At 70.8% G+C, this 230,686-nt stretch carries 188 protein-coding genes, 9 tRNA genes, 1 other RNA gene, 3 pseudogenes, 2 CRISPR repeat arrays and 1 riboswitch (2 of these 204 only partly in view); of the genes and pseudogenes, 95 read left to right on the top strand and 106 right to left on the bottom strand.

The annotated features are described in order from the left end of the window. The 3 genes from ACFVFH_RS11075 to ACFVFH_RS11065 form a co-directional block, all read right to left on the bottom strand. Positions 1 to 742, bottom strand: partial view of a serine/threonine protein kinase gene (locus tag ACFVFH_RS11075; RefSeq protein ID WP_383765949.1) — the 5' end (the start) only. The gene continues 980 nt to the left of window position 1, outside the view; the window shows 742 of its 1,722 coding nt (coding positions 1-742); its start codon is at positions 740 to 742; the stop codon falls past the left edge of the window. 127 nt (positions 743 to 869) lie between these two features. Further along, complete coding sequence (murJ, locus tag ACFVFH_RS11070) at positions 870 to 3,029, bottom strand: murein biosynthesis integral membrane protein MurJ (protein ID WP_383765948.1); 2,160 nt, start codon at positions 3,027 to 3,029, stop codon at positions 870 to 872. A 49-nt stretch (positions 3,030 to 3,078) separates the two neighbouring features. After that, positions 3,079 to 5,364 carry a DUF6049 family protein gene (locus ACFVFH_RS11065; RefSeq protein WP_383765946.1) on the bottom strand — a complete coding sequence of 762 codons (2,286 nt, stop codon included), beginning with the start codon at positions 5,362 to 5,364 and terminating at the stop codon, positions 3,079 to 3,081. 182 nt (positions 5,365 to 5,546) lie between these two features. Here ACFVFH_RS11065 and ACFVFH_RS11060 point away from each other — a divergent pair, with 182 nt between their 5' ends. After that, on the top strand, positions 5,547 to 6,989 hold the full coding sequence (locus ACFVFH_RS11060) for a CCA tRNA nucleotidyltransferase (protein ID WP_383765944.1): 1,443 nt from the start codon (positions 5,547 to 5,549) through the stop codon (positions 6,987 to 6,989). An 81-nt stretch (positions 6,990 to 7,070) separates the two neighbouring features. Here the strand turns inward: ACFVFH_RS11060 and ACFVFH_RS11055 are convergent, their stop codons facing one another. The 3 genes from ACFVFH_RS11055 to ACFVFH_RS11045 form a co-directional block, all read right to left on the bottom strand. After that, a complete protein-coding gene (locus tag ACFVFH_RS11055) occupies positions 7,071 to 8,375 on the bottom strand; it encodes an MFS transporter (protein WP_383765943.1) in 1,305 nt (434 codons plus the stop codon). 124 nt (positions 8,376 to 8,499) lie between these two features. Next, positions 8,500 to 9,582, bottom strand: a complete 1,083-nt coding sequence (locus ACFVFH_RS11050; protein WP_266731319.1) for an inositol-3-phosphate synthase — start codon at positions 9,580 to 9,582, stop codon at positions 8,500 to 8,502. A gap of 61 nt (positions 9,583 to 9,643) precedes the next feature. Then, complete coding sequence (locus tag ACFVFH_RS11045) at positions 9,644 to 10,351, bottom strand: helix-turn-helix transcriptional regulator (protein WP_383765941.1); 708 nt, start codon at positions 10,349 to 10,351, stop codon at positions 9,644 to 9,646. A 389-nt stretch (positions 10,352 to 10,740) separates the two neighbouring features. Here ACFVFH_RS11045 and ACFVFH_RS11040 point away from each other — a divergent pair, with 389 nt between their 5' ends. Together ACFVFH_RS11040 and ACFVFH_RS11035 are read left to right on the top strand one after the other, a co-directional pair. Beyond that, positions 10,741 to 13,470 (top strand): transglycosylase domain-containing protein, encoded by a 2,730-nt coding sequence (locus tag ACFVFH_RS11040; RefSeq protein WP_383765939.1) that lies wholly within the window; start codon positions 10,741 to 10,743, stop codon positions 13,468 to 13,470. A gap of 102 nt (positions 13,471 to 13,572) precedes the next feature. Then, complete coding sequence (locus tag ACFVFH_RS11035; RefSeq protein ID WP_383765938.1) at positions 13,573 to 15,072, top strand: glycosyltransferase family 87 protein; 1,500 nt, start codon at positions 13,573 to 13,575, stop codon at positions 15,070 to 15,072. A gap of 72 nt (positions 15,073 to 15,144) precedes the next feature. On the opposite strand, the gene ACFVFH_RS11030 is transcribed toward ACFVFH_RS11035, so the two are convergent. The 3 genes from ACFVFH_RS11030 to ACFVFH_RS11020 form a co-directional block, all read right to left on the bottom strand. After that, positions 15,145 to 16,176: an alanine racemase gene (locus ACFVFH_RS11030; RefSeq protein ID WP_383765937.1), complete on the bottom strand. Its 1,032-nt coding sequence runs from the start codon at positions 16,174 to 16,176 to the stop codon at positions 15,145 to 15,147. Positions 16,177 to 16,291: 115 nt separating this feature from the next. Continuing rightward, positions 16,292 to 17,410, bottom strand: a complete 1,119-nt coding sequence (locus ACFVFH_RS11025) for a lipid II:glycine glycyltransferase FemX (RefSeq protein WP_383765936.1) — start codon at positions 17,408 to 17,410, stop codon at positions 16,292 to 16,294. 254 nt (positions 17,411 to 17,664) lie between these two features. Next, entirely contained in the window at positions 17,665 to 17,979 is a 315-nt protein-coding gene (locus ACFVFH_RS11020) for a hypothetical protein (protein ID WP_383765934.1), read from the bottom strand. Positions 17,980 to 18,257: 278 nt separating this feature from the next. On the opposite strand from ACFVFH_RS11020, the gene rpsF reads away from it, so the two are divergent. The 4 genes from rpsF to rplI all read left to right on the top strand — a co-directional run bounded on the left by rpsF (position 18,258) and on the right by rplI (position 19,973). Continuing rightward, on the top strand, positions 18,258 to 18,548 hold the full coding sequence (gene rpsF, locus ACFVFH_RS11015) for a 30S ribosomal protein S6 (RefSeq protein ID WP_072487610.1): 291 nt from the start codon (positions 18,258 to 18,260) through the stop codon (positions 18,546 to 18,548). Between the two features lie 74 nt (positions 18,549 to 18,622). Beyond that, positions 18,623 to 19,228 (top strand): single-stranded DNA-binding protein, encoded by a 606-nt coding sequence (locus tag ACFVFH_RS11010; RefSeq protein ID WP_344512583.1) that lies wholly within the window; start codon positions 18,623 to 18,625, stop codon positions 19,226 to 19,228. Between the two features lie 43 nt (positions 19,229 to 19,271). Continuing rightward, positions 19,272 to 19,508: a 30S ribosomal protein S18 gene (rpsR, locus tag ACFVFH_RS11005; RefSeq protein ID WP_003967857.1), complete on the top strand. Its 237-nt coding sequence runs from the start codon at positions 19,272 to 19,274 to the stop codon at positions 19,506 to 19,508. Positions 19,509 to 19,526: 18 nt separating this feature from the next. Then, positions 19,527 to 19,973 (top strand): 50S ribosomal protein L9, encoded by a 447-nt coding sequence (gene rplI, locus ACFVFH_RS11000; protein ID WP_383765932.1) that lies wholly within the window; start codon positions 19,527 to 19,529, stop codon positions 19,971 to 19,973. A gap of 125 nt (positions 19,974 to 20,098) precedes the next feature. Here the strand turns inward: rplI and ACFVFH_RS10995 are convergent, their stop codons facing one another. Then, entirely contained in the window at positions 20,099 to 21,436 is a 1,338-nt protein-coding gene (locus ACFVFH_RS10995; protein ID WP_383765930.1) for an MATE family efflux transporter, read from the bottom strand. Between the two features lie 476 nt (positions 21,437 to 21,912). Between ACFVFH_RS10995 and dnaB the strand changes: the two genes are divergently transcribed. From dnaB to ACFVFH_RS10970, 5 genes are all read left to right on the top strand, one after another. Next, positions 21,913 to 23,373 carry a replicative DNA helicase gene (gene dnaB, locus ACFVFH_RS10990; protein ID WP_383766769.1) on the top strand — a complete coding sequence of 487 codons (1,461 nt, stop codon included), beginning with the start codon at positions 21,913 to 21,915 and terminating at the stop codon, positions 23,371 to 23,373. 127 nt (positions 23,374 to 23,500) lie between these two features. After that, positions 23,501 to 24,625, top strand: a complete 1,125-nt coding sequence (locus tag ACFVFH_RS10985) for an NADAR family protein (RefSeq protein ID WP_383765928.1) — start codon at positions 23,501 to 23,503, stop codon at positions 24,623 to 24,625. A 191-nt stretch (positions 24,626 to 24,816) separates the two neighbouring features. Next, entirely contained in the window at positions 24,817 to 25,992 is a 1,176-nt protein-coding gene (locus ACFVFH_RS10980; RefSeq protein WP_383766766.1) for an MFS transporter, read from the top strand. Positions 25,993 to 26,165: 173 nt separating this feature from the next. Continuing rightward, entirely contained in the window at positions 26,166 to 27,683 is a 1,518-nt protein-coding gene (locus tag ACFVFH_RS10975) for an amidase (protein WP_383765927.1), read from the top strand. A gap of 135 nt (positions 27,684 to 27,818) precedes the next feature. Further along, the gene (locus ACFVFH_RS10970) at positions 27,819 to 29,201 is read left to right on the top strand and encodes a serine hydrolase domain-containing protein (protein WP_383765925.1); all 1,383 of its coding nucleotides are present in this window, start codon (positions 27,819 to 27,821) and stop codon (positions 29,199 to 29,201) included. A 74-nt stretch (positions 29,202 to 29,275) separates the two neighbouring features. Here the strand turns inward: ACFVFH_RS10970 and ACFVFH_RS10965 are convergent, their stop codons facing one another. From ACFVFH_RS10965 to ACFVFH_RS10945, 5 genes are all read right to left on the bottom strand, one after another. Then, a complete protein-coding gene (locus ACFVFH_RS10965; protein ID WP_383765923.1) occupies positions 29,276 to 30,439 on the bottom strand; it encodes a winged helix DNA-binding domain-containing protein in 1,164 nt (387 codons plus the stop codon). A gap of 27 nt (positions 30,440 to 30,466) precedes the next feature. Further along, positions 30,467 to 30,919 (bottom strand): GNAT family N-acetyltransferase, encoded by a 453-nt coding sequence (locus ACFVFH_RS10960; RefSeq protein ID WP_383765921.1) that lies wholly within the window; start codon positions 30,917 to 30,919, stop codon positions 30,467 to 30,469. Between the two features lie 74 nt (positions 30,920 to 30,993). Beyond that, positions 30,994 to 31,392, bottom strand: a complete 399-nt coding sequence (locus tag ACFVFH_RS10955) for a MarR family winged helix-turn-helix transcriptional regulator (RefSeq protein WP_383765919.1) — start codon at positions 31,390 to 31,392, stop codon at positions 30,994 to 30,996. Positions 31,393 to 31,608: 216 nt separating this feature from the next. Next, entirely contained in the window at positions 31,609 to 32,478 is an 870-nt protein-coding gene (locus ACFVFH_RS10950) for a GNAT family N-acetyltransferase (protein WP_383765917.1), read from the bottom strand. Positions 32,479 to 32,483: 5 nt separating this feature from the next. After that, positions 32,484 to 33,011 carry a DUF2269 domain-containing protein gene (locus tag ACFVFH_RS10945; RefSeq protein ID WP_383765915.1) on the bottom strand — a complete coding sequence of 176 codons (528 nt, stop codon included), beginning with the start codon at positions 33,009 to 33,011 and terminating at the stop codon, positions 32,484 to 32,486. 79 nt (positions 33,012 to 33,090) lie between these two features. On the opposite strand from ACFVFH_RS10945, the gene ACFVFH_RS10940 reads away from it, so the two are divergent. Continuing rightward, positions 33,091 to 34,419: a globin domain-containing protein gene (locus ACFVFH_RS10940; RefSeq protein ID WP_383765914.1), complete on the top strand. Its 1,329-nt coding sequence runs from the start codon at positions 33,091 to 33,093 to the stop codon at positions 34,417 to 34,419. Positions 34,420 to 34,577: 158 nt separating this feature from the next. On the opposite strand, the gene ACFVFH_RS10935 is transcribed toward ACFVFH_RS10940, so the two are convergent. From ACFVFH_RS10935 to ACFVFH_RS10920, 4 genes are all read right to left on the bottom strand, one after another. After that, the gene (locus ACFVFH_RS10935; RefSeq protein ID WP_383765912.1) at positions 34,578 to 35,057 is read right to left on the bottom strand and encodes an NUDIX domain-containing protein; all 480 of its coding nucleotides are present in this window, start codon (positions 35,055 to 35,057) and stop codon (positions 34,578 to 34,580) included. A gap of 63 nt (positions 35,058 to 35,120) precedes the next feature. After that, the gene (locus ACFVFH_RS10930; protein WP_383765910.1) at positions 35,121 to 36,017 is read right to left on the bottom strand and encodes a LysR family transcriptional regulator; all 897 of its coding nucleotides are present in this window, start codon (positions 36,015 to 36,017) and stop codon (positions 35,121 to 35,123) included. Positions 36,018 to 36,202: 185 nt separating this feature from the next. Next, positions 36,203 to 37,333: a cystathionine gamma-lyase gene (locus ACFVFH_RS10925; protein WP_383765909.1), complete on the bottom strand. Its 1,131-nt coding sequence runs from the start codon at positions 37,331 to 37,333 to the stop codon at positions 36,203 to 36,205. A 66-nt stretch (positions 37,334 to 37,399) separates the two neighbouring features. Continuing rightward, positions 37,400 to 37,777, bottom strand: a complete 378-nt coding sequence (locus ACFVFH_RS10920; RefSeq protein ID WP_383765908.1) for a phage holin family protein — start codon at positions 37,775 to 37,777, stop codon at positions 37,400 to 37,402. A gap of 68 nt (positions 37,778 to 37,845) precedes the next feature. Between ACFVFH_RS10920 and ACFVFH_RS10915 the strand changes: the two genes are divergently transcribed. From ACFVFH_RS10915 to ACFVFH_RS10900, 4 genes are all read left to right on the top strand, one after another. Then, the gene (locus ACFVFH_RS10915; protein WP_383765906.1) at positions 37,846 to 38,163 is read left to right on the top strand and encodes a cupin domain-containing protein; all 318 of its coding nucleotides are present in this window, start codon (positions 37,846 to 37,848) and stop codon (positions 38,161 to 38,163) included. A gap of 136 nt (positions 38,164 to 38,299) precedes the next feature. After that, a complete protein-coding gene (locus ACFVFH_RS10910; RefSeq protein WP_383765904.1) occupies positions 38,300 to 38,515 on the top strand; it encodes a DUF5326 family protein in 216 nt (71 codons plus the stop codon). Between the two features lie 243 nt (positions 38,516 to 38,758). Then, on the top strand, positions 38,759 to 39,529 hold the full coding sequence (locus tag ACFVFH_RS10905) for an IclR family transcriptional regulator (protein WP_383765902.1): 771 nt from the start codon (positions 38,759 to 38,761) through the stop codon (positions 39,527 to 39,529). A 101-nt stretch (positions 39,530 to 39,630) separates the two neighbouring features. Next, on the top strand, positions 39,631 to 40,068 hold the full coding sequence (locus tag ACFVFH_RS10900; protein WP_072488197.1) for an SsgA family sporulation/cell division regulator: 438 nt from the start codon (positions 39,631 to 39,633) through the stop codon (positions 40,066 to 40,068). Positions 40,069 to 40,147: 79 nt separating this feature from the next. Here ACFVFH_RS10900 and ACFVFH_RS10895 read toward each other — a convergent pair whose 3' ends face one another. Next, positions 40,148 to 41,482 (bottom strand): YibE/F family protein, encoded by a 1,335-nt coding sequence (locus tag ACFVFH_RS10895; RefSeq protein ID WP_383765900.1) that lies wholly within the window; start codon positions 41,480 to 41,482, stop codon positions 40,148 to 40,150. Positions 41,483 to 41,552: 70 nt separating this feature from the next. Continuing rightward, a riboswitch (TPP riboswitch) is annotated at positions 41,553 to 41,686 on the top strand. Between ACFVFH_RS10895 and thiC the strand changes: the two genes are divergently transcribed. Both thiC and ACFVFH_RS10885 read left to right on the top strand, forming a co-directional pair. Then, complete coding sequence (gene thiC / locus ACFVFH_RS10890; protein ID WP_383765898.1) at positions 41,679 to 43,454, top strand: phosphomethylpyrimidine synthase ThiC; 1,776 nt, start codon at positions 41,679 to 41,681, stop codon at positions 43,452 to 43,454. It overlaps the preceding riboswitch by 8 nt. A gap of 140 nt (positions 43,455 to 43,594) precedes the next feature. Next, positions 43,595 to 44,698: a hypothetical protein gene (locus ACFVFH_RS10885; RefSeq protein ID WP_383765897.1), complete on the top strand. Its 1,104-nt coding sequence runs from the start codon at positions 43,595 to 43,597 to the stop codon at positions 44,696 to 44,698. 177 nt (positions 44,699 to 44,875) lie between these two features. On the opposite strand, the gene ACFVFH_RS10880 is transcribed toward ACFVFH_RS10885, so the two are convergent. The 3 genes from ACFVFH_RS10880 to ACFVFH_RS10870 all read right to left on the bottom strand — a co-directional run bounded on the left by ACFVFH_RS10880 (position 44,876) and on the right by ACFVFH_RS10870 (position 48,220). Further along, the gene (locus ACFVFH_RS10880) at positions 44,876 to 45,700 is read right to left on the bottom strand and encodes a hypothetical protein (protein WP_383765895.1); all 825 of its coding nucleotides are present in this window, start codon (positions 45,698 to 45,700) and stop codon (positions 44,876 to 44,878) included. 181 nt (positions 45,701 to 45,881) lie between these two features. Further along, entirely contained in the window at positions 45,882 to 46,934 is a 1,053-nt protein-coding gene (locus ACFVFH_RS10875) for a metallophosphoesterase (RefSeq protein WP_383765893.1), read from the bottom strand. A 173-nt stretch (positions 46,935 to 47,107) separates the two neighbouring features. After that, complete coding sequence (locus ACFVFH_RS10870; RefSeq protein ID WP_383765891.1) at positions 47,108 to 48,220, bottom strand: LacI family DNA-binding transcriptional regulator; 1,113 nt, start codon at positions 48,218 to 48,220, stop codon at positions 47,108 to 47,110. 371 nt (positions 48,221 to 48,591) lie between these two features. Between ACFVFH_RS10870 and hisC the strand changes: the two genes are divergently transcribed. From hisC to ACFVFH_RS10845, 5 genes are all read left to right on the top strand, one after another. Continuing rightward, complete coding sequence (gene hisC, locus ACFVFH_RS10865; RefSeq protein WP_383765889.1) at positions 48,592 to 49,671, top strand: histidinol-phosphate transaminase; 1,080 nt, start codon at positions 48,592 to 48,594, stop codon at positions 49,669 to 49,671. Between the two features lie 285 nt (positions 49,672 to 49,956). Further along, positions 49,957 to 51,465, top strand: a complete 1,509-nt coding sequence (locus tag ACFVFH_RS10860; RefSeq protein ID WP_383765887.1) for a cytochrome ubiquinol oxidase subunit I — start codon at positions 49,957 to 49,959, stop codon at positions 51,463 to 51,465. A 16-nt stretch (positions 51,466 to 51,481) separates the two neighbouring features. Beyond that, entirely contained in the window at positions 51,482 to 52,483 is a 1,002-nt protein-coding gene (cydB, locus tag ACFVFH_RS10855; protein WP_383765885.1) for a cytochrome d ubiquinol oxidase subunit II, read from the top strand. Positions 52,484 to 52,587: 104 nt separating this feature from the next. After that, positions 52,588 to 56,163, top strand: coding sequence for a thiol reductant ABC exporter subunit CydD (gene cydD, locus ACFVFH_RS10850; protein WP_383765884.1), 3,576 nt, complete (start codon positions 52,588 to 52,590; stop codon positions 56,161 to 56,163). Between the two features lie 213 nt (positions 56,164 to 56,376). Beyond that, on the top strand, positions 56,377 to 58,083 hold the full coding sequence (locus ACFVFH_RS10845; RefSeq protein ID WP_383765882.1) for a GAF domain-containing protein: 1,707 nt from the start codon (positions 56,377 to 56,379) through the stop codon (positions 58,081 to 58,083). A gap of 74 nt (positions 58,084 to 58,157) precedes the next feature. On the opposite strand, the gene ACFVFH_RS10840 is transcribed toward ACFVFH_RS10845, so the two are convergent. The 6 genes from ACFVFH_RS10840 to ACFVFH_RS10815 form a co-directional block, all read right to left on the bottom strand. Continuing rightward, complete coding sequence (locus tag ACFVFH_RS10840; protein WP_383765880.1) at positions 58,158 to 59,024, bottom strand: HAD-IIB family hydrolase; 867 nt, start codon at positions 59,022 to 59,024, stop codon at positions 58,158 to 58,160. 361 nt (positions 59,025 to 59,385) lie between these two features. After that, a complete protein-coding gene (locus tag ACFVFH_RS10835) occupies positions 59,386 to 60,285 on the bottom strand; it encodes an LLM class flavin-dependent oxidoreductase (protein ID WP_383765879.1) in 900 nt (299 codons plus the stop codon). Between the two features lie 57 nt (positions 60,286 to 60,342). Continuing rightward, entirely contained in the window at positions 60,343 to 60,885 is a 543-nt protein-coding gene (locus ACFVFH_RS10830) for an RNA 2'-phosphotransferase (RefSeq protein WP_383765878.1), read from the bottom strand. Positions 60,886 to 61,033: 148 nt separating this feature from the next. Then, complete coding sequence (locus ACFVFH_RS10825) at positions 61,034 to 62,005, bottom strand: MerR family transcriptional regulator (RefSeq protein WP_383765876.1); 972 nt, start codon at positions 62,003 to 62,005, stop codon at positions 61,034 to 61,036. Next, entirely contained in the window at positions 62,002 to 63,774 is a 1,773-nt protein-coding gene (locus ACFVFH_RS10820; protein WP_383766763.1) for an SDR family oxidoreductase, read from the bottom strand. The genes ACFVFH_RS10825 and ACFVFH_RS10820 overlap by 4 nt, the downstream gene beginning before the upstream one ends. 5 nt (positions 63,775 to 63,779) lie before the next feature. Beyond that, the gene (locus ACFVFH_RS10815; RefSeq protein WP_383765875.1) at positions 63,780 to 64,631 is read right to left on the bottom strand and encodes a M24 family metallopeptidase; all 852 of its coding nucleotides are present in this window, start codon (positions 64,629 to 64,631) and stop codon (positions 63,780 to 63,782) included. A gap of 287 nt (positions 64,632 to 64,918) precedes the next feature. Between ACFVFH_RS10815 and ACFVFH_RS10810 the strand changes: the two genes are divergently transcribed. The 6 genes from ACFVFH_RS10810 (at position 64,919) to ACFVFH_RS10785 (ending at position 69,960) form a co-directional block, all read left to right on the top strand. After that, on the top strand, positions 64,919 to 65,947 hold the full coding sequence (locus ACFVFH_RS10810; protein ID WP_383765874.1) for an ABC transporter ATP-binding protein: 1,029 nt from the start codon (positions 64,919 to 64,921) through the stop codon (positions 65,945 to 65,947). Next, a complete protein-coding gene (locus tag ACFVFH_RS10805) occupies positions 65,944 to 66,852 on the top strand; it encodes an ABC transporter permease (RefSeq protein ID WP_383765872.1) in 909 nt (302 codons plus the stop codon). The genes ACFVFH_RS10810 and ACFVFH_RS10805 overlap by 4 nt, the downstream gene beginning before the upstream one ends. Beyond that, positions 66,849 to 67,760: an ABC transporter ATP-binding protein gene (locus ACFVFH_RS10800; RefSeq protein ID WP_383765870.1), complete on the top strand. Its 912-nt coding sequence runs from the start codon at positions 66,849 to 66,851 to the stop codon at positions 67,758 to 67,760. Before ACFVFH_RS10805 ends, ACFVFH_RS10800 begins: the two co-directional genes overlap by 4 nt. A gap of 30 nt (positions 67,761 to 67,790) precedes the next feature. After that, complete coding sequence (locus ACFVFH_RS10795; protein WP_383765869.1) at positions 67,791 to 68,510, top strand: ABC transporter permease; 720 nt, start codon at positions 67,791 to 67,793, stop codon at positions 68,508 to 68,510. 368 nt (positions 68,511 to 68,878) lie between these two features. Beyond that, entirely contained in the window at positions 68,879 to 69,577 is a 699-nt protein-coding gene (locus ACFVFH_RS10790; RefSeq protein WP_383766761.1) for a hypothetical protein, read from the top strand. A 295-nt stretch (positions 69,578 to 69,872) separates the two neighbouring features. After that, positions 69,873 to 69,960: transfer RNA gene (locus ACFVFH_RS10785), tRNA-Ser, on the top strand. A 210-nt stretch (positions 69,961 to 70,170) separates the two neighbouring features. On the opposite strand, the gene ACFVFH_RS10780 is transcribed toward ACFVFH_RS10785, so the two are convergent. The 9 genes from ACFVFH_RS10780 to ACFVFH_RS10740 all read right to left on the bottom strand — a co-directional run bounded on the left by ACFVFH_RS10780 (position 70,171) and on the right by ACFVFH_RS10740 (position 80,138). After that, positions 70,171 to 70,974 (bottom strand): HAD family hydrolase, encoded by an 804-nt coding sequence (locus ACFVFH_RS10780; RefSeq protein ID WP_383765867.1) that lies wholly within the window; start codon positions 70,972 to 70,974, stop codon positions 70,171 to 70,173. Further along, on the bottom strand, positions 70,971 to 72,260 hold the full coding sequence (gene serS / locus ACFVFH_RS10775) for a serine--tRNA ligase (RefSeq protein WP_383765866.1): 1,290 nt from the start codon (positions 72,258 to 72,260) through the stop codon (positions 70,971 to 70,973). Before serS ends, ACFVFH_RS10780 begins: the two co-directional genes overlap by 4 nt. 629 nt (positions 72,261 to 72,889) lie before the next feature. Further along, positions 72,890 to 73,825 carry a prephenate dehydratase gene (gene pheA / locus ACFVFH_RS10770; RefSeq protein ID WP_383765865.1) on the bottom strand — a complete coding sequence of 312 codons (936 nt, stop codon included), beginning with the start codon at positions 73,823 to 73,825 and terminating at the stop codon, positions 72,890 to 72,892. A gap of 58 nt (positions 73,826 to 73,883) precedes the next feature. Then, positions 73,884 to 75,146, bottom strand: a complete 1,263-nt coding sequence (gene efeB / locus ACFVFH_RS10765; RefSeq protein WP_383766758.1) for an iron uptake transporter deferrochelatase/peroxidase subunit — start codon at positions 75,144 to 75,146, stop codon at positions 73,884 to 73,886. A 122-nt stretch (positions 75,147 to 75,268) separates the two neighbouring features. After that, positions 75,269 to 77,287, bottom strand: a complete 2,019-nt coding sequence (locus ACFVFH_RS10760) for a copper resistance CopC/CopD family protein (protein ID WP_383765863.1) — start codon at positions 77,285 to 77,287, stop codon at positions 75,269 to 75,271. A gap of 14 nt (positions 77,288 to 77,301) precedes the next feature. Continuing rightward, entirely contained in the window at positions 77,302 to 77,751 is a 450-nt protein-coding gene (locus ACFVFH_RS10755) for a copper chaperone PCu(A)C (RefSeq protein WP_383765861.1), read from the bottom strand. Then, a complete protein-coding gene (locus tag ACFVFH_RS10750; protein ID WP_383765859.1) occupies positions 77,748 to 78,401 on the bottom strand; it encodes an SCO family protein in 654 nt (217 codons plus the stop codon). Before ACFVFH_RS10750 ends, ACFVFH_RS10755 begins: the two co-directional genes overlap by 4 nt. 45 nt (positions 78,402 to 78,446) lie before the next feature. Then, on the bottom strand, positions 78,447 to 79,178 hold the full coding sequence (locus ACFVFH_RS10745) for a YcnI family protein (protein WP_383765858.1): 732 nt from the start codon (positions 79,176 to 79,178) through the stop codon (positions 78,447 to 78,449). Positions 79,179 to 79,334: 156 nt separating this feature from the next. Next, positions 79,335 to 80,138 (bottom strand): hypothetical protein, encoded by an 804-nt coding sequence (locus ACFVFH_RS10740; protein ID WP_383765856.1) that lies wholly within the window; start codon positions 80,136 to 80,138, stop codon positions 79,335 to 79,337. A gap of 213 nt (positions 80,139 to 80,351) precedes the next feature. Here ACFVFH_RS10740 and ACFVFH_RS10735 point away from each other — a divergent pair, with 213 nt between their 5' ends. Then, a complete protein-coding gene (locus ACFVFH_RS10735) occupies positions 80,352 to 80,888 on the top strand; it encodes an ATP-binding protein (protein WP_383765855.1) in 537 nt (178 codons plus the stop codon). Between the two features lie 45 nt (positions 80,889 to 80,933). Here ACFVFH_RS10735 and ACFVFH_RS10730 read toward each other — a convergent pair whose 3' ends face one another. Together ACFVFH_RS10730 and ACFVFH_RS10725 are read right to left on the bottom strand one after the other, a co-directional pair. Then, positions 80,934 to 82,397 carry an aminopeptidase P family protein gene (locus tag ACFVFH_RS10730; protein WP_383765854.1) on the bottom strand — a complete coding sequence of 488 codons (1,464 nt, stop codon included), beginning with the start codon at positions 82,395 to 82,397 and terminating at the stop codon, positions 80,934 to 80,936. A gap of 113 nt (positions 82,398 to 82,510) precedes the next feature. After that, the gene (locus tag ACFVFH_RS10725) at positions 82,511 to 83,881 is read right to left on the bottom strand and encodes a PP2C family protein-serine/threonine phosphatase (protein ID WP_383765852.1); all 1,371 of its coding nucleotides are present in this window, start codon (positions 83,879 to 83,881) and stop codon (positions 82,511 to 82,513) included. Positions 83,882 to 84,514: 633 nt separating this feature from the next. On the opposite strand from ACFVFH_RS10725, the gene ACFVFH_RS10720 reads away from it, so the two are divergent. Continuing rightward, complete coding sequence (locus ACFVFH_RS10720; RefSeq protein ID WP_383765850.1) at positions 84,515 to 85,231, top strand: bifunctional DNA primase/polymerase; 717 nt, start codon at positions 84,515 to 84,517, stop codon at positions 85,229 to 85,231. Between the two features lie 976 nt (positions 85,232 to 86,207). Here the strand turns inward: ACFVFH_RS10720 and ACFVFH_RS10715 are convergent. From ACFVFH_RS10715 to ACFVFH_RS10705, 3 genes are all read right to left on the bottom strand, one after another. Continuing rightward, a complete protein-coding gene (locus ACFVFH_RS10715; RefSeq protein ID WP_383765849.1) occupies positions 86,208 to 87,173 on the bottom strand; it encodes a DUF5926 family protein in 966 nt (321 codons plus the stop codon). 478 nt (positions 87,174 to 87,651) lie between these two features. Continuing rightward, entirely contained in the window at positions 87,652 to 88,341 is a 690-nt protein-coding gene (locus tag ACFVFH_RS10710; RefSeq protein WP_383765847.1) for an ATP-binding protein, read from the bottom strand. A 54-nt stretch (positions 88,342 to 88,395) separates the two neighbouring features. Then, the gene (locus ACFVFH_RS10705) at positions 88,396 to 89,244 is read right to left on the bottom strand and encodes a glycerophosphodiester phosphodiesterase (protein ID WP_383765845.1); all 849 of its coding nucleotides are present in this window, start codon (positions 89,242 to 89,244) and stop codon (positions 88,396 to 88,398) included. Between the two features lie 224 nt (positions 89,245 to 89,468). Between ACFVFH_RS10705 and ACFVFH_RS10700 the strand changes: the two genes are divergently transcribed. The 10 genes and pseudogenes from ACFVFH_RS10700 (at position 89,469) to ACFVFH_RS10655 (ending at position 101,771) form a co-directional block, all read left to right on the top strand. Continuing rightward, positions 89,469 to 90,917, top strand: a complete 1,449-nt coding sequence (locus ACFVFH_RS10700) for a trypsin-like peptidase domain-containing protein (protein ID WP_383765843.1) — start codon at positions 89,469 to 89,471, stop codon at positions 90,915 to 90,917. A 189-nt stretch (positions 90,918 to 91,106) separates the two neighbouring features. Further along, positions 91,107 to 91,193 (top strand) — tRNA-Ser (locus ACFVFH_RS10695). Between the two features lie 871 nt (positions 91,194 to 92,064). Then, complete coding sequence (locus tag ACFVFH_RS10690) at positions 92,065 to 93,654, top strand: ABC transporter substrate-binding protein (RefSeq protein WP_383765841.1); 1,590 nt, start codon at positions 92,065 to 92,067, stop codon at positions 93,652 to 93,654. Between the two features lie 221 nt (positions 93,655 to 93,875). Beyond that, positions 93,876 to 95,069, top strand: a complete 1,194-nt coding sequence (locus tag ACFVFH_RS10685; protein WP_383765839.1) for an acyl-CoA dehydrogenase family protein — start codon at positions 93,876 to 93,878, stop codon at positions 95,067 to 95,069. 113 nt (positions 95,070 to 95,182) lie between these two features. Beyond that, complete coding sequence (locus ACFVFH_RS10680; RefSeq protein WP_383765837.1) at positions 95,183 to 96,313, top strand: OB-fold domain-containing protein; 1,131 nt, start codon at positions 95,183 to 95,185, stop codon at positions 96,311 to 96,313. A 1-nt stretch (position 96,314) separates the two neighbouring features. Next, complete coding sequence (locus ACFVFH_RS10675; RefSeq protein WP_383765835.1) at positions 96,315 to 97,349, top strand: acyl-CoA dehydrogenase family protein; 1,035 nt, start codon at positions 96,315 to 96,317, stop codon at positions 97,347 to 97,349. A 2-nt stretch (positions 97,350 to 97,351) separates the two neighbouring features. Continuing rightward, positions 97,352 to 97,741, top strand: a pseudogene (locus ACFVFH_RS10670) (MaoC family dehydratase); the annotation flags it as partial. A 191-nt stretch (positions 97,742 to 97,932) separates the two neighbouring features. Continuing rightward, the gene (locus ACFVFH_RS10665; protein ID WP_383765833.1) at positions 97,933 to 99,099 is read left to right on the top strand and encodes a lipid-transfer protein; all 1,167 of its coding nucleotides are present in this window, start codon (positions 97,933 to 97,935) and stop codon (positions 99,097 to 99,099) included. Between the two features lie 183 nt (positions 99,100 to 99,282). Beyond that, a complete protein-coding gene (locus tag ACFVFH_RS10660) occupies positions 99,283 to 99,954 on the top strand; it encodes a SigE family RNA polymerase sigma factor (protein ID WP_383765831.1) in 672 nt (223 codons plus the stop codon). A 167-nt stretch (positions 99,955 to 100,121) separates the two neighbouring features. Continuing rightward, a complete protein-coding gene (locus ACFVFH_RS10655; protein WP_383765829.1) occupies positions 100,122 to 101,771 on the top strand; it encodes a long-chain fatty acid--CoA ligase in 1,650 nt (549 codons plus the stop codon). A 79-nt stretch (positions 101,772 to 101,850) separates the two neighbouring features. Here the strand turns inward: ACFVFH_RS10655 and ACFVFH_RS10650 are convergent, their stop codons facing one another. Both ACFVFH_RS10650 and ACFVFH_RS10645 read right to left on the bottom strand, forming a co-directional pair. Further along, positions 101,851 to 105,672 carry a PAS domain-containing protein gene (locus tag ACFVFH_RS10650; RefSeq protein ID WP_383765827.1) on the bottom strand — a complete coding sequence of 1,274 codons (3,822 nt, stop codon included), beginning with the start codon at positions 105,670 to 105,672 and terminating at the stop codon, positions 101,851 to 101,853. 263 nt (positions 105,673 to 105,935) lie between these two features. Then, positions 105,936 to 106,388, bottom strand: coding sequence for an SSI family serine proteinase inhibitor (locus ACFVFH_RS10645; protein WP_383765826.1), 453 nt, complete (start codon positions 106,386 to 106,388; stop codon positions 105,936 to 105,938). A 220-nt stretch (positions 106,389 to 106,608) separates the two neighbouring features. On the opposite strand from ACFVFH_RS10645, the gene ACFVFH_RS10640 reads away from it, so the two are divergent. Next, positions 106,609 to 106,699 (top strand) — tRNA-Ser (locus ACFVFH_RS10640). Positions 106,700 to 106,778: 79 nt separating this feature from the next. Here ACFVFH_RS10640 and ACFVFH_RS10635 read toward each other — a convergent pair. Beyond that, entirely contained in the window at positions 106,779 to 108,173 is a 1,395-nt protein-coding gene (locus ACFVFH_RS10635) for a hypothetical protein (RefSeq protein ID WP_383765824.1), read from the bottom strand. Positions 108,174 to 108,883: 710 nt separating this feature from the next. Here ACFVFH_RS10635 and ACFVFH_RS10630 point away from each other — a divergent pair. Continuing rightward, positions 108,884 to 108,956, top strand: a tRNA-Arg gene (locus ACFVFH_RS10630). A 78-nt stretch (positions 108,957 to 109,034) separates the two neighbouring features. Here the strand turns inward: ACFVFH_RS10630 and xerC are convergent. The 8 genes and pseudogenes from xerC to ACFVFH_RS10590 all read right to left on the bottom strand — a co-directional run bounded on the left by xerC (position 109,035) and on the right by ACFVFH_RS10590 (position 114,618). After that, positions 109,035 to 110,270, bottom strand: a complete 1,236-nt coding sequence (gene xerC, locus ACFVFH_RS10625; protein ID WP_383765822.1) for a tyrosine recombinase XerC — start codon at positions 110,268 to 110,270, stop codon at positions 109,035 to 109,037. Then, on the bottom strand, positions 110,258 to 110,464 hold the full coding sequence (locus ACFVFH_RS10620; protein WP_057573672.1) for an excisionase family DNA-binding protein: 207 nt from the start codon (positions 110,462 to 110,464) through the stop codon (positions 110,258 to 110,260). Before ACFVFH_RS10620 ends, xerC begins: the two co-directional genes overlap by 13 nt. Further along, on the bottom strand, positions 110,464 to 111,867 hold the full coding sequence (repSA, locus tag ACFVFH_RS10615; RefSeq protein ID WP_383765820.1) for a replication initiator protein RepSA: 1,404 nt from the start codon (positions 111,865 to 111,867) through the stop codon (positions 110,464 to 110,466). Before repSA ends, ACFVFH_RS10620 begins: the two co-directional genes overlap by 1 nt. A gap of 5 nt (positions 111,868 to 111,872) precedes the next feature. After that, a complete protein-coding gene (locus ACFVFH_RS10610) occupies positions 111,873 to 112,055 on the bottom strand; it encodes a hypothetical protein (RefSeq protein WP_073822406.1) in 183 nt (60 codons plus the stop codon). Positions 112,056 to 112,147: 92 nt separating this feature from the next. Beyond that, a complete protein-coding gene (locus ACFVFH_RS10605; protein WP_383765818.1) occupies positions 112,148 to 112,480 on the bottom strand; it encodes a SpdD protein in 333 nt (110 codons plus the stop codon). 14 nt (positions 112,481 to 112,494) lie between these two features. Then, positions 112,495 to 112,683 carry a mobile element transfer protein gene (locus ACFVFH_RS10600; protein ID WP_318197583.1) on the bottom strand — a complete coding sequence of 63 codons (189 nt, stop codon included), beginning with the start codon at positions 112,681 to 112,683 and terminating at the stop codon, positions 112,495 to 112,497. Between the two features lie 20 nt (positions 112,684 to 112,703). Then, positions 112,704 to 113,381 (bottom strand): annotated as a pseudogene (locus ACFVFH_RS10595) (DUF2637 domain-containing protein). 5 nt (positions 113,382 to 113,386) lie between these two features. After that, positions 113,387 to 114,618: pseudogene (locus ACFVFH_RS10590) on the bottom strand (FtsK/SpoIIIE domain-containing protein). Between ACFVFH_RS10590 and ACFVFH_RS10585 the strand changes: the two are divergent. Continuing rightward, complete coding sequence (locus tag ACFVFH_RS10585) at positions 114,551 to 114,691, top strand: hypothetical protein (protein WP_383766830.1); 141 nt, start codon at positions 114,551 to 114,553, stop codon at positions 114,689 to 114,691. The pseudogene ACFVFH_RS10590 and the gene ACFVFH_RS10585 overlap by 68 nt on opposite strands. A gap of 64 nt (positions 114,692 to 114,755) precedes the next feature. Here ACFVFH_RS10585 and ACFVFH_RS10580 read toward each other — a convergent pair whose 3' ends face one another. Beyond that, positions 114,756 to 115,088: a hypothetical protein gene (locus ACFVFH_RS10580; RefSeq protein ID WP_030701162.1), complete on the bottom strand. Its 333-nt coding sequence runs from the start codon at positions 115,086 to 115,088 to the stop codon at positions 114,756 to 114,758. A gap of 140 nt (positions 115,089 to 115,228) precedes the next feature. Here ACFVFH_RS10580 and ACFVFH_RS10575 point away from each other — a divergent pair, with 140 nt between their 5' ends. From ACFVFH_RS10575 to ACFVFH_RS10560, 4 genes are all read left to right on the top strand, one after another. Further along, entirely contained in the window at positions 115,229 to 116,023 is a 795-nt protein-coding gene (locus ACFVFH_RS10575) for a GntR family transcriptional regulator (protein ID WP_365929338.1), read from the top strand. Then, positions 116,020 to 116,685, top strand: a complete 666-nt coding sequence (locus ACFVFH_RS10570; RefSeq protein ID WP_376418121.1) for a YdcF family protein — start codon at positions 116,020 to 116,022, stop codon at positions 116,683 to 116,685. Before ACFVFH_RS10575 ends, ACFVFH_RS10570 begins: the two co-directional genes overlap by 4 nt. A 570-nt stretch (positions 116,686 to 117,255) precedes the next feature. Beyond that, positions 117,256 to 118,266, top strand: coding sequence for a hypothetical protein (locus tag ACFVFH_RS10565; RefSeq protein WP_383765815.1), 1,011 nt, complete (start codon positions 117,256 to 117,258; stop codon positions 118,264 to 118,266). Continuing rightward, positions 118,247 to 118,768, top strand: a complete 522-nt coding sequence (locus ACFVFH_RS10560; RefSeq protein ID WP_383765814.1) for a hypothetical protein — start codon at positions 118,247 to 118,249, stop codon at positions 118,766 to 118,768. Before ACFVFH_RS10565 ends, ACFVFH_RS10560 begins: the two co-directional genes overlap by 20 nt. A 504-nt stretch (positions 118,769 to 119,272) precedes the next feature. Here ACFVFH_RS10560 and ACFVFH_RS10555 read toward each other — a convergent pair. Further along, entirely contained in the window at positions 119,273 to 119,797 is a 525-nt protein-coding gene (locus tag ACFVFH_RS10555; RefSeq protein ID WP_383765812.1) for a DUF6790 family protein, read from the bottom strand. 55 nt (positions 119,798 to 119,852) lie between these two features. Here ACFVFH_RS10555 and ACFVFH_RS10550 point away from each other — a divergent pair, with 55 nt between their 5' ends. Then, the gene (locus ACFVFH_RS10550) at positions 119,853 to 120,275 is read left to right on the top strand and encodes a MarR family winged helix-turn-helix transcriptional regulator (RefSeq protein ID WP_383765810.1); all 423 of its coding nucleotides are present in this window, start codon (positions 119,853 to 119,855) and stop codon (positions 120,273 to 120,275) included. Positions 120,276 to 120,314: 39 nt separating this feature from the next. On the opposite strand, the gene ACFVFH_RS10545 is transcribed toward ACFVFH_RS10550, so the two are convergent. Further along, positions 120,315 to 120,890: a hypothetical protein gene (locus ACFVFH_RS10545; RefSeq protein ID WP_383765809.1), complete on the bottom strand. Its 576-nt coding sequence runs from the start codon at positions 120,888 to 120,890 to the stop codon at positions 120,315 to 120,317. Positions 120,891 to 121,015: 125 nt separating this feature from the next. Between ACFVFH_RS10545 and ACFVFH_RS10540 the strand changes: the two genes are divergently transcribed. The 6 genes from ACFVFH_RS10540 (at position 121,016) to ACFVFH_RS10515 (ending at position 129,000) form a co-directional block, all read left to right on the top strand. Further along, positions 121,016 to 121,897 carry a DUF2797 domain-containing protein gene (locus ACFVFH_RS10540; protein ID WP_383766756.1) on the top strand — a complete coding sequence of 294 codons (882 nt, stop codon included), beginning with the start codon at positions 121,016 to 121,018 and terminating at the stop codon, positions 121,895 to 121,897. A gap of 222 nt (positions 121,898 to 122,119) precedes the next feature. Then, the gene (locus tag ACFVFH_RS10535) at positions 122,120 to 123,046 is read left to right on the top strand and encodes an amidohydrolase family protein (RefSeq protein WP_383765807.1); all 927 of its coding nucleotides are present in this window, start codon (positions 122,120 to 122,122) and stop codon (positions 123,044 to 123,046) included. A gap of 34 nt (positions 123,047 to 123,080) precedes the next feature. Continuing rightward, positions 123,081 to 123,821 carry a response regulator transcription factor gene (locus ACFVFH_RS10530; protein ID WP_383765805.1) on the top strand — a complete coding sequence of 247 codons (741 nt, stop codon included), beginning with the start codon at positions 123,081 to 123,083 and terminating at the stop codon, positions 123,819 to 123,821. A gap of 76 nt (positions 123,822 to 123,897) precedes the next feature. Continuing rightward, a complete protein-coding gene (locus tag ACFVFH_RS10525; protein ID WP_383765804.1) occupies positions 123,898 to 125,406 on the top strand; it encodes a sensor histidine kinase in 1,509 nt (502 codons plus the stop codon). 25 nt (positions 125,407 to 125,431) lie between these two features. After that, positions 125,432 to 126,781 carry a glycosyltransferase gene (locus ACFVFH_RS10520; RefSeq protein ID WP_383765802.1) on the top strand — a complete coding sequence of 450 codons (1,350 nt, stop codon included), beginning with the start codon at positions 125,432 to 125,434 and terminating at the stop codon, positions 126,779 to 126,781. Beyond that, positions 126,778 to 129,000 carry an ArnT family glycosyltransferase gene (locus ACFVFH_RS10515; protein ID WP_383765801.1) on the top strand — a complete coding sequence of 741 codons (2,223 nt, stop codon included), beginning with the start codon at positions 126,778 to 126,780 and terminating at the stop codon, positions 128,998 to 129,000. Before ACFVFH_RS10520 ends, ACFVFH_RS10515 begins: the two co-directional genes overlap by 4 nt. Before the next feature lie 3 nt (positions 129,001 to 129,003). Here ACFVFH_RS10515 and ACFVFH_RS10510 read toward each other — a convergent pair whose 3' ends face one another. After that, on the bottom strand, positions 129,004 to 129,867 hold the full coding sequence (locus ACFVFH_RS10510; RefSeq protein ID WP_383765799.1) for an endonuclease/exonuclease/phosphatase family protein: 864 nt from the start codon (positions 129,865 to 129,867) through the stop codon (positions 129,004 to 129,006). A 131-nt stretch (positions 129,868 to 129,998) separates the two neighbouring features. Between ACFVFH_RS10510 and ACFVFH_RS10505 the strand changes: the two genes are divergently transcribed. Beyond that, positions 129,999 to 131,528, top strand: a complete 1,530-nt coding sequence (locus tag ACFVFH_RS10505) for an MFS transporter (RefSeq protein ID WP_383765797.1) — start codon at positions 129,999 to 130,001, stop codon at positions 131,526 to 131,528. A 98-nt stretch (positions 131,529 to 131,626) separates the two neighbouring features. Continuing rightward, a complete protein-coding gene (locus tag ACFVFH_RS10500) occupies positions 131,627 to 132,385 on the top strand; it encodes a TetR/AcrR family transcriptional regulator (protein WP_383765795.1) in 759 nt (252 codons plus the stop codon). Positions 132,386 to 132,840: 455 nt separating this feature from the next. On the opposite strand, the gene ACFVFH_RS10495 is transcribed toward ACFVFH_RS10500, so the two are convergent. The 3 genes from ACFVFH_RS10495 to ACFVFH_RS10485 all read right to left on the bottom strand — a co-directional run bounded on the left by ACFVFH_RS10495 (position 132,841) and on the right by ACFVFH_RS10485 (position 136,867). Continuing rightward, positions 132,841 to 133,656 (bottom strand): YceI family protein, encoded by an 816-nt coding sequence (locus ACFVFH_RS10495; RefSeq protein WP_383765793.1) that lies wholly within the window; start codon positions 133,654 to 133,656, stop codon positions 132,841 to 132,843. 149 nt (positions 133,657 to 133,805) lie between these two features. Continuing rightward, positions 133,806 to 136,322, bottom strand: coding sequence for a DHA2 family efflux MFS transporter permease subunit (locus ACFVFH_RS10490; RefSeq protein ID WP_383765791.1), 2,517 nt, complete (start codon positions 136,320 to 136,322; stop codon positions 133,806 to 133,808). Between the two features lie 23 nt (positions 136,323 to 136,345). Further along, positions 136,346 to 136,867 carry a MarR family winged helix-turn-helix transcriptional regulator gene (locus tag ACFVFH_RS10485; protein WP_383765789.1) on the bottom strand — a complete coding sequence of 174 codons (522 nt, stop codon included), beginning with the start codon at positions 136,865 to 136,867 and terminating at the stop codon, positions 136,346 to 136,348. 603 nt (positions 136,868 to 137,470) lie between these two features. On the opposite strand from ACFVFH_RS10485, the gene ACFVFH_RS10480 reads away from it, so the two are divergent. Further along, on the top strand, positions 137,471 to 137,680 hold the full coding sequence (locus tag ACFVFH_RS10480) for a hypothetical protein (protein ID WP_148837043.1): 210 nt from the start codon (positions 137,471 to 137,473) through the stop codon (positions 137,678 to 137,680). 38 nt (positions 137,681 to 137,718) lie between these two features. Here ACFVFH_RS10480 and ACFVFH_RS10475 read toward each other — a convergent pair whose 3' ends face one another. The 16 genes from ACFVFH_RS10475 to ACFVFH_RS10400 form a co-directional block, all read right to left on the bottom strand. Beyond that, positions 137,719 to 138,606: a hypothetical protein gene (locus tag ACFVFH_RS10475; RefSeq protein WP_383765787.1), complete on the bottom strand. Its 888-nt coding sequence runs from the start codon at positions 138,604 to 138,606 to the stop codon at positions 137,719 to 137,721. Between the two features lie 66 nt (positions 138,607 to 138,672). Next, entirely contained in the window at positions 138,673 to 139,539 is an 867-nt protein-coding gene (locus tag ACFVFH_RS10470) for an RNA polymerase sigma factor SigF (protein WP_383765785.1), read from the bottom strand. A gap of 235 nt (positions 139,540 to 139,774) precedes the next feature. Beyond that, positions 139,775 to 140,680: an RNA polymerase sigma factor SigF gene (locus ACFVFH_RS10465; protein ID WP_383765783.1), complete on the bottom strand. Its 906-nt coding sequence runs from the start codon at positions 140,678 to 140,680 to the stop codon at positions 139,775 to 139,777. A gap of 228 nt (positions 140,681 to 140,908) precedes the next feature. Continuing rightward, positions 140,909 to 141,202, bottom strand: a complete 294-nt coding sequence (locus ACFVFH_RS10460; RefSeq protein WP_329869986.1) for a Dabb family protein — start codon at positions 141,200 to 141,202, stop codon at positions 140,909 to 140,911. 9 nt (positions 141,203 to 141,211) lie between these two features. After that, positions 141,212 to 141,376, bottom strand: coding sequence for a hypothetical protein (locus tag ACFVFH_RS10455; RefSeq protein ID WP_383765781.1), 165 nt, complete (start codon positions 141,374 to 141,376; stop codon positions 141,212 to 141,214). A gap of 442 nt (positions 141,377 to 141,818) precedes the next feature. Further along, positions 141,819 to 144,283: a CRISPR direct-repeat array (repeat unit 29 nt; unit sequence GGGACCAACCCCGCACGCGCGGGGACCAC). A 117-nt stretch (positions 144,284 to 144,400) separates the two neighbouring features. Beyond that, complete coding sequence (gene cas2e / locus ACFVFH_RS10450) at positions 144,401 to 144,763, bottom strand: type I-E CRISPR-associated endoribonuclease Cas2e (protein ID WP_383765779.1); 363 nt, start codon at positions 144,761 to 144,763, stop codon at positions 144,401 to 144,403. Next, entirely contained in the window at positions 144,760 to 145,719 is a 960-nt protein-coding gene (gene cas1e, locus ACFVFH_RS10445) for a type I-E CRISPR-associated endonuclease Cas1e (RefSeq protein WP_383765777.1), read from the bottom strand. Before cas1e ends, cas2e begins: the two co-directional genes overlap by 4 nt. Then, positions 145,716 to 146,444: a type I-E CRISPR-associated protein Cas6/Cse3/CasE gene (gene cas6e / locus ACFVFH_RS10440; protein WP_383765775.1), complete on the bottom strand. Its 729-nt coding sequence runs from the start codon at positions 146,442 to 146,444 to the stop codon at positions 145,716 to 145,718. Before cas6e ends, cas1e begins: the two co-directional genes overlap by 4 nt. Continuing rightward, complete coding sequence (gene cas5e, locus ACFVFH_RS10435) at positions 146,444 to 147,184, bottom strand: type I-E CRISPR-associated protein Cas5/CasD (protein ID WP_383765773.1); 741 nt, start codon at positions 147,182 to 147,184, stop codon at positions 146,444 to 146,446. The genes cas6e and cas5e overlap by 1 nt, the downstream gene beginning before the upstream one ends. Continuing rightward, positions 147,181 to 148,500, bottom strand: coding sequence for a type I-E CRISPR-associated protein Cas7/Cse4/CasC (cas7e, locus tag ACFVFH_RS10430; RefSeq protein WP_383765771.1), 1,320 nt, complete (start codon positions 148,498 to 148,500; stop codon positions 147,181 to 147,183). Before cas7e ends, cas5e begins: the two co-directional genes overlap by 4 nt. Positions 148,501 to 148,637: 137 nt before the next feature. Beyond that, a complete protein-coding gene (gene casB, locus ACFVFH_RS10425; RefSeq protein ID WP_383765769.1) occupies positions 148,638 to 149,414 on the bottom strand; it encodes a type I-E CRISPR-associated protein Cse2/CasB in 777 nt (258 codons plus the stop codon). Further along, a complete protein-coding gene (gene casA, locus ACFVFH_RS10420) occupies positions 149,411 to 154,243 on the bottom strand; it encodes a type I-E CRISPR-associated protein Cse1/CasA (RefSeq protein WP_383765767.1) in 4,833 nt (1,610 codons plus the stop codon). Before casA ends, casB begins: the two co-directional genes overlap by 4 nt. 335 nt (positions 154,244 to 154,578) lie before the next feature. Beyond that, a CRISPR array of direct repeats spans positions 154,579 to 155,716; the repeat unit is 29 nt; unit sequence GGGACCAACCCCGCACGCGCGGGGACCAT. A 234-nt stretch (positions 155,717 to 155,950) separates the two neighbouring features. Beyond that, positions 155,951 to 156,038 (bottom strand) — tRNA-Ser (locus ACFVFH_RS10415). A 45-nt stretch (positions 156,039 to 156,083) separates the two neighbouring features. Continuing rightward, positions 156,084 to 156,512: a tRNA adenosine(34) deaminase TadA gene (tadA, locus tag ACFVFH_RS10410; RefSeq protein WP_383766753.1), complete on the bottom strand. Its 429-nt coding sequence runs from the start codon at positions 156,510 to 156,512 to the stop codon at positions 156,084 to 156,086. A gap of 81 nt (positions 156,513 to 156,593) precedes the next feature. Beyond that, a complete protein-coding gene (locus ACFVFH_RS10405; RefSeq protein ID WP_383766750.1) occupies positions 156,594 to 157,172 on the bottom strand; it encodes a hypothetical protein in 579 nt (192 codons plus the stop codon). Positions 157,173 to 157,461: 289 nt separating this feature from the next. Beyond that, entirely contained in the window at positions 157,462 to 157,869 is a 408-nt protein-coding gene (locus ACFVFH_RS10400; protein ID WP_383766828.1) for a response regulator, read from the bottom strand. Positions 157,870 to 157,972: 103 nt separating this feature from the next. On the opposite strand from ACFVFH_RS10400, the gene upp reads away from it, so the two are divergent. Next, positions 157,973 to 158,608 (top strand): uracil phosphoribosyltransferase, encoded by a 636-nt coding sequence (gene upp / locus ACFVFH_RS10395; protein WP_189546299.1) that lies wholly within the window; start codon positions 157,973 to 157,975, stop codon positions 158,606 to 158,608. A 52-nt stretch (positions 158,609 to 158,660) separates the two neighbouring features. Here the strand turns inward: upp and ACFVFH_RS10390 are convergent, their stop codons facing one another. Continuing rightward, the gene (locus tag ACFVFH_RS10390) at positions 158,661 to 159,257 is read right to left on the bottom strand and encodes a LytR C-terminal domain-containing protein (RefSeq protein ID WP_383766748.1); all 597 of its coding nucleotides are present in this window, start codon (positions 159,255 to 159,257) and stop codon (positions 158,661 to 158,663) included. A 511-nt stretch (positions 159,258 to 159,768) separates the two neighbouring features. Next, a complete protein-coding gene (locus tag ACFVFH_RS10385) occupies positions 159,769 to 160,065 on the bottom strand; it encodes a type II toxin-antitoxin system VapB family antitoxin (RefSeq protein ID WP_072488263.1) in 297 nt (98 codons plus the stop codon). A gap of 387 nt (positions 160,066 to 160,452) precedes the next feature. Here ACFVFH_RS10385 and ACFVFH_RS10380 point away from each other — a divergent pair, with 387 nt between their 5' ends. Further along, the gene (locus tag ACFVFH_RS10380; RefSeq protein ID WP_383766745.1) at positions 160,453 to 162,066 is read left to right on the top strand and encodes a helicase HerA-like domain-containing protein; all 1,614 of its coding nucleotides are present in this window, start codon (positions 160,453 to 160,455) and stop codon (positions 162,064 to 162,066) included. Positions 162,067 to 162,260: 194 nt separating this feature from the next. Here ACFVFH_RS10380 and ACFVFH_RS10375 read toward each other — a convergent pair whose 3' ends face one another. Then, positions 162,261 to 162,878 carry an HhH-GPD-type base excision DNA repair protein gene (locus ACFVFH_RS10375; RefSeq protein WP_383765764.1) on the bottom strand — a complete coding sequence of 206 codons (618 nt, stop codon included), beginning with the start codon at positions 162,876 to 162,878 and terminating at the stop codon, positions 162,261 to 162,263. 209 nt (positions 162,879 to 163,087) lie between these two features. Here ACFVFH_RS10375 and ACFVFH_RS10370 point away from each other — a divergent pair, with 209 nt between their 5' ends. Then, a complete protein-coding gene (locus tag ACFVFH_RS10370; protein ID WP_383765762.1) occupies positions 163,088 to 163,933 on the top strand; it encodes a DUF4157 domain-containing protein in 846 nt (281 codons plus the stop codon). Positions 163,934 to 164,187: 254 nt separating this feature from the next. Here the strand turns inward: ACFVFH_RS10370 and ACFVFH_RS10365 are convergent, their stop codons facing one another. Then, entirely contained in the window at positions 164,188 to 165,519 is a 1,332-nt protein-coding gene (locus tag ACFVFH_RS10365) for a hypothetical protein (protein WP_383765760.1), read from the bottom strand. 211 nt (positions 165,520 to 165,730) lie between these two features. Here ACFVFH_RS10365 and ACFVFH_RS10360 point away from each other — a divergent pair, with 211 nt between their 5' ends. The 4 genes from ACFVFH_RS10360 (at position 165,731) to ACFVFH_RS10345 (ending at position 171,964) form a co-directional block, all read left to right on the top strand. After that, a complete protein-coding gene (locus ACFVFH_RS10360) occupies positions 165,731 to 166,357 on the top strand; it encodes a response regulator transcription factor (protein WP_383765758.1) in 627 nt (208 codons plus the stop codon). A 561-nt stretch (positions 166,358 to 166,918) separates the two neighbouring features. Continuing rightward, positions 166,919 to 168,913: an HYR domain-containing protein gene (locus ACFVFH_RS10355; protein ID WP_383765756.1), complete on the top strand. Its 1,995-nt coding sequence runs from the start codon at positions 166,919 to 166,921 to the stop codon at positions 168,911 to 168,913. Positions 168,914 to 168,941: 28 nt separating this feature from the next. Next, positions 168,942 to 169,826 (top strand): DUF4255 domain-containing protein, encoded by an 885-nt coding sequence (locus tag ACFVFH_RS10350; protein ID WP_383765754.1) that lies wholly within the window; start codon positions 168,942 to 168,944, stop codon positions 169,824 to 169,826. After that, positions 169,823 to 171,964 carry an ATP-binding protein gene (locus ACFVFH_RS10345; RefSeq protein WP_383765752.1) on the top strand — a complete coding sequence of 714 codons (2,142 nt, stop codon included), beginning with the start codon at positions 169,823 to 169,825 and terminating at the stop codon, positions 171,962 to 171,964. The genes ACFVFH_RS10350 and ACFVFH_RS10345 overlap by 4 nt, the downstream gene beginning before the upstream one ends. Before the next feature lie 69 nt (positions 171,965 to 172,033). Here ACFVFH_RS10345 and ACFVFH_RS10340 read toward each other — a convergent pair whose 3' ends face one another. Continuing rightward, positions 172,034 to 172,351, bottom strand: coding sequence for a helix-turn-helix domain-containing protein (locus ACFVFH_RS10340; protein WP_383765750.1), 318 nt, complete (start codon positions 172,349 to 172,351; stop codon positions 172,034 to 172,036). Next, a complete protein-coding gene (locus ACFVFH_RS10335; protein WP_383765748.1) occupies positions 172,348 to 172,713 on the bottom strand; it encodes a type II toxin-antitoxin system RelE/ParE family toxin in 366 nt (121 codons plus the stop codon). Before ACFVFH_RS10335 ends, ACFVFH_RS10340 begins: the two co-directional genes overlap by 4 nt. Positions 172,714 to 172,959: 246 nt before the next feature. Between ACFVFH_RS10335 and ACFVFH_RS10330 the strand changes: the two genes are divergently transcribed. Next, positions 172,960 to 173,745 (top strand): alpha/beta fold hydrolase, encoded by a 786-nt coding sequence (locus tag ACFVFH_RS10330; RefSeq protein WP_383765746.1) that lies wholly within the window; start codon positions 172,960 to 172,962, stop codon positions 173,743 to 173,745. Beyond that, positions 173,742 to 175,019, top strand: coding sequence for a cytochrome P450 (locus ACFVFH_RS10325; protein WP_383765745.1), 1,278 nt, complete (start codon positions 173,742 to 173,744; stop codon positions 175,017 to 175,019). Before ACFVFH_RS10330 ends, ACFVFH_RS10325 begins: the two co-directional genes overlap by 4 nt. Before the next feature lie 433 nt (positions 175,020 to 175,452). Here ACFVFH_RS10325 and ACFVFH_RS10320 read toward each other — a convergent pair whose 3' ends face one another. Both ACFVFH_RS10320 and ACFVFH_RS10315 read right to left on the bottom strand, forming a co-directional pair. Beyond that, positions 175,453 to 176,091, bottom strand: a complete 639-nt coding sequence (locus ACFVFH_RS10320) for a hypothetical protein (protein ID WP_383765743.1) — start codon at positions 176,089 to 176,091, stop codon at positions 175,453 to 175,455. A 9-nt stretch (positions 176,092 to 176,100) separates the two neighbouring features. After that, entirely contained in the window at positions 176,101 to 179,607 is a 3,507-nt protein-coding gene (locus ACFVFH_RS10315) for a hypothetical protein (RefSeq protein WP_383765741.1), read from the bottom strand. 208 nt (positions 179,608 to 179,815) lie between these two features. On the opposite strand from ACFVFH_RS10315, the gene ACFVFH_RS10310 reads away from it, so the two are divergent. From ACFVFH_RS10310 to ACFVFH_RS10250, 13 genes are all read left to right on the top strand, one after another. After that, complete coding sequence (locus ACFVFH_RS10310; protein ID WP_383765740.1) at positions 179,816 to 181,366, top strand: phage tail sheath family protein; 1,551 nt, start codon at positions 179,816 to 179,818, stop codon at positions 181,364 to 181,366. 54 nt (positions 181,367 to 181,420) lie between these two features. After that, on the top strand, positions 181,421 to 181,864 hold the full coding sequence (locus ACFVFH_RS10305) for a phage tail protein (protein WP_072488539.1): 444 nt from the start codon (positions 181,421 to 181,423) through the stop codon (positions 181,862 to 181,864). Beyond that, positions 181,864 to 182,322 carry a hypothetical protein gene (locus ACFVFH_RS10300; protein WP_383765738.1) on the top strand — a complete coding sequence of 153 codons (459 nt, stop codon included), beginning with the start codon at positions 181,864 to 181,866 and terminating at the stop codon, positions 182,320 to 182,322. The genes ACFVFH_RS10305 and ACFVFH_RS10300 overlap by 1 nt, the downstream gene beginning before the upstream one ends. After that, on the top strand, positions 182,319 to 182,462 hold the full coding sequence (locus tag ACFVFH_RS10295) for a DUF6760 family protein (protein ID WP_093549683.1): 144 nt from the start codon (positions 182,319 to 182,321) through the stop codon (positions 182,460 to 182,462). The genes ACFVFH_RS10300 and ACFVFH_RS10295 overlap by 4 nt, the downstream gene beginning before the upstream one ends. A 28-nt stretch (positions 182,463 to 182,490) precedes the next feature. Further along, positions 182,491 to 184,341 carry a hypothetical protein gene (locus tag ACFVFH_RS10290; RefSeq protein ID WP_383765736.1) on the top strand — a complete coding sequence of 617 codons (1,851 nt, stop codon included), beginning with the start codon at positions 182,491 to 182,493 and terminating at the stop codon, positions 184,339 to 184,341. A gap of 68 nt (positions 184,342 to 184,409) precedes the next feature. Next, positions 184,410 to 184,847, top strand: a complete 438-nt coding sequence (locus ACFVFH_RS10285; RefSeq protein WP_093549687.1) for a phage tail protein — start codon at positions 184,410 to 184,412, stop codon at positions 184,845 to 184,847. A 4-nt stretch (positions 184,848 to 184,851) separates the two neighbouring features. Further along, a complete protein-coding gene (locus ACFVFH_RS10280; protein WP_383765735.1) occupies positions 184,852 to 185,667 on the top strand; it encodes a peptidase M23 in 816 nt (271 codons plus the stop codon). After that, the gene (locus ACFVFH_RS10275; RefSeq protein WP_383765733.1) at positions 185,667 to 187,670 is read left to right on the top strand and encodes a VgrG-related protein; all 2,004 of its coding nucleotides are present in this window, start codon (positions 185,667 to 185,669) and stop codon (positions 187,668 to 187,670) included. The genes ACFVFH_RS10280 and ACFVFH_RS10275 overlap by 1 nt, the downstream gene beginning before the upstream one ends. Before the next feature lie 36 nt (positions 187,671 to 187,706). After that, on the top strand, positions 187,707 to 188,000 hold the full coding sequence (locus ACFVFH_RS10270) for a PAAR domain-containing protein (protein ID WP_383765732.1): 294 nt from the start codon (positions 187,707 to 187,709) through the stop codon (positions 187,998 to 188,000). A 6-nt stretch (positions 188,001 to 188,006) separates the two neighbouring features. Then, the gene (locus ACFVFH_RS10265) at positions 188,007 to 188,420 is read left to right on the top strand and encodes a GPW/gp25 family protein (RefSeq protein ID WP_383765731.1); all 414 of its coding nucleotides are present in this window, start codon (positions 188,007 to 188,009) and stop codon (positions 188,418 to 188,420) included. After that, positions 188,417 to 190,375 carry a putative baseplate assembly protein gene (locus tag ACFVFH_RS10260; protein WP_383765729.1) on the top strand — a complete coding sequence of 653 codons (1,959 nt, stop codon included), beginning with the start codon at positions 188,417 to 188,419 and terminating at the stop codon, positions 190,373 to 190,375. The genes ACFVFH_RS10265 and ACFVFH_RS10260 overlap by 4 nt, the downstream gene beginning before the upstream one ends. 5 nt (positions 190,376 to 190,380) lie before the next feature. Further along, positions 190,381 to 190,914: a phage tail protein gene (locus ACFVFH_RS10255; RefSeq protein WP_383765727.1), complete on the top strand. Its 534-nt coding sequence runs from the start codon at positions 190,381 to 190,383 to the stop codon at positions 190,912 to 190,914. Between the two features lie 293 nt (positions 190,915 to 191,207). Next, positions 191,208 to 192,023 (top strand): discoidin domain-containing protein, encoded by an 816-nt coding sequence (locus ACFVFH_RS10250; protein ID WP_383765725.1) that lies wholly within the window; start codon positions 191,208 to 191,210, stop codon positions 192,021 to 192,023. Positions 192,024 to 192,054: 31 nt separating this feature from the next. Here the strand turns inward: ACFVFH_RS10250 and ACFVFH_RS10245 are convergent, their stop codons facing one another. The 12 genes from ACFVFH_RS10245 to ACFVFH_RS10190 all read right to left on the bottom strand — a co-directional run bounded on the left by ACFVFH_RS10245 (position 192,055) and on the right by ACFVFH_RS10190 (position 205,399). Beyond that, positions 192,055 to 193,407, bottom strand: a complete 1,353-nt coding sequence (locus tag ACFVFH_RS10245) for a diaminopimelate decarboxylase (RefSeq protein ID WP_383765723.1) — start codon at positions 193,405 to 193,407, stop codon at positions 192,055 to 192,057. A gap of 132 nt (positions 193,408 to 193,539) precedes the next feature. Beyond that, complete coding sequence (locus ACFVFH_RS10240) at positions 193,540 to 195,237, bottom strand: PucR family transcriptional regulator (RefSeq protein WP_383765721.1); 1,698 nt, start codon at positions 195,235 to 195,237, stop codon at positions 193,540 to 193,542. Between the two features lie 24 nt (positions 195,238 to 195,261). Continuing rightward, a complete protein-coding gene (locus ACFVFH_RS10235; RefSeq protein ID WP_383765719.1) occupies positions 195,262 to 196,497 on the bottom strand; it encodes a cytochrome P450 in 1,236 nt (411 codons plus the stop codon). A gap of 83 nt (positions 196,498 to 196,580) precedes the next feature. Then, the gene (locus ACFVFH_RS10230) at positions 196,581 to 197,975 is read right to left on the bottom strand and encodes an NAD(P)/FAD-dependent oxidoreductase (RefSeq protein ID WP_383765717.1); all 1,395 of its coding nucleotides are present in this window, start codon (positions 197,973 to 197,975) and stop codon (positions 196,581 to 196,583) included. Next, positions 197,965 to 198,201, bottom strand: coding sequence for a ferredoxin (locus ACFVFH_RS10225; protein WP_383765715.1), 237 nt, complete (start codon positions 198,199 to 198,201; stop codon positions 197,965 to 197,967). Before ACFVFH_RS10225 ends, ACFVFH_RS10230 begins: the two co-directional genes overlap by 11 nt. A 123-nt stretch (positions 198,202 to 198,324) precedes the next feature. Then, positions 198,325 to 199,632, bottom strand: coding sequence for a mannosyltransferase family protein (locus tag ACFVFH_RS10220; RefSeq protein WP_383765713.1), 1,308 nt, complete (start codon positions 199,630 to 199,632; stop codon positions 198,325 to 198,327). A 72-nt stretch (positions 199,633 to 199,704) separates the two neighbouring features. Further along, positions 199,705 to 200,106, bottom strand: coding sequence for a hypothetical protein (locus tag ACFVFH_RS10215; RefSeq protein WP_383765711.1), 402 nt, complete (start codon positions 200,104 to 200,106; stop codon positions 199,705 to 199,707). After that, the gene (locus tag ACFVFH_RS10210; protein WP_383765709.1) at positions 200,099 to 200,596 is read right to left on the bottom strand and encodes a SigE family RNA polymerase sigma factor; all 498 of its coding nucleotides are present in this window, start codon (positions 200,594 to 200,596) and stop codon (positions 200,099 to 200,101) included. Before ACFVFH_RS10210 ends, ACFVFH_RS10215 begins: the two co-directional genes overlap by 8 nt. Before the next feature lie 136 nt (positions 200,597 to 200,732). After that, on the bottom strand, positions 200,733 to 201,353 hold the full coding sequence (locus ACFVFH_RS10205) for a hypothetical protein (RefSeq protein WP_383765707.1): 621 nt from the start codon (positions 201,351 to 201,353) through the stop codon (positions 200,733 to 200,735). Positions 201,354 to 201,792: 439 nt separating this feature from the next. Then, the gene (locus tag ACFVFH_RS10200) at positions 201,793 to 202,749 is read right to left on the bottom strand and encodes a hypothetical protein (RefSeq protein WP_383765705.1); all 957 of its coding nucleotides are present in this window, start codon (positions 202,747 to 202,749) and stop codon (positions 201,793 to 201,795) included. A 347-nt stretch (positions 202,750 to 203,096) separates the two neighbouring features. Next, complete coding sequence (locus ACFVFH_RS10195; protein ID WP_383765703.1) at positions 203,097 to 204,470, bottom strand: hypothetical protein; 1,374 nt, start codon at positions 204,468 to 204,470, stop codon at positions 203,097 to 203,099. A gap of 841 nt (positions 204,471 to 205,311) precedes the next feature. Further along, positions 205,312 to 205,399 (bottom strand) — tRNA-Ser (locus ACFVFH_RS10190). 174 nt (positions 205,400 to 205,573) lie between these two features. Between ACFVFH_RS10190 and ffs the strand changes: the two genes are divergently transcribed. The 6 genes from ffs to ACFVFH_RS10160 all read left to right on the top strand — a co-directional run bounded on the left by ffs (position 205,574) and on the right by ACFVFH_RS10160 (position 215,398). Then, positions 205,574 to 205,670: signal recognition particle sRNA small type (gene ffs, locus ACFVFH_RS10185), an RNA gene on the top strand. Between the two features lie 169 nt (positions 205,671 to 205,839). After that, positions 205,840 to 208,026: a DNA polymerase III subunit gamma and tau gene (locus ACFVFH_RS10180; RefSeq protein WP_383765702.1), complete on the top strand. Its 2,187-nt coding sequence runs from the start codon at positions 205,840 to 205,842 to the stop codon at positions 208,024 to 208,026. A 611-nt stretch (positions 208,027 to 208,637) separates the two neighbouring features. Beyond that, positions 208,638 to 209,888, top strand: coding sequence for a phosphoribosylamine--glycine ligase (purD, locus tag ACFVFH_RS10175; protein ID WP_383765700.1), 1,251 nt, complete (start codon positions 208,638 to 208,640; stop codon positions 209,886 to 209,888). Between the two features lie 514 nt (positions 209,889 to 210,402). Next, the gene (locus ACFVFH_RS10170; RefSeq protein ID WP_383765698.1) at positions 210,403 to 212,466 is read left to right on the top strand and encodes a hypothetical protein; all 2,064 of its coding nucleotides are present in this window, start codon (positions 210,403 to 210,405) and stop codon (positions 212,464 to 212,466) included. Between the two features lie 310 nt (positions 212,467 to 212,776). Beyond that, a complete protein-coding gene (locus ACFVFH_RS10165) occupies positions 212,777 to 214,240 on the top strand; it encodes a N,N-dimethylformamidase beta subunit family domain-containing protein (RefSeq protein ID WP_383765696.1) in 1,464 nt (487 codons plus the stop codon). 243 nt (positions 214,241 to 214,483) lie between these two features. Next, a complete protein-coding gene (locus ACFVFH_RS10160) occupies positions 214,484 to 215,398 on the top strand; it encodes a phosphoribosylaminoimidazolesuccinocarboxamide synthase (protein WP_383765694.1) in 915 nt (304 codons plus the stop codon). A 62-nt stretch (positions 215,399 to 215,460) separates the two neighbouring features. Here the strand turns inward: ACFVFH_RS10160 and ACFVFH_RS10155 are convergent. The 8 genes from ACFVFH_RS10155 to ACFVFH_RS10120 form a co-directional block, all read right to left on the bottom strand. Next, positions 215,461 to 215,533 (bottom strand) — tRNA-Gly (locus tag ACFVFH_RS10155). Between the two features lie 22 nt (positions 215,534 to 215,555). Further along, positions 215,556 to 216,167 (bottom strand): response regulator, encoded by a 612-nt coding sequence (locus tag ACFVFH_RS10150; protein ID WP_383765692.1) that lies wholly within the window; start codon positions 216,165 to 216,167, stop codon positions 215,556 to 215,558. Further along, complete coding sequence (locus ACFVFH_RS10145) at positions 216,164 to 217,750, bottom strand: sensor histidine kinase (protein ID WP_383766742.1); 1,587 nt, start codon at positions 217,748 to 217,750, stop codon at positions 216,164 to 216,166. Before ACFVFH_RS10145 ends, ACFVFH_RS10150 begins: the two co-directional genes overlap by 4 nt. A 33-nt stretch (positions 217,751 to 217,783) precedes the next feature. Then, a complete protein-coding gene (locus ACFVFH_RS10140; protein ID WP_383765690.1) occupies positions 217,784 to 218,575 on the bottom strand; it encodes an ABC transporter permease in 792 nt (263 codons plus the stop codon). Then, complete coding sequence (locus ACFVFH_RS10135; protein ID WP_383765689.1) at positions 218,575 to 219,696, bottom strand: ABC transporter ATP-binding protein; 1,122 nt, start codon at positions 219,694 to 219,696, stop codon at positions 218,575 to 218,577. Before ACFVFH_RS10135 ends, ACFVFH_RS10140 begins: the two co-directional genes overlap by 1 nt. A 441-nt stretch (positions 219,697 to 220,137) precedes the next feature. After that, positions 220,138 to 220,210 (bottom strand) — tRNA-Gly (locus ACFVFH_RS10130). A 98-nt stretch (positions 220,211 to 220,308) separates the two neighbouring features. Next, positions 220,309 to 220,380 (bottom strand) — tRNA-Gly (locus tag ACFVFH_RS10125). 161 nt (positions 220,381 to 220,541) lie between these two features. Further along, positions 220,542 to 220,877, bottom strand: coding sequence for an Lsr2 family protein (locus ACFVFH_RS10120; protein ID WP_383765687.1), 336 nt, complete (start codon positions 220,875 to 220,877; stop codon positions 220,542 to 220,544). A gap of 384 nt (positions 220,878 to 221,261) precedes the next feature. Between ACFVFH_RS10120 and purS the strand changes: the two genes are divergently transcribed. The 8 genes from purS to purM all read left to right on the top strand — a co-directional run bounded on the left by purS (position 221,262) and on the right by purM (position 230,503). Next, the gene (purS, locus tag ACFVFH_RS10115) at positions 221,262 to 221,522 is read left to right on the top strand and encodes a phosphoribosylformylglycinamidine synthase subunit PurS (RefSeq protein ID WP_176729353.1); all 261 of its coding nucleotides are present in this window, start codon (positions 221,262 to 221,264) and stop codon (positions 221,520 to 221,522) included. A gap of 62 nt (positions 221,523 to 221,584) precedes the next feature. After that, positions 221,585 to 222,253: a phosphoribosylformylglycinamidine synthase subunit PurQ gene (gene purQ, locus ACFVFH_RS10110; protein WP_093549594.1), complete on the top strand. Its 669-nt coding sequence runs from the start codon at positions 221,585 to 221,587 to the stop codon at positions 222,251 to 222,253. Next, positions 222,250 to 224,499 carry a phosphoribosylformylglycinamidine synthase subunit PurL gene (purL, locus tag ACFVFH_RS10105; protein ID WP_383765686.1) on the top strand — a complete coding sequence of 750 codons (2,250 nt, stop codon included), beginning with the start codon at positions 222,250 to 222,252 and terminating at the stop codon, positions 224,497 to 224,499. Before purQ ends, purL begins: the two co-directional genes overlap by 4 nt. Before the next feature lie 377 nt (positions 224,500 to 224,876). Further along, positions 224,877 to 225,515: a TetR/AcrR family transcriptional regulator gene (locus tag ACFVFH_RS10100; protein WP_383765684.1), complete on the top strand. Its 639-nt coding sequence runs from the start codon at positions 224,877 to 224,879 to the stop codon at positions 225,513 to 225,515. Positions 225,516 to 225,731: 216 nt separating this feature from the next. Continuing rightward, positions 225,732 to 226,532, top strand: a complete 801-nt coding sequence (locus ACFVFH_RS10095; protein ID WP_383765682.1) for a sterol carrier family protein — start codon at positions 225,732 to 225,734, stop codon at positions 226,530 to 226,532. A 55-nt stretch (positions 226,533 to 226,587) separates the two neighbouring features. Further along, positions 226,588 to 227,388, top strand: coding sequence for an META domain-containing protein (locus tag ACFVFH_RS10090; protein WP_383765680.1), 801 nt, complete (start codon positions 226,588 to 226,590; stop codon positions 227,386 to 227,388). Positions 227,389 to 227,842: 454 nt separating this feature from the next. After that, positions 227,843 to 229,369 (top strand): amidophosphoribosyltransferase, encoded by a 1,527-nt coding sequence (gene purF, locus ACFVFH_RS10085; protein WP_383765678.1) that lies wholly within the window; start codon positions 227,843 to 227,845, stop codon positions 229,367 to 229,369. Positions 229,370 to 229,429: 60 nt separating this feature from the next. Beyond that, positions 229,430 to 230,503: a phosphoribosylformylglycinamidine cyclo-ligase gene (gene purM, locus ACFVFH_RS10080; protein ID WP_383765676.1), complete on the top strand. Its 1,074-nt coding sequence runs from the start codon at positions 229,430 to 229,432 to the stop codon at positions 230,501 to 230,503. Between the two features lie 175 nt (positions 230,504 to 230,678). Here purM and ACFVFH_RS10075 read toward each other — a convergent pair whose 3' ends face one another. Next, positions 230,679 to 230,686: the end of a DUF3073 domain-containing protein gene (locus ACFVFH_RS10075; RefSeq protein ID WP_383765674.1), read on the bottom strand. It continues 250 nt past the right edge of the window; only the last 8 of its 258 coding nucleotides appear in the window; its start codon lies beyond the right edge, outside the window — the gene reads right to left on this strand; it ends in the stop codon at positions 230,679 to 230,681.

Below are 230,686 nucleotides of genomic sequence, written 5' to 3'. Positions count from 1 at the left end.
TCTCGTATGGCCAGCGCTGGGTCAGCGCGGCGTAGAGCAGGGCGCCGATCGCCTCGGTGTCCGCCCGCTGGGGGCTGTCGGCGGTGATGCCGCGCAGGGCGGCGTTCACCGCGAGGCCGCGGATCCTGTACTGCCCGGTCGAGCTCCGAAGCACCGCACCCGGGGTCAGCCTCAGATGGGCGAGGCCCTCCCGGTGCGCCGCCGCCATGGCCTGCGAGATCTGGCTGACGAGCTGGTACGCGTCGTGCGCTTCCATCGGCCCGGAGGCCAGCAGGGAGGTGAGCTCGGTGGCGTCGGGGAGCCATTCGTGGACGACGTAGACGAGGTCGTCCTCCTCCACCGCGTCGAGGACCTGCACGAAGCGGGGGTCGCCGAGCAGCGCGGAGGAGCGGGCCGCGGCCAGCACGGAGCGGGCACGCGGATGGTCGGCGGGCAGCAGATGGACGCCGACCGCGCGGCGCAGCTTCTCGTCGACGGCGCGCCAGCTGCTGAAGCCGTCCAGACGGGTGACGCACTCCTCCAGCCGGTAGCGTCTGGCGAGTTTGTGCCCGCTGTGCAGGTCAGGGGTCGGCAGGGTGGTCTCGGAACCGGTGCGTTCACCACCTGTGTCCTGCGGCTTCGTGCCTGTGGTGTCCTGGGCTTCTGCCGTCCCGTCGGTCGTGGCCTCGTCCGCCTTGGCGGCCAGCGGCTCATCACCGCTGTTGTCGGCCACGTCGACGGCAGCCGTGCTACGTTCCGCCACCGTCGTTCCTGCCTCCCCATCCGTTGCGCGATGCCAGCCAGCTCTGCACAGTCACGCCAATTGTGCCCACACTCCGGCGCTATGCACGACACGCAAGGGGTGGAGATGGTTGTGCGATCGAAGATCCTCAGCGTCCGAGTCGTCCTCGGACCATGCCGACCATGCCGTTGATCTCCTCGATCCGCATCCGCTTGGCGGCCATGAAGAAGACCCCCAGGAGGACGGCTCCGCCGCAGATCAGAGCGGTGAGCGAACCGAAGGCGCCCTCGCCGAGGCCCAGGAGCAGGGCAAAGCTCACACCGCCGCCGAGGACCGCGGCCGGGATCGCGGCCAGGCACAGCCGGGCGTAGGTGCGGATGACATGGGAGCCGTCCAGATCCCCGCCCAGGCGGTTGCGCAGCCGTCGCCAGGCGATGCCCACGCCGACGGCGTAGGCGAGCCCGTACGAGGCGGCCATGCCCACCACTGCCCAGCGCGCGGGCAGCACCACGTAGCAGAGGGCCGAGGCCGCCGCGTTGACCGCGGCCACGATGACCGTGTTGTAGAAGGGCGTGCGGGTGTCCTCGTAGGCGTAGAAACCGCGCAGCACCACGTACTGCACGGAGTACGGGATCAGGCCGAGACCGAAGGCCATGAGGATGAAGCCCATGGAACGGGCGGCCTCGGTGCCCGCGGAGGCGTACAGGAGGGTGCACATCGGCAGGCCGAGGGCGAGGAAGGAGAAGGCCACCGGCACGATCGCGACGGCCGAGTTCCGCAGCCCCTGGGAGATGTCGTCGCGGACGGCGCCCGGGTCGTCGTCGTGGGCGGCGCGGGAGATACGGGGCAGCAGGGCCGCCATGACGGAGACGGTGATGATCGCCTGCGGCATGCCCCAGATGAGCTGGGCGTTGGAGTAGGCGAGGAAACCGGTGCCGTCCTTGCCGGACAGCTTGCCCGCCGAGGTCGCGAGCTGGGTGACGACGATCACACCGGCCTGGTTGGCCAGCACGAACAGAACGGTCCACTTGGCCAGCTTGACCGTCTTGCCGAGCCCGTGTCCCTTCCAGTCGAAGCGCGGGCGGAACCGGAACCCCGCCTCGCGCAGATACGGGACCATCGCCAGGGCCTGGACGACCAGGCCGAGCAGCGTGCCGATGCCGAGCAGCCGGACGCCCTCCGGCGGAATGGTCTGGACGCCCATCTGGGACTCGGCGGACGTTCCGTAGACCCAGATGAACATGCCGAACGTGAAGATCATGACGATGTTGTTGAGGACCGGGGTCCACATCATCGCGCCGAACTTTCCGCGGGCGTTCAGGATCTGGCCCATGACGACGTGCACGCCCATGAAGAAGATGGTCGGCAGGCAGTACCGGGCGAAGGTCACGGCGACGCTGTTGGCCGCCGCGTCATTGGCGATCGTCGGCGACATCATGTGGATCAGCCACGGAGAGGCGAGGACCGCGAGTGCGACGATCACGCCGAGCGCGACCATGACCAGTGTCAGGAGCCGGTTGGCGTAGGCCTCGCCGCCGTCCTCGTCGTCCTTCATGGACCGGACGAGCTGAGGCACGAAGACCGAGTTCAGACCGCCGCCCACGGTGAGGATGTAGATCATCGTGGGAAGGGTGTAGGCGATGGTGAAGCTGTCGCCCAGCAGCGCCGCACCGAGTGCGGCGGTCATGACGAGGGTGCGGACGAATCCGGTGAGGCGGGACACGAGCGTGCCGGCCGCCATCAGCGCGCTGGACTTCAGTATCCCGGAGGCCCGGCCGCCGGACTTGGGCGGAGCGGGCGCCGGGGCCGGCTCGGGCTCCGCGGGGACGGGGGCCGACCCCGTAGGGCCCTCCTGGTCCCGGAAGAGGTGAGCGAAGGCGTCCGGCTGCTCGTCGTCCCGGGACGCCTGACTGACGAGGTCGTCCACCCCGACGAACTGGGTGGTCGCCGGGGTGTCGCCGTACGGCAGGTGCCGCGACGGGCCGTCCGGCTCGGGCGCCGGGGCCTGCGCCCAGACCCGGGGATCGGGCGGGTACTGCGCCGCGGCGGGCTGCTGGTAGAGCGGCTGGGGCTGCTGGTACGTGCCCGGGGGCGGCGGTGGGTGCGCGGCCCGGTCGTACAGCGCCTCGCCCACCGGGTCCTGGACCGACAGGTCCTGGGCGAGGTAGGGATCGCGGTCGTAGGCGTCCTGAAGGTACGGATCGGGCGTCGGCGGAACCTGGCCGGGCCCCGGGGGCATCGGGGGCCCGCCGGAAGGCCCGGCTCCGCCCGCACCCTGACCGCGGTCACCGTCGTACGGCGCGTTCATCGAAACCCCACCTCATCGTCCCCGGCCGACCGGCCACGACAGACATCGCTCAACGTTCCACTTTCTCACCCGGGGCCGACGGCTCCCCGCTTTCCGGCCCGGTGTCCGGAGTCGGGTCACTCGGCTGCTCGGGTTCACCGCCGTCGTCGCCGGTCGAGCCGCCCGCGTTGGCGCGCTTGCGATGGGTGTACATCCTGATGCCCGCGAGGACCAGGAGCAGCAGCCCGCCCGCGATGACCAGCAGCACGGTCGGAGTGAGCTCGGAGACCTTCACGGTGAAGGTCATCTCGTCGCCGTACGGTGTGCCGTCCTCCGTGTAGAGCTGCGCCGTCATCCGTACCTGGCCGTTGACGTTGGCCGCGGCGTCGAACTTCACGGACTGGCTGTGACCGGCGCCGATCCGGATCGGCTGCTCGGCCACGGCCCCGCCGTCGTTCAGCTTGAGGCGCGTCGCGTTCTCCGACTTCAGCCGGAGGACGAGATGGTCCACGCCCTGCAACAGCCTGTTCTGCACGGTCACCGGGATGGTGGCGCTGCGGCCGGACAGGGTGACGTCCGACTTCGAGATGAGCTGGACCTCGTTGATGAGGTCCTGGAGATAGGTGCGGACCGAGTCCCGGTACTGCTGGGCCTCCAGCGGGCGGCCGCGCCAGGACGTCGACATGGACCGGTTGAGCGCGTTGCCGAAGGGGGTCACCACCCGCTCGGTCTGGGTGAGGATGACCTGGAAGCTGTTGAGCGAGACCTGGGTGGACTTGATGTCCTGGAAGGCCTGGGTGGGCAGCTCCTGGCTGCGGAGCTTCCTCGGGTACTGGGAGGTCCTGGGGACGCCGGTCGTCGCGTCCGCGTCGGGCTTCGCGCCGGCCGCGTCCACCAGCCCGAGGGGCTGGGTCCAGCGTCCGTCGTCCAGACCGTGCAGGGCGCGGGCCATCGACTGGGCCTGGGCCACGGTGGGCGTCCGCTGCGGTGCGACGACGATGCTCCGCTCCGCGTCCGTGTCCTGCTCGGTCAGGGCGAGCGTCTGGGCGAGGAACTTCTGCACCGCGAGGGTGGAGTTCCCGGCCTTCGACATGTCGCCCTGGAAGGCCGTGGAGAGCCGGGCGTCGGCGACGACCGCGGTGGTGCCTCCGCCGATCGGCCGGGCGGAGGTCGGCGTGTACGGCAGGTTCCCGGTCTCCTGGAGGCTGTCGCTGCGGGCGATCACCTTGTGGGCGCCGGCGGAGGTGGCGACATCGACGATCGACGGGTCGATCGCCCCGTCGACGGGCCAGGCGAAGTCGGTCGAGGGCTTCACATGGAGGATGGTCTGCACCGTCTTGCCGGCCACCTCGGTGGCGGTCTGCAGGTGGCTGAGGGTGCCGGAGACGTTCTTGCCGCGGTGCGCGATGGACGCCAGATCGGGGTCGGCGAACGGCAGTGCGACGACCTTCCCGTCCGACACCGCGGCTTCGAGGGCGGTGAGCCATGTCTTCGCGACGGCCTGGTTCGTCCCCGCGACGGTGGTGTCGCCGGACTTGACGCGGTAGTTCCCCGCCATCGCATCGACGCTGGCCAGCAGATCGGGGTCGATCACCCAGGTCACCGGCAGCTGGCTGCCCAGGGAGACCAGCTGTTCCAGCCGTCCGCCCGGAGCCAGCTCGGCTGCCAGGTCGTCGTCCGCGAACACGGGCGTCTGCTGATCGTCGGTGCCCGTCTCGGCGGTGACATGGGCCGAGGCGATGAGCGGCCAGAGATAGGTGAGCTTCGTCCTGGAGTCGCGCTCCTCCTCCTGCCATGGCAGGAAGGTGCGCTCGATCCCCAGCACCTGGGGGTACGGGGCCCGGGAGGTCTGCCCCGAGAGCGAGACACCGAGCTGATAGACACCGTCGTCGCCGAGGCCGAGCTTGCCGACCGGGACGGACAGCGTGAAGTCCTGGCTGATGCCGGAAGGAAGTTTCGCGATCTTCACCGTGTATTTGCCGCCGAGCGCGGCGGGGTCGCTGCCGAGCGCGTACCCGGTGCGCCTGGCCGCGGTGTCGATCTCCGTCCTGCCCAGCAGCTTGGGGCCCACCCGCAGGTCGACCGTGGCCGCCTTGATGGTGTCCCTGCCCCGGTTGGTCACGGTGCCGGAGACGGTCAGGGTGTCCCCCTTGACCGGTGCGCTCGGGGACAGCGTGTCCAGGGACACATCGACCGTCCCGGAGCCGGTGCGGGCCTTTTCGGTGCCTGCCTGCGCGGCCGGAACGGCCAGCAGCGCGGCGACGAGCGGCGCCCCGATGACCAGGGCGGCTGTGCGCCGCAGCCACCGGCGGGCAGGAGAGGGACCGATCCCCTGAATGTCTGCCGCCTCGGCCACGCGCTTACCCGTCCCTCGTCGTCGTCAGCTGGTGTCGATGCTTGTCGGTTGTTGCGTCCACGCATGGTAACGATGTGCGCGGGTGCCAAGTGCTGGGGAGTTCGCTACATGATCGGAAGAGTCTCGCAGGCGGGACGAAACCAGGGCGACCGGGCCGGTCCGGGCACGTACCCTTTTCTGTTGTGTCGAACGCCAACGAAGACAGCTCCCGTGCCCTGACCGAGGTGCAGCACCGCGCAGTCAGCGAACTGCTCCGGGTGTCCCCGGTCGCCGACGACCTCGCCCGCCGTTTCCGGGACGCCGGATTCGGTCTCGCCCTGGTCGGCGGCTCGGTCCGGGACGCGCTTCTCGGCAGGCTCGGGAACGACCTGGACTTCACGACCGACGCCCGCCCCGAGGCCGTACTGAAGATCGTCCGCCCGTGGGCCGACTCGGTCTGGGAGGTCGGGATCGCCTTCGGCACCGTGGGCGCCCAGAAGGACGGCTACCAGATCGAGGTCACCACATATCGGTCGGAGGCGTACGACCGGACCTCCCGCAAGCCCGAGGTGTCCTACGGCGACTCCATCGAGGAGGACCTCGTCCGTCGCGACTTCACCGTCAACGCGATGGCCGTGGCGCTTCCGCAGAAGGAGTTCATCGACCCGCACGGCGGGCTGGAGGACCTGGCGGAGCGCGTTCTCCGCACCCCCGGAACGCCCGAGGAGTCGTTCTCCGACGATCCGCTGCGCATGCTGCGCGCTGCCCGCTTCGCGGCTCAGCTGGACTTCGACGTGGCCCCCGAGGTGGTCGCCGCGATGACGGAGATGGCCGGGCGCATCGAGATCGTCTCCGCCGAGCGGGTCAGGGAGGAGCTCAACAAGCTGTTGCTCTCCACGCACCCCCGCAAGGGCCTGGCGTTGCTCGTCGACACCGGGCTGGCGCAGCAGGTGCTGCCCGAGCTCCCCGCGCTGCGTCTGGAAAGTGACGAGCATCACCGTCACAAGGATGTCTACGAGCATTCGCTGACCGTCCTGGAGCAGGCGATCGACCTGGAGCAGGACGGCCCCGACCTGGTTCTGCGTCTTGCGGCCCTCCTCCATGACATCGGCAAGCCGCGGACGCGGCGCTTCGAGAAGGACGGGCGCGTCTCCTTCCACCACCATGAGGTGGTGGGCGCCAAGATGGTCAAGAAGCGGATGACCGAGCTCAAGTACTCCAACGACATGGTCAAGGACGTCTCGAAGCTGGTGGAACTCCACCTGCGCTTCCACGGCTACGGCGACGGCGAGTGGACGGACTCCGCGGTCCGCCGGTACGTGCGGGATGCCGGTCCCCTGCTGGACCGGCTGCACAAGCTGACCCGCTCGGACTGCACCACTCGGAACAGGCGCAAGGCCGCCGCGCTCTCCCGGACCTACGACGGGCTGGAGGAGCGCATCGCGCAGTTGCAGGAGCAGGAGGAGCTGGACGCCATCCGCCCCGACCTGGACGGCAACGAGATCATGAAGACCCTGGGCGTCGGTCCGGGCCCGGTGATCGGCAAGGCGTACGCGTTCCTGCTGGAGCTGCGTCTGGAGCACGGGCCGATGGAGCGGGACGCGGCGGTCGAGAAGCTCAGGGAGTGGTGGGCCGCGCAGGACTGAGGCCGCCCGGGGGCGGGTCATGTTTCACGTGAAACATGACCCGCCCCCGAGTCGCACTCCGAACGGACGAGGGGCGTTGTTTCACGTGAAACAGCGCCCCTCGCCGTGCCTCGGTGGCCGAGGAGCCTCTTCGGCGCGGTCCCAGCGGGTGACCAGTACGGCGACGGTCGCGTAGAGGACCGCCACGCCGATCACCACCACGGCCGACCGCCCGTCCGGGGGCAGCATCAGGGCGGAGACCGCCGCGGCCCCTACGAAGGCGACGTTGAACAGCACGTCGTACAGCGAGAAGACCCGGCCCCGGAAGGAATCCTCCACCGAGGTCTGCACCACCGTGTCGGTGGTGATCTTCGCCCCCTGGGTGACCAGTCCGAGGACGAACGCCGCCACCAGCATCGGCGCGGGAGCGAACCACAGTCCCAGCGCGGGTTCGAGGACGGCGGCCCCCATGGCGCACATCGCCATCCAGCGCAGCCGGCCGAGCCGCCCCGCCGCCCAGGGCGTGAGCACGGCCGCCGCGAAGAAGCCCGCGCCGGAGACCCCCACGGCCAGCCCGAGAAGCGCCAGGCCCTCGGACTCGCTGTCGGTCCAGGCGTACCGGCACAGCATCAGCACCATCACGGTCAGTGCCCCGTAGCAGAAGCGCATCACGGTCATGGCGGCCAGCACCCGGCCCGCCTGCTTCCGCTCGGCCAGATGGCGCAAGCCGTCGGACAGCCCCCGTGCGGTCACCGCCAGGGCCGTGCCCAGGCCGGTCCGGTGTCCGTCCCGGTCGGGTCCGAGGAGCCCGGTGGCAAGCGTCAGGGAGACCAGCGCCGAGGCGAGATAGAGCACCGCGCCCAGCAGCACCACGGCGGCGTCGGAGTCCGCGAGGACCAGCCGCACCGCGAAGGCGAGACCGCCGCCCGCCGTGGCCGCGAGCGTTCCGGCGGTCGGTGAGAGCGAGTTGGCGAGCACCAGCCGTTCGCTGTCGACGACCCGTGGCAGCGCGGCCGAGAGACCGGCCAGGACGAAGCGGTTGACCGCGGTGACGCACAGCGCCGAGGAGTAGAAGAGCCAGTCGGGTGCGGAGCCGAGGATGAGGAGCGCCGTGCAGCAGGCGAGGACGGCACGCAGCAGGTTCCCGTACAGGAAGACCTGGCGGCGCGGCCAGCGGTCCAGCAGGGCACCGGCGAAGGGGCCGATGAGCGAGTAGGGCAGCAGCAGGACCGCCATCGCGGAGGCGATGGCTCCCGCCGAAGCCTGTTTCTCCGGGGAGAAGACGACATGGGCCGCCAGTGCCACCTGGAAGACGCCGTCGGCCGACTGGGAGAGGAGCCGTACGGCCAGCAGACGCCGGAAGTTCCGAAGGCGCAGAAGAACGCGTAGATCACCCACGACGGCCATGCGATCAAGGGTCACATACGTTGAGGGTCCCCGGGCAGATTGCCCGGGGACCCTCAACGGTGCGGAGAGGAAGGAGCGTTGCCGCTCACCGTCCGACCGCTCCGACGCGCCGTGTCCGGCTGCGTCAGTTGGAGACCTCGCCGCGGATGAACTTCTCGACGTTCTCGCGGGCCTCGTCGTCGAAGTACTGGACCGGCGGGGACTTCATGAAGTACGAGGACGCGGAGAGGATCGGGCCACCGATGCCGCGGTCCTTGGCGATCTTCGCGGCACGCACGGCGTCGATGATGACACCGGCGGAGTTCGGGGAGTCCCAGACCTCCAGCTTGTACTCCAGGTTCAGCGGAACGTCGCCGAAGGCGCGGCCCTCCAGGCGCACGTACGCCCACTTGCGGTCGTCCAGCCAGGCCACGTAGTCCGACGGGCCGATGTGGACGTTGTCCGCACCGAGCTCGCGGTCCCGGATCTGGGAGGTGACGGCCTGCGTCTTGGAGATCTTCTTGGACTCCAGGCGCTCACGCTCCAGCATGTTCTTGAAGTCCATGTTGCCGCCGACGTTCAGCTGCATCGTGCGGTCCAGGATGACGCCCCGGTCCTCGAAGAGCTTCGCCATCACGCGGTGCGTGATGGTGGCGCCGACCTGCGACTTGATGTCGTCGCCGACGATCGGCACACCGGCCTCGGTGAACTTGTCCGCCCACTCCTTGGTGCCGGCGATGAAGACCGGGAGAGCGTTGACGAACGCGACCTTGGCGTCGATGGCGCACTGCGCGTAGAACTTCGCAGCGACCTCGGAGCCGACGGGCAGGTAGCAGACGAGGACGTCGACCTTGCGGTCCTTGAGGACCTGGACGATGTCGACCGGGGCCTCGGCCGACTCCTCGATGGTCTGGCGGTAGTACTTGCCGAGACCGTCGTGGGTGTGGCCGCGCTGGACGGTGACACCGGCGTTCGGCACGTCGCAGAGCTTGATGGTGTTGTTCTCGCTGGCACCGATGGCGTCCGCGAGGTCGAGGCCGACCTTCTTCGCGTCGACGTCGAAGGCGGCGACGAACTCGACGTCCCGTACGTGGTAGTCGCCGAACTGGACGTGCATCAGACCGGGCACCTTGCCGGCCGGATCGGCGTCCTTGTAGTACTCGACGCCCTGGACCAGCGAGGCGGCGCAGTTGCCCACGCCGACGATGGCTACGCGAACCGAACCCATTCCGGTTGCTCCCTGTGTGTTTTGGATGATTCCGATGAGGGCCCCGCGGATCTGCGGGCCCTCACTCTGCGGTGTCGTCGGACGGATCCGGCGGGGTGTCACCCCGGCGCCGGGGCAGGCCGCCCGTCTCTCCTGCGGTGTTCTGCTGAGCTTCGCTCCCGGGCGAGGACCGTCGCTGATCCCGTCCCGACCGCTCGCTCTCGATGAGCTCGTTCAGCCAGCGAACTTCGCGCTCCACGGACTCCATGCCGTGTCGCTGCAGCTCAAGCGTGTAGTCGTCGAGGCGCTCGCGAGTGCGGGCCAGAGAGGCCCGCATCTTCTCCAGCCGCTCCTCCAGCCGGCTGCGCCGGCCTTCCAGGACGCGCATCCGTACCTCGTGCTCCGTCTGCCCGAAGAAGGCGAAGCGGGCTGCGAAGTGCTCGTCCTCCCAGGAGTCGGGGCCGGTGTGCGAGAGCAGCTCCTCGAAGTGCTCCTTACCTTCCGCCGTCAACCGGTAGACGATCTTGGCGCGACGCCCGGCCAGAGAGGAGGCGGGGGCGACCGCACGGCCGGTGGCGGGCGAAATATCGGCAGGAGCGGCACCCGGCTCCTCGATCAACCAGCCGTTGGCGACCAGCGTCTTGAGACAGGGGTAGAGGGTGCCGTAGCTGAAGGCGCGGAAGATCCCCAACGAGGTGTTGAGGCGCTTGCGCAGCTCATAGCCATGCATCGGGGACTCGCGGAGCAGTCCGAGAACGGCGAATTCGAGGATGCCGGAGCGTCTGCTCAACTTCGCCTCCTCCTTCACCGAGTGCTCCTGCGAAGCCCTGTGCCGGGCCGATGTACCGAGCTGATGTATCGACTCGATACATCACGACGATAGATCGGTCCCACCGATGCGACAAGGGGAGTCATCGTGAACGGCGTCACATCGAGAATTCGTAGGCACCGACTTGCGTTGTTTGGGGTGAAGTTCGGCCCTAGGAGGGTTTTGACCGTGCGTAGTCTGTGCGGCATGCAGACCACCGGGAACCGCGTGACGCACGCGCGCGTCAGTCTCCGCGGACCAGCCGGACGCATAGCGGACGAGCCTGACGCAGGGCTGGTCCGAAATTCGGGGGGACCGGATCTCAACTGCCGCTTCCAGGCGCTCTCGCCTGCCCGAGGAGTAGTCGTTCGATGAGCGAGCACCGTCGCAAAACGCCGCAACCACAAGGTGGTGGGCGTGCAGCGGCCAGACGAGCTGCCCAGCAGTCCTCAGGACGCCGCGCCGCTCCGTCACACGGAGTGACTTCCGAAACACCTTCCGACGCACCGGGCGGGGACACCCCGTACGGCGGACGCGCGGCGGCCAGACGAGCCGCCCAGCGGGGCGGCGGCCGGGGCGGCGGTGGCGGTGGTGGCGGACGTCGCCGCGGTGGCGGCGATGACGCCGAGGGCCCCGGCAGGGGGCGTGGCCGTGCGGGCCAGCGGCCTGTCAAGAAACGCTTCATCGACTACCCGCGCGCCGGGAAGTACGGCGCGCGGCGCTGGGTGCCGTCGTGGAAGCTGGTCTCCGGCCTCTGCATCGGCTTCCTCGGTGTGCTGATGGGCATCGGCGGGATCGCGTACGCGATGGTGGGCCTGCCCAACGTGAACGAGGCCGCGAAGGCGCAGAACAACGTCTACCTCTGGGACGACGGCTCGCAGATGGTCGCCACCGGTGGTGAGGTCAACCGCCAGATCATCAGCTTCGAGCAGATCCCCGACGCCATGCGCAACGCCGTGATCTCCGCCGAGAACAAGTCCTTCGAGCACGACCGGGGCATCGACCCCATGGGCATCGGCCGCGCTCTGTTCAACATGGCGACCGGCGGCGAGACCCAGGGTGGTTCGACGATCACCCAGCAGTACGTGAAGAACTCTCGTCTCTCCCAGGAACAGACCCTGAGCCGGAAGTTCCAGGAACTCTTCATCACGCTCAAGGTCACCAACAAGATGAAGAAGAACGAGATCATCCGGGACTACCTCAACGTCTCGTACTACGGACGAGGCGCTTCGGGGATCCAGGCGGCGGCCCGTACGTACTACGGCAAGGACGCCGTGGATCTGAATCCGAGCGAGTGCGCGTTCCTGGCCACGCTGCTCAAGGGCGCGTCCTACTACGACCCGGCGGGCGCCACCGACGTCGATGCCAAGCAGGCGACGGCGAAGCTCAACACCGCGCGGGCCAAGAAGCGCTGGAGTTGGATCCTCGACGAAGAGGTGAAGGACGGACGCCTTTCGAAGGCGGAGCGGGACAAGTACACCAAGTTCCCCGACCCCCTCCCGCCGAAGAAGAACGCCCAGCTCGGCGGCCAGACCGGATATCTGGTCGACCTGGCCAAGAAGTACTTCCTCAACAACACCCCCGGTGTCACCGCGGAGATGCTGGCCCAGGGCGGCTACCAGATCCACACCACCTTCAACAAGAAGAAGGTGAAGGAGCTCGACGCCGCGGTCCAGAAGGTCTACGACAACAAGATCAAGCCGAAGGAGCGCCCCGGTACGGACACCCACGTCCAGTTCGGCGGCGGCTCGGTGGATCCCAAGACCGGGGCCATCGTGGCGATCTACGGCGGCCAGGACGCGACCAAGCACTTCACCAACAACGCCGACCCGACCGGTGCGCAGGTCGGCTCGACCTTCAAGCCGTTCGTACTGGCGGCGGCGATGGAGTACGGCAAGCGGGACCCCTCGCTCGGGCCGGACCAGGGGCCTTCGGAGCGCACGCCGGTCTCGCCGCTCAGCATCTACAACGGCGACGACCGGCTGAAGATCAAGAAGTACGACGGCGACATCTGGATGGACGAGAACGGCAAGGAGTGGCTCCAGGCCAACGACGGCCATGAGTCGAAGGGCAACATCACCCTCCGCGAGGCCATGCGGGTCTCCGCCAACTCCCCGTACGTGCAGCTCGGCATGGACGTCGGCACCGACAAGGTGAAGGACGTCGCCATGGCCGCGGGGCTCAAGGACGACGACCAGATGGCCGATTCGCACGTGCCGTCGTTCTCCATCGGTACGTCCTCGCCCAGCGCGATCCGTATGGCCGGCGCGTACGCGACGTTCGCCGACAGCGGTATGCAGCGCGAGCCCTACTCGGTCTCCGAGGTGAAGCACGAGGGCAAGGTGGTCTACCAGCACAAGGACGACGTCAAGCAGCGCGCCTTCTCCCCCGCGATCGCCGACAACGTCACCGATGTCCTGAAGAACGTCGTCGATAAGGGAACCGGTACCCCCGCGCAGCTCCCCGGCCGCGACGTGGCGGGCAAGACCGGTACGACGGACGACAACAAGTCGGCCTGGTTCGTCGGCTACACGCCCCAGCTGTCCACGGCCATCAGCATGTACCGGCTCGACGACGACGCGTCGAACAAGGACCGCAAGTTCGAGAAGATGTACGGCACGGGTGGCGAGAAGACGATCCACGGTGCGTCGTTCCCGGCCCAGATCTGGCACGACTACATGGCGGGAGCGCTGAAGGGGCAGCCGGTCCTGACCTTCCCGAAGCCGGAGCCGATCGGCGACAAGGTCTACGGCGGCGGCGCGCAGAGCCCCAAGCCGACGCCGACCGAGACGACACCGCCGCCGCCGACCGAAACGGCGACCAAGCCGCCCTCGGACGACAACACCCCGCCGCCGCCCGACCCCGGCGAGACCTGCGGTACGTGGGACTGGGACTGCCAGCACAACAACGGCGGGAACAGCGAGGGGGCGAACGGCGGAGACGACGGTGGTACCGGCGGCCCTCCCCCGACGACCGAGCCACCGACCGGCGGGAACGCGAACGGCGGGAACGGCGGCAACGGAGGGAACGGCGGCAACGGCGGAAACGGAGGGAACGGGACCGGCGGCGACGGAGGGTTCATCGCGGGACCGGCCGGATAACGTCCGCCCGGCCCGACCGGCCGATCCATGACGAGGGCCGTCGCACCACCCGGTGCGGCGGCCCTCGCCGTTTCCACAGTCCCGTACGGCAGGATGAGCGGCATGCCAAGCGCAGAAGACACGAGCGTGCACCAGCACCAGGAGCAGTCCGTCGTGCGGCCCACGGACCAGGACGAGGTCGCCGCGGCCGGCAGCGAGCTGATCGGCGGGCGCTCGGGGCGCTGGACACGGCTCGGCGGCGGGACGCTCACCCCCGTGGCCGTCGTCGCCCTGGTGGCCCTCGGCATGTTCGCGCTGGGCATGGTGCAGAAGCTGCCCTGCTACAACTGGGCGTGGTTCAGGGGGGCGGGTTCGCAGTACACGCACGCCTGCTACTCGGACATCCCGCACCTCTTCGCCGCGCGTGGGTTCTCCGACGGCCTCGTGCCGTACTTCGACCGGCTGCCCGGCGACATGCAGTACCTGGAGTACCCCGTTCTGACGGGCGTGTTCATGCAGGTCGCCTCCTGGCTGACGCCGGGAGGGGCCCTCCAGCACCGCGAGCAGATGTACTGGATGGCCAACGCGGGCATGCTGATGATCTGCGCCGTGATCATCGCCGTCTGTGTCGCCCGTACGCACCGGCGCCGCCCCTGGGACGGGCTGCTGGTCGCCCTCGCACCGGCCTTCGCGCTCACCGCGACGATCAACTGGGACCTGCTGGCCGTCGCGCTGACGGCCGCGGCGATGCTCATGTGGTCCCGGGGACGGGCGCTGGCCTTCGGCGTCCTCATCGGCCTCGCCACGGCCGCCAAGCTGTATCCCGTGTTCCTGCTGGGGCCGGTGTTCGTGCTGTGCTGGCGGGCGGGCAAGTGGCGCGAGTTCGGCATGGCGACGCTGGGGGCGGCGGTGTCCTGGCTGGTGGTGAACCTGCCGGTGATGGCCCTCGCGCCCGAGGGCTGGAAGAAGTTCTACACGTTCAGCGAGGAACGCGGCATCGACTTCGGCTCCTTCTGGCTGATCATCACCCAGCGCACCGGCGAGGCCATCGACGTCCCCACCGTCAACACCGTCTCGACCCTGACGACGGTGCTGCTGTGCGCCGCCATCGGCGCGCTCACCCTGACGGCGCCCCGCAGGCCCCGCTTCGCGCAGCTCGCCTTCCTCGTCGTCGCGGCGTTCATCCTGGTCAACAAGGTCTACTCGCCGCAGTACGTGCTGTGGCTGATCCCCCTGGCCGTCCTGGCCCGGCCGCGCTGGCGCGACTTCCTGATCTGGCAGGCGTGCGAGGTCCTCTACTTCCTGGGGATCTGGATGTACCTCGCGTACACGACGAGCGGGGACAAGCACCAGGGGCTGCCCACGGAGGGCTACCAGCTGGCGATCGCCCTGCACCTGCTGGGCACGCTGTACCTCTGCGCCGTGGTCGTACGGGACGTCCTGATGCCGGAACGGGACGTCGTACGGCGCGACGGGTCGGACGATCCGTCCGGCGGGGTGCTCGACGGGGCCCCGGACGCGTTCGTGCTGGGCCGGGCGGCACATCCGCCGCAGCACGCCCACCCGGCGACGGCGGGGCCGCGGGTGGAGTGGGGCGCGGAGAGCGTGCCGGTCGCCGACTGAGAACCGGGCCTCTCCCGAAGGGAGAGGCCCGGTGCCGTCGCGGGCCCGTGTGCGATCGGGGCCGGACCGGTCCTACCGGTCGACGAGACGGTCGAACTGGGTGGTCGTGTGGCGCAGATGGGCCACCAGCTCGTCGCCGACCTTCGGCTCCTGGGCGTCCGCCGGGACGAACAGGATCGACACCTGCATGTGCGGCGGCTCGGCGAACCAGCGCTGCTTGCCCGCCCAGACGAACGGCGACAGATTGCGGTTGACGGTGGCCAGACCCGCGCGGGCGACCCCCTTGGCGCGCGGCATCACACCGTGCAGGGCCTTCGGGGCCTCCAGGCCCACGCCGTGCGACGTACCGCCGGCGACGACCACCAGCCAGCCGTCCGAGGCGGCCTTCTGCTGGCGGTAGCCGAAGCGGTCGCCCTTGGCCACGCGCGTGACGTCCAGGACGGCGCCCCGGTACTCCGTCGCCTCGTGGTCGCCGAGCCAGAGGCGGGTACCGATGCGGGCGCGGAAACGGGTCTGCGGGAACTGCTGCTGGAGCCGGCCCAGCTCCTTGGCGCCCAGGTGGCTGACGAACATGGTGTGCAGCGGCAGCCGGGCCGCGCGCAGCCGGTCCATCCAGCCGATGACCTCCTCGACCGCGTCCGAACCGTCCGTGCGGTCCAGCGGGAGGTGCAGGGCGAAGCCTTCGAGCCGTACGTCCTCGATGGCGGCGTGCAGCTGCCCGAGCTCCTCCTCCTTGACGCCGTGGCGCTTCATCGAGCTCATGCACTCGATGACGACCCGGGCGCCCACCAGGGCGTGCACGCCGTCCACGGAGGAGACGGACCGGACGACCCGGTCGGGCAGCGGCACCGGCTCCTCGCCCCGGCGGAACGGGGTGAGGACCAGGAGGTCGCCGCTGAACCAGTCCTTGATGCGGGCCGCCTCGTAGGTGGTCCCGACGGCGAGCATGTCGGAGCCGAAGCGGATGGCCTCGTCGGCCAGCCGCTCGTGGCCGAAGCCGTATCCGTTGCCCTTGCAGACCGGTACGAGACCGGGGAACTGGTCGAGGACGGATTTCTGGTGCGCCCGCCAGCGCGCGGTGTCGACGTAGAGGGAGAGCGCCATGGCCGGTCCGGAACCCTTCTGGTGGCTGCTGTGTGGGAGGTGTGTGGTGCCGAGCCCCATTGAAACCAATGGAGCCGGTTTCGTCAGGGGGGCGGTGCGTGTCGGACGGCGCGTATCAGCGGCGCGACATGTAGATGTCGAGTGCCTTGTGCAGCAGCTTGTTGAGCGGGAAGTCCCACTCGCCGAGGTACTCGGCGGCCTGCCCGCCGGTGCCGACCTTGAACTGGATCAGGCCGAAGAGGTGGTCGGTCTCGTCCAGGGAGTCGGAGATTCCGCGCAGGTCGTAGACGGTGGCCCCCATGGCGTACGCGTCGCGCAGCATCCGCCACTGCATCGCGTTCGAGGGACGGACCTCGCGCTTGTGGTTGGCGGAGGCGCCGTAGGAGTACCAGACGTGCCCGCCGACGATCAGCATGGTCGCGGCCGCGACGTTCTCGCCCTCGTGCCGGGCGAAGTAGAGCCGCATCCGGTTGGGGTCCTCGTTGTTGAGGGCCGTCCACATGCGCTGGAAGTAGCCCAGCGGACGCGGCCGGAAGTGATCGCGCTCCGCCGTGATCTCGTACAGCCGCTGCCACTCGTCGAGCTCGGCGTAGCTGCCCTGGACGACCTCGACACCGGCCTTCTCGGCCTTCTTGATGTTGCGTCGCCACAGCTGGTTGAAGCCCTTGTGGACGTCTTCGAGTGAACGGTTCGCCAGCGGGACCTGGAAGACGTAACGGGGCTGTACGTCACCGAATCCGGCGCCGCCGTCCTCGCCCTGCTGCCAGCCCATCTTCCGCAGCCGGTCCGCCACTTCGAAGGCGCGCGGCTCGATGTGGGTGGCCTCGACGTCGCGCAGGCGCTTCACCTCGGGGTCCTGGATGCCCGACTTGATGGCGGTCGAGTCCCAGCGGCGGATGATGACCGGCGGGCCCATCTTCACGGAGAAGGCGCCCTGCTGCTTGAGGTGCGCCAGCATCGGCCGCAGCCAGTCGTCCAGGTTCGGGGCGTACCAGTTGATGACCGGGCCCTCGGGCAGATAGGCGAGGTACCGCTTGATCTTGGGCAGCTGCCGGTAGAGCACCAGGCCGACACCGACGAGCTGTCCGCCCTTGTCGAACCAGCCGAGGCTCTCCGAGCGCCACTCCGCCTTCACGTCCGCCCATGCCGGGACCTGCATGTGACTCGCCGCGGGCAGGCTCTGGATGTACGCCAGATGCTGCTCTCGGCTGATGGTCCTCAGGGTCAGGCTCATGCGGGGCGCTCCTCGGCAGGTGTGTCCCCATCGGTCAGGGGCTCCGGCTCTCGCGCCGAAGCCTACTGTGACCGACGAGCGCACCGTCTGGCCCTATGGGACCTTGCGGCTCCGCCGCCGTGAGGACCCGGGTCCCCGGGTCCTCGTACGGGGAACGACGCGAGGCCCCCGAGTGGTTCCTCGCGTCGTTCCGTCCGGCCCGAGCCGCCCGCGGACCACCTGCCGCCCGCGGACCACCCGCCGTCCGCCCGGTGTCAGCCCACCACGCCGCCGAAGAGGCCGCCGTGCGCCATGCCCAGGAAGAAGCCGATGGCGGCCGCGCCCATGCCGATGATCAGCGGGAACCGTTCTCGCGTGGTCACCGAGATGTACTGCCCGTAGGCGCCCGTGAGGATCCCGACGAGTCCGGCCCACGAGCTGATCAGATGCAGGTTGTGGAACATCGCCGTCACGAAGGCGAGCACACCGAGGACCAGCGTCACCACCACCAGCGCCAGCTGGAGTGGATGGCGCCTGCCGTCCGTGGCGAGCAGCGAGACAGGGGGACGGGGTCGTATTGCCTGTGCCATGGAGTACCTCCTGGCCCTGAGGGGGCGCGTCGTGGCGTCGCTCACACCCGATGTGTCCAGATTGCGTCTCCTGACCACCGGATTTCAACCGGAAGCCGGTGTGCGGGTACTCTGTACGATCTGCACCGGTGTCTGCCCAGGCCAGCACATTCAGCCCCTCTCGATGGAGGGCGTTGTCAGTGGCGGCTGTTTTACTCGGAGACACTGTTGCTCACGCATCACGACCCTCCTGCCACGGAACGACCGTGGCCGCTGAGTCCAAAGGAGGTGGGTTCCACATGCGTCACTACGAGGTGATGGTCATCCTCGACCCCGATCTCGAGGAGCGCGCTGTCTCCCCGCTGATCGAGAACTTCCTCTCCGTCGTCCGTGAGGGCAACGGAAAGGTCGAGAAGGTCGACACCTGGGGCCGTCGTCGTCTCGCTTACGAGATCAAGAAGAAGCCCGAGGGCATCTACTCGGTCATCGACCTGCAGGCCGAGCCTGCGGTCGTCAAGGAGCTCGACCGCCAGATGAACCTGAACGAGTCGGTCCTCCGGACCAAGGTCCTCCGTCCCGAGTCCCACTGAGCGTCTAGCTCAGTGGTCATCGGGTTCGAGTAGCAGCAAGCAGCCAGAAGCAATCCCCGCCGAGAGGTTCATCCATGGCAGGCGAGACCGTCATCACGGTCGTCGGCAATCTCGTCGACGACCCCGAGCTGCGCTTCACCCCGTCCGGTGCGGCGGTCGCGAAGTTCCGTGTCGCGTCCACTCCCCGCATCTTCGACCGGCAGACCAATGAGTGGAAGGACGGCGAAGGCCTGTTCCTCACCTGCTCGGTCTGGCGGCAGGCGGCGGAGAACGTCGCCGAGTCGCTCCAGCGAGGCATGCGCGTCGTCGTGCAGGGCCGGCTGAAGCAGCGGTCCTACGAAGACCGCGAGGGCGTCAAGCGCACGGTCTACGAGCTGGATGTCGAGGAAGTCGGCCCCAGCCTGAAGAACGCCACGGCCAAGGTCACCAAGACCACCGGTCGCGGTGGTCAGGGCGGCCAGGGTGGATACGGCGGTGGCCAGCAGGGCGGCGGCAACTGGGGCGGCGGTCCCGGTGGCGGTGGCCAGCAGGGTGGTGGCGGCGCTCCCGCCGACGACCCGTGGGCCACGAGCGCGCCGTCCGGCGGTCAGCAGGGCGGGGGCCAGCAGGGCGGCGGAGGCGGCTGGGGCGGAAGCTCCGGCGGTTCCGGCGGCGGCTACTCGGACGAGCCTCCCTTCTAGGGCAGCTCGTACCCCCACTTCTTGATCACACAGGAGAAACACCATGGCGAAGCCGCCTGTGCGCAAGCCTAAGAAGAAGGTCTGCGCGTTCTGCAAGGACAAGACCCAGTACGTGGACTACAAGGACACGAACATGCTGCGGAAGTTCATTTCCGACCGCGGCAAGATCCGTGCCCGCCGCGTGACCGGCAACTGCACGCAGCACCAGCGTGACGTCGCCACGGCAGTCAAGAACAGCCGTGAGATGGCGCTGCTGCCCTACACGTCCACCGCGCGATAAGGGAAGGGTGACCGAATCATGAAGATCATCCTCACCCATGAGGTCTCCGGCCTCGGTGCCGCCGGCGACGTCGTCGACGTCAAGGACGGGTACGCCCGTAACTACCTGGTTCCGCGTGGCTTTGCCATCCGCTGGACCAAGGGCGGCGAGAAGGACGTGGCGCAGATCCGCCGCGCCCGCAAGATCCACGAGATCGCCACGATCGAGCAGGCCAACGAGATCAAGGCCAAGCTCGAAGCCGTGAAGGTCCGTCTGGCTGTTCGCTCCGGCGACGCCGGCCGTCTCTTCGGCTCCGTGACCCCGGCCGACATCGCCTCGGCGATCAAGGCCGCCGGTGGCCCCGACGTCGACAAGCGTCGCGTCGAGCTCGGCTCGCCGATCAAGACGCTCGGCGGACACCAGGTGTCCGTGCGTCTGCACCCCGAGGTCGCTGCGAGCCTCGGCATCGAGGTCGTTGCTGCCTAAGGGCACAGCTCACCGTGAGCAGCTGAAGGGCCGCACCCCGAGGGGTGCGGCCCTTCGTCGTTCGGGGCCGGGCGGTCCTGGCCGGGTGGGTCGGTTTCACGTGAAACGCGACCGGGGCGGGTGGCTCAGCGGGCGGCCCCGGTGATGACCCACTTGCCGGAGCGGGTGCGCAGCCAGAGCGTCACCATCCGGACGACCATCATCAGAGCCATCGCCCACCACAGGGTCGTCAGTCCTCCGCCGATCACCGGCACCAGCAGGGCGACCGGGGCGAAGACCGCGAGAGTGACGAGCATGGCCCAGGCCAGATAGCGCCCGTCCCCGGCGCCCATCAGGACTCCGTCGAGGACGAAGACCACGCCGGCGACCGGCTGGGTCAGCGCCACCACGAGCAGCGCCGGGAGCAGGGTGTCCTGTACGGACCGGTCACTGGTGAACAAGGGCACGAACAGCGGGCGGGCCAGGACGATCAGCGCTCCGAACACCACTCCGGAGACGATGCCCCACTGCACCATGCGACGGCAGGCATCGCGTGCGCCCTTGGCGTCGTCGGCCCCCAGATAGCGGCCGATGATCGCCTGTCCGGCGATGGCGATGGCGTCGAGGGCGAAGGCCATCAGGCTCCAGAGGGAGAGGATGATCTGGTGCGCGGCTATCTCGGTGTCGCCGAGCCGGGCGGCGACGGCCGTGGCGATCATCAGGACGGCGCGCAGCGACAGCGTACGGACCAGCAGCGGAACGCCCGCCTGGGCGCTGGCCCTGATGCCCGCGGCGTCGGGACGCAGCGAGGCACCGTGCCGTCGGGCCCCCCGTACCACCACGACCAGATAGGCGACGGCCATCGCGAGCTGAGCGGTCACGGTGCCCCAGGCCGATCCGGCGATCCCGAGACCCGCGCCGTAGACCAGGCCCGCGTTGAGGGCTCCGTTGGCCGCGAAGCCGCCGATGGCGACGTACAGCGGGGTCCTGGTGTCCTGCAGGCCGCGGAGCACACCGGTCGCGGCCATCACGACGAGCATCGCGGGGATGCCGAGGCTGGAGATCCTGAGATACGTGGTCGCGTAGGGGGCTGCGGTGTCGGAGGCCCCGAAGGCGGCGACCAGCCAGGGGGCGGTGGGGAGGGCGACGGCGATGACGGCGACGCCCAGCAGGAGCGCCAGCCAGATGCCGTCCATGCCCTGCCGGATCGCGGAGGCCAGATCGCCCGCGCCGACCCGTCGTGCCACCGCCGCGGTGGTGGCGTAGGCGAGGAAGACGAAGATGCTGACTGCGGTGGTCAGCAGGGCGGCGGCAACGGCCAGGCCGGCCAGTTGCGGGGTGCCGAGATGGCCGACGATCGCGCTGTCGACCATCACGAAGAGAGGCTCGGCGACGAGTGCGCCGAAGGCGGGGACGGCGAGCGAGATGATCTCGCGGTCGTGTCGTCGGCGGCTGGAAGGAGGGGTTGCCGGGGCCTGGATCATGGGGGTCAATCTAATCTTCCACAGGTAATGGATGCAATGCCCTTGGGGTCCTTACATTTGCTGAGGTGCGGCGTTCTCCTGTGGGCCGTTTGTCGTGATCTTGTGCTGACTCGGAAAGTTTTTCTCCCCCACAGCCCGTGGACGGGGAAAGCCCAGGTCAGAGCTGTGGTGGTGGAGGTGCTATGAGTTTGTCCACAGTGCTGTCCCCCGCTCCGTGCACAGGTTCCGAGGGGTTCTCCACAGCATCTGGTCGGTCGTCCACATGGCCTGTGGATAACCAGATTGGCTGACGGTGCCGAGCGGCCTAACGTGGACCGGCGACCGCACCTCGTTCGGTCCTGGAACCACGTATAACTCGACGCGCCGGAACCGGAGTCGGGCGTCTTGTTTGTCGGTGCTGTGCCGTAAGAAAGAGTGGCATGGCGAGGTCCGCGGAGCGGACGGGAGGAGGTGGCCCGGTGAGCATTCCCGAGCCTGTGGACGGCCCCTGGGCCGAGGCCGGTCCCAGCGACCGTCTGCCCGTTTCCCGGCCGCGCCGAGGTGACGGCCGGGACCGCGGCGAGCAGCACGAACGCGGCAGTGAGAGCGGCGGCTGGGACGGCGGATCCACCGGCTTCGAGCGGGTGCCGCCCCAGGACCTCGACGCCGAGCAGTCGGTCCTCGGCGGCATGCTCCTGTCCAAGGACGCCATCGCCGAGGTCGTGGAGGTCATCAAGGGCCACGACTTCTACCGTCCCGCGCACGAAACCGTCTTCCAGGCCATTCTCGACCTCTACGCCAAGGGCGAGCCGGCCGACCCGATCACGGTGGCGGCCGAGCTGGTCAAGCGCGGCGAGATCACCAAGGTCGGCGGGGCACCGTATCTGCACACCCTCGTCCAGTCCGTGCCGACCGCGGCCAACGCTTCGTTCTACGCGGAGATCGTCCATGAGCGGGCGGTCCTGAGACGTCTGGTCGAGGCCGGTACGAAGATCACGCAGATGGGATACGCGGCCGACGGCGATGTCGACGACATCGTGAACTCCGCGCAGGCCGAGATCTACGCCGTCACCGAGCAGCGCACCAGCGAGGACTACCTGCCGCTCGGCGACATCATGGAGGGCGCGCTCGACGAGATCGAGGCGATCGGTTCGCGCAGCGGGGAGATGACCGGGGTGCCGACCGGCTTCACCGACCTCGACGCGCTGACGAACGGCCTGCACCCGGGCCAGATGGTCGTCATCGCGGCCCGTCCCGCCATGGGTAAGTCCACGCTGGCCCTCGACTTCGCACGGGCCTGTTCGATCAAGAGCAACCTGCCCAGCGTGATCTTCTCCCTCGAAATGGGGCGCAACGAGATCGCGATGCGTCTGCTCTCCGCCGAGGCGCGGGTGGCGCTGCACCACATGCGTTCCGGCACCATGACCGACGAGGACTGGACACGGCTGGCCCGCCGGATGCCGGATGTCTCGGCCGCCCCGCTCTACATCGACGACTCCCCGAACCTCTCCATGATGGAGATCCGGGCGAAGTGCCGCCGTCTCAAGCAGCGCAACGACCTCAAGCTGGTGGTCATCGACTATCTGCAGCTGATGCAGTCCGGCGGCTCGAAGCGTGCCGAGAGCCGCCAGCAGGAAGTCTCGGACATGTCCCGAAACCTCAAGCTGCTGGCGAAGGAGCTCCAGCTCCCGGTCATCGCGCTCTCCCAGCTGAACCGTGGCCCCGAGCAGCGCACGGACAAGAAGCCGATGGTCTCCGACCTGCGTGAGTCCGGGTCCATCGAGCAGGACGCCGACATGGTCATCCTGCTGCACCGCGAGGACGCGTACGAGAAGGAGTCCCCCCGCGCCGGTGAGGCCGACCTGATCGTGGCCAAGCACCGTAACGGCCCGACGGCAACGATCACGGTGGCCTTCCAGGGCCACTACTCCCGCTTCGTGGACATGGCACAGACCTGACCGGGTCCGTGCGGGAGACCGGCGCAACCCGGAGAGGAAGCGGCGACCTGGGGGCGCCGAGCTATTCCGATGATCGTTTCGCAGGCGATAGCGTGCGCATATGACATGGCAGGGACCGACATATCGGATGGTGGATGGGGAGAGAATCGACGGGGCCTGGTGCCACGTCTGGCGGCGATATCTACCGGGCAGTGAGTACTACCTCGACGACTTGATCGTCTTCGCGGATGGGACGATCACCTGCGGAGAGAGCACGGACCTGGCCGGCCTGGAGAAGATGCTGGCAAGCGGCCGATGGGCGGTGACCAACCCCGGGGCCCCGCCCCTTCCCGACGAACCATCGAAGTGGGCTTCCCGGCACGGCGAACCGCTGACACCGGAGGGATTCCTTCTGGAAGTCGCTGACCGCATCGAAGAACTCAATGGACGGCCGACTTCCGGGCAGCGTTGCTGGGACGCGATCCGACGCTTTCAGCAGGAGCCGGTCGAGTCCAACCGGGAACTTCTCCGGGCGGCATATCTGGCGGTTCCGCCGCATCTCCGGATCTACGTCCTCGGCGACATGGACCGACAGGACCGCCCCTTGCGCATCCTGCTCACGGACATGGGCGAGGTCGTCGGCGGCGATGGCCCGGTAGTGACGGAGCAGATGCACCAGGACGCCCTGGACTACTTCGGCCACGGAGATCAGGGCGTCCAGGAGGAGCGGGAGCGGCTGGCCGTCCAGCATGCCGACGACCCTTCGGGGCCCGGCCGCCCGGCCCTCGTCTCGCACGAAACCTTCCACCCGCAGGGATGGCCCGAGCAGCCGGGCCTGTTCGTGCTCCGCAACGACTTCCCTGCCCGGATCGTGGTCGCCGGCGAGTCCTATGCGTCCGTGCTGCACGGGTACTGGGCGCTGTCGGCGGCCGACGCGTCCGACAGAAGCAGCATCCGGGACGCGGCCTCCGGCAGGGAGGCGCATGACCTGGGCGGCCGGGCAACGCACCGGAGCGACTGGCCCGACGTTCGGCTCGCGGTCATGGCAGAGCTCCTGCGCGCGAAGTTCACTCAGCACCCTGAACTCGCCCAGGTCCTCGCGTCCACGGGGGACGCCAGGATCAGCTACACCGGCTTCTCGGACTCCCCCTTCTGGCGAGATGTCCCCGAGGGCCGGGGACGGAACTGGATGGGGCGGTTGCTCGAACTGATTCGCTCCGAGCTCCTCGCACGACAACTGCTCCGGCCCGAGAACTCCAGCGCGCCGGACTAGGAAGAGCTGCTCTGCGCCGGGAGCGTTCGACTGCCCGCAGATGTATTCGGTTGCGGCGGGCCCGGTGAGCCCGGTGAGCTACCCGCATGAATGGTGCCGCGAAGCGGGCGCGATGGGCGAGGGCGGGGAGAGTCCGCAAGGTCACGACGCACCCGCCCCCGTGGCACAGGTGGGCGGTGCTCGTGGCCCTGATGCTGGCCGCCTTCACCCTCAACACCGCGGAGAACCTGCCGATCGGCCTTCTGGAGCTCATCTCCGAGAGCCTCGGGGTGTCGGTGTCAGCGGTCGGTCTCCTGGTCACCGGTTACGGCGCGACGGTGGCCGTCGCGTCATTACCGCTCGCCCACGCCGTGCGGGCCGTGCCCCGACGCCATGTGCTCACTGGACTGCTGGCCGCGCTGGTCGTGTCCAGCCTGGTCTCGGCCCTGGCCACCTCCTACTGGGCGCTCCTCTTCGCGCGGCTGCTGACGGCGCTCGCCCAAGCCTTGTTCTGGGCCGTGATGGGACCGGTCGCGGTGGGCCTGTTCCCTTCCGAGGTCCGTGGACGTGTGGTCGGAGCGCTGTCCGTCGCCGGTTCGCTTGCCCTCGTGCTCGGTGTCCCCGCCGGGACCTGGCTGGGGCAGCGGAGCGACTGGCAGGTGCCCGTCGCCCTGCTCGCGGCTCTGGGTCTCGTCTCTCTGGTGACCATCGCCGCCCTGCTGCCCACCTCCCCTCCGGATGAGGAGAGCGCCGCCTACGGAACCGGTCCCGACGCCCGCCGGTTCGGGATCGTGCTGGCGGCCGGGGCCCTGTCCGCCACCGGAGCGTTCGCGGGATACACCTACGTCGTCAAGTTCCTGGGCGACGTGAGCGGGTTCTCCTCGGGCTCGGTCAGTGCCCTGCTGGTGGCTTTCGGGGTCGCGTGCCTGGCCGGAGTGAGCGTCACCGGGGCGTTGCTGGACCGCTTTCCGCAGGCCGCGCTGACCACCGCCGTCGCCATGCAGGCGGTGGGCATGCTCGGCCTGTACGCGGTGGGCACCGAGCAGGTGGCGGCGGTGGTGTTCCTGGCGTTGATGGGCGGTGCACTCGGTCCGGTGTTCATGACCACCCAGAACGCGATGCTGCGGTGCGCCCCCGGCCGCACGGACATCGCCCTCGCGGCGAACTCCGGTCTCTACAACGCCGGGATCGCGGCGGGCGCGGCGCTCGGCGGGCTGGTCCTGCCGTCGGCGGGTGTGCGGGGCACTTTCCTCGTCGGCGGGCTGCTGACCACAGGGGGCTGCGCCGTGCTGCTCGGCGGACGGCTGCTGCGGGTCCTCCGCCCGGAGCCCGTTGGCCGGAGCCGACGTCACCGGTCGGCCCGTGCGACTTCTCGCCCGCCGGGGTGACGACGCGAGGACGGGACCGCGCCGTCGCACGGCCGCGGAGCCGAGCGGTTGGAGGGCGTCGAGGCGAGGTGGCCATGAGGCGGGGCGGGAAGGTTCGGCAGTCCAACTCCCGCCGTGCGGTTGTGCGAAGCGGCATTTCCTGCCCTCGCTCAGGGGCCGCTACGGTCCGATTCATGGAGCAGATTCTTCTGACGGCCGAGAACATGACGGCTGCCTTGCGTGCCGGTGAAGTGAGCTCGGCGGAACTGACCGACGAGGCGATCGCCCGTATCGAGCGTGACGACAAGGCCGTCAACGCCATCTGTGTGCCGGACTTCGACCGTGCGCGGGCCGCCGCACGCCGCGCCGACCAGGCGCGCGCCCATGGCGAGGACGGGCCGCTGTTCGGCGTTCCGGTCACGGTCAAGGAGTCCTACGACGTCGTCGGTATGACCACGACCTGGGGGATGCCACAGCACCGGGACTTCATGCCGACCGAGGACGCGGTGCAGGTCTCGCGGCTCAAGGCCGCGGGCGCGGTGGTGCTCGGCAAGACCAATGTGCCCTTGGGGCTGCAGGACATACAGAGCTTCAACGAGATCTACGGCACCACCAACAACCCGTGGGATCACAGTCGCACCTCGGGGGGTTCGTCCGGCGGATCGGCGGCGGCCCTGGCGTCCGGGTTCGGCGCGCTGTCCATCGGGTCCGACATCGCCGGTTCGCTGCGTACGCCCGCGCATTTCTGCGGCATCTACGCACACAAGCCGACGCTCGGTCTGGCACCGACCCGCGGTATGGCCCCGCCGCCCGCACCCGCGCTGCCGGTCGACCCCGACCTCGCCGTCGCCGGTCCGATGGCGCGCAGCGCCCGCGACCTCACACTCCTGCTCGATGTCATGGCCGGACCGGATGAGCTGACACTCGGTGTGGCGTACGACGTGACGCTGCCGCCCGCGCGCCACGAGCGGCTCCGCGACTTCCGGGTCCTGGTCCTGGACGAGCATCCGCTCATTCCGACCGGGTCCGCCGTGCGGGCGGGTGTGCGGCGCGTGGCCGACGCGCTCGTCGAAGGCGGTGCCCGCGTCGAATGGCACAGTCCGCTGCTGCCCGATCTAACCGAAGCAGCCGTGCTCTACACGCAGTTGCTGTTCTCCAGCTCCGTGGCGCGTTTTCCCGTCGAGGCGAAGGAACAGTTGCGGGCGCGCGCCGCGGAGCTGGGTCAGGACGACCGGAGCCTCGATGCGGTGCGGCTGCGCAGCATGGTGTTCAGCCACCATGACTGGATGGAGGCGAACAGCCGTCGCGAGCTCCATCGCCAGGGCTGGCGGCGGCTGTTCGCGGAGTTCGACACCGTGGTGTGTCCCATCACGCCCACTCCGGCGTTCCCGCACGACCACAACCCCGATCCGAGAGAGCGCCGGATCGACATCGACGGTGTCGAGTACCCGTACTTCGACCAGCTCGTCTGGGCCGGTGCGGCCACCATGCCCGGCCTGCCCGCCACCGCCGTACCCGCGGGCCGGTCTCCCGAGGGGCTGCCGGTGGGAGTGCAGCTCATCGGCCCGATGTTCGAGGACCGCACGCCGCTCAGGCTGGCCGAACTGCTGGAGCACGAGATCGGTGGGTTCCAGTCGCCGGAGCAGGGCGTACTGCCGGGTGTTCGTCGGGCGCGGGCCTGCGGAGCACGGGGAAGCGCGGTGGGCTCCTGAGGCCCACCGGGGAGCGGCCTCGGGAGCACGGGAGGCGCAGGTCGCGGTGTGGCCGCAGGAGGACGAGCGCGGGATGTGGCCCGGGACGGTGAAATGAGCTCGCCACCGCCTGGTTCTACGGGTAGGTGTGTGAGCATGACCTTCTCATTCGAACAGTTGCTCCCGGGGACGCAGCGTGCCTTGCTGCACCGCATCGCCACCGCTCAGTCGGAGGGCCGCGCGCCCTCTCTCGTCGCCGCGGTACAGCGGGACGGACGTACCGTCTGGAACGGATCCCGCAGTTGCGTGGACGGGCATGCTCCGGACGCCGACACCCAGTTCAGGATCGGCTCCCTCACCAAGACCTTCACCGCGGTGCTGGTCCTGCGTCTGCGCGACGAAGGTCTGCTGGACCTGGACGATCCGCTGGAGGAGCATCTGCCCGGGACCGGGGTCGGCGGAGTGACGGTCCACCAGTTGCTGGGGCACAGTGCCGGGCTCGCTGCCGAGTCGCCGGCGCCCTGGTGGGAGCGGACGCCGGGCACACTGCGGCCCGAACTGGCCGATGTGCTCGGCGAGCAGACGCGGATGCACCGTCCGGGCCACCGCCACCACTACTCGAACCCCGGCTACACCCTGCTGGGCTCGCTGGTCGAGAAGGTGCGCGGGGTGAGCTGGGAGGAGGCGCTGCGGCGCGAGATCCTGGAGCCGCTCGGCATGCACCGCACCAGCCTCCATCCGCAGTCGCCGCACGCGGGAGGCTGGGCCGTGCATCCCTGGGCCGATGTCATGCTGCCCGAACCGGCCGAGGATCTCGGACTGATGGCCCCGGCCGGCCAGCTCTGGTCCACGACCGGCGACCTCCTGCGCTTCGCGGCGCTCCTGGCCGAGGGGGACGACCGGGTCCTCCGTGCCGACTCCGTGGAGCAGATGCGTGAACCGTCCGCACCGAACGAGTCCGGCGACTGGCAGTCCAGTTACGGCCTGGGGCTTCAATGCGTACGGAGCGGCGACCGCACGCTCTTCGGGCATACGGGGTCGCTGCCCGGATTCCTGGCCGCCCTGTGGATCAGCACCGAGGACGACGTGGCGGCCGTCGTGCTCACCAATACGACATCGGGGCTGATGATCGGTGGTGTAGCCGCCGACCTCGTGGACATCGTGGCCGAGTCCGAGCCGCGCATCCCCGAGCCCTGGCGTCCGCTGCCGGAGGTGGACGCCGGGCTGCTCGCGCTCACCGGCCCCTGGTACTGGGGTCCGCGTGCGAACATCCTGCGGATGGCCCCGGACGGCGGGCTGGAACTCGGGCCGTTGCAGGGTGATGGTCGCGGAGCCCGCTTCACCGCCCGGCCGGATGGCACCTGGATCGGTCTTGACGGCTACTACGCAGGGGAGACACTGCGTGTCGTCCGGAACAGCGACGGCAGCGTGGACCATCTCGACCTGGGCTCGTTCGTCTTCACCCGGGAGCCGTACGACCCGGCCACGGACGTTCCCGGTGGTGTGGACGAGGGCGGATGGCGGGGATTGGAGGACTGAGCCTCACGTTTCACGTGAAACATGTCGCTCAGCCCCTGTGTTTCACGTGAAACGACAGGGAGCGGAGGGCCGGTTCAGGCCGTCAGCTCCCGTTCCAGAGGTGTGCGGAAGCGGGGCGTGACCCGCATCCGGCCCACCCACTGCGAGAACCGGGATGCTTCCGCCTCGATCGCGGCGGAGGCATCCCGGCCCACATCGGACAGCAGCCGCCAGACCGGTTCGCCGTCGGCCCGCTGGGCCCAGCCGCCCACGATCCCGCCGTTCCACCACACGGTCGGGCCGATGTCGCCGGACCGGTCGAAGAGCGCCTCCCTGTGCCCGGTCGGCAGGTGGAAGCCGCGGTCGGTCCATCCCATGGCGCTGGGGTCGAGCGCCGGAAGCAGCGCGGCCCAGGGTTCCGGGGCCGGCTCCGGTTCCAGGTCCTCCGGCAGTACTCGTCCCACGGCTCCGCCGTCCAGCCGGACCTCCTCGGCCCCGATGGCTGCCAGGGCCTTGCGGGCCGGGCCCAGGCCCCAGCCGGTCCACCACCTGAGATCGGCCTCGGTCGCCGGGCCGTAGGCGCGCAGCCACCGACGGGCCAGCTCGGCCCGTGCCTGTTCGGGTTCCTCGAACGGCCACGGCTCGGCAGCCGTCCAGCGGAACTGACTGGAGGTCCAGGAGCCACGAGGCCGGTCCCGGCGTATGCGGCCTTCGGCCGCCAGGATCCGGATGACACGGGAGGCGACGCTCTGGACGGTCTCGGCCCTTTTCCCGGGGAAGAGGGTGATCTTCGTGCGGAGCGCGGCCACGGCGGCGGAGAGTTCGGCGCCGGTGGCCGTGGAGCGGGCGGCGAGGGCCGCGAGGGTCTGCTGCTCGGTGTCGGCGAGCCAGCGCTCGTCCAGGCCCTTGCCGTCGTCGGCCAGATGCTTGAGGAGGGTCCGGCGCTCCTTTGCAGCCACGGCCCGCGCGTTCGACGCGTCGACGCAGGGGGCGAGCTCCCGGGACACGACGAAGAGGGTGTTCCGCATGGAGAGCTGCCGGACCAGGGAGATCTCCTCGTAGAGAGCCCGCTCCACCGGGGCGACACCCGCTTCGGACATACGGGCACACGTGGAGAGGAAGACGGTGGCGGCGTCGGTGGCGTGCAGCGCGACGACCGCGTCGGCCACGGCCACGGGGGAGACGGCCCGTGCGGACGGAGCCAGGAGATGACGTCGGCCGATTCTGATCCTGCGCTGTTCATCGCTGATGTGCTGCATGGGCGACCTCCAGGACTCCTGACAGGCTCAGAGCGCGCGCTTGAACCCCACGTGGCTTGCGGTGAACCCGAGCCGCTCGTAGAACCGGTGGGCATCGGTCCGGGTCGCGTCGGACGTCAGCTGGACCAACTGGCAGTCCTGGCGCCGGGATTCGTCCACGGCCCACTCGATCAGCAGGGTACCGAGTCCGCTGCCGCGCTCGTCGGCGTGGACGCGGACGCCCTCGATGACCGAGCGGGTCGAGCCGCGCCGGGAGAGGCCGGGAATCACGGTCAGCTGAAGGGTTCCGACGATGCGGCCCTCGCGCACGGCGACGACCACATGCTGGTTCGGGTCGTCCGCCAGCCGCCGGAACGCGGCGCGGTACGGGGCCAGGTCGTCCGGCGACTCACGCTCCGCGCCCAGCGGGTCATCGGCGAGCATGGCCACGATCGCGGGGATGTCGTCGAGGCCGGCCGGTCGTATGTCGAGATCGCTCATGATCGGCAGGGTACGCAGATCGTCCCGACGGTGCGGGGATTCGCCGGTGTCGCGGCCCGTGACCACGCGGCGGCTCAGGCGACCTGCACCGGGGCCCGCAGCGCGCTGTCATTGGTCGGGCGGGCCTCGGTGAGCAGGGCGAGCCCCGCCGCGGTGACGTCGGTGTAGATGCCCCGGCGATCGGTGTCGCAGAGGTACCGCGTCAGCAGCCCGCGGTCCTCGAGGCGGGTGACCAGACGGGTGGTGGCGCTCTGGCTGAGTACGACGGCGTCAGCGACCTGCTTCATCCGGAGGTGTCCGCCGGGGCCGTTGTGCTGCCGGCTCAGGACGCCGAGCAGGGAGTACTCCCGCGCGCTGAGCCCGTGCCCGGACTGGAGAGCCCGCTCGATGCGGGCCTCGATCCTTCCGTGGAGCAAGGAGAGCGCACACCAGCCCTGGGCGAGGGTGGTCGGTGCGGGGTCTGTCGCTGTCACGGGTCTCTCCTTCGTGCCGGAGCCGCTTGCTACCAGAATAGGCGACTCCTGCAATAGACCGTGCTTGCGACTAAGCAGCGTAGGCAACTATTGCGTATGCGTATGCGTTGCGAGGCGCGGGCACCATGCTGGCGTCGCGGTCGCGGTCACCGTCCTCGACGCGGGTGCGTACGGGCTGCGGCCGGTGGCGGCCTCGGGCCGCACGGGCGGCTGCGTTCAGCCCGTCGCCACCGTCAGCGGGGCATGGCGACGGGTCCAGTCGCCGGGCAGGTCCGAGGCACCGAGCGTCATCACCGTGGTCGTGGAGCCGAGTCGCAGACCGCACTTCTCGAACCATTCGAGCAGCCCGGTGTGGCGTGCGTCGATGTCCGCGCGCAGGGGCCGGTCCGTCGCCTCCGCGAGAGAGGAGACGAGCGCCCGAGCGGTGGCGGTGTCGCGTGCGATCAGCGGGCCGACCACATGCGTCTGTTCGCTGGGCCAGGCCGCCGCGTAGCCGATGAGCTCGCCCTCGGTCCGCGCGACCCGGATGTGGTCGGCGTACGCGGGCAGCCGGGCGAGGAGGTGGGTCCGGTCGGCGCCGAAGACGTCCGAGTCCAGCCGGACCATGGCGTGCAGATCCTCCGCCGTGGCCGGGCGGACGTGCACGCCGTCGGGACTCTCGTCGGTCGGGCGGAAGAAGCCGGTGACCCGCTGGGAGCGGCCCACGGCCGAGAAGCCCAGCTGCTCGTAGAGCGGCTGCCCCGCGGCTGTGGCGTAGAGGCTGACCGGGACGTCTGCGCACGCGGCGATCACATGGTTCATCAGCTGCCGTGCGACCCCCTGCCGCGCGTACCGCTCCGCGACCAGCAGCATGCCGATGGCGGTCAGCCGTGAGCCGTAGGTGGTCACCACGCAGCTGGCCATCAACCCCTTGCCTTCGGGGTCGTCCACGCCGTAGCCGATTCCGGCGGTGAGGAGCAGGCGCCACCGGTGCTCATCGCGTGGCCAGCCACGGTCCTCGCAGAGATCGGCGCAGGCGACCAGGTCGTCCGGGGTGAGGCGCCGAATGGGAAGACCGGCGACCGGGCGGGGCAGTGAGCTGGGCATGGGGGTCAGGCTGTACGACGCGGGGTTCGTACGTCCACTCCTTTACCGGAGCCGGTCGGGCGGCGCGGCCGTCGGCCGCGCCGGGTGGGTCCCCAGGGCTTCAGTACCGATATCGCGGTGATGAAGAGATAGGTCGCCGTGGCCACCGCCGGAGCGATCACCAGGTCGATCTCGACGGTGCCACGGGCGGCGGCCGCGTCGATGCCGGGCCGCAGGGAGAAGACGGACAGTGCCACGGTGATCAGGGTGAGCCAGAACTTCGTCCAGACCCAGCGGTGCCTGGCCAGCCCCCACGGTGTCCCGAGCGACAGAACGAGACCGCTGAACAGGGAAAACAGGGCGATCGGCACGACCAGCCAGTCCCCGAAGATCTTCATGGACCGGGTGGCGGCCTGAGCGGTGACGGGGTCCGAAGTGGAGAAGGCGGCGATTGCGAGCGCCAGCAGTCCGACAGTCAGTCCCAGCCAGCTCACGGATACCGCGACATGGGCCACCAGGAGGCTGCGGCGGGCGGAGCGTTTGAGTGGTTTCACGTGAAACACGGTGCCGGGCTCGGAACGATCGGGCGTCCGGCCGCGGGAGTAACCGCGCGTACTGGCCTGGGCGTACAGCATGCGTTCACCTGCGGCCTTCACCGCCGTGAGTCGCCCTCTCCCGGGGGCCGGTGCGTTCATGAACGGCTGTCATGGTTCAGTCCCGCCCCGGTCCGGCGCAAGGCATGCTGGGCCGGGGGACCACGAGACGTACGAGGCGAGGCACAGCATGGATGCTCCGGTCACCGGGTGGACCGAAGACGGTACGGACAGCTCTTCCGACGCGGCCCTGATCCATCGCACCCTGGCCGAGATATCGCCCGTCGCGGACCGTGCGACCTCGTACTTCTACGCACTGCTTTTCGTACGCCACCCCCAGCTGCGCGATCTGTTCCCGGTCGCGATGGACGTCCAGCGCGACCGTCTTCTCCGCGCGATCCTCACCGCCGCCGACCGGCTGGACGATCCGCGCGCGCTGTCCGAGTACCTCGGCGAACTGGGCCGGGGACACCGCAAGTACGGCACGCTGTCCGTGCACTATCCCGCGGTGGGGGAGGCGCTCCTGGGCGCCCTGAGCCGTTACGCCCCCACCACGTGGGACGGGGAGACCGAAGCGGCCTGGGTGCGCGCCTACACCACGATGTCGCAGATCATGATCGATGCCGCCGCCGAGGAAGAGCGGTGGGCCCCGGCCTGGTGGCACGCGGAGGTGGTGTCCCATGAGCTCAGGACCCGCGACATAGCGGTGCTCACGCTCCGCCCCGGGCAGGCCTACCCCTTCCTCGCGGGCCAGTACACGGCCGTGGAGACTCCGTGGTGGCCGCGGAACTGGCGGCACTATTCCTTCGCCTCCGCGCCCCGCCCCGATGGCCTGCTCACCTTCCATATCAAGGCGGTGCCGGCCGGCTGGATCTCCAACGCCCTGGTGCACCGGGCCCGCCCCGGCGACATCCTGCGCCTCGGCCCGCCCACGGGGTCGATGACGGTCGACCACTCCACCCACCACGGCCTGCTCTGTCTGGGCGGAGGCACGGGCATCGCACCCATCAAGGCACTCGTCGAGGATGTCGCGGAGCACGGCGACCGGCGTCCCATGGAGGTCTTCTACGGGGCACGCAGCGATCACGACCTGTACGACATCGACACGATGATGCGACTCCGGAACACCTATCCCTGGCTCGCGGTGCGGCCGGTGGTCGCCACCGGGCCGGGAACGAGAGGCGGACTGAGGGGGCTGCTGCCCGAGGCGGTGCGGGAGTGCGGCCCATGGGACGGGTACGACGCCTATCTCTCGGGCCCGCCCGGCATGATCCGCAGCGGTGTCGACACGCTCAGGGGCATCGGGATGCCGGCCGAGCGCATCCGGCACGACCACTTCGACGAACCGGCCGCGACGGGCCCCGCCTGACCGCGGCGGCTGCCCGCCTCGTACCTCAGCGGCGACCGCCCGCTCGTTCTGCGCGAAGACCGTCCCCCGGGCGGCGGCCGCCCGACCCCCGCCCAGCGAGGCCCGCCCGGCTGACCCCGGGCGGAGGCCGACCGCCCTTCCCCGTCGAGCGGCGCTGATCAGCCCAGGTCGGGCGCGTGCATCGCGCGCACGCCCTCGATGTTGCCGTCCAGGTAGTGCCGCAACGACAACGGCACCAGGTGGACGGCGGCGATCCCCACCCGGCTGAACGGCACCCGCACGATGTCGTACTCCCCGCACGGATCGTCGATCTCGGGGCCGTGCCGCCGGGACGGATCCATCGACTCCAGCCGGCAGACGAAGAAGTGCTGGACCTTCACGCCCTTCACCCCGCCGCCCTCGATGTGTTCCACGGTGTCGACGAAGCAGGGGACCACATCGATGATCTTGGCGCCGAGCTCCTCGTCCACCTCACGGTGCAGGGCGTCGACCACGGTCGCGTCCTCGGGCTCGACCCCGCCGCCGGGTGTGAGCCAGTAGGGATCCACCCCGGGCTTGGTGCGCTTGATGAGGATCAGGTCGTTGCCGTCGAGCAGGATGGCGCGTGCGGTGCGCTTGACCACGGGACGTTCGGTCATGGCAAGAGAGTGGCCCGCGGAACCGGTTCTGAAACACCGGACCGGTCCCCGGCCGTCCTGCGCTCACCAGTCGGCGGCGGCACGCAGCAGCCACTCGTGCGCCCGCGCGACGTGGGGCAGCGCGAGGGTGCCGGTCCGCGCCGCCAGGAAGTAGGTGCGCAGCGGGGGCACCGGAGGGTCCAGAAGGGCCACGACCTCGCCCCGCTCCAGCGCCCGCTCGCACAGATAGCGCGGCAGCACGGCGAGCCCGGCGCCCGCGGCCGCGCACTCCAGAACCGCCCGGAGGTCCGGCACGATGACGGCCCCGGCGACGGCGGGCCGGCTCTCGAAGACGGCGGCCCAGTAGCGGGAGACGAGCGGCAGGCTCTCGTGGACCTCCACCACCGGCAGCTGGTCCAGCACCAGCGGCCCCTTGTGCCGCAGGGCCCCGGGCCCGAGACGCGCGGCCCAGCGCGGAGCGGCGACCAGGACGTGTTCCTCGTCGCAGAGCGGAGTCGCGGTCAGCAGCCCGCCGCGCGGCCGGGTCGCCGCGATGGCCAGGTCGTGGTGCCCGGCGGCCAGCCCCTCCAGCGCCTCGTCGGCCCCGGCGAAGAAGGAGCTCCGCAGAGCCAGGCCCTGGCCGACGAGCGGGGCGAGCGCGGGCAGGGCGCGCACCGATGTGAACTCGGGCGGCCCGGCCAGATGCAGGCTCCGTGTGCCCGATTCCTCGTCGAGTTCCGCCTCGGCGATCTCGACCAGCGCGTCCAGATGGGGCGCCGCCCGGTGCGCGAGTTCGTCGCCGATCGTCGTCGGGGTCACGCCACGGGCCCTGCGCAGGAAGAGCGGGCGTCCCAGCTGCCGCTCCAGGGTCCGGATCTGCGAGGTGACCGCGGGCTGGGAGAGCCCGAGCAGGGCGGCGGCCCGGGTGAAGGAGCCGGCCCGGTGCACCGTGACGAAGGTGCGCAGCAGGGTCAGGTCCATGTCCTGCCCTCCCACCGCCGCGACGCTTCGGACCCGTACAACTATAAATATGTCGATAGGTCTCTGTCGCTGGGGTGATTGGACACTGACGGAGAGTCAACTAGCCTTGTCCGGACGGTTCCTCGCGAGGGAACCGGGGCGGCCCGAGCCACGAGGGGGGAGGCTCGGACCGCCTGTTCCCGTGGTCAGCTCCCGCCCCGCGCCGCGTCCAGAGCCCGTTCCACATCCGCCACCAGGTCCGCCGGGTCCTCCGCGCCGACCGAGAACCGGATGAAGCCCTCGGGCACGGCATCGCCGCCCCAGCGCCCCCGGCGCTCGGCGGTGGAGCGCACACCACCGAAGCTCGTCGCGTCGTCCACCAGCCGCAGCTCGGCCAGGAAGCGCTCGGCCCGTTCGCGGTCCGGCAGGACGAACGACACCACGGAGCCGAAGCGCCGCATCTGCCGGACGGCCTGGGGGTACGACGGGTCCGTGGGCAGCCCCGGGTACCGCAGCCCGGTGATCTCCGGCCGTCCGACGAGCGCCTCCGCCAGCGTCAGGGCGGTGGCGCACTGCCGGTCGATCCGCAGCTCCAGCGTGGCCAGCGACCGATGCGCGAGCCAGGCCTCCATGGGGCCCGGAATGGCGCCGACCACCTTGCGCCAGCGCCGGACGGCCGCCGCCGGCTCCGGATCGCGGCAGGTCACATGGCCGAGCAGGATGTCCCCGTGCCCCGTCATGCCCTTGGTGTCGCTGGCCACCGAGAAGTCGGCCCCCAGCTCCAGCGGGCGCTGGCCGAGCGGTGTGGCGAGCGTGTTGTCGACGGCCACCAGAGTGCCGGCCGAGTGCGCCGCCTCGACGAGCCGTCGCACGTCACAGACGTCGAGCCCCGGGTTGGACGGCGTCTCGATCCACAGCAGCCTGGCCCCTTCGAGGACCGCCAGCTGGGCATCCCCGCCGGTCGGCGCGGTCCGCACCTCGACGCCGTACGCCTCCAGCTGCTCCCGCACCAGCGGCAGGGCCTGGTAGCCGTCGTCGGGCAGGACGACCACGTCGCCGGTACGGGTCTGGGAGAACAGCACGGCCGAGATCGCCGCCATCCCGGAGGCGAACACCACGGTCTCGACGGGCTCCCCCGGTGCCTCCAGCTCTCCGACGGCACGTTCCAGATGGGTCCAGGTCGGGTTGGTGTCCCGTCCGTAGGTGTACGGGCCGGTCGGATCACCGGAGAGATGGAAGTGCGCGGCGAAGACCGGACCGGGCAGGGTGGGTTCGAACTGTTCCGGTTCGGGCAACCCGGCCCGTACCGCTCTGGTTCCGTCGCCCATGATGCTCATTCCGCTTCCTCGTTTCTCTCCGGTGTGCCACCGGTCGTGCCCGCACTGGTTCCAGGAGGCGTCGGGTCAGTCCTCGTCGGGCAGGATCACGTTCAGTGCCCACGAGACGATCGAGATGATCAGGCCGCCGAGCACGGCGGTCCAGAAGCCGTGGACATGGAAGCTCAGGTTGAACAGCCCGGCCAGCCAGGAGGTCAGCAGCAGCATGAGCGCGTTGACCACCAGCGTGATCAGCCCGAGCGTGAGGATGAAGAGCGGCAGTGTCAGCAACTTCACGATCGGCTTGACCACGAAGTTCACCAGGCCGAAGAGCAGGGCGACCAGGATCAGGGTGAGCGCCTTGCGGCCGGTGCTGCCGCCGCTCAGCGTGATGTCCTGGATCAGCCAGATGGCCACGGCCAGCGCACCCGCGTTGGCGATCGTCTTGACTACGAAATTCTTCATGTGTCTGATCGTGGCAGACGTGATCGGTGGTGGACACCGGCAGTACAGAGGCAAGGGGCGGACCGGCCATGAAGGCATTCAGACTGGACGAGCTGGAGGCGGAGCGCGCCGCCAACGACGGGGCGTACCTGCAGTTCGTGAAGGAACGGAACATGTCGGTCGGCCTGTACGCCCTGGACGCCGGCGCACTCGACCCGCAGCAGCCGCACCAGCAGGACGAGGTCTACCTCGTGGTCAGCGGCCGTGCCTCGATCACGGTCGGCATGGAAACCACGCAGGTGGGCAGAGGAAGCGTGGTGTACGTACCGGCCGGTACCGCCCACAAGTTCCACCACATCACCGAGGACCTGCGGGTGATGGTGGTCTTCTCCCCGCCGGAGGGCTGAGCGGCGGAGGGCAGGGGTCCGGTCTCAGGGATCCCTCAGGGGTCGATCAGGGGACTTCAAGGGCCGCCGAACCCCCGGCGGCCCCCTCCGCGCCTCTAGCATCGAAGCAGGAACTCAAGGAGACGAGGTAGGGACGATGGCCGTACGGGAGATATTCGCGGGGATGCCCTGGTGGGTGAAGTGGATCGCGGTGCCGGTCATCGCGATCGTCGTGTTCGGCGGTCTGATCGCCAGCGTGATCGGGTTCGTGATCGGACTGCTCTTCAAGGTCCTGATCTTCGTGATCCTGGTCGGCGGGCTCGTCTTCGTCGTCCGCAAGTTCATGTCGTCCTCTTCGCGCGGCGACTGGTAGGACGATCGGAGGTCGGCCGGGGCGTTAGCCCAGCTGAGCTAAGCGGAAGGCGAAACGACGCCCCTCGCGGACCCGGCCGATACAGTGGCAGTTCGCTGCCACCACCTGGGAATTAACAGTCCGTCACCACACTGACCAGTGGTTTGTACGGTGTTCGGTCTCCGGACTCCAGTCATGCGGCAGCCCGTGGGGGCGGCCCCCACAGGCGGGCTGACTGCCCGTCACCATGCCTGGGGGTGACTGTTGACCACGGCATCGAGCACTGCTGCCCCGACGCTGATCGGTTCGGTGCAGCGAGCGCTGAGGCTGCTGGAGGCCGTGGTCGCCCATCGCGACGGGGCGCCCGCGAAACAACTGGCCCGGGAGGCGGGCCTTCCCCTTCCCACCGCCTACCACCTGCTGCGCACCCTCACCCACGAGGGCTATCTGCGCCGGGAGAACGGCGTCTTCCTCATGGGGACCGCCGCCGAACGCCTGGTCGGCGAGGGAACGTTGCAGAACCGCCGCGGCAGGATGGCCGAGGCGCTGGGCCGCTGGCGCGACATCATCGGCGCACCGGTCTACTGCGCCGTCTACCGCGAGGGCGAGATCGAACTCGTCGCGGTCGCCGACGCCCCCGCCACCCCCGCCGTCCACGAGTGGGCGTCCTTCCGCGAGACCGGGCACGCGCACGCGATCGGCCAGTGTCTGCTGAGCCAGCTCGACGAGAAGGCCCGAGAGGACCACCTGGATCGTCACCCTGTGCGTCCGCTGACCCGCTATTCGGTGAAGGATCGCGCCGCTCTCCTCGAACGACTGCGGTCGCTGGAACGGATGGAACCTGTCATCGAACGGCAGGAGTACGCCCTCGGCACGATCTGCGCGGCCATCCCGATCACGGCCGGTTTCACCGCAGCGGCGATGGCGATTTCCGTACCCCTGGAGCAGGAAAGCCGGTTGCTCCCCGCAGTCGAACAACTACGTGGCGAAGTGGCCAACCTCTTGCGTTCGTTCGTGTTCTCTATCAGTATCTGAAAAATCACTCCTTGTGATCTGCTATCGCGTGCACCACGATGGCGTCAATAGGGCCACGGGGGATCATTCCTGGCCAGATTCATCTACTGCGGGGTTGAACGATGCGCGAGTCGGTTCAAGCTGAGGTCATGATGAGCTTCCTCGTTTCCGAGGAACTCTCTTTCCGGATCCCGGTGGAGCTCCGGTACGAGGTCTGCGATCCATATGCGATCCGGATGACCTTCCATCTGCCCGGTGACGCCCCCGTCACCTGGGCATTCGGCCGTGAGCTGCTGCTCGACGGCCTCAACAGCCCCAGTGGTGACGGTGATGTGCATATCGGACCCACCGAGCCCGAGGGCCTTTCCGACGTACACATCCGGCTTCAGGTCGGCGAGGACCGGGCCCTCTTCAGGGCCGGTACGGCACCACTTGTGGCGTTTCTCGACCGGACCGACAAGCTGGTTCCGCTCGGACAGGAGTGCACGCTGGGTGACTTCGAGGGCAACCTGGAGGACGCCCTGGGTCGGATCCTCGCCGAGGAACAGAACGCCGGCTGACGGGGAACGACCGCCGACCGGCTCATCGGTCGAACACGGTATCTGCCGAATGGGTGAATTGCCCGTCTGATGCAGACGATCAAGGCTTGGTCCTGCGACGACGGCCTTTCCCGGCCCGTACGGGTGCCGAAGCTCCGGCTTCCGCGCCGAGCCCTGTGCGGTCCGCGGAGACGACCAACGCGGCGAGCACCGTCGTCACCGGTACCGAGGCGACCAGCCCGATCGAGCCGACCAGCGTTCGTACGATCTCCTCCGCCACCAGCTCGCTGTTGGCCACCGTCCCCATGCTGCTCCGGGCGACGGAGAACAGCAGCAGCAACGGCAGTGCGGCGCCCGCGTAGGCGAGCACCAGCGTATTCACGACCGAGGCGATGTGGTCGCGTCCGATCCTGATCCCTGCCCGGTAGAGCCCTCGCACACCCAACGACGGGTTGGCCTGGTGCAGTTCCCAGACCGCCGATGTCTGGGTGACGGTCACGTCGTCGAGGACCCCGAGCGATCCGATGATGACACCGGCCAGCAGCAGTCCGCTCATGTCGATGTGCGGGTACAGGCCGTGGATGAGGCCGGTGTTGTCGTCGGTGTTCCCGGTGAGGCTCGCCCAGCCGATGAAGAGCGAACCGAGCAGCCCGATCAGCAGCAGTGAGATCAGCGTGCCGATCACCGCCACCGAGGTGCGGGCGCTCGGACCGTGGCACATGTAGAGCGCGATCAGCATGATCGCGCCGGCCCCGACCACCGCGACGAGCAGCGGATTCGAGCCCTGGAGTATGGCCGGAAGGATGAACAGGGTCAGCACGGCGAACGACACGGCGAGCGCGACCAGCGCCATCACCCCGCGCATGCGGCCCACCGCGACCACGACCAGGGCGAAGATCCCGGCCAGCAGGGTCATCGGGAACTTCCGGTTGACGTCCGTCACCGAGTACTGAAGATCGTGGGGCGCGTCGGGGGCGTACGCCACGACCACGCCCTGGCCCCGGCGCAGCTGGCGGGGCGAGTCGGGCTGGACGATCTCGGTGAAGGTCCGGCCCTGGTCATGACCGGTCGTCACCTCGATCGTGGCGTGCCCGCACAACCCCCGTGCGCTCTCCGAGGGCGGTGTGGTGTCCCCGCCGACGGGCGTCTGAACCGCGTTCACGTCCTTGCAGTCCACCTTGTCGACACTCACCACCTTTCCCTGCTGGGTCTGCCGGTCGAATCCGACGCCGGTCCGTTCGTGCGGCGGCGTGCCACCCGGCCAGAGAGCCACCAGACCGACGAGGACGGCGGTGGCGAACGGGATCAGTACGGCCGCGATGACCTTGCGCAGATGTGTGGAGACGGGGGCGGCAGGGCCGTGGCCGTGCGAGTGACCGTGGTGCTGGTCCTGAGGACGGCTCTGCGGTTCGTGGGCGATATGGGGGGACGTCACCGGCCGATCATCGCAAGAAGGAACGGGCCCTCTGTTCATCACGGCGGAAGGGGCGCTAGCGTGGAGGAACCTTTGCACACGCGGGAGCTCGGAGCACCGGGCTGAGAGGGCGCTGACATCCGTACGTCCGTACGGGACGGGCTGCGCCGACCGCCGAACCTGTTACCGGGTAATGCCGGCGTAGGGAGTAGGTCTCATGACCACAGCGGACGCACGCACGCCTGCCTCGAACCAGAGCGACGAGGCCGGGAAGTCCATCGGCTGGCACAAGGGGTACGTCCAGGGCTCGCGCCCGGACCTCCGGGTGCCGGTCCGGCAGGTGCACCTCACCAACGGCAAGGACGTGACGCTGTACGACACGTCGGGGCCGTACACCGATCCCACCGTCGAGACCGATGTCCGCCGCGGTCTCGCACCGCTGCGGGAGAACTGGATCATCGCCCGCGGCGACACCGAGGAGTACCCCGGCCGCCCGGCCCGCCCCGAGGACGACGGGCTCAAGCACACCTCGCCCCGGGGCGGGCTGCGCAACCTCGACGCGGTCTTCCCCGGCCGCCCGCGGCTGCCGCGCCGGAGCCGGGACGGGCGGCCCGTGACCCAGCTCGCGTACGCCCGCCGGGGCGAGATCACCCCGGAGATGGAGTACGTGGCGATCCGGGAGAACGTCGATGCCGAGGTGGTGCGCGAGGAGATCGCGGCCGGGCGGGCGGTGCTGCCCGCCAACGTCAACCACCCCGAGATCGAGCCGATGATCATCGGCAAGCGGTTCCTGGTGAAGGTCAATGCCAACATCGGCAACTCCGCGGTGACGTCCTCCATCGAGGAGGAGGTGGAAAAGATGACGTGGGCGACGCGCTGGGGCGCCGATACCGTCATGGATCTGTCCACCGGCCGCAACATTCACACCACCCGTGAGTGGGTTCTGCGTAATTCACCCGTTCCGATCGGAACCGTCCCGCTCTACCAGGCCCTCGAAAAGGTCGACGGCCGGGCGGAGGAGCTGAACTGGGAGATCTACAAGGACACCGTCATCGAACAGGCCGAGCAGGGCGTCGACTACATGACGGTGCACGCCGGCGTGCGCCTGCCGTACGTACCGCTGACCGCGCGCCGCAAGACCGGCATCGTCTCCCGGGGCGGCTCGATCATGGCGGCGTGGTGCCTCGCGCACCACAAGGAGTCCTTCCTGTACGAGCACTTCGAGGAGCTCTGCGAGATCCTCGCGGCCTACGACGTCACGTACTCGCTGGGGGACGGGCTGCGCCCCGGCTCCATCGCCGACGCCAATGACGAGGCCCAGTTCGCTGAACTGCGCACCCTCGGCGAACTGAACTCGGTGGCCAAGCGGTTCGGCGTCCAGACCATGATCGAGGGGCCGGGCCATGTCCCGATGCACAAGATCAAGGAGAACATCGACCTTCAGCAGGAGATCTGCGAGGAGGCGCCGTTCTACACGCTCGGCCCGCTGACCACCGATGTCGCTCCGGCGTACGACCACATCACCTCGGGCATCGGCGCGGCGATGATCGCGTGGTGGGGGACGGCGATGCTCTGCTACGTCACGCCCAAGGAGCACCTCGGCCTGCCCAACCGGGACGATGTGAAGACCGGCGTCATCACGTACAAGATCGCGGCCCATGCGGCGGACCTCGCGAAGGGGCACCCGGGGGCGCAGGACTGGGACGACGCGCTCTCCGACGCCCGGTTCGAGTTCCGCTGGGAGGACCAGTTCAATCTGGCTCTCGACCCGGACACCGCACGGGAGTTCCACGACGAGACGCTGCCCGCGGAACCGGCGAAGACGGCGCACTTCTGCTCGATGTGCGGTCCGAAGTTCTGCTCGATGAAGATCTCCCAGGACATCCGGCGCGAGCACGGCGCATCGCAGACGGAGATCGAGGCGGGCATGGCGGAGAAGTCCAGGGAGTTCGCGGCGAGCGGCAACCGGGTCTATCTGCCGATGGCGGACTGACCTGACGAATGGGCCGACTCCTGGGCGGGCCCCGGTCGCTGTGTCGTCCGGGGCCACTCCAGGCGCGGGGCCCTGCCCCCGGCTGTAACGGAAGGGACAACATCGCGCACGGGTCGTTCCACGTCCTTACCCTGCCTGACATGGGCGGGATCGATGTGGCAAACGGTGTAGTCGGCGCGGTGCTGGGCATGTTGTTCGCGGTGCTGTTCCAACAGCCTCTGCAGGACGGCTGGTACAAACTGCGGACGCGCTCCACGAGAGCGGTACGCAGCCTGAGACAGCGCGAGGAGTCCAGTCCCGCGTGGAGGACCTTCTCCCTGGGCCCCCTCCATACGTCCGCCCTGGTCGTGGAGGGGGACGGCGAGACATCGATACCCGCGGAAGCCATGTACATCCAGGTGCTCGACGAGGCGATCGAGCTGCCCTCGGACATGGTCGGATGGCGCGCCGAGATCGAGGCCGAGAGCGAACGTCTGCGTAGCGAGGGCCGGACGCCGTTGTGGAACGGCCCCCGCTACGCGGTGGAGTCGTTCGATGTCTCCCGCACCGCCCTGGATGAACAGCCCGAAGTGCACCTGCGGTTGCGCCCGACGGACTACTACACGTTCCTCGCGGCTCAGCAGCTCGACCGTCGGCTGGCCGACGGCACAACTCCTCGGTCCCGCTACCTTGCCGCGGACGATCCGCTACGGGCGCCCGCGTTTCTGCAGTGCAGTTTCGCCGTCAACATCGCGGTGGTGACCACCGACGACATGCTGGTCGTCAGCCGGCGCAGCGACCGGGTCCGCATGGCGCCAGGGGTCTGGAACTCTTCAGTGAACGAGGGCATGTCACGCCATATCGACTCCTCGGGCCGGAGCGCCCCCGACCTGTATGCCGTGGCCCGGCGCGGCATGCGGGAAGAACTCTCCATCGAGCCGAACGAGTACTCGCTCGAACTGCTCGCTTTTGTACTGGACATCGACAAGCGCCACTGGAGTGCTCACTTCTACGCCAGGCTGAAGGGCATGACCGGCGAAGGTCTCCAGGCACGTATGAGCAGAGGAGTCGCGGACCGGTGGGAACATCAGACCATCGACTACGTGCCCTTCCGTCCTGCGGCCGTGGTCAAGTACATACTGCGGCCGGATCGGATCCATCGGTGGGCTCCCCTTGCGCCAGCGCTCTTCCATCTCGCCCTGGTCCATGTCTACAGCCGTACGACGGTCGAACGGGCAGGCGCGCAGATCCTTCGGCGCATGTAGCAGCGCACTGACCCGGGAGCGGCCGCCCCGGTGGTTTCTTCGGGGCGGCCGCTGCCTGTTGATCAGCCGGTGCGTGGAGGTTTGGCTTCCACTTTGCGGCGGGGCGGGCTCGGCTCTGTCTTCGCACTGCCGTCTGCCGTGCGGCCGGACCATGGCAGTTCGAAGACAGGTCCCAGGTCAGTCCAGTTCGTGTTCGGGGCCGCCGAAGTCGGGGCTGGTGAAGTCCGGCGAGGTGAACGTCGGGCGGGGGCCCGCCGCCGGTCCGCCGTCCGGGCTGGAGAAGTCCGGACGGCTGTAGCCGATCTTCGGGATGCGGTTCGCCGAGCGGAGCGGGGTGCGGGAGGCGCGCCCGGCCCCGGGGTCGGCGAGCGCGTCCCGGAGGAAGGGCAAGATGCCGCGCTCCAGCAGGGCGTGGCGCCATGCCTCCCTGGCCCGTGCCACGTCCTCCGGCAGCTCTTCCTCGGCCTCCTCGACGGGCTGCGGAGCCGATCCGTTGCGCAGCGCGGTGGCGAGCAGCCCGACGGCGGCGACCAGGATGGCGGCGGCCGTTACCGCCGCGAAGAACCAGCCGGCGGAGACCATGGTGGAGGCGAACGACGGTGCCGGGTCGAGCAGCCTCAGCAGGTAGCCGGCCAGCAGGAATATGAAGGCCGCGGTACCGGCGAGCATGGGTGCCAGGACCGTGACGACGGCGCCCAGGCCGGCGCCCGAGCCCTGCGGTCGGCCGGCCGCGGGCCTGGGGTCCGCAGCCTGGTCCTCCCCCTCGTCGGCGCTGCGCAGTTCCTCGCGGGCCCGCACGTAGTGCTGGTACTCGGTGGCGGCCGTCGAGGTGATCAGCTCCGTGGCGTCCAGGGCCATGGTGCGCAGCTGCACGGCGTTGAGCCGCTCGCCGACCCCGGCCAGATCCGGCCGTTCATGGGCATGGCGCAGTGCGTCGTCGAGGATCCGTTCGTACTCGGGCCGGTCCTCGGCCAGCAGGTGCGGAGCGCTGTTCATGTGCATCCCCCGATGCTCCGTCGGGCCTGAACGCCCGCTCGACACGGGCAGTCGGGCGGAAACGGAGGAGAGCCTGCGACTGGTACGCCGATGGTAGAGCGCCCACGGCACGGGGTGACAGGGGGTTTCCGAAAATAGGCCCGGTGGTCGGCGTGGTCAGGTCTGGATGCGTCTGCCCGGGGAAACGTCAGTCATGCAGGGGGAGTTGGACGACCAGTAGCTTTCCGGCCATGGTCACTCCCCCGTCCATGGCGATGGCGAGCCCGTCCGCGTACACGTGCGGACCTTCGACCACGGGGCCCGAGCTGTCCTCGCCGTCCTCCGAACCGACCTCTCCGAGGAGGTACGGAATGGGGCTGTGACCATGGACGACGCGCTGTCCGCCGTAGGTCGACATCAGCTCCCGGACCGCCTGCGGACCCGTCTCGTCACGGAAGGCGAACCGCTTGGTGAGCTTCCGGAAGAGGTCCCAGCACTCGTCCGCGTCGTTGCGCGTGAGGATGGCGTGCACCGTGTCGTTGACGTCCTCGATGGTGGTGCCGTATTCGAGGTACGCCGTCGTGTCGGAGTGCATCAGCAGATGCCCGTCCTCCTCGACGACCGCGTCGAGCCGGGACATCCACTGGAGGTGGACGTCCTGGAGCCGCTCCATGTCGTTCTTCTGGCCGCCGTTGAGCAGCCAGGCGGCCTGGAACGTGGCCGTGCCCGCACCGGAGTTGACCGGGGTGTCGCTGAACCGCTTGGCGCCGAGGAGCAGCAGTTCGTGATTGCCCATCAGGGCCTTGCAGTAGCCGCCGGCCGCCGCGGCCTCGGCGGACAGCCGCATCACGAGATCGATGACGCCGATGCCGTCGGGCCCCCGGTCGGTGAAGTCGCCGAGGAACCAGAGCCGGGCGTTGCCCGCCGCCCAGGTGCCCTCGGCGTCGATGAGGCCCTGCTCGGCGAGGGCGGCGTGGAGCTCGTCCAGATAGCCGTGCACGTCGCCGACGACGTACAGCGGTCCGAGGCCCTGGTCCGGGACGGGCCGGGGGTCGGGGACGGCGGCCACGTGGAGGGTGTCGCCGCGGTTGATCACGGGAAGATCGCGCGCGGTGGGGGTGTACCCCTCCGGCGGCTCGCCGCCGGGGACGGCGTTGCCCGGATGCGACGGCGGCACCGGGCCCTGGGCATAGGGCGGTACGCGGAAGTCGCGCAACGTCGCAGTCCGCACCACGGGTTCCTGACCGGCCCCCTGTGTCATCGACCCCTCCACCACCGTCGCGCCGCCGTACACCTGACGGGCCCTGCTGGTCGGGGTGGTCCGCGGTGTCGTGCGCCCATCATAGGAATGCGGATCGTGCTCTGTGACGCACCAGGGGTGGTGAATCCGGACGCACGTCGGGTTCACCGGCCGATTGGTCCGAAATTGCCTGATCAATCCCCTGCCGGGGAACGGGGCGCACTGACCGTCGTGCGGGGTGGACGGCGTTGCGAGGAGGTCCGCACGATGAGTTCGGTCGGTATGACCTGCTCGACCGGTCCGTCGTGGGTCACGCCCTCGATCGCGTCGATCAGGAGCTGGACGACCGCCGTGCCGATCCTGCGCGGTTTGAGCGAGAGGGTGGTGATGGGGGGCTCGGTCGTCGCGTACACGGTGGATTCGCTGCAGCAGACCAGCAGCAGGTCCTCGGGGACGCGCAGCCCGTACCGGCGGGCCGCCGCCAGCAGGTCGGTGCCGTTGGGGTCGAAGAGCCCGTAGACGGCGTCGGGCCGGTCCGGGCGGGCGAGCAGCCGGTCGGCGGCCACCGCGCCCGCACAGGGATCGTGGGCGGGGTAGGACTCGTACACCGGGTCCTGGCCCACGCGCTCGCACCAGTGGAGGTAGGCGGTGGTGGAGAGGCGGGTGTACGTGTCGGTGGTGGTGCCGGTGAGCAGGCCGATGCGGCGGGCTCCGGCGGCGGCGAGATGGTCGAGCAGATCGAGCACGGCGGCCCGGTGGTCGTTGTCGACCCAGGCGGTGACCGGCAGGGTGCCGGCCGGGCGTCCGTCCGAGACGACGGGCAGCCCCTGGCGTACGAGCTCCGTGACGACCGGGTCCTGGTCGGAGGGGTCGATCACGACCGTGCCGTCGAGGGCGACGTTCGACCAGACGTCGTGGCGTGAGGTGGCGGGCAGGATGACGAGGGCGTATCCGCGGGCGAGCGCGGCGGAGGTGGCGGCTCTGGCCATCTCTGCGAAGTACGCGAATTCGGTGAAGGTGAAGGGTTCGTCCCCGTAGGTCGTCACCGTCAGGCCGATGAGGCCGGACTTGCCGGTACGGAGGGTTCGGGCCGCTGCGGAAGGGCGGTAGCCCAGGCGCTCTGCGACCTCGCGGACATGGCGGCGGGTGGCTTCCGGGAGCCTGCCCTTGCCGTTGAGCGCGTCGGAGACGGTCGTGATGGAGACCCCGGCGGCGGCGGCCACGTCCCGGATTCCCGCTCGTCCCTGCCGGCCGCCGCGCCGGGGTGTGTCCGTCCGGCTCACCTGGTGCTTCCCTGCTGCTGTCATGGCGAGCCGATAGTAGGGCGCGCGAGGGCGGTTGGCCCGGTCGCATATTCACTCGTTGACAGGTACGTTTTTGCATGATCATAAAAGGTCAAATGCCTGGCAAACCAAGGGAGTTCGGCGCGCTGGCCATGGTGTGTCATGTACCGAGGCAGGTGGGCCTACTAAATGGTCGATGTCTCGAAGAGGTCTCATCTCACCTCTTCGAGGGATGCGCGCCACGGCGTGAGCCACCGGCGTGCGGTGGTGGGATGAGCGCTCCCCCCATTCCAGGTCGCACCGGACGATTGGGCGGCTCCGGCCATTCGCAGCGGCGCCCAATCCTCATAAGGTGAGCAGTATTGATGTGTACGGACGGTCGAGGAGGACCTGCGGTGAGCGAGACGAGCCCCAAGCTGCGCGCCGAACTGGACGGCGTTCCCGCCTATGTACCGGGCAAGCCGGCCGCCGCCGGCGGACCGGTCGCGTTCAAGCTGTCCTCCAACGAGAACCCGTATCCGCCGCTGCCCGGGGTGATGGAGTCCGCCCTGGCCGCGGCCGCGAACTTCAACCGCTACCCGGACATGGCCTGCACCGGTCTGATGAACGAGCTGGCCGACCGTTTCGGTGTGCCCCTCTCGCACCTCGCCACCGGAACCGGCTCGGTCGGTGTGGCCCAGCAGCTGCTCCAGGCCACGTCGGGCCCGGGTGACGAGGTCATCTACGCCTGGCGCTCCTTCGAGGCGTACCCGATCATCACGCAGGTCAGCGGTGCGACCTCGGTCAAGGTCCCGCTGAACGAGGGCGACGTGCACGATCTCGACGCGATGGCGGACGCGATCACGGACCGCACCCGGATGATCTTCGTCTGCAACCCGAACAACCCGACCGGCACCGTGGTGCGCCGGGCCGAGCTGGAGCGGTTCCTGGACCGGGTGCCGGGCGACGTCCTGGTGGTGCTCGACGAGGCGTACCGGGAGTTCATCCGGGACGTCGAGGTGCCGGACGGCATCGAGATCTACCGGGACCGGCCCAATGTGGCGGTGCTGCGCACCTTCTCCAAGGCGTACGGCCTGGCGGGTCTGCGGGTCGGCTTCGCCGTGGCCCACGAGCCGGTCGCGGCCGCGCTGCGCAAGACGGCGGTGCCCTTCGGCGTCAGCCAGCTCGCACAGGACGCGGCGGTCGCCTCGCTGCGTGCCGAGGACGAACTCCTGGGGCGGGTGGGTTCGTTGGTGTCCGAGCGTCAGCGGGTGCAGCGGGCGCTGGCGGGCCAGGGGTGGACCGTGCCGGACTCCCAGGCCAATTTCGTCTGGATCCGGCTCGGCGACCGTACCGTCGACTTCGCCGCGGTCTGCGAGCGGGCCGGGGTGGTGGTCCGGCCGTTCGCGGGCGAGGGCGTGCGGGTCTCGATCGGTGAGGACGAGGCGAACGACCTGTTCCTGAAGGTGGCGCAGGAGTACCGCAAGGAGCTGTAGGGCGGCGGCGCGGTCGGCCCGCGCGCCCCCCTGGCCCCGTACCTCGTCCGGCGAGGTACGGGGCCTTTGTCGTTGCCGGACGCGACTGTGCCCGTACGTCTGGTTCGGGGGGATTGCTCGGAACGTCCCCGGAGGGGTACCCCGGCGGAACGTCCCGAAAGCCTGTGCGCCATAATGCTTGTGAATGTGAACGCGTTCACAAGCGTGTCCTGTTTCCTCCCGTGATTAGTCGGATTTAAAGGGCAAAGTGCCGGTGTGATTACGGCGACGTAAGGAGAAGACGACGTGGAGCTAGCTCTGGCGCCGGAGACCCTGGCGCGATGGCAGTTCGGTATCACTACCGTCTATCACTTCCTGTTCGTCCCCCTGACGATCTCTCTCGCCGCGCTCACCGCCGGCCTGCAGACCGCCTGGGTCCGGACGAACAACGAGAAGTACCTCAGGGCGACCAAGTTCTGGGGCAAACTCTTTCTGATCAACATCGCCATGGGCGTCGTCACCGGCATCGTCCAGGAGTTCCAGTTCGGCATGAACTGGTCCGACTACTCGCGCTTCGTCGGTGACATCTTCGGCGCTCCGCTGGCGTTCGAGGCGCTGATCGCCTTCTTCTTCGAGTCCACCTTCATCGGCCTGTGGATCTTCGGCTGGGACAAGCTCCCGAAGAAGATCCACCTCGCCTGCATCTGGATGGTCTCCATCGGCACGATCCTCTCCGCGTACTTCATCCTGGCGGCCAACTCCTGGATGCAGCACCCGGTGGGCTACCGGATCAACAAGGAACGCGGCCGGGCCGAGCTCACCGACTTCTGGCACGTGCTCACCCAGAACACCGCGCTCACCCAGTTCTTCCACACCATCACCGCGGCCTTCCTGGTCGGCGGCGCGTTCATGGTGGGCATCGCCGCCTTCCACCTGGCGCGGAAGAAGCACATCCCGGTGATGCGGACCTCGCTGCGGCTCGGCCTGGTCACCGTGGTCGTCGCCGGACTGCTCACCGCCGTCAGCGGCGACCAGCTCGGCAAGGTCATGTTCAAGCAGCAGCCGATGAAGATGGCCGCCGCCGAGGCGCTCTGGGAGGGGCAGGACTCGGCACCCTTCTCGATCTTCGCGGTCGGGGACGTGGCCAAGGGCCACAACACCGTGGAGATCTCCATCCCGGGGATACTGTCCTTCCTCGCGGACGACAACTTCACCTCGTACGTCCCCGGCATCAACGACATCAACAAGGCCGAGCAGGAGAAGTTCGGCCCCGGCGACTACCGGCCCAACATCCCGGTCGCGTTCTGGAGCTTCCGCTGGATGATCGGCTTCGGGATGGCGTCCTTCGCCCTCGGCATCCTGGGGCTGTGGCTGACCCGGCGGAAGTTCATGCTGCCCCCGGGACTGCGGACCGGTGAGGACGAGGTGCCCCATCTGGTCCTCTTCAAGAACAAGGCGCTCAGCCCGAAGCTCGCCAGGTGCTACTGGATCGTCGCGCTCTGGACCCTGCTCTTCCCGCTGATCGCCAACTCCTGGGGCTGGATCTTCACCGAGATGGGCCGCCAGCCCTGGGTCGTCTACGGCGTGCTCCAGACCCGCAACGCGGTCTCCCCCGGCGTCTCGCAGGGCGAGGTGCTCACCTCGATGATCGGCTTCACCCTGCTCTACGCCGTACTCGCGGTCATCGAGGTCAAGCTGCTCGTGAAGTACATCAAGGCAGGCCCGCCGGAGCTCACGGAGGCCGACCTCAACCCGCCCACCCGGATCGGCGGCGACCACGACGACGCCGACCGGCCGATGGCCTTCTCCTACTGAGAGCAGAGGAGCCGAGATGGAACTCCACGACGTCTGGTTCGTCCTCATCGCCGTCCTCTGGACCGGCTACTTCTTCCTGGAGGGATTCGACTTCGGGATCGGTGTCCTCACCAAGCTGCTGGCCAGGGACCGCAAGGAGCGACGGGTCCTGATCAACACGATCGGGCCCGTCTGGGACGGCAACGAGGTATGGCTGCTCAGCGCGGGCGGCGCGACCTTCGCCGCCTTCCCCGAGTGGTACGCCACCCTGTTCTCCGGTTTCTACCTGCCGCTGCTGCTCATCCTGGTCTGCCTGATCGTGCGCGGAGTCGCCTTCGAGTACCGGGCCAAGCGGTCCGGGGAGAAGTGGCAGACCAACTGGGAGCACGCCATCTTCTGGACCTCGTTGCTCCCCGCGGTGCTCTGGGGGGTGGCCTTCGGGAACATCGTGCGCGGCGTGAAGATCGACGCCGACATGGAGTACGTGGGCAACTTCTGGGACCTGCTCAACCCGTACGCCATCCTCGGCGGGCTGGTCACGCTCTCCCTCTTCACCTTCCACGGTGCCGTCTTCGCGGGGCTCAAGACGGTCGGCGACATAAGGGAACGGGCCGGAAAGCTGGCGCTGGGGCTGGGGATCGTGACCGCGGTGCTCGCGCTCGGCTTCCTGATCTGGACCCAGCTCGACCACGGGGACGGCTGGAGCCTGCTGGCGATGATCGTCGCCGTGGTGGCGCTGGTCGGCGCGGTGGCCCTGATCGCGGCGGGACGCGAGGGCTGGTCGTTCGCGTTCTCCGGAGTGACCGTCGCCGCGGTGGTCGCCATGCTCTTCCTGACGCTCTTCCCGAACGTCATGCCGTCCTCGCTGAACGACGCCTGGAGCCTCACGGTCACCAACGCCTCGTCCACCCCGTACACGCTGAAGATCATGACCTGGTGCGCGGGGATCGCCACCCCCGTCGTCCTGCTGTACCAGGGCTGGACGTACTGGGTGTTCCGCAAGCGCATCGGTACGCAGCACATCGCCGAAGCGCACTGAACGCCACCGGGACCCGGCCGGCGGATCGTGCCGGGGTCGCGACGCCGACCCCGATCCGCCGGACGGCCCGGCCCGTCGACCGAGCTCGCTAGGGGCTGTTTCACGTGAAACCGATCGATCCGCGTCTGCTCCACCACGCCCGCGCCACCCGTCTCTTCCTGGCGGCCGTGGTGGCGCTCGGAGTCTTCGGGGCCGCGTTGGTCATCGCCCAGGCCATGCTCATCGCCGAAGTGGTGGTCGGCGGCTTCGAGGACGGGCTGACGGTCGCCGCGCTGCGGACCCCGCTGATCCTGCTCGCCGCGGTCGCGCTCGGCCGGGGGCTGGTCGCCTGGCTGACCGAACTGGCCGCGTACCGGGCCAGCGCGGCGGTCAAGTCCGAGCTCCGCGGCCGACTGCTGGCACGGGCCGCCGAGCTCGGCCCCGGCTGGCTGAACGGACAGCGCACCGGCTCCCTGGTGGCGCTCGCGACCCGTGGTGTCGACGCGCTCGACGACTACTTCGCGCGCTATCTGCCGCAGCTCGGACTCGCGGTGGTCGTCCCGGTGGCGGTCCTCGCCCGGATCGTCACCGAGGACTGGGTCTCGGCCGCGATCATCGTGGTCACCCTTCCGCTCATCCCGCTCTTCATGATCCTGATCGGCTGGGCCACCCAGTCGAGGATGGACCGGCAGTGGCAGCTGCTGTCCCGGCTCTCCGGACACTTCCTCGACGTGGTCGCCGGGCTGCCGACCCTGAAGGTCTTCGGCCGGGCCAAGGCGCAGGCCGAGTCCATCCGCACGATCACCTCGCAGTACCGCAGGGCCACCCTGCGCACCCTGCGGATCGCGTTCCTGTCGTCCTTCGCGCTGGAACTGCTGGCGACGCTGTCGGTGGCGCTGGTGGCCGTCACCATCGGCATGCGGCTGGTGCACGGCGAACTCGACCTCTACACGGGGCTGGTGGTGCTGATCCTGGCACCCGAGGCCTATCTGCCGATCCGCCAGGTCGGGGCGCAGTACCACGCGGCCGCCGAGGGGCTCTCGGCCGCGGAGGAGATCTTCGCGGTCCTGGAGACCGAGCCCCGGCGGGGCGGCACGGCGGACGTTCCCCGTTCCCTGCGGCTGGAGCTGGAGGGGGTGACCGTACGGCACGAGGGCCGTACCGAACCCTCGCTGGACCGGGCCTCACTGGTGGTGGAAGAGGGGGAGACCGTCGCCCTGGTCGGCCCCAGCGGCGTCGGGAAGTCCACCCTGCTCGACGTGGTCCTCGGTTTCACAGCACCCGACGAGGGGCGGGTACGGATCGGCGGCGCCGATCTCGCGACGCTCGCGCCCGAGCGCTGGCGGGAGCGGATCGCCTGGGTGCCGCAGCGCCCCTACCTCTTCGCGGGCACCATCGCGGAGAACGTACGACTGGCCCGGCCGGACGCCGATGACGGCGCGGTGGCGACGGCCCTGCGGGACGCCGGGGCGTACGACTTCGTGGCGGAGCTGCCGGACGGGGTGCGGACGCTCATCGGCGAGGACGGGGCCGGTCTCTCCGCCGGGCAGCGGCAGCGGCTCGCCCTCGCGCGGGCCTTCCTCGCCGACCGCCCGGTGCTGCTGCTCGACGAGCCGACCGCGAGCCTGGACGGCGGGACCGAGGCGGGGATCGTCGAGGCGGTGCGGCGGCTGGCGGTGGGGCGGACCGTGCTGCTGGTCGTGCACCGCCCCGCGCTGCTCCCGGTCGCCGACCGGGTGGTGACCCTGGCCCCGGACACGACGGCGCGGCCGGTGGGCACCGAGGCGCCCGCGACCCTGCCGCGACCGGCGAGCGCCTCCGCCGACCGGACGGGGACGAGCGCTACCGCCCGGATCGAGGAGGCGGCGGAACCCGAGGCCCTGCGGGACACCACGGCCCACACCGGACGGGTGCTGGCCCGGGTCAGGAAGGCCGCCGGGGCACAGCGCGGACGGCTGGCCCTCGCACTGCTGCTGGGGAGCCTCGCCGTGGGCTCGGCCGTCGGGCTCATGGCCGTCTCCGGCTGGCTGATCTCGCGCGCCTCCGAACAGCCCCCGGTCCTCTATCTGATGGTCGCGGTGACCGCGACCCGCGCCTTCGGCCTCGGGCGGGCCGTCTTCCGCTACGCCGAGCGCCTGGTGTCGCACGACGCGGTGCTCAAGCTGCTCGCCGAACTGCGCGTCGCCGTCTACCGGGGGCTGGAGCGCGTCGCGCCCGCCGGACTGCGCCGGACCCGGCGCGGGGACCTGCTCTCGCGGCTCGTCGCCGATGTCGACGCCCTCCAGGACTACTGGCTGCGCTGGATGCTGCCCGCCGGGACCGCCGTGGTCGTCGGAACGGCGGCCGCCGGATTCATCGGCTGGCTGCTGCCCTCGGCGGGCGTGGTGCTGGCCGCCGGACTGCTGCTGGCCGGAGTGGGGGTGCCGCTGGTCAGCGGCGCCGGCTCCCGTCGCACGGAGCGCCGGCTCGCCCCGGCGCGCGCCGATCTGGCCACCCGGATCACGGACCTGCTCGGCGGGACCGCCGAACTGACCGTCGCGGGCGCCCTGCCCGAGCGCGCGGAACGGACCCGGGAGGCCGACGGCGTCCTCACCCGCATCGCTGCCCGCGCGGCGAGCACCACCGCGCTCGGTGGCGGCCTCACCGTCCTGATCGCCGGGCTCACCGTCGTCGCCACCGCGCTCGTCGCCCTGCCCGCCGTGCACGACGGACGGCTGGCGGGTGTGGAGCTGGCGGTGGTGGTGCTCACCCCGCTGGCCGCCTTCGAGGCCGTGACCGGTCTGCCGCTCGCCGCGCAGTACCGCCGACGCGTCGAGCGGAGCGCGGAGCGGGTGTACGAGGTGCTGGACGCCCCGCTGCCGGTGCGCGAACCGGGCAACCCGGTCGAGGCGCCCGCGTCGCCCTTCCCCCTGGAGGTACGGGGACTGTCGGCGCGGTACGCCGGGGCATCGCGGGACGCCCTCGACACCGTCGACCTGACCCTGACGGCCGGCCGCCGCATCGCGGTCGTCGGGGCCTCCGGCTCCGGGAAGACGACCCTCGCGCAGATCCTGGTCCGCTTCCTGGACGCACGGGCCGGTACGTACCGGATCGGCGGTGTCGAGGCCGCCGCGCTGGAGGGGGACACGGTCCGGCGGTTCGTCGGGCTCTGCGCCCAGGACGCCCATGTCTTCGACAGCACCATCCGGGAGAACCTGCGGCTCGCCCGGACCGGTGCGACGGACGAGGAGCTGCGGGCGGCCCTCGGCCGGGCACGGCTGCTCGACTGGGCCGACGCGCTGCCCGACGGGCTCGACACCCTCGTCGGCGAACACGGCGCCCGCCTCTCCGGCGGCCAGCGCCAGCGCCTCGCCCTGGCCAGGGCGATCCTCGCCGACTTCCCCGTACTCGTCCTGGACGAACCCGCCGAACACCTCGACTTGGCGACCGCGGACGCCCTGACCGCGGACCTGCTGGAGGCCACCGAGGGGCGTACGACCGTGCTGATCACCCACCGCCTGCACGGGCTCGACGCCGTCGACGAGGTGCTGGTGCTGGACTCCGGCCGGGTCGTGCAGCGCGGCCCGTACGCCGATCTCGCGACCACGGAGGGCCCGCTGCGCCGGATGCTGGAGCGCGAACGGGAGACCGCCCGGATGCCGCGAGGGACCATGGATGCGCGGGAGACCGTGCGGGTTCGGGAGACCGTACGGGTCCCGTAGGTGCCGCGGGTGCGTGGGGGCTGGTCCGGGGTTCCCGGTGGGGGCCTGGTCTCCGGGGCCGGGGCGGGGCGCGTGCGCGCCGCGTTGTCGTCGGTCGTCGACGCGCCGGGCCCGGCTCCCCGGCCCGGTCCGACCACGCGGAGGGCCCTGCTGCGAGCCGGGAGGCGGGGCGGCCGACTTTCCTCGCCAATCGGTACTAACTACTCTCGGGGTATGCCGGAGCAGGACCCGAAGGACTCACTCGAAGCGGCTACCCGGGCGACCCGCAGCCTGCAGGGCCTGTCCACCGAGATCACCGCCCGCATCCCGCAGCTGCTGGAAGCCATGCGCTCCGTCGGCGCGGGCCTCGAACTGCACTCCACCCTCGACCGGATCTGCGAGACCGCCGCCGAACTGGCCCACTCCCGATACGCCGCCATCGGCGTCGTCGACGCGGAGGGCGAGGGGCTCTCCGACTTCGTCACCTATGGAGTGACGGACGAGCTGGCGGACGAGATCGGGCACCGCCCCGACGGGCACCGCGGGCTGCTGGGCGCGCTGATCCACGATCCCGTACCGGTGCGGCTCGCCGATCTGACGGCCGATCCGAGGTTCGCGGGCTTCCCGCCCGGCCATCCCCCGATGCGGACCTTCCTCGGCGTCCCCATCCGCGTCCAGGGCGAGATCTTCGGCAACCTGTATCTGGCCGAGAAGAACGACGGCGGCGAGTTCAACGACTACGACCTGCACATGGTGCGGGTGCTCGCCACGGAGGCCGGGATCGCCATCGGCAACGCCCGGCTGTACGAGGCGGCGCGCCAGCGCGAGCGGTGGATCGACGGATCGGTGGCCGTGACCACCGCCCTGCTCTCCGGCGGGGACGCCGACGACGCGCTCTCCGTCGTCGCCGAACAGGCCCGTAGGCTCGCCGACGCCGCCGCCGGGGTCGTGCTGCTGCCCACCGAGGACGGCGGGCTGGAGATCGTCGCCGTCTCCGCCGACGACCCCTCCTCCTCGCTCGGGGTGATCATCGGGCCGGACAGCTCGGTGGCGGCGAAACTGCTGGGCGGCGAGGCCGTCTTCGTGGACGATTCGGCCACCGACCCCCGGATGGTCACCAGGCTGGCCCATCGGTACGGACCGAGCATGCTGCTGCCCCTGCACAGCGGCGGCCGGGTGCTCGGCGCGCTCGCCACCCCGAGGGGCAGGGGCGGCAGACCGTTCTCGGAGGCGGAGCGGACCCTCGCCACCCAGTTCGCCTCGCAGGCGGCCCTTGCGCTGATGATGGCCGAGGCGCAGCGGGACCGGGAGCGGCTGGCGGTCTACGAGGACCGGGACCGGATCGCCCGCGATCTGCACGACCTGGTCATCCAGCGGCTGTTCGCCACCGGGATGATGCTGGAGAGCGCCCAGCGCCGGTGCGTCGTGCCCGAGGTGCAGACCGGGATCGGCCGCGCGGTCGACGAGCTGGACGTCACCATCCAGGAGATCCGTACCGCGATCTTCGCGTTGCAGCAGGAACCCGCCGAGGCTCCGTCGGGGCTGCGCACCCGTGTCCTGCGCGAGATCAACATGGCGGCGGTACCGCTGGGCTTCAAGCCCTCGCACCGCTTCCTCGGCCCGGTCGACTCGCTGGTCGGTGAGCTGACCGGCAAAAACCTGATCGCGGCGCTGCGCGAGGCGCTGTCCAACGCCTTCCGGCACGCCGAGGCGTCGTTGATCGACGTGGTCGTCGACGCGACCGCCACGCTGCCGGACGGGAGGAGAGCGGTGCGGCTGTCGGTCGCCGACGACGGAGTGGGCATCCCCGCGGGCGGGCGGCGCAGCGGACTGCGGAACCTGGCGCGCCGCGCGGAGTCGCTCGGCGGCGCGAGCTGGTACGGGCCCGGGATCGGTGAGGACGGGGGCGGTACGACGGTGGTGTGGGAGGCGCCCCTCTGAGGAGGGGGTCGAGTGCCTGTCCCTTCTGGAGACGGGGCGCCCGGCTGTCCGGTCTCAGCGCGCGCCGGCCGGGCTCAGCGCCCGGCGTCGCAGATTCGGCGCTCGGCGATGATCCGTTCGATGACGACCGCGACGCCGTCCTCGCTGTTGGTGCCGGTCCGGCCGGAGGCGGCGGCGAGGGCGGCCGGGTGGGCGTTGCCCATCGCGTACGAGGTGCCCGCCCAGCTCAGCATCTCCACGTCGTTGGGCATGTCGCCGAAGGCGACGACCTCGGCGGGCGAGATGCCGCGCTCGGCGCAGCACAGCTCCAGCGTGCTGGCCTTGGAGACCCCGGGACCGCTGACCTCCAGCAGGGCCGTGGGGCTGGACCGGGTGAAGGAGGCCCGGTCCCCGGCGGCCGCACGGGCCAGGGCGAGGAAGTCGTCCGGGGCCAGTTCGGCGTGGTGGGCGAGGAGCTTCAGCACGGGAGCGCCGACGCCGGGCGTCTCCTCGTGCAGCAGCTTCTCGGCGACGGCGACCGTGGCGCCCGGGTCCAGGTGGAAGGGCGGGTAGGCCGGTTCGTAGTGGATGCCGGTGGCCAGTTCGACGGCGAAGGTGGTGCCGGGGGCGGCGGCGCGCAGCGAGTGGACGACATCGAGGGCGATGTCGCGCTCCAGCGGCCGGACCTTGACCAGCTCGCCGTCGGCGTGCAGATCCGCGACCGCCGCGCCATTGGCACAGATCGCCAGGCCGTGGCCGTGCACATGGTCGCTGACGACACCCATCCAGCGGGCCGGGCGCCCGGTGACGAAGAAGACCTCGATACCGGCCTCCTCGGCGGCGGCGAGTGCGGCGACCGTACGGTCGGAGACCGTCTTGTCGTCGCGCAGCAGGGTGCCGTCCAGGTCGGTGGCGATCAGCCGGATAGCGGCAGGCGAGGGCGAGTCGGTAGCTGAGGTCACCCGTCCATTCTCACGTACGGCGGTGCACGGGCGTGCGGAGGGGCGCACATCTGAGGCTGCATGCCGCTGACCTGGAGAACCTGCCTGTGGCATATGCCGACGGTTGCCGTGCTTGCTGTGCCTGTCGGGCCTGCTGTGCTCGCCGGGCCTGCCGTGCTTGCTGTGCTTGCCGCGCCTGCTGTGCGGGTCGGGCCGATCCCTGACCGGCCCGACCCGCCGACCGCGCCGACCGCGCCGATCGCGCCGACCGGCCGACCGAGCGGGCCGGCGCGGTCCCGCAGCCGCATTGGGCCCTCAACGGCGCGGTCGCATCGACGCCTCGGTCCGTCCCTGGCGCGGCCGCATCGGCCGCCTCGGTCCGTCAGCGGCCGAGCTGGGCCAGGCCCTCGGTGGCGATGCGCTCGAAGACCTTCTCGTCCGCCGCGAAGTCGGAGTCGGGGATCGGTGTGTGGAGGACGATCTCCGTGAAGCCCAGTGCGAAGTGGGTGCCCGCGAAGTCCACGAAGGCGTCGAGGGACTCCAGCGGGCGGTCGGGGGTGAAGCCGGTGAGAAGGATCTTGTCCAGCTCGGCGGCATCCCGGCCGACGGCCTCGCAGGCCGTGCCCAGCTTGGAGAGCTGCCCGCGGATGGCCTCCACGGACTGCTCCGGCGTACCCGTCTCGTACAGCTTCGGGTCGCCCGTAGTGACCCACGCCTGGCCGTACCGGGCGGCGAGCTTCATGCCACGCGGTCCGGTGGCGGCCACGGCGAACGGCAGCCGGGGCCGCTGTACGCAGCCGGGGATGTTCCGGGCCTCGTTGGCCGAGTAGAACGTGCCCTCGTACGTCACCGAGGGCTCACGCAGCAGCTGGTCGAGGAGCGGTACGAACTCGTCGAAGTGGTCGGCCCGTTCGCGGGGCGTCCACGGTTCCTCGTCGCTCCGGCGCAGCGTCGTGGCGTCGAAGCCGTTGCCGCCCGCGCCGATGCCGAGGGTGACGCGGCCGCCGGAGACGTCGTCGAGCGTGATGAGGTCCTTGGCGAGCGTGACGGGGTGCCGGAAGTTGGGGGAGGTGACGAGGGTGCCCAGGCGCATCCGGCTGGTGGCGGCGGCTGCCGCGGTGAGGGTCGGTACCGCACCGAACCAGGGGCCGTCGCGGAAGGTCCGCCAGGCCAGGTGGTCGTAGGTGTAGGCGGCGTGGAAGCCGAGCTCCTCGGCGCGCTGCCAGACCTCGCGGCCCTCGCTCCAGCGGTGGATCGGGAGAATCACAGTGCTCAGACGCATGGTCACGACCCTACGGGGCGGCCGCTCACCGGACGAGCGGCCGGCCGGGCCGGTCCGTCAGCCGCGGAATCGCAGGAAGGCGGGCGGTACGGCCTCGGTGAGCCAGACGCCGTTGGCGCTGACGTGGAAGGTGTGGCCCGCGCGGTGCATCGCGCCCGCGTCGACGGACAGCACGATCGGCCGGCCGCGGCGGGCGCCGACCCTGGTCGCCGTCTCGCGGTCGGGCGACAGATGGACATGGGTGCGGTTCATGGGGCGCAGCCCCTCGCTCCGGATCGAGTCCAGTGCGTGGCCCACTGTGCCGTGGTAGAGGTACGCGGGCGGTTCGGCCGGTGGCAGGCCGAGATCGACCGGGACGGTATGGCCCTGGCTCGCGCGGATCCGGTCGCCCTCGATGGCGAAGCGCTGCTTGTCGTTGAGGGCGACGACCTGGTCCAGCTCGGCCCGGGTGAGGGGCAAGTTGTTGCGGGCCAGGGCGCGCAACAGCGTGTCGACCGGCACCCATCCCTGGGCGTCGAGCGTGATGCCGATGCGCTCCGGCTGATGCCGCAGGTGTTTCGAGAGGTACTTGGACACCTTGACGGTGCGTCTTTCGTCCATGTTGTCAGGGTGCCCGGGACGGCCTCCCCGGCGCATCCGGGTTTCGTTCACGATGCGTCGAGGAAATGTGCGTCCACAGGTTTGATCCACAGTCAATTCGAGTTATCCACAGGCTAATTGGCGATTCTGTGGACAACGAGCTGTGGAATCAGTCACTTTGCTCAATGTGTGCTGATTTGAAGTTTGATGGGGCCAATGCGTCCAATGTCCTTGTTTGTACCTCGCGTTCGGCGGCGGCCGTGACGAAGGCGGAGACGTTCTCCACGCCAACGAGCTGCTGAACGGCCCGAATCGTGCTCGGCGGGAGGTCCACGCCGCGTACCGCGGGCGCAGGGGAGTCGACGCCGAAAGGTGTGTCCGCGCTCAGGTGATGGTGCAGATGGCGGGTGGCGAACGTCCGCATCGCGCGAGCCAGTTCCGCGTCCACGGTCTGCTGCGCGAGCGGGCGCAGTCTGCGCACCATGGCGGCGGCTGCGGCCGCGTCCGCGTCGGTGGGTGGACGGTGGCCGAGATAGCGGGCGAAGACATGCTCGGTGGTGAACTCCAGGAAACGCGAGGCGATCTGCTCGACCTGACCGCGAAGTTCCCTCAGATGACCGGAGATCGCGCTGAGCGGCACTCCGGCGGCATGCAACTCCACCGCCACGGCCAGCTCTTGGGGGCTCGGCACCAGGAACTCGTCTTCCCGTCCCGGAACGGGCTCCAGCACGCCGAGGTCCAGCGCCTCGGCCACCGCCTCGTCGTCCGGGGCGCCGCCGAACTTGAGGTTCAGCTCGTCCCGGGTGATCCGGTCGGCCCGTTCGTCCGTCCAGGGACCGTGCACCTCGGCGACGAGCCCGAGCACCCCGCCCAGGCCGCGCCCGGTGTCCCAGGCGTCCAGCAGCTCCTTGATGCTGGCCAGGGTGTACCCGCGGTCCAGCAGATCGGCGATCTGCCGGAGCCGGGCGAGATGGGTGTCCCGGTACACATTGGCCCGGCCACGCCGCTCCGGCGTCGGCAGCAGGCCGCGGTCCTGGTAGGCGCGGATCGTGCGCACCGTGGCCCCGCTCGCATGCGCCAGGTCCTCGATCCGGTACTCGGTGGCCCGCTGGTCCGCCACCGGCTGCCCGGGGCCGCTCACAGCGGCGGCTTCAGCCGGGCGATCCCGCGCAGCGCGCCGGGGCTGAACCGGGACAGGAGACGGGCGCCGCGGGCCTCCGGGGTCACCGGCACCACGGCCTGGTTGCGCACCACCGCCTTGAGGATCGCGTCGGCGACCCGCTCCGGGGGGTAGTTGCGGAGCCCGTACAGCCGACTGGTCCGCTTCCGCAGGCGTTTCTCCTCCGCGGCGTCGGCACCGGCGAAGTGGGTCGTCGCCGTGATGTTGGTGTTGACGATGCCGGGACAGATGGCGCTGACCCCGATCGACCGCTCGGCGAGCTCGGCCCGCAGGCATTCGCTGAGCATCAGCACCGCCGCCTTGGAGGTGCTGTACGCGGGCAGTGCCCGCGAGGGCTGATAGGCCGCCGCGGAAGCGGTGTTGACGATGTGTCCGCCCTGGCCGCGTTCGGCCATCTGCCCGCCGAAGATCCGGCAGCCGTGGATGACGCCCCACAGATTGACGTCGAGGACGTTCTTCCAGTCCTCGCTCGTGGTGTCCAGGAAGGAGCCGGACAGCCCGATCCCGGCGTTGTTGACCAGGACGTCGACGATGCCGTACTCGGCGGCCACCTTCTCGGCGAGCTTCTCCATCGCCTGCTCGTCGCTGACGTCGACCGCTTCGCCCCAGGCGGCCGGGGCGCCGATCAGCCGGGCCATCTCTGCCGTCCTGGCCGCGCCCTCCGCGTCCCGGTCCACGGCCACCACCCGGGCGCCCGCCTCGGCGAACGCGAAGGCGGTGGCCCGGCCGATGCCGCCCGCCGCTCCCGTCACCAGGACCAGCCGGCCGCCGAACCTGTCCGCGTAGGCCCCGGTCGGCGCGGTGTCCTGCACCGGGCCGCCGTTCTCCTTGGCCGCCTCGTTCGCCGCGACGAACTCGCCGATCCAGGCGGCGAGCTGGTCCGGCCTGGTACGCGGCACCCAGTGCTTGCCGTCGAGGGATCTGCGCACCAACTGGGGCGCCCACAGATCCAGTTGGTCGTAGAGCTTCTCCGAGAGGAAGATGTCTCCGGTCGGTGTGATCAGCTGGACCGGCACATGCGCGTAGGCGTCGGTGCGCGGCCGGCTCAGCCGGGCGCGGACGTTGTCGCGGTAGAGCCAGGCGCCGTGCGCCGCGTCCGTCGGCAGCGAGGGGGTCGGGTAGTCGCCCGCCGGAACCTTCTCCATCCGCTGGAGCATCCCCGGCCACCGCTTGCCCAGCGGGCCGCGCCAGGCGAGCTCGGGCAGGACCGGCGTGTGCAGCATGTAGACGTACCAGGACTTGGCGCCCTGGCCGAGCAGCTGGCCGACCCGGCGCGGGGTGGGCCGGCTCATCCGCTGCTTGATCCAGTGCCCGAAGTGGTCCAGGGAGGGGCCGGACATCGAGGTGAACGAGGCGATCCGGCCCTCGGTCCGCTTGACCGTGACGAACTCCCAGGCCTGGACCGACCCCCAGTCGTGCCCGACGAGGTGGACCGGCCGGTCCGGGCTCACCGCGTCGGCAACGGCCAGGAAGTCATCGGTGAGCTTCTCCAGGGTGAAGCCGCCGCGCAGCGGCTTCGGGGCCGTGGACCGGCCGTGCCCCCGGACGTCGTACAGCACGACGTGCCACCGGTCGGCCAGCTGCCGTGCGACGTCCGTCCACACCTCCTTGCTGTCCGGGTATCCGTGCACCAGGACGACCGTCGGCCGCTCCCGCTCGCCCAACTCGACGACGCACAGCTCGATTCCGCCCGTGCTCACCCGGCGCTCGCGCGCCCCCGGCAGGCTCAGCAGGTTCATGCCGCCACCCTTTCCTCGGCCCAGCGCCGCACATGCGGCAGATCGTCGTCCAGCCAGAAGGCGCTCTGCTCGGGATCCTTGGAGTCGGTGACCACCAGGATCTCCTCGAACTTGGCTCCCGTACCGCGGAATCCGAGATGGGGCTCGACTGCCCACAGACCGGGCTGCGGCGGATGGTCGGAGAAGCGGTACGGACTCCACAGGGGCGACCAGCCGTCCCGGTGCCCGTGCAGGGCGTCGCTCATCAGCCCCTTGAGGGACTGGGTGCCGAAGCCGAACACATGCGGGGACCAGCGGCGTTCGGCGACGCGGTCGACCTTGTGGGCGATCACGCCGAAGGGGTAGGCGCGGTGTCTGTTGGCGTACCCCTGCCCGATCATCAGGCGTTCGACGTTCTCGTATATCTCGCGCAACGAACGCCGCTCGCGCACCTGGGCCAGTATCAGCTCGCGGTGGGCCTCCAGGTCGGCCAGCAGCTTGTCGTGCAGGGGGTTGAGCCCGAGGCAGCCGGAGTAGCCGATGTCGGCCGTGAAGCCCTTGTGCACCGGGGCCAGATCGAGGATGAACGGCATTCCCGGCTGGAGCTGCCGATTGCTCGGGAAGAACTGCAGCGGCACCTTGAAGCCCGCGAACGCCGTGCGGTCCCCGAACCAGGCGAAGGGGAGGTGGAACCAGTCCCGCACCCCGCGTTCGCGCAGCCAGTCGCGCTGCATACGGGCCGCCTCGCGCTCGGTCACGCCCGGCCGGAGCCGGCCCGCGACCGCCTCCGCACACGCGTACGCAAGGCTTTGGACTTCTCTGAACCCCCGCAGCTCCGGGGCTTGTCGGTCCTTCACTGCCGAGGCCATGCCACCGTCCGTTCCCTGCCGTGTGCGGTACGTGCCCGTAACGTGACACTGATGAATGTGACAATGTCCGGCGGCTGCGTCAAGAGGTGTGCGGAGACCTGTGGACAATGGGCTGTGAGCCGACAGGGACCTGTGGACAACTGGCCCTGATCCTTCTCCCGGCCCCCTCCCGGCCGTGGACGTCATCCCCCGTGGTGGGCCCCTACGGGTTCGTACATCTGGAGTCGGAGGCCGATCCAGCCGCCAGGGCTGACGACTGGTGTGTCCCGCGCCACTACCTTCGAGTGGTGACTGTGATCGCGACCGAAAGCCTGAGCAAGCGGTTCCCCCGGGTGACCGCGCTTGACCGGCTCTCCTTGGACATCGGCCCCGGTGTGACCGGCCTGGTGGGTTCCAACGGAGCCGGCAAGTCCACATTGATCAAGATCCTGCTGGGTCTGTCCCCCGCCACCGAAGGCCGGGCCGCCGTGCTCGGGCTCGACGTCGCCACCAGTGGTGCCGCCATCCGGGAACGGGTCGGCTACATGCCCGAGCACGACTGCCTGCCACCGGACGTCTCGGCCACCGAGTTCGTCGTCCACATGGCACGGATGTCCGGACTGCCCCCGACGGCGGCGCGCGAGCGCACCGCCGACACGCTGCGGCACGTGGGCCTCTACGAGGAGCGCTACCGCCCCATCGGCGGCTACTCGACCGGCATGAAGCAGCGCGTGAAACTGGCGCAGGCGCTGGTCCACGACCCGCAGCTGGTCCTGCTCGACGAGCCGACCAACGGCCTCGACCCGGTCGGCCGCGACGAGATGCTCGGCCTGATCCGGCGCGTCCACACCGACTTCGGCATCTCGGTCCTGGTCACCTCGCACCTCCTGGGCGAGCTGGAACGCACCTGCGACCACGTCGTCGTCATCGACGGCGGCTCGCTCCTGCGCTCCAGCTCCACCAGCGACTTCACCCAGACCACCGCGACCCTCGCGGTCGAGGTCACCGACAGCGACACCCACCCGGACGGCACCGCCGCGCTGCGCCAGGCCCTCACCCGGGCCGGTGTGGCGCTCGTCGGTCACGACGGTCTCGACGCCCAGGGGCTCCCCGGCGCGGGCCACATCCTGCTGGTCGAGGCGACCGGCGACGAGACGTACGACATCGTGCGCGACAGCGTCGCCGGGCTCGGGCTCGGCCTCGTACGGATGGAGCAGCGGCGCCACCACATCGCCGAGGTCTTCCGCGCCGAAGGGGCACCCGCGTCCGCCGTCGCGGCGCAGAGCGCGCCCGTCCCCGCAGGACTCCGTACAGAAGAAGGGGAGCGGTCGCGATGAGCACTGAGACCGGGACCGTGGCCGGGAGCGAGAGCTCCCGCATCCACAACATCGGGTACCGCTCCTACGACGGCCGTCGGCTCGGCCGCGGCTACGCACGGCGCTCGCTCTACTCGCAGTCGCTGCGGGGCGCTTTCGGACTCGGCCGTTCCGCCAAGTCCAAGGTGCTGCCGATGCTGCTCTTCGGCGTGATGTGCCTGATCGCGGCGATCATCGTCGCCGTGTCCATCAACATCCCGACGTCGACCAAGCTCCTGATGGACTACACGTCCTTCGCGATCTACCTCCAGGCCGTCATCGGCCTCTTCCTGGCCGCGCAGGCACCTCAGTCGGTCTCCCGCGACCTGCGGTTCAAGAGCGTGCCGCTGTACTTCTCTCGGCCGATCGAGCGGGCCGACTACGTCGTGGCCAAACTGGCGGCCATGGCATCCGCGCTCTTCGTGCTCACCGGGACGCCGCTCGTCATCCTCTACGCGGGTGCGCTGCTCGGGAAGTTCGACTTCGCCGACCAGACCGAGGGGTTCGTACAGGGAATGATTTCGGTGGCGCTGCTCTCCGTGCTCTTCTCCGCGCTGGGTCTGGTGATGGCCGCGCTGACGCCCCGCCGCGGCTTCGGTGTCGCCGCGGTGATCGCCGTCCTGACCATCACCTACGGTGCGGTCTCCACGGTCCAGGCCATCGCCTGGACGACGGGTTCCGGCGGGGCCGTCGAGTGGCTGGGGCTCTTCTCCCCGATCACGCTGATCGACGGCGTGCAGACCGCGTTCCTCGGGGCCGACTCCGCCTTCCCCGGAGGGGAAGGCCCGGGGGCCGGGGCCGGGGTGGTCTATCTGATCGTTGTTCTCGCGCTCGTCGCCGGCTCGTACGCCGTACTGATGCGCCGCTACCGGAGGGTCGGGCTGTGACCACCATCGAGATCGACCACACCTCGCGCTGGTTCGGCAATGTGGTCGCCGTCAACGACGTGAGCATGACGGTGGGCCCGGGTGTCACCGGGCTGCTCGGTCCCAACGGCGCGGGAAAGTCCACGCTGATCAACATGATGGCCGGTTTCCTCGCCCCGTCGACGGGCGCCGTGACGCTGGACGGCAGGGCGATCTGGCGCAACGAGGCCGCCTACAAGGAGATCGGGATCGTGCCGGAACGGGAAGGCATGTACGACTTCCTGACCGGCCGCGAGTTCGTCGTCGCCAACGCGGAACTCCAGGGGCTCGGCGACGCGGAGGCGCAGAAGGCGCTGGCCACGGTCGAGATGGAGTACGCCGAGGACCGCAAGATCTCGACGTACAGCAAGGGCATGCGCCAGCGCGTGAAGATGGCGTCCGCCCTGGTCCACGAGCCTTCGGTCCTGCTGCTCGACGAGCCGTTCAACGGCATGGACCCGCGCCAGCGCATGCAGCTGATGGAACTGCTGCGACGGATGGGGGCCGAGGGCCGTACGGTGCTCTTCTCCTCGCACATCCTCGAAGAGGTCGAGCAGCTCGCCTCCCACATCGAGGTGATCGTGGCGGGACGGCACGCGGCATCCGGCGACTTCCGCAAAATCCGGCGGCTGATGACGGACCGCCCGCACCGCTATCTCGTACGTTCCAGCGACGACCGTGCTCTCGCCGCCGCACTGATCGCCGACCCGTCGACGGCCGGTATCGAGGTGGACCTGGGCGAACGGGCCCTGCGCATCCAGGCGGTCGACTTCGGGCGCTTCACCGAACTGCTGCCGAAGGTCGCACGCGAGCACGGAATTCGCCTTCTGACCGTTTCGCCGTCCGACGAGTCCCTCGAATCGGTCTTTTCCTATCTCGTAGCGGCCTGAGTAGTGGCCTGAAAGGAGCTGTGAAGCGTCATGTACGACCCCACAGTCGCCCGGCTCACCTACCGGGCCCTGCTCGGCCGGCGCCGGGCCGCCATCCTGTTCGTCCTGCCGGCACTGCTGGTGGTCATCGCCGTCGCGGTCCGGATGTTCGCCGGGTCCGACGACCAGGTGGCCTCGGACGTGCTGGGCGGCTTCGCCATCGCCACGATGGTGCCGCTGATCGGTGTGATCGCCGGAACCGGGGCGATCGGCCCCGAGATCGATGACGGTTCCATCGTCTACCTGCTGGCCAAGCCCGTGAAGCGGCCGACGATCATCTGCACCAAGCTGATCGTGGCCATCGCCGTGACCATGGTCTTCTCCGCGCTGCCCACGCTGCTCGCGGGCCTGATCCTCAACGGCAACGGCCAGCAGATCGCGGTGGCCTACACGATCGCGGCCCTGGTCGCGTCGATCGCGTACAGCGCGCTGTTCCTGCTGCTGGGCACCGTCAGCCGGCACGCGGTCGTCTTCGGCCTCGTCTACGCGCTGGTGTGGGAGGCCCTGTTCGGCTCCCTGGTGCCCGGGGCGCGCACGCTCAGCGTCCAGCAGTGGTCCCTCGCGATCGCCGAGAAGGTCGGCAAGGCGGGGACGATCAGCTCCGACGTCGGCCTGCCGACCGCGACGATCCTGCTCGCGGCGGTCACGGTGGTGGCGACCTGGTACGCGGGCCAGAAGCTGCGCACGCTGAAGCTGGCCGGCGAGGAGTGACCGGGGGCAGCCGCCCGGCGCGGTCCTCCGGGAGCCCCGCTCCCGACCGCTCCTGACGGCATGTCACGGTCTGCCGCCCGCCCCGACGATCATCCCGAGTGCCCGTCAACCCCTGCCTCCCCGGCGGGGGTTGACGCATTTCGGACAGTCGTACGCGTAACTGTACGGTTATCGGTTCGTTGGGCAGGTTGCGTGGAGGCAACTGGGATCTGTGGCGTCGTAGCTTTCGTGAAATCAGGGATTGCCGAGGCCGGTGAGGGAGTGCCCGCCGGGTCGGTCATTGAGTGAGTGGCAACCGTGAGCGTCCTCCGCCCTTGAGCCCGGGTCAGGGCTGCCCGTCATCGGTTTCATGATCGGAAGGCATGCCCATGCCCACAGAAGTCGCTCTGCTCGAATCGCGCGCGCTGCGCGTGGAGCAGATGGAGCGCGTCGACGTCCTCGACAAGGTCAAGAGCCTTGTCATGCTCCCGGACGGAATTCACCTTCGCACAGAGGATGTGGCGCGGTACTTCGAAGTATCCACAGAAGTGGTCAAGAAGGTCACCCAGCGGCACCGAGCCGAGGTCACGGAGAACGGGCTCAGGCTTATGCGAGGCGCTGAGCTGCGGGAATTCCATAGGGACATGTTGTCCCTATGGGGCGAGCAAGGGGGCGAAAGTTATCCACAGGCTGCCACGCAGCTCACTCTGTACACCCGCAGGACCGTCCTCAACGTCGCGATGCTTCTTCGCGACAGCGACATCGCCCGATGCGTCCGTACATATCTGCTCGACGCCGAACAGGACCTGCGCGCGGGCTACGCCACGCTGGAGCATCGTGTCACCCGGGTGGAGAGCTGCCTGGCCGGGGTCGGCAGCGCGCTCCAGGAGCTCGGGCCCGTTCTCAACCGGATGTCGCACCGGCTCGACAGCCTCGACCGGAGGCTGGACGTAACCCATCAGGTGGTCGGAGCGATGAGCGTGCGGCTGGGGCACGTGTCCGAGGACATCGTCCGCATCGACGGCAGGATGGATGAACTGGCCCGCAACCTGAAGGAACTGAACCGTCGCGGCAGCAAGCAGCGCTGATCCGGCGGCAGTTCACGGCCTTCGGCGCCGCGCGGTAAACGAGTGGCGCCGAACGGCCGCTCCCGGCACAGTGGTTGATGCGGCACGCGGAGACATCGACCGCGCGTGCCGTCACGGACGGCCTGCGCCGTCACGCTTGCCATGGACCGGGAGAGGAGCGCGACGATGACCAGGAGTACGAGTCCGTCGAGTTCCCCGCGGGGCGGGCCCGAGCAGACGCCGGAGTAGTCACCGACGACTCCGCCGCGCTCGGAGCGGAACGCCCGGGGCGGCCCCATCGCGCGGCCGCCCACTCGGAGGATTGGCCGAGTGGTAAGGCAGCGGCTTGCTAAGCCGTCGTCGGGGCCGTAAACCCCGCGCGCGTTCGATCCGCGCATCCTCCGCCGCACCAGGGCCGTGTGCCCGGTAGAAGACGGCCGGCTCTTGTACGCGGCCCCCGGGCCTCGGACCGCTACGACATGGGCAACCCTGCGGCAGCGTCCGTTCCCCTGCGGCAGCCGCGCTTCAGCGGCGTCCGCACCACTGTCGCGTCCGTGCTTCAACGGCGTCCGCAGCACCACTGTCGCGTCCGCGCTTCAGCGGCGTCCGCGCCCCTACGACTGGAGCAGCCGCTCCAGCACCACGGCGATGCCGTCGTCCTCGTTGGACGTGGTGATCTCCTGGGCCACGGCCTTCAGGTCCGTATGCGCGTTGGCCATCGCCACGCCCCGCCGTGCCCAGGCGAACATCGGGATGTCGTTCGGCATGTCGCCGAAGGCCAGGGTGTCCGCGGCCTTCACGCCGAGCCGGCGCGCGGCCAGCGAGAGCCCGGTGGCCTTGCTCAGCCCCAGCGGAAGGATCTCCACCACCCCGGGACCGGCCATGACCACGTCCACGAGGTTGCCGACGGCCGCGCGCGCGGCCGTCGCCAGTGCGTCGTCGTCCAGATCGGGGTGCTGGATGTAGACCTTGTTCAGGGGCGCGGACCACAGCTCGGCCGGGTCCTGCACGAAGACGGCCGGGAGGGGGCCCTCCTGCACCCGGTAGCCGGGGCCGACCATCACTTCGCCGTCGAGCCCGTCGCGGCTGGCCGCCAGGGCCAGTGGACCGACCTCGGCCTCGACCTTGGACAGCGCGAGACCGGCGAGCTGCCGGTCCAGCGTCAGCGAGGTCAGGAGCCTGCGCTCGCCCGCGTGGTAGACCTGCGCACCCTGGCCGCAGACGGCGAGCCCCTCGTAGCCCAGGTCGTCCAGGATGTGCCGGGTCCAGGGAACCGCGCGGCCGGTGACGATGATGTGTGCGGCACCGGCCGCGGCGGTCGCGGCCAGTGCCTCACGGGTGCGCTCGGAGACCGTGTCGTCGTTGCGCAGCAGCGTGCCGTCGAGGTCGGTCGCGACGAGCTTGTACGGGAAGGTCACTTGGCGACCGGCTCCAGGACCTCGCGCCCGCCCAGGTACGGCCGGAGCACCTCGGGCACCCGGACCGAACCGTCGGCCAGCTGGTGGTTCTCCAGGATCGCCACGATCGTGCGCGGGACGGCGCAGAGCGTGCCGTTCAGCGTGGAAAGCGGCTGGAGGACCTTCTTGCCGTCGCGGTTGTCGCGCATCCGGACGGAGAGGCGGCGGGCCTGGAAGCCGTTGCAGTTCGACGCGGAGGTCAGCTCGCGGTACTTGCCCTGCGTCGGGATCCACGCCTCGCAGTCGAACTTCCGGGAGGCGGAGGCCCCCAGGTCGCCGGTGGCGACATCGATCACCTGGAAGGGCAGCTCAAGAGCGGTGAGCCACTGCTTCTCCCAGTCGAGCAGCCTGCGGTGCTCCGCCTCGGCGTCCGCCGGGTCGACGTACGAGAACATCTCGACCTTGTCGAACTGGTGGACCCGGAAGATGCCCCGGGTGTCCTTGCCGTACGTACCGGCCTCGCGGCGGTAGCAGGGGGAGAAGCCCGCGTAGCGCAGCGGCAGCTTCTCGGCGTCGATGATCTCGTCCATGTGGTACGCGGCGAGCGGGACCTCGGAGGTGCCGACCAGGTAGTAGTCGTCCTTCTCCAGGTGGTACACGTTCTCCGCGGCCTGGCCGAGGAATCCGGTGCCCTCCATGGCGCGAGGGCGGACCAGCGCCGGTGTCAGCATCGGGACGAAGCCGGCCTCGGTCGCCTGGGCGATCGCCGCGTTGACGAGGGCCAGCTCCAGGAGCGCGCCGACGCCGGTCAGGTAGTAGAAGCGCGATCCGGAGACCTTGGCGCCCCGCTCCATGTCGATGGCGCCGAGCATCTCGCCGAGCTCCAGGTGGTCCCTGGCCTCGAAGCCCTCGGCGCCGAAGTCACGGATCGTGCCGTGCGTCTCCAGGACGACGAAGTCCTCCTCGCCGCCGACCGGCACGTCCTCGTGGACGATGTTGCCGATCTGGAGCATCAGCCTCTTGGCCTCGGCGTCGGCCTCGTCCTGTGCCGCGTCGGCCGCCTTGACGTCGGCCTTCAGCTGCTCGGCCTTCTTGAGCAGCTCGGCACGCTCGTCGGGCGAGGCCTTGGGGATGAGTTTGCCGAGCGCTTTCTGTTCGGAGCGCAGTTCGTCGAAGCGGACACCGGACGACCTGCGCCGCTCGTCGGCGGAGAGAAGGGCGTCGACGAGCTCGACGTCCTCTCCACGGGCGCGCTGGGAGGCGCGAACACGGTCGGGGTCCTCACGGAGCAGGCGAAGGTCAATCACCCCTCCAGGCTACCGGTGTGCACTTCCCCAGCTCGAACCGATATGAACAAGCGAGCCACTTTGCCCTGATTGCCTGAGTTGGAAATGCTGAGGGGGATGGGGCTTCCGGTGCGGACCCGGACCGTCAATAAAAAGAGCCTAATCCCCTAAATGGGGCAGAGGGCTTCACTCGTCTTGACGTATACCCCTTGCCTGGGGCGGTAGTTGATCGTTGCTTGTCCACAGGCTCTCGGACTTCCGAAAGTTATCCACAGGCTGTGAGGAAGGTCTGTGGATGCCGGAGGTGTTCATTCCGGAAGCTCTGTGATGGCTCGCGGATTTTCCGTTCAAACCCACCTCAGACGCTCGTTCGGGTGGTAATTTCCCGCTCCGGAGAGTTGATCGGTGGAACAGGGGTGGCGAGAGGTGACCCAGGCGCCCCGCCGACCTGTGGATGTATCTGGGCCGAGTGGAGCAATATGTCGACGATGTCGCCCCGGGGTGTCGACTTGTCCCCAGGTTGAGGGCCGCCCCTGTGGATAACTCTGTGGATGCTGAAGATCGGTAGATAGCACCGGGCCGGTGGGGACGAATCGCCGGTGCCCGCGGGCCCGTGCACCTGTCCGTGCCGGGCCCGGTGCCCGGTTCCGTCAGCCCCGGCCGTCCAGGTTCCTGGTCAGCCAGTCGGCAGCGTCCGTGAACTCCGCGTCCGATGTCCCCGCCCGCAGCGGAGGTACGTCCTCCGGCGCCACCCCCGCGCGCGGGTACGAGCCCAGGAACCGCACCTTCGGGCACATCCGCTTCAGCCCCATCAGCGCCTCGCCGACACGGCGATCCGAGATGTGCCCCTCGGCGTCCACCGCGAAGCAGTAGTTCCCGATCCCGGCCCCCGTGGGCCGGGACTGGATCAGCATCAGGTTCACCCCGCGCACCGCGAACTCCTGGAGCAGTTCGAGCAGGGCGCCGGGGTGGTCCTCGCCCAGCCAGATGACCACCGACGTCTTGTCCGCGCCGGTCGGCGCCGCCGGGCGGGCGGGCCGGCCCACCAGGACGAAGCGGGTCTGTGCGTTCTCCGCGTCGTGGATCTCGGTCACCAGGGGTTCGAGACCGTAGGTCGCCGCCGCGAACTCACCGGCGAAGGCCGCGTCGTACCGGCCCTCCTGCACCAGCCGGGCGCCGTCCGCGTTGGAGGCCGCCGACTCCCACACGGCGTCCGGGAGGTGGGCCGCCATCCACTTGCGCACCTGCGGCTGCGCGGCCGGGTGGGCGGTGACCGACTTGATCTCGGACAGTTTGGTACCGGGCCGCACCAGAAGAGCGAAGGTGATGGAGAGCAGCACCTCGCGGTAGATCATCAGCGGTTCGCCGGTGGTCAGCTCGTCGAGCGTCGCGGTGATGCCGCCCTCGACGGAGTTCTCGATCGGCACCAGCGCCGCGGCGGCGCTCCCGCCGCGCACCGCGTCCAACGCGGCCGGTACGGAAACCATCGGGACGAGTTCGCGGGTGGCGGCTTCCGGGAGCGTACGGAGGGCGACCTCGGTGAAGGTGCCTTCGGGGCCGAGATAGACGTAGCGCGTGGCGGACATACCGTCACCCTAATGGGCCCCGATGGGCTCGGGGCCCCAGCCGATGGGCCGGGCGGGCTCAGGACTCCAGCAGCCGCTGCCCCACGTACTCGCCGTCCGCCGCGCCGCCCGGCACCGCGAACAGACCGCTCGCCTCGTGCCGGATGAACGGCGACAGGGCGTCGCCCCGGTCCAGCTTCCGCTGCACCGGAACGAAGCCGCGCAGCGGATCCGCCTGCCAGCAGATGAACAGCAGACCGGCGTCCGGGGTGCCGTCCGACGAGATGCCGTCGTGGTACGAGAAGGGGCGCCGCAGCATGGCCGCACCGCTGTTCCTCCCGGGGGAGGAGATGCGGGCGTGGGCGTTGTCCGGGATGAGCGGCTTGCCGTCGGGGCCCGCCTTGTCGAGGTCCAGTGCGGTGGTCTCGGTGCCCCCGCTCAGCGGAGCGCCGTCCTGCTTCCGGCGCCCTATGACCTGCTCCTGCCGTTCCACCGGGAGTTTCTCCCAGTCGTCGAGCAGCATTCTGATCCGGCGCACGACGGCGTACGAACCGCCCGCGAGCCAGTCGTACGGCGCGTCGGTCCCGTCCGGGACGAAGATGCGGCGGTCGAAGTCGCTCTCGGACGGTTTCGGATTGTTGGTGCCGTCGATCTGGCCCATCAGATTGCGGGCGGTCATCGGCCGGGCCGTGGCGCCGGGGGCACGGTTGAAGCCGTTCATCTGCCAGCGGACCCTGGCGGCCGGGGCGGTCTCCTTCTGCACGGCACGCAGCGCGTGGAAGGCGACGAGCGCGTCGTCCGCGCCGATCTGGACCCAGAGGTCGCCGTCGGAGCGCGCGGCGTCGAGGTGGTCCGAGGAGAAGGGCGGCAGCGGGTCGAGCCCCGGGGGGCGGCGACCGGTCAGGCCCGTGCGTTCGAAGAAGGTACGGCCGAAGCCGAAGGTGACGGTCAGCGAGGACGGTCCGGCGTCCAGTGCGATCCCGGTGTCGTGGTCCGGGCCGTCCGCCGCCCCGTTCCCGGCGGGCTCGCCCGCCATCAGGCGCCCGGCCGTGGCCGACCACCGGCGCATCAGGGCGATGGCCTCCTTCCGGCCGGCTCCGGGCACCAGGTCGAAGGCGACGAGATGGCCGCGCGCCTGAAGCGGAGTGGTGATCCCCGGTTGATGTTTCCCGTGAAACATCACCTCGGTGGAGCCGACCGTGGTGAGCGCGGCGGGCTCGTCGGGCCGGGTCGCGGCATAGCCGGCGGCACCGCCCGCCGCGCCCAGCACCAGCCCGGCCGCACCGGCCGCGCCCGCGCTGCCGATCAGCCGGCGCCGCGAGATGCCTCCGCCGGTGCCGATGTCGTCGTCCGCAGCGGCCGCGCCGTTCCGGGCCCCTCTGTTCCGGGGCACCCGGTCCCCGGCTCCGCCGTTCCGGGTTCCCCCGTCCCGGGTCTTCCTGCTGTCTGTACTCACGATCCTGCTCAGCCGATCTTCATGTTCTTGTCGATGGTCGTCTGATCGATGTCCGACGTACGGACGGTCACGGCGACCTTCCAGTCGCCCGCCATCGGGATCTGGACGCCGTCGGCGGTCCAGTGGCCCTCGGTCAGCCGGGTGGGAAGGACGGGGAGCGGGCCGATGTCCTTGGACTCCAGCGTGAAGGCGACCTTCACCTCGGGAACGTCCATGGCCTTGCCGTCGGCGCCGTCGACCCAGAGGTGGATCGCGTTGGCGCCGGTACGGGCGGGAGTGATCTCCATCCGCACCGTTCCCTTGCCGTTGACGCCGCCGGTGTCGAAGGGCAGCTTCATGGAGACCGGGCCCTCGGCCGCCGGGGCGGCCGCCGCCGTCGACGCGCGGGCCTCCTCCTCGGTACGCGCGGGTTCGGTCGAGGTCAGTACGGTCGTCACCGCCAGCAGTACGACCGCGACCCCCACTTCCGCCAGTACCGACCGACGGAGCCCGGACCGGTCGGGGTCGGCGTCACGGACCCGCTTCTTCTCGGCGGTGGCCACGGCCTCCTGCTGCCGGGCGAGCTGGGCGGCCCGCGCGGGGTCCTCGGAGTCCAGGACCTTCGACGCGTCCGGCGTGCCGGCCTCCTCGGACGCCGGGACCTTCGACGCGTCCGTGGCCTCGGCTTCCTCGGAAGCCTCCGCCCGGGGCGCCTTCGTGTCGCCGGTCCCGGCCTCCGGCTCCGGCTCCGGCCCCGCGCCGCTCCCGCCCGCCGTCAGCCGGGCCGTCCAGCGCCGCGACATCCAGGCGATCCCGATCAGGACGGCGACGAGCCCCACCTTCACGAGCAGCAGCTGTCCGTATCCGGTGCCGGTGAGCGCGGACCAGGTGCCGACCTGGCGCCAGGACTGGTAGATCCCGGTCGCGGCGAGCACGATCACGCTGCCGAGCGCGATGCCGGAGAAGCGCCGTACGGCCGTGGCGTCCATGTCGGGGGTCCGGTAGAGCGCGACCAGCAGGGCCGTGAGACCGCCGAGCCAGGCGGCGACGGCCAGCAGGTGGAGCACGTCGACCGGCATGGCGATGCCGGGCTGGAGCCCGGTCGAGGCGTGCTCGGCGAGCGCCCACGTACCGGCGATCCCGGCGGCGATCACCGTGCCGCCGATGGCCAGGCCGAAGGTGAGGTCCCGCTTCTCGCGCTCGTCCTCGCGCCGCGGATACGTCCCGAAGAGCACGGCGATGAAGAGCGCGGAGGCGCCGAGCAGCAGCAGCCGGGAGACGAGCGCGGCGCCCGGCTTGGTGTCGAGCACGGCCTTCAGCCCGTCGAGGTCGAAGGCGTCCGCGAGCTTCCCCGACCCGGTGTACGGACTGCGCAGGAGCAGCATGACCAGGGTGGCGACGGTGAGCGTCATCCACCCCCGTACCACCAGGCGCTGGAGGGGCCGGGCCCCCGCCCCGCGCTGCCAGCAGGCCAGGACGAAGGCGGAACCGCCGGCCAGCAGGACGAAACCGGCGTACGCGGCGTACCGCGCGATGCCGTAGAGGGTGCCGACGAGGCCGCCGCCGGCCTCCTCCGTGGGGAGCACCACGGCGGTCTTGGAGGGGGCCCCCACCGAGAAGGTGAAGGCTCCGGAGACGGGGTGGCTGTCCGCGGAGACGGCCTGCCAGGCGACGGTGTACGTCCCGTCCGGCAGCCCGGTGCGCAGCGAGACGCCGTACTTCACGGTGGAGCCGCTCTGCAGATCACGCGGTGCGGCGGCGGTGTCGGCGCGTTTGCCGTTCGGATCGAGGATCCGGATGGAGTCGTCGCCGAGGGCGACCTGTTCGGAGAAGGTGAGCGTGACCTCCTTGGGGGCGGTGGCGACCACCGCCCCGTCCTGCGGATCGCTTCCGGTCAGCGCGGCATGCGCGGACGCCGGGCCCGCGCCTCCCAGCAGCAGGCCGAACACCATGCCGACGAGAGTGGCGAGGAGCGCGGCCGCGGCCAGGGGACGGCGTGCCGCGGGAGTGGACGGGGCCGGTCCGAAGTGCGGGGCGGTGGCTGTCATGACGAGTCAGTCCCTCACTGCTTCTTCGGGTTGTGGGTGGTCTCCTTCACGGGAAGGTCGACCTTGATCGGATCGGCCTTCTCGAAGTGCAGCTCCACGGACACCTTCTCGCCCTGCTTGGGCCGCTGCTTGAGTTTCATGAACATGATGTGGTTCCCGCCGCGCTCCAGATCCAGCTCGCCGCCCGCGGGAACGTCGAAGGACGTCACCATGCGCATCGTCCGGTTCTTCGTCTCGTGGATCGTGACGTCGTCGGAGAGCGGGCTGGTGACGGAGGTGAGCCGGTCGGAAGCCCCGCCGCTGTTCTTCACGACGAGGAATCCGGCCGCCATGTCGCCGATGGGCTGCGGCATGAACGCGCCGGACACCTTCAGTTCGGGCTTGCCGTCCGAGGACGAGCAACCCGCCAGCGCCAGTCCCGTGGTGAGGGCTATGACGCCGGCGAGGGCGGTGCGGCGGTTCACGGGGTCTCCCCCTTGACGATCTTGGGGAGGTCCTTGGTGTAGTCGTCGGGCGAGGTGTCCTCGCTGTAGACGAGGTAGCCCTTGTCGGTCTTCGGGGAGAACGCGATGACCTGGGAGCCGTGCATCGAGACGACCGTGCCGTCCTTCTCCTTCTTCGGCGCGTCGATGCCGATGCCGATCTGGCGCGCGCCCGCCTGGATGGCCGGGAAGTCGCCGGTGAGCCCGGTGAAGGAGGGATCCTGCATCGTGAGCCACTTGCCGAGCGAGGACGGGGTGTCCCGCTCGGGGTCGGTGGTCACGAAGACCACCTGGAGCTTCTCCTGGTCGGCCTTGGGCAGCGACTTCTTGGCGATGGCGATGTTGCTCATGATGAGCGGACAGACATCGGGGCAGTTGGTGTAGCCGAAGTAGATGAGGGTCGGCTTGCCCTTGGTCCGCTCCCGGAGGTCGTACTTCTTGCCGTGGGTGTCGGTGAGGACGAGATCCGGCTTGGTGAACGGCTGGTCGAGGGCGGTCGCGGCCTTCGTCTTCGGCTGGACCGACACATCGGCGATGGGCTTCTTGGCGCCGTCGTCGCTGCTGCCGCAGGCGGACAGGGTGAGCGCGGCCGCGGCGACGAACGCCGCGGCCAGCACCGTTTTCTTGGACATGGAGCACTGATTCCTGGTGGTCGGTGGGACGGGTGGAGCGGTGGATCAGGCGGTGCGGCGGCGGCCGGCGAGAACGCCGAAGGCGACCCCGGCCACACCGATGACGATGCCGACGATGCCGAGGACCCGGGCCGTGGTGTCACTGGAGGACGCGGCCGAGGCGACCGTCGTCTTCTTGTCCGCCGCCCCGGCGCCCTTGGCGTCGGCGGACGAGCCGTGCTCGCCGGTGGCCGGCGCGGTCAGCGCGAGGACGGGCGCCGGGCTCTCGGGCTCGGCGGCGCCGGCCTTCGGCTCCTCGATCCAGCGGACGACTTCCTTGTTGTCGTACGTCTGGATGGCCTTGAACACCAGCTGGTCGGCGTCCTCGGGGAGCTGCCCGATGGAAAGCGGGAACTGCTGGAAGTCACCGGGGCGGATGCCGCGCGCGTCCTTGTCGCCGGTGGCGGTCCAGGTGACCTTCGAGACGGCCTCGTTGATCTTCTGGCCGTGCATCTCCAGCGGCTTGTCCAGCTTGCTCTTGGTGACCTCGATGTCCCAGCCGGGGACGGCCTGCGGCATGACGGAGGCCAGCGGGTGGTCGGTCGGGAAGTTGACCTCGACCTTGGTCGTCGAGGCGTTGTCGCGCTCGTTGGGGACCTTGAAGTTGACGGTGGCGTAACCGCCCTTGGCGGCCTCGCCCTGCGGCTGCACGCTGACGTGCGCAGAGGCCGTACCGGCGAGGATCAGGACGGTGGACGCGGCGACGCCGCCGGCGAGGGCGATGCGGGAAACGTTCATGACAGGGATCACTCCACGGAAGCACGAAGGAAAGGTGGTCCGGCGCGCGGGTGCGCGACGGCGTCACGACACCTCTCCTGTTCCCCCTGGACGGCGTGCATGCGCCGGCCGGGTACGGCGGCGGAGTGGTCCGTGCGCCGGATGGAGGGTGTCGCGTCAGGCTGCGAGTGCGTACGCGGGCGGCGGACCGCGCCTGATCACCTGGTGCTGCAAGGGGTCCCCGGTGGCGGGTGCCGGGGCGTCGACCGCCGTACGGGCGATGCGCGGCCCGGTCGCCGGTCCACCGGGGAGTCCGGCGCGCAGGGCGTCGACGAGGGCGAACGCCGCCCGCAGCGCGCGCAGCCGGGCTCCGGCCGCGAGCTGCTGGGCGCCGTGCGCGGACAGCCGGACCAGCCCGAACAGGGCCGCCTCGCCGCGCCGCAGCAGCCACCCCGTGGCCACCGCGGCCAGCAGATGGCCGAGCAGCATCGGCAGGTCGGGCAGCAGCGCGGCGAGGGCACCGGGATCGGTACCGGACGCGACGGCCATGTGGTGGCCGCCACCCGTCACCGACGCCGGGTCGATGCCCGCGGTGGTGACGATGCGGTGTGCGTCGGCGGCGGTCAGCTGCGCCGGACCGGCCCCGCACACGAGACTGGCCGCGAACCGGATCAGGGAGTCGTCGCCCGCCCCGGCGTCCACCGCCGGGGTGCCGTGCGTGCCCAGGCCGAACAGGGCGTGCAGGGCTACCTGGCCACCGGCCAGCGCGGCCGCGATGGACCACAGCGAACGCTCGCGCCCGGCGAACGGCGCCACCACCGCGGACATCCCCAGGAACCCCGCGAGCAGCGTCCACCAGGGGACGGCCGCGCAGGACGCCAGGGAGTGGCCTGCCGCGGACAGCGCGACAAGGACCGCGGCGAACACCGCGGTCCTCAGGAGCCGCAGACCGGCTCCGGCGCGTGCGACAGGCATAGACATGGCGGGGCCATCATCGCACCGGGCCCCCGGGCTCCGTACGGCAGGTCCGGAAGGTCGCCTTCTGTCCGGTGTGGCGGGCCGGGCCGGGCATACACGGGTGCACGGAGAGCTGGTATCCGCCGAATGAGCGGTCTCACATCCCGTGCGTGCTTACGAACGGTGCCGCGCGGCAATACGTATCGGTATGTCGAGCCGCAGCCAGGAGGCTGGAGCATGAGCATCTGGTGGTCCCTCCATTTGCGGCGCGAGGCCGCGAGCGTCCCGCTCGCCCGCCGCTTCCTGCTGGGCACCATGGAGACCGCGGGTGTGGACCCGGACATCTCCTTCGATCTGTCGCTCGCGCTCAGCGAGGCCTGTGCGAACGCCGTCGAGCACGGCGGCGACCAGGCGGCCCTGGACGAACCGGAGGAGCGGGGGATTCCGCAGGATCCGTGGGACGTCTGGGACGAGTTGCCCGGGGCCGCCTCCGGGCAGTACCGGGTCACCGCCTATCTGGACGGCGAGAAGTGCCGTATCGAGGTCGCCGATTCGGGGCCCGGCTTCCCCGCCCGGCGCACCCTGCGGTCCGCGGCGCAGCCGCACGGGCCCCAGCAGTACCCGCCGCTCAACGCCGAGGACGGGCGGGGCCTCTGTCTGATCGAGCAGCTCGCCGACCACGTGCACTTCGGCAACCGCCCCGGCAGCGGAGCCGTCGTCAGCTTCGACAAGGTCCTGAAATGGCGGAAGGACGCCCTGCTCATGGTGTCCTGAGCGGGGCGCCCTTCGACGCGTGGGGACCGTCGCCGGCCCTCCGGATCAGCCCTTGAGGCGGGCCATCCACTCCTCGACCTCGTCGGAGCGGCGCGGCAGCTTGTCGGAGAGGTTCCGGTTGCCGTCCTCGGTGACGAGGATGTCGTCCTCGATCCGGACGCCGATGCCCCGGTACTCCTCGGGCACGGTCAGGTCGTCGGCCTGGAAGTACAGACCGGGCTCGACCGTGAGGCAGACGCCGGGCTCCAGCGTTCCGTCGACGTACGCCTCGGTGCGCGCGGCGGCGCAGTCGTGGACGTCCATGCCGAGCATGTGACCGGTGCCGTGCAGCGTCCAGCGGCGCTGGAGGCCCAGCTCCAGGACCTTGTCCACGGACAGGTCGCCCAGCAGGCCCCACTCGACGAGCTTCTCGGCGAGGACCCGCTGTGCGGCGTCGTGGAAGTCGCGGAATGCGGCGCCGGGCCGGACGGCGGCGATGCCCGCCTCCTGGGCCTCGTACACGGCGTCGTAGATCTTCCGCTGGAGCGGCGTGAACGTGCCGTTGATCGGAAGGGTGCGGGTCACGTCGGCGGTGTAGAGGTCGTTGGTCTCCACACCGGCGTCGAGCAGCAGCAGTTCGCCGGAGCGCACGGCGCCGTCGTTGCGCACCCAGTGCAGGGTGGTGGCGTGCGGACCGGCCGCGCAGATCGAGCCGTAGCCGATGTCGTTGCCCTCGATGCGGGCACGGAGGAAGAAGGTGCCCTCGATGTAGCGCTCGCTCGTCGCCTCGGCCTTGTCGAGGACCTTCACGACGTCCTCGAAGCCGCGCGCGGTGGCGTCGCAGGCCTTCTCCAGCTCGGCGATCTCGAAGGCGTCCTTGACCAGCCGGGCCTCGGAGAGGTAGACGCGCAGCTCCTCGTCGCGCTCCGCGGTGACCTTGTCGGTCAGCGCGGCCTCGATGCCGGCGTCGTGGCCGCGGACGTTGCGGACCGGGCCGGTGGCCTCGGTCAGCGCGGCGGGGAGCTCGCGCACGTCCTTCGCGGGGATGCCCAGCAGCTGCTCGGCCTCGGCCAGGGAGTGGCGGCGGCCGACCCACAGCTCGCCCTGGCCGTCGAGCCAGAACTCGCCGTTCTCGCGGTTGGAGCGCGGCAGCAGGTGGATGGTCGCCTCGTGGCCGTCCTCGGTCGGCTCCAGGACGAGGACGCCGTCCTGGGTCTGGTCACCAGTGAGGTACGCGTACTCGGTGGAGGCGCGGAAGGCGTACTCGGTGTCGTTGGAGCGGGTCCGCAGGTTGCCCGCGGGGATGACCAGTCGCTCACCGGGGAAGCGTGCGGAGAGCGCGGCGCGGCGGGCGGCGGTGTGCGCGGCCTGGGCGATCGGTTCGACGCCGTGCAGTTCGGTGTCGGCCCAGCCCGACTTCATGTTCGCGGCGAGTTCATCGGAGACGCCCGGGTACAGGCCGTTCTTCCGCTGCTTGACCGTCTCTTCTTCCTCGGTCTCCGGGTTCTCCGGGGTGAGCTCCTCAGCCACGATTTGTCTCTCCTTGATACGACACTGGACCCCGTCCATCGTACGGGTGTACGGAAGGGGGCACAGGGTCGGAGGACCTGTTACAGGGCTCGGCGGGGGGAACGCCGCGGGGCTCAGTCGAAGCGCGCGGCCAGCACGACCACGTCCTCCGCGCCCTCGCCGCGGTCGAGCCCGTCCGGGAGCACGGTGCGCAGCACGTGGTCGGCGATGGCCCCGGCGTCCTGGCGCATCGCCTTCGGCACGGACGCGGCCGCCGAGTGGAGCCGCGCGAACGCCCGGTCCGTCGAGTCGCCGGTACGGCGCAGCAGCCCGTCGGTACAGAACAGGACGGTTTCGCCCGGTGCCGGGGTGATCTGCACGCTGGGCGCCTCCCAGCAGGCGAGCATGCCCAGCGGCGCGGAGACGGAGGTCTCGACGAACTCGGTGCGCCGGTCTCCGATCACCAGCGGCGGGGTGTGGCCCGCGCCGGCCAGCAGGATCTTGCGCCGGGCCGGTTCGCAGTAGGCGAACAGCGCGGTCGCGGTACGGGCCGGTTCGGTGAGCCGCAGCAGCAGTTCCAGGTCCGAGAGCACGGCGACCGGGTCCTCGCCCTCCATCACCGCGTACGCCCGCAGCCCGGCGCGCAGCCGTCCCATGGCGGCCAGGGCGCTCGGCCCGGAGCCGTTCACCGAGCCCACCGCGAGCCCGAGCGCGCCCTCCGGCAGCGCCAGCGCGTCGTACCAGTCCCCGCCGCCCTGCGGGGCCCGGCGGTGACGGGCGGCCAGCTGCACGCCCGCGACCCGGGGCAGCCGGGTGGGCAGCAGCTCCTCGGTGACGGTGGCGACATCGGCCCTGGCCCGCTCCAGCTCCAGCAGCCTGGCCAGGTGCTCACCGGCGTATCCGGTGTAGAGGCCGACGAGATGGCGGCGGCGCTCCAGCGGCTCGGCGGGTTCGTCGTAGAGCCAGACGGCGGCGCCGAGCCTGCCGGTCGCCTCGGCGGTGAGCGGCACGGCGTAGCTGGCGGCGTATCCGAGCCGGGCGGCGACCTCGCGGCGGCGGGGGTCCAGGGCGGTGTCACCGAGCAGATCGGAGGAGGTCCGCGCTTCCTCGGTGTCCGGGAGTCCTTCCAGGATCCGGCCGTAGGAGGTGGCGGCGCGCGGCACCGTCTCGATCAGCCCCAGCTCGGCGTGGGCGAGCCCGAGGCCGATGGTGCTCACCGGGCCGCGACGGTCGGAGGGTTCGAGGACGACCAGGCCGCGACGGGCGCCGACCAGGGCGGCTCCGGCTTCCAGCAGCTCGTGGAGCGCGTCGTCGAGGGTGGCGGTTCTGGCCAGCCGTTCGGTGAGTTCGTGCAACGTGGTGAGATCGGAGACCCAGCCGGCGAGCCGGTCCTGGATGAAGGGGCCCGAGGCGGACGGCGCTTCGGACACAGACCCGGCAGTCTGAGCTGAAACCGGAACTGTGGGATCGATTCCAGCCACTTTTGGCAGGTGTGGGGCGCTCATCGCTTTCGGCTTTCCAACCAGTGCGTTTCGTCGAATAGCATCGCGAACCCCCATGTCATTCTGCGCCGCTATCGGTACGACCGCATGTACACGTGCACCACATGTACACGCACAAGTGAGGCGATGTCCAGCATTGTCCCTACGGGAATTATGGTGTCCGCGCAGCTGCTAAGTTGGCCAAAAAATGCACCCCGCGAGAGCTATTTGCGATCGACTGGGCGTGCTCGAACAGGGGGTGTTCTCGGGGTGAAGTCCCAGGAGAAGCGTCACGTCGGGCATGCTGGGTACGTAATCGATGAAGGCCAGGGGCAGTTCCGATCGCCCCGGAACCCGGCAGGCGGCCCGGACGTCCTCTCCTGTGACGGCCACGCACCCACCCCCGAGTGGCGGGGTTCGCACCCTTGGCACGGCAGGCGCGATCTCTGCGCCGCTCCCCGCCGCGCTTGTCCGGACCGCTCGTCCGGACCCGTCCCACACCTGCTCGAACCGGCTCGGCCCATGCTCGGTAGCGACGACCCACCCGTACCGCAGACCTGAAGAGCATGTACGCACAGTGAACTGATGCACACGTACGGCAACTCACACGTGGTGTGTTGTGGACCCTCGGCGTTCAACGGAAAGGAACGAGCGCTCATGCGCGAGATCCTCGGAAGGCGACGCAGGCTCCGGCTCCGGAGCAAGGGAAGGCCTGCCCAGCTCGACGCGGCCCTGACCTGCGCCACCGCATGGCAGTGGCCCGTGCTCCCCGGAGTGGGGCCGGTGCCGGCCGGCGGTCGCGGTGGCCGCGGCTGCGCCTGTCCCGATCCCGAGTGCGCCGTGCCCGGCGCACACCCCTTCGACCCCGGTCTCCTCGCGGCGACCACCGACGCGCGCATGGTGCGCTGGTGGTGGACCAACCGGCCCACCGCTCCGATCGTCCTGGCCACCGGTGGACGTGCCCCGTGCGCGTTGAGCCTGCCGGCCGTGGCCGCCGCCCGTGCGCTGGTCGAGCTGGACCGGATGGGCGTGCGGCTCGGCCCGGTGGTGGCGACGCCGACCCGGTGGTCGCTGCTGGTCGCCCCGTACGACCTCGAACGGCTCGGTGAGCTGCTGTACGCCCAGGACTGGGTGCCCAGTTCGCTGCGGTTCCACGGCGAGGGCGGCTATCTCGTCCTCCCGCCGTCCGAGGTGGGGGCCGGGCAGGTGCGCTGGGAGCGGGCTCCTGCCCCGGCGCCCCGGACGCGTTCGCGCGGGAAGGGCCCGCAACCGGCGCCCGCCGCGCCCTGGCTGCCGGATGTGGGGACGGTGCTGGACGCGCTGGTGAGGGCGAGCAGCGGCGCACCGGACGGTGGCAGTCGGCTCGCGTACTGACGGAGGCGGAGGCGGTGGCGGTGGCGGGTGTGTCGTGCCCGCCACCGGAGGGGTGGAGGAGTCGCACCGGCCGTCGCTCCGGCGAAGGGGCCGCGCAGGCTCCGGCGTCGGGGTCGCACCGGCTTCGGTGAAGGGGCCGCACTGGCTTCGGCGTCGGGGTCGCACCGCCTCCGGCGTCGGCCTGAATGTCCGGCGGGCCGTCCGGGAGCCGTGCCGCGCCGACGAATGCGCTCCGTGACCATCCGGGTGACCGCGTCCGATTCGGCGGCGGGACGCCGAACCGGACGCAGTCCCGGTTTCTGGCGCACAATGCAAAGTCTGCCGCTGCAAAGTCCGGCGGCGAAAGGCTTTCTGAGGGGCTCTCGGGCCGCATCGGACGAATTTATCGAATGTCTATTCGACTAACTTCGGGGTGAGGTATTCCGAGGGCGCGCCCGTCGCCCGGCAATCCGACACCCCGCGCCGGGCAATCCGGCATCCCGCACCCGGAAAACCGGCATCGGCGCCCGGTATCCGAAATGCGGTGTCCGGCATCTGGCATTCGGTATCTGTCCGAGACCTGTCGGTCTCCACGCGATCCGTCGCCAAGGATGCCCTGCTCCTGCGGCGGTCACGGCTCTCCCGGTGCTGGGCCCCTGCCACTCGTGCCGAGCCGGGGCGGCGTGCTCGTGCAGGCGCCGAGGCGGCGGGGCCGGTCATGAAGTGCGGTGCCCGAGGAGACGACGGGCGTACCGGCGAGGGGCTTGTGCGCGGGTCTGTGCGCCGCGTTGCGCGCTGTGCGCGCCGTACCCGGAAATGAGGATGCCCGATCGCTGGCGACGGGGGATGCACCAGCGACCGGGCTTCTAGAACGGTAACAAGAGATCTGCCGTTCGCAAATTCGATCTCGCGTATTCGGACAGGGATTTACCTGTGAGTACGGCGAGTTGTGACGCGAGTCACCTCACGAGTCCGGTGAGATCGGGGACCGCCGTTGTCAGCTGAGCGTCACCTGACGGTTGGTGAGACCGCCGCGGGCCCGCCGCTCCTCGGCGCTGAGCGGCGCGTCCGAAGCGAGCGCCTCGGTCAGCCGTTCGGCGAATGCGGCCGCCGGCTTCTCGCACTCCTCGGCACCCATCGCGCTCGGCAGATCCCAGACCGGGACCATCAGCCCGTGCGCCCGGAAGGAGCCGACCAGCCGGGTGCCCTCGCCCAGCGAGGAGTTGCCTGCGGCGTGCAGCCGGGCGAGCGCGTCGAGCAGCCGCTCCTCGGCGTGCGGCATGACCCAGCGCAGGTGGTTCTTCTCCGGGGTCTCGCACCAGTAGGCGGCGTCCACGCCCGCGAGCCGCGTCGTCGGGATCGCCGCCTCGTTGGCGCGCTCCAGCGAAGCGGACACCTCGGGCGTGGCGTTCTCCGCGTCCGGGACCCAGAACTCGAAGCCGGGGTGGACGACGGGCTCGAAGGTCGCATCGGGGTCGAGTACGTCCTGCAGCCGAGGGCCGTCGGCCGGTACGCGCCGCGCCGTCACGGGCGTACCCGGCTCGGCGTCCAGCGCCCGCCGCAGCGTGTCCGCGAGGTCCCGGCTGAGGTCACCGGACGGGGTGTCGTTCTGCAGCGCGAGCAGCACCGAACCGTCGTCGCGGCGCAGCGCGGGCCAGGCCATCGGCAGGACGGTCGCGAGCGTCACCGAGGGCACGCCCTCGGGCAGCCCGCCCTTCGGCGTCAGCGCGACCGTGGCGGCGGGCACCAGTTCGCGCAGGGCGACCCAGTCGCACTCACCGGCCAGGCCCTCGAAGGGGCGGTGGACGAGCTCGGTCACGGCCTGGGCGGCAGCGCGGCCGTGGCAGGCCTTGTAGCGGCGGCCCGAACCGCACGGGCAGGGCTCACGAGCCCCGACCACCGGGATCTCGCCGTCCTTGAGTTGCTGCTTCCCGGCCTTGGTCTGAGGGCGCTTCTTGGCCATGGTGGGCTTTCTCCCGGTTGCGACAGTGCGGTCTGGCCCGCGAGCCTAGCCGCCCTCGTCACGTACGGAACACACGTGCCCACGCGTCGGCCGATGCCCGGAGTACGGAACGCCGCTCTCCGTGCGGAACCCCGCTCTCCGCACGGCCGGGCTCCGGCAGGTCTCCGTACGACCGCGCTCCGGCGGGTCTCCGCACGACTGGGCTCCGGCGGGTCTCCGTACGGCCGGGCTCCGGCGGGTCTCCGTACGGCCGGGCTCCGGCGGGTCTCCGCACGACTGGGCTCCGGCGGGTCTCCGTACGACCGCGCTGCGGCAGGTCTCTGCACGACTGGGCTCCGGCGGGTCTCCGCACGGCCGGGCTCCGGCGCGCGGCCATGTCCTTGCGCGCGGGCGTGGTGCCACGGGAGCACGTCCCGGCATACGGAGGGGCCTTCGCGCCTCCCTCGCCCCACCGGCCGTCGACCGGGCCGGTGGTGCGTCAGCCCACGTCGTCGAAGGCGTCCGCGAAACCCAGTCCGTCGAGCGACAGGGCCGGCTCCGGCCTCCCGGGCCGCGACGCCCCGGCACGGGACATCCCCGGCCGCGACATGCCCTGCCCCGGCACGGCCGGTGCGCCCGGCCTGCCCGGTGCCTCGGACGCCTGGCCCTCGTTGACGAGGACCCAGACGGTCACTTCACCGGAGGAGCTGTCGCGTACGCCCCACTCGTCGGCCAGCGCGCTGATGATGTTGAGCCCGCGGCCGCCGCGCGCCGTCACCGACGGCGTGGCCGGGACCGGGCGGGTCGGGCCGCCCCCGTCCGTCACCTCGACGGTCAGCCCGCCGGTCCTGTCGACGTGCCACGCCGCTCGCACGTCGCCGTCGCCCACATCCGTGTGCCGGCCCAGCGGCCTGCCGTGCCGGCAGGCATTGCTGAGCAGTTCGGAAAGAATCAGTACTGCGTCGTCGACGACCGAATCCGACACCCCGTGGCTGCGCAACTGCTCACGCATCCGGTGCCGCGCCTGGCCCACGCCCGCAGGGCCATGGGGTACGGCCATGCTCGACGACGTGGGCACTTCCTGTGCCACCACCAACGCCACCCCCGAGACCTCCTTTGCCCCACGCCACGGAGTGGATGCCCTCTTGGACTGGACCGGAAACCGGCCAATGGACAGCCAGTGACGCACTCGTAACGATCGAATACGGTTCGAATGCGCCGGTGCACTCCGTGTCACTGGGTGTCAAAGGCGTCCCAGTTGCGAAAGAACCTGTTTCGGGCGGTTCGTAATGATTGCTTCGACGCCCAGATCGACGCAGAGCCCGACGTCCTCCGGTTCGTTCACCGTCCAGACATGCACCCGGTGCCCCGCTCGGTGCAGTCGCTCGATGTAACCGGGGTGGTTGCGTACGATCCGCATCCCCGGGCCCGCGATCCGTGCCCCGGCCGGCAGCCGCCCGTCACGCAGCCGCGGCGAGACGAACTGCATCAGATACACGGTGGGCAGGGCGGGGGCCGCGGCCTGGACGCGGTGGAGCGAGCGCGCCGAGAAGCTCATGATGCGGACCGGTGACGGGCCGTCGTCCGGCGGGGCGTCGAGCCCGAACTGTTTCAGCAGTTGCAGCAGCCTCTCCTCCACCTGGCCCGCCCAGCGGGTGGGGTGCTTGGTCTCGACGGCCAGCTGGAGCGGCCGCCCGGCGGCCCTGGTCTCGACGACCAGTTCGAGCAGCCGTTCCAGGGTGAGTACGGAGGTGAGCTCGCCCGGCACCGGATCCCAGTCCGGGGACTCCGACTCCTCGCGGTTCCTCTCCTCCCGGTCCTTCCAGGAACCGAAGTCGAGGGCGGCGAGTTCCGAGAGTTCCAGGGCGGAGACGGCGCCCCGGCCGTTGGAGGTGCGGTTCACCCGGCGGTCGTGCACGCACACGAGGTGGCCGTCGGCGGTGAGCCGTACGTCGCACTCCAGGGCGTCGGCGCCGTCCTCGATGGCCTTTCGGTACGCGGCCAGGGTGTGCTCGGGGGCGTCGTCGGACGCTCCCCGGTGCGCGATGACCTGGATGGGGCGGTGCGTGGATTGCCGGCGTGCGTGGGTCACCGCGTCATCGTGTCATCGAGCGGCGGCCCCGGATGTCCGCACCTCCGTGCCGCGGCTGCGGTGCGTCTTGCACCGGGGGATCGTTTTGCCCGATGTAAAGATTGGTGTGCGGATGCACAGGTCCTGCTTACAGTGGCCTGACGTGCCTTGGGAAAAGCTGGTACCTGACACGTACACAGCGGATCTCTTGCCGAAATTGATGTGGAACCGAGGAGTAAAGAGCTGTGAGCACAGAGAACGAGGGCAACGAGCGCACTGCGGCCGAGGCCGTTCCGTCCGTACCTCCCGTGCCGGCCGATGCTCCTCAGGGGTCGCCCGGGAGTACGCCCGCGCCCGCCCCCTCCCCGGAGGGGGAGTCCGCCGCCACCACGCCCATGGCCGCGGTCCCCCCGACGCCTCCCCATGCGCCGTCGCACCCCCACGCGCCCCAGTCGGCCGCCGAGGCCAACTGGCCGCCCCCGCCGCCGCCCGCCGTGCCGGCGTACGCCTCCCACGGCGCGGAGGGCGGCGGGCCCGTCTGGGGCGCCCCGTCGCAGCCGTACGCCCCCGAAGCCCCGCGCAAGCGGGGCCTGGGTGGCCTGGTCGCGGCGGTCGCGGTGGCGGCGCTGGTCGCCGGGGGCATCGGCGGCGCCTTCGGCTACTGGGCGGCCGACCGCAACGGCTCCTCCGGCTCGACCACGGTCTCGGCGTCGGCCAACCAGCAGGACCTGAAGCGCGACCCCGGCACGGTCGCGGGCGTGGCGGCCAAGGCGCTGCCCAGCGTGGTCACGATCGACGCGCAGGGCGGTGACGGCGAGGGCGGTACGGGCACCGGCTTCGTGTACGACAAGCAGGGCCACATCCTCACGAACAACCACGTGGTGGCCTCCGCGGCGGACAGCGGCCGGCTCACGGCCACGTTCTCCAACGGCAAGAAGTACGGAGCCGAGGTCGTCGGCCGGGCGCAGGGCTACGACGTCGCCGTCCTGAAGCTGAAGAACCCGCCGTCGGGGCTCACCCCGCTGCCCCTCGGCAACTCGGACCAGGTCGCGGTCGGCGATTCCACGATCGCGATCGGCGCCCCGTTCGGCCTGTCCAACACGGTCACCACGGGCATCATCAGCGCCAAGAACCGCCCGGTCGCCTCCGGCGACGGCTCCGGCGGCAGCAACTCGTACATGAGCGCGCTCCAGACCGACGCCTCGATCAACCCGGGCAACTCCGGCGGTCCGCTGCTCGACGCGCGCGGCGCGGTCATCGGCATCAACTCCGCGATCCAGTCGACCGGCAGCAGCGTCGGCCAGACGCAGGCGGGCTCCATCGGCCTCGGCTTCGCGATCCCGGTCAACCAGGCGACGAATGTCGCCCAGCAGCTGATCAAGACCGGCAAGCCGGTCTACCCGGTGATCGGCGCCACGGTCACCATGGACGAGAAGTCCGGCGGCGCGGTCATCTCCGACCAGGGCGCGGGCGGTACGGCGGCGGTGTCGAAGGACGGCCCCGCGGACCGGGCCGGCCTCAAGGCGGGCGACGTCATCACGAAGTTCAACGACACCGTGATCGACAGCGGCCCGACGCTGATCGGCGAGATCTGGACCCACAAGCCCGGCGACCGCGTGACGCTGACCTACCAGCGCGACGGCCGGACGGAAACGGCCGAGGTCACCCTCGGCGAGCGCAACGGCGACAACTGACCACCACCACGGCACACCGACGAAGGGCCCCGCGGGCGCGGGGCCCTTCGCCCGCCCGGAGAACGGCCCCCGATCCACCACCCGCCCCAGGGCCCGCGTCGCACCGGTACGGGAGCCCGGCCGGGATGGCCCGACGGAACCGATCAGCCGGTACGCTGTAGGCGCTCCGTCAACGGTGGACGGGGCAGGGGTGGGTTGCCCGAGCGGCCTAAGGGAACGGTCTTGAAAACCGTCGTGGCAGCGATGTCACCGTGGGTTCAAATCCCACACCCACCGCACACCCGACGAACGGCCCCTGACCAGGCGTGACGGTCAGGGGCCGTTCCCGTGCGGCGGCCCGTCGAGCACCGGGGTCCGTGGGGCCTCGCTCCGGACCGGGACGGGACCCGGGACCGGACCTGCGATCGGGCGCGGGGGGACTGGCCCCGGGATCGGGCCTGGGACCGGGTGCGGGTCGGGAGACGGGGACGCGGGTCGGGGCGAACGGGGCCTGGTGCCGTGCGTTGTCCGTGCGTTGTCCGTGCGTTGTCCGTGTGTTGTTCGTGTGTTGTTCGTGCGGTGACGGTGGGGCGGCTGTGGGGTCGCTGTGGAGTGGCTGTGGGTGCCCGGTGGTTCGGGTGTCGGCTGTCCTGAATGCCCGCTGTTTCCGGGAGTTGGCCCTTCGGTCGGGCGCGGCTCTGGAAGGGGCTGTTCCGGACGTACTGCGGGAGGCCGGGGCGGCCGTGGCGGAGTGGGCCACGTCATGTTTGCCCGGCGGATGTTCGCTGACCAGGGAGGCAGGAGCGGCGTGCGATGCGGGTGGTGGATCGGGACAGTTCGATACCAGCCAATTACCCCGTCACCACTGGCTGCTGGTGATGATGTTTGTCGGATGATGTGGCACCACGTAGCGCTCCCTCCTACTAGATTGTCAAAGCACCACGAGACCGATCATGTTCTGCTCTCCAACGTTCATCAGCTGTCATTCGGCAGCCGGTCACTACGAAGAATCCTGGTGAACACCATGTCCCGGCAGGCTGTCGGTCCGCACCACCGCGCACGGCCGTGCTGACAGTGCTGGACGGTCGCGACGTTCGCAGTTGTTCCTGACCTGATCCGGTTGTCCGGGGACCCCCACGTTCCCGGCCGAGAGTATGAGGCACGTTCTGTGAAGGTTCGTACGAGGCGGTCGGCCACCCTGATCTCCGTGGGTCTGGCGGCGGTGCTGTTGGCGGGTTGCGGCTCCGAGGACCAGATCTGGCCCTTCGAGAGCAAGGAGAAGATGGTCGTCGGCATGTCCGACGGCATCCTGGCGACGGACCCGGCCGCGGGATACGACCCGGGGTCCTGGCTGCTCTTCAACAACGTCTTCCAGTCGCTGCTGAGTTTCCCGCCCGGGGGGTCCACCCCGGTGCCGGAGGCCGCCGACGAGTGCGGTTTCTCGGACGGCAGCAAGACCTACACGTGCACCCTGCGCGACGGACTGAAGTTCAGCAACGGCCACAGCCTCACCTCGGCGGACGTCAAGTACTCCTTCGACCGGGCCATCAAGATCAACGACCCGGCGGGCCCCGCCCCGCTGCTCTCCACGATCTCGTCGATCAGCACCCCGGACGACAAGACCGTCGTGTTCCGGCTCAAGGTGCCCGACGCGACGTTCCCCAGCAAGATCGCCTCGGGCGCCGGTTCCATCGTGGACCGCCGGGTGTACCCCAAGGACGGTCTGCTCAAGGGCGGCAAGACGGTCGGCTCCGGCCCGTACAAGCTGGACTCCATAGACAAGTCGCAGGCCGACTTCTCCGTCTACTCCGGTTACCACGGCACCGCCGAGGTGAAGAACGCCGGCGTGACGATGAAGCTGTTCCAGGGCAACCAGCAGGAGCTCAAGACCGCGCTGGAGAAGGGCGATGTCGACATCGCCTACCGCGGTCTCACCGCCAAGACGATCGCCGCCCTGGACACCTCCCCCACCGCGGAGAAGGACGGCATCGACGTGGTGCAGGGAAACAGCGCGGAGGTCCAGCACATGGTCTTCAACGTCGCCGACCCGGTGGTCGGCAAGCTCGCCGTGCGCAAGGCCATCGCCTATCTCGTCGACCGCTACGCGCTGGTCAGCAAGGTCTACCAGTCCACGGCGACACCGCTCTACTCGATCGTTCCGGTCGGCATCACCGGACACGGCAACTCCTTCTTCAACACCTACGGCGACAGTCCGCAGCCGCAGAAGGCGAAGGAGGCCCTGCGCGACGCGGGCATCACCGACAAGGTGCGGCTCACCCTCTGGTCCACCCCGAGCCGCTACGGTCCCGCCACCGACGACGAACTCCAGACCATCGCCGATCAGCTGAACGAGAGCGGGCTCTTCGACGCCACCATGAGGTCGGTCCCGTTCGGTGAGTACGAGAAGGGCATCGCCGACGGCAAGTACGGCATCTATGTGAAGGGTTGGGTGCCGGACTATCCCGACCCCGACAACTTCACCCAGCCGTTCTTCGGTGAGGGCAACGTCCTGTCGAACAACTACGAGAACACGGACATCACCAAGCAGATCATCCCGCAGACCTCGTCCATGACCGACCGCTCGAACACCCGGACGCCGTTCATCAAGCTCCAGGACATCGTGGCGCATCAGCTGCCGCTGCTGCCGCTCTGGCAGGGGAAGCAGTACGCGGTCGCCAACGAGAACGTCCGGGGTCTGCAGAACTGCCTGGACACCTCGACCGTCTTCCGGTTCTGGGAGCTCAGCACCACGGGCTGACCGCGCGGGCGGGGCGCGCGTGGAGGGCGTGGAGGGGGCGTGTGCCGGGCTTGAGCCGGTGGGAACAGCGGTCCGCGTGAGGATGCCAGGGCATCCCGTGCGGGCCGTTTCGCGTTGCCGGGCACTGGAAGCCGACCGAGGCGTCGACCTTGACAGCGATACGTATCTGACGGACAGTCAGAAACCCTGATCCGTACGCCCGTGTCCGGGAGGCAGCCGCCGTGCACCTCGCCCAGACGGAACGTCAGCGACAGCTGCGCGCCGAACTCCGCACGTACTTCCGCGAGGTGGTGCCCGGCCGGGACGCCGGTACGGCCCCGGGCGACGGGGACCCGGCCGGACAGCGGCGCGTGCTGCGCCGGATCGGCGCCGACGGGATGCTCGGACTCGGCTGGCCTGTCGAGTACGGCGGCCAGGGGCGCGGCGCCGACGAGCAGTTCATCTTCTTCGACGAGGCGTACCGGGCGGGCGCCCCCGTCTCGATGGTCACCCTCAACACCGTCGGCCCGACGCTGATGAAGTACGGGACCGACGAGCAGAAGGCGTACTTCCTGCCCCGGATCCTCAGCGGCGAGTTGGTCTTCGCCATCGGCTACAGCGAGCCCGAGGCCGGTACGGACCTCGCCTCGATGCGCACCCGGGCGGTGCGGGAGCGCGACGGTGCCGGGGGCGACGGCCACTGGGTGATCGACGGGCAGAAGATCTTCACCAGCAACGCCCAGAACGCGGACTGGATCTGGCTCGCCTGCCGCACGGACCCGGACGCGCCCAAGCACCAGGGCATCTCGATCCTTCTCGTCCCCACCGATGCCCCCGGCTTCTCCTGGACCCCGATCGAGACCGTGGGCGGGCTGACCACGACGGCCACCTACTACGACGGGATCCGGGTGCCGGCGACCGGCCTGGTGGGTCCGGAGAACGGTGGCTGGGGGCTGATCACCAACCAGCTGAACCACGAACGGGTGGCCCTCGCGGCGATCGGGATGCAGGCCGAGGACTTCTACGAGGCGGCCCTCGCCCATGCCCGTACCCCCGACCCGCTGACCGGCGCACGCCCGGCGGACGAGCCGTGGGTACGCGGGCGGCTGGCCGAGGCGTACGCCCGGCTGGCGGCGACGCGGCTGCTCAACTGGCGTCTGGTGGCGGAGGTCGGGGCGGGTTCACCGGCCCCGGGCGAGGCGAGCGGCGTGAAGTTCGCGGGGACCGAGAGCGCCGTCGAGGTGTACCGGATGTGCCAGGAGATCACCGGCGAGGCGGGGACGGTACGGGGCGGTTCACCCGGGGCCTTCGGGGACGGGGAGCTGGAACGGATGAACCGGGCGGCACAGATCAACACCTTCGGGGGCGGGGTGAGCGAGGTGCAGCGGGAGATCGTCGCGACGATGCGGCTCGGCATGCGGAGGGGCAGGCGGTGACGGCCGTGCGGGAGGGAGAGCAGATGCCCGAGGGGCGGCAGGTGTCCGAGGGAGAGCAGGCGTCTAAGGGCCAGCAGATATCCGAGGGAAGGCAGGCGTCTAAGGGCCAGCAGATGTCCGAGGGGCGGCAGGTGTCTGGGGAGGCCGATGAGCTGTACGCGCGGCTCAAGGCGTTCGAGGGGCGGGCCGCCGCGACCGCGGGCACCGGCAAGGACCCGGTCAACGAGCCGATGATCAGGCACTGGTGCGAGGCGATGGGGGACACGAACCCGGCGTACGTGGGTCCGGACGCGGTCGCCCCGCCGACCATGCTCCAGGCGTGGACGATGGGCGGCCTTTCGGGCCACACCGACCGCTCACCGGCGTACGAGGAGCTCTTCGGCCTGCTCGACGGCGCGGGGTACACCTCGGTGGTCGCCACCGACTGCGAGCAGGAGTACCTGCGGCCGCTGCGGCCCGGGGACCGGATCACCTTCGACGCGCTCATCGAGTCGGTCTCGGAGCGGAAGACCACCAAGCTGGGGACGGGCTACTTCGTCACCACCCGCATGGACGTCCGGGCGGAAGGCGAACCCGCCGGGACGCACCGCTTCCGGATCCTCAAGTACACACCGGCGGCGCCGAAACGAACCGCCCAGGAACGAGCGACGGCGCAGCGGACCACCCAGGAACGAACGATGTCGGAACGGGCCACCCCTGAACGGGCCACCCCTGAACGGGCCACCCCTGAACGGGCCACCCCGCAGCGGACCGCCCCGCAGCGGACCGACCCGCAACGGGCCGCCCCCGAACGGACGCACCCGCAGCGCACCGCGCGCGGCGAAGGGCGGAGTCTGCGCCCGCGGCCCGTGATCAACCGGGACAACGCCGGGTTCTGGCAGGGCATCTCCGATCACCGGCTGCTGATCCAGCGCTGCGGCGACTGCGCCGCGCTGCGCTTCCCCTGGCTGCCCGGCTGCAACGCCTGTGGCGGCCAGGAGTGGGACACCGTCGAGGCGAGCGGCGAGGGCACCGTCTTCAGCCATGTCGTGATGCACCATCCGCCGTTCCCGGCCTTCGGCGCCGACGGGACCGGCGGGCCGTACGCGGTGGCGCTGATCGAGCTGGCCGAAGGGGTGCGGATGGTCAGCAACGTCATCGGCGTGCCGTACGACAAGGTGCGGACGGGGATGCCGGTGCGGCTGGAGTTCCTGCGCACGGACCCCGGTCTGGAGCTACCGGTCTTCCGGGGAGGCGAGGGCTGACATGGATTTCGCACCCACCGAGGAACAGGCCGCGGCGCAGGGGCTCGCGGCGCGGATCTTCGGCGATCTGTCGACGCCCGAACGCCTGGCCGTGGCCGGTACGGGGACGGACACCGAGCTGTGGAAGGAGCTCTGCGCGGCCGGGCTCACCGCGGCCGTCGAGGAGACCGGGCTGCTCGGCCTGGTGCTCCTGCTGGAGGAACAGGGGCGCACGACGGCGCAGGTGCCCCTCGCGGCGAGCTGTGTGTACGGGCTGCAGGCCGTCGCCGGGCACGGCAGCGACGAGCAGCGGGCGCGGCTGCTCCCGCCGCTGAGGGACGGCACGGCCGTGGCCACCGGGGCCTTCCCGGCCCGCGGCGGGTTCCGGGCGGACGGCGGCGGGCGGCTGAGCGGCGGTGTGCCATACGTGCCGTGGCTGCGGGACGCGTCCTTCGTGCTCGTACCGGACCGGGAGCTGCGGCTGTGGATCGTCCGGACCGACGACCCCGGTGTGCTGGCCGAGCCGGTGGAGACCACGGCGCCGTGGTCGGCAGCGCGGCTCGTCCTGGACGGGGCGTCGGGGGAGCGGCTCGGCGGCGCCGGGGCGTACGCGGGGGTACTGGCCGCGGGCCGGACGGCGTTCGCCGGACTCCAGGCCGGGGTGTGCGCCGGATCGCTGGCCCGCGCCGTCGCCCACGCGAACACCCGGGAGCAGTTCGGGCGCCCGCTCGCCACCAAGCAGGGTGTCCTGCTGCGCGCCGCCGACGCCCATATGGACACCGAGGCGATCCGGGTCACCGCGTACGAGGCCGCCTGGCGCCACGACGAGGGGCTGCCGTACGGGGCCCAGGCCCTGACCGCGGCCTGGTGGGCTTCGGAGGCGGGCAAGCGGGTGGTGCACGCCGGGCAGCATCTGCACGGCGGCACCGGCGCGGACCTCGACCATCCCGTGCACCGCCACTTCCTCTGGGGGCGGCAGCTCGACGCCTACCTGGGATGCGGCAGCGAAGTGCTTCAGGAACTCGGTGAGTCGCTGGTGAAGGAGGGCACGGAGTGAGGGTGAAGGCCGGGGACACGCTGGCGCCGCTGGAGATCGCGGTGACCCGCACCCTGATCGTGGCGGGTGCGATCGCCTCCCGCGACTACCAGGACGTCCACCATGACGCGGAGCTCGCCCGGGAGAAGGGCTCCCCGGACGTCTTCATGAACATCCTGACGACCAACGGCCTGGTCGGCCGGTACGTCACCGACCGCCTCGGCCCGGCCTCCGCGCTCCGCCGGGTCGCCATCAGGCTGGGCGCGCCCAACTACCCCGGGGACACCATGGTCCTGACCGGCACGGTCACCGCCGTCGCGGACGACGGTACGGCCGAGGTCGCCGTCGTCGGGTCCAACGGCCTCGGCAGACACGTCACCGGCACGGTGACCGTCGGCCTCGCGGACGCGGCGGAACCCGTCGCGGAGGGGGCGGAACACCTCGCGGACGCGGCGGAACCCGTCGCCGAAGGAACGGAACACCACGCGAAGAGGACGGAGCACCACGCGAAGGAGACGGAACACCTCGCCGACGCGGCGGAACCCGTCGCCGAAGGAACGGAACACCACGCGAAGGAGACAGAACATCTCGCGGAGGAGACGGCATGAGCGTGCGCAGGGCCGACGCGCTCGGCGGCAGGGCGGCGGTCGTGGGGATCGGCGCCACCGAGTTCTCCAAGGACTCCGGGCGCAGCGAGCTGAAGCTGGCCGTCGAGGCGGTGCGGGCCGCCCTCGACGACGCCGGGCTGGCCCCCGCCGACGTGGACGGCCTGGTCACCTTCACCATGGACACCAGCCCGGAGATCACCGTCGCCCAGGCGGCCGGGATCGGTGAGCTGTCGTTCTTCTCCCGCGTCCACTACGGCGGCGGGGCGGCCTGTGCCACCGTGCAGCAGGCGGCCCTGGCCGTGGCGTGCGGGGTGGCCGACGTCGTCGTCTGCTACCGCGCGTTCAACGAGCGCTCCGGGCGCAGGTTCGGGTCCGGCGTGCAGCAGCGGGAGCCCACCGCGGAAGGCGCCGCGCTCGGCTGGAACCTGCCCTTCGGGCTGCTCACCCCGGCCTCCTGGGTGGCGATGGCCGCCCAGCGCTATCTGGACGCCCACGGGCTGACGCCGGAGGTCTTCGGCCATGTCGCGGTCACCGACCGGCGCCACGCGGCCCGGAACCCGGCCGCGTACTTCTACGGGAAGCCGATCACCCTGGCCGATCACGCGGCGTCGCGGTGGATCGTCGAACCGCTGCGGCTGCTCGACTGCTGCCAGGAGACCGACGGCGGACAGGCGATCGTCGTCACGAGCGCCGAGCGGGCCCGGGACCTGCGGCGGCCGCCCGCCGTGATCGTGGCGGCCGCGCAGGGCGCCGGGCGGGCGCAGGAACAGATGACGAGCTTCTACCGCGACGACCTGACCGGCCTCCCGGAGATGGGCGTGGTCGCCCGGCAGCTGTGGCGCAGCTCGGGCCTCGCCCCCTCCGACATCGACGTGGGCATCCTCTACGACCACTTCACCCCGTTCGTCCTGATGCAGCTGGAGGAGTTCGGCTTCTGCGCGCCGGGCGAGGCGGCCGCCTTCGTCGCGGCGGACGCGCTGCCCCTGAACACGCACGGGGGGCAGCTGGGGGAGGCTTATCTGCACGGCATGAACGGCATCGCGGAGGCGGTCCGGCAGATCCGCGGCTCGTCGGTGAACCAGGTGGCCGGGGCGGCCAGGACCCTGGTCACGGCGGGCACCGGGGTGCCCACCTCAGGGCTGATCCTCGGTACGGACGACTGAGCGCCCCGGCCCCGGGAACGGCGCCCGGGGCCGGGCAGGGCCCCGGGGAGCGCCCCTGAGCCCGGAGGACGACGACTCCACCTACAGGAGGTGGAGCAGGCCCCACCCCTACACCCTGAGGCGGACGCGGTTTCGGGACCTGGGGCCGATCCCCGCGACGGCGCCCGCTTCTAGCGTGGAGCCATGACCACGCCAGTCTGTACGGGCAGCTCCGGGGGAGCCGCCGCCACCGGACACCCGCCGTACCCGGCCCACCTGTCGCACCCCCTGCGCGGCCCCGGGCACGGCCCCCACAGCCAGCACGGACCGCAGGGCGCGTACGCACCGCGCACCCCACGCACCCCGCGGAGCCCGTACGCCCCGTATCCCTCGTTCTCCTCCTTCGTCCGGGCGAGGGGGCCGGTGCTGCTGCGCGCCGCGCGCTCGCTCACCGCCAATCCGAGCGACGCCGAGGACCTGCTGCAGACCGCGCTGACCAAGACCTACGTCGCTTGGGAGCGGATCGAGGACCACCGGGCGCTCGACGGCTATGTCCGCCGGGCCCTGCTGAACACCCGGACCTCGCAGTGGCGCAAGCGCAAGGTCGACGAGTACGCCTGCGACGAACTGCCCGAGCAGGAGGCCGTCCCGGGGCCCGACCCGGCCGAGCAGCAGACGCTGCGCGACGCGATGTGGCGGGCCGTGCTCAAGCTGCCGGACCGGCAGCGGGCGATGGTGGTCCTGCGCTACTACGAGGATCTGAGCGAGGCCCAGACGGCCGAGGTGCTCGGGGTCTCCGTCGGCACCGTGAAGAGCGCGGTGTCGCGGGCGCTCGGCAAGCTCAGGGAGGACCCGGAGCTCGCTCCGGTGCGCTGACCCCGGCCGGCCCGGTGCCGCTGACCCCGGCCGGCCCGGGGCGCCGACCGGACCTGATTTTGCCGAACGAGACCGATTCGTACTCCCGGAACTAGTGACATACCGAGCGGTATGCGCGCAGAATCGGCGGAACCCTACTGCCGCGTAGCGCCCACCGGGAGGACGCCGTGCTGAGCACCATGCAGGACGTACCGCTGACTGTCACCCGCATCCTCACCCATGGGATGACCATTCACGGGAAGTCGCAGGTCACGACCTGGACCGGCGAATCCGAGCCGCAGCGGCGCAGCTTCGCCGAGATCGGCCGGCGGGCGACGCGGCTCGCGAACGCGCTGCGCGACGAGCTCGGCGTCGTCGGCGACCAGCGAGTGGCCACCCTCCTTTGGAACAACGCCGAGCACGTCGAGGCGTACCTCGCGATCCCCTCGATGGGCGCGGTGCTCCACACGCTCAACCTCCGGCTCCCCGCCGAGCAGCTGATCTGGATCGTCGCGCACGCCGACGACAAGGTCGTCATCGTCAACGGCTCCCTGCTGCCGCTGCTCGCACCGCTCCTCCCCCAGCTGCCCTCGGTCGAGCACGTGGTCGTCACGGGGCCGGGCGACCGCTCGCTCCTGGCCGGGGCGGCGCCCCGGGTGCACGAGTACGAGGAGCTGATCGCCGGCCGCCCGACCCACTACGACTGGCCCGAGCTGGACGAACGCCAGGCCGCCGCCATGTGCTACACCTCCGGCACCACCGGCGACCCCAAGGGCGTCGTCTACTCCCACCGCTCCGTCTACCTGCACTCCATGCAGGTCAACATGTCCGAATCCATGGGATTGACGGATAAAGACACGACTTTGGTTGTAGTGCCCCAATTTCATGTAAATGCCTGGGGGTTGCCGCACTCCACCTTCATGTCCGGCGTCAACATGCTCATGCCGGACAGGTTCCTCCAGCCCGCCCCGCTCGCCGAGATGATCGAGCGCGAGCGGCCGACCCACGCCGCCGCCGTCCCCACCATCTGGCAGGGACTGCTGGCCGAGGTCACCGCCCGCCCGCGCGACCTCAGCTCCATGGCCCGGGTCACCATCGGCGGCGCCGCCTGTCCGCCCTCCCTCATGGAGGCGTACGACAAGCTCGGCGTCCGCCTCTGCCACGCCTGGGGCATGACGGAGACCTCACCGCTCGGCACCATGGCCAACCCGCCCGCCGGACTGACCGAGGAGGAGGCCTGGCCCTACCGCGTCACCCAGGGCCGCTTCCCGGCAGGCGTCGAGGCACGGCTGGTCGGCCCCGGCGGCGAACACCTGCCGTGGGACAACGAGTCGGCCGGCGAGCTGGAGGTACGCGGCCCCTGGATCGCCGGGGCCTACTACGGCGGCGCCGACGGCGAGGCCCTGCGCCCCGAGGACAAGTTCAGCGAGGACGGCTGGCTGAAGACCGGTGACGTCGGCGTGATCAGCGAGGACGGCTTCCTCACGCTCACCGACCGGGCCAAGGACGTCATCAAGTCCGGCGGCGAGTGGATCTCCAGCGTCGAACTGGAGAACGCCCTGATGGCTCACCCCGACGTGGCCGAGGCGGCGGTCGTCGCCGTACCCGACGAGAGGTGGGGCGAGCGCCCGCTGGCGACCGTCGTCCTCAGGGACGGCGCGAGCGCCGACTACGAGGCGCTGAAGGACTTCCTCGCCACCTCCGGCATCGCCAAGTGGCAGCTGCCGGAGCGCTGGACGGTCATCCCGGCCGTGCCCAAGACCAGCGTCGGCAAGTTCGACAAGAAGGTGATCCGCAGGCAGTACGCGGAGGGCGAGCTGGACATCACCCGGCTCTGACCCGGCCCGCGGAACACGGCGGGGGCGGTACGGGACCTCCCGTACCGCCCCCGCCGTTTCCGTACGCCTCCGGAACCGCTCAGTTCGTACCGATCTTCGCGAGCAGATCGACGATGCGCGACTGGACCTCTTCGCTGGTGGACCGCTCGGCCAGGAAGAGAACGGTCTCGCCCGAGCCGAGCTTCGGCAGCTCCGCCCCGCTCATCCCGGCGGAGGTGTAGACGACCAGCGGGGTCCGGTTCAACTGGCCGTTGGCGCGCAGCCAGTCGATGATGCCCGCCCGGCGGCGGCGCACCTGCATCAGGTCCATCACCACCAGATTGGGCCGCGTCCGGGTGGCGAGCGACACCGCCTCGCTGTCACCGGCGGCCCGCGCCACCTGCATACCGCGGCGCTCCAGGGTCTCCGTCAGCGCCAGCGCGATCTCCTCGTGCTCCTCGATCAGCAGCACCCGGGGCGGATGCTGCTCGCTGTCGCGCGGGGCGAGCGCCTTGAGGAGAACGGCCGGGTCGGCACCGTACGCCGCCTCCCGCGAGGCCTGGCCCAGACCGGCCGTCACCAGCACCGGAACCTCCGCCGCCACCGCCGCCTGGCGCAGCGACTGGAGAGCCTTGCGGGTGATCGGGCCGGTCAGCGGGTCGACGAAGAGCGCGGCGGGGAACGCCGCGATCTGGGCGTCGACCTCCTCGCGCGAGTGGACGATCACCGGCCGGTAGCCGCGGTCGCTCAGCGCCTGCTGGGTGGAGACGTCGGGCGCGGGCCAGACGAGCAGCCGACGCGGATTGTCCAGCGGCTCCGGAGGCAGCTCGTCGTCGACCGGCTGCGGCGACGGACGGTTGGCGACCTCGACCGCGCCACCGGGACCGTCCAGCGGCTCCGGACCCTCGGCACCCTCGTCGGGCGCCCCTATCGCGTACGCCCGCCCCTCGGCCTCCGGCGCGGAGCGCGACTGCCCGGGAACGGCCGGGGACGGCACCGACGCGCCCTGCTCGTCCTCCGGCGGCGCGGCCAGCTTGCGGCGCCGTCCGGCACCGCCGAGCGTCTGGTTCTGCTGGTGCGCGATGTGCTGCGCGAAGGGCACGCCTTGCCCGAGCGTCCGCACGCTGAACGCGCGCCCCTGGGTCGAATCCGACGAGCCACCGGGCATCGGGGCCTCCGCGGGCAGCGGCTGCCTGCGCGCGTCCGGCACGGGCGCGGCGCTCTGCGGGTGCTCCTCCGGACCCTCCGGAGAGCCCGGGACGGCCGTGGTGCCGGTGGCGTGCGTGGTCTCCCCGGCCGTGGGCCGCTCCGCACCGTCGCCGGGCAGCTCCTCGGCCCCCTCGTCGGGAACGGCGGCGGGCGCCACGGGCTGCTGGGCGGCCTCGGCGTGCCGGGCCCGGCGGCGGCCGGTCGGCACGGGATGCGCCTGCGGCGGTGTGTGGTCGTCGCCCGGCGCGACGCTTACGGCGTCATGGCGTCCGGGCAGCGAGGCGTCCGGGTCGGCGGCCGGGGCCGGGGCCCGGTCGGCCTCCGCCGGAGGCAGCGCGAACGCGGTACGGGGCCCCGCGGGCTCGGCCCGTTCGGCCCGCTCCTGACCGGCCGCCAGCGCCCGCCGGGCCCGCCGCCCGGTCGGCTGGGCCGGCTGCGGCGATCCGGGCGCCGCGCCGTCGCCGGGCCCCTCGGGACCGGCGGCCGGAGCCGGGGCGGACGCGGGCAGGGCCAGCTGGTTCTCGCCGCCCTGACGCGCGCGGTGCCCGCCCGCGGGCACCGGCATCTGACCCTCGGCCGGAACACCCTGCGGCGGCACGGTCTGGCCGAGCGGCGGACGGCCGCCGCCCTGCGCGCCCTCGGCCGCCGTCACCACGGCGCCCTCGGACGGGGCCGGGGCCGCGGGCAGCGCCAGCGCCCGGCCGGCGCCCTGCCCCGGGGCCTGTTCGGGTCCCTGCTCGGGCGGCCTGGCCCCGGACTCGGCCGGACTCGGCCGGCCCCGCCTGCGCCCCGAACCGCCCTGGGTGTCCTGCGCCCCCGGCGCCGCGTGCTCGTCCTGTGCCACCGGCTCGCGGCGCGCCCGGCGCCGCCCGGTCGGCTCGGCCGCCGCCGTGTCACCGACGGAGCCGCCCACCGGGCTCTCCAGGAACGCGTCCGTGGACGCCCGCCGCGCCCGGCGGCGCCCGCCGCCCGGCTGCTGCCCCGCGGCCTCCGGACCCTCCTGAGCGGATACCGGCCCGGGACCGGCGCCGGGCTGCGCCCCGCTCACCGGCTCCGCCTCGGGCGCGGCCGCCGTCACCGTGCCGGAACCCGCGCCCAACGGCACCTCCAGCACATACGCGCTGCCGCTCATCCCCGGCACCTCGTGCGTCTGGAGCACGCCGCCGTGCGCCCGTACGATCCCGCGCACGATCGGTTCGTGCACCGGGTCTCCCCCGGCGTACGGCCCGCGGACCTCGATCCGTACGACCTCACCGCGCTGCGCCGCCGCGACGACCACCGTGGAGTCGACGTACCCGCCGCCGGGCACCACCCGGGCCTTGCCGGTCGAGTCGACCCCCGCGACGTCCGCGACCAGATGGGCGAGCGCGGTCACCAGCCGGGCCGCGTCCACCTCGGCCTCGATCGGCGGCGCGTGCACGGCGAACTGGGCGCGCCCGGGGCCGATCAGCTCGACCGCCGCGTCGATGCCCGCCGTCACCACCGAGTCGAGCAGCACGTTCGCCTTGGCCAGCTTCTCCGCACCCGCGTCCAGGCGCTGGTAGCCGAGCACGTTGTCGACGAGCGTGGTCATCCGGGCGTAACCCGCGGCCAGATGGTGCAGGATCTGGTTGGCCTCGGGCCACAGCTGCCCCGCCGGGTCGGCGGCGAGCTTCGAGAGCTCGCCGCGCAGCTCCTCCAGCGGACCGCGCAGCGATTCGCCGAGCACGGCCGTGAGCTGGGTGTGGCGGGCCGTCAGCGCCGTCAGCCGGTCCGCCTGCGCCTCCAGCTCGGCCGCGTACCGCTCGCTGCGGTCGGCCAGCTCCGCGCCGTGCCGCTCCGTCAGCTCGGCGACCTCGGCGGTGTGGCTCCCGGTCAGCTCGGCGAGCTCGGCCCGGTGCTGCGCGCCGAGCTCCTCGTACGGCCTGCGGTCGGTGAACGTCATCACGGCGCCGACCAGCTGGTCGCCGTCCCGGACCGGCGCGGTCGTCAGGTCGACCGGCACCTGCGCGCCGCTCTTGGACCACAGGACCTGGCCGCGCACCCGGTGCTTGCGCCCGGACCTGAGCGTGTCGGCGAGCGGCGACTCCTCGTACGGGAACGGCTCGCCCTCCGCCCGCGAGTGCAGGATCAGCGGATGCAGCTCCTGGCCGCCCAGGTCGCTGGCGCGGAAGCCGAGGATCTGCGCGGCGGCGGGGTTGACCAGGACGACCCGGCCGTCGGTGTCCGTGCCGACCACGCCCTCGGCGGCGGCCCGCAGGATCATCTCCGTCTGCCGCTGCGAACGGGCCAGTTCGGCCTCGGTGTCCACGGTGCCCGACAGGTCCCGGACGACGAGCATCAGCAGTTCGTCGCCGGTGTAGCTGCCGTTGTAGGAGCTCTGGAAGTCGTTGTACGCGGCCTGCCCGTCCTCCAGGCTGGCGCTGGTCACCTCGACGGGGTACTCGGTGCCGTCGGTGCGCCGCGCGGTCATCCGGGTCGGCTTCGTACGGCCCCGGTCGTCCGCGGACTCGGGCCTGCGCATCGAACCGGGGATCAGCTTGGAGTCGAACTCCGGCAGCAGGTCGAGGAGCCCGCGCCCCACGAGCGCGGTGCCCGGCGTCTCGAACATCTCCAGGGCGATGGTGTTGGCGTTGACGACCGTGCCGTTGCAGTTGACGAGCAGCAGCCCGTCGGGGAGTGCATCGAGTATGGCTGCGAGGCGAGCAGCGCCTCGGGATGGCCTGCTGCTCACGACGACGCTTCCTCCCTGGTTACCGCACCTTGCCGACAGCGGGCCCCATCTTGCCCCTCGGGCCGCGGGCTGTCACTGGAGGAGTCTAAAGGCAGGGAAGGGACACGGGGCTGCGGATGAGGGGGAGCTCTCACCAAGGTTCTGTGCATACGGTGTACGACCCCGCCCCGTCCTGTTGTCGTGGATGTGTCCTGAGCAGCGGCGCGGGCCCTGTTCCCGGGGGCTCCCGATGGGTACGGACGCCCCTTTCCCCGCCCGTCCGGTCAGAGGTTGGGGAGCACCGGCCGCAGGTTGTTCCAGCGGGAGATCTCGCATCCGTCGGTCCGCCTGAAGGTCGTGTCGACGCCCCGCCCGTGCCAGGTCCCGGTGACCCGGGCGGTGGCCGGGCCGCCGTACTGGAGGGTGCACAGCGCGTTCCTCGGCACCGGGGCGAACGGGTCCGCGCCCGTGCCCGCCAGCTCGTCCAGCCGGGAGCAGGCCTGCCGCGCCACCGGATGGCTGCCGCCCGCCGGGCCGCACCGCAGCTCGAAGGTGCCCTCGGCCTCGGCGTTCCCCGAGTCCGAGACGGTGATGGTCAGCCGGGTGGCGGTGCTGTCCTGGAGCAGCGGCAGGGGGAGCGGCAGCGGCAGCGGGCCGGTGGCCGCGCTCGCGGCCGGCGCGGCGGCGGACAGCGCGGCGAGGGACGCGGCGGCGGTGAGGGCGAGGCGGCGCAGCATGCGGGCTCCTGTGCTCGTGCACTTCGGCGGGAGTGCCGGGTGGAACGGAAGGGCGGTCGGCGCCCCGTCATCACTAACGCTCCGCAGGCCGTGGCGTTGCGCACCCGGAGGCGCTTTGCCCTCACGGCCGACTGCCTAGTACCGTAGGCATCGATTGGTGACGCACCGCTCAACTGTGTCATCATCTGCACGCACCACTCGCGCTCGCGCGGGGTGTGCTGGAGGCGTCGCCTAGTCCGGTCTATGGCGCCGCACTGCTAATGCGGTTTGGGTCTTAAAGCCCATCGAGGGTTCAAATCCCTCCGCCTCCGCTCTTCGACCAGGGAGTTCGGCCCGTACGGGCCGAACTCCCTGAGCCGTTTCCAGGGTCTTTCCGGCGCCCGGCCCCGGCTACTTCCGGGTGGCGCAGGGGTCGCAGCAGGAGGGGGCCGGCTCGACGCAGATGGTGACGGCGTCGGTGTTGTCGCCGGGGTCGGGATCCTTTTCGTGGGCGGTGGCCGTGGCGGTGTTGACGACCGGGCCGGTCCTGGTGGCCTTGGCCCGCAGTACGAGGGTGGCTCCGGTGCCGTCGTCCAGGGTGCCCACGGCCCACCGGCCGGTGGCCGGGTCGTAGCTTCCGGGGCCGTCGGCGGACACGAGGGCGAGACCGTCCGGGAGCCGGTCGGTGACGGTGACGCCGGTGGCCCGGTTCGGGCCGGAGTTGTGGACGGTGACGCGGTAGGTCACGGTCTGGCCGACGGTGACGGTGGTCGCGTCGGCCGCCTTGACCACGGAGAGGTCGGCGGCCGGGTTGACCTGTGTGATCTGCTCGTTCGAGAGGGCCGTCAGAGGCTCCGGGGTGTCGCCGAGGCGGTTCTCGTAGGTGGCGGTGGCGGTGTTCCTGAGCTGCCGGCCACCGGCGGCCCGGTCGATGGTGACCCGGTACTCGGCGGTGGTCCCCGCGGGCAGGGTCTCGGTGTTGGGCAGGCTGCCGCCCTCCCCGGTGGCGGTGTTGCCGAGCGCGAAGACGACCTTGTCGCCCTGGGCGTCGTAGTACGCCTGGTCGTCGCCGCGCGCGTCGGTCTTCGGCCCGGCGTTCGGGCCGTCGACGATGCGCAGGGAACCGGGCAGATACGTCGTGCCCGCCGGGATGACGTCGGTCAGCACGAGGTTCTCGGCCGCGCCGCCGCCCTCGTTCCTGGCGTTGACGCGGTAGGTGATGACGTCACCCACCTCCAGCGGCCCCGTGGGCGCGGCGGTCTTGGTGAGCACCAGGTAGGGGGCGGTGCCGAAGAAGATGCCGTCCAGGAAGTTGCCGATGCTCTGGTTGCCGCCCGCGGCGGAGACGGACCGGAAGGCGAACCGCGTCCGGGTCTGCCCCGCCGGGACGGTGTAGGTGCCGGTGTAGTGGCCCCAGGCGGCGGTGCCGTCGGTGAAGCGTCTCTGCTGGACCGTGGCGCCCGGCGCACCGATGTCCAGGGCCATGGTGTCGTCCCCCTGGCGGCCGCGGTGGTACAGCTGCCAGTACAGCTTCGTGCCGGGCGTGGTGGGCAGGTCCTGGTAGAGCGTGGAGACCTGATTGGCGTTGAGCTCGGCGAACTGCGTGCCGTCGGCCGCCGGTACGCCGTTGAAGCCCGTGTGCCACAGCTCGATCATGTGGTCGGTGGCGGTGGTGAGCCAGCCCGGGACCCGCTTGGGAGCCTGTGTCTGCGAGGAGTCCGGCAGGATCTCCACGCCGGAGACGACGGGCTGTTCGAAACTCCCGTTGGCCAGGGTGACCCGGAGCGGAGCAGGAGGTGTGGCCATGGTTCTTCCCCTCGAAGTCGGCGCAGCTGGAACGCACCGCCCTCCGGCCGCACAACCGCGTGTCGTGACCGAGCCGGTGCATCCAGTAGCGCAATGCATCCGGGTGATCGCGTAAAGCGAGGAGCGGGGCGGTTCGGCCAACCCCGTCACGGCGGGTTTGCGGCCCCGCCCCGGACGACCGGCCGCCGCCCCGACCCACGCCCCGCCGTCCCCGCGCCGCTCCCGTCGCACCCGCCACCCGGCCCCCTCCCGCCCACCCCGTCATGGCCAAAAGCCGACGCCGTGCCCGGTACGCCCACCCCTGCCCAGGGTGAACCGGCCATCGCAGAGGTTGACGCTCCCGGCGCGTAGACGTCGATGTTCCCGACGCATCGGCGCCGACGTTCCCGACGCATCGGCGGCGATGTTCCCGGCGCTTCGGCGTCGACGTTCCCCACGTCTCGACGGCGACCGTGTGAACGCCCATGGGGACGGGGGTCGCTGACCCGCACCCCGGAGCCCGGCCCACCACCCCGCAGCGCCGACCGCATACGGACCCACCCCGTCCGCCGCCCGCCCCAGGAGGGCCGGGCGCTCCGCACCCGCATCCGTCGAACACGGTGTTTCCGCAGGTCGGGGCGGGTGGGGCTAATGGATTTCGCGCTACGGCGCAGGTCATGTAATGTTGTTCTCGCAACGCCGACCGGGAAGAAAAAAACCGGGAAGCACAAGCACTCGTAGCTTAACGGATAGAGCATCTGACTACGGATCAGAAGGTTGCAGGTTCGAATCCTGCCGAGTGCACAGCAGGCCGGAGGCCCCCAGGAGAAATCCCGGGGGTCTCTCGCGTTGCCCGTACAGCAGCGAAGTACAGCAACCGTGTCAGCCGGTACCGCCCATCGCGTCGGACAGCTTGCCGATCGCCTCGCGCACCTCTTCGTCGGCCGCGTCCGCATAGACGTCCATCGTCATGGCGATCTGCGAGTGCCGCGGAATGCGCTGGGCGACTTTCGGGTGCACCTTGAGGACGACCAGGAGCGAGCCGGTGGTGTGCCGGGTGTTCCGGAGCGGGATGACTCGCAGGCCCGCGCGACGGGACCGCAGAGCGAACATCCGGGTGAGGTTCCCCGGTTCGATCGGGGTGCCGTACTTCGTCGTAAAGACCAGGTCGTGAGAGCCCTGCCACAGCTCCCCGGCGGCTTTCCGGTCCCCGAGCTGCTGGGCGCGGCGCATCCGCAGGGCCTTGAGGCAAACGGCCGGCAGAGGGAGGAAGTCGTCGGAGTCCTCCGTCTTGGTCTCACGGTGGAGGATCGCGCGCCCGGCCCGCTGGATCTGGTGGTCCACGTACAGCTCGCCGGTCTCGAAGTCGATCGACTTCCACGTCGGCCCCAGCACCTCCCCACGGCGCAGCCCGAGCGTCAGCACGAGGACCCAGGCCGCGAAGAGATGGTCATCCCGGGCCGCAGCGTCAGCGAGGAAGAGACTGGCCTCGGTAGCGGACCACGGCTTGATCCGACGCCGACGAGGCTTGGGCACCTTCACCAGCGAGGCCACGTTCTTACTGATCTCCTCTTCCGTGACCGCGTGGCTCAGCGCAGCCCGCAGGGCATCACGGGAGCCCTGGACCACCCGGCGGGACGGGTAGGACTCGCAGCAGTCCCCGACTGCGCAGCACTTCCGCCGACCGGGGTCCCGCTTCGCGTCCTTTCCTTGGGCACAGCACTGGCAGAGCGTGGCGAGCTTGGTGAGCCATTCGCGCACGTCTCGCACGCTCAGCTTGTCGAGCCGCTTAGCACCGAGCTGCGGGGCGATGTAGAGCCGCACGTACCCCTCGTACGAAACGTACGTCAGCGGGGCCAGGTTGGGCTTCACGATCGAGTCGAGCCAGTACGCGAGGAAGACTGCGAGGGTGCGGTGCCGGGTGGCCACCGGCCCCTTCTTCGCCTCAGCGTGGAGGTTCAGCCACTTGTCGTGCACCTCGTCACGGGTCTTGCCGTAGGCGTACTTCCGGGCCCGCTTCCCGTCCGGCTTGGTGACCCAGACGTAGGCCGCGAAGCCGTTCTTGTATGGGTAGATGGAACCTTCCCCGTTGCCACGCTTGCCGGTCATGCTGCCCACCCTTCGGCGTCGGCGGTGACGCGCTGGACGTACTCGTCCACCCACGCCGGGAGGATGCGCCGATTGCGGCCGATCTTCACGGAGCGGATCTCCCCGGTGAGCACGAGCATCTTCGTCTTGGAGAGACCGAAGCTCAGCATCTCGGCCACCTCAGCGGTGGTGTGCCACTTGGGCTGGATCACGGTGGTGGGCATCAGCGCTCCTCCCCTTCAAGGGCTTCGAGTTCGGCGCGGTGTTCGCGGGCGGTTTCGCGGTTGTGTTGGATGTCGCGGTGGATGTTGGCGGCGAGCCAGGATTCGCCGGGGGTGTGGCCGTTCCCGGCGTAGGCCCAGTGCGCGAGCGTGAGCGTGGTCGCCTCGGGGTGGTCGTCCGGATCCGGGAGGCCGAGGACGGTGCGTTGTTCGGCGGCGCGGTAGTCGGCGCGGACCTGGCGGAGGGCCCCGAGGGTGGTGGAGTAGGCGCGGGACTTGGTGCAGAAGTGGCCGCAGAAGCCGAGCATGTGGGCCCAGTCGCGGAGCTTGCGTTCCGGGTAGGCGTGGTGCAGGTCCAGGCACGCTTCGATCAGCCGCCGGGGGTGCTTGGGGACGTCGAGGAGGACGAGGGCTTCCTTGTTGCCGACCCGGTGGTCGACGGTCCCGGTGGTCTCGGCCGCCTTGGTGGCGTACTTCGCGACGTACGAGGCGACGGCCTGTTCCGTCAGATCCTCGCCGTTGCCGAACGCGCCGATGGGTTGCACATCGATCTGCGCGCCCCACCGCAACGTCCAGCCGTCATTGACCCCGGCTTCCGGAACGGCCGGCACGAGGACCTCAACCCGGGTGGCGGCGGCGCGGATCGCGTCGTCCAGGAGGTCGAGGGTGGCCCAGGCCGGGGGCGGGGTGTCGGGGCCTTCGGGTCCGTCGAAGCGGATGACCGCGTGGAAGTGCACGGCCCCGCGCTTCTGGTACTCCGCGACCTTCCCGAAGGACACCTTGGACTGTTCGTGGGCGGCTTTCTGGGTGAGTCCGGCTCGCCTTGCGATTTCGCGTCGGAGGTAGATCGTGAAGTAGCGCCAGAGGTCGGAGGCGTGGTTGTTCCACAGGACCGCGCCCGCGTAGTCGTAGGTGTCGGGGTCGAGCGGTGTGCCCAGCTCCGGGGCGTCCTTGGGGTGCCGGGTGCCGCAGCGGCAGGTGCGGTTGCCGGGCCGGTTGTGGACCGGGCCGAACGAGGGGGCCGTCAGGGTGGCGAAGACGCGGGGGTGGTCCCGGATGGTGGTGGGGGTGCCTTTGTCGGGGTCGCCGGTGAGTCCGGCGCGGATGAGGTGGTAGGTGTCGCCTGCGTAGGTCCAGGCGCAGGCGGGGCAGCGGGTGGCGCGGCGGTTGCCGCAAGCGATCCGTAACCGGCCGCCGGGCTCGGTGTCGGTCGAGTAGTGGTGCAGGACCGTGCCGGTGGTGGGGTCGATGGTCTTGGTGGTGCCGGTGAGGTGGATGGGCTGGGAGCAGCCGCCGGTGCGGCGGAGTTGTTCGGTGAGGCGGTCGAAGCCGGGAGACCCGGCCACCCGGAGCAGATCGCCCAGGGTGGCCGGGTCCAGGCCCGCCGCAGTCGCAGCGGTGGTCATAGCGCTCAGGCCCCGATCCGGGTGTGGGCGCGAGCGGTGGTGGTGTGGCCGGTGCCCCGGCAGGCGGGGCAGTGGGCGGTGATGGTCTGGCGCTGCCCGTTGGGGGTGCGGGTTCCGGTGGTGATGGTGACGGTGGGGAAGCCGTCGCAGTGGCCGCAGATCGGCCGGGGGCGGATGTGCTGGGGCATGATGGGTCTTCCCTTTCGGGTCCGTTGGATCTGGAAGTGGTGGGCGCCCGGGGCGGCGGAAGTTTGGCGACCGAGGCCGCCCCGGGCGCCGGTTAGCGGTTGTTCGGGCGGTTGAGCAGCGAGCGCAGGATCACGGCGCACAAGGCGACCGAGGCGGCGGTGATCGCGGTGGCCAGGAGCATCGAGACCAGGACCGTGCCGACGACGAGGACCACGGCGGTCCCGCCAGCGGTGGCGATGAGCAGCAATCCCGGGGTGAACTGAACGGCCGGACGGGCGGGCGGCGCAGCCGGAACCGGAGCCGGGGCGGTCGGGGCGTTGTGGCAGGCGCAGGCCGGAGGATGCACGAGGCCGGTGGGCGGCGGGACGAGGGACGTTGCGGGGGTGGGTGCGGTGTCCGGGGGCGGGATCTTCGGGGTGAACACGGTTGGGCCTCCTGTCAGGGGTTGCAGCGGTGGGTGCGGGCGGCGAGTTCGGCGGCGGCGCGGCCGTGGTAGTCGGCGGAGAAGTCGCAGCGGGGTGCGGTGCAGGCGGCGACGTGCTTGGTGCGGCCCCGGCCGTCGTAGTAGGTGCCGACCTGAACGGGGCCGAAGCGGACCACGTTCGAGAAGCGGTTCGGACGCGGCATGACATGAACCTCCCTGTGGGTTAAGTGAGTTGGGCGGTGATGGCATCGGCGAGCGGCGCGGGGACGCCGAGGCGGGCGCGCAGGGTGGCCGAGTCGATCCGGGCACCGGTCGTGGCTTGGTGGGTGTCGGAGAGCTTCCGGGCGTGGTCGAGCAGCGCCGGAGGAACGGTCACCGCCGGGGCCGGGGCCGAGGGCGGAGCGGGCTCGCCGGATGAAGCCGCAGGAAGTTCCGGGGCGGGTTCGGGAGCCCGTTCCACCGTCACGTCCGCAGCCGGTTCGGTGGCCGGAGCAACCGGCGGTGCGGGCACTGGAGCGGGCTTGGGATCGGCCTAGGGCGCGGCGGCGGGGGCGTGGACGAGGAGGGTTCCGCCGAGGAAGGCGGGGGCGGGCCATCCGGCGACGAGGATGCGCAGCCAGGCGGGAACGTCGTTGAGGTTGAGGAGTCCGGCGGTGGCGACGTTCGCGCCGAGCGACGCGGCCAGGGCGATGATGAACCAGGCCCAGGCGGCGCGGTTGTCGGCGGTGGTGCGCATGCGCCGCCAGGCCGCGACCAAGAGCAGGTCGACGCTGATCGGGTAGGCCCAGGCTTTCCAGCCGTCCTGCCCTGCCGCTTCGGCCAGGTCATGCAGGTGCGCGAAAGACAGGGCACCGGCTATGACGGCCTGGACGAGCACGGCGTCAATGCGGATGCGGGGCACGGGAATCACCTTCCTTCGAGATGGACCCGCACCAGGCCGGGCTTGAGGAGCGATGGGCCCGGAGTGGGGGCGGCGGAAACGGCCGGCCGGAAGGGTGCCAGTGCGGCGAGATGTGGGGTGAGGTGCGCGTGCTCGTGGCAGATGGCCACGGCTTGGGCGGGGGTTATGGCGGGGCTGCGGATGCGTGACCAGCCGCCGGAGGAGTCCCCGGCCACGGCGACGCCGGGGGCGGTCCGGGGGGATGGTGGTGGCGGCGAAGACCGCTTCAGGGGCGATGTCCCCGAGCGCCATTTCGGCGGTCTGCTTGTCGTTGACCCGGTGCACCACACGCCCGGTGAGCTGGGCACGCAGGGCGGTGGCTCCCTTGCCGAGGTCGGAGCCGAAGCGCTGCCCGCAGACCTCCAGGAAGATCCCGACCGCGCGGGCCATCTGCGCGAGCCGGATCATCCGCATCACCATCCGGTCCCGGCGTTCCTCGTCCTTCTTCACGGCGACGAGGAACAGCTCCGCGACCTCGTCGACCAGGACGACCAGCGGCACCGGACGCACCTTCGCGGGCAGACCCCACAGGTCCGAGACACCATGCGAGCTGAGGAGGTCGAAGCGCTCCTCCATCTCACCAACGAGGGCTTCCAGCAGGCCGTCGGCCTCGTCCGGGGTGATGGCGAGGGCGGAGAGGCGGGGTGCGTAGCCGCGCTGTTCTACCCCGCGCTTGCAGTCGATGCCGATCAGGCCGACCGGGAGCTTGGCGAGGCCGGAGATGAGGTTGCGCTGATACATCGACTTGCCCGACTGGTTCGCACCGATCGTCAGGGCATGCGGAACCTTCTGGTAGTCCCGGACGAACGCCGAACCGTCCTCCCTCAGCGCGACCGGCACGACCAGCGGACCGGCGGTGATGTTGCGGGGCAGGCGGCGGGGCATCCTCACGCGGCGCAACACGTCGTAGCCCGTCATCCGGAGCTCTACGAACCCGGGCTTGACCTCGACCACGTGGACCGAGTGGACGCCCCAGGCGTGGCGGAGCCGTTCGGAGGCGGCGGACACGTCGGCAGGCTCCAGACCGGCCGGGAGACGGAGCGTCGCCCGCATGCCGGTCGAGGAGAAGCGGACGCGGCGGACCTGCGGGGGGAACGGGCTGGACTTCCTGGCGGGCAACGTTGCGGACCATGAACGCTCGCAGGCGGGACGGCTGGACCGTCAGCCCGCACACATCCATCGTCGCCCGATACGTCACCGAGAAGCGGACCCGGGCGACCGGGGCCCCGACCAGCGACCAGAACACCCGAGGGGAGCGGGCCTTCGCGTAACCGAGGCCACCGGCGGCCGATAAGGCCCCCGCAACCTCGATCACCGTGGACAGGTCCGACATGATCAGGCCCCCAGCGGGGTCACAGCGACCGCCCGGAAGCTGATCCCGTGCCGGGTCTGGCCGTTGAAGGTGTTCTCCCAGTCCCGGGCCTTGAGGCCGACGACCGTGACCGGAGTGCCGGGGGCCAGGTTCTCCGGGACGCCCGTGTTCGGCACGGTCACCTGGTAAAGGTTGCCCTCTCCCTCGTCCGCGACCAGCAGACCCACCGTCGCGAGCGGCGCACCGGTCTCCCGGTCGATCGCGATCTCACCGGTCTGCTTGCTCACGAGCTTCGGCGTCGGAGGCGTCGCCACGAACACGACAGCGGTCGAAGTGTCGATCTTGAAGGACGGCATCTGATACTCCCTGAATCGTGTGGAGCAGCCCAAAGAGGACCCTCGGCGTTCGCTGTCCTAGGACTGCGACTCGCTAAGCAAGACTATGGACCGCAGTCTCGGGACTGTGTTTGACTTGGCTCCGACGAGAGGAGTTCGGGATGACGCCTAAGTGGCGCGAGCTGGCAGACAAGCTGGCCGAGCAGATCAAGGCGGGTGAGTACGGTCCGGGCGCGCAGCTCCCGCATATTCGGGATCTGGTTGACGCTGGTGAGGGCTCTAAGTCCACGGTCCACGCCGCCTACAAGGCTCTCGAAGCCGAAGGCCTGGTCACCTCATCCCGAGGGCACGGCACGGTCGTACGCCAGCGGGTTCCGCTCAAGCGGCTCGGTATCGATCGATACGACAAGGCCAAATGGCGCGATGGCGACGAAGTGGCGTTCATTGCGGACCGCGTAGCGAGTGGTCGCGCCTACCGCCGGAACGAGCAGACGCAGACGGTCAGCCTCGTCGAGGCTCCCCTCGCCGCATCCGAAGCACATGGGCTGCCCGCAGGGGCTGAGGTGTACGCGCGGGCCCGACTTGTGAAGGAGGGTCAGCAGCCCACCCACTGCTTGACCAGCTATTACCGGCCCGAGCATGTCGAAGGAACCCGCCTCGTTGACCCGACTCCTGGACCGGCCGGCCGAGGTGGAGGGTTCCGGGTGCTCTATGACGCCGGTTACGAGATCGACCACATGAAGGAGCAGATCTTCGCTCGGACGGCCACGGCCGACGAAGCGAAGCTCCTCCAACTGCCCCCGGGAGAACCCGTCGTCGAGTTGCACCGGACGACGTACACAGCCGATGGCACGGTGGTGGAGTTCGCCATCGGGGTACACGCGGCATCGCGCTTCGCCTGGGAGTACAAGTTTCAGGTGCCCGACTCGGCGACGGACAAGGGAAGCCCTCAGTGATCACCACGCAGGACTGGGAAGACGCCCGGCGCATCTGGAGCTATCACCAGATGGGACACGCCCTTAAGCCCTGCTCTGTTGCCATTGGGCTCGGCAGCCATGACCTCGGAGTAGCTGACACGTCGGTAGACCTCTACAAGCGCGGGCTGGTGCCGCTTCTCCTCTTCACCGGGGCCACGAGTCCCACGACGAGGGAGCGGATGCCCCGGGGTGAAGCTGTCCACTACCGGGAGCGGGCAGTCGAATTGGGGGTGCCCGGGTCTGCTGTCCTTGTGGAGCCCAGGGCCCGCAACACAGGTGAGAACATCCGCTTCGCGCGGGATGTGTTGGAGAAGGAGGGCGTTGAGGTGGCCTCCGTACTCCTGATCAGTAAGCCGTACGAGGAGCGGCGGGCATACGCCACGGCCCGCAAGCTGTGGCCCGAAGTCGAGATCGTCAGCGCTTCGACGCCCATGACACTGGACGAGTACGTGAACTCGATTGGTGACGCGCGCCTGGTGATCGACATGCTGGTCGGCGCACTGCAACGGCTGATGATCTACCCGGATCAGGGATTCATGATCCGCCAGCCCGTACCTGCCGACGTATCCGAGGCGTACCAGCGCCTCCGCCAAGCCGGCTTCACCAGCCGACTCCTCGCGACGGATTCACCCTCTTCTTGACCGAGCCTGAGAGCTGTTACAGGTTTCTCTACCTCATCAAGGTACCCGGCTGCGCTCCGCTCCGCCGGGCGCGCTTCCCGGCTCTGGCTGCGCCCGCGCTCATGCCTTCGGCCCGCTCGGCGCTGCCGCCGCCGACGCGCGCCCGCAGTGGATAGGCCCGTGGGGCATGAGGCGAGAACCGAGCCCGCGGCTTCAAGACATGCCTCCGGCGGGGGCGCTCAGACTCCGGGATGGCCGGGGCGCCGTTCGCGAGTGCCGGCCGGAGCGTGGTGAGCGTCGTGGGGCTCCCATCCCGACCACCTTCGACCCAGGCAGAGCCGAGCAGTCGCGGCCCAGGGCGTCAAGGTCGTTCGTACAGTGGCGCGCTCCACCTTGACGCCCTGAACCATGACCGCTCCAGGGAGTGTGGGTCGAAGGCGGACGGGATGGGAGCCGGGGTGAGTGGTGGGGCAGGGCAACTTGCTACGGCGGGCACTCCGACCAAATGCGGGCATATTCCCCATTGCTTACCCGCTACCGCCCTCAGGGCATACCCTGAGTTCTCAACAGAGACCGAAGAGGGGGGAGTTCGTGGCCGAGTATTCAATTGCCGCCTACAAGATCACCGTAAATAGGCGGCAGAAGAAGGATCCACTTAAGTTCGACAATTTCAATGGAGGCGGATCAGACCTCCTCAAGGTGCTCCACGGATACCTGAAGTCCTTGCAGGAGGACGGATTCGACAACCCTGATAGCAAGAAGGTCATCAACGCCTCGGAAGTCTCCCATAATAATCGTCACATCCAGGCCACCTTGGGCCTCGGTGAGTATGGAGTTGAATCCATATTCGAAGAGCGTGGCAGCGGTGCTCCTCGTTTTAACCGAGAGCAAACTGACGTGGAGATTCTCCGCTACCGAAACCTTTTGATCCTCCCTAAAGAAAGGGAAGTCGGTCTATTGCTGACCGAGCGCATTCACAATCGTGGCGTCTATAGCATGTTTTCTACTGGCTTGCGTAGGGCCTTCAGGAAGCGCTTCCCTGAATATGTTCTCGACGTTAATAACCTCTCGCCGGAAGCCGCTGTGTCCCGCGTTCTCGACGGTGGGCAGGTAAAGAAGATTCGCCTTGTTCGAAATAGTGTGCCTCGCGACATTGCCGACCGTTATGAGCTTGGTCAGCACGAGACGGAACTTGGCACCATGGAGACGGTCATCTCGTCACCTCGCCGCAGCAGCCTTAGCAAGAAGTTGATTGAAAAGGTAGTGCACGGAGAGGCGGACGTATCGCGGCTTCTTGAGTGGCAAGGCGTTGAGTACAACGACCTGCGGGTTGAGGTGCGGACAGGTCGCACCACTCGGACGGTGTCAGTGGCGTCTGGTAGAACTCCTGTAGTCACCTTCGAGGTCGATGACGAACTCCTTGACGCTGACGGGGTCCTCTCAGACGAAGCCTTCTACCAGGAGGCGATCAAGGTTGCACTTGACCTCGCGGAGGACATCAGCCTGACTCGATCTTCAGTAGCGGAACAGCAGTTCACATGGCCAGAAGACTGGAATGACTACCGGCTGGAGGTACCGCCAAGTGAGGATGCTGAACCTTAAGCCAATTTTTGTCGATCATTTCCAAACACTTCGAACGGGAGAAGAGGAGCAGGAAAGCGTATCCAAGTCGGACGTTCTCACTCTATACGCACTTCCCGCCCTGCTCCCCGCGTCTGTGGCTCTGACGCATTGGCGGATCGGCGGGATCGGGGATCTCCTAACGGCGCTCTCACTAATGTCCGGGTTGTTGTTTAACCTCCTGGTCTTGTCGTTCGACGTTGCCCTGAGGGCGGCTGCTCAGGTGCGGAGTTCGCAGGTCGAAAGCATGGATACTAGCGTAAAGATCAAGCTAATTCGGCAACTGCAGGCTAATGCCACTTATGGGCTAGTCATAGCCCTCGCGGCAACAGTAATTCTCGCAGTCGGGGCGTCGCTAGATCTGAAGGATTTCAATCCCTGGATGACGGGGGTGTTGACCTATCTCCTAGCTCACTTCATTCTCGTTCTAATGGTCATCTTGAAAAGGATCCGTTCCATCTTCAGGAATGAATTCCTTCCCTAGGGCTCCCTACGATCAAGCAGATGCCCACTAGGTCACTGGCATCTACAGCTGACAGCAACGGCATCGGACGAGGGCGCACCCAAGCGTTCCTGACCAGCAGTCGCGGTCGGCCTGTGTGCAGGCGTAGTGGCGTGGAGATCGAACTCCTAAAGCGGGTGTCGCCCCGCCCGGCCCGGCTCGAACGGGCTGGTCCCCTCCACAACGGGCCAGTACTGGGGGAAGCAGCCACCGACCGACGCGGGCCACGGGGAGGCTACCAGTGGGCGTACAGCAGCGGCGTACCGCAACCACAGCAACCGCCCCTGTACGCCACCACCTCTCCGGAGTTGAGTAGCGGCCGGTATGGCCGTAGCTGACCGATCCGGCTAGAGCTACGGATCAGAAGGTTGCAGGTTCGAATCCTGCCGAGTGCACAGCAGTTCAGAGACCCTGTGGATCAGTCCACAGGGTCTCTTGCTTTTGGCTTCAGGGTCTGGGTGAACTGCCGGGCGGGGCCGGGGTCGGTCAGACGGTGACGGGTGCGGGCGGTCGGGGTGCGGACTCCAGGCGGCGGGAGCGTACGGCCAGGATGATCATGACTGCCGGGATCAGGAGGTCGTTGACGAGGACCCCGCCGGTGTTGCCAGGGGCGTGGTCACCGTTGGCGAACCACTGGTAGAGGTGGCCGATCAGGGCTCCCCAGAGGAACATCCCGCCGCCGAGCCCGATGGTGATGCGCTCGCGTGCGGATGCCGAGGCGGCCCGGAAGCCCATGATCGCCAGCCCGAGGTTGGCGAAGGCGATCTCGAACATGAAGGGCGTCCGGTCGAAGCCGATCGCGGTGGCCATGGTGTCCGGGAACGCGAGGAACGCGATCGTCATCCACAGGCTGCCGATGCCGAAGGCGCCGATGGCCCACCAGCGCTGCCAGATGTCGAGTGCTTCCCGGCGTGACCGGGCGTGGCGGGCCCGGACAGCGGCTCCGATGGCCGGTACCAGGATCCAGACGAGGGGGAACGCGGACTGGGCGACGTACGAGAAGGTGTCCATGCCTCAGTCTTACCTGGTTAATATTAACCGGTCAAGTGTTGGGTATAGTGGTGGTGTGGATGACGGACTCGCAGACTTGTTGCACCGCGTGGTCATGCTGCTGGGCGAGGCGTCCAGACAGCGCACGAACGACGACCCCGACGGGCTCACCTACAGCCAGATACGGCTTCTGGGCACGCTGGAAGACATCGAGCCGACGACGCAGCATCGGCTGGCGCAGGCGCTTTCGGTGTCGGACCCGGCGATCAGCCGGGCGCTGCGGCCGCTGGAAGCGGGTGGTCTGGTGCAGATCACCGTCGACCCCGAACACGCGCGGCGGCGGCTGGTGCGCCTCACCGAGGCGGGCCGGAAGGCCTTCCACGCCGCCGGCAAGCCGCTCTACGACGAGCTGCGCGCCGGGCTCGTCGCGGCCGGTTTTCCCTATGAGCGCTATCTCCAGGACACGCTTCGGCTCGCCGAGTTCCTCGCATCCGACTGAGAGCCTCTCCGCGCCTGCTGTCCCTCCGGGACAACACGCCTAGCCCGTGATGTGGAACGGGGTGTCGGCGCGCTTGTCGCTGTCCAGGCCGCGTACTTCGAACGACTGCGGCTGGTCCGAATTCACGCTGTCACTCGGAACCTTGACCTCCGCGGCGAAGCCGCCGTCCGCTCCGGCCGTGACATCACGGAGGTCGAGGGAGGAGCCGTACGTTCCGTTGAACGTGATGCGCACCTGCTCCCCGGCCGCGAATCCGTGGCCCGTGATCGTGACGGTGGCTCCTACGGCGGCGGAGTCGGGTCCGGCCATGATGCGGGCGGCGGTGGGGGACGGTGCCGGAGGCGGCGGTGCGGAGGGAAGGCTCTGCACGGGGCGCGGGGTGTCCGAGGCGCGCTCGGAGGCGCGCTCCGAGGCCGGGGGCGCCGCGGCCGCGGGTGCCTTCGGGGAGGTGCTGCCCGCGATCGCGGACGCGATCACGGCGGCGAGGACGGTGGCCGCGCCGGTGATGACAGCCGCGACGATCACTGTCCGGTGGCTGCGGTCGGTCGTCCCCGCCGGGTCGCCGGTGGTGCGGGTGTCGCCGGAGTCGGACACGTTGATTCTCCAACCGATCATATCTGGACAGCAGTTGAGAAGGATACTGGGCGCGGCTCTCCGGAGACCTCCGGATTTCCTGTCGCGGCGCGGGGCCGCCGGGCCGTCCGTCGATGTCTTTCGGAGGTTCGTTCATGGAGGTGACCATGGAGTGGCGGTGCACCGGGCTGCGATGGCCCGACGCGCAGGGACCGCCCGTGCTCGGCTGGCGGCGCGGCGGGGCCGTGCGGGCGAGTGCGCAGGTGTACGGGGCGGAGTTCGGGTTCCGGGCCGAGGGGGAGCGGGGCTGCGTCGGGGCGCGCGGAAACGTGTGTCCGGTGGGGGCCGTGGTGTCGGGGCGGAGCACGGGGGCGCGGTGCCCGGAGTGCGCGCGGCTGGACCGGGCGCATTCGGTGGCCGCCGACACGATCGCCGACGACCCGAGGACGTACCGCGTGTATCTGGCCTGGTTCGGGCCGGGGATGGTGAAGGTCGGGATCACCGCGGAGGAGCGGAAGGCGGCACGGCTGCGTGAGCAGGGCGCCGTGGTGTTCAGCTGGCTGGGGCGGGGGCCGTTGATGGCGTGCCGGCGGACCGAGGAGTTGCTGCGGTCGGCGCTCGGGGTGCCGGACCGGATCCCGTACGCCAGGAAGCGGGCCGTGCGCGGGGCGTTGCCGGGGGTCGCGGAGCGGGGGGCCGAGGTGGCGGAGCTCTACGGGCGGGCCGTGGCGCTGGAGGGGACCGGGTGGCCGGATTCGCTGGAGCGGCTGCCGTTCGAGGCGGTCGATCACGCGGGGCTGTTCGGGATCGACGGGGCGGTCGAGGTGGCGTCGGCGGTGACCGAGCTGGTGGCCGGGGGCACGGTCGCGGGGCGGCTGGTGGCGGCGGCCGGGCCCGATCTCCATCTGGCGACGGCGGGCGGGGTCGTGGTGCTGGACACCCGGCTGATGACCGGATGGCAGCTGGTGGCGGCGGACGCGCGGGCCGGGGTGGGGGTGCCGGTGGCCGACCTCGGGGGTGGGGGTGTGCAGCAGGACGGACTGTTCTGAGATCGTCGGGTCGGTCGGTCCGGTTGGTCGACTCCGGCCGGTCGGGTGCGGTTGGTCGACTCCGGTCGGTCGGGTTCGGTCGAAATCCGGTCGGGTCCGTTCGGTCGGCACGGTCCTGTCGGCGTGGTTGGTTCCGTTCGCGGGGTCGGTTCCGGTCGGCTCCGGCGGTTCCGGTCGGTCGGGTGAGAGGTGGAGAGGTGGAGAGGTTGAGAGGGGCGCGGGATGAGTGGTGACGCCGAGGACGTCGTGCGGTTCCGGGAGCGGCTGGGGCTGCCCGGGATCATCGATGTCCATACGCACTTCATGCCGGAGCGGGTGCTCCGCAAGGTCTGGGCCTACTTCGACTCGGCGGGGCCGCTGACCGGGATGGAGTGGCCGATCGCGTACCGCCGCGACGAGGACGAACGGATCGCGCTGCTGCGTTCGTTCGGCGTGCTCCGGTTCACCTCGATGCTCTACCCGCACAAGCCCGGGATGGCCGCCTGGCTCAACGGCTGGGCGGCCGACTTCGCGCGGCGGGTGCCGGACTGCCTGCACACCGCGACCTTCTTCCCGGAGGAGGGCGTGCGGGGGTATGTGCGCGAGGCCGTCGAGGCGGGGGCGCGGGTCTTCAAGTCGCACCTCCAGGTCGGCGCGTACGACCCGAACGACCCGCTGCTCGACCCCGTCTGGGGGCTGCTCTCGGAGGCCGGGATTCCGGTGGTGATGCACTGCGGTTCGGGGCCCGCGCCCGGCAGGCACACCGGCCCCGGGCCGGTCGGGCGGCTGCTCGCCCGGCATCCCCGGCTGCCGTTGATCGTGGCGCACCTGGGGATGCCGGAGTACCCGGAGTTCCTGGCGCTGGCGGAGACGTACCCCCGGGTGCGGCTCGATACGACGATGGCGTTCACGGACTTCACGGAGGACTTCGCCCCCTTCCCGCCGGCCGGGCGCGGGCGGCTCGCGGCGCTCGGAGACCGGATCCTGCTGGGCACGGACTTCCCGAACATCCCGTATCCGTACGCGCACCAACTGCACGCGCTGGAACGGCTGGAGCTGGGCGACGACTGGCTGCGGGCGGTCTGCTACGAGAACGCCGCCGCCCTGTTCGGGGTCGGCCGCCGGTCCGCCGGTCCGCCGCTTTCTCAGGGAATTCACAGAAACGGGTAAGGACCCTTTCAGGGGAGCCTCACAGGGTGGGGGGATGACGACGACGACCTCGCCCCAGGGGCGTACCGAACGGCTGAGGGCGGACCGCACCCCCGTCCGCGTGCTGGTGGTGGACGACGAGGCTCCGCTTGCCGAGCTGCTCTCCATGGCGCTGCGCTACGAGGGCTGGGAGGTGCGCAGCGCCGGGGACGGTGCCGGGGCGGTCCGGATGGCGCGGGACTTCCGGCCCGATGTGGTGATCCTCGATGTGATGCTGCCCGACACGGACGGGTTCGCGGTGCTCGGCCGGCTGCGTCGGGAGCTGTCCGAGGTGCCCGTCCTGTTCCTGACCGCGCGCGACGCGGTGGAGGACCGGATCGCCGGCCTCACGGCGGGCGGCGACGACTACGTGACCAAGCCGTTCAGCCTGGAGGAGGTCGTGGCGCGGCTGCGCGGGCTGATCCGGCGGTCCGGCACGGCGACCGTGCGCAGCGAATCGACGCTCGTCGTCGGTGATCTGGTCCTCGACGAGGACAGCCACGAGGTGAGCCGGGCCGGGGCCTCCATCCACCTCACCGCGACCGAGTTCGAGCTGCTGCGCTTCCTGATGCGCAATCCGCGCCGGGTGCTGAGCAAGGCGCAGATCCTCGACCGGGTGTGGAACTACGACTTCGGCGGCCAGGCCAACGTCGTCGAGCTGTACATCTCGTACCTGCGCAAGAAGATCGACGCCGGGCGGTCACCGATGATCCACACCCGGCGCGGGGCGGGGTATCTCATCAAGCCCGGTGAGTAGCCGCCCGCGCCTGCGCCCGAGTCCCCGCCCCCGCCCCCGTCGGTGGCGGGGGCCGTGGACGCTGCGGACCCGGCTCGTGGTCTCGGCGGTCACGCTGATCGCCGTGGTCGCCGCGGTGATCGGAACGGTCACCACCATCGCCTTCCACAGCTACATGTACGGCAAGCTCGACGACCAGCTGCACGCCGTCGCCGTACGCGCCGCGAAGCCGCCCGGCACCGAGGGGCCGATGCCCGGCAGGCTGCCGCTCGGTTCGGACCCGCTGGCCTTCGTCGACGCGCGCGGGCTGCCCGTCGGCGCCTTCGGGGCCGTGCTGGCGGACGGCGCGGTCACCGCGTCGCGGGTGGTCGTGGAGAGCGCCGCCGCCCCGGGGCCGGGCGCCGAGGACAGCGGGCAGCCGATGACCGGCGCCCAGCGGAGCGCCCTGGAGGCGGCGGACGTCACCGTCGGCGGCGGGGCGAGGAACGTGGACCTGCCGGGGCTCGGGGCCAACCGGGTCGAGGCGGTCACGGACCCGCGCGGCGCGACCGTACTCGTCGGCATCCCCGCCGACGAGGTGGGCTCCGCGCTGACCACCCTGATCGTCGTCGAGGTCTGTGTCACCGCCGCCGGGCTGATCGCGGCCGGGCTCGCGGGCGCCGCCATGGTCGGGGTCGCGCTGCGCCCGCTGCGCCGGATCGCCGCGACCGCGACCCTGGTCTCCGAACTCCCGCTGCACAGCGGCGAGGTGGCCCTCCTGGAGCGGGTGCCGCCGGCCCAGGCCGATCCCCGGACCGAGGTCGGCCAGGTGGGCGCGGCGCTCAACCGGATGCTGGGCCACGTCGGTTCGGCGCTCGCGGCCCGGCAGGAGAGCGAGACGCGGGTGCGCCAGTTCGTCGCCGACGCCAGCCATGAACTGCGCACTCCGCTGGCCTCGATACGCGGCTACGCCGAACTGACCCGGCGCGGCCGGGAGGAGACCGGCCCGGACACCCGGCACGCCCTGGGCCGGATCGAGTCCGAGGCGGAGCGGATGACGGGCATGGTGGAGGATCTGCTGCTGCTCGCCCGGCTGGACGCCGGACGCCCGCTCGGCCTGGAGAGCACCGACCTCTCCCCGCTCGTCGTCGACGCGGTGAGCGACGCCCGCGCCGCCGGGGAGGACGGCCACCACTGGCGCCTCGACCTGCCGGACCAGCCCGCGACCGTGCACGGCGATCCGATGAGGCTCCATCAGGTGCTGGTCAACCTGCTGGCGAACGCCCGTACCCACACGCCACCCGGTACGACCGTCACCGTCCGGGTGAGTCCGGCGGCCGACCGGCCGTGGGTGACGCTGGAGGTCCGGGACGACGGGCCCGGCATCCCGCCCGAGCTGCTGCCGCACGTCTTCGAACGGTTCGCGCGCGGTGACGCCTCGCGTTCCCGCGCCGCGGGCTCCACCGGCCTCGGGCTCGCCATCGTGCAGGCCGTCGTCGCCGCGCACGGCGGCCGGGTCGCGGTGGAATCGGTGCCGGGGAGCACGGTGTTCGCCGTCCGGCTGCCCGAGGTTCACCCGGATGCCCCGGATTCACAGTGGGGGGACAGGCCCAGCACATCGGCGTGACAGCGGGGGTGGCGAGTGTCGGACCATGCGAACCGACACTCCCTGGAGCACCCTGCCGGCCCGGGACCATCTCCTCGCCGGAGCGGTCGACACGGCGGGGGCGCCCGTACTCGACGTGGTGGTACCCGTCTACAACGAGGAGAAGGACCTCGAACCGTGTGTGCTGCGCCTGCACGACCATCTGGAGCGCACCTTCCCGTACGCCTTCCGGATCACCGTCGCGGACAACGCCAGCACCGACGGGACGCCTCAGGTGGCGGCGCGGCTCGCCGCGGCGCTGCCCCGGGTGCGGTCGTACCGGCTGGAGGAGAAGGGCCGGGGGCGGGCGCTGCGCACCGTCTGGTCGGGCTCGGACGCGCCGGTCCTGGCCTATATGGACGTTGACCTGTCCACCGATCTCAACGCGCTGCTTCCGCTGGTCGCCCCGCTGATCTCGGGCCACTCGGACCTGGCCATCGGCTCCCGGCTGGCCCGGAGTTCGCGGGTGGTGCGCGGGTCGAAGCGGGAGTTCATCTCGCGCGCCTACAACCTCATCCTCCGCTCCTCGCTGGCCGCCCGGTTCAGCGACGCGCAGTGCGGGTTCAAGGCCATCCGGCGCGATGTCGCGGAGCGGCTGCTGCCGATGGTGGAGGACTCGGGGTGGTTCTTCGACACCGAGATGCTGGTGCTCGCCGAACGTGCCGGGCTGCGCATCCACGAGGTGCCGGTCGACTGGGTCGACGACCCCGACTCCACCGTCCACATCGTGCGGACGGCGACCGAGGACCTGAAGGGTGTGTGGCGGGTGGGACGGGCGCTGGCGGTCGGCGCGCTGCCGCTGGACCGGCTGGCCCGGCCCTTCGGGGACGATCCGCGCGACCGTGCGCTGAACGGGGTGCCGGGCGGCCTGGCCCGGCAACTCGTCGGGTTCTGCGTCGTCGGCGCCCTGTCCACGCTCTGCTATCTCGCCCTGTACTCGCTCTTCCGGCTGGGCGCGGGCCCGCAGATCGCCAACGGCGGTGCGCTGCTGGTCTCGGCCGTCGCCAATACGGCGGCCAACCGGAGGCTCACCTTCGGGGTACGGGGCCGGGGCGGGGCCGTACGCCACCAGGCACAGGGCCTGGTGGTCTTCGCCATCGGTCTCGCCCTGACCAGCGGATCGCTGGCCGCACTGGGGGCGGCGTCCGGATCGCCGTCGCACGCCACGGAACTCGCCGTACTGATCGCGGCCAACCTCGCGGCGACGGTGCTGCGGTTCCTGCTCTTCCGCGCCTGGGTCTTCCCGGACCGGACGGACCGGACGGACCGGAACCCCGCCTGCTCCGGGGCCGCTCCCGCCGCCCCCTCGGCCGCTCCCGCCGATGACACCCACCACGAAACGGGGAACCTCCGATGACCACGCTCCATCCCGATCACCTCCCGGCCCCGCCGGGCGCACCGGCTCCCCCGCCGTCCGCCGCGGCGGCCCCCGGCAGCCCGGACAGGCCCCTGGCGCACCGCGTGTGGCGGGGCAGGCCCGAGGACCCGCGCTGGGCGCGGCCGGCCTTCCTCGCGCTGCTGCTGGTCATCGGGGCCGCGTACCTGTGGAACCTCAGCGCTTCCGGGTACGCCAACTCCTTCTACTCCGCCGCCGCCCAGGCGGGCAGCCGGAGCTGGAAGGCATTTTTTTTCGGCTCGCTGGACGCGGCCAACGCCATCACCGTCGACAAGCCCCCGGCCGCCCTCTGGCCGATGGCCCTGTCGGTGCGGGTCCTCGGCCTCAACTCATGGGCGATCCTGCTCCCGCAGGTGCTGATGGGGGTGGCCACGGCCGGGGTGCTGTACGCGGGCGTACGCCGCCGGTTCAACGCCATGGCCGGGCTGATCGCGATGGCGGTGTTCGCGCTCACTCCGGTGGCCGCGCTGATGTTCCGCTTCAACAACCCGGACGCGCTGCTGGCGCTGCTGATGACGGTCACCGTCTACTGCGTGCTGCGCGCGATGGAGCACGGCCGCACCAAGTGGCTGGTGTGGGCGGGGGGCGCGGTCGGGTTCGCGTTCCTGGCCAAGACCCTCCAGGCGTTCCTGATCCTGCCGCCGCTGGCCGTGCTGTACGCGGTGTTCGCGCCGGTCCCCGTGCGCAGGCGGCTCGGCCAGCTCGGGCTCTCGGCCCTCGTGACGACCGTCGCGGGCGGCTGGTGGGTCGCGATCGTCGAACTGTGGCCCGCCTCCTCGCGCCCGTACATCGGCGGCTCGCAGAACAACTCCTTCCTTGAGCTGACCTTCGGCTACAACGGGCTCGGCCGGATCAACGGCGAGGAGACCGGCAGCGTCGGCGGCGGGGGCGGGCCGGGCGGCGGGTCCGGCGGTCAGTGGGGCGAGACCGGCATCAGCCGGATGTTCGGCTCCGAGGTCGGCGGCCAGATCGCCTGGCTGCTGCCCGCCGCGCTGATCCTGCTGGTCGCGGGCGTCTGGCTGACCTGGCGGGCGAAGCGGACGGACACCGCCCGCGCGGCCTTCCTCGCCTGGGGCGGCTCGCTGCTGATGACCGTCGCGGTGTTCAGCTTCATGGCCGGAATCTTCCACCAGTACTACACGGTCGCCCTCGCCCCCTACATCGCGGCGCTGATCGGCATGGGCACCACGGTGCTGTGGGAGGAGCGGGCCCGCTGGTGGGCGGGGGCCGCACTCGCCGGGACGGTGGCGGTGACGGCGTACTGGTCGTACGTGCTGCTGGGGCGGACCCCGGACTACCTGCCGTGGCTGCGCACGGCCGTGCTCGTCACCGGGATCGTCGGCGCGCTGGGCCTGCTGCTCGCCTCCCGGCTGGGGCGCCGGCCGGCGCTCGCCGCAGTGGGGCTGGCCTTCGTTGCCTCGCTGGCCGGGCCGGCCGCGTACACCCTGAGCACGCTGAACACCGGGCACCAGGGCTCGATCGTCACGGCCGGTCCGTCGTCCGGCGGTATGGGCGGTCCCGGGGGCATGGGCCGTGGCGGACACGGTGGGGGGCCGGGCGGCGGGATGCGTTTCCCGGGGCAGGGCAATCAGCAGGGGGGCCAGCAGGGCGGAGGTATGGGGCAGCCCCCGACCGGCATCCCGCCCGGCCAGGGGCAGGGGCAGGGGCAGGGGCAGAATCCGGGCCAGAACCAAGGCCGGAACCCGGGCCAGATGCCGAGCCTGCCCGGCGCCTCGCAGAACGGGAAGGGGCCCGGCGCCATGCCCGGCATGGGCGAGGGCTTCGGAGGCGGCGGCATGGGCGGGCTGCTCAACGGCGCGTCCGTCGGCACCGAGGCCAAGGCGCTGCTGGAGAAGAACGCCGGGGACTACACCTGGGCCGCCGCCGCCATCGGCTCCCAGAACGCCGCCAGCTACCAACTGGCCACCGAGGAGCCGGTGATGGCGATCGGCGGCTTCAACGGCAGTGACCCGTCCCCGACGCTCGCCCAGTTCAAGCGCTACGTCGAGGACGGCCGGATCCACTACTTCATCGCGGGCGGCGGCATGGGCGGCGGACGTATGGGCGGCGACAGCGGCACTTCCTCGCAGATCTCCTCGTGGGTGGAGAAGAACTTCAAGAAGGTCACCGCGGGCAGCGCCACCTTCTACGACCTGACGCGGCCCACGAGCGGAGCGTAGGGCTCAGCGCCGCAGCAGCAGATCGGCGACGACCGGGCGGTGGTCCGAGGCGAGGGTCTCGGCCACCGCCGCGTCGCGTACCCGCACGGAGTCCCTCGACACCGCCACGTAGTCGATCCGCTGCACCGGGTCCTGCGCCGGGTACGTCGGCCCGCCGGGCTCCGCGTCCGTCAGCTCCCGCCACAGCGGGGCGAGTTCGGGGGCGGACGGGGCCGCGTTGAAGTCGCCGAGCAGGATCTGTCGGACCCGCTGCCGGCCCGGGGCCCGGTCCTCGGCCATGATCCGGCGGGTGTCGGCGACCTGGGCCGTGCGTACGGAGGGGTCGGCGCGGTAGTCCAGATGCGTCACATAGACGTGCACCGGCAGCCCCCGCACCCGCACGACCACCTCGCCGAAGCCGGGCGCCGGGGCCGGAACGGGGTCCGGGACCTGGGTGGAGAGCCGGGTGATCTCGTGGTTCTCGGCGCTCACGATCCGGTACCTGGAGAGCACCGCGACCCCGAACTCGCGGCGCGGCGCCCCCGGGGTCTCCGGATCGAGGCTGTAGACCGGGGCGAACGACACCCGCATGTCCAGCCGTCGGGCCAGCTCGACCGCCAGATCGCGCCACTCGCTGCGGGCGCCCCAGTGGGCGTCGACCTCCTGGAGCCCGATCACATCGGCGTCCAGCGAGCGGAGCTCGTCCGCCTGCCGGGCGAGATCGAAGACATTGTCCATGCCCGCCCCCGCATGGATGTTGTACGTGGCCACCCGGAGCGGCACCGCCTGCCCCCGGCCCTCCCCTGCGGCCACCGCGGGAGGCGTGCACACCGTGCCCAACAGCCCTGCCGCGACCAGCACTTCCACCGTACGACGACGCAGTGACATATCACTCCAGCCCTTGTCGGATCAGCGGCGAGCACGGTACCGCGCGGAAATGCGTTGTACACCGTACAGGGCTGGCTATACGGTGTACGTCCCCGCAGGGTCGTACACCGTACAAGGGATCAGGAGTCCGCATGACGGCGACCGCCGCCGAGCAGAACAACCTCTCTTCGCCGAGCCATCCGCAACGCTGGCTGATCCTCGGTGTCATCTGCCTCGCCCAGCTCACCGTGTTGCTCGACAACACCGTCCTCAATGTCGCGATCCCCTCCCTCACCCGGGAGTTGGACGCCTCCACCGCCGATGTGCAGTGGATGATCAACGCCTATTCGCTGGTCCAGTCGGGCCTGCTGCTCACCGCGGGCAGCTCCGCCGACCGCTACGGCCGCAAGAAGATGCTGATCACCGGACTCGCCCTGTTCGGCATCGGCTCGCTGGTGGCCGGACTGGCCCAGACCTCCGTACAACTGATCGCCGCCCGCGCGGGCATGGGCATCGGCGGCGCGCTGCTGATGACCACGACGCTCGCCGTCGTCGTGCAGATCTTCGACGACACCGAGCGCGTCAAGGCGATCGGCATCTGGTCGACCGTCAGCTCGCTCGGGTTCGCCGTCGGGCCGCTGATCGGCGGGGTGATGCTCGACCACTTCTGGTGGGGTGCGATCTTCCTGATCAACATCCCGGTCGCGGTCGTCGGACTGGTCGCCGTGGCCCGGCTCGTCCCCGAGTCCAAGAACGCCGGCGGAGACCGCCCCGACCTGTTCGGCGCACTGCTCTCCACCATCGGCATGGCATCCGTCGTGTACGCGATCATCTCCGGCCCCGAGCACGGCTGGGCCTCGGGCCGGGTGCTGCTGACCGCCTTCACCGGGGTCGCCGTCCTCACCGGATTCGTGCTGTGGGAGCTGCACGTCCCGTACCCGATGCTGGACATGCACTTCTTCCGGAACCAGAAGTTCATCGGGGCGGTCGCGGGCGCGATCCTGGTCGCCTTCGGAATGGGCGGCTCGCTCTTCCTGCTCACCCAGCAGCTCCAGTTCGTCCTCGGCTACGGACCGCTGGAGGCCGGGCTGCGCACGGCGCCGCTGGCGCTGAGCGTCGTCGCGCTCAATCTCACCGGGCTGGGCGCCCGGCTGGTGCCCCGGCTGGGCACGCCGGTCACCATCGCGTCCGGGATGGGCCTGCTGGCCGCGGGGCTCGCCGCGATCGCGCTGCTCGGCGGCCACGGCTACGGCGGCATGCTGCTCGGCCTGGTCGTGATGGGGGCGGGCATCGCGCTCGCCATGCCCGCCATGGCCAACGCCATCATGAGCGCCATTCCGCCGGAGAAGGCGGGCGTGGGCGCCGGGGTCAACGGCACGCTCGCCGAATTCGGCAACGGTCTGGGGGTCGCCGTCCTCGGCGCGGTGCTCAACTCGCGGTTCGCCGCGCTGGTGCCGACGGCCGTCGGGGCTGCGTCGCTGCCCGCCGCGCTGGCCTCGGCCACCGACGACGGCGAACGGGCGGGGATCACCGACGCCTTCGCCTCCGGACTGGAGACCAGCCAGCTCTTCGGAGCGGTCGCGGTGCTGGTCGGCGGCCTGCTCGCCGCCGTGCTGCTGCGCCGCGCGGAGCGGATGGAATCCACCCGGGCGGACTCCACCGGCTCCACCGCGGCGGCATAGCATCAGGGAGGGGCGCACCGGACCGTACGGATCCGTTCGTGCGCGATCCACGCGCACGTGGCCGGTCCGCCCCGCCGGCAAGACGAGGAGAGTGCGCCATGGCGTCCGCGGCCGACCGTGCGAAGAGCCCTGTCAGGACCAGCGTGTGGCTGGACCAGCGGACACCGTCGCGCACCCGCAAACCGGACCAGGCGGCGGGCCTGGACCGGGAGCGGATCACGGCGACCTCCGTCCGGCTGCTGGACGCCGAGGGGCTGGCCAAGTTCTCCATGCGCCGGCTCGCCGCCGAGCTCGACGTCACCGCGATGTCCCTGTACTGGTACGTGGACACGAAGGACGACCTGCTGGAGCTGGCCATGGACTCGGTCTACAGCGAGTTCAGGCCCCCGAGCGAGGACGCGCCCTGGCAGCACCGGCTGCGCGGACTGGCCACCGAGTACCGCGAGCTGCTGGTCCGGCACGTCTGGGTGTCGACGCTGGCCGGGCACTTCCTCAACATCGGCCCGCACGCGATGCTGATGTCCTACGCCGTCCAGGACGTCATCCGGGCGACCGGACTGCCGCTGCGCCACCAGACCGGCGCGCTCTCCGCGGTCTTCCAGTTCGTGTACGGATTCGGCACCATCGAGGGCCACTTCGCGCAGCGCAGCGCGGCGGCGGGGATCAGCCAGGAGGAGTACTACCAGCAGGCGATGGGCACGATCCGCGCCCAGCCGCGGCTCCGGCAGATCATGGAGTCCTCGCAGCAGGTGATGGACGCCCGCGGCGGCAACACGGTCGAGGAGATGCGTGACCGGGACTTCACCTTCGCCCTGGAACTGCTGATCGCGGGCATCGAGGCGATGCGGGACCGCTGAGGGGCGGGGGAACGCCGGGATCCGGCCGACGCCGGACCTTCCGCCCGCCCCCTTCTTCCTTCTCTTCCTTCTCTTCCTTCGTTCGCGTTCCGCGTGGTCGGCAGCCCGGCGCCGGACGTCGGCCGGGCTGGGAAGCCGCCGGACTCCCACCGGGCCGGGAAGGCGCCGGGCGCCGTCTTCGTTCGCGTCCGGCGCCCTGTCTTCGTTCGCGTCCCGCGTGCCCTCTTCGCTCGCGTTCCGCGTGGTCGGCCGCCGGGACGCCGCCGGACACCGACCGGGCCGGGAAGCCGCCGGTGGCCACCGGGCTCCGCCGCTCCGGCGCGATCCGGACGATCGGCTTCCCCTGCTCCACCACCGTCCCCCCGGCGCCCGGCGCCCGGCGCCCGGCGCCCACGAGGCCAGGGGCTCGCCCCGCCCCGGTGCCTACGACGGCAGGTGCGCACCCGCCCCGGCGCCTACGACGGCAGCGTCTCGCCCTGTACGGCCTGGACGTCGAGTTCCACCCGGAGCGTCGTACCGATCGCCGAGATGCCCGCCTGCACCACCTGGTTGTAGTTCATGGCGAAGTCCTCGCGGCGCAGCTCCGCCGTCGCGTTGAACGCCGCGCGCACCCCGCCCCACGGGTCCGGGCCCGTCCCGAGGTAGCTCAGGTTCAGGTCGACCGGGCGCACGACGCCGTGCAGCGACAGTTCGCCGTGGACCAGCCAGCGGTCGGGCCCGGCCGGGGTCAGCCCGGTCGAGCGGTACGTGATCTCCGGGAACCGATCCGCGTCCAGGAAGTCGGGCGACCGCAGGTGCTTGTCGCGCATGCTGTTGCCGGTGTCGATGCTCGCCGCGCTGATGACGGCGTCGACCCGGGACCGCTGGACGTCCTCCGCGATCTCGATCCGGCCGCTGAACTCGGTGAACCGGCCGTGCACGCTGGAGATCCCCAGGTGCTGCGCGACCGCGGCCACCGAGGAGTGTGCCGGGTCCAGCGACCAGGCGCCCGGCGGCGGCAGTTCCACCCCGCCCTGGCGGGCCAGCACCACCGTGCCGGCCTCGACCCGCCCGCTCGCCGTGACGAGGGCGGTGGAGGCGGCGGGGGCGTACCCGACCGCCGTGACGATCACGGTGTACGCGCCGGCCTCCAGGGGGTCGCCGGTCCGCACGGCCCCGTCCTCGTCGGCGGTGGCCCGCAGCACCTGCGTGCCGGTCATGTCGGTGACCGTCACGACCGCGTGCTGGACCGCCCAGCCGTCCCGCGTCCGTACCTGTGCGCGAAGTCCCATCCGGTTCTCTCTCCTAGCTCCATGACTCGATGAGTCGGCCCCGGGGCGGGGACGGCAGGCCGTCCCCTGCCTGCCGTCCCCACCACCGGGGCCATTTCCACCTGCCGGTACGGCGTCTCCGCTCGAAGCGCCGACCTGCCGGAGGTCTGTTACTCGCCGGGGTGGGCGAGCTCGATGTCGTGACCGTCGGCCCCGCGGCCGGCGACGGTCAGCGCGCTCGCCACCGGCGGGTAACCGGTCGCGATGACCGAGTACTCGCCCGCGTCCAGGTCGGTGAAGGCGTACGCCCCGTCCTCCCCGGTCGTCGAGGTGGCGACCACATTGCCCGCCGCGTCGACCAGTGTGACCCGCGCGTCCGGCATCGGTCGCCGGGCGGTACCGGCCCGGACCGTGCCCTGGACCAGCGCACCGGCCTGGAGCGCGGCCTCGACCCGGGTGACGCCCTGGCCGCCGATCTCCACCGGCAGCGCCAGCGGACGGAACCCGGCGGCGTTCACCGCGACGGTCACCGAACCGGGCACCAGCTCGCCGAAGGCGAACTCGCCGGTCTCGCCGGACTTGCCGGTGGCCAGCACGTCGCCGCGCACATCGGTCACGATCACCATGGCACCCTCCACCGGAGCGGTGGACTCCGCGGCGCGCACGACGCCGGCCAGTCCGCTCGTACCGGAGAGCAGGATGTCGTACGTCAGCGGCTCGTCACCGACGACCACCGTGGACGCCTGCGGCTGGTAGCCGTCGGCGGAGGCGATCAGGACGTAGGAGCCGGAGCCCGGCGCGTCCAGACCGTAGCCGCCGTCGTCCTGGGCGACGGAGCGCCCCAGCTGCCGGCCGGCCAGCGAGATCAGCGTGACGGCGGCACGGGCGACGGGTGCGCCCTCGGCGCCGCGCACCACACCGTGCACGGCCGTGCCCTGCACGGTGGCGACCGGGGCTTCCAGGGTGTCGACCGCGGTGATCCCGGCCGCCGCCTCGGCGACCGGCTCGGCGGAGGCGGCGGCGGACGTGGTGGCGGTGGCGGTGGCGGGCGCGGCCTCGACCGCGTCGGCGACGGGGGTCTCGGCCGTGGCCGGGGCCTCGCTCGACGCGTTGGTCTTCAGCGCGACCTCCTTGATGAAGATCGTGATCACGAAGGCGACCAGCGCGGCCGGCGCGGCGTACAGGAAGACATCGCCGACACCGTGCCCGTAGGCGCTCTCCACGACCGTGCGGAACGGCGCGGGCAGCTTGTCCAGGTCGGGGATGCCCCCGCCGCCGGTGCCGCCGTGGCCCATGGCCGCGCCCTTGGGGCCGAGCTCCGCGAGACCGTCCTTGACGTAGTGGGTGACGCGGTTCGCCATGACGGCGCCCAGCGCCGAGACGCCGATCGCACCGCCGAGGGAACGGAAGAAGGTGACGACGGAGCTGGCCGAGCCGAGGTCGGACGGCGCGACCTGGTTCTGCGTGGCGAGCACCAGGTTCTGCATCATCATGCCGATGCCGAGACCCATGACGGCCATGAAGACCGCGATGTGCCAGTACTCCGTGTCGTAGCGGATGGTGCCCAGCAGCCCGAGTCCGGCGGTGACCAGGAAGCCACCGCTGACCAGCCAGGCCTTCCAGCGGCCGGTCTTGGTGATGACCTGTCCGGAGACGGTCGAGGAGATGAAGAGGCCCGCGATCATCGGGATCGTCATGACGCCCGACATCGTCGGCGACTTGCCGCGCGCCAGCTGGAAGTACTGGCTGAAGAAGACGGTGCCCGCGAACATCGCGACACCGACGAACAGCGAGGCCAGCGACGCCAGCGTGATGGTGCGGTTGCGGAAGAGGCGCAGCGGGATGATCGGCTCGCTGGCCCGGGACTCGACGACGACGAAGAGCCCGGCGAGCACGGCGGAACCGACGAGCATCGCGGCGGTCTGCCAGGAGAGCCAGTCGTACTTGTCACCGGCGAAGGTCACCCAGAGCAGCAGCAGCGACACGGCGGCGCTGATGAAGAACGCGCCCCACCAGTCGACCTTGACCTGACGCTTCACGACCGGGAGCTTCAGGGTCTTCTGGAGCACGATCAGCGCGATGACGGCGAACGGCACACCGACGTAGAAGCACCAGCGCCAGCCCATCCAGCTGGTGTCGGTGATGACGCCGCCGAGCAGCGGGCCGCCGACGGTGGCGACGGCGAACACCGCGCCGATGTAACCGCTGTAGCGACCGCGCTCACGCGGGGCGATCATCGCCGCCATGACGATCTGCGCGAGGGCGGAGAGGCCGCCGACGCCGATGCCCTGGACGACACGGCAGGCGATCAGCATGCCGCTGCTGGTCGACAGACCGGCGACGACCGAGCCCGCGACGTAGATGACCAGGGCTATCTGGACCAGCAGCTTCTTGCTGAACAGGTCGGAGAGCTTGCCCCAGAGGGGGGTGGTGGCGGTCATCGCCAGCAGCGAGGCCGTGACGACCCAGGTGTAGGCGCTCTGGCCGCCGCCGAGGTCGGAGATGATCTCGGGCAGTGCGTTCGAGACGACCGTCGACGACAGGATCGCGACGAACATGCCGAGCATCAGCCCGGCCAGTGCCTCCATGATCTGCCGGTGTGTCATCGGCGCGCCGGACGAGGGATCGGGCGATCCCCCGTGCTTGGCGTGGCCGCCCCGCACACCGGTCGGTGTGGTCGTAGCCATTTAAGTCCTTGTCTTTGCTTCTGTTACACGGGTGTACGGGTGTGCACGTCGTTGTCGCTGTCGGCAGGCCGGGAACGGCAGTCGCCGTTGTGCTTTCCGGGGCCGCACCCGCTGGGCCCGCGACAGGCGAAACTGTCGCGCAGCCGGGCCAGCAGCGTGTTGAGCTGCCCGACCTCGTCGTCCGACCAGTCGGAGAGGTTGTGGGCGAACATCTCGGTGGTACGCCGGTTCAGCTCGCCGAGCACATCCCGTCCGTCGGGGGTCAGCCGCAGGATGCGGGACCGCTTGTCCGCCGGATCGGGAGACCGTTCGATCCAGCCGCGCTCCGCCACATGGGCGACATGGCGGCTGGTGACCGACATGTCGACGTCCAGCAGCTCGGCCAGCCGGCTGATCCGCATCTCGCCGTGCTGTCTCAGAAGAGCCAGTACGGCGGCGGACCCGGCCGGACACTCGGCGGGCAGGATCCGGGCGAGACCCCGCTTGACGGCCCCTACGGCGCTGAGTTGCCGGGCCAGCTCTTCGTACTGACTCCGTGCCGCCACGGGACCCCCAGACATCTCACCGGTTCATCTTGTTGCTTAGGGCAACCATAGAAGCCGTTGGTTGCTGCAGGCAAACGAAAAGAGGCTTGCAGAAGTAAAGGAACGCAAAAGGCTGCGTACGGCTCGGGTCAAAGCCCCAGCGTGTGGGGGGCGGGGAAGAGGGAGTGTGTGTCATGCCACAGCTGGGACGGACGGGCCGGGCCGCGGAGCGGGCGCGGAAGGGTCGGGCCGGGCCGCGGAGCGGGTGCGGGAGGGTGGAGGAACCGGGCGCGCACCGCGCACGCACGGGCGCGCGCCACGGGCGCGACCGCGCGAAGGCCGCGGACGCGCCCTGTGCGAACCCGCCCCCGGGGTCGGCCAACTCCCCGCAATAGGCTCATAGTTGCCGTACGGGAGCCGCGCCGCCTCCCCCAAGTGACCTGCACGCGTACGGAATGGGCGACCCCGCACCCCGCCGACTCCGCCCCCGCGCCTTCCGCCCCGCCGTCCCGCGCCTCCCCGTCCACCGCCGGACGGCGGCCGCTTCCGCACCGGCCTCGGGCCCGGAGCCTTCGCCGACCCGGGGGTTGGGCAGGAACGTTGAGTTCGCTAGTGTCCTGGCCCATGGCACACAACCCCCACGCCCCGCAGGGCCCCGAGGGCAACCACGACCCGGCCGGCAGCACCCAGATGTTCCGCGCCTTCGTCGACGAGGGCGAGCCGCAGCGCCGGCAGCAGCCGGCCGCGTCGTCCGGACCGAAGGTCGGAGTGATCGCCGCCGTCGTCGCGGTGGTCGTCGTCCTCGGCGCGGTCGCCTGGCTCGCGCTCGGCTGACCGGCTCCCGGCCACCACGCACCGCATCCGTCCACCCGTCACTTCAATACGGCGGTGACGTCCCGGGTCTCGACATGCATGCCCAGGGGCACCCGCCAGGCGTCCACACAGACGGTGTACGTCTTCGTCCGCGCTGCTCCCGCGTCGATCGGCGCGGGCAGCGGCCCGGTCGACTCGATGGTCGCCCAGTCGACCCCCAGCGCGCCGATCACATGCGTGGCGAAGGTGACGGTCCCCGAGCGCGCCGCCGATCCTCCGGTGTTCCGGAACTCCACGGTCACCTTCTCGCACCAGCGCTTGTCCGCCGCCGCCCGCACGGGGGCGCCCACGGCCAGCTCGGCGGGCCCGCCGGGAGCGGGGGAGCCGGGCGTCGAGGGCCCCGTGGAGCCTCCTCCGGCGCCGCCCGAACCACCGCTGCCGCTTCCGTTCCCGTTCCCGCTTCCGCCGCCGCTTCCGTTCCCGCCGCCGTGACCGCTCCCCGAGTCCGGTGTACCGGACGTACCGGAAGCACCGGGAGTGCCGGAAGCACCGGACGTACCGGGAGTGCCGGGTGTGCCGGGCGTCCGGGAGGTCCCACCGCTCGCGGACCCCGAGGCCCCGGAGCCGCGGGCGTGTCCCGAGGTGCCGGGCGCGGGCTCACGGCCGCCGGAACCGGAACCGTCCCCGGCCCCCGCGCCGCCACTCCCGCCGGGCTCCCGTTCCCTGCCGTCCCGGTCGAGCGGGACCAGCGTCACCTTCCCCGGCGGTGCCTCCGTCCCCCTCGGGGCGCTCCCGGGATCCGTTCCCGCCGCGCCGAGCGCCACATAGCCGCCGTTCGCCGTACCGCCGCCGCAGGCGGCCAGCGCGCCGCCCAGACACAGCACGGCCGCCGAGGCGGCGATCACGGTGCCCCGGCGGCCGTTCGGGCCGAGCATCTGACGTCGCATCGCGCCAGTGTGGCTGACGGTCCGTCAAATCGGAACCCTTGTGCTCCGGTACGGGAGTCCACGGCGTCAGTCGGCGATGAGTCCTTCCCGGAGCTGGGCGAGCGTACGGGTCAGCAGGCGCGAGACGTGCATCTGCGAGATGCCGACCTCCTCGCCGATCTGCGACTGGGTCATGTTGGCGAAGAACCGCAGCATGATGATCTGGCGCTCGCGCGGCGGGAGCTTGGCCAGCAGCGGCTTGAGCGACTCGCGGTACTCGACGCCTTCCAGTGCCGAGTCCTCGTAGCCGAGCCGGTCCGCGAGGGAGCCCTCGCCGCCGTCGTCCTCGGGCGAGGGCGAGTCCAGCGAGGAGGCGGTGTACGCGTTGCCGACGGCGAGGCCGTCGACCACGTCCTCCTCGGAGACCCCGAGCGCCTTGGCCAGCTCCGGCACGGTCGGCGAGCGGTCGAGCTTCTGCGCGAGCTCGTCGCTGGTCTTGGTCAGCGCGAGGCGCAGCTCCTGGAGCCGGCGCGGCACCCGCACCGACCAGGAGGTGTCGCGGAAGAAGCGCTTGATCTCCCCGACGACGGTCGGCATCGCGAAGGTCGGGAACTCCACCCCCCGTTCGCAGTCGAACCGGTCGATCGCCTTGATCAGGCCGATCGTGCCGACCTGGACGATGTCCTCCATCGGTTCGTTGCGGCTGCGGAACCGCGCCGCGGCGTACCGGACCAGCGGGAGGTTCAGCTCGATGAGTGTGTCCCGTACATAGGCACGCTCCGGGCTGTCCGTTCCGTCGGGGCCCGGTGCGGGCCCCAGCGCGGCGAGCCGCAGGAACAGGGAGCGGGACAGCGTGCGGGTGTCGATGGCTTCCGGCGAGCTGGTGAGCACAGCGGGTGCGGGTTCGCTCTTCGTGAGCGTGAGCACCTTCGAGCTGCCCTGTTCTGCGGACATGCCACCCCCTTGAGGTCGCGGACGGTCGCGTGGAGCCGCGACCATCGGAGGAACGCAGCCTCCACCTGAATACCGGAGGCGAGGCCACGGCAAACGCGGTTCCCGCAGAATGTCACATGTCGGCAACACGCTGTAGTGACATGTCGACAAGTCTTTGTGGAGTCTGCGCAGTTAACAGGGGGTGCGAGGCATTTGGGCCGCGCGAAACGGACTTCGAGCGCTCTACCTGATCCGGTTAGGCCTCGATCCTGTTTGCGGATCGCAGTCGGGCAAAGCTTCTTGCCAACAGCCTTGACACATGCATCTGGGAGACACCCAGTTCCGCGCTGATCTGGGACTGCGTCAGATTGCTGTAGTAACGCAGCAGGAGGATGCGCTGCTCGCGCTCGGGCAGCTGTACGAGCAGATGCCGTACGAGATCGCGGTGCTCGACCCCGGCGAGCGCGGGGTCCTCGTAGCCGAGCCGGTCCAGCAGCCCGGGGAGCCCGTCGCCCTCCTGGGCGGCCTCCAGCGAGGTCGCGTGGTAAGAACGTCCGGCCTCGATGCAGGCCAGCACCTCGTCCTCGGAGATCTTCAGCCGCTCGGCGATCTCCGCGGTGGTGGGTGAACGGCCGTGGGCGGTCGTCAGGTCCTCCGTGGCGCCGGTGACCTGGACCCAGAGCTCGTGGAGCCGCCGGGGGACGTGGACGGTGCGCACGTTGTCCCGGAAGTACCGCTTGATCTCCCCGACGACGGTCGGCATGGCGAACGTGGGGAACTGGACCCCGCGTTCCGGGTCGAACCGGTCGATGGCGTTGATCAGGCCGATCGTGCCGACCTGGACGACGTCCTCCATCGGCTCGTTACGGCTCCGGAACCGCGCCGCGGCGTACCGCACGAGCGGGAGGTTCGCCTCGATGAGGGCGGCCCGCACCCGGCCGTGCTCCGGGGTGCCCGGCTCCAGATTCTTGAGCTGCCCGAACAGCACCTGGGTGAGCGCCCTGGTGTCCGCGCCCCGGGTCCGGGCGGGCGGCGTCGTGCTGTCGGGCGTCTCGGTGGCGATCGTCTCGGCGGCGATCGTCTCGGTGGCGACCGGCCGGCTCGTGTCGACCGCCTGATGCGGTCCGAACACCGGGCTCGTCTGGACGGACTGGGGTGGCACTTGAGGCGCTGTACTGGCCGGCACGTTGGGGCCACCCCTTTGCGGTCAACTTCGGTCAACTCATCCGTCAAAAGCGGTCATAGCATCACAAGACATGTCCACTGTGTGCAAGCACCGTATAGCGTCGTGTTGGGTTCAACTTGGTTTAAACACCAAAAAAAGCCCCTCACCGTGTCGGTGAGGGGCCCGGGGGCCGTCCGGACCGGCAGGGAAGCCGGGCCGGCGGGGTCAGAACGGGTAGTCGGCGATCACCCAGGTGGCGAACTCGCGCCACTGCCCGGCGGCGGCCTGATGGGCGGGGTGCTCGATGTACCGCTTCAGGGCGTCCTGGTCGGCGACCGCGGAGTTGATGGCGAAGTCGTACGCGATCGGCCGGTCGGTGATGTTCCAGGCGCACTCCCAGAACTCCAGCTCGGGGATCTGCCCCTCCAGCTCCCGGAAGGCCTCCGCCCCGGCGACGACCCGCGGGTCGTCCCGCTCGACGCCGTCGTTCAGCTTGAACAGGACCAGATGGCGGATCACGGTGTACTCCTACTTCACGAGCGCGGACATGAAGTCGCCGACGCCCTGTGCGGCACTCGAAACGCCCTCGAACCCTACCTGGACGAGATCAGCCGCCCGAGCCGGGGAGGTGATGATCGTGTACAGCACGAAGACGACTATCACGTAGAGAGCTATCTTCTTCGCTTGCACCACAGCCCCTGCCTCCCCTTCGATCCCCTGTTTCGATCTCCTGTGCAGTCGGGCGATTCTATCCGCACGTATGGCCGCACTCCTCGGAGGTTTCCGACCACTCACACGGCTTTTAGGGACCAAGGACCCGACGATCGGGGCCCTTCGCCCGCCCGCACGGCCGCTGCGGCGGAGCAGGATGGATGGTGAGCCCGGCGGATGAGGCAGGAATCCGAAGGGCTCGGAACGGGCCCCCACTGTGGGGTCCTCGCCGCGGGCCACCCCCCTGACCGCGACGAGGACCGGCGGGCCCCGTTCTCACCGGGGGAAGCGGCTTGTCCCCCCGATGCCGCTTCCCCCGACCTGAGCATGGGCGGCGAACTGTGGCCCCGCACGACGACGATCGCGCGGGGCCACGGCCATGTCGGCCCCGGGCCCGGGGCTTGGCCTTGGATTTGGCCCCTGTGCGGGGGGCCCCGCGAGCGCGGGGACCACGGATTCATGAGGTCACGCAGAAGCTCGGTCCGGGGACCATCCCCGCGCGCGCGGGGACCACACCACGGGGTCCCGGCCGCCGACAGCGACCGGGACCGTCCCCGTGCACACGGGGACCAGCAATGCTTGATGAGCAAGCCGGGCCCGGTGAAGGGACCAACCCCGCACGCGCGGGGACCACTCAAGGTCGTCCCGGAGGTTCGTGGTGTGAGTGGGCCCAACCCCGCACGCGCGGGGACCACAGAACCTTGCGGCCTACGCGGACGTACTCCGGGGGTCCACCCCCGCACGAGCGGGGACCACCACAGGCGCCCCATACGGATGATGGCCATCTTGGGACCAGCCCCGCACGCGGGACCACGGTGGCCCTGCCTACTCATGTGAGTAGGCAGGGAGACCAACCCCGCATGCGCGGGAACCACGGCCAGCAGATGCAGTCCATGAGCGACTGACAGGGCCCAACCCCGCACGCGCGGGGACCACGGGCGAGAAGGCGCGAGAGGCCGTCCAGGTCGGGCCCAACCCCGCACATGCGGGGACCACCGGCACGGCGCGAGCGAATGCCCGGTCACCCGTGAACCAACCCCGCAGGCGCGGGGACCACACGGACCCGTAGAACGCAGCCCGGTAGGCGTTGGGACCAACCCTGCATGCGCGGGGACCATGCCTGCGCCCTGCCCCGGCTCGTACGGCCGGGGGGGCCAGCCCCGCACACGCGGGGACCACTGGGCGCAGCTCGGCTTTCGCACCACGTTCATGGGACCAACCCCGCACGCGCGGGGACCACCGTGCGACGGGCGAGGAGCTGCCGGTGTGTGCGGGACCAACCCCGCACGCGCGGGGACCACCGGGTGCTGCTCATCCAGCGTCGCTGGGAGCCGGGACCAACCCCGCACGCGCGGGGACCACGGATCCCCCACTCGCCAGACCTATTACCTTCGGGGACCAACCCCGCACGCGCGGGGACCACCGAGAAGCAGAAGAACGGCCGCTCCAGGGCGGGGGACCAACCCCGCACGCGCGGGGACCACCCGACAGGGCGGTTGTGTGCTCGTACGCTGGCAGGGACCAACCCCGCACGCGCGGGGACCACTACAAGGTCCGCAACGGACAGAAGACCAAGCAGGGACCAACCCCGCACGCGCGGGGACCACGGTCTGGCGTTGGTGGGGATCTGGGGTCCGAGGGGACCAACCCCGCACGCGCGGGGACCACCGCCACCGAGGCGGCCGGGCCCTCAGGCCGGAGGGACCAACCCCGCACGCGCGGGGACCACAAGGCGACCCGCGGCATCCGGACGCGGAGCGCGGGACCAACCCCGCACGCGCGGGGACCACCGGTCGTACGCCTGCAAGGCGGTCTCGGACCGGGGACCAACCCCGCACGCGCGGGGACCACCGCAGGGGGACGATAGCCGCTGTCGGTGATCAGGGACCAACCCCGCACGCGCGGGGACCACTTCTGCTGATGGCGGGCCACGACTCCGGGGAAGGGACCAACCCCGCACGCGCGGAGACCACCCGGCGGTGAGGTGCCGGAGATCCGAGTGCTGGGGACCAACCCCGCACGCGCGGGGACCACTTCGCGTAATTCCTGGCGACCGGGTTGAGCTGGGGACCAACCCCGCACGCGCGGGGACCACTCCCGCCGCCGGCCGGTACCCCGCCCCAGCTCGGGACCAACCCCGCACGCGCGGGGACCACTTGCCCAGCTCCCCGATCAACCCGTCCTCCAGGGGACCAACCCCGCACGCGCGGGGACCACACGACGTCCGCGATCCTCTGGGAGAGGACTCCGGGACCAACCCCGCACGCGCGGGGACCACCGAGTTCGTAGACGAGGGGGTGGAGCAGTGACGGGACCAACCCCGCACGCGCGGGGACCACGTGGGGCATCCCGCCGGGACAGACCCCGGTGACGGGACCAACCCCGCACGCGCGGGGACCACGCGTATGCCCAACTCTGGGAAAAAATCCAGGAGGGACCAACCCCGCACGCGCGGGGACCACAGCGCGGTACCGAACGTGCCGTCCTTCGACACGGGACCAACCCCGCACGCGCGGGGACCACTACGCCGCCGCCGAGGCCGACATGGGTCACCAGGGACCAACCCCGCACGCGCGGGGACCACCCACCACTTTTGATCGAAAGCCGGTTTGCCGAGGGACCAACCCCGCACGCGCGGGGACCACGGGATCGGGGCGCCGTCGATGCAGCTCGGCCGGGGACCAACCCCGCACGCGCGGGGACCACCGAAGGAAGAGAAGGCCAGAATGATCGCCTTCGGGACCAACCCCGCACGCGCGGGGACCACGTCACCGATGAGAACGAGGCGATCGAGGCCGAGGGACCAACCCCGCACGCGCGGGGACCACCGGCCCGGCCTCGGCTACCCCCGCAAGAGTTTGGGACCAACCCCGCACGCGCGGGGACCACAGCAATTGACCTGGTGCTTTATGCGGGCAGGGAGCTGTTTTTACCTACTTTCTTCGATCCCGGCAAAGCCATCTCTTCCCCTCTTTCCGGACAGGCAAGGAGCATCGTCCCGCTTCGTCACCCCCCGCCGTACCGTCTCCTCTTCGCCGCCTTGCTCCAGCCCTGGCGAGGGACTTCCGGCGGTTTCTGTGCGGCGCGTGGGGCTGCTGGGTTCGGGCGGTGGATCAGGGTGAGGCCCTCGTGGTCGGTCGGGTGCCAGGTGTGGTCGTGGGTTTCGAAGGTGTAGCCCTGTTCGTTGTTCGTCTGGTAGGCCAGCAACGCCCTGCCCTGGCCCGCGTATTGGCGGACCTCGTTCCACAGGGCCTCGCGGATGCGCGCCGAGGGTGCGCCCAGGAAGACGCCGGGCGAGATCTCCAGCAGCCAGCGCGTGAGGAAGCCCCGCAGACCGACGGGACAGTTGGTGAGAACGATGACGGTCACCAGATGATCTCGTCCCCGTAGTTGCGGCCGCTCTCCACATGGCGGTCGCCGTCGGACTGGAGGGTCACCCGGTCCTGCGGGGCCCCGTTCGCCTCCGCGGTGTCGCGGGTGCCGTCGTAGCCGAGCAGTTCCTTGATGTCCCGGACGCAGCGGTCGAGGAGCCCGGTGCGGGCGATCTGGTCACGGAGCATTCGACGGGTCCGTGTCGCCACGTCCTCCTCGCCCTCGGCCGCCGCGTCGAACGCCACGGGGATCGCGATCTCCGTCCGGTAGAAGTCCGCCACGTCCATGACGAACGAGCGCTCGTGCCCGGAGTGCACGAACCCCAGGCCCGGGGAACAGCCCAGGGCCGCGACCACGGAGTGGGAGACCCCGTACATGCACTGGGCGGCGGCCGTGATCGCCTGGTTGGGCGCGTCCCCGGCCGAGAAGTCGTCCCGGTTGTACTCGCGCCGGCGCCAGCGCACGCCCGTGCGTGACGACTCCCGCTTGTAGCAGTCCCTCAGACGGCTGCCTTCCATCCCGAGGAGGTTCTTCCGGGTCCGGCCCGCGGTGTCCTCGCCCGGGAAGCGCAGGCGGTACATGGCGCGGGCCACGTCCAGCCGGGTGCGCTGGTTCGCCCAGGCGGTGGCCTGCGCCTCGATCAGGCCCGAGGAACGCGTCAGCGCCCGCCCGCCCGCGTAGTACCTCACACCGTGCTCGCCCACCCAGACCACCCCGGCGCCGGATTCGCCGAGGAGGGCCATCGCCTGGTGGGTGACGCGGGTGCCCGGACCGAGCAGCAGCGTGCCGATGGTGGCGGACGGGAGGTGTGTGACGCCGTCCGCGTCCTCCGCCGTGATCGCGTTGGAGTCCCGGTGCACGGTGCAGCGCTCCAGGTAGACGAACGAGAGACGGTCCCCGACCCGGGTGAGTTCGCGTGGTGAGGAGGCTCCCCTGCGGCCGACCGTGCTCATGCCGGCTCCCGTACCGCCGGGGCCAGGGTCATCAGGCCGCAGCCGTACGCCTTCGCCTTGCCCAGGCCGTGGGTGAGCGTGCGGCGGAAGAGCGCCGCGTCCGTGATGCGCAGGCGGCCGTCGAAGGTGACCCTGGTGATCCGTACGTCGTTCCCGCCCGTCTTCGCCGGGGGACGGCGGAATCTCATCGGGACCTGGTCGCGGACGAGCAGTTCGTACGCGTCGCCCTCGGGCAGCAGTCTCCGTTCCACCGGCTTCTCGACGATCTCGAAACCGGCCGACTCCTGCCGCTTCAGCAGCCACTCCATCTGGTGACGGGGCGTCTTGTGCGCGGCCCGCTTGGTCCGCTCGCCCTCCTTGACGTACTCGTGGCGGATGTTGTGCACGGGGTTGGCGGTGAGCCTGAACGCCCAGGTGTCGCCCGGGTGGAGAGCGGCGAGGAAGTCGTCGTACGCGAATGTCGTCCACCCCGGCTCGTCCGAGGCGGGCCAGCCCGCCTGCTGGACGAGTCCGGTCAGGTCGGGGCGGGTGGGGCTGACGATGTACAGGAGCGTCTCGGAGGTCGTGTTGCGGTCCATGCGCCACAGCACCCGGGGGGCGCTCCCCTCCCTGGACGGTGGTGTGGCGAAGGACATGTTCACCGCTCCGTGCATGCGGTGCGGCGAACCGAGCAGCTGCCGGGCATCGGAGCGGCCGGTGTTCACACGGAATCGGGTGAGGTACATCAGGCGGTCCTCGGTGTGACAGATGTGACGGGCGTGAGCAGGGCGGTGGGCTCATGAGGCGGAGGTGACGGCTGTGGCGATCCGGTCGTGCCGGGCGCGGGAATCCGGAGCGTCCGGACGCCGCGCAGCCCGTACCGCCGGTGCCGCGGGTCGAAGCTCATCGGCAGGTCGCGCAGCGTGAGGTCCGGCCGGATCTCCGGCGGGCTGTCCAGGAGCAGGTCCAGATGCGTCGCGCCGGACGCCGCCAAGCGCCGCCGGAACCGTGCGGACGCCTCCCACTCCGCCTCGCGCAGCGCTTGTTCCAGGCCCATGTCCAGCGGCTCCCCGATCGTGATCGGCTCCGAGGGCGGGCAGGAGCGGCGCCCCAGATACGGCAGGAAGACGGGCTCCAGCAGCGCCTCGTACAGCCGCTGCACGAGCGCCGCCTCGCCGCTCACACCGGCCACGAACACGGCGTCGGTCAGATAGAAGCGCTCCGACAGCGGCATCGCCTTCAGCGTGTCGCTGTGGTGCGCCGTCTGGAAGTCCCGTAGCCGGGTGCCGGGCTGGTCGACGCGGACGCCGAACCCCAGCGCCGCCAGGTCGGAGAGGTCGGCATCACGCCGTCGCCCCTGGGCCGCGGCGAGGAGGCCGAGGACTCCGCTCTTCGTCGGCGCGTTCTCGGTGGTGCGGCGCACGAAGCGGGCCGCGGACCCCCAGGACTGCAAGGGGCCCGCGAGCCGCATCAGCAGCACGGTCATGCCCGGGTCCCCGAAGCGGCGGTGTTCGAACTGGTGGCGTCCGAAGCGCCGGCATTCGAAGCGGTGGTGTCCGAGGCCGCCCCGTTCCGGTCACCGGCAGCCGTCCCCGGCGTCAGCCGGGCGACCACGGCGTCCCCCACGGCCGTCAGCAGCTCGGGCAGGTTCACCTCGGCGCCCAGCACGTCGAGCGCGCTCGTCTCCTCACCGACCCGCAGCACCCAGCTGTGCCTGGTGCCCTGCTCGGCCCCGGCGAGTCCGTACCGGCCTTCCAGCTCCGGTACGAACGTGGCGAGCCGATCGCAGGCATTCCGGAGGAACCCGCCGTTCCGCTCCGGCTCGACCGGCTGCTCAAAGGCTCCGACGTAACTGATCGGCCGTCGGGAACGGACCTTGACGATCACGGCGGACGGCAGCGTCTGGTTGCCGAAGGTGTTGATCTTCCCGGTCGGAAGCGAGGTGATGAAGCCTTCGAGGAACGCGGTGACCGCGCGCCGGGTGGCGTCCGCCGGCTGCTTCTCGTCGTCCCCGCCGGAGCCCAGGTTCTCCTGGAGGCGATTCACGTCGACCGCCGCGTACCGGTAGAGGGTCGCGGAGTTGAACTCGACGGTGCCGATCATCCCGGCGCCCGGCTCGTCACGCGTGTTCCTGTCGTCGACTGCCGTGTAGTAGTCCGACTCGACCTCCACCGGGTGCACGCTCAGCGCATGGGCGACCTGCACGGCCGCGTCCACGTTCAGATCGGTCGAGTCCGCGACCATGCGCCCGAACAGCGCGATGTCCACGGAGTGCTGGGTGTCGACGGCCTGCTTGGCCCGGTCCTTGTTCGCCTTGATCTTGAGGAAGTCCTTGAGCGCCTTGACGTCGCCGCCCTTGCCTCCCTCGACCGCCAGCGCGGCGAGCGCGCTGAACTGCCGGTTGCTCAGGAACATCAGGTACCCGGACTCCCCGGCCAGGTCCTCGGCATCGGCGTCGGCGTCCTTGCTCTTGCGCTTGGGCACGGAGAGCTTCGATCCCGTCGCCGTGGAGATCGTCTCGGCAGCCAGCTCCAGCGCGGCGGCGCGCGTCAGCGACGCATCGAGCTTCTGGACGCGCCCCGCAAGCTCCTCGGCGACCTTCTTGGTGCGGATGCCCAGCTCCGACGCGTCGAGCAGTTCGCCGAACGCCTCGCGCGTGGCCCGCTTCCACGCCTGGCTGGACACCCGGGAACGCCGTACACCGCCGTACGTCGCCGACTTCGGCGTCCCCGTGTCGTCCCGGTTCAGATTGCTCGGAGGGACGGTCTGGAGGATGTGGATGTCAAGAATCGTCCTGGTCACGTGCTTTCAGGTCCTCTGCTCGGTCGGGGTGCGTGAAGTGGAAGTGGTGCGGCGAGGGGGAGACAAGAGGGGGAGAAGGAGAAGGGGGAGGGGAAGGGGGCAAAAGTAGGGAGAGAAGGAAGGACGGCTGCGGGGTGTCACTCCCCGGCCGCGTACCCGCCGTAGGTGCTGTCCTCTGCGCTTGCGCCGCCCTCGTCCGCGCTCAACGTCGTATCGATCGCGTCGGCATTCTCGGCGTCCGGCTGCTTCCCCTTTCCGGCACGGGGAGCGGACGCGGCCAGGTGGAACTCGCGCCCCCACTCGCGTTGCACGCCGGCGCGCGCACTCCGGTCCTGCCACTGGTAGAGCTGACCGGCCAGGCGCGCGTAGTCGAGGGGCGGCGGCTCGGACACGCTGCGCAGGAGCGTCACGATCTCCCTCAGCCGCACGGCCACGGACGGGAACGACTCGGCCGTACCGACACGGACCAGCCGCTTGCGCAGCGGTGACTCCTCCTCGTCCGCGCTCTCCGCTTTCTTCAACCGGATCAGCGCACGGACCGCACCCCCGAGGTCCTTCCCCCTGACATGGGTCTTCTGGCCAGGACGGGACTGCTGGTGCAGCGCCCACAGCGTCGAGGCGAGGAAGACCGCCTCCTCGGCGTCCTCCCGGCGGGCGGAGCCCGAAGCTGCCTTCGGCATCAGCTCGGCAAGCTTCTCCAGGGCGTCGAATCCCCACAGCTCCGGGATCTCATGTGCCCTCTTGCCCGCGCCGCGCCGCAGCTGGGCCATCTCCGCCACGGCCGCCGGATCGTCCTTGAAGTAGCGGAACTGGAGCTGTGCGACATATGTGTGCGTCGCCTGCTCGACCAGTTCCCGAACCGTCGGTCCGTCCTTGCCGCCGACGTGACCGGCTGTCTGCGAGGTGCTGCTCATACGGTTCCTTCCGGCCCTTCCGGGCTGTTGTCGTCGGGGCGGTGGCCGTCGGCGGGAGGTGCGGAGGGCGGCTTCGGCAGCACCTTGTTGATCCGGGTCCGGAACCACAGGTCCGCCCGCGAACTGTCGACCCAGCGCTTGCCGACCCCGGGCAGCTCCACCACACGCCCCTCCGCCGCCGCCCGGCCCGCGCCGTCGAGCAGCTCGCGACCGAGGGCGAGGACGATCCGGCGGACGGTGGCCTGCCAGACGGCTCGCGCGGCAAACGGGTCCACGTCCTCCCCGAGGCCCACCACCCAGTGCCGGTACGGCCCGTCGAGCGCGCCGAACCCCTGATCCCGCGCGGTGTCCGTGGCCGGGCCGGGCGGTGCCCCCGCCGCACGGGCGAGATTCCCCGCCAGATGCCCCAGCGCGGCCACCGCCTTCTCCGCGTCCGCGACCGCGTCCACCGCCGCCGCCCCGTGCAGCGGACGGTGCTCGTGGAGCAGCACGATCGGCAGGGTGATCCCGTCGTCGACCACCTCGTCCACCACCGACTGCTGTGTCCCGTACACCGCACCGACGAGCCGGGTCCGGAACAGCGACTTCTCCGGCAGAACACCGTCGCTCGGGTCGGAGAGCATGGCCAGCCACCGCACCACTCCGGACGGCTTGCTCTCATCCGTGCCCCGGCCCGCTGCCCCGCTGTCCGACTCCTGTGGGTACAACAGGCTCGCCAGACCCCGCCAGGCGGCTCGGGCCGGATCGTGCTGACGGGGGAGGTAGACCAGGGGGCGGCCCAGCTTCTTCTCCTGCGGGCGGCTGCGCCGCCACCCGGTCATGGGCTCCGCCTTCCACCGGTTGACGGGGGTGAGCGGGTCGCCGTAACCGAGCACGACGCCCGTGACGTCATCGCCTTCGGTGTGCAGGAGCAGCCGTCGTGACTGCCAGGTGTAGAGGTCGCGCGGACCGGCGGGCCGGGGGACGGACGGGTCGCCGTCCAGCACTCCGGGACCGGGCGGGGACTCACGTCGCCAGACCGGCAGGTCCGTGGCCGGGTCCGCGATGAACTCCACGATGTCTTCCCCGGTCGGGACCAGGTTCAGCAACAGCGTCTCGCGCAGCGTGTGCCCCTCGGCGTGGACGCCGCCGAGCGTGCCCACCCATCCGACGCCCTGCGGGTAGACCTTCCCGCCCTTGGCCCGGTCGTCGCCCTCCATCCCGGACTTGATGCCGGAGGAGTCGTAGGCGTGGGTGTGCACCAGCCAGCGGGCCGCCTCGGCGAGGCTCAGCCGGTCGACGCCCGGCCGGCGCATCGAGAAGAACGCCTCCCCGTTCGGTACGTCGGCGACGATCCGGTTCAGCGAGGCGACCTCGTGCTTCGCCGTGTGCAACCCGGCGACCTGGAAGAACGGACGCTCGGGGTGGAGCAGGTCGAAGCGCTCGCGGTGACGTTCGAGATAGTCCGCGACGACGGCGAAGGACTTCTCGTCGCGCCACAGCTCCTCCCAGTCCTCCAGCGTGGCGGGGGCACCGGACCTCCCCCCGTCGGCCTCGTCGAACGCGTCGTACAGGATCGCGAGCAGCAGCCGCAGCAGGGCGAACTCCTGGGTGGGCAGATCGCCCACCAGCCGCCGCAGGGTGTGGGCCTGCGCGAAGACGTCCGTGAGCGACAGCTCGTCCGTCGTGCCGTCCTCGCGCTGCACGGGCAGCCAGGGACGGGAGACCAGGTCGAAGGAAGGCGTCATGGGTTCGAGCCCCTTGGTTGTGCTTGTTCTGCTTGTTCCAGTCGCTCCGCTTGCCCTTTTTGCTCGTTTTGTTCCGCCAGTTCCGCCAGTTCCGCCAGTTCCGCCAGTTCCGCCAGTTCGGGCCGGGCCACTCGTCCGGGCTGTCGCGCTTGCCCTGCCCGTCCCGTCGGCCCCACCCGCCCCGCTTGCCGCGCCCATTCCGAGCGTGCCGACAGGACCCACCCGGAGCCCGTCATCGGCGCTGTAGTGCATGTCCAAGCCTGACAGGCGGGTCTGACAACGCTCGTCGAGCACGAGCAGCAACTCCCCGGCCAGCCAGGGGCATTCCTTCACCTGCCAGGCCGGAACGACGAATCGCTCCAGCTCGGAGATGGTCCGGTCGATCACGCCCCGATGCGTCAGGGGGCGCGGCAGCGTCAGCGCACTCGCGGCAACCGCCTCGGCGGCCCGGCGTACCGGAGGCGCGTGCTCCGGAAGGTCCAGCCCGCCGCGTCCGCCGTCGAGCCAGCCCACCGTGGTCAGCCGCCCGTCGTCCCGCCGCTGGACGACGAGCACCTCCAGGGTCTCCTCGCTGTCCCGTACCTGGGCCCGTCCGGTACGGCTGTCGTCGGCGTCGCCGGCGTTGCCGTCCAGCCAGCCGATCACCGGCCGCCCGGCCCGCCGTACCGGAGCGAGCCGGAACGCGTCCGCGCGTACCCGCTTCTCCGTGAGCCGCTTCAGATACTTCCGCCGGGCGTCGGCCAGTACGGGCGCCCAGTGCTCCGGTCCGCCCGGCCGGTCGTCGTCGTAGGCGGCCTGCACGAGCGGGCTGATGTGGTCCGGCAGCACCAGCGGGGTGCCGTCGAGGTGCGGACCGAGCACGGCGAGCGACCGGAGAAGGGTGTGCGCCCCCTGGTACACGGCGAGCGAACCGCTTACGGGTACGGGTGGATCGACGCCCCAGTCCTCCACCCCGGTCACCAGACAGCGGGCCTTCGCCAGGAGCGGTGGACGCGTACGGGGATGGCGGTGCAACCGCCCCATGCGCTGGAGCATCAGGTCGACGGGGGCCAGGTCGGTGACCAGGAGGTCGAAGTCGATGTCGAGCGACTGCTCGACGACCTGGCTGGCCACGACGATGCGCGGCCCGGCGGGCCGGTCGCCGCCGGGCCCGAACCGTTCGCGCAGGTCGGTGTCCTTGCGGGCCCGGTCGGCGGCGAGGAACCGGGAGTGCGCGACGGTCACGGCCTCCGTGCCGAAGTGTTCCCGCAGGAGTGCGGCGGCCTCCAGCACCCGGTCGACGGTGTTGCGTACGACCAGCGCGCATCCCCCGTCCCGCAGCTCGCGCCCCAGCCGCTCCACCAGCGCCGGGAGGTCGTCGTCGAGCCGTTCCACCACCACTTCGGTACGCCGCCCCGAGGCGGGCTCGGGGCGGGCGGTACGCACGGCGCCCCCGGGCTCGACGGCGGTGATCAACGGGTAGGCATCGTCCGGGAGATGCAACGCATCGGCCAGCTCGGGCGTCTCCTCCCCGGCGTACGCGGCGGCCAACTCGCGCCTCCTCACCGCAGGCAGGGTCGCCGAGAGCATCACCACCGGCACCCGGTAGGCGGCCAGCCACTCCAGCACGCGATCGAGGTATGTATTCATATAGGCGTCGTAGGCGTGGACTTCGTCGATGACGACGACCTTGCCCGCGACGGCCAGGTGCCGCAGCGCGAGATGCCGGCTCTTGAGCCCGGCGAAGAGCACCTGATCGATGGTGCCCACGGCGAAGGAGGCGAGCAGCGCCTTCTTGCGCCCGCGCAGCCACTGGTGGGCGTGCAGTCCGGCCGGGTGGGCGGGATCGGCCACCCCCGCGCGAGAGATCTCCTCGTCCCCGTCCAGCTCGACGGCGGCGATCGTCCGGTTCCCTTCCTTCGTCATCCCGGCCCACACCTCGTTGAGCGCGGCCTTGGCATGGGCGAGGACCACGGAGAGCGGACCGCCCGAGGGGAGACGGCCCAGCCAGTTCAGCAGCCGGGGGAACATGGCGTCACCGGTGGCCCGGGTCGGCAGCGCGACCAGGCAGCCGCCCGCTCCGGTACGGGCCGCCAGGATCTCCGCCGCCGCGAACGCGGCCTCGGTCTTGCCCTCGCCCATCGGCGCCTCGATGATCAGCAGCCCGGCGGCGGGCATGCTCCGGGCCATCCGTACGGCTTCCTCCTGAACGGGTCTGATACGGGCGCCGTCCGGCAGCTCGAAACGGTCCCGGAACAACTCCTCGGCGCTCTGCTCCGGCATCTCAGGCCGCCACGGCCCCGGCAGATCCAGTCCCGCCCACGCGGCATCGAGCCGCCGGAGCTCGCCGTCTTTCCCTCCCAGCGAGGCCCAGGAGGCGGGATCGTACGGAAACAGTTCGGAGGAGCTGGCGATCCAGTCGGAGACGATCACGATCGCCGTCAACACCACCTGGACGGTCTGCGGCAGCCGCACGCCCTGCCACTCCGCGAACCGCCCCTCCACCCCGGCCCGTCGCGCGCACGCGTCCAGCAACTCGTACTGCACGGAGCGCCAGACGTCCTCGCTCTCCCCCCGGGTACGCAACAGCCGTGGATGCAGGGCGAGATCACGAATCTGCCGGTGATCTGGAGGCGTCCCGTGATGCCCACCGGCCACCACCGCGAACTGCCCCGAGTCCCGCCCGCTCCACCCGAACCGCTCACCCAGCCATTCCTGAATGAGCAGCTGCCCGGCCAGCCCGTGCGGGGCCATCCGGCGATCCTCGCCGAACTGCTTCTGGTCCGGCATGTCGAGCCCGGCCCTCCGCATCCGGTGGGCAAGCCCCTCCACCTGACATGCGAAGGCCGGCGTCGCCTTCCCGATGTCATGCACACACGCCAGATAAACGGCAAGCCGCCGAGCATCCGCCGCCCCCTCGGGCAGCACCTCCGCGACGAGCGCCTTCACTCCTTCCGGCACCCACACATCCCACAGCCGCCCGGCAACGGCAGCACTGTCCGCCATGTGCCGCCACAGGGGGAGCCACTCCTCGGTCGCCCGATCGTGCTTGCCCCAGGCTGTCCGCGCTGCGGGGGACAACTTGGCGTAGGCGGAGAGGACTTCGGATTGATCGCGGGACATGGGGGTATTTGACACGAGCGGATGCCGTTCATGTGTCGGATTCCGAAACAGATCACAACTGAACGCTTTTGACGGTTTACGGGGTCAGGTCGCGGAGCTCGCCGCGAGGCGCAGAAGGCCAACGAGGAGGACTCACCGTTACCCGAGCCGGGGCAAGTCGGGTCGGGACGGGCTGAGCAGGCTGATCCGGCCCACCACGGTGAACGCGCTGGACCGACCCCGCACACGCCGGAACCACCAGCCGTCGAGGGCCTACCCACAGGGCCCGCCGAGGCCAGCCAGCCCCGCATGCACGGGGACCACTAACCGGGTTCAGGCGTGATCGTCGGACCGCCGGGACCAACCCCGCACGCGGTGACCGTCAACCTACTCACGTGAGTAGGTTGACCCCCTCGGGAGCAACCCCGCACCTGCGGGGACCACGTCCCCGAGCGCCAGCGGGACGTGCTGGGCAAGGGAACAACCCCGCACGCGCGGGGACCATGGTGCGGGCGGCCTCCTGGGCGAGCGAGGTCGCACGGTTGCCGGCGGGACCAACCCCGCACGCGCGGGGACCATGAACCGCCAGCCTTCGACGCCTGACTGAAGACGGGACCAACCCCGCACGCGCGGGGACCATGAACCGCCAGCCTTCGACGCCTGACTGAAGACGGGACCAACCCCGCACGCGCGGGGACCATTGATGGGGTGGGAGCGGCTGCACGTGCCCCACGGGACCAACCCCGCACGCGCGGGGACCATCCCGCCACCCAACCGCAGGGCATCCAGCCCACGGGACCAACCCCGCACGCGCGGGGACCATGAGAGCTCCCAGGAGTGCCCGCCGCGGTGGCCGGGACCAACCCCGCACGCGCGGGGACCATCAGGTGCGCATCGCGCCGGGGAAGGCTTCACGGGGACCAACCCCGCACGCGCGGGGACCATATGCGGGAGGACGGAGACAAGAGGGTTGAGGCGGGACCAACCCCGCACGCGCGGGGACCATGGCCGGTACCGCCGCCACCAGGTGATCGCCGAGGGACCAACCCCGCACGCGCGGGGACCATAAGCAGTTCCCGATCCGCGTCACTCGGCATCCGGGACCAACCCCGCACGCGCGGGGACCATGGTCACCGCCCCTGTGTGAGGGTGGCGAGCATCGGACCAACCCCGCACGCGCGGGGACCATCCGGTCCGCGCGCGGCGGGCGGTACGGATCTCGGGACCAACCCCGCACGCGCGGGGACCATGCCATCGTCAACGGCTGGTAGCCGGTCTGCAGGGGACCAACCCCGCACGCGCGGGGACCATCGGACCCGGACCGTGACCGTCACCGGGACGACGGGACCAACCCCGCACGCGCGGGGACCATGTCTCTTGGACCAACGCCTCCTGGAGGCGCTTGGGACCAACCCCGCACGCGCGGGGACCATCCGCGGTCGTCAAGCGGGGCGCGGGCGGGCAGGGGACCAACCCCGCACGCGCGGGGACCATAGTTGCTGACCTGCTGGTTTATGGCAGGAGGAGCCTGATTTTGCTTACCTCTTGAGATTCGGGCATTTCGCCGCACTCTCGACTTGGTCACTTGTGCCTCAGTCCCTCGCCGGAACTGAGCGGAGCGGAGCAGAGCAGAACGGAACAAGAGCCGACATCGACTCCGGCGCGGCAGGATCGGTGATGCGCGAACGCCCTCCCGTCCTGCGTTTCCGCAGTCCGGGAGGGCGTCGATGGCGGTAGCGGAGGGATTTGAACCCTCGGTGAGTTTCCCCACACTCGCTTTCGAGGCGAGCTCCTTCGGCCGCTCGGACACGCTACCGAGAGAGAGCTTAGACCATGGCGGGCCGTGGACAGAAATCGGTTCTCAGAGGGTGCGGAAGAAGGACGTCAGGAGGCTCGCGCACTCGTTCTCCAGGACGCCCTGGATGACCTCGGGGCGGTGGTTGAGGCGGCGGTCGCGTACGAGGTCCCAGAGGGAGCCCGCCGCGCCCGCCTTCTCGTCGCGGGCGCCGTAGACCACCCGGTCCACGCGGGACTGGACCAGGGCGCCGGCGCACATGGTGCACGGTTCCAGGGTGACGACCAGGGTGCAGCCGGTCAGCCGCCAGTGGCCCAGGGCCGTCGCGGCGCGGCGCAGGGCGAGGACCTCGGCGTGGGCGGTGGGGTCGCCGGTCGCCTCGCGTTCGTTGTGGCCGGTGGCGAGCAGGGCGCCGTCCGGGCCGAGTACGACGGCGCCGACCGGCACATCGCCGGCCAGCGCCGCCAGATCGGCCTCGGCCAGGGCGCGGCGCATGTGCGCCCGCCACGGGTCCCTCACGGGGTCGTGCGGTTCCGGCGGTCCTTGCGGGTGCGGTGGTTCGCTCACCCGCGGACCCTAACGGACGGTCTCCAGGACCTCGGCCGCGCCCAGCGCGTCCGCGATCTCCACCAGCGCGTCCGTGCGCAGCATCAGGAGTTCGGCCTCGGGGAGCCCGAGATCGGCCAGGATGCGGGTGTCGCCGAGCGGGCCGGCCGGTACCGCGTCGGTATCGGCGTCCAGGCCGTCGTCGTCGACGTCGTCGTGGTTGTGGTCGGTGGTGTCGTGGTCGGCGGTGGTGTCCGGATCGCCGTCCTCCGTGTCGTCGAGGCCGACGAGCTCTTCGAGGGCGGCAATCGTGTCCTCGGCCCCGGGTTCGCGGCCGAGCAGTTCGTCGGTGAGCAGGATCTCCCCGTACGAGGATCGGGCGGCGGCGGTGGCGTCCGACACGAAAATACGGGGGTCGTCCTCACCGTCCACCCGGACGACGCCGAACCAGGCGTCCTCCTGCTCGATGAAAACAAGCACCGTGTCCTCGTCCACCGAGGCCTCACGGGCCAGATCCGTCAGGTCGGACAGGGTCTCCACATCGTCGAGCTCCGTGTCGCTCGCTTCCCACCCGTCTTCGGTGCGCGCGAGCAGTGCGGCGAAGTACACCGTGACTCTCCCACTGGTCATAGGGGTGTCGGTCCGGCGGGAGGGCAGTCGGTGGCCCCGGCTGTCCTGCGTCCCGCCCATCGGAATCGTGGCAGAAACAAGGGCTTCGCGAGAGGAGTTCGGCCGTTGCGTCGGCCATCAGTTCTCCTGGACGCCGCCACCAGGGGGACGCCGGGCATGCCGGGGAGGCTCGGACGGCCGGTTCGACGGCCGGTGCGACGGCTGGTTGGTAGCCGGTCGGCAACTGGTTCGACGGCTGGTCGGTAGCCGGTTCGGCGGCCGGTCCGGGCTACCAGCGGAAGGTACGCATGCGCATGGCCTGACGCATCCGGGCCGCCCTCGCGCGGCGGGGCTGCACCCGGTCGCGGAGCGCCTTCGCCTCGTGGAGCTCGCGCAGGAACTGGGCGCGCCGCCTGCGGCGTGCCGCGTCGCTCAGCTCCGGGTCCTGCTGGGCCTGGGCGTCCCCCGAGCCCTGGGTGTCATCCGGGGCCGGCGCGTCTCCCGAGCCCTGGGTGTCATCAAGGGCCGGCGCGCCTCCCTGGCCCCGGGCGTCCCTCTGGCCCCGGGCGTTTCCCTGGCCCCGGGTGTCCCCTCGGCCCCGGGTGTCTCCCGGAGCGTGGGTACCCCCGGGGGCGTGGGTCTTCCCCGGACGCGGCGCGTCCGGCGCGTCCCGCTTGCGCTTTTCCCCGTCCGGCATCGACTCATCACCCCAACGCTGGGTCCGTATGCCCCCACCTTCCCCCCGAACATGCGATTGATGCCAGCGCACGGGTGCGGGAGGCACGGTTACTGTTGAACCCATGCGGATCCACGTCGTCGACCACCCACTGGTCGCGCACAAACTCACCACCCTGCGCGACAAGCGCACCGACTCCCCGACTTTCCGGCGGCTCGCCGACGAGCTGGTCACCCTGCTCGCGTACGAGGCCACCCGGGACGTGCGCACCGAACAGGTCGACATCGAGACCCCGGTCACACCGACGACCGGTGTGAAGCTGTCGCACCCGCGGCCGCTCGTCGTGCCGATCCTGCGGGCGGGCCTCGGCATGCTCGACGGCATGGTGCGGCTGCTGCCGACCGCCGAGGTCGGCTTCCTGGGCATGATCCGCAATGAGGAGACCCTCAAGGCGGAGACGTACGCCACCCGGATGCCGGAGGACCTCTCGGGCCGCCAGGTCTACGTCCTGGACCCGATGCTGGCCACCGGCGGCACGCTGGTCGCGGCCATCCGGGAGCTGATCGAGCGCGGTGCGGACGATGTCACCGCCGTCGTGCTGCTCGCGGCGCCCGAGGGCGTCGAGGTGATGGAGCGCGAGCTGGCCGGTACGCCGGTGACCGTCGTCACCGCCTCGGTCGACGAGCGGCTCAACGAGAACGGCTACATCGTCCCGGGCCTCGGTGACGCGGGCGACCGGATGTACGGAACGGTCGACTAGACCGCCGACCGGAGAACCTGCGGATACGGCTGCCGGGACGCCCCGGCAGCCGTCAGCAGGACGACGGCGCGGGGGCGGGCTTCGTCAGGGCGGCGAGGGCCTCGGCCGCCGACCCGGGCGTGCTGAACGTCTTGAACTTCGTACCGAGGATGAGATCGATGTCCGCCGTCCTGCGGGTGTCGGTCTTCGGCGTGGCGCCCACCAGTTGCGTCCCCAGGACCGGGAACGACCCGTCCGTCGCCGAGGGGGCGCCCAGCAGCACCCCGGGGCCGGGGACCTTCTTGTCGTACGCGGCCGGGGCGTTCCCCACCTTGCCGATGGTGAAGCCGCGCTTCTTCAGCTCGTCGGCGGCCTGCTTGGCGAGTCCGCTGCGCGGGGTCGCGTTGTAGACGTTGACGGTGATCTTCGACGGCTTCGGCAGCGCCTTCGTGGGCGCGGACGGCTTCGCGGAGGGACAGTCCGTCTTGTGGTCGGCGGCGCTGGCCGTCTTGTCCCCGCCGGTGAAGGCGTCGATGAGCTGTAGCGTGCCCCATCCGGCCAGCCCGAGGGCGACCACGGAAGCGGTGGCAGCGACGATCAGTCTGCCGCGACGTCGGGGGCGGCGCATCCGCGGGTACTTGTCGCCTGTGATGCGGTACTTTCCGCCCATGCCGGGGGGAGTGAGCATGCTCATGGGCGCAGCGTAGTGCGACCCGGTGATGATGCCTACTAAACGATCAACGGATCGCACCCGTCCGGGTGGGAAAGCACCCGAACGAACCCCGCGGCGGCCCTGACCGCGCGGGGGCGCGCAGAGGCGCGCGGGGTGCGCGGGCCGCTCGGGCCCTGCCCGTCGTACGAGGTGTGTGGCGGACGGTGGACGGCGTGCGGTGGACGGCGGTCGTGCCGCGAACGCGGGTTGCGTGTTGCGGATCTCGGGTTCGCGTTACGCGCGTTCACGATCCGCGGGTTCGCATGACGCGGCCGATGTCCCGCGGGTTCGCGTGACGCGGCCGATGTCCCGCGCGTCGCGCCGGTCGTGTCGACCGCGCCCGTCGCGCGGTCGCGTCAGCCCTGCCCGACGTGCCGACCATGCCCGTCGTCTCGACCGTGCTGGTCGTACGAGCTGTCGTACGAGTCGTCGTGCCGGTCCTTGGAGCCCCTGGGCGGGGCCGCTCCGGTCAGCCGAGTTCGAGCACGCGGGCGTGCAGCACCTGGCGCTGCTGAAGCGCGGCACGGACCGCGCGGTGCAGTCCGTCCTCCAGATAGAGGTCGCCCTGCCACTTCACGACATGCGCGAACAGGTCGCCGTAGAACGTCGAATCCTCGGCGAGGAGGGTTTCGAGGTCCAGGTTGCCCTTGGTGGTCACCAGCTGATCGAGGCGAACCGGGCGCGGCGCGACATCCGCCCACTGCCGGGTGCTTTCCCGGCCGTGGTCGGGATAAGGCCGCCCATTTCCGATGCGCTTGAAGATCACACGGAAAGCCTACCGGGCAAGAGCCTCCGGGCGCAGCCACGGGGCCGTACTGCGATGCTGGCGAGAACGCCATAAATGCAGGCATTTCGGAACGGTGCTCCCATGAGTGACAGCCCAAGTGACAACCCAAGCGGCAGCTCTGGTGACAGTCCGAGTGACAGGCCGGGCTCCAACTTGACGGACAGCGGCGGCAGCGACGCGAACGGCGGCCCCGGTACGGGCGCCACCGGCGGTACCGGCGCTGAGAACAGCGGCGCCGATACGGGCCGCGACGGCGGTACGGGGAACGGTGGCGCGGCAAGCGGCAGTGCGGGAACCGGCGGTACGGGGGACGGTGGCGCGGCAGGCGGCGGTGAGGGGGACGGCGGTACGGGGGCCGACGGTGGGCTGCCGGAGCCGGCCCGGGAGATCGCCGCCGGGTACGCCGTCTCCGGGGCCGCCCTCGACCTGGGCGCGCTGCTCTGGGACGGCGTCTGTCTGCCAAAGGCCCAGGTCCGCGTCCCGCTGGCGATGCTCAACCGGCACGGACTCGTCGCGGGTGCCACCGGAACCGGGAAGACCAAGACCCTCCAACTCATCGCCGAACAGCTCTCGGCCCAGGGCGTCCCTGTCTTCCTCGCCGACATCAAGGGCGATGTCTCGGGCATCGCCGCCCCCGGAGTGCCGGGGGAACGGGTCACCGGGCGGGCCGGGCAGGTGGGGCAGGCGTGGCAGGCCGCGGGCTTCCCGTGCGAGTTCTACGCGCTCGGCGGCATCGGCCCCGGAATCCCGCTGCGCGCGACGGTCACCAGCTTCGGGCCCGTGCTCCTGTCCAAGGTGCTGCGGCTCAATCAGACACAGGAGCAGTCGCTCGGCCTGATCTTCCACTACGCCGACGCCAAGGGCCTGGAGCTGGTCGACCTCAAGGATCTGCGGGCGGTGGTCGCGTTCCTCGTATCGGAAACCGGTAAGGCCGAGCTCAAGGAGATCGGCGGTCTCTCCACCGCCACCGCGGGAGTGATCCTCCGGTCGATCACCGCCTTCGAGCAGCAGGGTGCGGCCGCCTTCTTCGGCGAGCCGGACTTCGACACGGCCGAGTTGCTGCGGCAGGCGCCGGACGGGCGCGGGCTCGTCTCCGTACTGGAACTGGCGGCGGTGCAGGACAGGCCCCAGCTCTTCTCCACCTTCCTGATGTGGCTGCTCGCCGACCTCTTCCACGACCTCCCGGAGGTCGGTGACCTCGACCGGCCGAAGCTCGTCTTCTTCTTCGACGAGGCGCATCTGCTCTTCAACGGGGCCTCGAAGGCGTTCCTGGAGTCGATCACCCAGACCGTGCGGCTGATCCGCTCCAAGGGCGTGAGCATCTTCTTCGTCACGCAGACGCCGCGCGACGTGCCCGCGGAGGTGCTGGCCCAGCTCGGCAACCGGGTGCAGCACGCGCTGCGGGCCTTCACCCCGGACGACGCGAAGGCGCTGCGGTCGACGGTGAGGACGTTCCCGAACTCGCCGTACGACCTGGAGGAGTTGCTGACCCGGCTGGGCATCGGCGAGGCGGTGATCACGGTGCTGAGCGAGAACGGTGCGCCGACGCCGGTCGCCGCGACCCGGCTACGGGCGCCGCAGTCGCTGATGGGGCCGTATCCGGCGGCCGAACTCGACGCGGCCGTGAAGGGTTCCTCCCTGTACGCGCGTTACGCGGAGGCGGTGGACCGGGAGTCGGCGTACGAGAAGCTGAGCGCCGATCAGGAGGCGCGGCGCCGTGCCGCCGAGGTGTCGGCCGCAGCGGCGGGCGCGGCTGCGGACAGGGCGGCGGTGGAGGAGGCGGTGCGCGGTGAGGGGGCGGCCGGGCGGGAGGCCCCGGCGGGCCGGGGCCGGAGCGGGAAGGCGGCGAAGGAGGACGCCTCGCTGGTCGAGCAGGTGGTGGGGAGCGGGATGTTCCAGTCGTTGGCCCGGTCCGTCGGGACGCAGCTGGGGCGGGAGATCTCGCGGTCACTCTTCGGCACGGCCCGCCGCAGGCGGTAGACCGGCTCTGCCGGGTGCGGCGAGCTGGGGGGGGGAGGGGGAACGGCTGGTCGGGGAGGTGCGGGGTGCCGTGGGGGCCGCAGGTGCTGCGGGGGCCGCGGGGCGGTGGCGCGGTGGGAGTCGGTTGCGTGGTGCGGGGGCGGGGCGGGGTGGGAGTCGGATACGAGGCGAGGGGCGAGGTGGGGCGGGCGGTGTCACTGCTCGGCGGCGCGTTTGGCTGCCTTGGCCGCCTGCTTCGCGTGCTGTTTGTACGCGCGGACCTCGGCGAGTGATTCCGGGCCCGTGATGTCGGCGACCGAGCGGTGCGACCCGGCCTCGCCGTACGGTCCCGCCGCCTCGCGCCAGCCCTCCGGCCGGACCCCGAACTGCTTGCCCAGCAGCGCCAGGAAGATCTGCGCCTTCTGGGTGCCGAACCCGGGCAGCGCGTTCAGCCGTTTCCGCAGCTCCGCACCATCGGTGACATCGGCCCACACCGCGCTCGCGTCGCCGTCGTACTCCTCCACCAGGTACTGGCACAGCTGCTGGACCCGCTTGGCCATGGAGCCGGGATAGCGGTGCAGCGCGGGCTTCGTGGTGAACAGTTCGCTGAACGCCTCCGGGTCGTAGGCGGCGATCTCATGGGCGTCCAGATCGTCCCCGCCCATCCGCTGCGCCAGCGAGTACGGGCCGGAGAAGGCCCATTCCATCGGTACCTGCTGGTCCAGCAGCATGCCCACCAGCGCGGCGAGCGGGCTGCGCGCGAGGAGCTCGTCAGCTTTCGGCTCCTGGGCGATCCGCAGGGTGGCGGGCTGGTCCTTGTTGCTCTTGGTCATGCCTTGATCATCCCGATGGCGGTGTGGCCCGGCCACCCCGCTGCCCGCCGGTGCGGCCGTTTGCCGTATGGACGGGGCGCATGCCCGAAGGGGCAGGACCGGCTGCCCCCGGCCGGCGGGGTCCGGGCTGGACGGGGCAGTGGGGCGTCGTGAAGGTGGAGTGGTGAGGCCATCACGACGCGTCTTCGACCGGGGCGCGGGCAGGGGAGATGACAATGCACGCACAGGAATGGGACCAGGAGCACGACCACGAGCACGACCATGGGCGCGGGCATGAGCACGACGAGTCGGCGCACGCGTCCCGGGCGTCCGAGGGCCGGGAGCCGACGGACACCCCGCACCTCTACCGGGCGGCGGCCGCCGGACGGCCCGATGTGGTCGGGGCCGGTGGCATGAGCGTGCTCCAGCGGGCGGTCGGCAACAGCGCCGTGGGGTCGATGCTCCAGCGCAAGGAGTCGGCGCTCCAGCACAAGGAGGAGGAAGAACGCTCCCCTGTGCACGATGTGGTCGCCTCGGGCGGCGGCCGGCCCCTGGACACCGACACCCGGGCCGACATGGAGGGGCGGATGGGCGCGGACTTCTCCGACGTACGCATCCACACGGACTCCGCCGCCCACGAGTCCGCGAAGGGCGTGGGCGCGCACGCGTACACGGTCGGCAACAACGTGGTCTTCCAGCGGGACGCCTACGATCCGTCCTCGCCGCAGGGCCGCACCACGCTGGCCCATGAGCTGACCCATGTGATCCAGCAGCGCAACGGCCCGGTGGAGGGCACGGAGGCGCCGGGCGGCATCCGGGTGAGCGACCCCTCCGACCGGTACGAGCGGGAGGCCGTCGCCAACGCCGACCGGGTGCTGTCCGACCCGGCCCCGGTTGCGGCCCCGGCCCCGGTCTCGGACCCGGCTCCCGCCGCGGCTCCGGCGGTGGGCGGGGCCCCCGCCGTGCAGCGGGCCGCGACGGAGGACGAGGACGAGCAACCGGCCGATGTGCAGGGCTCCTTCGTGCAGCGGGCGAAGGAGGACGGTGAGGAGGAGGAAGAGACTCCCGCCGAGTGAGCGCGGTGCGCGGCGGTGTGGTGGGGCGGGCCGGGCCGGTGCGGTGCGGTCCGGAGAGCCGTGGTGTGGTGCGGCGGTGCGCTGATTCGTCGCGCCGGAACGCGGCGCCGGAAGGCGGCGCCAAACTGTGGCATCAGGCCGCCGCGCCGTATCGCTGGGCCAGTACGCCGCATCGGACCGCCGCATCGGACCGCCGCGCCGAACCGCGACACCAGACCGCCGCGCCGTAACGCCGCGTCAGCCCCCGTATCAGCTCAGCCCGCCGTGTCCGTCTTCATCGTGCCGCCCAGGAACAGCGACTCCGAGCACCGCGACGGCGTGGGCGCGTTCACCGGCTTGCCCACCTTCCGGCAGTCCACGGTCATCGTGACCTTCCCGCCCGCGGGCACCATGATCGGGGTGACGAAGTGGTAGTCGGAGTCGCGGAAGTTCTCCATCGCCAGCCGGAGCACGGGCGCGTCCCGGCCCGAGGAGACCACGAGCGTTCCCGCGTCGCCCTGCGGGTTCTGGACCACGATGTCGGTCAGCTGGAACGTGTGCCCGGCAGGCACCTGGATGGCCGTCGAGGTGTTCGAACCGCCGCCCACCGAGTCCCTGACCTGCACCTGCGCACTCGTCGGGGCCGCGGCGGACGCGGCGGACGCGTCGGACGAGGCGCCGGCGCTCGGTGAGGGGCCGGGCTTCGACGAGCCGCCGTTCGCCCCGGAGGAGTCGCCACCGCCCGATCCGGCGCCGCCCGGGCCCCCCTTGTCGGGGGCCTTGCTCTTGTCGGCCGCGGCGGCGGACCGTACCGCGTCCGGTGTGATCGCCTCCCGGGCCGCCGACTTCACGGCCGGGCGCAGCAACGCGTACCAGAGCCCCACCAGCGCGATCAGCAGCACGGCCGCGGTGATCAGCGCCCGGGGGAGCCAGCGGGGCAGGATCGGTTCCTGCTGGTACGAGCCGTCCACGACCACCGGCGCGATCGGGACCTGGTCCTCGGCCACCTCCGGGGTGGCGGTCAGCTGGAAGGGGTGCGTGACCGGGATGCCGCGCCACACGCGCTTGGCCGGACGGATCCGCACCTTCCCGAACTCCGCGCGCCCGGGGTCGATCCGCAGTGCGTCCGCCGCGAACGAGACCCGGGCCCGCTCCGTACCCGACTGGGCCCCCAGCCGTACGGTGACCGGGGCGTTCCCCCGGTTGTCGACGGCGAGCTGATGCCTGCCGCGCCAGGCCCCGTGCGAGCTGCGCGGCACCAGCTCGGCGGTCGTCTCGGTGAAGGGGAGAACGGTCACCCGCCCCTCGGGCACCACCGTGTCGCCCTGTTCGCTGGTGGGCACCACCCGGATCCCGAAGGGGGTCTCCCCGGCGGGTACGGTCGAATCCCGGGGCGGACGCAGCATGAGAGCCACCGTCTGCGAGTCTCCCGGATACAGGGACAGCGTCGACGGCTCGACCACGGACCAGGCGGCACACGCGCCGATCACCTCGAAGCGGTACTCCTCGACGGTGCTGCCGGAGTTGAGGATCCGCAGAGGGAGGGCCGTCTCCTCGCCCGGTGCGGCAGTGACGGACGATTCGTCGAGGCTTGCCGTGAGACTCATACGGCGCACCGTAGGTTCGCCGCGGAACCCCGACATCGGCCGTGAAGGAACACTTCCGGGCAGATTCCGTGCCCGGATCGGCTTTTTTGTTTCCCTGTAAGGAAACACGGGCATCTTTTGACCGCCTCAGACGAGTGAGGCATGACGAAAACAGCCGTGTTGGTTGTGTTCGACGCGATGCCATCGGCTGTTGCCCAGGGGGAGCATTGCCATGGAGCGCACCACTGTCGCATTACGGGCCCAGGATCCGATCTCACAGGCGGGCGTGGCCAGCCAGTTACGTACCCGGCCCGAAGTCAGCGTGATGGAGTGGGAGGAGGGCGACGCCTCTCCTCAGATCGTGATCGTCGTCGTGGACGCGGTCGACGAGGTGGTGTTGACGATGCTGCGCCACATTCAGCGCACCAGCACCTCGCGTACCGTCCTGGTCACCACGGACATCGACGAGCAAAAGCTGGTGAGCGCCGCGGAGTGCGGGGTCGCCGGTGTGGTCAGGCGCTCCGAGTCGACGCCGGAACACCTGGTGCAGGTCATCGGAACGGTGGCGCGGGGTGAGGGCCACCTCCCGTCCGACCTGCTGGGACGGCTGCTGGAGGAGGTGGGCCGCCTCCAGGGACAGGTGCTCGGCCCGCGCGGTCTGCACTTCACCGGTCTCGCGGCGCGCGAGGTGGATGTGCTGCGGCTGGTCGCTGAGGGGTACGACACCGCGGACATCGCGACGAAGCTGGCTTATTCCGAGCGCACCATCAAGAACGTGCTGCATTCGGTGATGACCCGGTTGCAGCTGCGGAACCGCTCGCACGCGGTGGCGTACGCGATGCGGCAAGGACTGATCTGAACCGAGGCGTGCCCGCGCACATCTCCGTGTGCGTACCCGCGCGTGCGTCCGAGGCCGCACTAGCGTGCGTGCCCGCGTGTCTCCGTGTGCGTGCCCGTGTGCGTGCCCGAGTGCGTGTCCTCGCGTACGCCCGTGTCCTCGCGTACGCCCGTGTGCGTACCCACGTGCCCGCGCGCATGTTTGCGCAGACGCAGCCTCGGGTCGGCCTCGGCCTCGGACGCGCACGCGGGTACGGCCTCGGGGCGGATCGGTCCGGCGGGTGTGTGGCGTCGGCGGGGTTCGGGCTGCACTTTCGGGCAGTGGGGCCTACCCGAGGGTGTGACTTCCGTACCGCTGTGCGTCCGTCGCCGGTGCAGGAGCCTGACGTCCGGCATGCCGATCGGGCGAGCGTGGGGGAGGGCTTCCGTGCGGTGGTTCCAGCCGCTTCGGCGGGTGCGGTGGGTGCGGTGGCCCCGGCGGAACGGATCGGCCCGCACCCGGCCGTCCACATCGCGCCGGTCGTCCACATCGCGTCGGCCGTCCGCATCGCGTCGGTCGCGCGCCCCGCGCCGTACTCTCGCCGTGCTCCGCGTCCCGGCCCTCGCGCTGCTGCTCGTGGTCACCGGCATCGCGCCCGGCTCGGCGGTCACCTCCGATGTGCCGATGGCGGCGGTACCCGAACCCTGGGTCACGCCCGCCGAGTTCACCGACGCGGTCGACCCGGGCGGCTCCACGGGCGTGGACAAGCTGGTGCGTACGCCGGCGATCCCGCCGAGGCCGGACGTGATCCTGCTGGTGGACGGCACGGGCAGCATGGACATCCCGATCCAGCGGGTGAAGCAGCGGATCCCCGCGATCACGAAGGCGATCCGCGACGAGCAGGAGGACTCGCGTTTCGCCGTGGCCACCTTCGGCGACCAGGAGAAGGACCCCGACGCGGGCTTCAAGGTGCTGCAAGGACTGACCGACGACCTGGGCAAGGTGCAGGACGGCGTCAATCAGCTCAACTCCGACATGGGCGGCTACAGCAAGGGACCGCCCGAGGACTGGATATACGCCCTGTGGAAGCTGGCCAACGGCGGTGACGGACAGACCGTGTTCCGGCCCGACTCCAGTCCCGTCATCGTGCTGGTCGGTGACGCGTCCAGCCACGACCCCAGTAACTACAAGTACTCGTTCAGCGATGCCGAGTTCGCCCTTCAGGACGCGGGGGTGCGGCTGATCGCGGTCGGACTGACCAGTGACCGGGGAGACGGCCTCAACGGCAATGGCCGGACGCCCCAGTACCCCGGGGACGTAGAACACGATCCGGACCAGGCCCTGCGACTGGCGAATGCCACCAACGGCCGGATGCTCGACGACATCGAGGGCAACGACGTCGTGGACGCCATCATCGAGGGGTTCAGCAACCTTCCCACCAACGTGAGCTACCGCCTGGACAACTGCGATCCGCATCTGTCCGTCAGCCTCGACCCGCCCACCCGGCAGCTCACCAGCGGTGACACCGCGCACTTCGCGGAGAACATCGATGTCTCGGAGGACGCGCCCCAGGGCACCCGGCTGAGCTGCACCGTCCAGTTCCTGATGGGCACCCAGGTCCCGGGCGCGGAATCGCTCGGGCCGGCCGCCGCGGCCGATCCGGACTTCCAGGAACAGATCGACATCGATGTGAACGACATCGACGCACCCGTCGTCACCGTGGACGATCTGACCGTCCGGGCCAAGGACAAGAAGGGCGCGCGGGTGACGTACGCCGCCACCGCCCAGGACGCCACGGATGGCGCGCTCCCGGTGACGTGCACCCCTGCCTCCGGTTCGCTCTTCCCGGTCGGCCGCACCACGGTGAGCTGCTCGGCGACCGACTCGGCGGGCAACACGGGGACGGACACGGCGGCGATCGAGGTCCTGGAAGCGCCCGTCCCGCCCTCGGCCGATGTGGCGATGAAGGTCGACGTCAGCCCGGACCGTACGTACACCGGCCGCCCGGCCCGTGCCCGCTTCACCGTCACCAACGCCGGTCCGGACCCGGCGACGGGTGTGGTCATCGGCTCCACCTGGCCGAAGACGTCCCGGGCGAAGGACCGCAGCCTGCCCGCACCGACCCGCTGCACGGCGGCGAAACCGTGCACCATCCCGCCGGGTGGCCGCATCGAGGTGACCCAGACCGCGACCTACCGCGCGGCCGTCACGGGCGACGTACGGGCCACCGTGCGCGGCACCCTGCCGGACCGCCGCGAGGCCAACAACCGGGACTCCGACCGGCTGCGCGTCCTGAAGCCCTCGCTGACGGTCACCCCGCAGGTCGCCAAGCCGGGCCAGCCGGTACTGGCCCGGGGCAAGGACTACCCGCCGGGCGCGACGGTACGTTTCACGTGGAACATCGGCATCACCCCCGGCGGCGCCACGGCCACGGTCGGCCGTGACGGCACCTTCGAGGTGCAGGTCCTGGTCCTGCGCAAGGACAAGCTGGGGCCGCGTGAACTGAGGGCGGACTCGCGCGACCTCGACCGGCTGAAGAAACCGGTCCTGGTGGTGCAGCGCAATCTCCAGCCACCGGACTTCGCGGGCCGCGCATGAGCGCCGACGGCGGCACGGGAGTGATCAGGTGATCCACGAGGTCGACGACGTACTGCGGGCGCTGATCAGGGCGGAGGTACTCGAAGGCGGCCAGATCGCGGTGGTCTTCGACGCCCCGACCCGGGAATGGGCGGCGAAGGTCAACGCGCCTATGGTCAACCTGTACCTCTACGACATCCGCGAGGACATGCGCAGGCGCGAGCGCGGTCTCCACAACGACTACGACGAGCGCGGCACGATCGTCGCGCGCCGCCGCCCGCCCCGCTTCTTCAAGCTGTCGTACCTGATCACGGCATGGACGAAGCGCCCGGAGGACGAACACCGGCTGCTCTCGTCGCTGCTCGGCTGCCTGCTCCGGTACGAGGCGCTGCCGCCGGAGCGGCTGGCGGGCACCCTGGCCGAGATCGGGGCACCCGTACCGATGTCGATCGCGCTGCCGCCGCCGGAGGACCGCTCGTTCGCCGATGTGTGGAGCGCGTTGGGCGGGGAGCTGAAACCCTCGCTCGACCTGGTCGTCAGCGTCCCGGTGACGGCGTCGCCGAGCTATGTCGTCGGGCCGCCGGTGGGCGACGAGGGGCTCCAGACCCGCTTCGGTGACGTGCCCGAGAGGGCCGAACCGGTCTCGGAACCGATGCCGGGGCGCGGGGGCCTCCCGGTGTACGGAGGCCGCCCGGGGCGTCCGGTGCGGCCGGGCGGTGCCCCCGCCTCGCGCGCTCCGGAAGGGGAACGGCGACGCGGCCTGTCCCTCCGCATCGTGGAGACCCGGAAGGGGAGTACGGGGGAGGGGGCGGCTGGTGCGGCTGGTGCGGAGGCCGGTGCGTCCGGTCCGGAGAGTGATGCGGATGCTGGTACGGAGGCCGGGAAGCCGCGTACGGGGGAGCGGAAGAACCAGCCGGAGGACAGCGCCGAATGACCGCCTCGGGTGATCCGGACCTGCGCCACCTCCTCGCCCGCGCGGTGGCCGTGGAGCAGCGCATCCGGCGGGCTGTCGAAGCCCGGCAGCTCACCGACCCCGACCCGGACGACGCCTTCCGGGGCCTCTACCTCACGGACGAGAACATCGCCCGTCTGCTGGACGAGAGCGAGGCCCGCGCGTTCCCGTACCCCGTACCGGACTCCGGTGAGAGGCCGGACTTCGGCAACGGGTCGGACTTCGGCAACGGGTCGGGCTCCGGCAACGGGTCGGGCTCCGGCAACGGGTCGGGCTCCGGCAACGGGCTGGACTTCGCCGAAGCGCCCGCGGAACGGTCCAGACTGACGTCCCTGGCGGGCGAGTTCGGCCTCACCGCCCTCGACGTCGAGATCCTCCTGATCGCGCTCGTACCGGACCTCGACGACCGCTTCGAGGCGTTCTACGGCTATCTGAACGACGACGTCACCCGTCGTCGTCCGTCCATCGGCCTGGCGCTGGGACTGTGCGGGCTCTCCCCCGCCGACCAGGTGGCGCGTGGTCGGCTGGCGGCCCGCGCCCCGCTCCGCGAGGGCCGGCTCCTCCTGGCCGAGGACCTGGACCGACCGTTCCTGAGCCGGGCGCTCCGCGTCCCCGACCGGGTCACCGCGCACCTTCTGGGCGATGACACCCCCGACCCCCGGCTGGCCGACCTCCTCGCCCCCTGGCATGCCGTACCGGGGGTCGGCGACCCGGCCCGGCTCGCCGGGGCGCTCGCCCACGGAGCCTCGCTGGTCTACCTCCGCGAGGACCAGGGCGGCGCGGGCACGGCCCTCGCGGCCTCCGCGCTGGCGCACGCGGGCCACCGGGTCCTGGGCCTGGACCTGGCACGGCTGGCCGAGGACCCCTCGCCCGCCGAAGCGGTCCGCGCCCTGGTCCGGGAGGCCCGGCTGACCGGCGCGGGCGTGGTCTGCGCGCCGCTCGACGCGGTCTGCCGCGACCACCCGAAGCTCCTCAGACTGCTCACCGGCACCCCGGTCCCGACGATCCTGGTGGGCCGGGCCCCCTGGGACGCGGCCTGGTCCGCCGCCCCGCCCCTGCTCCTGCATGCCCCGCGCGTGGAACCCTCGACCAGGGCGGCCCTCTGGACCGACGCGTACGGCGGCCCCGTCCCCGGGACCGTCGACGTGGACCGGCTGCTCGCGCCGTTCCTCCTCACCCCGGAGCAGATCACCCGCGCCGCCCGGGGAGCCGCCCAGACCACCCACCTGGACGGCGGGACCCTCACCCCCGACCACGTACGCCAGGGCGCCCGTGCCCAGAACGCGGCGGGTCTGGACCGGCTGGCCCGCCGCATCGAACCCACCGTCACCTGGAACGACCTGGTCCTCCCGCCGGACACCCACGCCCAGCTCCGCGAACTCACGGCCCGCGCGCGCCACCGTGACCGGGTCCTGGGGGAGTGGGGCATGCGGCCCGGCGGCGGCAGGGGCCGGGGGGTGTCCGCCCTCTTCGCGGGCGACTCCGGCACCGGCAAGACCATGTCGGCGGAGGTCATCGCCGCCGATCTGGGCCTGGACCTCTACACGGTCGACCTGGCGACGGTGATCGACAAGTACGTGGGCGAGACGGAGAAGAACCTGGAGCGGATCTTCTCGGAAGCCGCAGGCGTGAACGGCGTTCTCCTCTTCGACGAGGCGGACGCGATCTTCGGCAAGCGCTCGGACGTGAAGGACGCCCACGACCGTTACGCGAACGTCGAGAGCGCGTACCTCCTCCAGCGCATGGAGTCCTTCGACGGCCTGGCCATCCTCGCCACCAACCTCCGGGCCAACCTGGACGACGCGTTCACCCGCCGCCTGGACCTCGTCATCGACTTCCCGGTCCCGGACCCCGAACAGCGCCTCGTCCTCTGGGAGCGGTGCCTGGGCCCCGTACTGCCCCGGGGCACGGACCTGGACCTGGCCTTCTGCGCCGAGAACTTCGAGCTGGCGGGCGGCAACATCCGGTCGGTCGCGGTGACGTCCGCGTACCTGGCGGCGGACACGGGCGAGCCGGTGACGATGGCGACGCTGATCCACGCGATCCAGCGCGAGTACCAGAAGCTGGGCCGGCTGACCCTGGCCTCGGAGTTCGGCCCGTACCTGGAGCTGCTGACCTGAGCGCTCGGCATCTGTCGATCACCTGGTGGACCGGCTTGCTGCGCCCGGACGAGCCGGTCGGGCACAGCGTCAGGCGATCACGACACGGGAGCCGTTGAAGTTGGCAACGATCTCCAACTGCCCACCGAGCGCGGCAATGTACGCAGCGATGGTTCCGACCTCCGTGGCCGTTGTCCTCCCACGTTCAATGGCCGACACCCGCTCCTGCCGCACATGCATACGATCAGCGATCTCGCTCTGGGTCAGGCCCAGTTGTTTCCGCATTTCGACCAGTCGATGCGCGCGCGCCTCGGCCACCATGCGATGGGCTCCGCGCTCGATCTCCTCAAGATCCTCGGCATCGAAGACCTCGTTCTTCACTTCGTCCCAGGAGTGGAAAGTAGTCATTTCGATGTGCCCTTCTGCCGCTGAGTCACGTGTGCCAACCAATCGTCGTACCGGCCCTCGGCCACGGGGATGGACTGGCTGTACCACTCATGCCACTTTCCCGACTTGTTGCCGGCTACCAAGAGAACCGCATTGCGGTCGGGGTCGAAGACGAACAGGATGCGAATTTCGCTCCTCCCACGGGAGCCGGGCCGCAGTTCTTTGAGGTTGTGCATCGACGACCCTTTGATCCTGTCCACCAGAGGACGTCCGAGGTCGGGTCCTTCCTCGACAAGCGCTTGGAGCGCCTGCCCCACGAGCCGAGCCGTGTCCCGATCGTCCTTTCGTAAACCGAGCAGCCACTCGCGAACTTCGCCCACCATTTCAAGGCTCCAGGACATATACCCTCGCCACGTAGTACGTATACATACTAGTACGCTGGCATGCTGTGGGTGCGGTGAGGCCGAAACATGTCAGCTGTCCCTCGAACGGGTGGCACACCGAATTGCTGTCGGCCTGGCTTCAGGGGCATTCGTGTGGAGCCTTGCGCGAAATCGGGGTTGCCACCACCGTGGTCAGGGCCGGTCGGTGACCGGCCGGTTCCTCTCCGTACGGCGACGGGAGTCAGCGTGACCGCATTGCCTGTTCCGACCCTTCCCCACGAACTGCACGGCGACGGCCCGCACAAGGTGATCGCGGTGCACGGCTGGCTGGCCGACCGCTCCGCGTACTCGCCCGTCCTGCCGGATCTCGACCTCGGTTCCTTCCAGTACGCGGTGGTGGACCTGCGGGGATACGGCGAGGCGCGGGAGGCGGGCGGCTGTTACACCACGGCCGAGGGCGCCGGGGACGTGCTCGCGCTGGCCGACCGGCTGGGCTGGGAGCGGTTCTCGCTGGTCGGTCACTCGATGGGCGGCTCCGTCGTCCAGCGGACACTGGCCGCCGCGCCGGAGCGGGTGCGCCGGATCGTCGGGATATCGCCCGTTCCCGCGTCCGGCCTGCCGCTCCCGCCCGAGCAGTGGGAACTCTTCGCGGCGGCGGCGCACACCCCGCAGAACCGCCGCGTCATCCTCGACACCACCACCGGAGGCCGGCGCCCCGCGGGCTGGCTGGACCGGATGGTGCGCCGCTCGGTGGCGTGCAGCGACGCCAAGGCGTTCCGTGCCTGGCTGGACTCCTGGGCGGGCGAGGACTTCCACGAGGAGATCGAGGGCTCGCCGGTGCCCGCCCTCGCCGTCGTGGGCGCGCTGGACCCGGCCCTTTCCGCCGATGTGCAGCGGGCCACCTGGATGCGCTGGTACCCGCGGGCCGAACTCGTGGAGCTGCCGTCGTGCGGCCACTACGCGATGGACGATGCCCCGCTCGACCTGATCCGCGTGGTGGAGGACTTCCTGCGGGCGGACGTGGAGGCATGAGCGGTCCCGCCCCCGCCGACATGCCCGTACCGGACGTCTTCGATCCCAGGCTGTACGGGCAGGGCATCCCCCACGCCCACTACCGCCACCTGCGCGACCACCACCCCGTGGCCTGGCAGGAGGAACCGGAGGTGCTCGGCTGGCCGGCGGGCCCCGGCTTCTGGGCGGTCACCCGGCACGAGGACGTGGTCCGGGTCCTGAAGGACTCCGCGACGTACTCCTCGTACCTGGGCGCCACCCAGATCCGCGACCCGGACCCCGCCGACCTCCCGTTCATCCGCCGCATGATGCTCAACCAGGACCCGCCGCACCACCGCCGCCTGCGCGTACTCGTCAGCCGCGCCTTCACCCCGAAGCGCGTGGACCGCTTCGCCGAGGTCGTCCGCGAACGCGCCCGTTCCCTGCTCACCGGGGCGGTGGCCGAGGCACGGTCCGGCGACGGCACGTGCGACCTGGTCGCCCGGGTCACCGACGACTACGCGCTCCTCAACCTGGCGGACCTGCTCGGCGTACCGGACACCGACCGCGGACTCCTCCTCCACTGGACCCGACGCGTCATCGGCTACCAGGACCCCGACGAGGCCGGAACCCCGTCGCTCGGCCCGGACGGCAGCCCGGTCAACCCCCGCTCCCCCTCCTCGCTCCGCGACATGTTCGACTACGCCCAGGCCCTCGCCGCCCACAAGCGCCGCCACCCCGCCGAGGACGTGCTGACGGCCCTGGCCACGGACCCCGAACTGACCGCTCCCGAGCTGGAGATGTTCTTCTTCCTGCTGGTGGTCGCCGGAAACGACACGGTACGCAGCGCGGCCCCCGGCGGCCTGCACCTCCTGGCGGAGAACCCGGAGGCGTACGCCCGCCTGCGCAACGGCGAGGCGGGGTTCCTGGGCGCCGTCGACGAACTCCTCCGCCGCCATCCCCCGGTCCTGACCTTCCGCCGCACGGCCCGCGAGGACACGCTGCTGGCGGACACCCGCATCCGCGCCGGCGACAAGGTGGTCGTCTTCCACGCCTCCGCCAACCACGACGAACGCGTCTTCCCCGTCCCCTTCACCCTGGACCTCACCCGCACCCCCAACCCCCACGTCTCCTTCGGCGACGGCCCGCACGTCTGCCTGGGTGCGCATTTCGCGCGCTTGCAGTTGCGAGTGCTGTACGAGGAGGCGTGCCGCGTCCTCCCGGAGTCGCTCGAACCTGCGGGTTCACCGGGGCGCCTGGTGTCGAACTTCATCAATGGGCTGAAGTCGCTGCCGGTGCGGGTGGGCGGGGGATGACAGCCGCCCTGTCAGACAGGGGCAGGATGTCCGGCACAGTGACAACTACAGGCGTAGCCAAAGTGTTCGAGAGACGACTCGCCTGGCCGCACACGGATGACCTGCACACCGTGACACAACTGGTGTCCCTTGAACCAGGTGACGTCTGAGAGCGTCCGCCGAGGCGTATCGCGAGCAGCCGCTGGATGTCCGATCGTTCCGCGCTGACGATCGACCTTCTTCACGTGACGAAGCCGTCAGCGGATACGGGGCAGCCCAAGGAAGAAGCTACGGCTGATCGTTTCCGTACAGAGTCGGACTGCGGTGCGATGACAGGATGGACAGCGGCACCGTGGGAGCGGCAGTGCTGAAGAGCCTGAGAAATCGGAGTGGCCTGTCTCCGCGTGGCTGACTTGGGCGGTCGCCTCATGGATACGCTTTAACAGCAGCTACTTCATGGTTTGCGACCTTGGTCTGCTGAAATAGTGCTGCCATTCGCGAATTTGAATTCGATGATATGGGATAGCATTCCGGTGTAGGAGGTGAATGCTGGCTGACTCTCTCCTTCTACCGATTCTCCGCTGAGTGAAATATCCCAGTAATCAGCCCCGGAGAATTCATGTACTCTATTGTCGCTCGAATCTTTCAGGTTGATTGCAAGGTATGACTGATTCGTCCCGAACCAGGTTGCGATTGGGTATAACCCTGCCTGGTCAACAAATAGTTCCCTGTCGTCTTCCCCCATGACGCCCAGTTTTAATTGATACCACTGGATTTCTTCTGATTCGGACATGCTGCAGTCGCAGTCCGGTGCGTCGAACCGGACAAGGGGCGGAGGGTGGGGAGGGCTGGGGAAGTGAGCAAAAGCAAGTGTTTCTCGAATTTTTCGAAACCAGGGAGGGATCTTTATGCGATCCTCTCTCTCGCGTCGATTAATTTCTTCTGGGGTATCCCGAAAGAAAGAGAAGTTCGGGTAGTTCGCAACAAATAAGTTGAGATTATTTTTATCTTCGATGCGAAGTGATGATGTTGAGATCCATTGGAGTGCGTCCGGATACCTGCCGATCCTTCCAGGGGTCGTCCCTGAGCTCATGCTCGGTCCTCACTCGATCAGTGTGTCAAGCTTGCCGATGATTTGTGTGAAATTATCTTGCTGTCGAGCCGAGGTTATCTGTACCCCGTTCTTGTCCAGGCATTCTGGGTGTACGTCATGTGGATAGGGCCGTATTCCGTTCCAAATCCAACTCTCTGCCATGGTTTTAAGGTTGCTCGCGACTCCAGATATGTCGCTGGCATTATTGAATACACTCCGCGCTGCGTTGTGAAATTTTGATTCGTACTTTGTTTGCTGATCGCCCTTGTAGTAAACTGCCCCCACGTGTCCGGTAGGAATGGAAAACTTTTTCCTGGTGCCTCCAACGATGTCCTCGGTGACCCTCGGGGGCGCCTCGACCAGGTTGTGGAAGACGAGTAGTGAGGTGTCGCTGCGCAAGTCGTGATAGTCGTCGATCCACTTCTCTCCGGCTACTATGGTCTCCGCTTTCTGGGCGCGGTCGATCACAATTAGAATGTAGTCGCTCGGAATCCATTCGTGATGCCCTGGTGTTGCATCCCGGAATCTTTTCTTTACGAAGCCTCGCGCCTGAGAGTACGGCCTCTTTTCCCAGGCCTTTTTGAAGAAGTCCATGTCTACTTTTATTTTGGACCCCTCGTACTCCACTATTTCGTGTTCATTTTTTGCCATCTTCTTAAGGAAGGGAACGATGTCGGCAGCCCCAGGTATTGCCTTTCTGAGAATCAGTTTGTAGTCCTTGCTGGTGAGCGCTACCGTTGCTTGAGCCACCTGCGTGGGTGGGCTCGCTTTTGCGATGATGGAAAACTTCTCCGGATCCCCTCCCGAGGGTTCTGCGTGTAGTTGCTTGAGCCCCTTCGGGCGTAGATTGTTCAGAGTCTTGTTGACTACAGTGTCGAGGGCCGACTTTGTTGGCATCGGTTTGGCCGTCTGTGCAGCTAGTTGATTTTTTGCTTCCTTCTTTACGTCCAAGCTCCTATTGTTATCCTTGTTTTCGTCATCCTTATTTCTCTTTCCTTCTCCTCCCTTTCTTTTGAGTTTGTTCCAGAGGGATTTGCCTTTCTTGGCAAGAAAGCCGACGATTTTTTCGATGGCCCTGTTCACGGGGCGGGCGACGGCATGGAAGACGCTCTTTACCTTGTTGGCCAGGGAGCCGATGCCGAGGAGTGACGCGAGGAAGCCGATCAACAGCGGGACGCTGGTGGCGAGGGCGGCTTCGACCATTTTTGGGACGCCTGCCGAGCCGCCGTTGGCTATCGCGATGACCGCGTCCAGGACCGCGTTGACGAAATCGACTATCTGGGCGCCCTGGTTCACGATGAACGTGACGATGTCGATGATTCCCTTGACCGCGCGGACGAAGGCGGAGGCGGGGTTGAGGAGGGAGATGATCCAGGTGATCCCGGCGATGATGACGGTGGGGATCAGATAGCTGGTGAGTTTTTCGAGGATGGTGGCCTTGAGGTCGCCCGCCTCGGACTCGATTTCCTTGACGGCGCCCGCGGGGCCCTCGGCGGCGAGTTTCTTCGCGACCGGGACGGACTGTTCGACGGCGGTCAGGGCCCGGTCGGGGACGCCCTTGCGGGTGATCCGGGCGCGGATGTTGGCCCAGGACAGGCCCAGGAGGGCGCCGATGAGCTGGATGATGCCCTTGAGGTCGAAGCGCTGCGGGAGTTCGAGGCCTGCTTTGACGGCGGTGCCCAGCAGCCAGGACACGACACCCGTCTTGAGGTGTTCGGCGACGTTGGTGATGAAGAGGTTGAGGCCCGCGCCTACCGCGCGTACGAGGTTGCCGAGGAACCCGATGGGGTCCTTGATGATCTTCATGATCGCGGAGGCGGCCTTGGCGAGGATGCCGAGCAGCAGGTTCTTCAGCTCGTTGATCGTCTTGATGACGCCGACAATCGCGTCCTTCGCCTTGTCGATCAGGCCCTTGTTGGCCTCCTGGAGCTTCTTGATCTCCTCGTCGATCTTGTTCAGTGCGGCGGTGTACTTCTGCGCGAGGTCCTGGACCAGCTGGTCGGACTTCTCGTTGACCGTGGCTTCGAGGTCGTCGAACTTCCCGGCGAAGTCCTTCGCAGCGTCCGCGCCGAACTGCTTGAGGTCTGCGGGGAGTCTGTCGACCTCGGCCTTCAGTTCGGTGCGGCCCTTGGCTATGCGGGCCTTGGCCTTGCCCAGTTCCGTGCCGATGATGTCGGCGACCGATGAGATCACCGTCTGCATCCGGGAGACGTAGAGCTTGCGGGCCTCCTGGTAGAGGTTGTTCGCCTCCTTCGGGAGGCCGGCGAACTTGTCCTTGACCCAGCGGGCCTTGCCCCTCCAGCCCGAATAGCGTTTGTCCTTGTACGCCTTCATCCGGCGCTTGTGGTCCGCGGTGAACGCGTCCCGGGCCGCCTTCTCGCCCGCCGTGAACGCCGCGTCGACCTTCTTGTCGAGACCGGAGAGGGTGGCCTCGACGTCCTTCTTCGTGGCGTCGTAGACCTTCTGGAGCTTCGCCGTGACCTCGGCGCGCTTCTTCTCGTCCTTGGTCTTCGCGTTGCCCTTGCCGCCGTCGACCTGCTTGCCCGCCGACGCCCGGGTCGCGGTCAGGGCGTTCATGGCCTGGGCGCCGGAGGCCGCCGCCCCCGCCTTCGCGGTGCCCAGCTGTTGGGCTTCGGCCGACTTCCCCTTCGCCGGGGCCTTCGCGGAGTCCGTTTCCGCGGTCTTCTTCGCGGACAGGGCCTGGTCGAACTCCGGCTCGTTGCCCTTGGCCAGCTGGTCCTCGGTGACCTCCGCGTCCGCCATCGCCCGGTCGTTGGCGGCCGGGCCCTGGGAGAAGTCGGTCACGGAGGCCGGCTGCCGGGCGGGGACCGCGTCCGCCGCCGACGGGGCGCCCGGGTTGCCCGGCGGCTGGTCCGGGGACATCGGGGTGACCGGCTTGTCCTTGGCCGCCGACGTGTCCGGCGGGGCCTTCGTCGCCGTGTCGATGTCCTTGGCCGAGGACTCCTTCCCGTCCTTGACCTTCCCGTCGACCTCGCCCTTGATCCGGTCCGCCTTACCGGACTTCGAGAACTTGTCGGCGTCGTCGAGATTCTTCGGGGCCTGCGCGTCGATCGCCTTGTTCACCGCGTCGATGAACGCCCGCTTGTCGAACTCGCCGGGCTTCGCCGCGTTCATCTTCTCGGCGTTGGCCGCCTTGCCCTGGGCTTCTCTGTCGTCGGGGGGTGCCACGGCCGCGTCCTGCGCCGACTTCGACTCGTGCGCGGCGGGCGCGTGCGCGGCCAGGCGGACCCGCTTCGCCGCGACGTCGGACCTGACCTTCCGGAAGCCGGGGGCCTGGGCGGGGGACGGCTTCACCGGGGCCGTGTACCGCTGCGCGACCAGACGGGAGACGGCCCTGTTGCCCGCCGCCCGTTGCAGACCGACCAGGCCGCGCCGGTCCGGAGCCGGCCGGTCCCTGGCCGGGCGCACCGCGGCCGTCTCCGTCGTACGGGAGACGGAAGCGTGAGCCGGGGACGGGCGGGCGGCGGCGGGGTTCTTGTCCGGAACCGCCTTCATCCGTCCTCCCGGCCGCACGGGTGCTCCGTAGACGTCCCAGAGTGGGGGCGGTCCCGACGCGATGGGCAGGACGAGGGCGCCATGACCGGGGCACTCGCATTGCCTGATCGGGCAGCGGGCGGTGCACAGGCGGGCGGCCGCGCATCCGTTCCCGGTGATCGCGGGTGTCGCGAGAATTGCGGGCGTTCCCGGCCAAGGAGAGACTCACATGCCGTCGTACCTGTCCCCGGGCGTCTACGTCGAAGAGATCGAGTCCGGGTCGCGGCCGATCGAAGGGGTGGGCACCTCGGTCGCCGCCTTCGTCGGCTTCGCGCAGAAGGGGCCGTTCGACGAGCCGACGCTGATCACCAACTGGAGCCAGTTCGCCGGCACGTTCGGTGACTTCGTCGAGGGGACGTACCTGGCGTCGGCCGTCTACGGGTTCTTCGCCAACGGCGGCGGCGTCTGCTACGTGGTGCGGATCGGTGACGGCACCGAGCCCCCGGCGGAAGGGGACGACGAGCAGGGCGCCGGGCAGCTGCCCGTGGGGTCGGAGACACAGCTCGGGCCGTACGCGGTCAAGCCCCGCCCCGGCGCGGCCGGGGAGATCACCGTCGAGGTGACCGAGGCGGAGGGGGACGATCCGCCCTCCGACGTCTTCCAGCTGATCGTGAAGCGGGACGGGCAGGTCGCGGAGACGTATCCGGGCGTCACGACCAAGCGCAGCAAGGAGAACGTCGCCACCCGGGTCAACGCGAAGTCGGAGCTCATCGAGATCCGCGAGACCGCGCGCGGCGCCGCCCCGGCCAGGCCCGAGCCGCAGAGCGTGACCCTGGCGCCCGCCGCGCCCGCCTCACCCGGGAGCGGGGCGCTGACCCCCGAGCTGTACGTCGGCGACCCCGACCGCCGGACGGGGCTCGGCGGCCTCGAAGCGGTCGACGAGGTCACGACCATCGCCGTGCCCGATCTGATGAGCGCGTACGAACGCGGGCTGCTGGACCTGGAGTCGGTCGTCGCCGTCCAGCAGGGGCTGATCAGCCACTGCACGCTCATGGGCGACCGCGTCGCCATCCTCGACCCGCCGCCGGGACTGAGCCCGCAGCAGATCCGCTCCTGGCGCACCGACCGTGCCAACTTCGACTCCAAGTACGCCACGCTCTACTACCCCTGGATCAGGGTCGCCGACCCCTCGTCCGGCCGGGCCCGGCTCGTTCCGCCGAGCGGTCACATCGCCGGGGTCTGGGCGCGCAACGACGAGTCGCGCGGGGTGCACAAGGCGCCCGCCAACGAGGTCGTCCGCGGGGCGGTCGCGCTCCAGACCCAGCTGACCAAGGGCGAACACGACCTGCTCAACCCGATCGGGCTGAACTGCATCCGGTCCTTCCCCGGGCGGGGCATCCGGGTCTGGGGCGCCCGCACGCTGGCCTCCGACCCGGCCTGGCGCTATCTCAACGTCCGGCGCCTCTTCAACTACCTGGAGGAGTCGATCCTCGCCGGGACGCAGTGGGTCGTCTTCGAGCCGAACGACGACGCCCTGTGGGCCCGTATCCGGCGCACCGTCTCGGCGTTCCTGGTCAACGAGTGGCGCAAGGGGGCGCTGTTCGGGCTCACGCCGGAAGAGGCGTTCTACGTCAAGTGCGACCGCGAGACCAACCCGCCGGAGAGCATCGACGCGGGCCAGGTCATCTGCGAGATCGGGGTGGCACCGGTCAAGCCGGCCGAGTTCGTCGTCTTCCGCCTCTCCCAGCTGACCGGAGGCACCGGCGGCGTCGACGAGTAGCGCGCCCGGTCCTCCCGGGTCGACCCAGCGGTACGAGCGGTAAAGGAGTCTGTTGTGCCACTTCCCGATCTCGACAGCACCGTAGGGGCCTCGTTCGGCCTCGAATTCGACAGCGTCGTCATCAAACAGATCACCGAGGTCAGCGGTCTGAAGATGGAACAGGACGTCATCGAGCTGAAGCAGAACACCGCCGACGGCCGGTACGCCATCAAGAAGCTCCCCGGCAGGCCGAAGGCCGGTGAGGTGACCGTGACCCGTGGTCTCACCGAGGACAACAGCTTCGAACGGTGGATCAAGGACTCCCGGTTCGGCCGGATGACCGCCGCCCGCCGCAACGGCGCCGTCATCGTGTACGACCACGAGGGCATCGCCATCAAGCGCTACAAGCTCATCAACGCCTGGCCGAAGTCCCTGGAGATCGGCACCCTCAAGGCCGGGGACACCTCGGTCCTGACGGAGAAGCTCGCCATCACCTACGAGAGCATGGAACTCGACTGATGCGGCGTACGGCTCCGGCGGAGGCCCCCGAACGGACCGGCGCGCACCCCGCGGCCGCGGGCAACGGACGGTCCGGTCGACGGGAGCCGCTCCGCACCGAGTTCACCTTCGAACTGCCGCGCGGCTATGTCGACGAGACGGGCGCCGTGCACCACACGGGGGTCATGCGGCTCGCGACCGCGCGCGACGAACTCGTGCCGCTGCGGGACGACCGGGTACGGGAGAACTCCGCGTATCTCTCGGTCGTGCTCATCTCCCGGGTGGTCACCCGGATCGGCACGATCGACGACATCCACCCCGGCATCATCGAGGACCTCTTCGCCTCCGACCTGGCCTTCCTCCAGGACTTCTACCGGCGGATCAACGCCGAGGGCCACACTCGCGCGGCCGTCACCTGTCCGTCCTGCCAGGAGGAGTTCGCGGTGAATCTCGCCGGTGGACGCCTGGGGGAATCGTGACGTACGCGGCCGACCTGCTCTACGAGGAGGTCGCGTACCTCGCCTATCACTTCCACTGGCCGCTCGACGAGCTGCTGGACCTGGAGCACCCGGAACGACTGAGGTTCGTCGCGCAGGTCGCTCGCCTCAACGGGCAGTAGCGGACGGCGCGGGGAGGGCGGAGAATCCATGGGCCTGATGTCCTGGCTGCGCGGAGGCGGGCGCACGCAAGCGGGTACGGGGGCGGGGGCTCGGAGCGGTGGTGCGGGCGTCGCGCCGGCGCCGCCGCCGCGTGAACGGGTCGATCTGAGCGAACTGCCGCCCATCCAGCGGACCCTGGGCGCCCAGGACCTGGTCATCGACCCCGCCGGGTTCCAGGGGTCGCTCTCCACCCGGCAGGACGCCTCGCTCGGCACGCCCCTCGGACATCTGGTCAGCCCGGACGCGCCCACCGGGCTGGTGCACGGGATCACGGCCCCGGGCGCTCCGGACGGACCGGGCGCCCCGGACGGACCGGGCGGGGCGGCCGCCGGGGGCCGTTCGTCGGCGGTGCAGCGGGCCGTGGAACGCCGGGGAGAGATGCCGGGCGGGGGCCGGGCCGGGCCGTTCTCGGTGTCTCTGCCGGTGCCGCCGCCGATGCCGCTGTCCGTGTCCGTACAGCGGGTCGTTCCGGGTGATGCGCCTGCGATGGCGTCGGCCGGGGAGGTCGACGTGGCGGAGTTGCCGGTGCGTCGGCTGGTGGGCGAGCAGCCGCTTGTGGCGGCGTCCGGAGCGGTCGCGCCCGAGGCCGCCCCGCCGTCGCAGGGTCCGTCGCCGGCCCCGGACGCGCCCGTTCAGCGGTCGGTGAGGCCGTCCGCCCCCGGCTCGGTCCGGCGTGCGCCCGGCCTGGGCGCTCCCATGTCCGCGCTGCCGCCCACGGCTCAGCGGCAGGCCGCCGCCGATGGCTCCGGCGCGCGCGCCGGAGGGCTTCCGGCCGCCGCCCGGAGCGCGGCGGACGGTGGGGACGGCGGGGACAGCGGGGACGGAGGGGACGGTGGGGACAGCGGGGGGCGTGAGGTGTACGAGGTCGCGCAGCTGCCGGTGGCCCCGGAGGCGGAGCCCGGTTCCGGTGGGCCCACCGCGCCGCTGCTCGGTGACTCCCCCCTGCTCCCCGCCGAGCCGGACCCCGCGCCACCGCCGGACCCCGTGCAGCGGACTCCTGCCGTGCCCCCGCAGACCCCCCTGGCGCCGCCCCCGAGCACCGCACCGGTCGCGCCGCTGCTCGCCGACCGGCCTCTGGCGTTGCAGAACGTGAGCGGTGGCGGGCCGGGGGCCGTACAGCGTTCCGCGGCGGGCGGGGTGACGCCGTCGCCTCCACCGGCCGGTGCGGGCCCGGTGCAGGTGCCGGTGCCGGGCGCGGAGCCCGGGGCCCTGGACGATGCCGTTCCGGTGCGCTGGACGTCCGGCGGAGCGGGCACGCCGTCGATGGCGTCGGCGACACCGTCCGTACCGGCGGCGCTGCAACGTACAGCCGTGGCTCCTGAGCGGACGGCGGGTGCCGCGCCGCCTCCCGCCGTGCAGCGTCGGGCAGCCGGGGGGCCTCCGGTGCCGCGTTCCTTGCCGGGTTCCGCCGACCAGGGCGCACCGGCCACCGCTCACGCCCCCTCCGCGCCCCCCTTCACCACGGCGGGCTCGGTGGCCGTGGCCGCCGGGGTCGCCCAGCGGATGGCCGACGGCAGCGTGGTCTTCGGGGCGCCGCCGCCTCCGGCGTACGCGCCGCCCGTCGTCCAGCGCGAGACGGAGACCGAGGAGCCACCGCCCCCGGACCCGCCCGCGCAGGAGAGCGCGCCCGAACCCGAACCCGACCCGGAACCGGAGGCCGGGCCCGCGGCCGAGGGACACGGCCCACCGGGCGCCGCCGCGGCCGCCGGGCCCGGCGGAGCCCCCGTCGTCACCGACGAGCTGGTACGCGCCCTGTACCCGCCGCTCAGCAGGCTCTTCAAGGCGGATCTGCGCCTGGAACGCGAACGAGCGGGATTCCTCATCAACACCAGGCACTGAGAGCAGCAGCAGTAGCAGCGAGCGAACGCACCGCCAGGCAACGAATCGAGAGTCGAGAGGTACGCGCCATGGCCACCGCCCAGGACAACGATCCCGCCGTCAGTGTCTGCTTCGTCGTCACGATCGACGACATCGAGCTCGGGTCGTTCAACACATGCGACGGGCTGGGCTGCGAAGTGGTGCTCGAAACTCGGGAGGAGGGCGGGAACAACGGGCATCTGTGGCAGCTGCCGACCCGCCTGAAGTACTCGAACGTCAAGCTGTCCCGGCCGCTCACCAAGGAGACCGAGAAGGTGGCGCGCTGGTTCGCCACCATGACGACCGGGTTCAGCCGCAAGACGGCGCACATCGAGGCGCGGACCGGTGACGGGCAGAAGGTGGCCCAGTGGGGGCTGCTGGAGGTCGTGCCCGTCCGCTGGACCGGGCCGTCCTTCACCCCGGAGTCGCCCAAGGTCGCGATGGAGACGATCGAGATCGCCCACCACGGCTATGTGATGGAGGGCTGAACTCGTGAGCGGTGCGGGTCCCATCGCCTTCAGCGCCGCCGGTACATCCGGGGCGTCGGCCGCGAAGGCGGGCAGAGGAGGGTCGGTCAGGCCCAAGCTGGAGCACGCCTATCTGGAACTGCGCACCCCGCCGACCGGCGGCGGTCTCACCCCCGGCGGCCCGTGCGGGCGGATCGACTTCCAGTTCAACCCCAAGGAGCTGAGCCTCACCAAGGCCGCCTCCTGGAAGCGGAGCCCGGCCAAGGGCGCGAAGAGCTCCGGGCCGCCGGAGTACCAGGGCTCGCAGCCCAGCAAGCTCACCGTGGAGATGTTCTTCGACGCCAGCGACACCCAGGACACCCGGGTGGTGACCTCGGTGGAGCAGCTCTTCGCGTGCTGTGTGCCCACCGACGAGACCCGTCAGCAGCAGCGGTCCTCGCCGCCGTGGGTGGTCTTCCACTGGGGCGGGCTGACCGGGTTCCCCGGTTACGTCAGCCAAGTACAGGCGAAATACACCCTGTTCACCACGTCGGGCGTGCCGATCCGCGCCGTCTGCCAGGTCACCATGGAGGAGATCAGCGGCGACACCCCGGGGCAGAACCCGACCTCGGGAGCGCTCGCGGCCCGCCGTGTGCACCGGCTGGACGCCGGGGACTCGCTGCCCTCGCTGGCGCAGCGCGAGTACGGGGATCCGGCGGCCTGGCGGGTGATCGCGGAGGCGAACGGGATCGACGACCCGATGCGGCTGGCCCCCGGACGGCAGCTGCTGCTTCCCGCGCTCGACGAGCTGCACCGGCTCGAAGAGGGCCGGGACGGCCGCCGGGGCGGGGGGCGGTCCTGATGGCGCGGTCGGGCGTCGCGACGGCGCTGGTGGTGGAGTTCGGCGGCAGTCCGCTGCCGCCGAAGTTCGTGAACACCCTGGTCGAGGGATACGTCGACGACAGCCGGACGCTGCCCGACCTGTTCCTGCTGCGCTTCCGCGACCCGGACCGGGTGCTGCTGGAGCAGACCGGGCTGAAGATCGGCAGCGAGGCCAGGCTGCTGGCCCGCTCGGGCGGCGACTCGGCGCCGAAACCACTGCTCAAGGGGGTCGTCACCGCCCTGGAGGTGGAGCTCGACGAGACCGGGACCTTCACCGTCGTACGCGGGCTCGACGAGTCGCACCGGCTGTTCCGGGGCCGCAGGGTGGCCAGCTACCAGAACATGACGCTCGCCGACATCTGCGCCCAGGTCGCCCAGCGCGCCGGGCTGAAGCCGGGCACGGTCGACGTGGCCGGGCCCGTGCTCGAACACATCGCCCAGCCCAACGTCACCGACTGGGAGTTCGTCCGGGACCTCGCCGAGGAGGCCGGCGCCCAGGCGTATGTGCTGGACGGGCAGCTGCACATCACCCGGCCGTCCGAGGCGAGCGGCGCACCGGACGGTTCGGCGCGGGCCGACCGCCATCCGCTGGTCCTGGAGATGGGCAGCAATCTGCTGCGCTGCCGGGCCGGGGTGTCGTCCGCCGAGCAGGTCTCCGAGGTCGAGGTGCGCGGCTGGGACGTCAAGGCCAAGCAGCCGCTGGTCGGCCGGGCCCCCGCCGGGAAGTCGGCGACGCTGGAGCTGGGGGTGAGCGCCGCCGAGGTGTCCGCCCCGTTCGGCGAGGCGCGCTTCGTGGTCACGGACGCGGCGTACGGGGCGCAGGCGCAGGTGGACCAGGCGGCGAAGGCCCTGGCCGAGCGGATCGCCGGGTCGTTCGCGGAGCTGGAGGCGGTGATCCGGGGCAACCCAGAGGTGCGGGCCGGCAGCGCGGTGGCGCTCAACGCGGTGGGCGCGCCCTTCGAGGGCCGGTACACGGTCACGTCGTCGCGGCACGTCTTCGACCCGGTGCGCGGCTACGAGACCTGGCTGACCGTCTCCGGCCAGCAGGAGCGTTCGCTGTTCGGGCTGACCGGCGGAGGGCCGGGGTCCGGCGGTTCGGGCGCGGGGGGCGGGGGCGGGTCGCGCTGCGCGGGGCTGGTCAGCGGAACGGTCACGGACACCCACGACCCGGAGGGCTCGGGCCGGGTCAAGGTCCGGTTCCCCTGGCTGTCGGACGAGTACGCCAGCGACTGGGCGCGTACGGCGCAGTCGGGCGGGACGAGCGGCGGCGAGGCGTTCATCCCCGAGGTCGGGGACGAGGTGCTGGTGGGGTTCGAGCACGGGCACCTGGACCGTCCGTACGTCCTCGCCGGGCTCTACAACGGGAAGGACCGGCCGTCCTCGGGCAGCGGAGGAGGCGGAGGCGGTGGCGGAGGGAACGGCGGTGGGAACGGCGGTGGGGTGGCCGGAGCGGTGGCCGGAGCCGTGACCGGCACACCGTCCACCGGAGGAGCCGCCCCGGAGTCCGCCGCCCCCGGCGGCTCGCTGGTCGACCCGACGAGCGGGGCCGTCAACCGGCGCTCGGTCGCCTCCAGGAGCGGTGACCAGCTGGAGATCCTCGACGACGCCAACGGCCCGCAGGGCGTACGGCTGCTCACCGGCGACGGAAAGCTGAAGATCGACCTCGACCGCAGGGGCACCGTGATCGTGGTCAACAGCGACGGCAGCGTGAACATCGAGGCCAAGCAGCAGGTGTCCATCAGGGCGGCCCGCGGCGTCGCCCTCGACGGCGGCCAGGGAGCGCTCGAACTGAGCGGCGACAGCGTCACGTTGACGTCCCGCGGCGGCGTCAGCGTCGACGGCGGGACCGGCGAGGTGAAGCTCTCCACCGGCGGCACGGTGAACGTCCGGGGCGCCCAGGTCGCGGTCGACGGAACACAGCGCACCGACATCAGGAGCGGCGGCTCCCTGGCCGTCGACGCACCCATGGTGAAGATCAATTGACCGCGCGGACGCGCCGATCGAGAGGAACGGGCTCCCATGTCAGCAGCCGCGGCGGCAGCCGCACGGGTCGGCGACCCCACCGGACACCCCGGCACGGTCGGGCCGCCCGGCGTCCCGACCGTGCTGATCGGCGGGCTCCCCGCCGCCACGGTCGGCACCCCGCACCTGTGCGCCTCGCCGCCGCCCGCGGTGCACGCCCCGTCCGTGATCGCGCCGCCCGGCAGCACCACGGTGCTGATCGGCGGGCGGCCCGCGGCCCGTGTCGGTGACCGGTCCGCCTGCGGCGCTCCGATCGTGTCCGGGTGCCCGACGGTGCTGATCGGAGGCTGAGCGGCCATGGGGCAGGAGTTCATCGGCGCGGGCTGGGCCTTCCCGCCGCGCACCGACGCCACCGGGTCCATCGCCCTGGTGCGCGGGGAGCACGAGCTGGAGGAGTCGATCCGGCTGGTCCTGGCGACGTCACCGGGCGAACGCCCGATGCGGCCGGAGTTCGGCTGCGCCATCAACGACTACGTGTTCGCCCCGGCGGACGCGGGCACGGCCGGGCAGCTCGCGTACGAGGTGCGCCTCGCGCTGGACCGGTGGGAGCCCCGGATCGAGGTCACCGAGGTCGTCGTCCGGTTCGACGAGGTGGACGACGGGGTCCTGTACATCGACATCGGCTACACCGTCCGGGGCGCCAACGACCCCCGGAACCTGGTCTTTCCGTTCTATGTGATCCCGCAGCACGAGGAGGTGGACGGCGCGTGACGCTGCCCAGCCCGCATCTGGACGACCGCCGGTTCCAGGGCCTGGTCGACGAGGCGAAACGGCTCGTCCAGCAGCGCTGCCCCGAGTGGACCGACCACAACGTCTCGGACCCGGGCGTGACCCTCATCGAGGCCTTCGCGACCATGGTCGACCAGCTGGTCTACCGGGTGAACCGGGTCCCGGAGAAGAGCTATCTGACCTTCCTCGACCTGATCGGGGTCCGGCTCCACCCGCCCACGGCCGCCCACGCCGACGTGACGTTCCGGCTCTCCGCGCCGCAGCCCGAACCGGTGCGGGTGCGGGTAGGCACGGAGGTCGCGACCGTCCGTACGGAGACCGAGGAGGCGGTGGTCTTCACGACCTCCGGCGAACTGTCCGTCGTGCCCTGCGCGTTCGCCCACCTCGCCACCTGGCCGACCTCCGGGGACGCCGTCGACCGTACCGAGGAGCTCGCGCTCGGCCGGTCCGTCCCCTGCTTCGGCGCCACGCCCGCACCCGGCGACGCGCTCTATCTGGGCCTGTCCGCGGCCGTCCCCTCGGGCGTCGTCGCGCTGCGGCTGGACTGCTCGGTCGAGGGCGTCGGCGTGGACCCGCTGCGGCCGCCGCTGGTCTGGGAGGCGTGGGACGGCAGCGCCTGGACGGCCTGCGAGATCGAGAAGGACGACACCGGCGGCTTCAACCGGTCCGGCGAACTGATCCTGCATCTGCCCCAGGGCCACACCCCCGCCGTCGTCGTCCGCCGGACCGGCGGCTGGCTGCGCTGCCGCCTGGTGGAGGCCGCCCCGGGGCAGCCCACCTACATGGCGCCCCCGGTGGTCCGCCGGATCACCGCGTTCACGATCGGCGCGACCGTCGGGGCGGTGCACGCCGAGACCGTGACCGACGAGGTGCTCGGCCCGGCCGAGGGCGTACCCGGCCAGACCTTCTGGCTGAGCAGGCCGCCGGTCGTCCCCGGTGCCTTCGTCGTCGAGGTCGCGGATCCGGCGGGCGGCCCGGACGCCACGGAGTGGACCCGGGTCGACGACTTCGCGCACTCCGGCCCCGAGGACCGGCACATCACCCTCGACCCCAACTCGGGCCGGGTCGAATTCGGTCCGGCGGTCCGGGAGCGGGACGGCTCGATCCGCTACTACGGGAAGGTGCCGCCCAAGGGCGCCGCCGTCCGCGTGCGCTCGTACCGCACCGGCGGCGGGCTGCGCGGCAATGTCGCCCGCTCCACCCTCCGGGTGCTGCGCAGCGCCATCCCCTACGTGGCCCGGGTGGAGAACCGCCGCCCCGCGCTCGGCGGGGTCGACGGCGAGACGGTGGAGAGCGCGCGGGTGCGCGGCCCGATGACGCTGCGCACCCTGCACCGGGCCGTGGTGCCGCACGACTACGAACTGCTCGCCCGGGAGGTCGCGCCCGACGCGGCCCGGGTGCAGTGCATCCCGGCCGGCGGGGACGCGGACGTCGAGGCGGGCGGGGTGCGGCTGCTGGTCGTACCGGCGGGGCGCAGCGACGAGCAGGGCCGCATCCGGTTCGACGAGCTGGTCCCGCCGCAGCACACCCTCGCGCTGATCGCGGGCCATCTCGACGAGCGCCGGCCCATCGGTGCCCGGCTGGTGGTCGAGCGGCCCTTCTACCAGGGGGTCACCGTGGTCGCCACGGTCCAGGCCCGCCGGGGCGTCGTGCTGGAGCGGGTGCGCGAGGAGGCGCTGACCGCCCTCTACAGCTACTTCAACCCGCTGAGCGGCGGGCCGGGCCGCGACGGCTGGCCGTTCGGCCGGCCGATCCAGTCGGGCGAGGCGTTCGCCGTGCTCCAGCAGGTGCCGGGCGTGGACCTGGTGGAGGACGTACGCCTCTTCCCGGCGGACCCGGTGAACGGACAGCGCGGCGAGCCCACCACCAAGATCGCACTGGACCGGCACGCGCTGGTCTTCAGCTACGAGCACCAGCTCCGGGTACGGGAGGCCTGACCACCATGCGCACAGCCGTGACCGGGCTGCCGACACCGCACCCGCTGATCGAACAGCTCCCGGCGGTCTACCTGGAGCAGGACTTCCTGCGCCGGTTCCTCGCGGCGCTCGACGACGTACTCGCCCCGGTGCTGCTCTCCATCGACAACCTGCCCGCCCATCTCGACCCGCGCAGCGCGCCGGAGGACTTCCTGGCCTGGCTGGCCCAGTGGGTGGCCGTCGACGCCCGCACGGACCAGCCGGTCGAGCAGCGGCGCGCGACGGTGCGCGGCGCGGTCGAGCGGCACAGCCGGCGGGGCACCCGGCGCGGGCTGGCGGAGGCGGTGTTCCTGGAGACCGGGATCGAGCCGGAGATCGTGGAGAGCGGCGGCACGGCCTGGTCGACGACTCCGCACACCCAGTTCCCGGGCGGCCCCCGGCCGTGGGTCACGGTCCGGGTCCGGGCGGCGCAGCCGTACCAGGTCGACCGGGTGCGGCTGGAGGAGCTGATCCGGACCGAGATCCCGGCGCACGTGGGCTTCGATCTGGAGGTCTCGTGATCTGCGGGACGTGCGGCCAGAGCAATGCGCCGGGGACGCAGTTCTGCACGTCGTGCCGGGCGTTCCTGGAGTGGGAGTCGCCGGGGAGCGGTACGCCGACGCCCCCTCCGCCCACCCCCGCGCCCACCCCTCGGCCGCAGCCGCGACCGGCTCCTGGGCCGCAACCGCAGCCACAGCCGCAACCGGCTCCGCAACCGCAACCGCAGCCACAGCCGGCTCCGCAACCGCCGCCGCAGCCCCCCGTCGCCGCGACCGCCGCCCCCCGGCGCCCCGGCGACGAGACGGCCACGCCGGTGCCGGGGCCCGAGGCGCTGCCCGACGCACCGCCCGGCCCCCCGCACACGCCCCCGGGCCCGGCCCCCGCCCCGCCCGTCCGCTGCCCCAACTGCCGTACGGAGAACGACCCGGACCGCACCCTGTGCGTGCGCTGCGCGCTGCTCCTGGACCCGGGTCCGCCGCCCGCGGTCCGGCCGCCCTGGTGGCGGCGGCTCCTGCGGCGGCGCCCGCGGCAGGCGCCCGCCGCGGGCACCCGGCCCAGGCGCCGGCTGTGGCGCCGCCCCGGTCTGACGCTGCCGGTCCTGCTGATCGTGCTGGCGTGCGGGGTCTGGTTCGCCCTGCCGCACCTGTCCGGCTGGTTCGGCCTCGCCAAGGACGAGACCGGGACGCCGGAGGCGGTGCCGCCCACCCGGTTCCGGGCCTCCAGCAGGGCGCCGGGGCATCCGGCGGGCGCCGCCTTCGACGGCTTCAACAACCGCTACTGGGCGCCCTCGGCGGCCGGGCCCGACACCGGGGTGGGCCAGTACCTGGAGTGCGACTTCGAGCAGCCGGTACGGGTGCTGAAGCTGGTCGTCTTCCCGGGCACCTCGACCAAGATGGACGAGTTCCTCACCCAGGCCCGCCCGGCGCGGATCACCGTCCGGCTCACCTCCGCCGACGGAACCAGCGCCACCAAGCAGTTGCGCGTCAAGGACCAGCCGGGCCAGCAGACCTTCGACCTGCGCGGGTCCGAGGTCGTCAGGGCCCGGCTCACGACCGACACCACGTACGGAGCGGGCCCCGGCCGCCGGCTCGCCGTCGCCGAGATCGAGTTCTTCGGCCGCCGGTCCTGACCCGGCCCGCCCCGTACGCACCGCGCCGGACTCATGGCGTGCGCAGCGCCACCAGGTTGCCCGCCTGCGCGAGGCCGCTCTCCTCGACGACCTCGCGCACGCTCTGCGCCTCGCGCACCAGCGCGAACCGCACCCGCCCGTCGGCGCCGGTGCGGTAGCCGTACACGGCGGGCCGGGGCAGCGAGTTGTACGAGAAGTGCGAGGAGAAGTAGTACGCCCCGGTGTCGTACAGCGCCACCACGTCACCGGGCTCGACGGCGGGCAGCTCGGCCGCGGTCGCCGTGAGGTCCCCCGCGAAGCAGCAGGGCCCCGCGATGTCGACGACCTCCACCGGTCCGTGCTTGGGGCGGCCCCGCGCGTCGAGGACCCCGACGCGCAACGGCCAGGAGCCGGGCATGAACACGGTACGGGTGGCGACCTGGGCCCCCGCGTGGGTGACCGCGATCCGCCGCCCGCCCGCGGACTTGGTGTACTCGACGACCGTGCCGATCGTCCCGCTCTTCGCGAGCAGCGAGCGGCCGAACTCGGTGACGAGGGTGTAGCGGCCGTCGAAGAGCCCCGGCGCGGCGGCGCGGAGTGCGGCGACATGGTCGGCGTACGTGGGCCGGTCGTCCTCGTCGGCGAAGTTGACGGGCAGGCCGCCGCCGATGTCGATCCCGGTGATCCGGGCGTGGCCGAGGCGCGCGTTGATCCGCTCGGCCAGCTCGTACGCGACGCGGATGCCCTCGGCGATGAGCGGCAGCGGGCAGCCCTGGGAACCGACGTGCGCGTGCAGCCGATCGAGCCAGGGGCGGCGCTCGAAGGCCTCGACCACCGCGTCCACGGCCCCCGGGTCGCGCAGCGCGACGCCGAACTTGGAGGTCGCGGTCGCGGTGCTCATCGCCCCGATGGCCCCGGCCCCCACCTGCGGGTTCACCCGGAGTCCGACGGGCCCGGCGGGCTCCCGGCCGGCCAGCAGGCGGTCCACCCTGGCCAGCTCCTGGAAGTTGTCCAGGTTGATCGCGATGCCGTGGCCGAGCGCGAACTCCAGCTCCTCGACCGTCTTCGCGGGGCTGTCGAAGACCAGCCGGTCGTAGCCGAACCCGGCCGCCAGCGCCTGCTCCAGCTCACCGGGCGAGGCCACCTCGCACCCCATCCCGGCCTCCGCGAGCAGCCGCAGCACCGGCACCAGGCCGCACGCCTTGGCCGCGAACGTGTGCTGCACCGGGGCGGGCCCCTCGAAGGCCGCGTGCAGCGCGTCCACCGCGGCCAGCACCCCGTCCACGTCCAGGAGACCGACCACGGGCGCGTGCGGACCGAGCAGCCCGCCCTCGACGGCCTGCGCCAACGCCTCCGTGCGGCGGTCACCGCGCTGCCGGGCCGCCGGGTCCGAAGTCGTACCCACCCTCACCACACCCCTCCGTTTGCCGGGTCGTCATGTCATGCACGGACAGCTTCGGCGCGCGGGGCCCGGCCCGTCTTCGACCGACACGACGACGCCGGCCCGGTTCCTTTGCCGGACCGGACAGCCGAACGATCAGCCGGGCGGCGGGCCGGGCGGCGTACGGCGTGCCGCGAGCCGCAGCCCGATGTCCGCCAGCAGCCGTACCGAAGGGTCGGCCGGATCGACGCCGAACAGCTCCCTGGCCCGGCGCAGCCGGTACCGCAGGGTGTTGGGGTGCACATGGAGATGCCGGGCGGCCGTGCCCATGTCGCAGGACGCGTCGAGATACGCGGCGACCGACGCGCCGTACGCCGAACCGTGCGCCCGGTCGTGCTCCACCATCGCGTGCACCTGCCCCGACAGCGCCCCCCACAGCGGCTCCACCCGGTCGAGCAGCCGGAGCACCGTCGTCTCGGGGACCACCTCGCCGTGGTCCGCCACCGCCGACACCGCCTCGCCGGGCGGCCGCCGCGCGGCCCGCTCCCGCAGCACCCGCACCACCAGTTCCGCCGTCTCCCGCGAGGCGGGCAGCCCCGGAAGCCCGGCCGCCACCGGCCCGGAGCCCGCGAGGACCACGCTGCGGGGCGCCGAACGCGCGGTCGCGAGCAGCGGACGGGCCGGGTCGGTCTCCCCGTCACCGGCCGGGACCAGCACGTACAGCAGCCGCCCCGACCGCGCGGTCACACACCCCGGCCGGTACGCGGCGGCCCGGAGCGCGAGCACATCCAGCACCCGCTGCCCGGCGGCGTCGTGCACCGCGTCCGCGCCCGGCCCCGGGGCCCCGCCCTGCCCGTCCCGGCCCCCGTCGTACGCCTCCGCGACCACCACCGCGTACGGGCGGTCCGCCGTGACCCCGGCCTCGGGCGCGGCCCGGACATCGCCCCTCAGGAGGGCGTGCACCGCCGCTTCCCGTGCCCGTGCCGCCGCCCGGCCCCAGGTCCGGTGGTGCGACAGATGGGGCACGGCGGCCCGCGCGGCCGTGCGCAGCGCGTCCTCGGCGTCCTCGGCGAGCGGCCGCCCGTCGGCGGCGGCCCAGAGGGAGCCGAGCACCTCGGACCCGTGGCGCACCGCGATGGCCAGCCGTTCGGCGTACCGGGCGTCGGCGGGCAGCCGCACCACGCCGTCGGTGTTCCACAGGGTCCGGAAGAAGCCGCTCTCGCGGAGTTCGACGACCCGCCAGCGGGGGACCTCCTGCCCCAGGATCGTCAGCCGGCGCATCGGATCGGGTTCGTGGTCCAGCCGCGAATAGGCCAGCACCCGCGACTGCGGGTCCTCGATGGTGATGGCCCCGCCGACCAGGTCCGCCACCGTGTTGGCCAGCCCGGCGAGATCGCCGAGCCGCAGCCCCGCCGCCGGGCCGCCCGCCCCGGCCGGGGCGCTGTGCGCCAGAGCGGTCCGCAGCCCGCCGAGCACCTCCGTCCAGCCCCGCCCCGGCCGCCGGGTCAGCAACGCCGTACGCCCCAGGCCCGCCGCCTCCACCAGGGCGGCCCGCGGGCCGCGTTCGCCCCGCCGCATCACCACGGCCGCGGCCCCGGCCCGGTCGGCGCCGCGCAGCACGTCGAGCGCCTCGGGCGAGGCGACCTCGACGCCGACCGCGAGCAGGATCAGCCCGGACGCCGCCCCGCTGCCGTCGTCCCGTTCCTCGCCCGGGTCGTGCAGTGCCACATCGGCCACCGGCACCCCCGTACCGCGCGGTGCCACGACCACATCGAGCATCCCGGGGGCGATCAGCCCGAGGAGCTGCTCCAGCGAGGGCCCGGCGTCGCGCCGGTCCGGTCCGTGCGTCGGCATCCGCCCATCATCGCCGGAGCACGGCTACGGGCGGAGCCCGTCGAACGCGACTTCCAGATGCCGGGGCCCGCGCAGCACGGCGTTCTGCCGGTACGGGGGCGGGTCCGTCACCAGCCGCGGGCCGTCGAGCCTGCGGGCGAGCGCGGTCAGGGCGAGCTGGGCCTCCAGCCGGGCCAGGGGCGCGCCGAAGCAGTTGTGGATGCCGCTGCCGAAGCCGAGGTGCTGGTTGTCCTTCCGGTCGGGGTCGAAGCGGTCGGGGTCGGGGAACCGCTTCGGGTCCCGGTTGCCGGAGGCCAGGACCAGCCAGACGGAGGCGCCCTTGGGGATGGTGGTGCCGGCGATGTCGATGTCGGCGAGGGTGGTGCGCTGCGGGAGCAGCTGTACCGGCGGTTCGAAGCGCAGCAGCTCCTCCACGAGCGGGACCGCCAACGCCGGCTCCTCGCGCAGCCGTTCGAGGACCTCGGGGTGGCGCAGCAGGGTCAGGGTCCCGTTGGTGATGAGGTTGACGGTGGTCTCGTGACCGGCGATCAGGAGCAGGGCTGCGGTGCTGAGCACCTCCATCCGCGTCATCCGCCCGTCCGGCCCCTGCCCGGTGACCAGCTCGGAGAGCATGTCGTCGCCGGGGGCCGAGCCGCGTGCGTCGATGAGCCCGGAGAGGTACGCCCCCAGCTCGGTGCGGGCCTGGTGGGTGGCCCGGCGGCGCTCGCCGGGGTCCTGGTCCGGGTCCGGGTCCAGACCGGCGGCGATGGTGTCGGCCCAGGAGTGGAAACGGGCCTCGTCCTCGCGCGGGATGCCCAGCAGCCGGCAGATCACGGTGACGGGGAAGGGGTACGCGAAGTCGTCGACGATGTCGACCTGCTTCCGGTCCCCGAAGCCGTCGACGAGACCGTCGACGATGCGGCCCAGTTCACCGTGCATGTTGTGCACCCGCCGGGGCGTCTGCGGCGGCCCGAACGGGCGCATCGTCATACGGCGCAGGCGGTCGTGCTCGGGCGGGTCCAGCCGCAGGAAGGCGGGCGGCAGGGGAGACGCCTCTTCTTCCTGGAGGAGGGTGCCCGCGGCAGTGGGGGAGAGGTTGCGGGCGTCCGAGCTGATCCGCGGATCGTGCAGCAGGCTCTTGATCTCCCAGTACGTGCTGACGACGAACAGTTCGTCGCCCTCCTGGCGCACCGGCGTCCTGCGGAGCTCGGTGTACAGCGGGTACGGGTCGGCGCGGTTGTCGTAGTCGATGATCTGCCGCAGGAGCGTGTCTCGCGTCATGGTGGCGGTCCTTGCTGACGTCCTCGGTGGCGTCCGTGGCGGACGCGGGTCCCCGTGGCGTCCATGGGTTCGGGGGCCGGGGATCAGACCCGGGCGGGGGTGAAGGTGATCCGCTGGTCGGTCGGCGCGTAGCCGCTGACGGTGACGGACGGCCCGTGGGTGGGCAGCGACGGGTCCGGGAAGTCGGCCGGGACCGGCCGCAGCCCTTCGGGGCGGCGGTCCACCGAGGAGTAGTCCGGGGGGAACGGCGCGGCCGATTCGATCTGCCGCTGGTAGAACTCCAGCCACTTCGTCTGGTCGAAGGAGACCGCGGCGATGACCCGGCCCTGGTATCCGTACACACCCGTGAAGCGGTGCTCGGCGAGCGAGCCCTGGGCGACGATGACCTCCTCGCCCAGGGACGGGACGCCGACCGACTTGATGTTGACCCCGAACTGGGCGGACCAGAACGCCGGCACCCACAGATGCGGGCGGCGCTCGGAGCTGTCGCTGATCATGTTGTGGGCGGCGGTCGCGGCCTGCGCGACGGCGTTGCCCCAGTGCTCCAGGGAGAGGAACTGGTACCCGAAGAGCGCGTGCGGGGACCGCGCGACATCACCGGCGACATAGACGTCGTCGGTCACGATGCCCCGGACGTCGAAGGCCCGGCAGCCCGCGTCGCAGGCGATGCCGCGCGGACCGGCGCCCAGCCCGGACCCGGCCAGCCACTCGGTGTTCCGGGTCGCGCCGAGCGAGACGACGGCGACGTCCACGTCGAGGGCGGTGCCGTCGGAGAGATGGGCGCGCCGCAGCCGCCCCGCCGGGTCGCCCTCAAGTCCGGTGACCATGATTCCGCAGCGCAGGTCGACCCCGTGCTCGCGCTGGAGCTCCGCGGCCACCCGGCCGACCACCCCGCCGAGCGCACCCACCAGCGGGGCGGCCCCCCGTTCGGCGACGGTCACCGACAGCCCGCGCTCGCGGCAGGCCGAGGCGATCTCCGAACCGGTGAAACCGGCGCCGATGACGAGCACCCGGCGGGGCGACGCGGCCAGCCGCCGCTGCAACCGGGCCGCGTCGTCGCGGGTGCGCAGCACGAAGACCCCGTCCAGCTCGGCCTCCGCCTGATGCGGCCACGGCCGGGCCCGGACCCCGGTCGCGATCAGCAGCCGGTCGTACTCCACCTCGTCCCCGTCGGCCAGCCGGACCCGGCGGGCCGCCATGTCCAGCCCGGCGGCGGCGACTCCGAGCCGCCACGTCGCGTCGAGCCCGTGCCGCCGGGGCAGCTCGGTGCGGTCGGCGGCCGCGTGGCCCAGCAGCACCTGCTTGGAGAGCGGCGGACGGTCGTACGGCTCGTGGGGCTCGTCGCCGATCAGCGTGAGCGAACCGGTGAAGCCCTCCTCGCGCAGGGTCTCCGCGGCCCGGAGACCGGCCAGCGAGGCGCCGACGATCACGATCCGCCCCTCGCGCCTCAGCCGCTCCAGCGCACCGTCACCGGACACCGGACCGCCCCCCGCCCGCCGGGGCCGCCGCGTCGTCCTGGTACTCCACCCGGATGGCCTGCACCGGACACGCGGTGGCGGCACGCCGCACCTGCTCGCGCCGCGTCTCGTCGGCGTGCGGGTTGTACAGCAGCGATTCGTCGCCGTGCATGGCGAAGACGTCCGGGGCCAGGAACGCGCACTGCGCGTACCCCTGACACCGGTTGAGATCCACGACAAGCCTCATCGAGGGGCCGCCCTTCCAGTAGTAACCCCCGTCCCAGCCTGCGAGGGCCGATACGGAACCGCGAGCACAGGCGGACCGATGGAGTTATCGGCGCACCGGTACGGGCAAGGGGGTCCGGGGGCCTCAGCCGGCCCAGCGCCCGGAGAGGAAGGTGACGGCGAAGACGGTCATCAGCGGTGCCACGACGGCGAGATACGCGGTCTTGACGCGGGGACTGCGCAGACTCCAGGCGGCGAGCCCGGTCCACAGCGGCCACCACAGCAGGGTCGCGCGGGGAATGGAGGTGTACCAGTACGAGGTGCCCAGCGCCCACAGGCTGAGGGCGATGTACGCGGCCTCCGCCCAGCGCCGCCGCCGGACCAGCAGACCGCACAGGACGACACCGACCAGCATGGCGAGGATTTCGGCCTGCCACATCAGGGCGTATCCGGTGGACTGCGTGTGGCCGAACGCGGCGTGCCAGGTGTTCGCCCAGGCCTCCCAGGGGGCGTGGAAGTCGCGGTACCAGCCGCGTTCCTCGGCATGCTTCCAGGCCATCCAGTCGCCGGTGTGCGCGTGCAGGTACCAGCTGTGGAGGAACGGCGGCAGGGCGGGCAGCGCGAGCCAGGGCAGCCGGCGCCAGTGGGCGGCGGTGCGCGCGTTGACCAGGAAGTGGACCGCCACGGCCGCGGCGAGGAAGAGACCGCTGACCCGGACGGTGGTGGCCAGACACGTCAGTACGCCCGCGAGCCGCCAGTCGAGGCGCCGGGCGGCCAGCCAGGCGGGCAGCGCCAGGGCGAGGAAGAGCGCCTCGGTGTACCCGGCGGCGAGGAAGACCGCGCAGGGCGAGAGCAGGAAGAACAGGACCGCGCGCTGCCCGGCGTGGGCGTGCGGCAGATGCAGCCGGGCGATACGGGCCAGGGCCAGCACGGCGACGCCACCGGCGACCAGGGAGATCAGCGCCCCGGACGCCGCCCAGCTCGGCACGACGGTGTGCACGGCCCGCAGCAGGAACGGGAAGCCGGGGAAGAAGGCCTCCCGGTTGTCCCAGCCGGACGTCCAGGGACCGGTCCCGTCCGGGAAGTAGCCCTGCTGGGCTATGTGCAGGTAGTGCCACCAGTCCCACCGCTCCCACGGGGAGAGCGTCCGGGCGGCGTGGTGGGTCCCCTTGTCGTCGGGGAATATCCAGCGGGTGCAGTAGGCGATGGTCCAGAGGCCCACCCGGGTCAGCAGATAGAGCCAGAGCACCTCACGGTCGGCGGGCCGTATCCGCGGCCGGAGCAGGGGGCGCAGCCGGGCCCGGAGCCGTCCGGCGGCCGCCTCGCCCGCCTCCGCGCCCGTACGCGCACCCGTCTCCGCGCCCGGCGCCGGGGCGTCGTGGGGGGTGGCGGGCACGGTGTCGGCCCGTACGGGCCGGTGCTCGCGGGGCCGTTGGCGGGTGGAAGGGCTCACAGGGCGATCTCCTGGGTCGGTTCGACGCGCACCGAAATGACCCGGCCGGGCGCGGGGCCGGTTGGCGGGGCGTCAGGACGGCGGGTAGGTGGCGTTCCGGGTGGGCGTGCCCGGTGAGGTCGACGACGTCGTCGGTTCGTTGCCCGGGGGGCTCGTCGGCGGCAGGCTGGTCCGCGGCGCGGAGGGCGAGTTGCTCGGCCCGTCGGGCGAGGGGGAGATCCGGGGCGAGGGATCGGGCGAGGGCGAGTCGGCGGGGACGGTCGTGCCCGTGGTGTCCGGCACCAGCGACGCCACGGCCGCGCCCGCACCCGAGAAGACCAGGCAGGCCCCCACGGCCAGCGCGAGGATCCGGCGCCTGCGCGTCCGTTCCCCGCGCTCGGTGATGAACGACGCCGGAGCCGACCGCGCGCGGGACTGCCCGGCGGCTGCGGCTTCCTTGAACAGGGACGTCAGCGGGTCGTGGGATTCAGACACAGGGCCCCTCCTCGGTGCGCGGATCCTGCAGACGGTGGGAGAGCGTGGCCCGGCCCCGGACGAGATGTGTCTTGACGGTGCTGGCCGAGAGACCGGTCTCCGCGGCGATCTGCTCGACGGTCAGATCGCAGACGTAGTGCAGGGCCAGCGTGCGCCGCTGCTTGGACGGCAGTTCCCGCAGCGCCTCCACCAGGGCCACCGACTCCGGCCCCGGCGGCTCCGCGTGGGGCGGGGCGCCACTGCGCTGCCAGGCGTCCGCCGAGCGCCGCCGCCCCCGCCACCGGCTCACCGCGAGCCGCCAGGCGACCGTGCGGATCCACGCCTCGGGCTGCCCGTCACGGTCGAGCTGACGCCGTCGGCTCCAGCCCTTGATGAAAGCTTCCTGCACCACGTCCTGCGCCTCGTGCTGGTCGCCGAGCATCACAAACAGCTGCCCGGTCAGCCGGGCAGCCGTCTGCGCGTAGAACTCTTCGAACTCCTCGACGGTCAACAAACAACTCCTGGATCTCCTCGGTCTCACCCGGCATACGCCCGGCGCCCCGCATCCGGACGACACCGGCCCCGAAGAATCCGGGTGACGGTGATCACAGCCACTCCCGGCCCCGGGCGTACACGAGGAAGGGGTATCAGACCTTCTGATCCCCGTACGGCCCGGTACCACCCCCCGCACCGCCGGTGCCGCCGATCCGGCGCAGCACCTCGTCGCCCTGCGGTACGCCCACGTCGCTGAGGACCCGCGCCATGTTGGCGCCGACGAAGCTCCGGTCCTCCGGCGTCAGCGACTGGAGCGCCGCCGCGAGGGAGTGCTCCCAGTCGTCGCGGTCGGCGAGGAGCCCGCGGTGGGTCACCGTCCAGTCGAGCACGTCCTTCGCCTCCTCCGGCCGGTGCAGCAGCCAGAGCGCCGCCAGGCCGACCGGACCGCCCGCGACCACCTCCCGGTAGAAGCGGTACGCCTCGCGGTGGACGTCTCCGAAGCCCGCCGGAAGCGCCGGCCCCGCACCGACGCCGGAGGCGGGAAGCAGCGCGGCGGGCGGGTCCAGGAACCAGTAGGTGAGACCGGAGCCGTCGATCACCCGAGGGCGGCTGGGCGGCTCCACCTCGGTGGTGCCGAAGTGCGGCGGCGGCGCCCGCAACGGGTCGGGGACGCCGGGCAGGGCGGCGTTCTCGTCGATGTGCCGGAGGACCAGGTCCCGGGCCCGCTCCTCGGTGAGCCGGTCCCGCGCCGCGACGACCGGACTGCCTGCCACCCGATGGAACCGCCACCACGGCCCGCCCCGTACGCGCCCTCCAGAGCCTCTCCCGCTCGCACGAGTTCTACGCCGCCCCGCCCGCTTCCACCGCGAACCAGCCGATCTTGTCCGAGAACGGTCGCCCGTCCGGGCCGGTCGTCGTGCGACGGCGACGGCGACGGCGCGACCAGATCACGGCGGCGGGACGAGGACACCGAGAAAGCCTGCCCGGCGTGCCGGGCCCGGTGGCGCGCCGGGCCTTCGGCTCAGTGCCTGGCGAGAGCGGCGGGGAAGGATACGAGACCGGGTCGTAGGGGCTCTGGACTGTGGCGGAGCAGCCGGCCCAGCCCCGCCCGGACGGACTCGGACGAAGGCGAACGCGACCAGGGCTGAGACCAGGACGGAGACGCGTCCGCGTCGGCTGCCGGTGATCGCTGCGAGACGGCCGGAGAGCCGGTCAGGTGAGCGACGAATCCCCGCCCTGGAGCGCCTGTCCCGCGAGGGCGGCGATCTGTCCGACCTGCTCTCGCAGCCGGAGGAGTTCCGCGGTCTGGTGCTGTCCGGCCACGACCCCGGTCAGCGCGGCGATGACGGTTTTCTCGTGGCTGTCGGTGCCGAGCACCTCGGCGGCCCGGCGGAGCAGAGCGACGTTCACGCTGACCGTTTGGCTCGGCTCCAGAGCGGGTGGGATGGCGGGCTCCGGCACCGGCCGGGCTCTGCGGCGGCGTGGAGACGGTGCCGGAGCAGGCGTGGGTTCAGCCGTCGGCGGGGGCTGGGGCGCAACGGTGCCGGGGCTGCCGAGCACTGTGAGTACGGGCTTTCGATAGCAGAAGCCTCTGCCCGACCTGGTCGTGTGGACGACGAGTTCCAGGGTGAGGTCGCAGACAGCCGGGCTGTCGATCCGCTCCAGCGCTTCCGTCAGGTCGGAGAGTTGTGCGGCCATCTGCCACGAGCCGGTCAGGAAGCGGAACTCGCCGAGCGCGGGTTCCGCGGCGATCCGGAAGGTGAGGCTGATGGACGGCATGGGGCCGCGGCCCTCTTTCGCGGCCAGCTTCCGGTCCTCGAACAGCGGAGGGCAGCCGCATGGCCGCCCCTTCTTCTCTTCGGGTGACAGGAACTCCAAGCCGTCGCATTGGTGGATGATCCCCGTGCTGTCCCGAAGGATCATGTGAGACGCCAAGGCGTCGGGCCCATCCACGAGTACACGTACCGTCTCGACCTCCGTCAGGACATCGTGGTCGAGTTCTTCTCCCCCTTCGTTCGGTTGAGGGCGGCCGCCCAGAAGGCCGGCGACGCGGGCGGCCACCTCTGCGTCGTGGGTCGTGACCAGCCACACGTCCAGAGCCTGAGGGCGCCCCTCGACCAGACGTCCTGTGCGGAAGCGACCGACGGGGCCGGGCGTGCTCTGCGTCATTCGGGATCCTCGGTGGAGTGTGGAGTGTGGAGTGCGGGGTGCGGAGTGCGGACGAGGCGGCAGCCCGTTCCCTGAAGCGCGCCGCGTTCCGTGCTGCAACACCGATGAGGGTGCGGCATCCACCATTGTTTCCCCCGCCGGGTGGCAGTGCGTAGACGCCCGGACTCGGCGGCGGAGAACCGAAAGGCCGATCAGCCGGACGAGAGGGCATCCGTGCAACGGGGCTCAGCCGGGTGAGGCCGCGCCCCGCGGACAGCGTCTTCCTGCTCTCTTCCACCGCTCTCTCTCACCGCGCGCGAATCAGCGCGGTACTGAGACGCAGGGCAGGGCAGGGCCGGGCTTCGGGATCAGGCGCCGGCCGAGTCCGGCGCATCGTCCCGGGAGCTCGCCTCTTCCGGCTCCTGTGCTTGGGCCGGGATCTCTGCGGGATGGGTACAGCGCCACAGGGCCGTCGTCCCGTTCTCCGTACGAACGGATTCCTTGAGGCCCTGGTGGTCGCATCGAGTACAGGCACCGATGACTTCGCGGTTGTACACCCAGCGGATGTCGGCATGCAGCCGCCGTAGGCTGCCGAGAGCGAGAGGCGCTCTGTGCCAGCGCGGGGCCTCGTACTCGGGGATGGACTGGTGGAGTTCGATCGCCCTGTCGATCTTTCCCCCGAGGCTCGTCACCGCGGCAGAGGCCGCCTCCGGCGGCCCCATACGAGGATTGCGCTCCTTCCAGGCCGCAGCGGAATCGACAGCGCGCCATGCGAAGCAGATCATCTGGCCAGGGGTGTATCCGTGCTCGAAGCCCCTCCGGATGACGTCCGTGAGCTCCTCGCGCCGAGCTTCGGGTACCTGTGGATAGGCGTATTTCTTGGTGAGCAGGTTGTTGAGGTAGGCCGCGACGTCCGCGATCTCCATCCGGTCCATCAGAGCGGCGAAGGCATCACGCGCCGCGGCTCCCTGGGGGCCGGGCCGGGTCCGGAGGCCGTATCTGATGACCTTGGCGCGTTCCTGTGCGGTGGCCAGGCCGCCGACGACCCGCCAGGCGACCTCTGTGGAGATGAAGGCGATGTCGTCGCCATCGGAAGAAGGAGTGAACGCCTGCGTCGGACTCTCCGGAGCGATGGCGAGCAGACTGCCGATGTAGAGGTCCAGGAGGAGTTCCCTGTCCTGCTCGCAGTCGCCGGTCCACCCCAGGGGACCGATATCCGCGAGGCTGGGGAGTGCCTTGCCAGGATTGCTCGCGGCGTAGCTGATCAACGCCACGTAGAGGGCCAGGGCAAGAGGATTCTCCACCGCGAGGGGTCCGGTCGGCTCGCTCTTCCCCTCCTCATCCTTGATCGCCTCGGCAATCAGGCGCTTGATTCGCTCGCCTTCTTGCTGCTCACGCTCCTGCTCGACGCGCCTCTGTTCCGCGGCGCGTTGTTGCCGTTCGGTCTCCTCGTGTTTCTGGACTGCCGTGCAGTCCCCGCAGAGGTAGGAAGGGGCCTCGGCGTCGAGGTACTTGCCGCCCACCTTGTTGGCCCAGGACCGGTTGGTGACGGTGATCGGTTCGGAGCAGTTCGCACAGGGACAGCGGAGCAGGACGGCGTGAGAGTGGGCCGTGGCCACCGCACCGATGGTGCTGCTTACGCCGATACTGCTTACGGTCCGGGCCCACGTGCCGTCGTCCTCGACCTCCCAGTAGAGGACACTGGTCTGCTGGGCGTCTTCGGGAGCGTCGTGCTTGATCACGACACGGATGCGGGGTGCCCCGACCGGAAACTCCCGGATGATCGGTTGCGGAACAGCTGATTGCCGTTGCGGCCGACGCTTGTTGACTCGTTCCCGTTTGCGACGGCGTTCGCGCTTACCCACGTGTTCGTCCCTGGTCCATGTGTGGATGGTGATGTACCCCGGGTGTCGGCAGGGCGGGTTTCTGCCAAGTGCGATGGCCTCCGGGGCGAACCCGGCCGAAGAAGCCCACCGGCCCGGTCAGGCGCGGAACCGGCGCCGCTCGCCCGGAAGAGTCCGCAGGCCAGCGGCTGGGGCGATGGCTGCGCGGCCCGGTGGAGTAGGTGACGCCCTGTTTCACACCAGCCGCTGTCCGCACCGCGGAGAAATGGCAAATGTGGTCTAGCACACCGGATATGGCATAGAGATCAGTCCGTCCCTGCCCGACCTCGGTCACCCAGACCGTCCTGATCTGTTCCAAGAGATCGCTGCCAGCGTCTCCGAGCGCGACCCACGGCTCCTCGAATGCCTCGCGCACCACGGCAGGCAGGCGTGAGTGTCCGTCGGAGTCGGGCGGAAAGCCGCCCTGGACGTTCATCCGTCGAGGGCGCGGAGCGGTACGGCCCGGACGCCGAGGCCCAGGTTCCCCTCCCGGCGGCCCCGGCCGAAGCGGAGGACGACGTGATCACCTTCGCCGAACAGGAAACGGACCGCGCCTGCCGAGCCGGAGAGAAGCCCCGGTCCGTCAGCGACGGCCAGCCCCGGTCCGTCTTCGACGGGAGAGCCACAACTGAGACCACCAACGTCGAAGGGCCCCGCAGCAAGCTGCGGGGCCCTTCGACGTATTGCCCGGTGAGAGCAATGGCGGAGGATACGAGATTCGAACTCGTGAGGGGTTGCCCCCAACACGCTTTCCAAGCGTGCGCCCTAGGCCACTAGGCGAATCCTCCGCGGCAAACAATACAAGACGTTGGGGAGTGCTCGCGAACCCGTTCCCCTGGACCTCCTTCGAGGCTTCCTCCGGACCCTCCTCGGAGTCGTTCGCCGGAGGACGGGGGAGCGGCGGGGAGGACGGGGGAAGGGGGGAGGTGGACCGGTGGGGGTGGGGATCGGCTAAGGTGGGCGTCAGCCCCTCACGTGGCGCTATCTGACTGAACTCCCCCAGGGCTGGAAGGCAGCAAGGGTAGGTTGGCTCTGGCGGGTGCGTGGGGGGCCCTTGTGTGTTCTGGCCCGTGTTTCCAGGAGCTTCGTTCCGGGCCCGCATCGGAGCACGTATCTCTGTGTCCGTTCTCTGCTTCTGTGCTCTCCGGGCCCGTGCGCCGGGGCCTGTGGTGGGGCGGTCGGGTCGGTCCGGGGCCGGTTGTCGGTCCGCCCGGATAACCTCGTAGGTGTGTCGTCCCTTGCGCTGTACCGCCGCTACCGCCCCGAGTCGTTCGCCGAGGTCATCGGGCAGGAGCATGTCACTGACCCGCTGCAGCAGGCGCTGCGGAACAACCGGGTCAATCACGCGTACCTGTTCAGCGGTCCGCGCGGCTGTGGCAAGACGACCAGCGCGCGCATCCTGGCCCGCTGTCTGAACTGCGAGCAGGGGCCGACGCCAACGCCGTGCGGGGAGTGCCAGTCCTGCCGGGACCTCGCGCGCAACGGACCGGGTTCGATCGACGTCATCGAGATCGACGCCGCATCGCACGGTGGCGTGGACGACGCCCGTGATCTTCGGGAGAAGGCGTTCTTCGGCCCCGCGTCGAGTCGTTACAAGATCTACATCATCGACGAGGCGCACATGGTCACGTCGGCGGGGTTCAACGCCCTGCTGAAGGTGGTCGAGGAGCCGCCGGAGCACCTCAAGTTCATCTTCGCCACGACCGAGCCCGAGAAGGTCATCGGCACCATCCGGTCGCGTACGCACCACTACCCGTTCCGCCTCGTTCCTCCGGGGACGCTGCGCGAGTATCTCGCCGAGGTCTGCGGCCGGGAGAACAGCCCCGTCGAGGACGGCGTGCTGCCGCTCGTCGTGCGGGCCGGTGCCGGGTCCGTGCGTGACTCGATGTCGGTGATGGACCAGTTGCTGGCCGGCGCGGGCGACGACGGTGTGACCTACGCCATGGCGACCTCGCTGCTCGGATACACGGACGGCTCGCTGCTCGACTCGATCGTGGACGCCTTCGCGGCGGGCGACGGGGCTGCGGCCTTCGAGGTCGTGGACCGGGTGATCGAGGGCGGCAACGACCCGCGCCGTTTCGTCGCCGACCTCCTGGAGCGGCTGCGTGACCTGGTGATCCTGGCCGCCGTGCCGGACGCGGGGGAGAAGGGGCTGATCGACGCCCCCGCCGATGTCGTCGAACGGATGCAGGCCCAGGCATCCGTCTTCGGCGCCGCCGAGCTGAGCCGCGCCGCCGACCTGGTCAACGAAGGGCTCACGGAGATGCGCGGGGCGACCTCGCCGCGCCTCCAGGTCGAGCTGATCTGCGCCCGGGTGCTGCTGCCCGCGGCCTTCGACGACGAGCGTTCGCTACAGGCCCGGCTCGACCGGCTGGAGCGGGGCGCCTCCTTCGCGACCACGGGTCCGGGGCCCGCCATGGGGTACGTACCCGGGCCTGAGGCCCTGGCCCACGCGCCCGTGCCCGCCCCTCCCGCCGTGCAGCCCGGCGCGGGGCCCGCAGCGGCACGCGCGGCCGCCCGGGGCGAGGCCCCCGCGCCCGCACCGACGCAGTCGGCTCCGCCCGTGCCCGCGCCCGCCGTCGTCGCGCAGCCGCCGGCCGAGGCCGCCCCGGCCCCCGCGGGCGGTCAGCGCCCCGGCGCCTGGCCCACCGCGGCCGCGCCGGAGCAGGGGCGGCGTCCCGGTGGCTGGCCCACCGCTTCCGCCCCGGGGCAGTCGCCCGCCCCGCAGCCGGCCCCGGCCGCCGCGCCGGACCGGGCCGCGCCTTCGGCACCGGCGCCCGGTGCCGCCGACCCCGGTCCGGGCATGGCCCAGGGCGCCGGCCAGGTACGGAACATGTGGCCGGACATCCTGGAGGCGGTGAAGAACCGCCGCCGCTTCACCTGGATCCTGCTCAGCCAGAACGCCCAGGTCACCGGCTTCGACGGCAGCACCCTGCAGATCGGCTTCCTCAACGCCGGCGCGCGCGACAACTTCGCGAGCAGCGGCAGCGAGGAGGTCCTCAAGCAGGCGCTCGCCGAGCGGTTCAACGCGCAGTGGAAGATCGAGGCCGTCGTCGACCCGTCGGGTGGCGCCGGCGCGCCCCCGCAGACCGGCGGAGCCCGCCCCTCCGCCCCGCCCGCGCAGCAGTACCAGGCTCCCGCGCCCCAGCAGAGCTACGAGCCTCGGCCGGCCGCGGCCCCGCAGCAGCAGCCGAGCCATCAGCCGCAGCCGGGCCGCCAGCAGCCGGGTTCCGCCTCCGCCGCAGAGCCCGCACCACAGCCGTACGCCGCGCCCGAGCCCCCGCGTTCGGTCGCTCCGGAGGACGACGTCCCCGAGGCCGACGACCCGGACCTCGTCGACTCGGCGCTCTCCGGGCACGAGCTGATCGTCCGTGAGCTGGGCGCCACGGTCGTGGAGGAGTTCACCAACGAATGACGGGCGCTGGTGCGGCGGCCCAAGCGGTCCTCGGGCGTCCGCCCCTGGCGGCTTGGCGTCCCTGCTGCCCGGTTCTCCGGTCTCTCGGTCTGGTTGGTCTGGTTGGTCTCTCGGTTCCCCGACCTCCTAGTACCTCTGCGGCCCGGTTTCGGGGCGGCTCGGCTGCGCGACCGCCCGGTGCCCGGCTGCCCGGTGGCTCCGCTGCCCGGTGTCCCGGGTGTCAGCTGAGCGGCGGGCGTGTGCACCGCAGGGCGTTCGTGGGGTGGCGGGCAATATGCACCTCGGGACGTTCGGCCGTGTGTACTTCGGGACGCTCGCGGGGCGGCGCGTCCGTGAGGTACCCCGGGACGCTCGCGGGGCGGCGGGTCCGTGAGGTACCCCGGGACGCTCGCGGGGCGGCGGGTCGGATACACCCTTGGGCGTTCCCCGGGACGGCGTCCCGGGTGTCCGCCGGGCGCGGCGGCCCCTGAGCACCTCGGGACGCTTACGGGGGCGGCGGCCCCTGAGCACCTCGGGACGCTTACGGGGGCGGCGGCCCCTGGGCGCCCCGGGATGTCCACTGAGCGGCTCCCCGTCAAGGGCGCCGCGCCCCGGCGGCTAGGCTGCACCCCGTGAAGGTCCTCGTCATCGGCGGCGGCGCCCGCGAACACGCCCTGTGCCGCTCTCTGTCCCTCGACCCCGATGTCACCTCTCTGTACTGCGCTCCCGGCAACGCCGGTATCGCGGAGGTGGCCGAACTGCACCCGGTCGACGCCCTCGACGGCGAAGCCGTCGCGCGCCTCGCCACCGAACTGGGTGCCGAGCTGGTGGTCGTCGGCCCGGAGGCGCCGCTCGTCGCCGGGGTCGCCGACGCCGTGCGTGCCGCGGGCATCCCCTGCTTCGGCCCCTCCGGCGAGGCGGCCCGGCTGGAGGGCTCCAAGGCCTTCGCCAAGGACGTGATGGCCGGGGCGGGCGTCCCGACCGCCCGCAGCTACGTCTGCACCACCCCCGCCGAGATCGACGCCGCCCTCGACGCCTTCGGCGCCCCGTACGTCGTCAAGGACGACGGCCTCGCCGCAGGCAAGGGCGTCGTCGTCACCGACGACGTCGAGGCGGCCCGCGCCCACGCGCTGGTCTGCGACCGCGTGGTCATCGAGGAGTTCCTCGACGGCCCCGAGGTGAGCCTCTTCGCGATCACGGACGGCACCACCGTGCTGCCGCTCCAGCCCGCACAGGACTTCAAGCGCGCTCTGGACGGCGACGAGGGCCCGAACACCGGCGGCATGGGCGCGTACTCCCCGCTTCCGTGGGCCGCCCCCGGGCTGGTCGACGAGGTCATGGAGTCGGTGCTCCAGCCGACCGTCGACGAACTCCGCCGCCGCGGCACCCCCTTCTCCGGGCTGCTCTACGCGGGCCTCGCGATCACCTCGCGCGGCGTCCGGGTGATCGAGTTCAACGCCCGCTTCGGCGACCCCGAGACCCAGGTGGTCCTGGCCCGTCTGAAGACCCCGCTGGCCGGTGTCCTGCTCGGCTCCGCCAACGGCACGCTCGACGAGCTGCCCCCGCTCAAGTGGCGCGACGAGGCCGCCGTCACCGTGGTCATCGCCTCGCACAACTACCCGGGCACGCCGCGTACGGGTGACCCGATCGAGGGGCTCGACGAGGTGGCGGAGCAGGACGGACCGCACGCGTACGTCCTGCACGCGGGCACCAAGCGGGAGGGCGACACAGTCGTCAGCGCGGGTGGCCGGGTGCTGTCCGTGACCGCGACCGGCAAGGACCTCGCGGACGCCCGGGAGCGCGCCTACATGGCGGCGGCCCGGATCCGGCTCGACGGCTCGCAGCTCCGTACGGACATCGCCCGGAAGGCCGCGGAGGGCTGAGCCCGGACGGCCCCGGACCGGCCCGGCGTAGCCGGGACCGGCCTGCCGGGGCCTCATCAGCCCGGGGCCCAGCAGCCCGGGGCCAGTGGGCCGCGTCCCGCCGAAACCACCGGGAATCCACCAGGCCGGGTCACGCCGAAACCGCCAGGTATCCACCAGGCCGAAGCCCGCCTGGAACCGACGACGCGAAAGCTGCCAGAACCTACCGGAACCGGCCGCAACCCGTCCGAACCCACCTCTCCACCTCCCCACCTTCCCGGCAACCCCGTCGCCCCCCCACCGACCTGCCCCGACGCGCCATTGCCCCAAGGGCGGCGGCGCGTCAGCACCTTTGCCCAAAGCCATTCCATCGAGTGACGACTGGGCCATCCGGATGACGCCCGCCGAGGCCCCAACTAGGGTGCGGCGCAAGCATTCCGGCACTTGGCCCACTGGCATTGCGATGTCAGGGACGGGTGCCACAGTGGGGGAGTGAACAACACCGCCGCGGGGGCAGAGGGGGTGACGTCCGGCCGTGTCCGGTACCGGTACAAGTGAGGAGCTGGGCGCGCTGAGTGCGCGCGCCCGAGCTCATGCCCTGCTGCGCATCCGCGGGCGGGCGACAGCCGTGGCGATCCTGCCCGCGGCCGTCGCCGTCGTGCTGCTCGTGGCGGGCGCCCAGGGCTTCGCGGTGGGCAGCGGCTGGGACACGGCGCGCTGGGCCCTGACGCCCTGCGCGGTCGTCGTGCTCCTGATCGCCGCGGTCGTCGCGGTCGCGATCGTACGGGCGAGGCCGGCGGTCAGCCCGACCGTCCCGCTCCCGGAGGAGTCCGCTCCCGATCTCTACCGCCTGGTCCGGGACCTCGCCGACCGGCTCGGGGTTCCCGCGCCCTCGGCGATAGCCCTGACGCCCGACTGCGACAGCTGGCTGGAGGACCGCACCCACCCCTCGGCGCAGGACGGCCCGGATCCGGCGGCACGTTCCGCGTTCCGGGGCCGCCGCCGGGTCCAGGCCGCTCCGGTGCTGGTCATCGGCTCGCCGTTCCTGTGGTGGATGCGGGTCGCGGAGCTACGGGCGGTGCTCGCGCCGGTCGTCGCGGGTACGGGCCCGTCCGCCCACCCGGACATAGCCGCGGCCCGCCGTTTCGTCCGGGGGCTCGACGGCGCGGTCGCTGACGCCGCCGCGCCCGTACCGGGGCCGCTGGCCGCGGTACGCGGAGTGCCGCGGGCCTTCGTCGGCGGGATCGCCAGGTTGCTGCTGCGCAGGTGCCGGGGCCATGCCGCCGAGATGGAGCGCAGCGTCGCGGCCGCCGCCTCGTTCCGCGCACAGGGTGTGGATTACGGTCTGCGGATCGTCGCCCAGGAGCAGGTCGGCCTCGCCTACGCGGGTTGGGACCGGCTGCTCACCCGGGTCGCCCTGCCTGCCTGGCGGATGGGCCGCTGGCCGTCGCGGCTGGACGCGGGCGTGGTCTCCGCCCTCACCGAGCTGTCCCGGCGCGACCGGCTCGCCGACGGATTCGCCTCGCGGCTCGGCGAGCGCCCCGCCTGCGACCTCCTGGAGGAACCGGGCGCGGCCGACGAGGCAGCCTCGCTGCTGGCGGCCCGGCTCTTCCACGGCGGACCGGCCCGGCCGGGGCCGGACTGGTCGCCGGTCGACTGGCAGCAGTACCCCGAGGAGGTCGTCGACCGGAAGTGGCGCAGCGAGGCAGCGCGCCTGCACCGCGTCCTCGACTCGATGAGCGGCGCCGCACCCGAGGCACCCGCCCCCGCCCCTGCCCTCGCCCCTGCCCCCACCCCGGCGTCCGTACCGCTCGCCACGAGCACAGGCGGCCCGGACGGCCTCCATGGTCCGGGCGGTCTCCATAGCCCGGACGCCCTCCACAGTCCGGACGGCCTCCCCGGCACGGACGGTGTCCAAGGTCCGGACGCCCTCCACAGTCCGGACGGCCTCCCCGGCACGGACGGCCTCCAAGGTCCGGACGCCCTCCACAGTCCGGGCGATCTCCCCGGCCCGGACCCCCTCCACGCCTCCCCGAGCCTCCACGACCCCACCTCCTCCCCCGCCCCTGCCCCCTCCCACGCACCCTCCCCCTCCCCCTCCCCCTCCCCCTCCCGCCCCGTCGACACCGGTGTGCCCACGCTGGCCCGCGTCGTCGAGCACTTGGCGGGCAGGGCCGGGAGCGGCGAGGAGCTCGCCGCCCGGATCAGCGCCGCGGTGGCCCACGAGGAGGCAGCGGCCCAGCAGCACCGTTCCGGCGGCGCGGCGGGCGCCCCGTCCGCGTTCGGCGCGGGCGGGGACGTCCTGGACCCCTGGGGCCCCGACCCCCTCCCGCTCTTCCCTCTCCAGCCGCCCCGCACGGGCACGGAGCTGCTCGCCGACCATGTCGCGGCCATGGTCTGCTGCGCGGCGGTGGACACGGCGGGCGCGGTGCCCGGTCTCGACTGGCTCGACGGCCCCGCCCTGCTGATCGACGGCGAGCGTCGGGCGGACCTCGGCAGTCCGGTCCTCAGCCTGGTCGAGGACGGTGACGCGGAACCGCTGCGTTCGTGGCTGGATGCGGTCGGTGTACGCACTGACAAACCGGTCCGCCTCGTCTGAACAACAGACAAACGAACCGTCTCGCCAGAACCACAGACAAACCGTGCGCCTCGCCCGAACCATCAGTCCCGCCCGTCACACCCCAACACCCGGAAGGGTGCGTTCCGTTCACGGCAATTCGCGACGAACGGTGACGGACCGCATGCGTTATGTGATGTGCTGTGGATCGACGCTGACAGTCGGCGCATCGCTGTTGGCGCACCGATGACGCATGACCACCGGCGATCGGCCTTCGGCGTCGACTGCCGCCCCGGGGATTCGCCATCGGCCATCGACTGTTGTCCTGGGGGACTTGAGGGAGGGAAACGGCATGGGGGCGGAGCACATTCGACGGTGGGAGTCGGGCGCCCTCGCGCATGCCGTCTCCGATCCTTTCGGCCAAGGTCCAGTGCCCTGGCTGCGCGGCAGCGAGAACTACTTCGACGACACCGGACACGTCGTCCCCTGGTACGCCGACCCCGACCGCGGTCACGGCTCCACCGACGGCGGGACACGGACCGCCGACGACGTGCACCGGCAGATCAAGGGCTTCATCTCCACGGGCGCCGCGGCCCCCGGCGAGGCGATCGACTTCCACATCACCGTGGACCCGCCCCAGCAGTTCACCGTGGACATCTACCGCATCGGTCACTACGGGGGCGACGGCGCCGCCCAGATCACCACGAGCCCCCGGCTCTCCGGCATCGTCCAGCCCGCCCCGCTCACCGCCGACCGCACGGTCTCCTGCCACCACTGGTGGCAGTCCTGGCGGCTGCAGATCCCGAGCTACTGGTCGATCGGCGCGTACGTCGCCGTGCTCACCACGATGGATGGCTATCGCTCCCACATCCCGTTCACGGTCCGCGACGACCAGCCGGCCGATCTGCTGCTGGTCCTGCCGGACGTCACCTGGCAGGCGTACAACCTCTATCCGGAGGACGGCCGCACCGGCGCCAGCCTCTACCACGCCTGGGACGAGCAGGGCGGTCTGCTGGGCGAGGAGGACGCCGCGGTCACCGTCTCCTTCGACCGCCCCTACGCGGGCGCCGGGCTGCCGCTCCACGTCGGCCACGCCTACGACTTCATCCGCTGGGCCGAGCGGTACGGGTACGACATCGCCTACGCCGACACCCGCGATCTGCACGCGGGCCGCGTCGATCCGGCCCGTTACCGGGGCATGGTCTTCCCCGGCCACGACGAGTACTGGTCGGTGCCCATGCGCCGTACCGTCGAACGCGCCCGCGACGGCGGCACCTCGCTGGTCTTCCTCTCCGCCAACACCATGTACTGGCAGGTCAGCCTCTCCCCGTCGCCCTCCGGAGTCCCTGACCGGCTGCTCACTTGCCGCAAGCGGCGCGGCCCCGGGAAACCCGCGCTCTGGCGCGAGATCGACCGCCCCGAGCAGCAGCTCCTGGGGATCCAGTACGCGGGCCGGGTCCCCGACCCCCACCCCCTGGTCGTACGGAACGCCGAGCACTGGCTCTGGGAGGCGACGGGCGCGGGCGAGGGCGACGAGCTCGACGGCCTGGTCGCGGGCGAGGCCGACCGCTACTTCCCACGCATCCCGCTCCCCGAGCACGAGAGCCGCATCCTGCTCGCCCATTCCCCGTATCTGGACAGCGAGGGCGTCACACGCCACCAGGAGACGTCCGTGTACCGGGCCCCGTCCGGGGCGATCGTCTTCGCCTCGGGCACCTTCGCCTGGTCTCCGGCCCTGGACCGCCCCGGCCATGTGGACCCCCGTATCCAGCGGGCCACCGCCAACCTCCTGGACCGCATCTGCAAACGCGACTGAACCGCACCGCACCACCGCACCGCACCACCGCGCCGCACCACCGCGCCACCGCGTCCGAAGCCGGCCCCCGACCGGCCCGCCTGACCCCGACACCGTGCCCGTGCCCGTGCCCGTGGCCGGCCCACGACACCTGAAGTCCGCCGGGGCCGCGGCAGTCGGTGTCACGGACGCCCCCGTTCCACCCCACCGCACCCGATACGGGAGAATCGGAACGACTCCTGGATCAACCTACGCGGAGGCAGCGTGTCCGGATTTGTAGAAAAGCCCGAGCCAGTGCAGGTTCCGGGGCTCACCCACCTGCACACGGGCAAGGTGCGCGACCTGTACCGGAACGAGGCGGGCGACCTCGTCATGGTCGCCAGCGACCGGATCTCCGCGTACGACTGGGTCCTGCCGACCGAGATCCCGGACAAGGGCCGTGTGCTCACCCGGCTCTCGCTCTGGTGGTTCGACCAGCTCGCCGATCTCGTGCCGAACCACGTCCTGTCCACGGAACTCCCCGCCGGAGCCCCCGCGGACTGGGCCGGCCGCACCCTGATCTGCCGGTCGCTGCGGATGGTCCCGGTCGAGTGCGTCGCCCGCGGCTACCTCACCGGCTCCGGCCTCGCCGAGTACCAGGAGTCCCGTACGGTCTGCGGCCTCGCGCTGCCCGAAGGGCTCGTCGACGGCTCCGAGCTCCCGGCGCCGATCTTCACGCCCGCCACCAAGGCGGCCGTCGGCGACCACGACGAGAACGTGAGCTTCGAAGAGGCGGCCCGCCAGGTCGGCACGGAGACCGCCGAGCTGCTGCGCCGCACCACGCTGGACGTCTACGGCCGGGCACGTGACATCGCGCGCGAGCGCGGCATCATCCTCGCCGACACGAAGTTCGAGTTCGGATTCGCGCCCACGGCGGACGGTGGCGAGGAACTGATCATCGCGGACGAGGTGCTGACCCCGGACTCCTCGCGCTTCTGGCCCTCGGCCACCTGGGAGCCGGGCCGGGCCCAGCCCAGCTACGACAAGCAGTTCGTACGGGACTGGCTGACCTCGCCCGCCTCCGGCTGGGACCGCAGGAGCGAGCAGCCGCCGCCGGCGCTGCCCCAGGAGATCGTGGACGCGACCCGGGCGAAGTACCTGGAGGCGTACGAACTCCTCACCGGCACGCCCTGGCAGTAGCGACCGCCATCGGAACACGAAGAAGCCCCCGGCCGAAAGGCCGGGGGCTTCTTGCTGAACCGAGCGGACGACCAGGTTCGAACTGGCGACCTCAACCTTGGCAAGGTTGCGCTCTACCAACTGAGCTACGTCCGCAAGCGCCGAAGCGCGAGACCCACTATACCCATCCGCGCTGCCGTGCGAGACGCACCGCGGCATGGCGATTCTCCGCACCGAGCTTCGAAGCGGCCGCGGAGAGGTAATTCCGGACCGTTCCCTGCGACAGCGACGCCCGCTCGGCGATCTCCGCGACGGGCGCCCCGTCCGCCGCCAGCTCCAGCACCTCGGCCTCGCGGGCGGTCAGCGGAGAGTCCCCGGCAGCGATCGCGTCGGCCGCCAACTCCGGGTCCACATAACGGTTTCCGGCATGCACGGTGCGGATGATCCCGGCCAGCTGGCGGGCGCTGACCGTCTTCGGGACGAAGGCCCGCACGCCCGCCGCGAGGGCCCGTTTGAGGTGTCCGGGCAGGCCGTGACTGGTCACTATCATCGTCCGGCAGCCAGGCAGTTCGGCCCGCAGGGATGTGGCGACACTCACACCGTCGGCACCCGGCATCTCCAGATCGAGGACCGCCACATCGGGCCGGTGGGCCAGCGCCATGGCCAGCGCCTCCGGGCCGGTCGCCGCCTCCGCGACCACCACGAGATCGTCCTCCAGGGCCAGCAGCGCCGCCAGCGCACCCCGGATCAGATGCTCGTCGTCGGCGAGCAGCACTCGTACGGTCGTCATCGTCGTTCCTCCTGGAGGGCGTGCGCCTCCCGGCCGGCCTGCGGCTTCTCGTCGTGAGGGGCGGGTGCCCCGGGGGTGGTCCGCGGTCTCTCGTCGTGCCGGGTGTGCGCCTCCCGGCCGACCTGCGGCTTCTCGTCGTGGGGAGCGGGTGCCCCGGGGGTGGTCCGCGGCTTTTCGTTTCGAGGGGTGGGCGCCCCCGGGGCGGTCCGCAGCTTTCCGTCCCGAGGGGCGGGTGCCCCGGGGGTTGTCGGCGGATTCGCCTCTCGGGGGGCGGGAAGCTTCTGGGGCGCCGGTGGGGCTGGAGGGGCCGTTTGGTCGGCGGACGGCCCCGTCGGCGCGAGGGGGACCGTTGCGGTGAGCCGGAACAGGCCGTTGCTCGTCCGGCCCGCGTCCAGCGTCCCGTCGAGCACGCGCAGCCGTTCCCGCAGCCCGGCCAGCCCGGAACCGCCCGGCCCGGTACCGCCTCCCGGTCCGGAGCCCTCGCCCTGCTGCGGGTCGGCCGTCGCCACCCCGTCGTTCTCCACGCGCAGCACGACCGCCTCCGCCGAGGAGTCGAGCCGGATCATGCAGTGGCGCGGATCGCCGTGCCGCAGCACGTTGGTCGCCGCCTCCCGCACGACCCAGGCCAGCGCCGACTGCACGGGTGCGGGCAGCGCCCCGTCGGCATCGCCCACCACCTCGCACGCGATTCCGGCCGCGTTCAACACCCCCCGGGCTCCGGCCAGTTCCGTGCTCAGGTCCGCCTCCCGGTATCCCCGTACGACATCCCGTACCTCCTGCTGGGAGGTACGGGCGATGCGCTGCACCTCGACCATCTGGTCCACCGCCTCCGGCCTGCCGCGCTGTGCCAGCTCCACGGCCAGTTCGCTCTTCAGGGCTATCACGGCGAGATTGCGGCCCAGCACGTCGTGCAGGTCCCGGCCGAACCGCACCCGCTCCTCGGCCACCGCGAGCCGGGCCTGGAGCTCCCGGGCCTCCTCGGCCTGCCACATCACGCTCAGGCTCCAGGCGCTGGGCCGTACGGAGATCAGGGCGAGCAGACAGGAGAAGAGCGTCGCCGGTGCCACCCCGGCCAGGATTCCGCCCCGCATTCCGACCGAGGCGAAGACGCCGACGCTGAGCGCGGTGAAGGCGCAGGACTGGATGAGGAAGGTGCGGACCGGGACCAGCAGGGTCTGCGTGATCGCGAACGCCATCGGCGCGTTCGAGATCATGAGCAGCAGCCCGGCGTCGTCCACTCCGTCCACCCTTGCCAGCACCGCTTGCAGGCTCAGGGACATCAGCAGTATTGCCACCGGAATCAGTTGCCGCCTTCGGGGAAAGACGGCGATGCGGAGGTAGTGCTGGTACGACAGCTGCACATTGCGGTTGCTCAGCAGGCACTGCACCAGGCTCAGGAGCAGCAGTGCCACGCTCAGCGCGATCGGGAGCGGCGCATGGCGGATGTCCGACTTGAAGGGGACCAGCTGCCACGACAGTGCGAAGAGCCAGGGGATCACGGAGAGGGTCAGCCGTGAGTACAGATCGATCCGTTCCAGCTTGGTGCGCCTCTGCCAGCTGCGGCGCCAGCCCTCTACGAGCATCGGCACGACCCGTCCTTCCTCGGCTCTCGGCTCTCAGCGTCGAGGATCCCAGCGGAACCGACGCTGCACAGCAAACACGGCGAAAGCGGTCCAGGCCAGCCCGGTCAGAGCGGCCGCGAGCAGGTCGGAGCCCTCGGCCCCGCCCAGCCAGCCGGTCCGGACGAGCGTCATCACTCCGGTCACCGGCAGCAGTTCGCACACCTTCGCCATCGGGCCGGGCATGATCTCCAGCGGCACGAAGAGCCCCGAGCCCATCATCGAGACGAGGAACAGCGGGAGGGTGGTGAGCTGTGCCGTCTGCACGGTGCGTGTCAGCACGGAGGTGGCCGCGGCCAGCGCCGTCAGCAGCACCACACCCAGCAGCAGGCCCGCCAGGAGCAGTTCGGGCCGCTGCGGTGCAGCGAGGTCGAAGAAGGCCGTCCCCGCCGCGATGATCACCACGGCCTGCGCGAGCGCCAGTGCGACGGACGGCAGGGCGGTCCCTATCAGGATTTCCCGATCGGTGACCTCGCCCGTGCGCAGGCGCTTCAGGACCAGGTCCTCTCGCCGTGCCACGTAGGCCGAGACCAGGTTCATGTAGACGGCCTGGAGCAGCACGATGCCGATGCCGCCAGTCAGCGCGGCGGCTGCGACGGTCAGGCCCGTCCCGTCGAGAACGGACTGCTTCATCGTCGACTTCATCGCCAGCACCATGGCGGCCGGCATCAGCAGAGCGACGAATATCGCCGTCCGATTGCGGGCGAGCAGGGTGACCTCGGCCCTCCCGAGGGCCGTCAGCCGCCCCAGGAGCGTCGTGCCGGTCGTACCAGCCGTGTTGGTCGTCATCACGCTGCCACCTCTTCGGACCCGGACCCGGACCTGGACACGGCCCCGGACGCTGGCTCGGACTCGGACTCGGACGCGGGATCGGGCTCGTACTGGGACGCGTGCTGGGCGATTTCGAGGAACGCCTCTTCGAGCGAGGCCGAGCGAGCGTCGAGACCGTGCAGCCGCACGTCCGACTCCCGTGCCCAAGTCAGCAGTTCGTCCAGGGACTCCTGCAACCGGTGGGTACGGATCTCGATCCGGCGGTCCTCGGCGGCTGCCCGCAGCCCCAGCGGAAGCCGGGCCGCAGGCACTCCTTCCGGCAGCTCGAACCGTATGCGGGCGGGGCGGGCGGCGGTCACCTCGGCGGTGGTGCCCGCCGTCACTATGCGCCCGCGGTGCATGATCGCCAGCCGGTCGGCGAGCGTCTCCGCCTCTTCCAGGTAGTGGGTGGTGAGCAGCACGGTGGTGCCGCCGTCGCGCAGCGCGCGTACCAACTCCCAGGTGTCGCGGCGCCCTTCGGCGTCGAGCCCGGTGGTCGGCTCGTCCAGGAAGAGCACCTCCGGGCGGCCGAGCAGGGCCAGCGCCAGATCGAGGCGCCGACGCTCGCCGCCGGAGAGCTGCTTGACCCGCACCCGCGCCCGGTGGGTGAGCCCGACCAGGTCCAGTGCCTCGCCGGTCGGGCGCGCACCGCTGGTACAGCCTGCCCACATCCGTACCGTCTCGGTGACCGTGAGGTCGGACGGGAAGCCTCCCTCCTGGAGCATCACCCCGATCCGGGGCCGGACGGCGGCGCGCTCGCGGAACGGGTCGTGGCCGAGCACCCGCACCGCGCCGGCGTCGGGTGCGGCCAGCCCCTCCAGCAGCTCGACGGTGGAGGTCTTCCCGGCGCCGTTCGTGCCGAGCAGGGCGAAGAGCTCGCCGCGCGCCACCGAGAAGGAGACTCCGGCCACGGCCTCGAAGCCACCCGCGTAGCGCCGCCGCACGCCGTCCGCTTCGATCACCGCACCGGAGGCGGAGAAGGGTGTGGCACTCGCCACAGCCTTCCGGGCCGCCCCGCCCCCGGCCCTGTCCGTCGCCCCACCCCTGGACCTGTCCGCCGCCCTGCCCGCGCGGCCGCCTGCAATGTCGTCGCTGGTCATGTCTACAGAGTCCCGCCGGACCAGCGCCGGAATCAGTGCGAGCTGTCATCACAGCTCATGACAAACGTCATGAGAAGAGCGGCGGTGGGGGGTAGGGGCGCGGAGCGCCCGGAGATCACAGAGTGCACAGGGATCGGAGTGCCTGAAGTGCCCGGAGAGCACAGGGATCGGAGTGCCCGGAGATCACAGAGATCACAGAGATCGCAGAGATCGAGGAGAACAAGAAGGAGAACAAGGACAGCGCGAGAAGAGGGCGGGCGAGGACAGAAGCCGACAGACGAGAGCACGACGAGAGCGAGGCAAGAGCGAGGCAAGCGCACGACGAGAGCGAGGCAAGCGCACGATGAGAGCGGGGCAAGAGCGAGCCAAGAACGCATGAAGACAGGAAGGAATACGACGAAGGCCCTGGTCGATATCGACCAGGGCCTTCATTCGATCAAGAGCGGACGACGAGATTCGAACTCGCGACCCTCACCTTGGCAAGGTGATGCTCTACCAACTGAGCCACGTCCGCATTGCTGCCGCTCATTGTACTCCCCGAAAGGGGATTCATCGGGCGGTGCGAGCATCATCCTACCCGATCCACCGGAGTGGTCGATAAGAGCGATGCAGAGCGGGTGACAGGAATTGCACACTGCGCCTTCCCCCTGGAAGGGGGATGTTCTGCTACTGAACTACACCCGCACGCTGCGTGAGGTTCGGCTTTGCGGCCTTGCCCCTCGGCGTGCTCCAGACTTTAGCCGACCTGCGGGGGTGTTGCGCAAGTCGGTGCCCGCAGGGTGTCGTCGAGGGGTGCGGCGGCCGCTCCCGGCGGGCGGTTCGGGCGGCCGGATTCTGGCGCCCGGTCAACTCGCTTCGCGGAACGCCTCGTAGACCTTCTTGGGAATCCGGCCGCGGGCCGGCACCTCCATCCGATGGGAGCGGGCCCAGGCGCGCACGGCCGCCGGGTCGGGGGCGAGGGACGTGTGCCGGTACGACGCGGGGGTCTTGCCATGCTTGCTGGCATTTGTCTGCTTTCGGCCCGCCGCCATGTACGGCGCGAGGACCTTGCGCAGTTTCTTCGCATTGGACGGATTGAGGTCGATCTCGTACGACTTCCCGTCCAGGGCGAAGGAGACCGTTTCCGCCGCTGCTCCCCCGTCGATGTCGTCGGAGAGCGTGACCACTACGCGCTGAGCCACGGATATCGGTCCTTTCCTACGGTATCGGCGCGTCTGGCATGCGCTGATGCCGGCCTTCCGGCTGCTAGGCGGATGCGGGGTCGACGGTTGCCGACTGTTTAGGGGCGAGGTTGCATTCCCCGGTAATCATTTGTACAGCGGTAGGTGCCGCATTGTGAAGCCCACCCAATTACCTCCGCGTGTCAGCCTTCTATGTGTGCTGCCGGTGAGGATTTTTTTTGCAGGACTTTCCCCGTGTGTTGTCGCGTCCGATATCTGGGCGTGATCAAGGATCCATGATATCTACCCGCGTAGAATTTCTGGCCAGGTACGCTGAGGGGACCTGCGGGGGTCTGGGGAGCCCCCCGGAGAAACAGCCGCACCACACCACCACCGGGAGTGCCAGTGGCACGCGTCGTAGTCGACGTCATGCTCAAGCCCGAGATCCTCGACCCGCAGGGACAGGCGGTGCAGCGCGCACTGCCCCGTCTCGGCTTCGAGGGAATCGCGGACGTACGTCAGGGAAAGCGTTTCGAGCTGGAGGTCGAGGGGCCGGTCGACGACGCCGCCCTCAGCCGTATTCACGAGATGGCCGAGACTTTTCTCGCCAACACCGTCATCGAGGACTTCACCGTGAAGGTGGAGAAGGCCGAGGAGTCGAAGTGACTTCCCGCCCGTCTCCCACCACCACCCGTGAGGGAGGCCCTTCGGGCCGCGGTAACACCCGAATCGGAGTCGTCACCTTTCCCGGCACGCTCGACGACCAGGACAGCCTGAGGGCCGTACGGCTCGCGGGCGCCGAACCCGTATCGCTGTGGCACCGCGACAAGGACCTGCACCAGGTCGACGCGGTCATCCTGGCGGGCGGCTTCTCCTACGGCGACTATCTGCGGGCCGGAGCCATCTCCCGCTTCTCGCCGGTCATGGAGACCATCATCGAGCAGGCGAAGGCGGGGATGCCGGTCCTCGGCATCTGCAACGGCTTCCAGATCCTGACCGAGGCGCACCTGCTGCCCGGCGCGATGCTGCGGAACAACCATCTGCACTTCATCTGCCGCGACCAGAAGCTGCGCGTCGAGAACGCGGAGACCGCCTGGACCTCGGACTACTCCGAAGGCCAGGAGATCTCCGTACCGCTCAAGAACATGGACGGGCGTTACGTCGCCGACGAGCGCGTGCTCGACGAGCTGGAGGCGGAGGGCCGCGTCGCCTTCCGCTACCTGGACATGAACCCCAACGGCTCGCTCCGCGACATCGCCGGCATCACCAACGCCGCGGGCAATGTCGTCGGCCTGATGCCGCACCCGGAGCACGCCGTCGAGCCGCTGATCGGAACCGGCCGCACCGACGGACTCGGTTTCTTCACCTCGATCATCAAGAAGCTGGTCAACGCATGAGCCTGGATACGGTCAAGCACGCGGCCGGGACCCCGGACGTCGCGCAGCCCTGGAAGGAACTCGGCCTCAAGGAGGACGAGTACGCCCGGATCCGCGAGATCCTGGGCCGCCGTCCCACCGGTGCCGAGCTCGCCATGTACTCCGTGATGTGGTCCGAGCACTGCTCGTACAAGAGCAGCAAGGTCCACCTCAAGCAGTTCGGCGAGAAGGTCCCCGTCAACGACGCGATGCTCGTCGGCATCGGCGAGAACGCCGGTGTGGTCGACGTCGGCCAGGGGTACGCGGTCACCTTCAAGGTCGAGTCGCACAACCACCCCTCGTACATCGAGCCCTACCAGGGCGCGGCCACCGGCGTCGGCGGCATCGTCCGCGACATCCTCGCGATGGGCGCCCGCCCGGTCGCCGTCGTGGACCCGCTGCGCTTCGGCGCGGCTGACCACCCCGACACCAAGCGCGTCCTGCCGGGCGTCGTCGCGGGCATCGGCGGCTACGGCAACTGCCTGGGGCTGCCGAACATCGGCGGCGAGGTCGTCTTCGACGCCTGCTACCAGGGCAACCCGCTGGTCAACGCCGGTTGCATCGGCGTGATGAAGCACGAGGACATCCACCTGGCCAAGGCCTCCGGCCCCGGCAACAAGGTCATCCTGTACGGCGCCCGCACGGGCGGCGACGGCATCGGCGGCGTCTCGGTGCTGGCCTCGGAGACCTTCGAGTCGACCGGCCCGGCCAAGCGTCCGGCCGTCCAGGTCGGCGACCCGTTCCAGGAGAAGCTCCTCATCGAGTGCACCCTGGAGATCTTCAAGGAGAAGCTCGTCGCGGGCATCCAGGACCTCGGCGGCGCCGGGCTCTCCTGCGCCACGTCCGAGCTGGCCTCCGCCGGTTCCGGCGGCATGCGCGTCGAGCTGGACACCGTGCCGCTGCGCGACTCCTCCCTCTCGCCCGAGGAAATCCTCATGAGCGAGTCGCAGGAGCGCATGTGCGCGATCGTCGAGCCGCAGCACGTCGAGCGCTTCCTGGAGATCTGCGAGAAGTGGGACGTCATCGCCACCGTCATCGGTGAGGTGACCGAGGGCTCCCAGCTGGAGATCTTCTGGCACGGCGAGCAGATCGTCGACGTGCCGCCGCGGTCCGTCGCCCACGAGGGCCCGACTTACCACCGCCCGTTCGCCCGCCCGTCCTGGCAGGACGCGCTTCAGGCGGACGACGCGGGCAAGCTGGCCCGGCCGGCGAACGGCGCGGAGCTGCGCGAGCAGGTCCTCAAGCTGGTCGCCTCCCCGAACCAGGCGTCGAAGTCCTGGATCACGGACCAGTACGACCGGTTCGTGCAGGGCAACACCGTGCTCGCGATGCCCGAGGACGCGGGCATGGTCCGCATCGACGAGGAGTCCAACCTCGGCGTGGCCATGGCGACCGACGGCAACGGCCGGTACGCCAAGCTCGACCCGTACACCGGCGCACAGCTCGCGCTGGCGGAGTCGTACCGCAATGTCGCCGCGTCGGGCGCCAAGCCGCTGGCCATCTCGGACTGCCTGAACTTCGGTTCGCCCGAGGACCCGGACGTCATGTGGCAGTTCGCCGAGGCCACCCGCGGTCTCGCGGACGGCTGCCTGGAGCTGGGCACCCCGGTCACCGGCGGCAATGTGTCGCTGTACAACCAGACCGGTGAGACGGCGATCCACCCGACGCCGGTCGTGGCCGTGCTCGGTGTGATCGACGATGTCACCCGGCGTACGCCGGTCGCCTTCGCGGAAGAGGGCCAGCTCCTCTATCTGCTGGGCGACACGCGTGAGGAGTTCGGCGGCTCGGCCTGGTCCGAGGTCGTCCACAATCACCTCGGCGGCATGCCGCCCAAGGTGGACCTCGGCCGCGAGAAGCTGCTCGCCGAGATCCTGATCTCGGCCTCCCGCGACGGCATGATCGACGCGGCGCACGACCTCTCCGACGGCGGTCTGGTCCAGGCGGTCACCGAGTCCTGCCTGCGCGGCGGGAAGGGTGCCCGGCTGGTCGTGCCGGACGGTCTGGACGCGTTCACCTTCCTCTTCTCCGAGTCGGCGGGGCGCGCGGTCGTCTCCGTGCCGCGGAGCGAGGAGCTCCGCTTCAACGACATGTGCGGGGCCCGGGGTCTGCCCGTCTCCCGGATCGGTGTCGTGGACGGCGAGGAGATCGAGATCCAGGGCGAGTTCAGCATCCCGCTGAGCGAGCTGCGCACGGCGCACGAGGCGACCATTCCGGCGCTGCTCGCCTGAGGTCGGCGTTTCCTTCCGACGAGAACGGCCCCGCCCGGTTCATGGGCGGGGCCGTTCTCGTGTCCGAAGGCAGTCCTCGTGCCCGTGCCCGTGTCCGTGTCCGGAGGAGGGGCGTGGCGGGGCGGGCCGTGACGACCGGGGGCAGGCGTTTCACCGGTGGAGCGATGGTGTTCCGGCGCGTGCGCCGGTCTCCGTACCCGCTTCCGTCCGATAGTGCGCTGACGGCGCGTCACCGCCGTGGGTGTGGCTGCGGACATGACGGAACTCCCGCTCCGGGGCGGCGTGGTACCGCCGCGGTGAGTGTTGCCACGACCCAAGGAAATGTATCAAGTCAACAATTACTCTCAGCTCAAGATTCATCCTGGTACAGTGACGCCATGACCGAGGGGATGAGCCTGCGCGAGCGCAAGAAGCTCCAGACACGGCACCGCCTGCTGGCCGCGGCCAGCGAACTCTTCGCCGAGCGCGGCTTCGACCAGGTCTCGGTCGCCGAGGTCGCCGAGGCGGCCGAAGTATCGAAGATGACCGTCTTCAACTACTTCTCCGGCAAGGAGGACTTGATCCTCGCCCCCATGGAGGCGCACGTCGGTGATGTCGCGCGCGCGGTCCGGGACCGGGCCCCCGGGGAATCGGCTCTGACGGCCGTGCTCGGGCAGTTCCTGGCCGGGGTCGAGAACCGCGACCCCTCGGTCGGAATGAGCGACGCGCCGTTGGTACTCAGGGTGCGCCGGCTCATCGTGGAGACCCCGGCGCTGCTCACCCGGGCCCACGCGTTCTCCGTACGCTCCTTCGACCTGCTCGCCGCCACGCTGGTCGAGGAGGGGGAGGAGCCGCACCTCGCCCGGATCGCGGCCGCCCAGCTGATCGCCACCCGCAACAGCCTCGTCCACGCGAACCAGCTCCGGCTCCTGGCGGGCGAACCGGCGGACGCGGTGGCGCCGGACGCCGTCGCGCTCGCCGAGCGCGGTTTCGGACTGCTCGCCGACGGCCTGGCCGGTTTCGCGACCCGGGCCTGAGCCCGCCCGTGCCGTCCGCCCGTCCGACGGCCTGGCCGGTTTCGCGACCCGGACCTGAGTCCGCCCGTGCCGCCCGCCGTCCCGCACCGTCCGCCCGCCGTCCCGCACCGACCGCCCGCCGTCCCGTGCCGACCGCCGTCCCGCACCGTCCGCCCGCCGTCACGCAGCGGTCCTGGGCAGGCCGTAGGCTCCCGAACAGGCCGTAGGCTCCGGGTCATGCCGCCGTCCCAGAAACGCGCCCGCCGCTACGACCCGGTCCGGACCCGCAGCGCGGTCCTGGCTCAGTTCGCCCATGTCCGCGAAGCCGTACGGACCCTGACGCCCGCACAGCTCGCGCTGCCGACCCGGCTCGGCGACTGGACCGTGCGCGAACTGGCCGCCCATCTGACCATGGCGCTCTCCGGCGTCACCCGGGGCCTGGAGCTGCCCGCCCCCGATCCGGCCGAGCCCGAACTGGCGCTCATCGCGTGGCCGGCCGCGACCGCGGACCGGGCCGCGGGCATCGCGGACGACACCCGGGCACTCGCCGCGCGCCATCCCGACCTGGACGCGCTGTACGGGGAGGTGGCGGCGCGGTTCGACGCACTGGTGCCCGGGGCCGCCGACGAACGGCTGCTGACGGCGCGGGTCGGGACGATGCGGCTGGCCGACTTCCTCGTCACCCGTACCGTCGAACTCGTCGTGCACACCGATGATCTGAACGAGGCGGCCGGTCTCGACATCCCGTACGACCGGCAGGCGCTCGCCGCCTGCACCCGGCTGCTCGCCGACGCCCTCGCGGAGAAGGCGCCGGGCGGCTCGGTCGAGGTGCGCGTCCCGCCCTTCGCCGTCGTCCAGTGCGTGCAGGGCCCCCGGCACACCCGCGGTACGCCGCCCAATGTCGTCGAGACCGATCCGCTCACCTGGATCCGCCTCGCCACCGGGCGCACGGAGTGGGCGCGGGCGCTCGACGGGGCGAAGGTCGCGGCCAGCGGGGAGCGGGCCGACCTCGCCGCCCTGCTGCCCCTGATGGGCTGACCCGGGGGAACCGTACGGCCGCCCGCGCCGTCCCAGCCGCATGCGGAATCAATGGATGGCCGTAGCGGCGCTCGCCTGCCTCGCCCTTGCCGCCTGCGGCAGGGAGTCCGGGGCGGGTGCGCGGGACGGTGACGGCAGCGGTTCGGTACGGACCGGGCCGCGCGTCGCCGGTGTCCACTGGAACGTCGACTCGGTGACGGCCGGAGGCCGGCGGACCGCGGCCCCGGACGGCGCCCACGTCCTGATCGACGCCAAGGGCAGGGCCACGGGAAATTTCGGCTGCAACCACTTCACCGCCGAGACCCGTACCGACGGCGACACGATCACCGTGCGGCGGGCCACGACCACGGCGATGGGCTGCGATAAGAACATCGAGCGGTTCGAGAAGGCCCTGTCCCGCACCTTCAGCGGCGAACTCACCGCCGCCGTCACGGGCAGGAACCTGACCCTGACCACGGCGGCCGGCGACTCCATCGCCCTGACCTCGGAGTCCCCGGCCCCGCTCACCGGCACCACCTGGACCGTCACCTCGCTGGTCTCCGGCACGACCGCCTCGTCGCTGCCCGGGGGCACGGAGCGCACGGCACGGCTGACCTTCGGCGCGGACGGCTCCGTACGGGGTGCCCTCGGCTGCAACTCGTTCCGCGGCACCGCGGAGATCACCGGCACCACCGTCACCTTCGGCCCGGTCGAGAGCACCAGGATGATGTGCCCGGACCCCGCGATGAAGCTGGAACGCGCCCTGCTGGCGGTCCTCGACGGGCGGACCACGTACCGGATCGACCACCGCACGCTGACCCTCACCGCGGCGAACGGCGACGGCCTCGGCGCTACGGCCGAGAAGGCCGGTACCTGACGCGGCCGGTCACGGGAGCGGCGGACGCGGGGGTCACGTACGCGGTGGTGGTGGCGGCGGCGGACGCGGGGGGTCACGTACGCGGTGGTGGTGGCGGCGGACGCGGCGGCGGCAGCGGTTCCGAAGTCCGTATCCCGGGCAACCCGGTGTGAGGCTCGCCACGAAACGCGCGTTCGGTCGGAGGCCGCGCGGGGCGGCCGACCGCCTCACCGAGCGCCACCATCGGGCGCGCCGGGCCCTCCCGACCGAATGGCCGAAATCCGACGGTAACCGGGCGCTGATCCGGGCGACCGCCGCCCCCTGGCCCGATCCGGACCCCGCCGCGGGCGGCCGATGATCACTCCGGGTGACGGTCCCGGGGCTCCCTCGGACCGCCGCCGGGAGCGATTCTTTGGTGGTCCGCCCCGGTATCCCTAATTCGGACCAGTGGTCGATCTCGCCTACACTCGGTGGCGTGCCTCGTGGTGATGGACGACTCAACCACGACCTGCTCCCCGGAGAGAAGGGCCCCCAGGACGCTTGCGGCGTCTTCGGTGTCTGGGCTCCGGGCGAAGAGGTCGCCAAGCTCACCTATTTCGGACTGTATGCCCTGCAGCACCGTGGACAGGAGTCCGCGGGCATCGCAGTGAGCAACGGGTCCCAGATCCTGGTCTTCAAGGACATGGGACTGGTCTCGCAGGTCTTCGACGAAACGTCTCTGGGATCGCTCCAGGGCCATATCGCGGTCGGTCATGCCCGCTACTCCACCACCGGTGCCTCGGTGTGGGAGAACGCGCAGCCGACGTTCCGTGCGACCGCGCACGGCTCGATCGCCCTGGGTCACAACGGCAATCTGGTCAATACGGCCCAGCTCGCCGAGATGGTCGCCGACCTTCCCCGCAAGGACGGCCGCGCCACCCAGGTCGCCGCGACGAACGACACCGACCTGGTGACCGCGCTGCTCGCCGGCCAGACCGACGACGACGGCAAGCCGCTCACCATCGAGGAGGCCGCCGCCAAGGTGCTTCCCGAGGTGCGGGGCGCCTTCTCCCTCGTCTTCATGGACGAGCACACCCTCTACGCGGCCCGTGACCCGCAGGGCATCCGCCCGCTGGTCCTCGGCCGCCTGGAGCGCGGCTGGGTGGTGGCCTCCGAGTCCGCCGCCCTCGACATCTGCGGCGCCAGCTTCGTCCGCGAGATCGAGCCGGGCGAGATGGTCGCCATCGACGAGAACGGCCTGCGCACCTCCCGGTTCGCGGAAGCGAAGCCCAAGGGCTGTGTCTTCGAGTACGTCTATCTGGCCCGCCCCGACACCGACATCGCCGGGCGCAACGTCTACCTCTCCCGGGTGGAGATGGGCCGCAAGCTGGCCGCCGAGGCCCCGGTCGAGGCCGATCTCGTCATAGCGACGCCGGAATCCGGCACCCCCGCCGCCATCGGCTACGCGGAGGCCAGCGGCATTCCGTTCGGCGCCGGACTGGTGAAGAACGCCTACGTCGGCCGGACCTTCATCCAGCCCTCGCAGACCATCCGGCAACTGGGCATCCGCCTCAAGCTGAACCCGCTCAAGGAAGTCATCAAGGGCAAGCGCCTGGTGGTCGTCGACGACTCGATCGTCCGCGGCAACACCCAGCGCGCGCTGGTCCGGATGCTCCGCGAGGCCGGGGCCGCCGAGATCCACATCCGGATCTCGTCCCCGCCGGTGAAGTGGCCCTGCTTCTTCGGCATCGACTTCGCGACCCGCGCCGAGCTGATCGCCAACGGCATGACGGTCGACGAGATCGCCACGTCGATGGGCGCGGACTCGCTCGCGTACATCTCGCTCGACGCGATGGTCGAGGCGACGACGATCGCCAAGCCGAACCTGTGCCGCGCCTGCTTCGACGGCGAGTACCCCATGGAGCTCCCGGACCCGGAGCTGCTCGGCAAGCAGCTGCTGGAGACCGAGCTGGCGGCAGGCCCTGCGGCGACCGCCGCGTCCGACGCCCTGCGTCGTCCGTGACGGCCCAGCCGTACACCTCCGGCCACCAGCCCCGTATTTCCACACGAAAGATCCCAGGCAATGTCTGAGACAACAGGTGCTTCCTACGCGGCAGCGGGCGTCGACATCGAAGCCGGCGACCGTGCCGTCGAGCTGATGAAGGAGTGGGTGAAGAAGACGCAGCGCCCCGAGGTCGCGGGCCTCGGCGGCCTCGGCGGCTTCGCCGGCCTCTTCGACGCCTCGGCGCTCAAGCGCTACGAGCGTCCGCTCCTCGCCTCCGCCACCGACGGCGTCGGCACCAAGGTCGACCTCGCCCGCAAGATGGGCGTGTACGACACCATTGGCCACGACCTCGTCGGCATGGTCGTCGACGACCTGGTGGTCTGCGGTGCCGAGCCGCTCTTCATGACCGACTACATCTGCGTCGGCAAGGTGTACCCCGAGCGGGTCGCCGCCATCGTGAAGGGCATCGCCGAGGGCTGTGTCCTCGCGGGCTGTTCCCTGGTCGGCGGCGAGACGGCCGAGCACCCGGGTCTCCTCGGCCCGGACGACTTCGACGTCGCCGGCGCCGGTACGGGCGTGGTCGAGGCCGATCTGCTGCTGGGCCCGGACCGTATCCGCAAGGGTGACGTGGTGATCGCCATGGCGTCGTCCGGTCTTCACTCCAACGGGTACTCGCTCGTCCGGCACGTGGTCTTCGACCGGGCCGGCTGGTCGCTGGACCGGCAGGTCGAGGAGTTCGGCCGCACGCTCGGCGAGGAGCTCCTGGAGCCCACCAAGATCTACTCGCTGGACTGCCTGGCGCTCACCCGCACGACCGAGGTGCACGGCTTCAGCCACATCACCGGCGGCGGCCTGGCCAACAACCTGGCCCGGGTCATCCCGGACGGGCTGCACGCCCGGGTCGACCGCTCCACCTGGACGCCCGGCGCGGTCTTCGACCTGGTCGGCCGGACGGGACAGGTCGAGCAGCTGGAGCTGGAGAAGACGCTGAACATGGGCGTCGGCATGATCGCGATCGTCCCGGCCGAGTCCGTGGACGTGGCCCTGACGACGCTGGCCGACCGCGGGGTCGAGTCCTGGGTCGCGGGCGAGATCACCGAGCGCGGGGCGCACACCTCGGGCGCGGAGCTCGTCGGTGGGTACGCGCGATAGCCGGAGGCGGGCAGCACCGGGGCGACCCGGTGTCCGTCGCTTCCTCGGCCGCCGGGATCGCAGCGGATCCGGCGGCCGGGGAGAGCGTCAGGACATCCGACTCCCCGAACGGACCGGGGCAGCACAGAACCCGGTCCGGGACAGGCCCGGACCGGGTTGATGTGTCAGCGCGAGGTCAAGCGC

The sequence above is a fragment of the Streptomyces sp. NPDC057697 genome (genome assembly GCF_042799335.1).
GTDB lineage: Bacteria > Actinomycetota > Actinomycetes > Streptomycetales > Streptomycetaceae > Streptomyces.
This window is presented reverse-complemented; position numbering and strand designations above follow the sequence as displayed.

Coding starts and splice junctions, on each gene's coding strand:
- casA (WP_383765767.1), bottom strand. CDS start 154,243: ATGTCCCGCGATCAATCCGAAGTCCTCTCCGCCTACGCCAAGTTGTCC.
- ACFVFH_RS10095 (WP_383765682.1), top strand. CDS start 225,732: ATGCCGCCGTCCCAGAAACGCGCCCGCCGCTACGACCCGGTCCGGACC.
- ACFVFH_RS10255 (WP_383765727.1), top strand. CDS start 190,381: ATGCGCACAGCCGTGACCGGGCTGCCGACACCGCACCCGCTGATCGAA.
- ACFVFH_RS10325 (WP_383765745.1), top strand. CDS start 173,742: ATGAGCGGTCCCGCCCCCGCCGACATGCCCGTACCGGACGTCTTCGAT.
- ACFVFH_RS11025 (WP_383765936.1), bottom strand. CDS start 17,410: ATGAGCCTGACCCTGAGGACCATCAGCCGAGAGCAGCATCTGGCGTAC.
- ACFVFH_RS10290 (WP_383765736.1), top strand. CDS start 182,491: ATGGGCCTGATGTCCTGGCTGCGCGGAGGCGGGCGCACGCAAGCGGGT.
- ACFVFH_RS11020 (WP_383765934.1), bottom strand. CDS start 17,979: ATGGCACAGGCAATACGACCCCGTCCCCCTGTCTCGCTGCTCGCCACG.
- ACFVFH_RS10520 (WP_383765802.1), top strand. CDS start 125,432: ATGCGAACCGACACTCCCTGGAGCACCCTGCCGGCCCGGGACCATCTC.
- ACFVFH_RS11010 (WP_344512583.1), top strand. CDS start 18,623: ATGGCAGGCGAGACCGTCATCACGGTCGTCGGCAATCTCGTCGACGAC.
- ACFVFH_RS10490 (WP_383765791.1), bottom strand. CDS start 136,322: ATGGCTACGACCACACCGACCGGTGTGCGGGGCGGCCACGCCAAGCAC.
- ACFVFH_RS10580 (WP_030701162.1), bottom strand. CDS start 115,088: ATGCCGTCCTTCAAGATCGACACTTCGACCGCTGTCGTGTTCGTGGCG.
- ACFVFH_RS11035 (WP_383765938.1), top strand. CDS start 13,573: ATGCCAAGCGCAGAAGACACGAGCGTGCACCAGCACCAGGAGCAGTCC.
- ACFVFH_RS10910 (WP_383765904.1), top strand. CDS start 38,300: ATGGCCGTACGGGAGATATTCGCGGGGATGCCCTGGTGGGTGAAGTGG.
- ACFVFH_RS10720 (WP_383765850.1), top strand. CDS start 84,515: ATGCGCGAGATCCTCGGAAGGCGACGCAGGCTCCGGCTCCGGAGCAAG.
- ACFVFH_RS10575 (WP_365929338.1), top strand. CDS start 115,229: ATGACGCCTAAGTGGCGCGAGCTGGCAGACAAGCTGGCCGAGCAGATC.
- ACFVFH_RS10240 (WP_383765721.1), bottom strand. CDS start 195,237: ATGCCGACGCACGGACCGGACCGGCGCGACGCCGGGCCCTCGCTGGAG.
- ACFVFH_RS10985 (WP_383765928.1), top strand. CDS start 23,501: ATGGTGGATGGGGAGAGAATCGACGGGGCCTGGTGCCACGTCTGGCGG.
- ACFVFH_RS10235 (WP_383765719.1), bottom strand. CDS start 196,497: ATGACGCGAGACACGCTCCTGCGGCAGATCATCGACTACGACAACCGC.
- ACFVFH_RS10265 (WP_383765731.1), top strand. CDS start 188,007: ATGGGGCAGGAGTTCATCGGCGCGGGCTGGGCCTTCCCGCCGCGCACC.
- ACFVFH_RS10515 (WP_383765801.1), top strand. CDS start 126,778: ATGACCACGCTCCATCCCGATCACCTCCCGGCCCCGCCGGGCGCACCG.
- ACFVFH_RS10795 (WP_383765869.1), top strand. CDS start 67,791: ATGTACGACCCCACAGTCGCCCGGCTCACCTACCGGGCCCTGCTCGGC.
- ACFVFH_RS11030 (WP_383765937.1), bottom strand. CDS start 16,176: ATGGCGCTCTCCCTCTACGTCGACACCGCGCGCTGGCGGGCGCACCAG.
- ACFVFH_RS10660 (WP_383765831.1), top strand. CDS start 99,283: ATGACCACGCCAGTCTGTACGGGCAGCTCCGGGGGAGCCGCCGCCACC.
- ACFVFH_RS10370 (WP_383765762.1), top strand. CDS start 163,088: ATGACAATGCACGCACAGGAATGGGACCAGGAGCACGACCACGAGCAC.
- ACFVFH_RS10335 (WP_383765748.1), bottom strand. CDS start 172,713: ATGGTGGGCGAAGTTCGCGAGTGGCTGCTCGGTTTACGAAAGGACGAT.
- ACFVFH_RS10805 (WP_383765872.1), top strand. CDS start 65,944: ATGAGCACTGAGACCGGGACCGTGGCCGGGAGCGAGAGCTCCCGCATC.
- ACFVFH_RS10555 (WP_383765812.1), bottom strand. CDS start 119,797: ATGGACACCTTCTCGTACGTCGCCCAGTCCGCGTTCCCCCTCGTCTGG.
- pheA (WP_383765865.1), bottom strand. CDS start 73,825: ATGTCCGCCACGCGCTACGTCTATCTCGGCCCCGAAGGCACCTTCACC.
- ACFVFH_RS10900 (WP_072488197.1), top strand. CDS start 39,631: ATGCGCGAGTCGGTTCAAGCTGAGGTCATGATGAGCTTCCTCGTTTCC.
- ACFVFH_RS10935 (WP_383765912.1), bottom strand. CDS start 35,057: ATGACCGAACGTCCCGTGGTCAAGCGCACCGCACGCGCCATCCTGCTC.
- ACFVFH_RS10510 (WP_383765799.1), bottom strand. CDS start 129,867: ATGTCACTGCGTCGTCGTACGGTGGAAGTGCTGGTCGCGGCAGGGCTG.
- ACFVFH_RS10875 (WP_383765893.1), bottom strand. CDS start 46,934: ATGACACAGGGGGCCGGTCAGGAACCCGTGGTGCGGACTGCGACGTTG.
- ACFVFH_RS10365 (WP_383765760.1), bottom strand. CDS start 165,519: ATGAGTCTCACGGCAAGCCTCGACGAATCGTCCGTCACTGCCGCACCG.
- tadA (WP_383766753.1), bottom strand. CDS start 156,512: ATGCGCCGCGCCCTGGCCGAGGCCGATCTGGCGGCGCTGGCCGGCGAT.
- ACFVFH_RS11040 (WP_383765939.1), top strand. CDS start 10,741: ATGAGCGAGCACCGTCGCAAAACGCCGCAACCACAAGGTGGTGGGCGT.
- ACFVFH_RS10225 (WP_383765715.1), bottom strand. CDS start 198,201: ATGAGGCTTGTCGTGGATCTCAACCGGTGTCAGGGGTACGCGCAGTGC.
- cas5e (WP_383765773.1), bottom strand. CDS start 147,184: ATGACCGTGCTGCTGATGCGGCTCGCGGGCCCCTTGCAGTCCTGGGGG.
- ACFVFH_RS10920 (WP_383765908.1), bottom strand. CDS start 37,777: ATGAAGAATTTCGTAGTCAAGACGATCGCCAACGCGGGTGCGCTGGCC.
- ACFVFH_RS10480 (WP_148837043.1), top strand. CDS start 137,471: ATGGCACACAACCCCCACGCCCCGCAGGGCCCCGAGGGCAACCACGAC.
- thiC (WP_383765898.1), top strand. CDS start 41,679: ATGACCACAGCGGACGCACGCACGCCTGCCTCGAACCAGAGCGACGAG.
- rplI (WP_383765932.1), top strand. CDS start 19,527: ATGAAGATCATCCTCACCCATGAGGTCTCCGGCCTCGGTGCCGCCGGC.
- ACFVFH_RS10965 (WP_383765923.1), bottom strand. CDS start 30,439: ATGCAGCACATCAGCGATGAACAGCGCAGGATCAGAATCGGCCGACGT.
- ACFVFH_RS10475 (WP_383765787.1), bottom strand. CDS start 138,606: ATGCGACGTCAGATGCTCGGCCCGAACGGCCGCCGGGGCACCGTGATC.
- cydB (WP_383765885.1), top strand. CDS start 51,482: ATGGAACTCCACGACGTCTGGTTCGTCCTCATCGCCGTCCTCTGGACC.
- ACFVFH_RS10725 (WP_383765852.1), bottom strand. CDS start 83,881: ATGAGCGCCCCACACCTGCCAAAAGTGGCTGGAATCGATCCCACAGTT.
- rpsR (WP_003967857.1), top strand. CDS start 19,272: ATGGCGAAGCCGCCTGTGCGCAAGCCTAAGAAGAAGGTCTGCGCGTTC.
- ACFVFH_RS10940 (WP_383765914.1), top strand. CDS start 33,091: ATGCGTTCACCTGCGGCCTTCACCGCCGTGAGTCGCCCTCTCCCGGGG.
- ACFVFH_RS10360 (WP_383765758.1), top strand. CDS start 165,731: ATGGAGCGCACCACTGTCGCATTACGGGCCCAGGATCCGATCTCACAG.
- ACFVFH_RS10200 (WP_383765705.1), bottom strand. CDS start 202,749: ATGACGCAGAGCACGCCCGGCCCCGTCGGTCGCTTCCGCACAGGACGT.
- repSA (WP_383765820.1), bottom strand. CDS start 111,867: ATGACCACCGCTGCGACTGCGGCGGGCCTGGACCCGGCCACCCTGGGC.
- ACFVFH_RS10845 (WP_383765882.1), top strand. CDS start 56,377: ATGCCGGAGCAGGACCCGAAGGACTCACTCGAAGCGGCTACCCGGGCG.
- ACFVFH_RS10505 (WP_383765797.1), top strand. CDS start 129,999: ATGACGGCGACCGCCGCCGAGCAGAACAACCTCTCTTCGCCGAGCCAT.
- cas1e (WP_383765777.1), bottom strand. CDS start 145,719: ATGAGCACGGTCGGCCGCAGGGGAGCCTCCTCACCACGCGAACTCACC.
- ACFVFH_RS10960 (WP_383765921.1), bottom strand. CDS start 30,919: ATGAGCGATCTCGACATACGACCGGCCGGCCTCGACGACATCCCCGCG.
- ACFVFH_RS10680 (WP_383765837.1), top strand. CDS start 95,183: ATGTCCGAGGGGCGGCAGGTGTCTGGGGAGGCCGATGAGCTGTACGCG.
- ACFVFH_RS10340 (WP_383765750.1), bottom strand. CDS start 172,351: ATGACTACTTTCCACTCCTGGGACGAAGTGAAGAACGAGGTCTTCGAT.
- ACFVFH_RS10735 (WP_383765855.1), top strand. CDS start 80,352: ATGAGCATCTGGTGGTCCCTCCATTTGCGGCGCGAGGCCGCGAGCGTC.
- ACFVFH_RS10885 (WP_383765897.1), top strand. CDS start 43,595: ATGGGCGGGATCGATGTGGCAAACGGTGTAGTCGGCGCGGTGCTGGGC.
- ACFVFH_RS10750 (WP_383765859.1), bottom strand. CDS start 78,401: ATGTCCAAGAAAACGGTGCTGGCCGCGGCGTTCGTCGCCGCGGCCGCG.
- ACFVFH_RS10970 (WP_383765925.1), top strand. CDS start 27,819: ATGACCTTCTCATTCGAACAGTTGCTCCCGGGGACGCAGCGTGCCTTG.
- ACFVFH_RS10345 (WP_383765752.1), top strand. CDS start 169,823: ATGACCGCCTCGGGTGATCCGGACCTGCGCCACCTCCTCGCCCGCGCG.
- ACFVFH_RS10495 (WP_383765793.1), bottom strand. CDS start 133,656: ATGGGACTTCGCGCACAGGTACGGACGCGGGACGGCTGGGCGGTCCAG.
- ACFVFH_RS10270 (WP_383765732.1), top strand. CDS start 187,707: ATGTCAGCAGCCGCGGCGGCAGCCGCACGGGTCGGCGACCCCACCGGA.
- ACFVFH_RS10620 (WP_057573672.1), bottom strand. CDS start 110,464: ATGCCCACCACCGTGATCCAGCCCAAGTGGCACACCACCGCTGAGGTG.
- ACFVFH_RS10715 (WP_383765849.1), bottom strand. CDS start 87,173: ATGGCCAAGAAGCGCCCTCAGACCAAGGCCGGGAAGCAGCAACTCAAG.
- ACFVFH_RS10390 (WP_383766748.1), bottom strand. CDS start 159,257: ATGGGCGGAAAGTACCGCATCACAGGCGACAAGTACCCGCGGATGCGC.
- ACFVFH_RS10870 (WP_383765891.1), bottom strand. CDS start 48,220: ATGACAGCAGCAGGGAAGCACCAGGTGAGCCGGACGGACACACCCCGG.
- ACFVFH_RS10665 (WP_383765833.1), top strand. CDS start 97,933: ATGAGCGTGCGCAGGGCCGACGCGCTCGGCGGCAGGGCGGCGGTCGTG.
- ACFVFH_RS10760 (WP_383765863.1), bottom strand. CDS start 77,287: ATGACAGCCACCGCCCCGCACTTCGGACCGGCCCCGTCCACTCCCGCG.
- ACFVFH_RS10135 (WP_383765689.1), bottom strand. CDS start 219,696: ATGACCAGCGACGACATTGCAGGCGGCCGCGCGGGCAGGGCGGCGGAC.
- ACFVFH_RS10100 (WP_383765684.1), top strand. CDS start 224,877: ATGACCGAGGGGATGAGCCTGCGCGAGCGCAAGAAGCTCCAGACACGG.
- ACFVFH_RS10540 (WP_383766756.1), top strand. CDS start 121,016: ATGGAGTGGCGGTGCACCGGGCTGCGATGGCCCGACGCGCAGGGACCG.
- ACFVFH_RS10745 (WP_383765858.1), bottom strand. CDS start 79,178: ATGAACGTTTCCCGCATCGCCCTCGCCGGCGGCGTCGCCGCGTCCACC.
- ACFVFH_RS10975 (WP_383765927.1), top strand. CDS start 26,166: ATGGAGCAGATTCTTCTGACGGCCGAGAACATGACGGCTGCCTTGCGT.
- ACFVFH_RS10950 (WP_383765917.1), bottom strand. CDS start 32,478: ATGCCCAGCTCACTGCCCCGCCCGGTCGCCGGTCTTCCCATTCGGCGC.
- ACFVFH_RS10145 (WP_383766742.1), bottom strand. CDS start 217,750: ATGCTCGTAGAGGGCTGGCGCCGCAGCTGGCAGAGGCGCACCAAGCTG.
- ACFVFH_RS10545 (WP_383765809.1), bottom strand. CDS start 120,890: ATGATCGGTTGGAGAATCAACGTGTCCGACTCCGGCGACACCCGCACC.
- ACFVFH_RS10980 (WP_383766766.1), top strand. CDS start 24,817: ATGCTGGCCGCCTTCACCCTCAACACCGCGGAGAACCTGCCGATCGGC.
- ACFVFH_RS10320 (WP_383765743.1), bottom strand. CDS start 176,091: ATGAGCTCAGGGACGACCCCTGGAAGGATCGGCAGGTATCCGGACGCA.
- ACFVFH_RS11050 (WP_266731319.1), bottom strand. CDS start 9,582: ATGGGTTCGGTTCGCGTAGCCATCGTCGGCGTGGGCAACTGCGCCGCC.
- ACFVFH_RS10500 (WP_383765795.1), top strand. CDS start 131,627: ATGGCGTCCGCGGCCGACCGTGCGAAGAGCCCTGTCAGGACCAGCGTG.
- ACFVFH_RS10535 (WP_383765807.1), top strand. CDS start 122,120: ATGAGTGGTGACGCCGAGGACGTCGTGCGGTTCCGGGAGCGGCTGGGG.
- ACFVFH_RS10530 (WP_383765805.1), top strand. CDS start 123,081: ATGACGACGACGACCTCGCCCCAGGGGCGTACCGAACGGCTGAGGGCG.
- ACFVFH_RS10140 (WP_383765690.1), bottom strand. CDS start 218,575: ATGACGACCAACACGGCTGGTACGACCGGCACGACGCTCCTGGGGCGG.
- casB (WP_383765769.1), bottom strand. CDS start 149,414: ATGAGCAGCACCTCGCAGACAGCCGGTCACGTCGGCGGCAAGGACGGA.
- murJ (WP_383765948.1), bottom strand. CDS start 3,029: ATGAACGCGCCGTACGACGGTGACCGCGGTCAGGGTGCGGGCGGAGCC.
- ACFVFH_RS10285 (WP_093549687.1), top strand. CDS start 184,410: ATGGCCACCGCCCAGGACAACGATCCCGCCGTCAGTGTCTGCTTCGTC.
- ACFVFH_RS10740 (WP_383765856.1), bottom strand. CDS start 80,138: ATGTCTATGCCTGTCGCACGCGCCGGAGCCGGTCTGCGGCTCCTGAGG.
- ACFVFH_RS10300 (WP_383765738.1), top strand. CDS start 181,864: ATGCGGCGTACGGCTCCGGCGGAGGCCCCCGAACGGACCGGCGCGCAC.
- ACFVFH_RS10880 (WP_383765895.1), bottom strand. CDS start 45,700: ATGCACATGAACAGCGCTCCGCACCTGCTGGCCGAGGACCGGCCCGAG.
- ACFVFH_RS10930 (WP_383765910.1), bottom strand. CDS start 36,017: ATGGACCTGACCCTGCTGCGCACCTTCGTCACGGTGCACCGGGCCGGC.
- ACFVFH_RS10835 (WP_383765879.1), bottom strand. CDS start 60,285: ATGCGTCTGAGCACTGTGATTCTCCCGATCCACCGCTGGAGCGAGGGC.
- ACFVFH_RS10815 (WP_383765875.1), bottom strand. CDS start 64,631: ATGGCCTCGGCAGTGAAGGACCGACAAGCCCCGGAGCTGCGGGGGTTC.
- ACFVFH_RS10995 (WP_383765930.1), bottom strand. CDS start 21,436: ATGATCCAGGCCCCGGCAACCCCTCCTTCCAGCCGCCGACGACACGAC.
- ACFVFH_RS10925 (WP_383765909.1), bottom strand. CDS start 37,333: ATGAGCATCATGGGCGACGGAACCAGAGCGGTACGGGCCGGGTTGCCC.
- ACFVFH_RS10915 (WP_383765906.1), top strand. CDS start 37,846: ATGAAGGCATTCAGACTGGACGAGCTGGAGGCGGAGCGCGCCGCCAAC.
- rpsF (WP_072487610.1), top strand. CDS start 18,258: ATGCGTCACTACGAGGTGATGGTCATCCTCGACCCCGATCTCGAGGAG.
- purM (WP_383765676.1), top strand. CDS start 229,430: ATGTCTGAGACAACAGGTGCTTCCTACGCGGCAGCGGGCGTCGACATC.
- ACFVFH_RS10645 (WP_383765826.1), bottom strand. CDS start 106,388: ATGCTGCGCCGCCTCGCCCTCACCGCCGCCGCGTCCCTCGCCGCGCTG.
- ACFVFH_RS10310 (WP_383765740.1), top strand. CDS start 179,816: ATGCCGTCGTACCTGTCCCCGGGCGTCTACGTCGAAGAGATCGAGTCC.
- ACFVFH_RS10635 (WP_383765824.1), bottom strand. CDS start 108,173: ATGGCCACACCTCCTGCTCCGCTCCGGGTCACCCTGGCCAACGGGAGT.
- ACFVFH_RS10470 (WP_383765785.1), bottom strand. CDS start 139,539: ATGTCCGCAGAACAGGGCAGCTCGAAGGTGCTCACGCTCACGAAGAGC.
- cas6e (WP_383765775.1), bottom strand. CDS start 146,444: ATGTACCTCACCCGATTCCGTGTGAACACCGGCCGCTCCGATGCCCGG.
- ACFVFH_RS11055 (WP_383765943.1), bottom strand. CDS start 8,375: ATGGCCGTCGTGGGTGATCTACGCGTTCTTCTGCGCCTTCGGAACTTC.
- ACFVFH_RS10600 (WP_318197583.1), bottom strand. CDS start 112,683: ATGCCGCGTCCGAACCGCTTCTCGAACGTGGTCCGCTTCGGCCCCGTT.
- purL (WP_383765686.1), top strand. CDS start 222,250: ATGAGCCTGGATACGGTCAAGCACGCGGCCGGGACCCCGGACGTCGCG.
- ACFVFH_RS10165 (WP_383765696.1), top strand. CDS start 212,777: ATGGGGGCGGAGCACATTCGACGGTGGGAGTCGGGCGCCCTCGCGCAT.
- ACFVFH_RS10790 (WP_383766761.1), top strand. CDS start 68,879: ATGCCCACAGAAGTCGCTCTGCTCGAATCGCGCGCGCTGCGCGTGGAG.
- ACFVFH_RS10315 (WP_383765741.1), bottom strand. CDS start 179,607: ATGAAGGCGGTTCCGGACAAGAACCCCGCCGCCGCCCGCCCGTCCCCG.
- ACFVFH_RS10830 (WP_383765878.1), bottom strand. CDS start 60,885: ATGGACGAAAGACGCACCGTCAAGGTGTCCAAGTACCTCTCGAAACAC.
- ACFVFH_RS10150 (WP_383765692.1), bottom strand. CDS start 216,167: ATGACGACCGTACGAGTGCTGCTCGCCGACGACGAGCATCTGATCCGG.
- ACFVFH_RS10375 (WP_383765764.1), bottom strand. CDS start 162,878: ATGACCAAGAGCAACAAGGACCAGCCCGCCACCCTGCGGATCGCCCAG.
- ACFVFH_RS10585 (WP_383766830.1), top strand. CDS start 114,551: ATGAACGCTCGCAGGCGGGACGGCTGGACCGTCAGCCCGCACACATCC.
- ACFVFH_RS10610 (WP_073822406.1), bottom strand. CDS start 112,055: ATGCCCCAGCACATCCGCCCCCGGCCGATCTGCGGCCACTGCGACGGC.
- ACFVFH_RS10090 (WP_383765680.1), top strand. CDS start 226,588: ATGGCCGTAGCGGCGCTCGCCTGCCTCGCCCTTGCCGCCTGCGGCAGG.
- ACFVFH_RS10675 (WP_383765835.1), top strand. CDS start 96,315: ATGGATTTCGCACCCACCGAGGAACAGGCCGCGGCGCAGGGGCTCGCG.
- ACFVFH_RS10400 (WP_383766828.1), bottom strand. CDS start 157,869: ATGCCGGACGGGGAAAAGCGCAAGCGGGACGCGCCGGACGCGCCGCGT.
- ACFVFH_RS10275 (WP_383765733.1), top strand. CDS start 185,667: ATGGCGCGGTCGGGCGTCGCGACGGCGCTGGTGGTGGAGTTCGGCGGC.
- upp (WP_189546299.1), top strand. CDS start 157,973: ATGCGGATCCACGTCGTCGACCACCCACTGGTCGCGCACAAACTCACC.